This is a genomic window from Salinivibrio proteolyticus, assembly GCF_027286365.1.
GTDB classification, from domain to species: domain Bacteria; phylum Pseudomonadota; class Gammaproteobacteria; order Enterobacterales; family Vibrionaceae; genus Salinivibrio; species Salinivibrio proteolyticus.
Genome location: NZ_CP114585.1, coordinates 517,844 through 748,529, shown reverse-complemented (window position 1 = coordinate 748,529; position 230,686 = coordinate 517,844). Strand labels below are relative to the sequence as shown.

At 48.0% G+C, this 230,686-nt stretch carries 200 protein-coding genes, 1 tRNA gene, 10 pseudogenes and 1 CRISPR repeat array (2 of these 212 cut by a window edge); of the genes and pseudogenes, 111 read left to right on the top strand and 100 right to left on the bottom strand.

Going from position 1 to position 230,686, the window contains the following annotated elements:
* A protein-coding gene (locus N7E60_RS17345) for a Na+/H+ antiporter NhaC family protein (protein ID WP_269598805.1) crosses the window boundary here: on the top strand, nt 1-787 show its 3' portion. The gene continues 629 nt to the left of window position 1, outside the view; 787 of the gene's 1,416 nt are visible here — the last part of the coding sequence; its start codon lies beyond the left edge, outside the window; its stop codon occupies nt 785-787.
* Nucleotides 788-954: 167 nt separating this feature from the next.
* Here the strand turns inward: N7E60_RS17345 and N7E60_RS17340 are convergent, their stop codons facing one another.
* A complete protein-coding gene (locus N7E60_RS17340; RefSeq protein ID WP_269598804.1) occupies nt 955-1,332 on the bottom strand; it encodes a glutaredoxin family protein in 378 nt (125 codons plus the stop codon).
* A gap of 191 nt (nt 1,333-1,523) precedes the next feature.
* On the opposite strand from N7E60_RS17340, the gene N7E60_RS17335 reads away from it, so the two are divergent.
* A complete protein-coding gene (locus tag N7E60_RS17335; protein ID WP_077639767.1) occupies nt 1,524-2,363 on the top strand; it encodes an isopenicillin N synthase family dioxygenase in 840 nt (279 codons plus the stop codon).
* Nucleotides 2,364-2,430: 67 nt separating this feature from the next.
* On the opposite strand, the gene N7E60_RS17330 is transcribed toward N7E60_RS17335, so the two are convergent.
* Nucleotides 2,431-3,444, bottom strand: coding sequence for a glycine betaine ABC transporter substrate-binding protein (locus tag N7E60_RS17330; RefSeq protein ID WP_269598803.1), 1,014 nt, complete (start codon nt 3,442-3,444; stop codon nt 2,431-2,433).
* A 232-nt stretch (nt 3,445-3,676) separates the two neighbouring features.
* Here N7E60_RS17330 and N7E60_RS17325 point away from each other — a divergent pair, with 232 nt between their 5' ends.
* A complete protein-coding gene (locus N7E60_RS17325; RefSeq protein ID WP_269598802.1) occupies nt 3,677-4,429 on the top strand; it encodes a PilZ domain-containing protein in 753 nt (250 codons plus the stop codon).
* Between the two features lie 5 nt (nt 4,430-4,434).
* On the opposite strand, the gene N7E60_RS17320 is transcribed toward N7E60_RS17325, so the two are convergent.
* The 3 genes from N7E60_RS17320 to N7E60_RS17310 all read right to left on the bottom strand — a co-directional run bounded on the left by N7E60_RS17320 (nt 4,435) and on the right by N7E60_RS17310 (nt 7,788).
* The gene (locus N7E60_RS17320) at nt 4,435-5,556 is read right to left on the bottom strand and encodes a PQQ-dependent sugar dehydrogenase (protein ID WP_269598801.1); all 1,122 of its coding nucleotides are present in this window, start codon (nt 5,554-5,556) and stop codon (nt 4,435-4,437) included.
* Nucleotides 5,557-5,570: 14 nt separating this feature from the next.
* Nucleotides 5,571-5,810 (bottom strand): YdcH family protein, encoded by a 240-nt coding sequence (locus N7E60_RS17315; protein WP_069586641.1) that lies wholly within the window; start codon nt 5,808-5,810, stop codon nt 5,571-5,573.
* Between the two features lie 64 nt (nt 5,811-5,874).
* A complete protein-coding gene (locus N7E60_RS17310) occupies nt 5,875-7,788 on the bottom strand; it encodes a metallophosphoesterase family protein (RefSeq protein WP_408642362.1) in 1,914 nt (637 codons plus the stop codon).
* Nucleotides 7,789-8,024: 236 nt separating this feature from the next.
* Here N7E60_RS17310 and N7E60_RS17305 point away from each other — a divergent pair.
* Nucleotides 8,025-8,100 (top strand) — tRNA-Asn (locus N7E60_RS17305).
* Nucleotides 8,101-8,267: 167 nt separating this feature from the next.
* Here N7E60_RS17305 and N7E60_RS17300 read toward each other — a convergent pair.
* Complete coding sequence (locus N7E60_RS17300) at nt 8,268-9,875, bottom strand: peptide ABC transporter substrate-binding protein (protein WP_077454918.1); 1,608 nt, start codon at nt 9,873-9,875, stop codon at nt 8,268-8,270.
* Between the two features lie 267 nt (nt 9,876-10,142).
* On the opposite strand from N7E60_RS17300, the gene N7E60_RS17295 reads away from it, so the two are divergent.
* Together N7E60_RS17295 and N7E60_RS17290 are read left to right on the top strand one after the other, a co-directional pair.
* Complete coding sequence (locus tag N7E60_RS17295; protein WP_269598799.1) at nt 10,143-10,640, top strand: GNAT family N-acetyltransferase; 498 nt, start codon at nt 10,143-10,145, stop codon at nt 10,638-10,640.
* Nucleotides 10,641-10,822: 182 nt separating this feature from the next.
* A complete protein-coding gene (locus tag N7E60_RS17290) occupies nt 10,823-11,434 on the top strand; it encodes a glutathione S-transferase family protein (protein ID WP_269598798.1) in 612 nt (203 codons plus the stop codon).
* 38 nt (nt 11,435-11,472) lie between these two features.
* On the opposite strand, the gene N7E60_RS17285 is transcribed toward N7E60_RS17290, so the two are convergent.
* Together N7E60_RS17285 and N7E60_RS17280 are read right to left on the bottom strand one after the other, a co-directional pair.
* The gene (locus tag N7E60_RS17285) at nt 11,473-12,135 is read right to left on the bottom strand and encodes a glutathione S-transferase family protein (protein ID WP_269598797.1); all 663 of its coding nucleotides are present in this window, start codon (nt 12,133-12,135) and stop codon (nt 11,473-11,475) included.
* A gap of 85 nt (nt 12,136-12,220) precedes the next feature.
* Entirely contained in the window at nt 12,221-12,799 is a 579-nt protein-coding gene (locus N7E60_RS17280; RefSeq protein ID WP_269598796.1) for a hypothetical protein, read from the bottom strand.
* A 143-nt stretch (nt 12,800-12,942) separates the two neighbouring features.
* Between N7E60_RS17280 and N7E60_RS17275 the strand changes: the two genes are divergently transcribed.
* Nucleotides 12,943-14,499 carry a cryptochrome/photolyase family protein gene (locus N7E60_RS17275; protein WP_269598795.1) on the top strand — a complete coding sequence of 519 codons (1,557 nt, stop codon included), beginning with the start codon at nt 12,943-12,945 and terminating at the stop codon, nt 14,497-14,499.
* A 56-nt stretch (nt 14,500-14,555) separates the two neighbouring features.
* Here the strand turns inward: N7E60_RS17275 and N7E60_RS17270 are convergent, their stop codons facing one another.
* Entirely contained in the window at nt 14,556-15,188 is a 633-nt protein-coding gene (locus N7E60_RS17270) for an OmpA family protein (protein WP_069586537.1), read from the bottom strand.
* Between the two features lie 285 nt (nt 15,189-15,473).
* On the opposite strand from N7E60_RS17270, the gene yiaY reads away from it, so the two are divergent.
* The gene (yiaY, locus tag N7E60_RS17265) at nt 15,474-16,622 is read left to right on the top strand and encodes an L-threonine dehydrogenase (protein ID WP_269598794.1); all 1,149 of its coding nucleotides are present in this window, start codon (nt 15,474-15,476) and stop codon (nt 16,620-16,622) included.
* Nucleotides 16,623-16,700: 78 nt separating this feature from the next.
* Here yiaY and N7E60_RS17260 read toward each other — a convergent pair whose 3' ends face one another.
* Together N7E60_RS17260 and N7E60_RS17255 are read right to left on the bottom strand one after the other, a co-directional pair.
* Complete coding sequence (locus tag N7E60_RS17260; protein ID WP_269598793.1) at nt 16,701-17,714, bottom strand: 2-hydroxyacid dehydrogenase; 1,014 nt, start codon at nt 17,712-17,714, stop codon at nt 16,701-16,703.
* Nucleotides 17,715-17,882: 168 nt separating this feature from the next.
* Complete coding sequence (locus N7E60_RS17255; protein WP_269598792.1) at nt 17,883-20,057, bottom strand: TonB-dependent receptor domain-containing protein; 2,175 nt, start codon at nt 20,055-20,057, stop codon at nt 17,883-17,885.
* Nucleotides 20,058-20,210: 153 nt separating this feature from the next.
* Here N7E60_RS17255 and N7E60_RS17250 point away from each other — a divergent pair, with 153 nt between their 5' ends.
* From N7E60_RS17250 to glpD, 4 genes are all read left to right on the top strand, one after another.
* A complete protein-coding gene (locus N7E60_RS17250; protein WP_269598791.1) occupies nt 20,211-20,933 on the top strand; it encodes a riboflavin synthase subunit alpha in 723 nt (240 codons plus the stop codon).
* Nucleotides 20,934-21,226: 293 nt separating this feature from the next.
* The gene (locus tag N7E60_RS17245) at nt 21,227-22,105 is read left to right on the top strand and encodes an MIP/aquaporin family protein (protein ID WP_077639756.1); all 879 of its coding nucleotides are present in this window, start codon (nt 21,227-21,229) and stop codon (nt 22,103-22,105) included.
* 65 nt (nt 22,106-22,170) lie between these two features.
* Nucleotides 22,171-23,691, top strand: a complete 1,521-nt coding sequence (gene glpK, locus N7E60_RS17240; RefSeq protein ID WP_069587491.1) for a glycerol kinase GlpK — start codon at nt 22,171-22,173, stop codon at nt 23,689-23,691.
* A 313-nt stretch (nt 23,692-24,004) separates the two neighbouring features.
* A complete protein-coding gene (gene glpD / locus N7E60_RS17235) occupies nt 24,005-25,546 on the top strand; it encodes a glycerol-3-phosphate dehydrogenase (protein ID WP_167315282.1) in 1,542 nt (513 codons plus the stop codon).
* Nucleotides 25,547-25,639: 93 nt separating this feature from the next.
* On the opposite strand, the gene N7E60_RS17230 is transcribed toward glpD, so the two are convergent.
* From N7E60_RS17230 to N7E60_RS17220, 3 genes are all read right to left on the bottom strand, one after another.
* The gene (locus N7E60_RS17230) at nt 25,640-26,500 is read right to left on the bottom strand and encodes an EamA family transporter (protein WP_069587493.1); all 861 of its coding nucleotides are present in this window, start codon (nt 26,498-26,500) and stop codon (nt 25,640-25,642) included.
* A 95-nt stretch (nt 26,501-26,595) separates the two neighbouring features.
* The gene (locus N7E60_RS17225) at nt 26,596-26,877 is read right to left on the bottom strand and encodes a sll1863 family stress response protein (RefSeq protein ID WP_077639754.1); all 282 of its coding nucleotides are present in this window, start codon (nt 26,875-26,877) and stop codon (nt 26,596-26,598) included.
* Between the two features lie 51 nt (nt 26,878-26,928).
* Complete coding sequence (locus N7E60_RS17220) at nt 26,929-27,504, bottom strand: BON domain-containing protein (protein ID WP_408642354.1); 576 nt, start codon at nt 27,502-27,504, stop codon at nt 26,929-26,931.
* 239 nt (nt 27,505-27,743) lie between these two features.
* Here N7E60_RS17220 and N7E60_RS17215 point away from each other — a divergent pair, with 239 nt between their 5' ends.
* A complete protein-coding gene (locus N7E60_RS17215; protein WP_269598790.1) occupies nt 27,744-29,126 on the top strand; it encodes a sigma-54 interaction domain-containing protein in 1,383 nt (460 codons plus the stop codon).
* Here the strand turns inward: N7E60_RS17215 and N7E60_RS17210 are convergent.
* Nucleotides 29,069-30,709: a diacylglycerol kinase family protein gene (locus N7E60_RS17210; protein WP_269598789.1), complete on the bottom strand. Its 1,641-nt coding sequence runs from the start codon at nt 30,707-30,709 to the stop codon at nt 29,069-29,071. The genes N7E60_RS17215 and N7E60_RS17210 overlap by 58 nt on opposite strands.
* 152 nt (nt 30,710-30,861) lie before the next feature.
* Nucleotides 30,862-31,842, bottom strand: a complete 981-nt coding sequence (gene trhO, locus N7E60_RS17205) for an oxygen-dependent tRNA uridine(34) hydroxylase TrhO (RefSeq protein WP_269598788.1) — start codon at nt 31,840-31,842, stop codon at nt 30,862-30,864.
* A 402-nt stretch (nt 31,843-32,244) separates the two neighbouring features.
* Between trhO and N7E60_RS17200 the strand changes: the two genes are divergently transcribed.
* Nucleotides 32,245-33,636, top strand: coding sequence for an alanine/glycine:cation symporter family protein (locus N7E60_RS17200; RefSeq protein ID WP_069587498.1), 1,392 nt, complete (start codon nt 32,245-32,247; stop codon nt 33,634-33,636).
* Between the two features lie 88 nt (nt 33,637-33,724).
* Here N7E60_RS17200 and N7E60_RS17195 read toward each other — a convergent pair whose 3' ends face one another.
* The 4 genes from N7E60_RS17195 to N7E60_RS17180 all read right to left on the bottom strand — a co-directional run bounded on the left by N7E60_RS17195 (nt 33,725) and on the right by N7E60_RS17180 (nt 37,914).
* Complete coding sequence (locus N7E60_RS17195) at nt 33,725-34,720, bottom strand: chemotaxis protein (protein WP_069587499.1); 996 nt, start codon at nt 34,718-34,720, stop codon at nt 33,725-33,727.
* A gap of 227 nt (nt 34,721-34,947) precedes the next feature.
* Nucleotides 34,948-36,204 carry an NAD(P)/FAD-dependent oxidoreductase gene (locus tag N7E60_RS17190; RefSeq protein ID WP_077639750.1) on the bottom strand — a complete coding sequence of 419 codons (1,257 nt, stop codon included), beginning with the start codon at nt 36,202-36,204 and terminating at the stop codon, nt 34,948-34,950.
* The gene (locus tag N7E60_RS17185; protein ID WP_269598787.1) at nt 36,201-37,580 is read right to left on the bottom strand and encodes an FAD/NAD(P)-dependent oxidoreductase; all 1,380 of its coding nucleotides are present in this window, start codon (nt 37,578-37,580) and stop codon (nt 36,201-36,203) included. The genes N7E60_RS17190 and N7E60_RS17185 overlap by 4 nt, the downstream gene beginning before the upstream one ends.
* Nucleotides 37,573-37,914 (bottom strand): (2Fe-2S)-binding protein, encoded by a 342-nt coding sequence (locus N7E60_RS17180; protein WP_269598786.1) that lies wholly within the window; start codon nt 37,912-37,914, stop codon nt 37,573-37,575. Before N7E60_RS17180 ends, N7E60_RS17185 begins: the two co-directional genes overlap by 8 nt.
* A 336-nt stretch (nt 37,915-38,250) precedes the next feature.
* Between N7E60_RS17180 and N7E60_RS17175 the strand changes: the two genes are divergently transcribed.
* From N7E60_RS17175 to N7E60_RS17165, 3 genes are all read left to right on the top strand, one after another.
* Entirely contained in the window at nt 38,251-39,687 is a 1,437-nt protein-coding gene (locus N7E60_RS17175; protein ID WP_269598785.1) for a coniferyl aldehyde dehydrogenase, read from the top strand.
* A gap of 149 nt (nt 39,688-39,836) precedes the next feature.
* Entirely contained in the window at nt 39,837-40,340 is a 504-nt protein-coding gene (locus N7E60_RS17170) for a hypothetical protein (RefSeq protein ID WP_269598784.1), read from the top strand.
* Between the two features lie 376 nt (nt 40,341-40,716).
* Nucleotides 40,717-42,300, top strand: coding sequence for a S8 family peptidase (locus N7E60_RS17165; RefSeq protein WP_269598783.1), 1,584 nt, complete (start codon nt 40,717-40,719; stop codon nt 42,298-42,300).
* Nucleotides 42,301-42,383: 83 nt separating this feature from the next.
* Here N7E60_RS17165 and rihA read toward each other — a convergent pair whose 3' ends face one another.
* On the bottom strand, nt 42,384-43,322 hold the full coding sequence (gene rihA, locus N7E60_RS17160; RefSeq protein WP_269598782.1) for a pyrimidine-specific ribonucleoside hydrolase RihA: 939 nt from the start codon (nt 43,320-43,322) through the stop codon (nt 42,384-42,386).
* Between rihA and N7E60_RS17155 the strand changes: the two genes are divergently transcribed.
* From N7E60_RS17155 to N7E60_RS17135, 5 genes are all read left to right on the top strand, one after another.
* On the top strand, nt 43,303-43,617 hold the full coding sequence (locus N7E60_RS17155) for a hypothetical protein (RefSeq protein ID WP_269598781.1): 315 nt from the start codon (nt 43,303-43,305) through the stop codon (nt 43,615-43,617). The genes rihA and N7E60_RS17155 overlap by 20 nt on opposite strands.
* A gap of 192 nt (nt 43,618-43,809) precedes the next feature.
* Nucleotides 43,810-45,057, top strand: a complete 1,248-nt coding sequence (locus N7E60_RS17150; protein ID WP_077479597.1) for an SLC5/6 family protein — start codon at nt 43,810-43,812, stop codon at nt 45,055-45,057.
* Between the two features lie 313 nt (nt 45,058-45,370).
* Nucleotides 45,371-46,108: a nucleoside recognition domain-containing protein gene (locus N7E60_RS17145; RefSeq protein ID WP_077639742.1), complete on the top strand. Its 738-nt coding sequence runs from the start codon at nt 45,371-45,373 to the stop codon at nt 46,106-46,108.
* Nucleotides 46,105-46,572 (top strand): YjiG family protein, encoded by a 468-nt coding sequence (locus N7E60_RS17140; protein ID WP_269598780.1) that lies wholly within the window; start codon nt 46,105-46,107, stop codon nt 46,570-46,572. Before N7E60_RS17145 ends, N7E60_RS17140 begins: the two co-directional genes overlap by 4 nt.
* Before the next feature lie 8 nt (nt 46,573-46,580).
* Nucleotides 46,581-47,717, top strand: coding sequence for a M20 family metallopeptidase (locus N7E60_RS17135; protein ID WP_269599034.1), 1,137 nt, complete (start codon nt 46,581-46,583; stop codon nt 47,715-47,717).
* A gap of 111 nt (nt 47,718-47,828) precedes the next feature.
* On the opposite strand, the gene N7E60_RS17130 is transcribed toward N7E60_RS17135, so the two are convergent.
* The 4 genes from N7E60_RS17130 to N7E60_RS17115 all read right to left on the bottom strand — a co-directional run bounded on the left by N7E60_RS17130 (nt 47,829) and on the right by N7E60_RS17115 (nt 53,560).
* Nucleotides 47,829-49,226, bottom strand: a complete 1,398-nt coding sequence (locus N7E60_RS17130; protein ID WP_269598779.1) for a transporter substrate-binding domain-containing diguanylate cyclase — start codon at nt 49,224-49,226, stop codon at nt 47,829-47,831.
* Between the two features lie 249 nt (nt 49,227-49,475).
* On the bottom strand, nt 49,476-51,401 hold the full coding sequence (locus N7E60_RS17125; protein ID WP_269598778.1) for a RecQ family ATP-dependent DNA helicase: 1,926 nt from the start codon (nt 51,399-51,401) through the stop codon (nt 49,476-49,478).
* 161 nt (nt 51,402-51,562) lie between these two features.
* On the bottom strand, nt 51,563-52,171 hold the full coding sequence (locus N7E60_RS17120; protein ID WP_269598777.1) for a bifunctional 4-hydroxy-2-oxoglutarate aldolase/2-dehydro-3-deoxy-phosphogluconate aldolase: 609 nt from the start codon (nt 52,169-52,171) through the stop codon (nt 51,563-51,565).
* A gap of 9 nt (nt 52,172-52,180) precedes the next feature.
* A complete protein-coding gene (locus N7E60_RS17115) occupies nt 52,181-53,560 on the bottom strand; it encodes a GntP family permease (protein ID WP_077639737.1) in 1,380 nt (459 codons plus the stop codon).
* A gap of 152 nt (nt 53,561-53,712) precedes the next feature.
* On the opposite strand from N7E60_RS17115, the gene N7E60_RS17110 reads away from it, so the two are divergent.
* Nucleotides 53,713-54,234: a gluconokinase gene (locus N7E60_RS17110; RefSeq protein ID WP_269598776.1), complete on the top strand. Its 522-nt coding sequence runs from the start codon at nt 53,713-53,715 to the stop codon at nt 54,232-54,234.
* Nucleotides 54,231-56,024, top strand: a complete 1,794-nt coding sequence (gene edd, locus N7E60_RS17105; RefSeq protein ID WP_269598775.1) for a phosphogluconate dehydratase — start codon at nt 54,231-54,233, stop codon at nt 56,022-56,024. Before N7E60_RS17110 ends, edd begins: the two co-directional genes overlap by 4 nt.
* Before the next feature lie 21 nt (nt 56,025-56,045).
* Here edd and N7E60_RS17100 read toward each other — a convergent pair whose 3' ends face one another.
* The 4 genes from N7E60_RS17100 to N7E60_RS17085 all read right to left on the bottom strand — a co-directional run bounded on the left by N7E60_RS17100 (nt 56,046) and on the right by N7E60_RS17085 (nt 60,253).
* On the bottom strand, nt 56,046-57,047 hold the full coding sequence (locus N7E60_RS17100) for a substrate-binding domain-containing protein (protein ID WP_269598774.1): 1,002 nt from the start codon (nt 57,045-57,047) through the stop codon (nt 56,046-56,048).
* Nucleotides 57,048-57,268: 221 nt separating this feature from the next.
* A complete protein-coding gene (arfB, locus tag N7E60_RS17095) occupies nt 57,269-57,682 on the bottom strand; it encodes an alternative ribosome rescue aminoacyl-tRNA hydrolase ArfB (protein WP_167315264.1) in 414 nt (137 codons plus the stop codon).
* 89 nt (nt 57,683-57,771) lie between these two features.
* The gene (locus N7E60_RS17090) at nt 57,772-58,467 is read right to left on the bottom strand and encodes a pirin family protein (RefSeq protein WP_269598773.1); all 696 of its coding nucleotides are present in this window, start codon (nt 58,465-58,467) and stop codon (nt 57,772-57,774) included.
* A 163-nt stretch (nt 58,468-58,630) separates the two neighbouring features.
* Nucleotides 58,631-60,253, bottom strand: coding sequence for a methyl-accepting chemotaxis protein (locus N7E60_RS17085; RefSeq protein WP_269598772.1), 1,623 nt, complete (start codon nt 60,251-60,253; stop codon nt 58,631-58,633).
* A gap of 435 nt (nt 60,254-60,688) precedes the next feature.
* On the opposite strand from N7E60_RS17085, the gene N7E60_RS17080 reads away from it, so the two are divergent.
* Nucleotides 60,689-62,500 (top strand): ABC transporter transmembrane domain-containing protein, encoded by a 1,812-nt coding sequence (locus tag N7E60_RS17080; RefSeq protein WP_269598771.1) that lies wholly within the window; start codon nt 60,689-60,691, stop codon nt 62,498-62,500.
* Here the strand turns inward: N7E60_RS17080 and N7E60_RS17075 are convergent.
* Nucleotides 62,497-62,670 (bottom strand): DUF6435 family protein, encoded by a 174-nt coding sequence (locus tag N7E60_RS17075; protein WP_106406577.1) that lies wholly within the window; start codon nt 62,668-62,670, stop codon nt 62,497-62,499. The genes N7E60_RS17080 and N7E60_RS17075 overlap by 4 nt on opposite strands.
* A gap of 291 nt (nt 62,671-62,961) precedes the next feature.
* Here N7E60_RS17075 and N7E60_RS17070 point away from each other — a divergent pair, with 291 nt between their 5' ends.
* Nucleotides 62,962-63,327, top strand: coding sequence for a diacylglycerol kinase (locus N7E60_RS17070; RefSeq protein WP_269598770.1), 366 nt, complete (start codon nt 62,962-62,964; stop codon nt 63,325-63,327).
* The gene (locus N7E60_RS17065; protein ID WP_269598769.1) at nt 63,324-64,976 is read left to right on the top strand and encodes a phosphoethanolamine transferase; all 1,653 of its coding nucleotides are present in this window, start codon (nt 63,324-63,326) and stop codon (nt 64,974-64,976) included. The genes N7E60_RS17070 and N7E60_RS17065 overlap by 4 nt, the downstream gene beginning before the upstream one ends.
* A gap of 86 nt (nt 64,977-65,062) precedes the next feature.
* Here the strand turns inward: N7E60_RS17065 and N7E60_RS17060 are convergent, their stop codons facing one another.
* From N7E60_RS17060 to N7E60_RS17050, 3 genes are all read right to left on the bottom strand, one after another.
* Entirely contained in the window at nt 65,063-65,470 is a 408-nt protein-coding gene (locus N7E60_RS17060; protein ID WP_269598768.1) for a hypothetical protein, read from the bottom strand.
* A gap of 112 nt (nt 65,471-65,582) precedes the next feature.
* Nucleotides 65,583-66,359 (bottom strand): substrate-binding periplasmic protein, encoded by a 777-nt coding sequence (locus tag N7E60_RS17055; RefSeq protein WP_269598767.1) that lies wholly within the window; start codon nt 66,357-66,359, stop codon nt 65,583-65,585.
* 133 nt (nt 66,360-66,492) lie between these two features.
* On the bottom strand, nt 66,493-67,725 hold the full coding sequence (locus N7E60_RS17050) for an ISL3 family transposase (protein ID WP_069591129.1): 1,233 nt from the start codon (nt 67,723-67,725) through the stop codon (nt 66,493-66,495).
* Between the two features lie 169 nt (nt 67,726-67,894).
* On the opposite strand from N7E60_RS17050, the gene N7E60_RS17045 reads away from it, so the two are divergent.
* The gene (locus N7E60_RS17045) at nt 67,895-69,493 is read left to right on the top strand and encodes a dsDNA nuclease domain-containing protein (RefSeq protein WP_269598766.1); all 1,599 of its coding nucleotides are present in this window, start codon (nt 67,895-67,897) and stop codon (nt 69,491-69,493) included.
* Nucleotides 69,490-70,710: pseudogene (locus N7E60_RS17040) on the top strand (DEAD/DEAH box helicase); the annotation flags it as partial. The gene N7E60_RS17045 and the pseudogene N7E60_RS17040, both read left to right, overlap by 4 nt.
* A 736-nt stretch (nt 70,711-71,446) precedes the next feature.
* Here N7E60_RS17040 and N7E60_RS17035 read toward each other — a convergent pair.
* Nucleotides 71,447-72,655, bottom strand: a complete 1,209-nt coding sequence (locus N7E60_RS17035) for an IS256 family transposase (protein ID WP_077605338.1) — start codon at nt 72,653-72,655, stop codon at nt 71,447-71,449.
* A 49-nt stretch (nt 72,656-72,704) separates the two neighbouring features.
* Between N7E60_RS17035 and N7E60_RS17030 the strand changes: the two genes are divergently transcribed.
* Nucleotides 72,705-73,004 (top strand): hypothetical protein, encoded by a 300-nt coding sequence (locus N7E60_RS17030; RefSeq protein ID WP_269598765.1) that lies wholly within the window; start codon nt 72,705-72,707, stop codon nt 73,002-73,004.
* A gap of 140 nt (nt 73,005-73,144) precedes the next feature.
* On the opposite strand, the gene gcvP is transcribed toward N7E60_RS17030, so the two are convergent.
* The 4 genes from gcvP to N7E60_RS17010 all read right to left on the bottom strand — a co-directional run bounded on the left by gcvP (nt 73,145) and on the right by N7E60_RS17010 (nt 79,227).
* Nucleotides 73,145-76,009 carry an aminomethyl-transferring glycine dehydrogenase gene (gene gcvP, locus N7E60_RS17025; protein WP_269598764.1) on the bottom strand — a complete coding sequence of 955 codons (2,865 nt, stop codon included), beginning with the start codon at nt 76,007-76,009 and terminating at the stop codon, nt 73,145-73,147.
* Nucleotides 76,010-76,024: 15 nt separating this feature from the next.
* A complete protein-coding gene (gene gcvH / locus N7E60_RS17020) occupies nt 76,025-76,402 on the bottom strand; it encodes a glycine cleavage system protein GcvH (RefSeq protein WP_077454958.1) in 378 nt (125 codons plus the stop codon).
* A 97-nt stretch (nt 76,403-76,499) separates the two neighbouring features.
* The gene (locus tag N7E60_RS17015) at nt 76,500-77,798 is read right to left on the bottom strand and encodes a serine hydroxymethyltransferase (protein ID WP_269598763.1); all 1,299 of its coding nucleotides are present in this window, start codon (nt 77,796-77,798) and stop codon (nt 76,500-76,502) included.
* A gap of 28 nt (nt 77,799-77,826) precedes the next feature.
* Entirely contained in the window at nt 77,827-79,227 is a 1,401-nt protein-coding gene (locus N7E60_RS17010; protein ID WP_269598762.1) for an L-serine ammonia-lyase, read from the bottom strand.
* Between the two features lie 653 nt (nt 79,228-79,880).
* On the opposite strand from N7E60_RS17010, the gene N7E60_RS17005 reads away from it, so the two are divergent.
* The 12 genes from N7E60_RS17005 to N7E60_RS16950 all read left to right on the top strand — a co-directional run bounded on the left by N7E60_RS17005 (nt 79,881) and on the right by N7E60_RS16950 (nt 93,082).
* On the top strand, nt 79,881-80,483 hold the full coding sequence (locus N7E60_RS17005; protein ID WP_077454961.1) for a helix-turn-helix domain-containing protein: 603 nt from the start codon (nt 79,881-79,883) through the stop codon (nt 80,481-80,483).
* A gap of 82 nt (nt 80,484-80,565) precedes the next feature.
* Entirely contained in the window at nt 80,566-81,681 is a 1,116-nt protein-coding gene (gcvT, locus tag N7E60_RS17000; protein ID WP_269598761.1) for a glycine cleavage system aminomethyltransferase GcvT, read from the top strand.
* A gap of 199 nt (nt 81,682-81,880) precedes the next feature.
* Nucleotides 81,881-84,610 (top strand): CRISPR-associated helicase Cas3', encoded by a 2,730-nt coding sequence (gene cas3 / locus N7E60_RS16995; RefSeq protein WP_269598760.1) that lies wholly within the window; start codon nt 81,881-81,883, stop codon nt 84,608-84,610.
* Nucleotides 84,607-86,211 (top strand): type I-E CRISPR-associated protein Cse1/CasA, encoded by a 1,605-nt coding sequence (gene casA / locus N7E60_RS16990; protein WP_269598759.1) that lies wholly within the window; start codon nt 84,607-84,609, stop codon nt 86,209-86,211. The genes cas3 and casA overlap by 4 nt, the downstream gene beginning before the upstream one ends.
* Nucleotides 86,211-86,768 (top strand): type I-E CRISPR-associated protein Cse2/CasB, encoded by a 558-nt coding sequence (gene casB / locus N7E60_RS16985; RefSeq protein WP_069361014.1) that lies wholly within the window; start codon nt 86,211-86,213, stop codon nt 86,766-86,768. Before casA ends, casB begins: the two co-directional genes overlap by 1 nt.
* 16 nt (nt 86,769-86,784) lie before the next feature.
* Entirely contained in the window at nt 86,785-87,819 is a 1,035-nt protein-coding gene (gene cas7e / locus N7E60_RS16980) for a type I-E CRISPR-associated protein Cas7/Cse4/CasC (protein WP_269598758.1), read from the top strand.
* 12 nt (nt 87,820-87,831) lie between these two features.
* A complete protein-coding gene (gene cas5e, locus N7E60_RS16975; protein WP_269598757.1) occupies nt 87,832-88,581 on the top strand; it encodes a type I-E CRISPR-associated protein Cas5/CasD in 750 nt (249 codons plus the stop codon).
* On the top strand, nt 88,565-89,236 hold the full coding sequence (gene cas6e, locus N7E60_RS16970; protein ID WP_332301859.1) for a type I-E CRISPR-associated protein Cas6/Cse3/CasE: 672 nt from the start codon (nt 88,565-88,567) through the stop codon (nt 89,234-89,236). Before cas5e ends, cas6e begins: the two co-directional genes overlap by 17 nt.
* Nucleotides 89,237-89,263: 27 nt before the next feature.
* A complete protein-coding gene (cas1e, locus tag N7E60_RS16965) occupies nt 89,264-90,184 on the top strand; it encodes a type I-E CRISPR-associated endonuclease Cas1e (protein ID WP_069361018.1) in 921 nt (306 codons plus the stop codon).
* A 3-nt stretch (nt 90,185-90,187) separates the two neighbouring features.
* Nucleotides 90,188-90,484: a type I-E CRISPR-associated endoribonuclease Cas2e gene (cas2e, locus tag N7E60_RS16960; protein ID WP_021022945.1), complete on the top strand. Its 297-nt coding sequence runs from the start codon at nt 90,188-90,190 to the stop codon at nt 90,482-90,484.
* Nucleotides 90,485-90,562: 78 nt separating this feature from the next.
* Nucleotides 90,563-91,506: direct repeats of the CRISPR family, unit length 29 nt; unit sequence GTGTTCCCCGTGCCCACGGGGATGAACCG.
* A 175-nt stretch (nt 91,507-91,681) separates the two neighbouring features.
* Nucleotides 91,682-92,599 carry an IS5 family transposase gene (locus N7E60_RS16955; RefSeq protein ID WP_269599032.1) on the top strand — a complete coding sequence of 306 codons (918 nt, stop codon included), beginning with the start codon at nt 91,682-91,684 and terminating at the stop codon, nt 92,597-92,599.
* Nucleotides 92,600-92,758: 159 nt separating this feature from the next.
* Nucleotides 92,759-93,082 (top strand): hypothetical protein, encoded by a 324-nt coding sequence (locus N7E60_RS16950; RefSeq protein ID WP_069586949.1) that lies wholly within the window; start codon nt 92,759-92,761, stop codon nt 93,080-93,082.
* Nucleotides 93,083-93,140: 58 nt separating this feature from the next.
* On the opposite strand, the gene N7E60_RS16945 is transcribed toward N7E60_RS16950, so the two are convergent.
* Together N7E60_RS16945 and N7E60_RS16940 are read right to left on the bottom strand one after the other, a co-directional pair.
* Nucleotides 93,141-93,311, bottom strand: coding sequence for a hypothetical protein (locus N7E60_RS16945; protein WP_269598756.1), 171 nt, complete (start codon nt 93,309-93,311; stop codon nt 93,141-93,143).
* A gap of 161 nt (nt 93,312-93,472) precedes the next feature.
* Nucleotides 93,473-93,820, bottom strand: a complete 348-nt coding sequence (locus N7E60_RS16940; protein WP_069586948.1) for a carboxymuconolactone decarboxylase family protein — start codon at nt 93,818-93,820, stop codon at nt 93,473-93,475.
* A gap of 243 nt (nt 93,821-94,063) precedes the next feature.
* On the opposite strand from N7E60_RS16940, the gene N7E60_RS16935 reads away from it, so the two are divergent.
* Nucleotides 94,064-96,022: a methyl-accepting chemotaxis protein gene (locus N7E60_RS16935; RefSeq protein ID WP_269598755.1), complete on the top strand. Its 1,959-nt coding sequence runs from the start codon at nt 94,064-94,066 to the stop codon at nt 96,020-96,022.
* 83 nt (nt 96,023-96,105) lie between these two features.
* On the opposite strand, the gene N7E60_RS16930 is transcribed toward N7E60_RS16935, so the two are convergent.
* Both N7E60_RS16930 and N7E60_RS16925 read right to left on the bottom strand, forming a co-directional pair.
* Nucleotides 96,106-97,491, bottom strand: coding sequence for a multicopper oxidase family protein (locus tag N7E60_RS16930; RefSeq protein WP_269599031.1), 1,386 nt, complete (start codon nt 97,489-97,491; stop codon nt 96,106-96,108).
* Nucleotides 97,492-97,640: 149 nt separating this feature from the next.
* Nucleotides 97,641-98,414, bottom strand: a complete 774-nt coding sequence (locus tag N7E60_RS16925; RefSeq protein WP_269598754.1) for an EAL domain-containing protein — start codon at nt 98,412-98,414, stop codon at nt 97,641-97,643.
* Between the two features lie 338 nt (nt 98,415-98,752).
* Between N7E60_RS16925 and N7E60_RS16920 the strand changes: the two genes are divergently transcribed.
* Entirely contained in the window at nt 98,753-99,367 is a 615-nt protein-coding gene (locus N7E60_RS16920; protein ID WP_069586945.1) for a DNA-J related domain-containing protein, read from the top strand.
* Nucleotides 99,368-99,422: 55 nt separating this feature from the next.
* Here the strand turns inward: N7E60_RS16920 and N7E60_RS16915 are convergent, their stop codons facing one another.
* Together N7E60_RS16915 and N7E60_RS16910 are read right to left on the bottom strand one after the other, a co-directional pair.
* Nucleotides 99,423-99,719 (bottom strand): DUF406 family protein, encoded by a 297-nt coding sequence (locus tag N7E60_RS16915; RefSeq protein ID WP_269598753.1) that lies wholly within the window; start codon nt 99,717-99,719, stop codon nt 99,423-99,425.
* A 248-nt stretch (nt 99,720-99,967) separates the two neighbouring features.
* Complete coding sequence (locus N7E60_RS16910; RefSeq protein ID WP_269598752.1) at nt 99,968-101,623, bottom strand: AMP-binding protein; 1,656 nt, start codon at nt 101,621-101,623, stop codon at nt 99,968-99,970.
* Between the two features lie 365 nt (nt 101,624-101,988).
* Between N7E60_RS16910 and N7E60_RS16905 the strand changes: the two genes are divergently transcribed.
* The 3 genes from N7E60_RS16905 (at nt 101,989) to N7E60_RS16895 (ending at nt 105,061) form a co-directional block, all read left to right on the top strand.
* Nucleotides 101,989-102,453, top strand: a complete 465-nt coding sequence (locus N7E60_RS16905) for a TetR family transcriptional regulator (RefSeq protein WP_069586942.1) — start codon at nt 101,989-101,991, stop codon at nt 102,451-102,453.
* 346 nt (nt 102,454-102,799) lie between these two features.
* Nucleotides 102,800-103,645 (top strand): magnesium transporter, encoded by an 846-nt coding sequence (locus N7E60_RS16900; protein ID WP_269598751.1) that lies wholly within the window; start codon nt 102,800-102,802, stop codon nt 103,643-103,645.
* Between the two features lie 228 nt (nt 103,646-103,873).
* A complete protein-coding gene (locus N7E60_RS16895; protein WP_069586940.1) occupies nt 103,874-105,061 on the top strand; it encodes an acetate kinase in 1,188 nt (395 codons plus the stop codon).
* A 326-nt stretch (nt 105,062-105,387) separates the two neighbouring features.
* Here N7E60_RS16895 and N7E60_RS16890 read toward each other — a convergent pair whose 3' ends face one another.
* A complete protein-coding gene (locus tag N7E60_RS16890) occupies nt 105,388-105,909 on the bottom strand; it encodes an HPP family protein (protein ID WP_077482089.1) in 522 nt (173 codons plus the stop codon).
* Nucleotides 105,910-106,012: 103 nt separating this feature from the next.
* Here N7E60_RS16890 and N7E60_RS16885 point away from each other — a divergent pair, with 103 nt between their 5' ends.
* Both N7E60_RS16885 and N7E60_RS16880 read left to right on the top strand, forming a co-directional pair.
* Complete coding sequence (locus tag N7E60_RS16885; RefSeq protein WP_269599030.1) at nt 106,013-106,540, top strand: TetR/AcrR family transcriptional regulator; 528 nt, start codon at nt 106,013-106,015, stop codon at nt 106,538-106,540.
* A 113-nt stretch (nt 106,541-106,653) separates the two neighbouring features.
* Nucleotides 106,654-107,319, top strand: coding sequence for a type 2 periplasmic-binding domain-containing protein (locus N7E60_RS16880; RefSeq protein WP_269598750.1), 666 nt, complete (start codon nt 106,654-106,656; stop codon nt 107,317-107,319).
* Here N7E60_RS16880 and clcA read toward each other — a convergent pair whose 3' ends face one another.
* Nucleotides 107,320-108,765, bottom strand: a complete 1,446-nt coding sequence (clcA, locus tag N7E60_RS16875) for a H(+)/Cl(-) exchange transporter ClcA (RefSeq protein ID WP_408642353.1) — start codon at nt 108,763-108,765, stop codon at nt 107,320-107,322.
* A 331-nt stretch (nt 108,766-109,096) separates the two neighbouring features.
* Complete coding sequence (locus N7E60_RS16870) at nt 109,097-110,386, bottom strand: alpha/beta fold hydrolase (RefSeq protein WP_269598749.1); 1,290 nt, start codon at nt 110,384-110,386, stop codon at nt 109,097-109,099.
* A gap of 202 nt (nt 110,387-110,588) precedes the next feature.
* Here N7E60_RS16870 and N7E60_RS16865 point away from each other — a divergent pair, with 202 nt between their 5' ends.
* The 4 genes from N7E60_RS16865 (at nt 110,589) to N7E60_RS16850 (ending at nt 115,058) form a co-directional block, all read left to right on the top strand.
* Nucleotides 110,589-111,074, top strand: coding sequence for a MarR family winged helix-turn-helix transcriptional regulator (locus tag N7E60_RS16865; RefSeq protein WP_269598748.1), 486 nt, complete (start codon nt 110,589-110,591; stop codon nt 111,072-111,074).
* Between the two features lie 9 nt (nt 111,075-111,083).
* The gene (locus tag N7E60_RS16860; RefSeq protein WP_269598747.1) at nt 111,084-112,142 is read left to right on the top strand and encodes an HlyD family secretion protein; all 1,059 of its coding nucleotides are present in this window, start codon (nt 111,084-111,086) and stop codon (nt 112,140-112,142) included.
* Between the two features lie 11 nt (nt 112,143-112,153).
* On the top strand, nt 112,154-113,191 hold the full coding sequence (locus N7E60_RS16855) for a DUF2955 domain-containing protein (RefSeq protein ID WP_096632256.1): 1,038 nt from the start codon (nt 112,154-112,156) through the stop codon (nt 113,189-113,191).
* 262 nt (nt 113,192-113,453) lie between these two features.
* On the top strand, nt 113,454-115,058 hold the full coding sequence (locus N7E60_RS16850; protein ID WP_167315229.1) for a methyl-accepting chemotaxis protein: 1,605 nt from the start codon (nt 113,454-113,456) through the stop codon (nt 115,056-115,058).
* Between the two features lie 77 nt (nt 115,059-115,135).
* On the opposite strand, the gene N7E60_RS16845 is transcribed toward N7E60_RS16850, so the two are convergent.
* The gene (locus N7E60_RS16845; protein WP_269598746.1) at nt 115,136-116,029 is read right to left on the bottom strand and encodes a LysR family transcriptional regulator; all 894 of its coding nucleotides are present in this window, start codon (nt 116,027-116,029) and stop codon (nt 115,136-115,138) included.
* Nucleotides 116,030-116,175: 146 nt separating this feature from the next.
* On the opposite strand from N7E60_RS16845, the gene N7E60_RS16840 reads away from it, so the two are divergent.
* The 3 genes from N7E60_RS16840 to N7E60_RS16830 all read left to right on the top strand — a co-directional run bounded on the left by N7E60_RS16840 (nt 116,176) and on the right by N7E60_RS16830 (nt 118,925).
* Nucleotides 116,176-117,324 carry an S-(hydroxymethyl)glutathione dehydrogenase/class III alcohol dehydrogenase gene (locus N7E60_RS16840; RefSeq protein ID WP_069587906.1) on the top strand — a complete coding sequence of 383 codons (1,149 nt, stop codon included), beginning with the start codon at nt 116,176-116,178 and terminating at the stop codon, nt 117,322-117,324.
* A 38-nt stretch (nt 117,325-117,362) separates the two neighbouring features.
* Nucleotides 117,363-118,199 carry an S-formylglutathione hydrolase gene (gene fghA, locus N7E60_RS16835; RefSeq protein WP_269598745.1) on the top strand — a complete coding sequence of 279 codons (837 nt, stop codon included), beginning with the start codon at nt 117,363-117,365 and terminating at the stop codon, nt 118,197-118,199.
* 108 nt (nt 118,200-118,307) lie between these two features.
* On the top strand, nt 118,308-118,925 hold the full coding sequence (locus N7E60_RS16830; protein ID WP_269598744.1) for a DJ-1/PfpI family protein: 618 nt from the start codon (nt 118,308-118,310) through the stop codon (nt 118,923-118,925).
* Nucleotides 118,926-119,841: 916 nt separating this feature from the next.
* Here N7E60_RS16830 and N7E60_RS16825 read toward each other — a convergent pair.
* Nucleotides 119,842-120,798 carry an IS110 family RNA-guided transposase gene (locus N7E60_RS16825; protein WP_269597982.1) on the bottom strand — a complete coding sequence of 319 codons (957 nt, stop codon included), beginning with the start codon at nt 120,796-120,798 and terminating at the stop codon, nt 119,842-119,844.
* 382 nt (nt 120,799-121,180) lie between these two features.
* Between N7E60_RS16825 and N7E60_RS16820 the strand changes: the two genes are divergently transcribed.
* From N7E60_RS16820 to N7E60_RS17445, 3 genes are all read left to right on the top strand, one after another.
* A complete protein-coding gene (locus tag N7E60_RS16820; protein WP_269598743.1) occupies nt 121,181-121,891 on the top strand; it encodes a hypothetical protein in 711 nt (236 codons plus the stop codon).
* Between the two features lie 83 nt (nt 121,892-121,974).
* On the top strand, nt 121,975-122,310 hold the full coding sequence (locus N7E60_RS16815) for a transposase (protein WP_106407015.1): 336 nt from the start codon (nt 121,975-121,977) through the stop codon (nt 122,308-122,310).
* A complete protein-coding gene (locus N7E60_RS17445; protein ID WP_408642352.1) occupies nt 122,262-122,573 on the top strand; it encodes an IS3 family transposase in 312 nt (103 codons plus the stop codon). Before N7E60_RS16815 ends, N7E60_RS17445 begins: the two co-directional genes overlap by 49 nt.
* 34 nt (nt 122,574-122,607) lie before the next feature.
* On the opposite strand, the gene istB is transcribed toward N7E60_RS17445, so the two are convergent.
* Nucleotides 122,608-123,369: an IS21-like element helper ATPase IstB gene (gene istB / locus N7E60_RS16810; protein ID WP_269597949.1), complete on the bottom strand. Its 762-nt coding sequence runs from the start codon at nt 123,367-123,369 to the stop codon at nt 122,608-122,610.
* Nucleotides 123,356-124,396: an IS21 family transposase gene (gene istA / locus N7E60_RS16805; protein WP_269598742.1), complete on the bottom strand. Its 1,041-nt coding sequence runs from the start codon at nt 124,394-124,396 to the stop codon at nt 123,356-123,358. Before istA ends, istB begins: the two co-directional genes overlap by 14 nt.
* Before the next feature lie 92 nt (nt 124,397-124,488).
* Here istA and N7E60_RS16800 point away from each other — a divergent pair, with 92 nt between their 5' ends.
* From N7E60_RS16800 to N7E60_RS16790, 3 genes are all read left to right on the top strand, one after another.
* Nucleotides 124,489-125,100 (top strand): IS3 family transposase, encoded by a 612-nt coding sequence (locus N7E60_RS16800; RefSeq protein WP_269598741.1) that lies wholly within the window; start codon nt 124,489-124,491, stop codon nt 125,098-125,100.
* A gap of 206 nt (nt 125,101-125,306) precedes the next feature.
* The gene (locus N7E60_RS16795; protein ID WP_269598740.1) at nt 125,307-125,471 is read left to right on the top strand and encodes a hypothetical protein; all 165 of its coding nucleotides are present in this window, start codon (nt 125,307-125,309) and stop codon (nt 125,469-125,471) included.
* Between the two features lie 13 nt (nt 125,472-125,484).
* On the top strand, nt 125,485-126,024 hold the full coding sequence (locus N7E60_RS16790; RefSeq protein ID WP_269598739.1) for a hypothetical protein: 540 nt from the start codon (nt 125,485-125,487) through the stop codon (nt 126,022-126,024).
* An 87-nt stretch (nt 126,025-126,111) separates the two neighbouring features.
* Here N7E60_RS16790 and N7E60_RS16785 read toward each other — a convergent pair.
* Nucleotides 126,112-126,648: pseudogene (locus N7E60_RS16785) on the bottom strand (IS256 family transposase); the annotation flags it as partial.
* 96 nt (nt 126,649-126,744) lie between these two features.
* Between N7E60_RS16785 and N7E60_RS16780 the strand changes: the two are divergent.
* The 5 genes from N7E60_RS16780 (at nt 126,745) to N7E60_RS16760 (ending at nt 131,508) form a co-directional block, all read left to right on the top strand.
* Nucleotides 126,745-127,541, top strand: a protein-coding gene (locus N7E60_RS16780) for an IS5 family transposase (protein WP_269597063.1) whose coding sequence is annotated in 2 segments (ribosomal slippage) — nt 126,745-127,083 and nt 127,086-127,541 — 795 coding nt in all. Because the reading frame shifts where the segments join, the coding sequence is not laid out codon by codon here.
* A gap of 136 nt (nt 127,542-127,677) precedes the next feature.
* The gene (locus N7E60_RS16775; protein WP_269598738.1) at nt 127,678-128,805 is read left to right on the top strand and encodes an ISAs1 family transposase; all 1,128 of its coding nucleotides are present in this window, start codon (nt 127,678-127,680) and stop codon (nt 128,803-128,805) included.
* A gap of 296 nt (nt 128,806-129,101) precedes the next feature.
* On the top strand, nt 129,102-130,121 hold the full coding sequence (locus tag N7E60_RS16770) for a hypothetical protein (RefSeq protein ID WP_269598737.1): 1,020 nt from the start codon (nt 129,102-129,104) through the stop codon (nt 130,119-130,121).
* A gap of 8 nt (nt 130,122-130,129) precedes the next feature.
* Complete coding sequence (locus tag N7E60_RS16765) at nt 130,130-130,762, top strand: hypothetical protein (protein ID WP_269598736.1); 633 nt, start codon at nt 130,130-130,132, stop codon at nt 130,760-130,762.
* A 137-nt stretch (nt 130,763-130,899) separates the two neighbouring features.
* Complete coding sequence (locus N7E60_RS16760) at nt 130,900-131,508, top strand: hypothetical protein (RefSeq protein ID WP_269598735.1); 609 nt, start codon at nt 130,900-130,902, stop codon at nt 131,506-131,508.
* Between the two features lie 22 nt (nt 131,509-131,530).
* Here N7E60_RS16760 and N7E60_RS16755 read toward each other — a convergent pair whose 3' ends face one another.
* A complete protein-coding gene (locus N7E60_RS16755; RefSeq protein WP_269598734.1) occupies nt 131,531-132,487 on the bottom strand; it encodes an IS110 family RNA-guided transposase in 957 nt (318 codons plus the stop codon).
* Nucleotides 132,488-132,831: 344 nt separating this feature from the next.
* On the opposite strand from N7E60_RS16755, the gene N7E60_RS16750 reads away from it, so the two are divergent.
* The 4 genes from N7E60_RS16750 to N7E60_RS16735 all read left to right on the top strand — a co-directional run bounded on the left by N7E60_RS16750 (nt 132,832) and on the right by N7E60_RS16735 (nt 136,570).
* On the top strand, nt 132,832-133,281 hold the full coding sequence (locus N7E60_RS16750; protein WP_269598733.1) for a GNAT family N-acetyltransferase: 450 nt from the start codon (nt 132,832-132,834) through the stop codon (nt 133,279-133,281).
* Nucleotides 133,282-133,409: 128 nt separating this feature from the next.
* Nucleotides 133,410-134,537, top strand: a complete 1,128-nt coding sequence (locus N7E60_RS16745; protein WP_269598732.1) for an ISAs1 family transposase — start codon at nt 133,410-133,412, stop codon at nt 134,535-134,537.
* Nucleotides 134,538-135,813: 1,276 nt separating this feature from the next.
* Nucleotides 135,814-136,215, top strand: a complete 402-nt coding sequence (locus N7E60_RS16740) for a hypothetical protein (protein WP_269598731.1) — start codon at nt 135,814-135,816, stop codon at nt 136,213-136,215.
* 139 nt (nt 136,216-136,354) lie between these two features.
* Nucleotides 136,355-136,570, top strand: coding sequence for a TIGR02450 family Trp-rich protein (locus N7E60_RS16735; protein ID WP_269598730.1), 216 nt, complete (start codon nt 136,355-136,357; stop codon nt 136,568-136,570).
* Nucleotides 136,571-136,635: 65 nt separating this feature from the next.
* Here the strand turns inward: N7E60_RS16735 and N7E60_RS16730 are convergent, their stop codons facing one another.
* Complete coding sequence (locus N7E60_RS16730; protein ID WP_269598729.1) at nt 136,636-137,331, bottom strand: VC0807 family protein; 696 nt, start codon at nt 137,329-137,331, stop codon at nt 136,636-136,638.
* A 341-nt stretch (nt 137,332-137,672) separates the two neighbouring features.
* On the opposite strand from N7E60_RS16730, the gene pnuC reads away from it, so the two are divergent.
* From pnuC to N7E60_RS16715, 3 genes are all read left to right on the top strand, one after another.
* Nucleotides 137,673-138,407, top strand: coding sequence for a nicotinamide riboside transporter PnuC (gene pnuC / locus N7E60_RS16725; RefSeq protein ID WP_167315214.1), 735 nt, complete (start codon nt 137,673-137,675; stop codon nt 138,405-138,407).
* 11 nt (nt 138,408-138,418) lie between these two features.
* A complete protein-coding gene (locus tag N7E60_RS16720; protein WP_269598728.1) occupies nt 138,419-139,150 on the top strand; it encodes a nucleoside phosphorylase in 732 nt (243 codons plus the stop codon).
* Between the two features lie 139 nt (nt 139,151-139,289).
* Nucleotides 139,290-139,970: a Crp/Fnr family transcriptional regulator gene (locus tag N7E60_RS16715; protein WP_269598727.1), complete on the top strand. Its 681-nt coding sequence runs from the start codon at nt 139,290-139,292 to the stop codon at nt 139,968-139,970.
* A 70-nt stretch (nt 139,971-140,040) separates the two neighbouring features.
* On the opposite strand, the gene N7E60_RS16710 is transcribed toward N7E60_RS16715, so the two are convergent.
* The 8 genes and pseudogenes from N7E60_RS16710 to N7E60_RS16675 all read right to left on the bottom strand — a co-directional run bounded on the left by N7E60_RS16710 (nt 140,041) and on the right by N7E60_RS16675 (nt 148,224).
* Entirely contained in the window at nt 140,041-141,009 is a 969-nt protein-coding gene (locus N7E60_RS16710) for a calcium/sodium antiporter (protein ID WP_269598726.1), read from the bottom strand.
* A 466-nt stretch (nt 141,010-141,475) separates the two neighbouring features.
* Nucleotides 141,476-142,666: pseudogene (locus tag N7E60_RS16705) on the bottom strand (carbohydrate-binding module family 20 domain-containing protein); the annotation flags it as partial.
* A 5-nt stretch (nt 142,667-142,671) separates the two neighbouring features.
* Nucleotides 142,672-143,468 (bottom strand): IS5 family transposase gene (locus tag N7E60_RS16700; protein ID WP_269597063.1). Its coding sequence is split into 2 segments (ribosomal slippage): nt 142,672-143,127 and nt 143,130-143,468, totalling 795 coding nucleotides; the frame shifts between segments, so codons are not numbered across the junction.
* Between the two features lie 44 nt (nt 143,469-143,512).
* Nucleotides 143,513-144,310 (bottom strand): annotated as a pseudogene (locus N7E60_RS16695) (alpha-amylase family glycosyl hydrolase); the annotation flags it as partial.
* Between the two features lie 43 nt (nt 144,311-144,353).
* Entirely contained in the window at nt 144,354-145,478 is a 1,125-nt protein-coding gene (locus N7E60_RS16690) for an ABC transporter ATP-binding protein (RefSeq protein ID WP_077481432.1), read from the bottom strand.
* Between the two features lie 122 nt (nt 145,479-145,600).
* On the bottom strand, nt 145,601-146,083 hold the full coding sequence (locus N7E60_RS16685; RefSeq protein WP_269598725.1) for a glycosidase: 483 nt from the start codon (nt 146,081-146,083) through the stop codon (nt 145,601-145,603).
* A gap of 106 nt (nt 146,084-146,189) precedes the next feature.
* Nucleotides 146,190-147,167: a UDP-3-O-(3-hydroxymyristoyl)glucosamine N-acyltransferase gene (gene lpxD, locus N7E60_RS16680; RefSeq protein WP_269598724.1), complete on the bottom strand. Its 978-nt coding sequence runs from the start codon at nt 147,165-147,167 to the stop codon at nt 146,190-146,192.
* A 22-nt stretch (nt 147,168-147,189) separates the two neighbouring features.
* A complete protein-coding gene (locus tag N7E60_RS16675; protein WP_269598723.1) occupies nt 147,190-148,224 on the bottom strand; it encodes a porin in 1,035 nt (344 codons plus the stop codon).
* 402 nt (nt 148,225-148,626) lie between these two features.
* Between N7E60_RS16675 and N7E60_RS16670 the strand changes: the two genes are divergently transcribed.
* The 5 genes from N7E60_RS16670 (at nt 148,627) to N7E60_RS16650 (ending at nt 154,718) form a co-directional block, all read left to right on the top strand.
* A complete protein-coding gene (locus N7E60_RS16670; protein ID WP_269598722.1) occupies nt 148,627-149,856 on the top strand; it encodes a sugar ABC transporter substrate-binding protein in 1,230 nt (409 codons plus the stop codon).
* A gap of 2 nt (nt 149,857-149,858) precedes the next feature.
* The gene (locus N7E60_RS16665; protein WP_269598721.1) at nt 149,859-151,142 is read left to right on the top strand and encodes a carbohydrate ABC transporter permease; all 1,284 of its coding nucleotides are present in this window, start codon (nt 149,859-149,861) and stop codon (nt 151,140-151,142) included.
* Between the two features lie 2 nt (nt 151,143-151,144).
* Nucleotides 151,145-151,978, top strand: a complete 834-nt coding sequence (locus N7E60_RS16660) for a sugar ABC transporter permease (protein ID WP_269599029.1) — start codon at nt 151,145-151,147, stop codon at nt 151,976-151,978.
* A gap of 15 nt (nt 151,979-151,993) precedes the next feature.
* A complete protein-coding gene (locus N7E60_RS16655) occupies nt 151,994-153,787 on the top strand; it encodes a glycoside hydrolase family 13 protein (RefSeq protein WP_269598720.1) in 1,794 nt (597 codons plus the stop codon).
* 124 nt (nt 153,788-153,911) lie between these two features.
* The gene (locus tag N7E60_RS16650) at nt 153,912-154,718 is read left to right on the top strand and encodes a TrmB family transcriptional regulator (protein ID WP_269598719.1); all 807 of its coding nucleotides are present in this window, start codon (nt 153,912-153,914) and stop codon (nt 154,716-154,718) included.
* A gap of 22 nt (nt 154,719-154,740) precedes the next feature.
* On the opposite strand, the gene N7E60_RS16645 is transcribed toward N7E60_RS16650, so the two are convergent.
* Nucleotides 154,741-156,720: an ATP-binding protein gene (locus tag N7E60_RS16645; RefSeq protein WP_269598718.1), complete on the bottom strand. Its 1,980-nt coding sequence runs from the start codon at nt 156,718-156,720 to the stop codon at nt 154,741-154,743.
* A 351-nt stretch (nt 156,721-157,071) separates the two neighbouring features.
* On the opposite strand from N7E60_RS16645, the gene N7E60_RS16640 reads away from it, so the two are divergent.
* Complete coding sequence (locus N7E60_RS16640; protein ID WP_167315207.1) at nt 157,072-157,452, top strand: DUF6404 family protein; 381 nt, start codon at nt 157,072-157,074, stop codon at nt 157,450-157,452.
* Between the two features lie 88 nt (nt 157,453-157,540).
* Here N7E60_RS16640 and N7E60_RS16635 read toward each other — a convergent pair whose 3' ends face one another.
* The 3 genes from N7E60_RS16635 to N7E60_RS16625 form a co-directional block, all read right to left on the bottom strand.
* Nucleotides 157,541-158,563 carry an NADP-dependent oxidoreductase gene (locus tag N7E60_RS16635; protein ID WP_077639681.1) on the bottom strand — a complete coding sequence of 341 codons (1,023 nt, stop codon included), beginning with the start codon at nt 158,561-158,563 and terminating at the stop codon, nt 157,541-157,543.
* A 70-nt stretch (nt 158,564-158,633) separates the two neighbouring features.
* On the bottom strand, nt 158,634-159,791 hold the full coding sequence (locus N7E60_RS16630; protein WP_269598717.1) for an iron-containing alcohol dehydrogenase: 1,158 nt from the start codon (nt 159,789-159,791) through the stop codon (nt 158,634-158,636).
* Nucleotides 159,792-159,982: 191 nt separating this feature from the next.
* The gene (locus tag N7E60_RS16625) at nt 159,983-160,588 is read right to left on the bottom strand and encodes a TetR/AcrR family transcriptional regulator (protein WP_269598716.1); all 606 of its coding nucleotides are present in this window, start codon (nt 160,586-160,588) and stop codon (nt 159,983-159,985) included.
* 1,108 nt (nt 160,589-161,696) lie between these two features.
* Here N7E60_RS16625 and N7E60_RS16620 point away from each other — a divergent pair.
* The 3 genes from N7E60_RS16620 to N7E60_RS16610 all read left to right on the top strand — a co-directional run bounded on the left by N7E60_RS16620 (nt 161,697) and on the right by N7E60_RS16610 (nt 164,335).
* Entirely contained in the window at nt 161,697-161,996 is a 300-nt protein-coding gene (locus N7E60_RS16620) for a DUF6916 family protein (protein WP_069587868.1), read from the top strand.
* A gap of 188 nt (nt 161,997-162,184) precedes the next feature.
* Complete coding sequence (locus tag N7E60_RS16615; RefSeq protein WP_269598715.1) at nt 162,185-162,616, top strand: hypothetical protein; 432 nt, start codon at nt 162,185-162,187, stop codon at nt 162,614-162,616.
* Between the two features lie 174 nt (nt 162,617-162,790).
* Entirely contained in the window at nt 162,791-164,335 is a 1,545-nt protein-coding gene (locus N7E60_RS16610; protein ID WP_077457956.1) for a BCCT family transporter, read from the top strand.
* A 75-nt stretch (nt 164,336-164,410) separates the two neighbouring features.
* Here N7E60_RS16610 and N7E60_RS16605 read toward each other — a convergent pair whose 3' ends face one another.
* The 6 genes from N7E60_RS16605 to doeA all read right to left on the bottom strand — a co-directional run bounded on the left by N7E60_RS16605 (nt 164,411) and on the right by doeA (nt 172,464).
* Nucleotides 164,411-165,814, bottom strand: a complete 1,404-nt coding sequence (locus N7E60_RS16605; RefSeq protein ID WP_269598714.1) for an aspartate aminotransferase family protein — start codon at nt 165,812-165,814, stop codon at nt 164,411-164,413.
* Nucleotides 165,815-165,846: 32 nt separating this feature from the next.
* Nucleotides 165,847-167,406 carry an NAD-dependent succinate-semialdehyde dehydrogenase gene (locus tag N7E60_RS16600; protein ID WP_269598713.1) on the bottom strand — a complete coding sequence of 520 codons (1,560 nt, stop codon included), beginning with the start codon at nt 167,404-167,406 and terminating at the stop codon, nt 165,847-165,849.
* 254 nt (nt 167,407-167,660) lie between these two features.
* Nucleotides 167,661-169,430, bottom strand: coding sequence for a PKD domain-containing protein (locus N7E60_RS16595; protein ID WP_269598712.1), 1,770 nt, complete (start codon nt 169,428-169,430; stop codon nt 167,661-167,663).
* Between the two features lie 190 nt (nt 169,431-169,620).
* On the bottom strand, nt 169,621-170,112 hold the full coding sequence (locus N7E60_RS16590) for an Lrp/AsnC family transcriptional regulator (protein ID WP_069587859.1): 492 nt from the start codon (nt 170,110-170,112) through the stop codon (nt 169,621-169,623).
* 10 nt (nt 170,113-170,122) lie between these two features.
* Entirely contained in the window at nt 170,123-171,118 is a 996-nt protein-coding gene (gene doeB, locus N7E60_RS16585) for a N(2)-acetyl-L-2,4-diaminobutanoate deacetylase DoeB (RefSeq protein WP_269598711.1), read from the bottom strand.
* Nucleotides 171,119-171,276: 158 nt separating this feature from the next.
* On the bottom strand, nt 171,277-172,464 hold the full coding sequence (gene doeA / locus N7E60_RS16580; protein ID WP_077641416.1) for an ectoine hydrolase DoeA: 1,188 nt from the start codon (nt 172,462-172,464) through the stop codon (nt 171,277-171,279).
* Between the two features lie 511 nt (nt 172,465-172,975).
* Here doeA and N7E60_RS16575 point away from each other — a divergent pair.
* Nucleotides 172,976-174,100, top strand: a complete 1,125-nt coding sequence (locus N7E60_RS16575) for an ISAs1 family transposase (RefSeq protein ID WP_269598710.1) — start codon at nt 172,976-172,978, stop codon at nt 174,098-174,100.
* 414 nt (nt 174,101-174,514) lie between these two features.
* Here the strand turns inward: N7E60_RS16575 and N7E60_RS16570 are convergent, their stop codons facing one another.
* The 3 genes from N7E60_RS16570 to N7E60_RS16560 all read right to left on the bottom strand — a co-directional run bounded on the left by N7E60_RS16570 (nt 174,515) and on the right by N7E60_RS16560 (nt 176,638).
* Complete coding sequence (locus N7E60_RS16570; RefSeq protein ID WP_269598709.1) at nt 174,515-175,288, bottom strand: DUF4225 domain-containing protein; 774 nt, start codon at nt 175,286-175,288, stop codon at nt 174,515-174,517.
* Nucleotides 175,279-175,755, bottom strand: a complete 477-nt coding sequence (gene tssD, locus N7E60_RS16565) for a type VI secretion system tube protein TssD (protein ID WP_077641411.1) — start codon at nt 175,753-175,755, stop codon at nt 175,279-175,281. Before tssD ends, N7E60_RS16570 begins: the two co-directional genes overlap by 10 nt.
* Before the next feature lie 352 nt (nt 175,756-176,107).
* A complete protein-coding gene (locus N7E60_RS16560) occupies nt 176,108-176,638 on the bottom strand; it encodes a copper resistance protein NlpE (RefSeq protein WP_269598708.1) in 531 nt (176 codons plus the stop codon).
* Between the two features lie 243 nt (nt 176,639-176,881).
* Here N7E60_RS16560 and N7E60_RS16555 point away from each other — a divergent pair, with 243 nt between their 5' ends.
* The 6 genes from N7E60_RS16555 (at nt 176,882) to N7E60_RS16530 (ending at nt 182,168) form a co-directional block, all read left to right on the top strand.
* Nucleotides 176,882-177,571: a type 1 glutamine amidotransferase domain-containing protein gene (locus N7E60_RS16555; RefSeq protein WP_269598707.1), complete on the top strand. Its 690-nt coding sequence runs from the start codon at nt 176,882-176,884 to the stop codon at nt 177,569-177,571.
* Between the two features lie 133 nt (nt 177,572-177,704).
* The gene (locus N7E60_RS16550; RefSeq protein ID WP_269598706.1) at nt 177,705-178,379 is read left to right on the top strand and encodes a response regulator transcription factor; all 675 of its coding nucleotides are present in this window, start codon (nt 177,705-177,707) and stop codon (nt 178,377-178,379) included.
* Nucleotides 178,376-179,665, top strand: a complete 1,290-nt coding sequence (locus tag N7E60_RS16545) for a sensor histidine kinase (protein ID WP_269598705.1) — start codon at nt 178,376-178,378, stop codon at nt 179,663-179,665. The genes N7E60_RS16550 and N7E60_RS16545 overlap by 4 nt, the downstream gene beginning before the upstream one ends.
* 75 nt (nt 179,666-179,740) lie before the next feature.
* On the top strand, nt 179,741-180,499 hold the full coding sequence (locus tag N7E60_RS16540; protein WP_269598704.1) for a MipA/OmpV family protein: 759 nt from the start codon (nt 179,741-179,743) through the stop codon (nt 180,497-180,499).
* A gap of 27 nt (nt 180,500-180,526) precedes the next feature.
* Complete coding sequence (locus N7E60_RS16535; RefSeq protein WP_269598703.1) at nt 180,527-181,624, top strand: alpha/beta hydrolase family protein; 1,098 nt, start codon at nt 180,527-180,529, stop codon at nt 181,622-181,624.
* A 64-nt stretch (nt 181,625-181,688) separates the two neighbouring features.
* Nucleotides 181,689-182,168, top strand: coding sequence for a YaiI/YqxD family protein (locus N7E60_RS16530; protein ID WP_096632378.1), 480 nt, complete (start codon nt 181,689-181,691; stop codon nt 182,166-182,168).
* 42 nt (nt 182,169-182,210) lie between these two features.
* On the opposite strand, the gene N7E60_RS16525 is transcribed toward N7E60_RS16530, so the two are convergent.
* Nucleotides 182,211-183,113, bottom strand: coding sequence for a LysR family transcriptional regulator (locus N7E60_RS16525; protein WP_269598702.1), 903 nt, complete (start codon nt 183,111-183,113; stop codon nt 182,211-182,213).
* A 167-nt stretch (nt 183,114-183,280) separates the two neighbouring features.
* On the opposite strand from N7E60_RS16525, the gene N7E60_RS16520 reads away from it, so the two are divergent.
* Both N7E60_RS16520 and N7E60_RS16515 read left to right on the top strand, forming a co-directional pair.
* Nucleotides 183,281-184,150 (top strand): MBL fold metallo-hydrolase, encoded by an 870-nt coding sequence (locus N7E60_RS16520; RefSeq protein ID WP_269598701.1) that lies wholly within the window; start codon nt 183,281-183,283, stop codon nt 184,148-184,150.
* Nucleotides 184,144-184,770, top strand: coding sequence for a DsbA family protein (locus tag N7E60_RS16515; RefSeq protein WP_269598700.1), 627 nt, complete (start codon nt 184,144-184,146; stop codon nt 184,768-184,770). Before N7E60_RS16520 ends, N7E60_RS16515 begins: the two co-directional genes overlap by 7 nt.
* 67 nt (nt 184,771-184,837) lie before the next feature.
* On the opposite strand, the gene N7E60_RS16510 is transcribed toward N7E60_RS16515, so the two are convergent.
* A complete protein-coding gene (locus N7E60_RS16510) occupies nt 184,838-186,001 on the bottom strand; it encodes a DEAD/DEAH box helicase (protein ID WP_269598699.1) in 1,164 nt (387 codons plus the stop codon).
* A gap of 259 nt (nt 186,002-186,260) precedes the next feature.
* Between N7E60_RS16510 and N7E60_RS16505 the strand changes: the two genes are divergently transcribed.
* Nucleotides 186,261-186,743: a GrpB family protein gene (locus N7E60_RS16505; protein ID WP_269599028.1), complete on the top strand. Its 483-nt coding sequence runs from the start codon at nt 186,261-186,263 to the stop codon at nt 186,741-186,743.
* Nucleotides 186,744-186,928: 185 nt separating this feature from the next.
* Nucleotides 186,929-187,591 (top strand): Qnr family pentapeptide repeat protein, encoded by a 663-nt coding sequence (locus N7E60_RS16500; protein WP_077772948.1) that lies wholly within the window; start codon nt 186,929-186,931, stop codon nt 187,589-187,591.
* A gap of 3 nt (nt 187,592-187,594) precedes the next feature.
* Here the strand turns inward: N7E60_RS16500 and N7E60_RS16495 are convergent, their stop codons facing one another.
* Genes N7E60_RS16495 through cysP form a run of 4 tightly spaced genes read right to left on the bottom strand, consistent with a single transcriptional unit; the run spans nt 187,595 to nt 191,540 of the window.
* Nucleotides 187,595-188,722: a sulfate/molybdate ABC transporter ATP-binding protein gene (locus N7E60_RS16495; RefSeq protein WP_269598698.1), complete on the bottom strand. Its 1,128-nt coding sequence runs from the start codon at nt 188,720-188,722 to the stop codon at nt 187,595-187,597.
* Nucleotides 188,723-188,726: 4 nt separating this feature from the next.
* The gene (cysW, locus tag N7E60_RS16490; RefSeq protein ID WP_269598697.1) at nt 188,727-189,635 is read right to left on the bottom strand and encodes a sulfate ABC transporter permease subunit CysW; all 909 of its coding nucleotides are present in this window, start codon (nt 189,633-189,635) and stop codon (nt 188,727-188,729) included.
* A 10-nt stretch (nt 189,636-189,645) separates the two neighbouring features.
* A complete protein-coding gene (gene cysT, locus N7E60_RS16485) occupies nt 189,646-190,482 on the bottom strand; it encodes a sulfate ABC transporter permease subunit CysT (protein WP_408642361.1) in 837 nt (278 codons plus the stop codon).
* A 53-nt stretch (nt 190,483-190,535) separates the two neighbouring features.
* Nucleotides 190,536-191,540 (bottom strand): thiosulfate ABC transporter substrate-binding protein CysP, encoded by a 1,005-nt coding sequence (cysP, locus tag N7E60_RS16480; protein WP_269598695.1) that lies wholly within the window; start codon nt 191,538-191,540, stop codon nt 190,536-190,538.
* Nucleotides 191,541-191,785: 245 nt separating this feature from the next.
* On the opposite strand from cysP, the gene cysM reads away from it, so the two are divergent.
* A complete protein-coding gene (cysM, locus tag N7E60_RS16475; RefSeq protein ID WP_269599027.1) occupies nt 191,786-192,676 on the top strand; it encodes a cysteine synthase CysM in 891 nt (296 codons plus the stop codon).
* A gap of 87 nt (nt 192,677-192,763) precedes the next feature.
* Here the strand turns inward: cysM and N7E60_RS16470 are convergent, their stop codons facing one another.
* Entirely contained in the window at nt 192,764-194,275 is a 1,512-nt protein-coding gene (locus N7E60_RS16470; protein ID WP_269598694.1) for an MFS transporter, read from the bottom strand.
* 308 nt (nt 194,276-194,583) lie between these two features.
* Between N7E60_RS16470 and N7E60_RS16465 the strand changes: the two genes are divergently transcribed.
* From N7E60_RS16465 to N7E60_RS17435, 3 genes and pseudogenes are all read left to right on the top strand, one after another.
* Complete coding sequence (locus N7E60_RS16465; protein WP_269598693.1) at nt 194,584-195,216, top strand: TetR/AcrR family transcriptional regulator; 633 nt, start codon at nt 194,584-194,586, stop codon at nt 195,214-195,216.
* A gap of 590 nt (nt 195,217-195,806) precedes the next feature.
* Nucleotides 195,807-196,565 (top strand): annotated as a pseudogene (locus tag N7E60_RS17440) (PAS domain-containing protein); the annotation flags it as partial.
* A 141-nt stretch (nt 196,566-196,706) separates the two neighbouring features.
* Nucleotides 196,707-197,105 carry a methyl-accepting chemotaxis protein gene (locus N7E60_RS17435; protein WP_408642360.1) on the top strand — a complete coding sequence of 133 codons (399 nt, stop codon included), beginning with the start codon at nt 196,707-196,709 and terminating at the stop codon, nt 197,103-197,105.
* A 62-nt stretch (nt 197,106-197,167) separates the two neighbouring features.
* Here N7E60_RS17435 and N7E60_RS16455 read toward each other — a convergent pair whose 3' ends face one another.
* Nucleotides 197,168-197,605: a YeeE/YedE family protein gene (locus N7E60_RS16455; protein ID WP_269598691.1), complete on the bottom strand. Its 438-nt coding sequence runs from the start codon at nt 197,603-197,605 to the stop codon at nt 197,168-197,170.
* 15 nt (nt 197,606-197,620) lie between these two features.
* Nucleotides 197,621-198,046 carry a YeeE/YedE family protein gene (locus N7E60_RS16450; RefSeq protein WP_269598690.1) on the bottom strand — a complete coding sequence of 142 codons (426 nt, stop codon included), beginning with the start codon at nt 198,044-198,046 and terminating at the stop codon, nt 197,621-197,623.
* A 254-nt stretch (nt 198,047-198,300) separates the two neighbouring features.
* Here N7E60_RS16450 and N7E60_RS16445 point away from each other — a divergent pair, with 254 nt between their 5' ends.
* Nucleotides 198,301-199,131 carry a GGDEF domain-containing protein gene (locus N7E60_RS16445; protein WP_269598689.1) on the top strand — a complete coding sequence of 277 codons (831 nt, stop codon included), beginning with the start codon at nt 198,301-198,303 and terminating at the stop codon, nt 199,129-199,131.
* Here the strand turns inward: N7E60_RS16445 and N7E60_RS16440 are convergent.
* Nucleotides 199,018-199,814 (bottom strand): IS5 family transposase gene (locus N7E60_RS16440; RefSeq protein WP_269597063.1). Its coding sequence is split into 2 segments (ribosomal slippage): nt 199,018-199,473 and nt 199,476-199,814, totalling 795 coding nucleotides; the frame shifts between segments, so codons are not numbered across the junction. The two genes, N7E60_RS16445 and N7E60_RS16440, sit on opposite strands and share 114 nt — an antisense overlap.
* 43 nt (nt 199,815-199,857) lie before the next feature.
* On the opposite strand from N7E60_RS16440, the gene N7E60_RS16435 reads away from it, so the two are divergent.
* The gene (locus tag N7E60_RS16435; RefSeq protein WP_332301861.1) at nt 199,858-200,640 is read left to right on the top strand and encodes an EAL domain-containing protein; all 783 of its coding nucleotides are present in this window, start codon (nt 199,858-199,860) and stop codon (nt 200,638-200,640) included.
* Nucleotides 200,641-200,709: 69 nt separating this feature from the next.
* Here N7E60_RS16435 and N7E60_RS16430 read toward each other — a convergent pair whose 3' ends face one another.
* From N7E60_RS16430 to N7E60_RS16420, 3 genes are all read right to left on the bottom strand, one after another.
* Complete coding sequence (locus N7E60_RS16430) at nt 200,710-202,452, bottom strand: PAS domain S-box protein (RefSeq protein WP_269599025.1); 1,743 nt, start codon at nt 202,450-202,452, stop codon at nt 200,710-200,712.
* Nucleotides 202,453-202,638: 186 nt separating this feature from the next.
* Complete coding sequence (locus N7E60_RS16425; protein ID WP_269598688.1) at nt 202,639-204,339, bottom strand: FAD-dependent oxidoreductase; 1,701 nt, start codon at nt 204,337-204,339, stop codon at nt 202,639-202,641.
* Between the two features lie 10 nt (nt 204,340-204,349).
* Nucleotides 204,350-204,541: a YgaP family membrane protein gene (locus N7E60_RS16420; RefSeq protein WP_046075776.1), complete on the bottom strand. Its 192-nt coding sequence runs from the start codon at nt 204,539-204,541 to the stop codon at nt 204,350-204,352.
* A 198-nt stretch (nt 204,542-204,739) separates the two neighbouring features.
* On the opposite strand from N7E60_RS16420, the gene N7E60_RS16415 reads away from it, so the two are divergent.
* From N7E60_RS16415 to N7E60_RS16400, 4 genes are all read left to right on the top strand, one after another.
* Complete coding sequence (locus N7E60_RS16415; RefSeq protein ID WP_240531976.1) at nt 204,740-205,078, top strand: ArsR/SmtB family transcription factor; 339 nt, start codon at nt 204,740-204,742, stop codon at nt 205,076-205,078.
* 121 nt (nt 205,079-205,199) lie between these two features.
* Nucleotides 205,200-208,508: an efflux RND transporter permease subunit gene (locus tag N7E60_RS16410; protein WP_269598687.1), complete on the top strand. Its 3,309-nt coding sequence runs from the start codon at nt 205,200-205,202 to the stop codon at nt 208,506-208,508.
* Complete coding sequence (locus N7E60_RS16405) at nt 208,505-209,560, top strand: efflux RND transporter periplasmic adaptor subunit (protein ID WP_269598686.1); 1,056 nt, start codon at nt 208,505-208,507, stop codon at nt 209,558-209,560. The genes N7E60_RS16410 and N7E60_RS16405 overlap by 4 nt, the downstream gene beginning before the upstream one ends.
* A 64-nt stretch (nt 209,561-209,624) precedes the next feature.
* A complete protein-coding gene (locus N7E60_RS16400) occupies nt 209,625-210,407 on the top strand; it encodes a substrate-binding periplasmic protein (protein WP_269598685.1) in 783 nt (260 codons plus the stop codon).
* Between the two features lie 24 nt (nt 210,408-210,431).
* On the opposite strand, the gene N7E60_RS16395 is transcribed toward N7E60_RS16400, so the two are convergent.
* From N7E60_RS16395 to N7E60_RS16365, 7 genes and pseudogenes are all read right to left on the bottom strand, one after another.
* Entirely contained in the window at nt 210,432-210,899 is a 468-nt protein-coding gene (locus tag N7E60_RS16395) for a hypothetical protein (RefSeq protein WP_269598684.1), read from the bottom strand.
* Nucleotides 210,900-210,973: 74 nt separating this feature from the next.
* Nucleotides 210,974-211,705, bottom strand: a complete 732-nt coding sequence (locus N7E60_RS16390) for a transporter substrate-binding domain-containing protein (RefSeq protein WP_269598683.1) — start codon at nt 211,703-211,705, stop codon at nt 210,974-210,976.
* A gap of 27 nt (nt 211,706-211,732) precedes the next feature.
* Nucleotides 211,733-213,286: a methyl-accepting chemotaxis protein gene (locus tag N7E60_RS16385; protein ID WP_269598682.1), complete on the bottom strand. Its 1,554-nt coding sequence runs from the start codon at nt 213,284-213,286 to the stop codon at nt 211,733-211,735.
* A 75-nt stretch (nt 213,287-213,361) separates the two neighbouring features.
* Nucleotides 213,362-214,099: pseudogene (locus tag N7E60_RS16380) on the bottom strand (substrate-binding periplasmic protein).
* A 285-nt stretch (nt 214,100-214,384) separates the two neighbouring features.
* A complete protein-coding gene (locus N7E60_RS16375; RefSeq protein WP_269598681.1) occupies nt 214,385-216,220 on the bottom strand; it encodes a M4 family metallopeptidase in 1,836 nt (611 codons plus the stop codon).
* 394 nt (nt 216,221-216,614) lie between these two features.
* On the bottom strand, nt 216,615-217,727 hold the full coding sequence (locus N7E60_RS16370) for a M23 family metallopeptidase (RefSeq protein WP_269598680.1): 1,113 nt from the start codon (nt 217,725-217,727) through the stop codon (nt 216,615-216,617).
* A gap of 170 nt (nt 217,728-217,897) precedes the next feature.
* Complete coding sequence (locus N7E60_RS16365) at nt 217,898-219,901, bottom strand: hypothetical protein (protein WP_269598679.1); 2,004 nt, start codon at nt 219,899-219,901, stop codon at nt 217,898-217,900.
* A 277-nt stretch (nt 219,902-220,178) separates the two neighbouring features.
* Between N7E60_RS16365 and aqpZ the strand changes: the two genes are divergently transcribed.
* Nucleotides 220,179-220,871: an aquaporin Z gene (aqpZ, locus tag N7E60_RS16360; RefSeq protein ID WP_269598678.1), complete on the top strand. Its 693-nt coding sequence runs from the start codon at nt 220,179-220,181 to the stop codon at nt 220,869-220,871.
* A 99-nt stretch (nt 220,872-220,970) separates the two neighbouring features.
* Here aqpZ and N7E60_RS16355 read toward each other — a convergent pair whose 3' ends face one another.
* Nucleotides 220,971-222,734 carry an LVIVD repeat-containing protein gene (locus N7E60_RS16355; RefSeq protein ID WP_269598677.1) on the bottom strand — a complete coding sequence of 588 codons (1,764 nt, stop codon included), beginning with the start codon at nt 222,732-222,734 and terminating at the stop codon, nt 220,971-220,973.
* A gap of 581 nt (nt 222,735-223,315) precedes the next feature.
* Here N7E60_RS16355 and N7E60_RS16350 point away from each other — a divergent pair.
* Complete coding sequence (locus tag N7E60_RS16350) at nt 223,316-223,747, top strand: acetyltransferase (RefSeq protein WP_077676466.1); 432 nt, start codon at nt 223,316-223,318, stop codon at nt 223,745-223,747.
* 100 nt (nt 223,748-223,847) lie between these two features.
* Nucleotides 223,848-224,159 (top strand): annotated as a pseudogene (locus tag N7E60_RS16345) (GNAT family N-acetyltransferase); the annotation flags it as partial.
* A gap of 5 nt (nt 224,160-224,164) precedes the next feature.
* Here N7E60_RS16345 and N7E60_RS16340 read toward each other — a convergent pair.
* Both N7E60_RS16340 and N7E60_RS16335 read right to left on the bottom strand, forming a co-directional pair.
* Nucleotides 224,165-224,961, bottom strand: a protein-coding gene (locus tag N7E60_RS16340; protein WP_269597063.1) for an IS5 family transposase whose coding sequence is annotated in 2 segments (ribosomal slippage) — nt 224,165-224,620 and nt 224,623-224,961 — 795 coding nt in all. Because the reading frame shifts where the segments join, the coding sequence is not laid out codon by codon here.
* Between the two features lie 194 nt (nt 224,962-225,155).
* The gene (locus tag N7E60_RS16335; RefSeq protein ID WP_269597982.1) at nt 225,156-226,112 is read right to left on the bottom strand and encodes an IS110 family RNA-guided transposase; all 957 of its coding nucleotides are present in this window, start codon (nt 226,110-226,112) and stop codon (nt 225,156-225,158) included.
* A gap of 342 nt (nt 226,113-226,454) precedes the next feature.
* On the opposite strand from N7E60_RS16335, the gene N7E60_RS16330 reads away from it, so the two are divergent.
* The 3 genes and pseudogenes from N7E60_RS16330 to N7E60_RS16320 form a co-directional block, all read left to right on the top strand.
* Nucleotides 226,455-226,910, top strand: coding sequence for a GNAT family N-acetyltransferase (locus N7E60_RS16330; protein ID WP_077663549.1), 456 nt, complete (start codon nt 226,455-226,457; stop codon nt 226,908-226,910).
* A gap of 74 nt (nt 226,911-226,984) precedes the next feature.
* Nucleotides 226,985-227,521: a hypothetical protein gene (locus tag N7E60_RS16325; RefSeq protein ID WP_077641182.1), complete on the top strand. Its 537-nt coding sequence runs from the start codon at nt 226,985-226,987 to the stop codon at nt 227,519-227,521.
* Between the two features lie 391 nt (nt 227,522-227,912).
* Nucleotides 227,913-228,448: pseudogene (locus N7E60_RS16320) on the top strand (transposase); the annotation flags it as partial.
* A 7-nt stretch (nt 228,449-228,455) separates the two neighbouring features.
* Here the strand turns inward: N7E60_RS16320 and N7E60_RS16315 are convergent.
* A pseudogene (locus N7E60_RS16315) lies at nt 228,456-228,752 on the bottom strand (integrase core domain-containing protein); the annotation flags it as partial.
* A gap of 97 nt (nt 228,753-228,849) precedes the next feature.
* Between N7E60_RS16315 and N7E60_RS16310 the strand changes: the two are divergent.
* A complete protein-coding gene (locus tag N7E60_RS16310; RefSeq protein WP_269597162.1) occupies nt 228,850-229,974 on the top strand; it encodes an ISAs1 family transposase in 1,125 nt (374 codons plus the stop codon).
* 17 nt (nt 229,975-229,991) lie between these two features.
* Here the strand turns inward: N7E60_RS16310 and N7E60_RS16305 are convergent.
* Nucleotides 229,992-230,686: pseudogene (locus N7E60_RS16305) on the bottom strand (IS3 family transposase) (its annotated part continues 198 nt past the right edge of the window); the annotation flags it as partial.

Below are 230,686 nucleotides of genomic sequence, written 5' to 3'. Positions count from 1 at the left end.
GCTTTTTTATGTGCTCACTGGGGCGAGTTGGGGGCCAATGGCGAAAGCTGACCAACGTGCGGCAGCTGGGCAAGTACTGCGCGAGGGCGCCTTTCCTATTGCTGGTGATCATCAGCGCGATGATGAGCCGCTAGGCAAAGTGAGCTATTTTGTTCTGCCATTACTGAGCACCATTTTAATGGTGCCGGTGGGCCTGTTTATCACCGGTAATGGCGATATTGCCTCTGGATCGGGCTCGACCGCTGTTTTTTGGGCGGTGATGGTAGGGACTGCGGTCGCGATGGCTTTCTTTATCGGCACGCGTGTCTTGTCGTTAGATGCCTTTTTCCGCCACTTGTTAGCCGGATACGCGAATATGATGCCTCTGGGGGCAATTATGTCGCTGGCATTTTTAATGGGGGATTTATCGGCAGACTTACATACGGGGCACTACATCACTCAGGTGATTGATGGCATTTTGCCTGCAGGATTATCAGCCGCTTTTGTCTTTGTGATTGCCGCGATTATGTCACTGGCGACCGGGACCTCGTGGGGCACGTTTGCAATCATGATCCCGATTGGTATTCAGATTGGTGCAGCGACAGGCATTGACCCGCACTTGATGATTGGTGCATCGATATCTGGGGCCATTTTTGGCGATATGACGTCACCAATCAGTGATACTGGCATTGTCGCGTCGATGGCAACGGGTAACGATCACGTCGACCATATCCGTACGCAATTCTCTTATGTCTTTGCAGTGGGGGTGGTAACTGCGGTCTTGTTTGCGATATTGGGAAGTGCTTAAACGCAAGCTCGGTTGAAAAAAGAAACTGTCCTTGCGAGTCAGCAAGGACAGTCTGTTAATGCCCAAGTCCATGGAGTCAGTCTTTGCGGGCAAAAGGGGCAAGCGAAGGTTGATCTCGTTGTCTAATAAAATGTAGACGCCGAGCCTTATCTTGTCTAATTAATCATTCAATCAGCTTGTGTAATCGGAGTCGTGGCTTGATTGAGATACGCAATAATATCATCTGACTCATACATCCATTGGACTTTGTCGCCCTGTTGAATACGTAAACAGGGAACTTTAATTTTTCCGCCTCCCTGTTCCAGCTCACGCCGGGCGGCCATATCGCGCTTAGCGTCTTTGGCCGCTAGTGGTAGTCCGAGTTTTCGGCTCGCTTGGCGAACTTTGACGCAAAATGGACATGCTTGAAATTGATATAAGGTCACTTGCTTTGAAAACGCGACCATAGCTTGGTGCTGATCTGCGTTCAGCTTTGGTGGCTTAGGCTTGGTGAGCGCTTCAACAACGAGAATGATCCGGCCAAGGATCCAACGAATAACACCCATTTTCACTCCCTGTGTGTATCAAAGTGCAGAGTTTAACACGACAGCGCACGTGACCCTATAGCAGGGTTTGTTTCTAAATGGTGACAATGTGTTTCTGATGTGAAACATAGTGGCGTTGTATGGCGCCTTTTGGCTGGTAAACTAACCATCCTGCAACCTCACGATAATAAGCAAACGATTACAGGTACCCTATGACACTGCAAGCCATTGACTTTCAAGCGCCTAATGCGGAGCAAGCCTTTGTTGAATCCTTACGCGAAACGGGATTTGGCGTGCTTAAAAACCACCCACTACAACAGCAGCTCGTGGCTGATATTTACAACCAATGGGAAGGTTTTTTTAACACCGAGGAAAAACATGCGTTTACCTTTAAGCCCGATACCCAAGATGGTTTTTTCCCCTCTAAAATTGCGGAAACGGCGAAAGGCCACACGAAGCGCGATTTAAAGGAATTTTTTCACTACTACCCTTGGGGGCAGTGTCCTTCGGCCCTCCGTGACAACCTGCAATCTTACTATCAACAAGCGACCAGCTTGGCTGAGACCTTGTTGTCATGGGTTGAGCGTCAGTCACCGGACAGCGTCAGTGAGCACTACTCACAATCACTTTCTAGCATGATTGCAGGGAGTGAGCAGACATTGTTACGCGTATTACATTACCCGCCGTTAAAAGGCGATGAAGAGCTAGGCGCTATCCGTGCCGCCGCCCACGAAGATATTAACCTGTTGACCATCCTGCCTGCAGCGAATGAGCCGGGCTTGCAAGTGAAAGCGAAAGACGGGCGCTGGCTAGATGTGCCGTGTGACTTCGGTAACTTAATTGTCAATATTGGCGATATGCTACAAGAGGCATCGGGCGGCTATTTCCCCTCAACCACCCATCGCGTAATTAATCCTGAAGGCGCAGATAAAACCAAAGCACGGATCTCGTTACCGCTGTTTTTGCATCCGAAACCGGATGTGGTGCTGTCTTCTCGCTATACGGCGAAAAGTTACCTGACTGAGCGTTTGCGTGAATTAGGCGTTCTGTAAGCGAAAAGAAAAGCCGAGGTGATATGTCCCTCGGCTTATTATTTGGACCTGTTTCACCTATTACGAGTTAGGTGTCATCCCCCAAGGCCTCTTCGATGCGCGCGGCGGCCTCTTCACTGACCCATTGGTGCCAAAGGTCGCGATAGCGGCGTAAGAACTCATCGGCGGCGATCTCGCCATCAGCTTGATAATCATCCATCCAAGCGAGCATCTCACTCATGATGCTATTATCGTATTCACGTTGCTGAACGTAGCGAAAGGCGACCGGCGATTGTTCCGCAAATGACGCTGTTGTGAGTGTGTGCACGGGAGAGGTGGGAAATGCAGTGACTTTTGGGCTCTGGCATTCTGCTTGAGTGATACAATTTTTATAGTGCTCAAGATCAACGTCTGCACCAAGGTCCACTTCGACCATTTCATATTTGCCCATCACCGGCGTCGGTGCCCAGTAATAACCAAACCACGCGTCACGACGATCATTGGCACGAGCAATGGTTCCAGCCAGGCCAGCGGCAGAGCCGGGATCGATCATCTCAAAACCGGCTTCACCCAGTTGGAGTGCATCAAAAAGGTGCTTGGCAGAAATTTGGCAAGTCCATCCGGCGGGGCAGCCCATAAACGCCGCTTTGTCGGGGTCTTCGGGGTGTGGAAATAATTCTGGATGTGACTTAATACCTTCAATGGTAGCAAGCTCTGGATGTTGGTCCACCATGTATTTTGGCACCCAAAAGCCTTCATTTCCGCCTTGGCTAAATGCATTGCCGGCGTATTTGAGTCGCCCATCAGTCACCCCTTTATCGAGCATTGCTTTATGCGAGTTGGTCCAGAACTCAGGCGCAATGTCCGGCTCACCCTTTTCTGTCATCGATACGCCTGTTGGCATGGTGTCACCGGGGACCAAACGCACGTCGCAGCCATAGCCGTTAGCGAGGATAAATTGATCAACATGTGCCATCAGGGTGGCTGAATTCCAATTCATATCCGCAATCGTGACATCACCGCAGGCTGGCTCATCGGCGTGAGCACTTGGCGTCGAGATAAATAATGGAGAAAGTAGGAGCGCACAGAGTAGGGGTCGCATAGATCGTCCTTGAAAGTCGCTAGTGTTAGGTCAAAACCAAAACGTACCATGCGTCTGATACAAGGTCTATACTGGTTGAAGCGCAAGGTGCTGAATCACAATCTAAAAACACATTTTTTGATCTTTAGGTTAATATCGCTCGTTATAAACGCTATTGGTACGCCTCCGTATAGCTGTTGTGCGCGTTGCCGTTGCACCTTTGCTTTGATGACTGATTGTCGAGGAACCATACATGCCACGCCAAGAACAGCTCAACGCCATTGAACAACAAGATGATGTAATCGCCCTGTCGGGATCGCAAGCGGCTTTAAAGCTGGGAAGCGCAGCCCTAGTGCGTATGCATGTGCACACGCCGATGAAAGGGTTATTTCGCTTTAATGCCATTATGCTTGGTACAGACGGAAAACGTTATTGCTACACCCAAATCCCGTCTCTATCTGCGCTGCAAAAAGGGCAATATTTAAACCCAGGCTTTCAAGTGCGATTGCATGGTGTGGCCGCAGATGGGTCGCTAGTCCGATTCAGTGGCAAGGTGCAAGGCGTGCTCGAGAGCCACTGCAGTATTGTGTGCATTGAGCTTCTTCGTGAAGGCGCGACAGCCACGCCGTTGCGACAAGACAAGCGCTTTCCAGTGGCGTTATCAGCGACGCTTGCCACAGAGGGAATGAGCAAGATTGAGGTGGAGATACGCGATTTGTCGGTTGGCGGATGTTTATTTGCTTACCGTTCAATGGGCGCCAAATTAGCACCAGAAAAAAAGGCGACGTTGAACCTCGACCATATCGCCCCGAATCAAGATCTCACGCTTAATGGTTCGATACTCTCACACCGATTACTCAGCGATGATTACTTGTGTGGCTTTCAGTTTGACGATCGTAGCAAGGCACGCAGTACGTGGCTAATCACCAACCTTGCCTTCGATGGCACCTATTACCGATTAGCGGTGACCAATAATAAAGGTGAAACGTCTCTGAATTGGTTTTAATCTTCTTACATGCGCGGGGTCATTTTCAGTAAGCTGCCGTTTCGTTTATCTGTAAGAAGCAAAACGCTGCCGTCATTGGCTTGAATGACGTCGCGGATACGCCCGAACTGACCATCAAATAGCCGCTCTTCGCTCACCACGTTACCGTCTTCGAGGGTTAGGCGCACCAACAGACCAAATTTTAACGATCCAAGCAGTAGGTTGCCTTGCCACATCGGGAAGCGATCACTGTCCACCATGATCATGCCTGACGGTGCAATTGACGGGTCCCAATAATAGACAGGTTGCTGCATACCTTCTTTCGCGGTGCCTTCACCAATTTGTGTGCCCAATCCGTAATTCACCCCATAAGTGATGATCGGCCAGCCATAGTTAACCCCTTTTTCGATGATATTGAGTTCATCGCCACCTTGAGGGCCGTGTTCATGCGCCCAGACAGTGCTGCCATTATTATCGAGTGTGATACCTTGCACATTGCGATGACCGTAACTAAAGATCTCGGGCTTTTTTGCATCGTGAGCAGAGAACGGATTGTCGACCGGCAAACTGCCATCAAGGTTTAAACGCACTAAACTCCCCAAATGATCGGTAATAAACTGGGCGCGGTCACGGTGGCCGCGGTCGCCCAGCGTGATGTAAAGGTGCTCTTGGGTCACCAATAGGCGACTGCCAAAGTGACGGGTTCCGCCGCGTTTGGGCAATGCAGTAAAAATGACCTTGCTATTAATGAGAACATCTTGTGACAGCGTTGCTTTGACCACTTCTGTCCCCGCTTGGCCGCGTTCATCTTCTGCAGCATAAGAAATGTATAGGGTACCGGTCGCGGGGAAGTCAGGCGCTAATGCAATATCAAATAGCCCTCCTTGCCCCTGCTGATAGACGCCTTTGGGTACTCCTAATATGTTCACCGTTAGCCCATTAGGCGTTAGGCGTTTTAAGGTGCCGTTCCGTTCAGTGATCAGGATATCGCCATTAGGTAGCTCGGCCATCCCCCATGGGTGGTCGAAGCCACTTTTCACTTCCTCGACATTCACAGTGACCGTCTCCGTCTCGATAGTCACCCCGTGCGCGCTCAACGGCGTGCACAATACGAACATCAACAAAAAAGTCGACGATATCCGGTGCATGACGACCTCCTTGATCAGTGGACGCTGAGTTTACGATAGAGGCGATCTTTAAGGTGTGCACGTTGCTTTTTCATCGCGGTAAAAATGTCGTCGCTGGTTGGGATCTGCTTCATTTCTAGACCACGAATATGATGATCGAGCTGATGATAACGCTTGGCATCAAGTTGGAAGTCAGGATCGTTCGCCTTCAAATCATGAATGCGTTCACGGTACTCTGGGAACTCAAAGATAAGCGCATGATTTTCGCCTTGCATAAACACCTCCTTCTCACCTTGTGATGCTATTAAGGCTAGGCGCGCTTTGCCGATCTCTCCAGTTTCAGTCTGCTTGATTCGGGTCGAGTGGCGGGATGCTGGGCTCGACGGCTTTCGCCGCTTTTTTATCGGGGAAATGGATGGTTTTGCCGTCAGCTGTCAATAAGCTGATGGTATGTGGCGAACCGTCCGGTTGTAAGGTGACCAGCCCGACAGCACTGGCGTTCACCAAGCGCTTAGGGCCTGCGGTGTCGGGATCACGCCTATCAATCCGCATGCGCTTTCGCTTGGTTAGCCAATTAAATGGTGAGCGAGGGCTGAACAAAATACGATCGCACCATTCACAAATACTCAGCAGCGGCTCTGGGAAATTGTTTTTAAAGCCGCTCGCGGTAATCTGCCATAAGCGCGGGCTATTGGTACGAAAACGAATACGAATGTCGTAGGCAAATGAGTAGTGCACATCACCCGACAAAATCACATAGTTGGTTGGCGTACGCTGGTGGCGGAAAATACTCAGTAAGGTATTAGCACTGCCCGGATGAGCCATCCAGTTCTCAGCATCGACAATGGTAGGTTTGCCGAGCCAAATCGCGATACGTTGTAATACTTCAATAAACTTCACCCCGAACATAGGCGCGGCCGAGACAATGACCGCACTATCATGCTTAAGCAAGTCATGCTGAAAATCCATCAGAGCTTCCCAGTCCATCAAGCCAGATGGGCGATTCATACTGGACTCCGAACGCCACCGACGAGTTCGAGTATCGAGTACCACTACACAGGGGGTCGTCGGTACGTTGTAATGCCAATGCTCAAAGCGAAGTAGCGTCTCAATCATTGCGTCGTGCGCACTATCATTCGGGTCATCGCCAGACTGACCAAACTGGCTAGCTGTCGCAAGCGTAATAAACGAGGGATCAAACTGTTTAGGGTCATTTCCCCAGCCTTGGCATAGCCAATAGGCAAACAGGCCGTTGCCAATAATGCGCCGTGAAAAGGGCTGTTGATAGGCTGCTTGCTCCCAGCCTACGGTGATGTTCCAGTCATCGGTGATGTCGTGGTCATCAAAAATCATATAGGTAGAGAGATGGGCGAACAGCCGCCTGACTTGAGTCAAGCCGTGTTGAAAATGAGTCAGGGCTTGTTCTTCACGCTGATACCGTGACTGCTGTTGTGGCGTTAACGTGCGGTTGAGTGCGACTGAGGCTGTATTTGTGATGCGCCAAGCTTCTGGCGACCACACCAGTAAATACATGGCGAAATGTTCGGCAAAGCTAATCAGGTGATTGCTGGTTGTCTGAGAGGTGAAGATTGGCAGCGCACGCCCTTTTAACCGCTCGAACAGAGAACCATACCGTGCGCGCTGTGCGGGTAACAATTTTGTCCGGTTGAGGAAGCCATCTGGATGCGTATCGAGTTCCCGGCAATGTGCAATCGGTGCGGCGTCAAAGTATTCATTTTTGAGATCCAGCCGAGTAATCAAGGCTCTGATCCGCTGCAACATTGGTGTGGCGACATCATCGGCGTAAATCTGATCTCCGCTCATAATGAGTATGTCCGGCCATTGTGACATCTCCTCATTGGCGAGTTTATCGTCGAGTGTGACCAGTGCATCATCACACTGATGGTGCGGGTGCCGACATGAGCCATGCGCTAAATGGTTCGCTTGGGAGGGGATCACAAAGTGCGGTGAACGTTCACCTTCATAGAGTAAATCGGGTATCCATTCAGACAAGGGCTTTTGATCGAGTAAGATGTCGTAACGCAATGGTGCATCGAGCGGAAAGCCGTGCGCACATCGGAGATGAGCCAGCACCACCCACGCATGTTTCCCTGCGCGAAATTGCTGTGCCGAGGAGAGTGGCATCGCGGCAAGGAGGGTCTGATCATCAAAAACGGATAATGTGCCTTCGTCTGGCGGCGTTGATAATACTGCCCATACGACGACTTCATGTTGAGTGGTTCGCCGTAACATGGGGCCAGCAATAAAACGGGGCAGGGAAGAGGCGTCCGGATTCAATGTTCGTTTCCTTTTTCGGTCTGTTTGCCATCTTGGCATTTTTTGGGGGCAGGATGCAAAACGTATGCGATAATCGCTTGTTTTGGCGTCTTTTTAGCCATTTGAACATGAAAGACGATAAATCACCGTAAAAGGGGTTGCACCCTTTGCTGCAATCGCCTACCATCCTTCTCGTTGTTACGAAACACGTTTCCCCCATAGTTCAGTTGGTAGAACGGCGGACTGTTAATCCGTATGTCACTGGTTCGAGTCCAGTTGGGGGAGCCAAATTTAGAAAAAGCGCTAGCCGAAAGGTTGGCGCTTTTTTTATATCTATCGCTCTTGGGTTCGGAGTGCGTGCTTGACCAGTTTGAATGCGGATCGCCTCCCACTTTTTGCTCGCGACAAACAAAAACGCCACGCGCAAGGCGTGACGTTTTTGATATCACGGTCGATTAATTTTTAGTGATATAAAGGTTCCGTGTGTAACGTAGGTTGTTCGGGTTTTCCGTATTATAGCCGCCTACTTTAGGGCTTTTGATCACACTACGCGTGTAAAAGTACATTGGAATGGCAGGCATCTCCTCGGCGAAAATGCGCTCCGCTTCCTGATAATAGGCTTTACGCTTTTCTGGGTCGACAACGGAGAGTGCTTGGTCAAGCAGCTTGTCGTATTCAGGGTTGCTCCAATTGGACTTATTCATACCTTTACTACTGAAATAGCTCAGGAAAGTTGAGGCCTCATTGTAGTCACCATTCCATCCATCTCGAGCCACATCAAAGTCTTTTTGTAGCACCTTTTGCAAAAAGGTTTTCCACTCTTGGTTGGCTAAGCTGACTTTAACCGGTAGATGGCGTTTCCACATAGACGTTACTGTCAATGCAAGTTTTTTGTGGGATTCCATGGTGTTATACACCAATTCAAACTCTAGAGGGTTGTCTTTAGTGTATCCCGCTTCGGCCAAGAGTGCTTTTGCTTTTTGATAACGCTCTTCTTGGGTCATTTCCGCCCAAGCCAATTTCGGCGGTTCGAAGTTGTTGATGGCTGGTGGCGTTGCACTGTACGCAGGTTGCTGTCCTTGACCAAGAATAATGTCGGTGACGACATTACGATCAATGGCATAGGCGAGTGCTTTGCGTACGCGCACGTCGTTAAACGGTTCGCGCTCTGTGTTGAATAAATAGTAATAAGTCGCAAGTGACGGCATGGTTAGGAATTCATCGGGGCGCTCTTGCTTGATTTTCTTATAGGACTCAAGCGGGAAGCTAAAGGTCACGTCGATCTCACCGGTGCGATAACGATTATACTCCGCGTTGGCATCGCTGGAGGTTACATACGATGTATTATTAATCACCGTTTCTTTATCGTTCCAGTACATGGGATTACGCTCAAGATCGATGCGCTCATTAATTACCCAGTTGGTCAAGTTATAGGCGCCGGAGTTGACCATATTTTCGGGGCGTGTCCAGTTATCTCCATACTTCTCTACCGCATGTTTTGGTACAGGGTAGGTCGAAGAATGGGTGAGCATATTGGGGAAATAAGGAGTACGTCGCACCAATGTAAACTCGATGGTATGGTCGTCCACCGCCTTCACGCCCAATGCACTTGCAGGCTTATGTCCATCGGTGATTTCGGTTGCATTGAGAATGTTCGCGGTGCCTAAATACCAAGCGTATGGTGCAGCGGTTGCTGGGTCGACGGCACGTTGTAGTGTATAGACAACATCTTCCGCTGTAATGGGCTCACCGTCAGACCATGTCGCCTCGCGTAGATGGAATGTATACGTTAACCCATCTTCACTGACTTCCCAGTTTTTTGCTAAACCTGGTGCAATATCGCCACTTGGCGTGCGCGATGTAATGCCTTCGAACAAATCTGAGATAATTTTGTTACTGGCGGTATCACTGGACTTGGTCGGATCCAGCGTAGGCACTTCGCCAGAAACCCCCCAAATAAGAGTCTGTTGCTCGGCAAGCTCCACGCCTTCTGGGACGTGAGCTGCAAACGCTGAGCTACACAATGCGAGAGCCAATGAACCAGCCAATAGTTTTAATTTCATCTTTCCGTCCTTGGTTGAGTGATTTGTTAATAAGCATTGTTAATCAATAGATTAACCACAAATGGTAAGCGAAGAAAAGCGATGTGATAAAAAGATGACAAATCGACGACAGGAAAAGTGTGAAATCGTGACCTCTATTTTTATATCAATTTAATCCTGCATGGCGGTTGCCGGTCGCGGCGTATTCATACGGCATAATCCCCTCGGACAACCTAGGCGGTTTTATGATAAATTAGCCGTTTTTCATAGACTCAAGGATGATCCTCCGTGCTGTTACGTCCATTTTCTCCCCCTGACTTAGCCTCATTTTTATCTCTTTCTATCACGCATGATCAGCTGCCTTTTGTCGGACGCCCAGAGGAAATCTTGGCGGCGGCCAATGAATTTGCTCATCTACACCTGATTGAGGTAGAGACCGTGATTGTGGGCGGGTTTATTCTTGATACTGGTTACGCGTCGCAATACGACTTTGCCCATGCGGGTGATATAGGAGTTCGTGCGGTGTTTATCGATCAGCACCACCAAGGTAACGCACTGGGTCGCCGCGCGATGATGGCCTTGGCGGATTATGTCAAACCGCGCTACCCGTGGGCGCAGCGTCTCGTTCTGACCGTAAACTGCAAAAATGCGGGCGCGATTGCGTGTTACCAACGCGCAGGTTTCACCGATACGGGCGAGTTGTATCATGGCGGCAGTGCAGGACCTCAGCATATTATGTTGAGAAAAGTCGACAATAAAGTCAGTCCGGAGGGTGATGCGGGTTAAATCCGCGATGACTTGCTAAAAAAGAAGGATTGTGCGACGCTCAAATAAATCACTGATAAGCAGGGATCGTGCTTGGCGGTTGATCTCCATACGACTGGCGTTGTGGTGGGATGAAAAGTGACATTCATCGGCCCAAGAAATGCGTCGAGTCGCTTGAGGTATTGCGTTTAACAAGGAGAGTAATGATGAAGATTTATGGCCACCCTTCTGCCATTAATGTTCAAAAAGTGATGTGGTTGATTGATGAGTTAGATTTAAGCATCGAATTGGATGAGGTTGATATTCATCATAACGCCCAAGACGCTGATGCACTGGCACAAAAATGCCCAATGCGTCAGGTGCCGGTACTAGAAGATGGCCCGAACAGTGTGTGGGAATCACACACCATTTTGCGCTATTTGGTTGCCTGCTATGGCAATAAAATGTGGTACCCAGATTGCGCGTTCCAACGCTCGCGCTATGAGCGTTGGATGGATTGGTGCCTCTCTTCGTTTCAGCCTGCGGTTAAAACCGCTTGCTTGGAATCATCGAGCGATCTAAAAGTGAGAGAAGCGGCCCTTGAGCAGTGTCGCCACGATTTAGAGAAGCTGGACAATGAACTTGCCGAGCGCCGCTATTTAATCTCTGACATGATGACGCTCGCCGATATTGCAATTGGCACTGTGGTCCACTCTCTTGCCGTGGCGCCATCAATGACCTTGCCGCCGCACGTGTCGCAATGGTACCAGCAACTAAAATCATCATCAGGTTATCAACGCTGGGTCGTTCAGGCTCGTCAAACCCAACCTGCGTAACCATAATTTTTATTAAGATTGAGCCCGCATTAGCGGGCTTAAAGCGTTTTTAGCGGCCCCACGACACACAGTGCGCTTTGATAGCCAGGCTGTTGTTCAATGCGCTCAAGATACGCAACAATGTGACGGTGTTGCTGTGGGTCTAGGCGAGGACGCATTGCGATTAATGGGAAACTCATTTGGATATCTGCTGCTGTGAGTGTGTCACCACACAGCCAATCATGCGTCGCTAAGTGGTGTTCGATCATGGCAAGATGGTCTCGCAGTTGGGGTGCAATAAACTGGTCGGTGACGCCTTTCATCAGCTTTTTCGCCAAGGGGCGTACAAAAAAGGGCATCGGTGCTTCTGGGATTTTGCTGAAAATCAACGACATGACCAGTATTGGCATCAAAGACCCTTCGGCATAGTGCATCCAGTATCGATAGTGACCTTTCTGCTCTGGTGTTTGTGGCGCTAAGCGCCCGTCACCATACTTTTCCAAAATGTACTCAATAATCGCGCCCGACTCTGCAATGACTGCCCCTTCATCTTCAATTACAGGTGCTTTGCCCAGAGGGTGAACGCGCTTGAGTTCGGGAGGCGCCAACTTGGTGTTGGGGTCACGCGAGTAGGTCTTGATTTGATATGGCACACCCAGTGCCTCAAGCAACCAAACAATACGCTGAGAACGCGATTGTTCAAGGTGATGAATAATAATCATAAGGAATATCTTTGACTGTAAGTTTAAAAAGGCTCAGCTATCGATACGATAGTCTTGCTATTTCGATCAGTCCTTGTGATTCAATTCATTGATTTGGAGGTGGGAGTACGCGGCCTTGAATGCGTAATTTGGGGTCCACAGACGAAATATTTGTGCCGCGAATGTATACATTGCCCCCCACGTAAATATCGTCGGGTAATGCGCTAATTGGCGAGTTAGTAAGATAAAGGTTGCCCTCAACGTACAAGCGTCTTGGCAAGGTGGTGAGAGGCGTATTGACCAGACTGAGGTCGCCACGCACGACGAGGTTTGGCGGTAATGCGGTTACAGCGGTATTGGAGAGGTTGATATAGCCACCGACTTTGAGCCGCGGTAGCCGTGTCAGCGGCGTATTTGCCGCATTTAAGTAACCGCCGATATCCAGTCCGCGAGGCAGTCGCGAAATATCGCTGGCTTCGATATCTAAATACCCTTGCGTTTTTAACCCCGCGGGTAAGGTCGTGATGGGAGAAAAGCGGAGTTTCACATTGCCGTAGTTGTCCACATAGCCGTGAAAACGTAAGTCTTGCACCAATGTATTGAGGGGGTCGTTCATCGCATGCGCGGGCACTGCCATCATAAAATAGCCGACAAGAATCCAAAGTTGAATGATGGCTTTTGGCATGAAAAGGTCTGCGTGGTCACAACGTCTGCTTCAATGTAGAGCGTTTCGGCGAATATTCAAGCCTAGCTCGGTTTTCTGTCATCGAAAACGTTATCTTCTACGTATGTTAGCCATTATTCCAACTAGTTCTGACTGAGGTATCTGTGCTTCAATCTCGTTATCACACCTTGCGTTTGGTTCTCGGAGATCAACTGAATGCCAGCCACTCATGGTTTAAGCAGCACGATCAGGGAGTGCTTTATGTCATTGCCGAGCTTAAACAAGAAACCGACTATGTGACCCATCATGTCCAAAAGGTTTGTGCGTTTTTTGCTGCAATGGCGCAGTTTGCTGATGCGCTTGAAAAGGCGGGGCATGATGTCAAATACCTCACATTGGATGACACGCAAGCTTATCAAGACTTGCCCGCATTGCTGTGCGCTCTTTGTGAGCACTATCAAGTCGATCAGTTCGAATATCAGCGTCCTGATGAGTATCGGCTCGCGATGCAACTCGAACAATTGCATTTACCCAATGAGGTTGCATCCCAATGTGTTGAGACGGAACATTTTCTCTTACCCTTTTCACAGATTGCCACCCAGTTCACCGCCGGTAAGCACCGAAAAATGGAGTTTTTCTACCGCGATATGCGTCGGCAGTTTGATATCTTAATGGAGGGGGATCAGCCTGAGGGGGGAAAGTGGAATTATGATCAGCAAAATCGTAATAAGCTAAAAAAAGCGGATCTCGATGCGATTCCCGCGCCATTGATTTTCGCCAACGATGTCAGCGATATTCTCACCCGTATTGATCGCCATCAGGTTAAAACCATCGGACATGCGGCGTCAGCCTTGATGTGGCCGGTGACACGTCAGCAGGCGAAAGCGCTACTCGACCATTTTTGCACCTACTGCCTGCCATTGTTTGGTCAGTTTCAAGATGCAATGACAGGACAAAGCCCTCATCAGTGGAGCTTGTACCACAGCCGTCTCTCTTTTGCGTTAAATGCCAAGTTGCTTCACCCCATGCAAGTGATCCAAGCTGCGATTGATCATTACCGCCAAAATGAGGCTATCAACCTCGCTCAGATTGAAGGATTTGTCCGACAGATCTTAGGCTGGCGCGAATATGTTCGTGGTGTGTACTGGGCGAACATGCCTGATTATGCACAAAAAAATGCACTTGGTGCGCAAGGCACATTGCCGGCATTTTTTTGGGATGGAAAGACCAAAATGCGTTGTCTCTCGCATGCGATCACGCAATCGTTAGAGACAGCGTATGCCCATCACATTCAGCGACTCATGGTGACAGGAAACTTCTGCTTGCTCGCAGGTGTCGACCCTGATGAGGTGGACGATTGGTATCTCTCAATCTATGTCGATGCGATCGAGTGGGTTGAAATGCCGAACACGCGCGGCATGACGCAGTTCGCCGATAACGGCATTGTGGGGACGAAACCTTATGCTGCCAGTGGCGCCTATATCAATCGGATGAGCGACTATTGCGCTGGGTGTGAATACGATGTGAAAGAGAAAGTTGGTCTTAAGGCGTGTCCATTCAACGCGCTATATTGGCATTTCATGGCGCGTCATCGCGACAAATTCGCCCGTAACCCACGCACAGCCATGCCGTATCGAAATTGGGATAAGATGTCAGAGACGCAGCAAAGCCAGATTTTGGCGCATGCGGATCACTTGCTTGCCAATCTTGATGCGCTTTGATGCCGGTATGACCGCCCTCAACAGGAGCGTGAGGGCGGTCATAAATTTCGTCGCGCTTATTGCGTGTTTGGCACAATTTGAATCTCAACACGACGGTTGAGCGCACGGTTTGCCGCGCTGTTGTTCGCAACCAGTGGACGTGTCTCACCAAAACCGGACGTGTACAAACGTGCATTGTCGATCGACTGACTGGCGAGGTAGCGTTTAACGCTCATGGCACGGCGTTCCGACAAACGCTGGTTATAGGCCGCGGCGCCCGTGTCATCAGTGTGACCCTCAATGCTCAAGAAGGTTTTGTCGTACTTGCGCATCACATTGGCAATGGCATTGAGTTTAGGATAAAAATCGGCCGCAATCGCATCCTGATCTAACCCGAAAGTAATGTTCGAGGGCATGATCAAGCGAATATTGTCGCCTTCACGCACAACTTGAATGCCCGAGCCCGCCAATTCTTCGCGGAATGCTTGCTCTTGCTGATCCATGTAATTACCGACAGCTGCACCACCAATGGCACCAATAGCCGCGCCAATAAAGGCCCGTTTACCTTTATGGTTCGATGTCGATTTTCCCACGATGGCCCCAGTGATCGCGCCAATTGTCGCGCCTTTTTGGGTGTTCGACATCGACTCACAACCGGTGAGGGCCAGTGATGCGGTCAATACGGCAACCGCAGTTAGTTTGCATTTCATTCCCATTGTTTTCTCACTATAACCAAACGGAGGTCAGTTTAATTTACTTCAGCTTAGACACTCTTCTTCAAGAAAGTGTCAAATTTATGAATTAGTGATGGTGTTTTAAACACTTAACGAAAGACCACTGACAGAGTTCTCAGTTTTGTCTTCTTTTCACTGCATCCTGCCGTGCAAATTGCGCTGGATCAAAATGTGATGAGCAAACAGCGTGTTACAACAAAAACTATAAAAGGCCCTGTCATGTCTGGGCCGCGATGATCCCGACTAAAGGAGCAAATGGTCATGTCGAGCACGTTCTTTATCCCTGCTGTTAACCTTATGGGCGCAGGTTGCCTTTCTGAAGCCACAGACGCGATTCAATCACATGGATTTAAAAAAGCCCTTATCGTTACAGATAAAGTCCTTAATCAAATTGGTGTGGTAAAGCAAATCGCCGCTTTGCTTGATAGCCGAGAAGTCGATTGTGTGGTCTATGATGGCACACAACCTAACCCAACCACTGAAAACGTGGCACAAGGGTTAGCGCTTTTACAAGCGAACCAATGTGACTGTGTGATCTCTTTAGGGGGTGGATCGCCGCACGACTGCGCCAAAGGTATCGCCCTAGTGGCAGCCAATGGCGGTCATATTAGTGATTATGAAGGCGTGGACCAGTCTGCTAAGCCACAACTTCCGCTGATTGCGATCAATACGACGGCGGGCACCGCATCAGAAATGACGCGCTTTTGTATTATCACAGACGAAGCGCGCCACATTAAGATGGCGATTGTCGATAAACACACCACCCCGATTATTTCCGTCAACGATCCTGAGCTGATGCTGGCTAAACCGGCGTCATTAACGGCGGCAACCGGCATGGATGCATTAACCCATGCGATTGAAGCTTACGTATCGACCGCCGCTACGCCGATCACTGACGCAGTTGCACTGAAAGCAATGACACTGATTCAAGAAAACCTGCGCACTGCAGTGGCTGACGGCCAAAACCTAGAGGCGCGGGAGCAGATGGCCTATGCACAGTTTATGGCTGGTATGGCATTTAACAATGCGTCTTTGGGCTATGTGCATGCGATGGCGCATCAACTGGGTGGATTTTATGATTTGCCGCACGGGGTGTGTAACGCCGTTCTATTACCCCATGTGCAACGCTACAACGCGCAAGTGTGTGCCGAGCGCTTACGAGATGTGGCCACGGCAATGGGCGTCGATACGGAGAGTATGAATGCCGAGGAAGGCGCAAAAGCCGCCATTCAAGCCATTCAAGCATTGGCGACCGATGTTGGGATCCCAGCGGGTTTGCGCGAACTTGGCGCTAAAGAAGAAGACATTGATGTGTTGACCAAAAACGCCTTGAATGACGCGTGTGGTTTCACTAATCCGAAGCAAGCGACGCAAGAGGAAATCGCCAAAATCTTTATGGAAGCGATGTAGTTTCCTAGGTATCACAACAACACTAAAAAGGCCTGATTATTCAGGCCTTTTTTCTATACGGTAGACGTTTAGAACAAGTTAGTCACTGCGATCTTCGACGTCTGCAATTTGGTTTTCGCAACACTCGTCGTTTAGGACGGTATGAATATTAGTGAGTGTGGTATCTGCGATATTGTGCAGTGCCTCTTTGGTGAGAAACGCTTGGTGTCCGGTAAATAACACGTTATGGCATGCAGAGAGGCGACGGAATACATCATCAACAATTACATCATTAGACTTGTCTTGGAAAAATAGCTCCCGTTCATTGTCATACACGTCAAGACCAAGCGCACCGATACGGCCTTGCTTGAGGGCTTCAATGGCAGCCACTGAATCGAGCAATTCACCGCGGCTGGTATTGATCACCATCACTCCCTTTTTCATTTGAGCAAAAGCACGCTCGCCGAGTAGATGGTAGTTGTCTTTGGACATCGGGCAATGCAGAGAAATCACATCACTTTCGGCAAACAGTGTTTCTTTCGAGACGTATTCGCCACCGAGTTCAATCGCAAGGGGGTTAGGATATGGATCGTGGCACAACAAACGCATACCAAGCCCTTTTAGGATCCGCAGGGTTGCGATCCCAATTTTACCCGTACCAATGACCCCAGCCGTTTTGCCGTGAAAGTTAAACCCGACTAAGCCATCGAGTTCAAAGTTGGCATCGCGTGTGCGTTGGTAGGCTTTATGAAAGCGTCGGTTCAAGCACATCATCATGCCTACCGTGTGCTCCGCGACCGATTCGGGAGAATAGGCAGGCACGCGAACGACGGTGATCCCTAACGATTTTGCGGCCTCCAGATCGACGCGATCGTAGCCAGCACATCGCAACGCTACCAGTTTGATATTGGCGTCGCTTAAAATCTCTAGCACTGGGCGGGAAAGATCATCATTAACAAACGCGCAAATCGCCTCCGCCCCTTGAGCCATTTTGGCGGTTTTGGCGGTGAGCTGAAAATCATGAAACTCGAGTGTGTAACCAAACGCTTGGTTAGCATGAGCAAAGGCGGCCTTGTCATAAGATTTGGCACTAAATACGGCAATGGTCGTCATGTGTTGCCTCCGAATAAGTCGGGGGGAGGTAAAGAAGCGTTATAAATACCGTGATTTGGATCCAAAATAAACCATGAGATTTATCAGGTTAAAGGTGTTGATGTTAGTCCAAACGATTAAAAGCCGCGCAGGCGGCTTTTAATCGGCTATCTCGCAGTGAAGGATAGGCTAGAACTTAATGGTGGCGTTTATGCGTACATCGCGTCCCGCAGCGGGCACACCGGCAGACAGATAGGGTGTGTAATACTGATCGGTCAGGTTAGCGATGGTGGCGCGTAGCGTAAAGTCGTCTCGCGGCGTCCATTCTCCATAGAGGTTTTGGAAGAAGTAGGCATCGCTCGCCACATTGGCTGTATGCAGTGAGGGGTTCTCTGGGATACGGTCTTGCTCATCCCAGTATTGGCCTTGCCATGCAACTTCAATCGTATCGGTTAGTTGATGGCCCACGCCGAGTGAGGCGCTGAGGGGCGGGTTGTCATACCAATACTCGTCGTCGCCGGTACTGTCACGTAGCGAGCCTTTGTGTTTGCCGCGCACCATAGAGACAGAGGCATCTGTAAACCAATCGTTGAGACGATACTGCACTTGCGCATCAAATCCGTAAGTATAGAGTCCGTCGAGATTGGTGTAGTAGCCTTCTTTTTGTTTGGTCGCATTGACCCCACGACGCTGCGCAACGTCATGAATGACATCATTCCAAAACAGTGTCACCTCTGTTGCTAGGTGATCCCCTTCGAACAAGGCATTCTGACGCTTATCAGACACGCCCAATAAATAGGCATTGATACGAGTGACTGAGAGATCGCGGCTGGTGGCAGCGCGCTTAGACGCTCTCGAAAACTGCACTGTATAAAGCTCATCAATGGTCGGTGCCTTTAAACCATAGGCATAAGCCGCTTTAATTTGCGTGGCTGAACTCAGATCGTAGGTTAATGCAATACGCGGTTCCCAACCTTGATGTGAGACCGCACTGTAATCGTGTCCAACGGACGGGTCATTATAGTCTGGCGCGGCGTTTGGGACCCCTTGAGAACGAATATGGCTGTAGCGCAGTGATGCGGTAAGTTCGAGATCTGGGGTAATAAAGTACTTATCTTGAACGAACACACTGGCGGTTTGTTGTTCGCCCGAGGGCTCAAAGGATGGCGTAAAGTAGCCATAGTTCTTTTCTGGCTTTTTGCGATAAGTATGGTTATAAACGTGCGAGTTTCTGTCCTGGTTCTGGTACTGCGCCCCCACCATGACTTCGTGATCACCGAAGTGACTGGTATTGGTTAGCTCGGCAAACCAGCGCTCATAGGACAACCAGACTTGGTGGCCATATTGGCCTGATGTGATGTAAGACTGATAGGTACTATCCGGGCGTTCCCAATAGCGATGATTCTGTGAGTGTGCAATGACGACACTGGTATCAATGTAATCATTATAAGGCTGGTAGTGGTAATTTAAGGTGCTGGTATATTCGCGATAATGATTATCCACTGAGGCGGCATACAGCGCGGCATCGTAGCTACCATACTTTTTAATTTTGTAGGGCGTTACCGATGGCATGGCTCCCCGTCGGTTTGCCCACGGTTTTCGCCCTTGGTCATCATAGCGCGTATGGCTGAACATCATATTGTGCGCGTCGGATTGGTAGCGAACTTTACCCAGCAAACTGTGTTGACGGTATCCAGAGAAGGTAAAAACGTCACCGTTGCCTAGCTCGATATCATCGGCATCACGTCGAGAGCCATGCAATAGCACGGACCACCCAGAGTCAGACGCACCATAGGTGGTGACACTGCGCTTCCATTGATGGTTCACACTGTTGAAACCCGCTTGCGCCATGGCGCCAATCGACGAATCTGGATCAAGAAAGTCAGTGGCCTCTTTCGTTTCCATCACAAAACTGCCTGCGAAAGCGCCGAGGCTGGCGCGAACGTTATGGTCGCCTTTGATAAGGCGTACCGAACGTAGCAGTTGAGGGTCAAGAAAAAAGCTGCCATAGCGGTATTGTTGAAAGCCGACGGGGGCGCCATCGACACGGATCGAGAGCGCGGAAGGGTGTGAGAATCCCCAGACATTAATGCGTTCGCTACCCGGGCGGGCGCCACCATCAAGTGATACACCCGGCATTTTCATTACCAGCTCACCGATGTTGTGGGCTTGTTCGCGTTGAATATCATCCAGCTCTAACGTGGATTTTCCCGGGGAGATAAGGGTAATTGGGTGCTTTAGTTGCTCGCCTTGTACTTTGACGGTCTCAATCTCTTTGGGAACCGATGTGTCGTCGATACTCGCGGCTTGGGCACTCATGGGAAGCGCTGCCAAGATGGCAAAGCGTAAAAGAGGATACTGCATGCTCATAAAACTTTACTGACGCATAAAAGCGCGCACTATACGCCTAACTCGTCAATCTGGCAATGCTAATGATAGTGATTATCACTTATTGAGTGAGTGGCGAATACAGCGACTTCGCAGTATGATGAGCCAAAATTAACGATAGGAACGGCTATGTTTACTGGGATTATTCAAGCGGTCGCGACCATTGAGCGCTGCCGCGATCAGGGTGGATTACGAACTCTGGATATCCGCTTCCCCGCTGGATTTTGCGAGGGGCTTGAAATTGGTGCCAGCATCGCTATCGATGGTGTGTGTTTAACGGTTACTGAGCAGCTTGATGAAACCTTGGTACGGTTTGATGTGATGTTGCAAAGCCTTGCCGTCACCACATTAAAAGCGGTAGACGTGGGCGACACGGTTAATGCTGAACGCGCGGCCAAAGAAGGGGCAGAAGTGGGCGGGCACCCGTTATCTGGCCATATTGATTTCAATACTACCGTTCTAGACGTTCAACAGATTGACGATAACTATCGCATTCGCGTCTCTGTGCCTCATGAATGGATGAAGTACATCTTCCCGAAAGGCTACATTGCGCTCAACGGGGCCAGTTTGACGGTATCTGACGTCAATAAAAACGATGGTTGGTTCGAGGTGTGGCTGATCCCAGAGACGCGCAGGATGACAACATTCGAGACCAAACAGGCGGGAACAGCGATCAATGTTGAAATTGAACGCGGCACGCAAGTGGTGGTTGATACCGTGCGAGATGCCATTGACGAAAAGATGGGCGCGTTGATGCCATTGTTTGAGCGATTTTTAGCCACGCACAACGCCGATATCGATGCGATTGGCCATGCGGCGCAGCAAGCCTTGTCCAAGTCGGACGACCAATAAACCATGGTATTTTCTGCACCGTTAGTAGGAGAGCCGAGGCTCTCCTTTTCTTTTGGTGAGATGTTGACCGATTTTACGTGGTGTTAACGTCATCCACTCCTCCGATCTGCTCAAATTGTGCGCGAACCTGCTCAAGTGATGATGTGCTTAACAAAAATGTCAGCAACAATTCATCGATATATGCTCGAACGCTCATTTTTGTTGTTATTTTGTTTTCGAGATGATGAGAGTATGCAAAATGTTAGTGTGGTTTTGAACGTGTAACCCTACTAACAGTGACAAGGATAATCATCATGAACAAAAAAGCGTCGACTTTATTGGGAGAGTGCGTCGCCGAGTTTATCGGCACGGGCTTGCTCATCTTCTTTGGTGTGGGCTGTGTCGCCGCCCTGGTACTGACAGGCGCCGACTTCGGCCAATGGGAAATCAGTATTGTGTGGGGCTTCGGGGTAGCGATTGCCATTTACTGTACCGCGGGCGTTTCGGGTGCGCACATCAACCCGGCTGTCACTATTGCACTGGCTGCTTTTCACGGCTTTGAAAAAAGCAAGGTCGTGCCTTATATCGTTTCACAAATGCTCGGTGCTTTTGCCTCGGCGGCACTGGTCTACAGCCTTTATAGCAACCTCTTTGTCGAGTATGAACTGGCCAATAACATTGCACGCAGTAGCCCTGAAGCGCTAGCCACCGCGGGGATTTTTTCAACCTATGCGCATCCTGCTATTTCCTTTATGGGCGCGATGGCCGTTGAATTTGTGATTACTGCAGTCCTGATGTTTGGCATCTTGGCGTTAGGTGATGAAAACAACGGTGCCGCGCGTGGGCCAATGAACCCATTGCTGATTGGTATCCTGATTGCGGTTATTGGTGGCTCACTAGGCCCATTGACCGGGTTTGCCATGAACCCCGCGCGTGATTTCGGTCCGAAATTCTTTGCTTACCTAGCAGGATGGGATTACGCCCTAACCGGTGCGCGTGATATTCCTTACTTTATTGTTCCCATCGTTGCACCAATCCTAGGTGCTTGCTTCGGTGGCTGGTTGTATCCAAAAGCGATCGCGCCTTATCTGCCTCAAGCGGGTCACGGCTGCACGATTCCAAATCAGTGTGAAGACGATGAAGAAGCACTGGTGCAGGCAAAAGAAACTGACGCCCGTGAAGTGAATGCATAAACAATACGGATGGCGCCGATTGGCGCCAAACCGACTAAAATAACAGAGAACAAAAGGATCATATTATGTCTGAGCAAAAGTACATCGTCGCCCTTGATCAAGGCACCACTAGCTCCCGCGCTGTAGTGATGGATCATGATGCGAACATTGTCGGTGTCTCTCAGCGCGAGTTTACCCAAATTTACCCGCAAGCAGGTTGGGTTGAGCACGACCCAATGGAGATCTACGCGACGCAAAGTTCAACGCTGATTGAGGTCTTAGGTAAGACCGGGATTCGCAGTGATGAAATCGCCGGTATCGGTATTACTAACCAGCGTGAGACCACGGTGGTATGGAATAAGGAAACGGGCAAGCCTATCTACAACGCCATTGTTTGGCAGTGTCGTCGTACCGCTGAGATCTGCGAAGAGTTGCGTGGTCGCGGGCTTGAGTCCTATATCCGTGATAATACGGGTTTGGTGCTTGACCCTTACTTCTCTGGTACCAAGGTGAAGTGGATCTTGGACAACGTTGAAGGGGCCCGTGAAGACGCTGAAGCCGGTAAGTTATTGTTTGGTACCGTTGATACCTGGCTGGTTTGGAAGATGACACAAGGCCGTGTTCATGTTACCGATTATACCAACGCCTCTCGAACCATGTTGTTTAACATCAACGACATGTGTTGGGACCAAAAAATGTTGGATGAGCTGGGTATCCCCGCATCAATGATGCCAGAAGTACGCCGCTCTTCCGAAGTGTATGGTCAAACCAACATCGGGGGTAAAGGCGGCACGCGGATCCCGATTGCAGGTATTGCAGGTGATCAACAAGCGGCCTTGTTTGGTCAGATGTGCGTTGAGGCTGGCCAAGCGAAAAACACCTACGGGACGGGCTGTTTCTTGCTGATGAATACTGGGCAGGAAAAAGTCACGTCCAATCACGGCTTGCTGACGACGGTTGCATGTGGTCCACAAGGCGAACCTGCTTATGCGCTAGAAGGGGCGGTGTTTATGGGCGGCGCCTCGATTCAGTGGCTCCGTGATGAGCTAAAAGTGTTAGAAGACGCTCATGACTCTGAATACTTCGCGACCAAAGTCGATACGTCAAACGGTGTCTATGTTGTGCCTGCCTTCACCGGTCTTGGCGCGCCATACTGGGACGCATATGCTCGAGGAACTATCGTTGGCTTAACACGTGGTGTTAACTCTAACCATATTATCCGTGCCACCTTGGAAAGTATCGCTTATCAAACACGTGATGTGTTGGATGCGATGCAAGCAGATTCGGGTATCAAGCTTGCAGCACTGCGTGTTGATGGCGGTGCGGTGGCGAATGACTTTCTGATGCAATTCCAAGCCGATGTCTTGGATACCGAAGTGCATCGCCCTGAAGTAACCGAAGTTACCGCACTGGGTGCCGCTTATCTGGCGGGTATGGCTGTAGGCTTCTGGGACGGCTTGGACGAGCTAAAAGACAAAGCGAAACTGAATCGAAGCTTTGAACCTCATCAAGACGAAGAAAAACGTAACCGTCGCTACCGTGGCTGGAAACGCGCGGTGAAATGTGCGCAAGCTTGGGCGTCGCTGCACAACGAAGACGAAGATTAATCCTCATTACCTCTCCTCAAGGGCGCGCATTCGCGCCCTTTTTTTTATCATTCTAGCTGTCGCTTTCATGCATGTCTTAACGTCTACAAAAACAGACTGATATAGACAACCTTCCCGTCAAAACGCGCTCGACGCTACGTAATAAGCCAGTATTTAGTTTACATATCATTCAGACTGTTAACTATTATTCTACATTAGTCACAGACGATAGGTTTTTTTCGAACATTTTTAGTGACCGAAAACGAAAGTTGATATACAGTTAAACCCATAAATAAATGTTCGTTCGCTCAAAAAGGAACAAGGTCGACTAACAATGACTACGCCAACTACTCATAACGAAACTTTACTCGATATTCTGGTCGTCGGAGGAGGCATCAATGGTGCGGGTATCGCTGCCGATGCAGCAGGCCGTGGTCTGAACGTCGGCCTGTACGACGCAAAAGATTTTGCGTCAGCGACGTCCTCTGCAAGCTCTAAGCTAATCCACGGCGGCTTGCGCTATTTGGAGCATTACGAGTTCCGCCTTGTGTCTGAAGCCTTGGCTGAGCGCGAAGTCTTGATCAACAAAGCGCCGCACATTGCTTTCCCAATGCGCTTTCGTTTGCCGCACCGCTCCTATTTGCGTCCCGCGTGGATGATTCGTTGTGGTCTGTTTCTCTATGACCATCTTGGTAAACGCTCTACGTTGCCCAGCAGCCATAAAGTGAATCTGGCCAAAACTGGGTATATGAAAGACGAAATGAAGATTGGCTTCGAATATTCGGATGCATGGGTGGATGATGCGCGCCTGACATTGCTAAATGCGCAATACACCCGCGAGAAAGGCGGCGAAGTGCGTAACTACTGCCAAGTGGTCGCGGCAGAGCGTGAGAATACGATTTGGCGTGTCACCTTGGAAGATACCCACACGGGAGAGCGATTCGAGCGTAAAGCGAAAGCCTTGGTGAATGCGACAGGCCCGTGGGTTAAGCAGTTTTATGATGATAGCCTGCACGAGAAATCACCGCGTGGTATTCGTATGATTAAAGGATCACACATTGTGGTGCCACGCATTCATCAAGACCCACAGGCGTACATCTTGCAGAACAACGATGGTCGCATTGTGTTTGTAATCCCTTATTTGGATAAATTCTCGCTGATTGGCACCACAGACGTGGAACACAAAGCCGATCCGCGTGCGGCGAAAATTGATGATGCCGAAGTGGATTATTTGGTCGATGTGGTTAACCAGCACTTTACCAAACAATTGTCTCGAGACGATGTCGTTTGGAGCTACAGCGGTGTACGTCCATTGTGTGATGATGAGTCTGATTCACCGCAGGCGATCACACGGGATTACACCATTGAACTGGAGCAACAGGGCAATCAAGCGCCGCTCGTGTCGATTTTCGGTGGTAAACTCACCACTTACCGGAAGTTGGCAGAGTCAGCCATGCGTAAATTGGCGCCTTTCTTTGACAAGATGGGTCAGCCTTGGACCGCAAATGGTGCGCTACCGGGCGGCGACTTTAGCTGCACACGCGAACAGTTGGCAGCATCGTTTATGCAGCGTTATCCTTGGTTAGCGCAAGTGACGGCACAACGTTTTGCAGATACGTATGGCACACGTACACACCAAATGCTCGCTGGCTGTCATAGCGAAGCGGACATGGGTCGTCGATTTGCAGACGGTGTGTATCAGGCTGAGCTGAACTATCTGATTAAGTACGAGTTTGTTCAGCATGCCGAAGATGCATTGTGGCGTCGTACCAAACTTGGCTTGTATCTCTCCGAAGAACAACAAGCCGCGATTGCGGATTATATTGAGCAACAGCGAGGCAGTGTGCGTACCGTGCCGCTCAGTGAAGCGAGCTAACACGACCGGATTGCAACAAGACTCGAACTAAGATGAAAAAGGTGCCATGACGGCACCTTTTTAGTTTACGCACCTGTCGGCTGGCCTATTTGTTTAATGGGTGCGTGAGCGTCTTGCAGATAATGTGCTGCCGAGTGATGCGGTGATCACCATACCAATGGCGAGCCACTGACGAAGCGCAAGCTGTTCGTCGAGCACCAACAAGCCCGCCATCGCTGCCACGGCCGGCTCTAAGCTCATCATGACACTAAAGGTTTGCTTGGGCATATTACGAAGGGCAATCATCTCTAACGAATAAGGGATGGCGCTAGAGATCAACGCGACAGCAATCCCTAAAGGCAATAAATGCCATTGCAAAATGGCGCCATCGGTCGCGATATAACCGGCTGGTACTAGATACAAAGCGGCAATACTCATGCCCAATGCCACCGTGCCACCACCGGGCGCAAGGTTGCCTGCTTTTTGGCCAAAAAGGATGTAGCCAGCCCAACAACCTCCCGCAGCAAGCGCGTAGGCGACGCCAATCGGATCAAGTGCATCCACACCAGAAAGATCGGGTAAGAGGGTGATGACCCCGCCCACCGCTAAGATAACCCACAGACTATCACGCGCCCGTCGAATGGACAGCAACGCCACGAGCAACGGGCCAGTAAATTCAAGTGCTACCGCAATGCCAAGCGGGATCCGCTCAATGGCAAGATAGAGCAGTAACATCATGCCGCCAAGACAACTGCCGTAGACGATGATGGCTCGCCAATGTCGGCCTCGCGGCCATTGGCGCCAAGGCCTAAAAACGAGGCAGAGTAGCAATGCCGAAAAGCCGACACGTAATGCTGATGTGCCTACCGGACCTACCAGAGGAAATAGCTGTTTGGCAAACGAAGCGCCAAATTGAATGGCACACATTGCGCCAAATACGCTTAAAATCGCTATGAACAGTGCGGGAGCCTGCATGATTATTCCTCCTTGACCTCAACAAGGCTCACCTTAACATAGCGACATAAAAAAGCCGCCCCCGAGGAGCGGCGTTTATTGCTTTTATGGCAAAGTTAGAATTTCTGCTTGGCAGAGTCATAGGCACTTTTTAGCGAACCGAGAGCTTGCTCTGCCCCTTGTTTTATTTCATCCCATGCCTCATCGCTTGCATCTTGCAATTCATCGATGCGCGTTTTCGCTTGTGCTTTGCGGGCGCGTAAATGCTCTATGGTTTCGCGATATTCCGCTTTTGCATGCGCGGAGGCAACATCAGCTTTTGCTTCAAGTTTATCGATTTCTTGGTTCCAGCTGTGTAAGCGTTCATGGAACGTATCAATCATCTCTTGGCGGCGCATAACACCTCCTCGGTTAAGTCAGTGGCATTTGATGACGCTTAACGTCATTGCTTATGCATTTCCGGTTATCTCAAGCTTATCAACGACACGTTCCACGTCTTGTGCGTTTTCCGCCATTAATATGGCTAAATCGCGGGCCGCATCGCTTTTCACCTCGCCAGAGAGTGTGGCAACGCCATCATCAACAGACACTTCGATGTTGGTGCCGCTGATGTCTGGGTCGAGTAGCAAGCTTGTCTTCAGTGACGCCGCAATTTTGGTATCGACCACGGTCTGGCCGAGATCGGCGGCTTGGCTTGCTTGTTGCGAAACAGTGAGTTCGTTTTTAACCCCGGCCACGCCGTCTATTTTTTCGACCAATCCACTGGCCAAGCTTTTATCCAGCTCAGTATCCACTTGACCTGTGAGTATCACCACACCTTGCTCTACATCTGTGTCGATATCGAAATTATTGAGGTTTGTGTTCACCAACAGCATGGTTTCAGCTTTACCGTCAATCCAAGCGTCTTTGGCTTGATCTTGCCATTGGTTGTTGCTGCTTGCATGCGCGCTTGTGGCACCCAGTGCAAGTGCAAACCCCATTGCGACAAATAAAGGATGAAATCGACCTTGCGGAGTCGTCTTCATTGAACCCTCCTTATTTGATGAATTTGAGCAACCTCGTGGTGTTGCTGAGAAAATCTAGTGCGAAGGCTATGCCAACATTGCAATCAACTGAAAAATAGACAATTTTTGTTTTTTCTTGTTGAGAGCTAAGTCAAGCGATCTGTAATTCTTACATATGAATCTGTAAAAATGACTTTCATTGTTGAGAGAGCCGTCTGCCTATGGCACGGTAACGAAACACCCATCAAGGAGGCTCGGTGATGTCTCGGATTTCTGTCGCTCTTTTGTTAAGCGAGCAAGATATAAACTGGATGAGCGACATACTGCGTCAGGCAGATGCCGACACGACACGAGTTACGGACGTGAAGCAGGGACTTCGGGCGTGGCGAGCCGCGCCTGCGGATCTGGTGGTGTGTGATCTTGATGAATTGGGAGACGATGCGGAGCTTATCTGGCAACGGATGGAACAATCACCTGACACCGAGTGGCTTTTACTCAGCCGTGGCGACCCGCATCCCGACTGGAATGCCAAGGCGCAACAATGTGTCGCGACGGTTTTTCGTCGGCCCGTGGATCCCGAGTTGGTTCAAGCGTTTATTGATGACACGCTGATGCAGCAAGGACAATCTTGTCGAGCGACTAAACCGATATTGACGAGTCAAGCGAACCAGTTCGGATACTTGCTTGGCAGTTCAGCGCCCATGCGGCATTTGTACCGAGTCTTAAAACGGCTGGGTCCAACTGGTGCTAACGTATTGATTGTTGGCGAGAGTGGGGTGGGTAAAGAGCATGTCGCGAAAACCTTACATCGATTAGGTTGTGACCCTAACGCCCCCTTTATGGCGATTAACTGCGGGGCACTGAGCCCTGATTTGATAGAGAGCGAGTTGTTTGGTCATGTGAAAGGCGCATTTACAGGGGCACACCAAGATCACGCGGGTATTTTTCATCAAGCGGAAGGCGGCACCGTCTTTCTTGATGAAATCACCGAAATGCCACAAGCGCTGCAGGTAAAGTTGCTACGTGTGTTGGAGTCCGGAGAATATCGCCCAGTGGGCTCGACACACAATCAACGCGCCAATGTTCGTCTTGTCGCGGCGACTAACCGCGACCCACAACAAGCAATCGCATCCTCACGATTGCGTGAAGATATCTACTATCGCTTAGCTCAGTTTGTGGTCAATGTGCCACCCCTTCGGGAGAGAGAGGGAGACATTGAAGCACTGACGACCCATTTTTTAGCTGAACTCAATCATCAATTCCACACCCAGAAGGGGATCGATCCTCAAGCGATAAAACGCTTAAATGCCCACCGTTGGCCCGGCAATGTTCGCGAACTCAAGCATGCGATTGAGCATGGCTATTTGCTTTGTGCTGAGACGATTTTGCCCGATGACTTACCGCAAGCGGTGATCACGCCTACCAATACACCGACGGCGATAATGTTACCCGAGTCGCTTACTTTAGACGCGCTAGAGCGCTTAGCCATTACCCAAACCTTGGCCCGTTGTGATGGCAATAAAACGCGCACGGCTGAAGTGCTTGGCATTAGTCCTAAAACGCTATACAACAAACTGAATCAGTATCACTCAGTCTCTTCGTCCTCAACAGCGGGAGAAAGGATCGATAGCGATCGCGGCTGAATGCGAATGTCGAGCTTGCGGTCGCGATAAATTTCCCCATCGATGACATAGTCGGTGGTATGCGGAAAGCGCACGGCGACATGGGTCGCCTGTTGGTGATGTGTGAAGCGACCAACGGGCGTATCGAGTAAACTGGTAAGGGCCAGCTCAGCGAGCGAGAGAACCGCACCAGTCTTGGTTGCCGATGGGGTCAACCAAGTGACGTCGAGCTTGCCATCCGCGTGATTCGGTTGACCACGGCCTTGGGCAAGCAAGGTCGTCATTGGGGCGGCATTGGCAATGACCATGCTGGTGGTTTCAATGGTTTGAGAGGGCTGCTTATCAATACGAATCGATAAGGTCATTTTGGCATTTTGGTTTGCCGCACCCAGTAACCCTTGCAAATAGGCCCATTGCCCACTTTGGTTTTTTTGTTCACGCGCCGCATAGCGGATCATTTGCTGCTCAAAGCCAACACCTACAACCAATAACGCGACACGGCCATTGCAACGCGCGGTGTCGATGCGATTAGGGATGCCATCAAGAATCACCTCACAAGCGGCATCAATGCTGAGAAATTTCGATTTGATCCCCCAAAGTGCATGACAAAGCGCATTGGCGGTGCCAAGCGGCAGCACCCCGAGCGGCGTGTCGGTGTTGACCAGCGCACGCGCCACTGCATTGACTGTGCCATCCCCGCCTGCGGCAATCACGACATCGGCATGGTGTGCCACGGCGCGACACGCGAGTTGATAGGTACGCCGATTGTGGCGAGTGTGATGGACCACCACGCGATAGTCTTCGCCTAAATAGTCTTGAATATACTGCTTGTGCTTTTGCCACTTACCACCGCCTGCTGCTGGGTTGGCGATAATCCAAGCAATGGGTCGATCAAGTCTTAGTGCGCCGTCTTGCTGGAAGCGTGACAGTGCTCGAAATTGGCGTCGATTAAGCTGTGCTTTGGGACGTATTGAGCGGATGCTGTTTAGTACGCTGTTTAGGTTTTTGTCCGGCTCAAGGGCCCATAAATATGCCGCAGCCACCATCACAGAGCGACCACGGCCTAACGCACAGTGCACCACCACGGTCTCGCCGCGCATGCGTTGCTGGTGGATCCACTGCAACGCTCGCATCAATTGGCTACGGGAAGGATACGCATGATCGAGGACAGGCACGGAGAGGTAACTGATTTCACGGGTCGCGCTAAAACTATTTAAGCTCTCAAATTCAGCAGTAACGTCCAAAATGCCGCCAATGCCTTGAGTTTGAATGTAGTTCAGATCGTGACGAGTCAGCCGCGCGCCAACATAAAGCCCGGATGCAATTTTTTGAATAGCAGGCTCGGTATCACGATGACGTGCCCAGCGATTATAAAGGTGCGTGCAAACGAAAAATGGCGCAAATAGTCCATGGATGAGGGTTGGGAGTTGGCCAGTGTATCGCTTGCGGAAAAGGCGCGGTTGATTACGCCAGTATGCAAAACTGACGGCAATAAAGGCGATGCCACTCCAAAGCAGCAGTACATCGAGAGCAAGCCAAGGTGTCCAAACTGTGACTAAAATGAGCGCAGCGCCGATGAGCGCGTAGAGTGGGCCAACGATCACATGTTCTCCTTGCAGGCCATCCGTGTGCGTATCGGTATGATTCGCTTAGGTATCGTCAATGACGACTATAGCCTAGCAGGAGAGGAGATAGAAACGAAAACGGCACGCTATCATTGCGTGCCGTGTAAAGTCTCGTATCAGTTATGGACTGATTAAACGTCTTTCTTCTGTGCTTGTTTCTTTTGCTTTTTCATCGCACGCCGCGCTTCGATGATATGTTTTGCTTCGCCGCCCACGTGTTGCTCTCCACGCTCGCGAGCCAGTTGCACTTGGCGTTCGCGCTCACGAAAACGCGCTTTCTGCTCCTCGGTGTGTTTGTCATAGCATTTCGGACAGGATACGCCTTGCTCATAGTGTTCGCTTTCCATATCGGCTTTGGTGATCGGTAGGCGGCATGCATTACACATGGCGTACGATCCTTTCTCGAGCGAATGATTTACCGCCACGCGGCCATCAAACACATAGCACTCGCCATTCCAAAGACTCTTACTCTCAGGCACTTCTTCGAGGTATTTTAGGATCCCACCTTCCAAGTGATAGACCTCATCAAAGCCTTTTTCCTTCAAAAAGGCCGTTGATTTTTCGCAGCGAATGCCGCCAGTACAGAACATGGCGACTTTTTTATGCTTGCTTGGATCGAGGTGCTTTTCTACATACTCGGGAAAATCACGGAAGCTTTCGGTGTGAGGGTTAACCGCGCGCTCAAAGGTCCCGATTTCAATTTCGTAGTCGTTCCGTGTATCAATGACCAGTACCTCAGGATCGCTAATCAGATCGTTCCATTCCGTCGGCTTCACGTAGGTACCGACTGTATGGCGAGGATCAATCCCCTCAACACCCATGGTGACGATTTCTTTTTTCAGCTTTACCTTGGTGCGATTGAAAGGTTGGTTGTCTTCAAAAGACTCTTTGTAGTCAATGTCCGCAAGGCGAGCATCGTTTTTAAACCAAGCAAACAGGGCATCAATGCCTTCGCGGCGGGCGGCGACGGTGCCGTTAATCCCTTCTTTAGCGAGCAGTAGCGTGCCGCGTACTTGGTTTTTTTCCATCACCTCTTGCAGCGGGGTACGAAGATCTTGGTAGTCATCAAGGGTGACGAACTTATAAAGCGCACAAATAACGTAGGCGGACATGTTGTTTCCTCTTGCTGGCTGGAGCGTAAATCCAGTGCATGGGTTGTGGGTTCAAAAGACGCGCGAAGTATAGCGAATGGCACTGGGGCTAAACACCGGCGAAAAGTAAGGTTAAACGTTTTGTGCCCGTGTTGCTTTGGGTAGGTGCGGGTCGGTTTATTTATTTGTGTTCAAATCAAAGTGCTGCGGTAATTATTCACCGTAGTGCATTACTAATGAGATCAAAGTCACGTATTAGCTGGGTTTTTGTCGCGAGATTACGGATTTCGCCGTAGTTTGGATGGGTTTTTAGTCACGCCAGTAAGAATTTATTGCTTTATGGTCTAATTATTTTGCTGGTTGGCGTGCATCGACTAGGCCGGAGTCTAGAGAGCAAAGTAATTAGCCAAGCATCAAGAAAGGATGCGAGATATGATTGAAGAATGGATTAATGCCTTTGTAGGCTTTATCTGGGGAAAACCGATGCTGATCTTACTGGTCGGTGGCGGATTGTTTTTCACCCTATACGGAAAGCTCACACCTTTTCGTTATATGGCGCATAGCGTCAAGCTATTAACCGGTAAAGTGGATGATGGCAGCGGTCATGGTGATTTATCTCATCGCAAAGCCTTAGCGGCAGCACTGTCCGGTACGCTAGGTCTTGGCAATATCGCGGGTGTCGCGCTGGCGCTGAGTGCTGGGGGACCGGGGGCGGTTTTTTGGATGTGGCTTACCGCGTTACTGGGAGTATCGACGAAGTTCTATACCTGCACACTGGGAGTCATGTACCGCCACAAAGACGCTAAGGGAAATGTACACGGTGGCCCCATGTATACGGTTCAGCATGGGTTGGGCCCGAAGTTTAAATGGTTGGCGGTGATGTTTGCCATTGCGGGTCTGATGGGATTTGTGCCGTCATTTCAGATCAACCAACTTGGCGCTGTGGTGCAAACTCAACTGTTTCCGGGGGTCGCTTGGTTAGAGAGCAGTGCCTTCTCGTGGGGAATGGGTATTGTTCTCGCCGTGTTCGTCGGCATGGTGATTTGGGGTGGCCTTAAGCGTGTCGCTGACGTCGCTGGGGCTTTGGTGCCTTTGATGGCGGGAAGCTATATGGTCATGGCGGTAGCCGCGTTGGCGCTCAATGCGGAACGTGTGCCCGGTGTGTTCCAGTCTATATTTGCCAGTGCTTTTTCACCGGATGCGATGTTTGGTGGAGTACTGAGTGTGATCATCATCGGTGTGAGTCGTGGTGCCTTTTCTAATGAGGCAGGGATTGGCACTGAAGTCATGGCACACAGTGCGGCGAAAACCAATGAGCCCGTGCGTGAAGGTTTGGTCGCGAGCTTAGGTCCTATCATCGATACCTTGATTGTTTGTAGCTGTACTGCCTTAGTCATTCTCGTGACTGGTGTGCTCGACCAAGCTGAGGGTATGCAAGGCGTAAGTTTGACCATGGCGGCTTTCAAAGCGGCGTTTGGTGCGCCAGGCGCGTGGTTGCTCGCGGCACAAGTGCTGATCCTCTCTTTTACCACCGTTTTTACTTTCTGGTATTACGGATATAAGTGTTTTGTGTATTTGTTTGGCGAAAAAGTCGGCCAGTACTACAAATATCTGTATCTCTCACTGGTCGTTCTGGGGGCAGTGGTATCACTGGATGTGGTGTTCTTGTTCTTGATCGGTGCGTACGGATTGATGGCGGTGCCGACCATGGTCTCTGGCCTATTGTTAGCGCCGAAGGTAAACCAAGCTGCAAAGGCCTATTTCAGTGGCCGACGTTATCAGTCGCATAGCGGATCACAAGCCACTAACCTTTGAATTAATTGAATAACCAAAAGGCTGCCTTGACGGCAGCCTTTTTTATTGCGGTGAGAGCCACAGGCGTGGTAGGCGAGTACTCGCGTTATCAATCGTCGAGTGGGGCACCAAAGATATACTTATCTGCCAGTCCGACCATACGACCAATTTCTGGCTTAGTAATGGTGTCATTGGCACCAAGCTGTAAGGCTTTAGCGCGGTTGTCTTCACTCATGATGGAGGAGAACATCACGATAGGCATGGTTTTGTAGGTGTCATTATCGCGTAAGCGCTTGACCAAGTGCATACCATCCATGCGTGGCATCTCGACATCTGAGATAATGGCATCCACAAATTCAGTGATTGCCACACCTTCTTCTTTCGCGATTTTCTCAAACTCCATCAGCTTCTCGAAGGCTTCGCCACCGTCTTTCGCAGACAAAATATTGTAGCCCGCTGAACGTAGCGTATTTTCGATCAGGCTGCGGATAAAGGCAGAGTCATCAACCACCAATACGGTTTTTGCTTCTCGCTTTTTCGCACTGGTTTCGGAAATATTGACGCTGCGGTCTTGGGTTACATCATATTTCTCCATGCTCAACTCTGGGTTGATGTCGGCGATGATTTTTTCAAAGTCGAGAATCATGATGAGGTTGTTGTTTTTACGAACCACCGCGACCACACAGTCTTGTTCTCCAGCTTCGAGGAATTGACTGGGTGACTCTACCGCTTCCCATGAGATACGGTGGATGCGACTAATACTGTCGATCAAAAAACCGTTCGTCATGTTGTTAAAGTCGGTGACAATCACGAACTTATTGTCTTTCTCAGGGCGGGTTGGTACCCCTAGCCAGCCTGCGAGATCAATCAAGGGAGTGAGTTTTTCACGAGAAGAAAACACGCCAATCATATGAGGCTGTGCATTGGGGTAATCGGTTGTTTCAGGCACTTGAATGACTTCACGGACTTTAGCGACGTTGATCCCGTAGTAACAGGTTTTAGTACTGCCGTCCGGAAGTTGTTTCATAAGGTGAAACTCGATGATCTCGAGCTCGTTAGTGCCACTTTCCGTCAGTATTGCGTTCTTTGATGGCTCGTCGTTCATGCCTACCACATTTCCTATCGATAACAGCGAAGATTGCTGACAAACACAGCGATAAAACCAGTATAAGCCTGTGATCAATAAAGCGACAATATTTGCCAAATAATCGAACGGCGTTCTGTGGTCTATCACGCTAAATTCGGCTTGGAAATCAGCGCTAAGTTACAGCTTAGTAACAAAAAAAGCCTGCACTGAGGCAGGCTTTGGTGATTGGGACCACGTAATAGGAATTAAGGTAACGCAACTTCAAGATGATAGTTACCGATCATTTTTCCTTGGTCGTCCAAAAAGCGCGTGTAGGAGAAGGGCTCGAGATCAATGGTCGTTGGCAGACCACGGACCACTTCATTCATCACCTTTCCGGTGATGGCAGAGGTCAACATACCGGTACGGAAATGCCCACAAGCATTGAGATAACCGTCAATACCAGGTACTGCACCAAGAATCGGCAGTTCATCCGGTGAGCCCGGACGCAAGCCTGCCCAGCAGCGCTTGATATTCATCTTTTTCAGCTCGGGGATAGACTTCATAGCGCCTTGTGCCAGCTGCTTGATGTACTTCATGTCTGTGGTGGTATCAAACCCACGCTCTTCGGTGGTTGAGCCAATCAAGACTTCGCCGTTATCTTTTTGGGCGATGTAACAATCACTGGTGGTTAAACAGCCATTTAAAAGCTTGGGTAGCTTCTCGGAGACGATTACTTGGCCTTTGACTGGGAAGACAGGCATTGGCATACCCGTTGCCCACAAGCTGAGTTTTTCCGCCCATGCGCCACCGGCGTTGATCATGGTGCCACAGCCTAGCTTACCGTTTTCTGTCTCAACCGCGACAACCCGGTTACCTTGTCTCACCACGCCCGTGACTTTGGTATTGAGATATAGCTCGACACCGTTCTGCCGTGCTGCTTCCAAATAGGCCTCGTTGAGGCGATAGGGGTTGATTTGATGATCCCCCTCAAACTCCATCGCACCAATTGCCGCACGCGATACGTTAGGCTCTTGGGCATGAAGATCGTCTTGAGACACCCAGCGTACATGCTCTTGGCGATCAGGAATGGCGGCCGCAATATGTTCGGCATAGAGTTTGTCGTATTTATCAAACATGACAAACTTCAGACCGGTACGCTCAAACTTAAAGTCCACACCGTGATGCGTCATCAGGTCATCATACAATGCCGGATAGAGCTGGTTAGACAGCATCGCCATATCGAAGAACGGCTTGGGCATAATGTGCGGTTTGATCTCTGGTGATCCCCCTTCGCCGCTTTCCTGCATCTGCTTAGAAAGGGTTTTAAACAGGATAACGCCACAGCCAAGGCCGGTTGACTCGCCCATCGCCCATAGGCCACCGGCTGACGCACGCGAGGCGTTTCCGGGATATTTATAATCGACAACCGCGATGGATAAGTCGCGCTCGCGGCTTAAATGGTAAGCCACCGATGCGCCGATCACGCCGCCGCCACAAATTACGATGTCGTACTGTTTCATGCGTCATCCTCCAACGCAGCAAAAGGAATAGGGTCGAGTGGGAATCGAGGGCGAATCAAAGGCTGAGGCGACGTTGTGCTCTCATTGAGTCGGTCGTAGCAGTAGTGTGCACAGGTTTTTCCTTGGCAGTCACCCATGGTAACGCGGGTACGCATTTTCAACGTAATTACATCCTTGACGCCTTGATTGATGGCGTTATCAATGTCCGCCTTTTTCACTTGCTCGCAGCGACAGATCACTGTGTCTTTTTCCGGCAAACTGAGCAGGCCTGGGCGACGGTAGCCTGCCGTATCAAAGCCTTTACGGAAACGGTAGCTCTTTTCGAGCTGATGACGCAGAGCCTTAAACTCATTGTCAAGATTAGGCATTGAGATATTGCGTGCCTTCAGTGCGGAGTACGCCGCAATCTTTCCTTCCAACATGGCGGCTTCTGCGCCAGCAAATTTCACGGTATCACCGGCGCAGTAAACGTTGTCGAGACTGGCTCGTTGCCACTCGTCCACCACGGGGATCGCCCCGCTCATATGATCGTACTGCATATCTAGTCCCATTAGTTGTGCTAGCTGAGAGCGTGCCGCAAAGCCGTAACCCACACCAAGCAAATCAGCATTTATAGTTTCGGCGCGGCTAACATCTGGGTGCCAGTCTTTACTGTAGGGGGCAACCGTAACGTGCTCGACTTGGGGATCACCCGAGGCTTTGACTACGCCCCAACCGTAATGCATCGGGATATGGTGGCGTTTGAGATACATCATCATGGACAGACCATCTAGCGCGAGCTGTGGACGGTTGAGGAGGGCGAGTGTTTCACGTGCCAAGTCTTTGAATGGCGCCGCTTCATAGATACCCGCGATATCACAACCGGCTTTGTGAAGCTGACAAGCAACCAAGACGAGCAAAGGCCCTGTGCCGGTGATTACACAGCGGTGACCGGGACGGACCAAGCCGCTTTTTATTTGAAGTTGGATCCCACCCAGAAGCATCACCCCAGGCATATCCCAGCCGGGAAAGGGAATGCTGCGCTCTTGGCAACCGGTGGCGAGGATCAACTGCTCATAGTCAATCGTTGATAGCGTGTCTTCATGGGCAGTGAGGAGGTGTTGATCCGCCATTGGCCCCAGTACCCGCGTCAAACTACGTAGGTCAATCAAATCCTGATGCTGGCGATATTGTTCGCGCAGGGATTGTGACGTGGCTTTCCATTTATCATCCAAATGAGGCAGCGCGTCAGTATCTCGCCATGGACCACGGTAGACGACGCCACCGGGTTTGGGCGCTTCATCAACAATAATACTCGCGACCTTGTGCTTGGCCAGTGTGACCGCGGCAGACAGGCCGGCAGGTCCAGCACCAACAATAACAACCGGTTTAGACATGGGTTTCTCCTTGCTCGACGGTACGGCTTTCAAGATCCTTGCTCTCAACCACAATGTTGGCTTCAGTACGGATATCCATATCCGGTTGAACGGCGACTTGACACGCACGTTGTTTATGGCGGCCGTTGATTTCCAGCGTACAGCAATGGCATACGCCCATGCCGCAGTAGGCACTGGCTAATCGGCCATAATCATTTTTAGATAGCGCACGGATATTGCTCGCAAGCAAGGTGCTGAGCACGCTTTCTCCAGCGATGGCAGGAACCGTCTCGCCATTGACACGGATCGAGAAGGTTTGACCAACTGCATTGGTAATGTCTTGGGATCGTTTCATCGTTTTAATTGGCTCATTGGTATGTTGTCGGGACAGTGATGACTCCCACTCAGACTGTTTAAGTGAGCGGACCTTATTGTCTTATTTATTAGGCGAGGCGTATGTTATAGCCGAGTCGTGAAATGCGTGTTACTTTTTGTTGCGTTTTCGTTATCACTCACAAAAAATAAGGAAAAATAAGATCTATTGTGATCATTATCATGATATCGATCTGTTTTATTGAGTGATGTGAAAGTGAACACTCGTTATGGAGGAGCAAGTGCTATTGCGTGAAAGGATTGGCTGTGTCATCAATGAGTGATGAGGATCAGTAACGGTGATAATCAGGAGACGAGAATGACGGAGTCAGGATCTGAATGGTTGGAAGATGTGAGAACGATGCGCGAGACGTTCGACGCGCAGAAAGCGCAGGCCTCTCAAGTACCATTTTTAGATTACCCTCATCGGCGAGATGCGCTACTGCGCTTGCGTCAGGCCATCAAGCAAAAATCGTCTGCGTTACAACAAGCCTTGAGTGATGATTATGGCTATCGAGCCCCCGTCGATACTGAAATTGCCGATATTCTGCCTCTGCTGCACCAAATTGATTACACCCGCCGTCGATTAAAACGATGGATGAAGCCGCAGAAGCGGCGTACGGGGATTACCTTGTTGGGAGCCCAATTAGTGGTGCATCAACAACCCAAAGGTGTAGTTGGGATTATCGTGCCTTGGAATTTTCCGATCATGCTGGCCGTGAGTCCGCTGATTTGCGCGGTGGCGGCCGGTAATCGGGTAATGCTTAAGCTTTCGGAGTTCACGCCTAACACCAATCGGGTATTACGCGCGTTAATCGCTGAGGTGTTTAACCCAACGGAAGTGGCTGTGATTGAAGGGGAAGTTGAAGTATCGCGCCGCTTTACTGAGTTAGAGTTCGACCATCTCTTTTTTACCGGATCAACCCAGGTTGGGCGCCAAGTCATGCTGTCTGCGGCTGATAATTTGATACCAGTGACCCTTGAATTGGGAGGCAAGTCACCGGTGATTATTGATGATCAGATTGATATGGATATCGCTGTGTCGCGGCTTATTTATGGGAAGTGTTTAAACGCTGGGCAGATTTGTGTTGCCCCCGACTATGTACTTTGTCCTGAACATCGCCAAGAGGCCTTTATCCATGCCTATCAACGGGCGTTTCGAGCTATGTATCCTGACTTTGAAACCAATCCGGATTACAGCCAGATCATTAATCAAACTCAAGCGACACGGTTACAAGAAACGCTCCAAGATGCCCTTGATAAGGGAGCGCGTCGCTGGTGTGCACTCGACCAACAAACCGTGCCGAGTGCAGAAAAACGACGTTGGCCGACCCAGTTGTTGACCCAAGTCACCAATGATATGCGGGTGATGCAAGAAGAGATTTTTGGCCCGCTCCTGCCGGTGGTTACCTATCAAGACTTCTCTGAGGCTCTGAGTTATATTCGGGCGCGCCCGCGACCGCTCGCCTTGTATTTGATGAGCAATGACGCTGAGATACGCACGCAAGTCACCACACAGCTTCACGCTGGCGGGATGGGGATTAATGAAACCTTGTTTCATGTTGCTGCCGAAGATGCGCCTTTTGGTGGCATTGGCGATTCCGGCATGGGGCATTACCACGGCATTGAAGGCTTTTATACCTTTAGCCACAGTAAAACCGTGCTCACCCGCGATAAATGGGATAGCAGCTTTTTAGTCAAACCGCCTTACAACCGCTGGTACAAACGCTTAATGCGCTGGTGGCTGATGCGGTAAGCCTGCAAATTTGCACGATAAGGCGTTGCGAGATGAGTACTTTCCCCAGTTACTGAACGCATCACTAAACTTTTCTGAGAAATTGATCTATATCTTTGGTTGTTACATAACTGTTAAAAGTGGTGCGAAGCAACCAAAGGAGCGACATAATGGCGTTTTCAGTACAACCCGATTCCATGTTGCCAGACATTGGCGATCATGAGCGCGCGATGGTTGAGCAAGAAGTAAAGCTCGCCGTGACCGATGTTAACGGACAATCGTTAGGCTATTTAGCGATGGTGCCGGATGCGCAGCGTTTCCTGACGCTGACTCAAGACACCAATGAGGCCTTAAGCTTTATCAAGACGCCCTGCAGTGTTAATGCAGGTTACTATCAATGGTCGTTTTTTTATGATGACATTGAGTATGGGCTGGATTGTTTAATTGATCCGGACAGAAACAAATGTCGACTCTATGCCAATGATCATGCCGCGGCTGCACCATCATGGAAGTTGGGCTATGACAAGGAACTGGGTCCTCTTATGATGGCTGCCCCTATCTCTGCGATTGGTCCCGGTACACGTGTTGCAGTGACGTCTGAAGACGCAAGTGTCCCCAATGTTCTTGTTGGCGCACTCGAAGGCGGTGTACTCGTTCGTGAAGAGCCAAATTAGTCGTTGCTAAATCAATCTGTTACCTTTTTCTTCGCCAGCGCTTAGCCGCTGGCTTTTTTGTTGGGTAATGCTCACTGTTTGTATACGAGAATGAATCAGGTTTCATCTCATTTGTGCAACATGTCAAAAATAATAGATCTAATTTGTCTGAGATGTGAGACATAAAGATCTGCATAGAGCGTGCGAATTTGTATTGTAAACAAAAGGTTAAATAAATTGTAAATAATAATATAGTCAATAATGCTGATTGATTACTCAAATAAAGCAAATCCCACTGCAGAAAAAATGCTTTTTGATGCATAGCTTTATAAGCGTGCTTGTTGTTTTTTGTAGGCAATTATGACTTTCTACGTTTAACCATTGTAAGGAATACAATATGTTAAAGCATGTTCTTAGCTGCTGTATCGCATCTGCACTCGTGACTGCTTCACCCTCTGTGCTCGCAAAACAAGAGGACGGTAAACAAACGATTGCTCAGCAGCAAACGCTAGCACCATTAGTGGTTGCATCAGACAAGCAGGGGATTGAGGACCAATACATTGTGGTGTTTAAGCAACCAATGACACTCAGTGATGATCCACAAGCGTTAAAAACCTTCACACAGCAAACGGTTTCCAGCATGGTCAACCAACACGCGGTTAAGGTTGAGAAAGTGTTTGATCGCTCGCTGAGTGGTTTCGTGGCCAAATTAACACCAGAGCAATTGCGTGCGCTACGCATGGATTCACAAGTTGATTTTATCGAACAAGATAAGACGATTTCCTTGGACCCGGTGATCACCCCAAACGCCAACCAGAGCAACCCAGTTTGGGGGTTGGATCGCATTGATCAACGTAACCTGCCTTTGGATAATAATTACAGTACCAACTTTGATGGTACAGGTGTGACGGCGTATGTGATTGATACTGGCGTGACAACGTCACATGTTGAGTTTGGCGGTCGTGCTCGCTCTGGCTATGATTTTGTTGATGACGATAATGACGCCTCAGACTGTAACGGTCATGGTACCCATGTGGCCGGTACTATCGGCGGTAGCCAATATGGTGTCGCCAAAAATGTCGACATCGTTGGGGTGAGAGTCCTTAGTTGTAGCGGCTCAGGTTCAACGTCCGGCGTGATTGGCGGGGTTGACTGGGTGGCAGCCAATGCCAGTGGACCGTCAGTGGCAAATATGAGCTTGGGTGGCGGTGTATCAACCGCACTGGATAGAGCGGTTGCCAGTGCCGTGCAATCGGGTGTGAGCTTTATGTTGGCAGCAGGGAATTCCAATGCCGATGCATGTAATAGCTCTCCAGCGCGTGAGCCAAGCGGTGTCACCGTGGGCTCTACCACCAGCAGCGATAGCCGCTCAAGCTTCTCAAACTGGGGCAGCTGTGTCGATGTGTTCGCGCCGGGCTCTCAAATCAAGTCAGCATGGTATGACGGTGGCTACCGCACCATCAGCGGGACATCGATGGCGACCCCTCATGTCGCGGGTGTAGCGGCTTTATATTTGCAAGAAAACAGCAGCCTATCTCCTGCGCAAGTAGCAAGCTTGATCAGTAATCGTGCCAGTGTGGGTAAGATCAGTGACACGCGCGGAACGGTCAACAAATTGCTCTATAGCCAAGCTGATAGTGGCTGTGAGCCGGATTGCGGCCCGACGCCAGATCCCGAAGGTGAGCTTAAAAATGGTCAGCCTGTTACGGGCATCTCTGGTGGGCAAGGAGCGCAACGCTTTTTCTACGTGGATGTAGAAGCCGGTCAGCGCCTGAGCGTGAATATCAGCGGTGGGTCGGGTGATGCAGACTTATATGTTCGCTATGGTGCTAAACCTACGCTGTCGAGCTGGGACTGTCGTCCATATAACTATGGCAACAGTGAAGTGTGCACGGTGCAGAGCACCCAGAAGGGACGTTATCATGTCATGTTAAATGGTTATACAGCCTTTAGCGGTGTAAGCGTCACAGCACGATATTAGTAGCTGGTGCGCGCAGTTGGCGTGACCATGATGACTCATACTAATCAGACAGCGCGGCAACCGCCGCGCTTTTTTGTGTACGCCTATTGGCTGTATTGGGTTAAACAATCGCACAGTAACGAAATAAAGCCTTCACGGTTGACCTTCATCGCCACATCGGCGTTAGCGGCATGCCCGGTCACTCGATAGCGATCAACCACAGTCATTCCGGTGGTGAGTTTGCCTTGTGTTTCTATATCTACCCATACGGATTCACAATCGAACAACTCAGGTTTGATAAGCCAAGCAATCGTACAAGGATCGTGGAGGGGCGACCCGTCGAGTTGCCACTTAGGATCGCGGTGATAACACATAAAGAATTCCAGCCACCCTGCGACAGTTTGTGCCACGGGATTATCAATGGCGCGGATCGTGGCGACGTCGGCATCTTTGACCAAGGCTTGGTGGGTCACATCCAAGCCAAACATGGTGATAGGGATCCCTGAGTGGAACACACGGTGAGCGGCTTCAGGGTCAACATAAATATTAAACTCGGCAGCCGGAGTCCAATTCCCCAAGGTGACCCCTCCGCCCATAAGAACGATACGCTTGATGCGATTGGCGAGGTGCGGATAAGTTGCAAGCAATAGCGCGACATTGGTTAGCGGACCGGTGGCGACGACGGTTATCGGTTGATGGCTAGCTTCTAACACGCGTGCTATCACACTGATGGCATTATCGGGTTGAGCGTCCATCGCGGGTGCTGGCAGTTCAGGGCCATCAAGGCCTGATTCACCGTGGACATTATTCGCCACCACAAGGTCGCGCAGCAGAGGCTTATGGGCCCCCCCTGCGACAGGAATGTCGTGGCGATTTAATAAGGTGAGGATGCGTCTGGCGTTGTAAAGCGTCTTATCCAGCGTTTGATTGCCGGCACAGGTGGTAATGGCCTTAATAGTGAGCTGATCGAGTGCACAAGCCATCACCAGCGCGATAGCATCATCGTGTCCCGGATCGCAATCAATGATAATAGGTTCACCCATTGCACACTCCTTTTTATTGTGTTCGGTTGCGGCGTTTCGCGGTCTGGCGTTGGCAGTGATTGTGCTGATTGGGGCCAGCCACTCATTTCATGATTTGATCACGCTACGTGTGATTTCGACTGGTGACTGTGAGCTAGCTCGTTCTATTGAGATTGGCTGGTTGAGGTTTGTAACAGATGAAAAAGATATCATCAAAAATGTGATGCTTGGAGTAACAATATGTCAACATGCCATGAACGAAAATGTGGTAGTTACATCATTTTGCAAACAATCCAATCAATCTAAACATTGGTAATAATTTGGTCTTTTAATCCACAATTAAGCCATTAATTAAGAATAATATGTTGGTTATTAAAAATATTGCCAGTTTATGTGACAAGTTTTTAACAAAACAATTAGTACATATATCTATTACATCTATGTGATATATCCGGTCGAACTCGCTACTATGCAACCGCACAAAATATTATAAATAAGAGAGTTTGACGTGAACCAAACTATAGAAGTCTCCGAAAAGAGTGTATCCACTCGTTGGACCCAACATGATACCCACTGGGCGCTCAGCCTATTTGGCACCGCTGTCGGTGCTGGGATCCTGTTCCTTCCCATTAACCTTGGTATGGGTGGGATCTGGCCGTTAATCATCATGGCGGTGCTTGCTTTCCCCATGACCTTTATGGCGCACCGCGGGCTTGCACGTTTTGTGCTCTCCTCTCGCCATAAAGATGCAGATTTTACCGATGTGGTCGCCGAGCATTTTGGTGCCAATGCGGGCCGGATGATCTCGGTGTTGTATTTCCTTTCTATCTTCCCCATTTTATTGATATACGGCGTCGGATTAACCAATACGGTAGACAGCTTTTTAGTCAATCAACTGGGATGGGTATCCCCTAATCGTATCTTATTATCTGGTGTGTTAGTGGCGGGCATGATTGCGATCATGCTGGGTGGAGAGCGCCTCATGCTGCGCGCTTTCGCCGCTATGGTGTACCCCTTGGTGGCTATTTTGGCATTTTTGTCGTTCTATCTTGTGCCATCGTGGCAAACGCCTAACTTGACCCTACCGCCGATGAGTGAGCTAGGCATGAACCTGTGGCTTGCGGTGCCTGTGGTGATTTTCTCGTTTAGTCATGCTGCGGCGATTTCAAGTTTTGCTAACATTCAGCGTCGCCACTATGGCAATGACGCGCAAGGCAAGTCAGAGCAAATTCTTAAGCGCGCGGGCGTGATGTTAGTTGCTTTTGTGCTCTTGTTTGTCTTCTCGTGCGTGCTGACACTCACGCCAGCACAAATGGCGGAAGCGAAAGCGCAAAATGTGTCTGTGCTTTCTTACCTTGCTAACGTCACCCACAACCCCTTTATCGGTACACTGGGCCCGCTTGTCGCATTTATTGCGATTACATCGTCGTTTTTAGGGCATTTCCTTGGCGCGCGTGAAAGCTTGAACGGTTTGGTAACCAAACATAGCAAGCTGACCTACAAGCAAGCTGATAAGCTGGGTGTTGTGGTGATGTTCTTTGCCATCTGGTGGTGTGCAGTGATTAACCCCAGCATTCTTGACATGATGGGGGCATTATCAGGCCCTGTGATTGCGATGATCCTCTTTATTATGCCCACTGTCGCGGCCTACAAAGTCAAAGCATTGGCGCAGTATCGCGGTAAAGTCGGCACTTACTTTATCTTTGTCACCGGTATGCTGGCAATTTCAGCGCTGCTCTATAACCTGATGGGTTAAGTCAGTACGCTGTCGCCCGACGAAAAGCGCCTTAGGGCGCTTTTTTATTAGCTTTACTTATGTATTTCTAGTGAATATCTTATCCGAATCGATATGCGCGCATCCTTTAGTAGTGACAGATAAACCTAATAAAATCAGCCGTTAGTGTCACAATCGTCACGATTTAGCTTGGCTTAATTTGTTAGGTTTTGAATCAGCCCATATTATGTAAATCCCATCTCTCTTCTTGCACAATAGGTTGATAATTATCAACTTTCATTTCTGTGTCTGCCTCGATGATAAGCCCAATGTTGATTGAGCATGAGGGCGGTTTATGACACATCCAACTGAAACAGAAAGACAAGTGACATGGGGATGTTACTTGGCATTGATCTTCGCGGTCGTATTTTTCTCGGGGTTGTTGCAATCCAATCAATGGTACGGCGTGTTTGATTTTACCACCTTGAACGGATCCTTCGGGCAGGTGGCTTATCAAGCGACGGCGGCGGCCGATGGGTCGGTGGAGGTGGCAACGACGTCACTTCGCGGCAAAGGCGGGAGTGGTGCACGAGACGGCTTTATTTTTGCGCTGACTCTTATTCCCACGGTGATGTTCGCACTCGGTATGATCAGTGTGCTTGAGCACTATGGAGCACTTGATGCCGCGCGCAGACTCTTAACCCCACTATTGAAACCCGTATTGGGCATCCCCGGCAACTCAGGATTGGCATTAATTGCCTCTATGCAGAGTACAGATGCGGGGGCGGCGATGACGCGTCAACTCAAAGATGAAGGTTACTTGACCAAACGGGAAACGGATGTGTTCACCATGTTTCAGTTCACGGCTGGGGCAACCATCGTCAACTTTTTCTCATCAGGTGCTGTGCTATTTACGCTGACGCTGTCAGATGGCTCGTTGGCCGTGACCTCGTCGATTGGTCTCGCGATTGGTGTGATCTTCTTGTTTAAGTTCATCGGCGCCAATGTATTTCGTGTCTACCTCAATATCACCGAGGGTAAAGGGCCACAGCGAGACAAGTCTCAATCCTATCAAGAGGAGCACGCGTCATGACTCATTCTTCCAGCAGTAAACCCATGATCACTGACATCTTTGTCGAAGGGGCAAAAAAAGGTTGGCTCATTGCGACGACGTCGACGGTTCCTAATGTGGTCATGGCGTTTGTGATTATTAAGGCGCTGCAAATCACTGGGTTATTAGGCTTGATGGGTGAGGTGTTTTCGCCTGTGATGGCGGTGTTTGGCTTACCCGGCGAAGCGGCTGCCGTGCTAATGGGAGCATGGATGTCAATGGGAGGCGCGGTTGGTGTGGTGATCACCTTGTTTGACCAAGGCATTCTCACCGGCACCCACATTGCGATTTTGGTCCCCGCTATCTATTTAATGGGCTCACAAGTGCAATACATCGGCCGAGTAATGGGCCCGATTGGTACCGAAGGCCGTTATATCCCCATCATGGTTGGCATTTCGATTCTGAATGCTTTTGGTGCGATGTGGGTAATGAATCTTTTACTTTAGGAGGCATGATGATGTTTTCTTTGCAACGCTACTTGGATGAGTTAGCGCCTCTGGTGAATGTCGACTGTGGCACGTTCCAGCGCGACGGCATTGAGGTGATTGCAGCCTTGATGGCTGATAAGTATGAACAAATGACAGGCTGGCACATTAAGCGTGTCGATTGTGGTGAGGCAGGGGTTGGATTAGAGATCCGAAACCAGCCCACCGATCCGCATATTGATGTAATGATGATTGGCCATATGGATACTGTGTTTCCAAAAGGGACGGCGGCTGAGCGTCCGATGCATGTGGAGGATGGCTTTGCCTACGGCCCGGGTGTATCCGATATGAAATCGGGCTTATTGAATATCGTGTATGCATTGCGCGCATTACCACAAGCAGAACGTGATGCACTCAGTATTTGTATTTGTATGAATCCCGATGAGGAAGTGGGCTCGATACATTCTAGTGACTGGCTGGCGTCCGTTGCACGCGATGCACGTTATGTGCTGGTGGCAGAGACAGCGCGGGCTGATGGTGGTTTAGTGAAGGCGCGTAAAGGCATGGCACGGTATAAAATAGCCATATCAGGCCGTGCGGCGCACGCGGGGAATGAACCAGAGAAAGGACGTAGTGCGATCACAGAGTTGGCTCACTGGCTGGTGACGCTCGATAGTATGAAAGATCTTGAGGCCGGCACCAGTATTAATGCGGGTGTGATTGAAGGTGGAGCGGGAGCAAATATTGTGGCCGCGCATGCATCGGCACTGGTTGATATTCGGTTTTGGGATAACACCGCTTATGATGCGCTCGATCAAGCCATCCAAGCCCGCGCCTCTCATCCTTACACGGCTGATGTCACCATTGAATTGGTCCGTGAAGCTTACAAACCGGCAATGGTTCCGACGCCTGAAACAGAGCACTTGATGGGGCTTGTCGAAGAGGCTGCCTCTGATGAAGATGTTCCAATTCATTGGAAAGCGGTAGGTGGCGGATCTGATGCGAATAATACCGCTGCCATTGGGATCCCCAGTTTGGATGGTTTTGGGCCTGTTGGGGCGAATTTCCACAGTGACGACGAATACCTTCAACTGGATTCGGTGGAGCCCAGAATACGTTTACTCACACGTGTATTGTCTCGGCTCGCTGAGCAAAAAAATCGCTAGTTACCCCGTCGGCGGCGACAAACAGGTGGCCGCCTTTTGCTCACTGCGTGCAGCGTTATCTCACCGTATGAGGACAATCGTCGTAACGGCTAATCAGAGCCAGTTTTGCGGTTAAATAACATTGAGTACGGCGCAGTGCTTGCCTTGCTTTTTGGCTTGGTACATCGCTTTGTCTGCTGCGACAATCTCGCTATCACTGAGCCCATCAGGATAATAGGCTACGCCTAGGCTGATCGTCACAGGCATAGGATGATTAAAACGCGCGAGGCTTTGTCGCGCAATTTCATCGCACAATAACCGCGCTTGCGAGAGTGCACGTTCAGCACTGGAAAAGGGATGAAGAACCCCAAACTCCTCACCGCCAATACGCGCAAGCACCGCATCATTGGGAAGAAGACTCTTGGCTGTTTCCGCGACAAAGCAGATCACTTCGTCACCATGCGCGTGACCAAACCCGTCGTTAAAGGCTTTGAAATCATCAATGTCAAAGACCATCAGCGCCATGTTTTTAGGCTCCCCTTGTTTGTCTTTTAAACACTGATAAAAAAAGCGTCGGTTATGTAGCTGTGTCAATGAGTCGGTGATGGCTTGTTCTTGGAGCTGGCCATTAGCGCTTTGTAGCGCGCGCGTCTTTTGGCGGACATTGCGTTTAAGCAGCAAAATATAACTGACCACGATCAAGACGCCGAGGGTGATCAGTGTGGGAAACAGGTAAGCGGGATAAACGGTCTCAACGTCATAGTAAACCCAACGGTTGAGGAGTTGGCGTTTGGTATCATCATCTAGCCAGTTAAATTTATTACTTACTTGATTGAGCAAGGCCGTGTTGCCCTTGGCAAAGCCTGCATAAAGGGTTTCGGTGTAAAGATGACGAACCGGAATAAAGAGATTTTGATTGGTGGTGGTGTAAAGGTGATAATTCGCGACTTGTAAATCAGCGACGAAAGCTTGTAGCTCGCCGGATAACGCCGCATCAAGCATGGCTTGGTTATTGCGGAAAAGCTGTAGCGTTACGTTTGGAAATTCCGTTCTCATAAACTCTTCTTCGTACCCACCTTGCACAACACCGACTGTGTGGTCGGTATCACCCGCTAACACATAATCCGCTGATACGCCCGTGAGCGCCTGGCTAAAGAATACTTGCGTATCGATGCTGAACAATGGAGTGCCGAAATCCATAAACGCTAGCCGTTCTGGCGACTGGAGTAAGCCGGCGTGAACATCGGCTTGACCGCTTCGCACAGCGTCAATAGAGTCTTGCCAGTCGGTCAAAACGAATTCAATTTGATAGCCATTGCGTTTGCCAAATTCTTTCCAAAAGTCAATCAAGATCCCTTTCGGTTGTTGATTGTCGTCAAGATAGGAAAATGGCCGCCAGGCGTGAGAGTTAGCGACTTTTAATACAGGGCTTTGTGGCTTGGATTGCTGACTCTGCTCCGCATTGAGCTTCAGGCTGATGGATAGGAGTACGCTGGCGACCAAAACCACAATGATGTGACGAATCAACATACATAACACCCCAGAATGACGCATAAACAACCCTTGAATCTGGTAATGAATTCAAATGACGACGCGCAACGCATCACCTCATTATTATCAGTATATGATTAAAACATCAGCGGCTGGGGATAAATGTCACTTTTCCCCGATACTGAGAGGATAGTGTGTTGCCGATGATGCAAAAAATTTCGGCAGGTTAGTGGTATGAGGTGGCGCACCGGGTGCTTCCAAGCTGCCGATGCACCATATTGTTATCCGTTACTGTTTGGCTCCGTGCTCCGCGGGGACATGAGCGTTGACCGTTTGATACGGATAAGACGCAAGGGCGCCAAACCCAGGTATGGCCTTTGCCTTAATTTTGGTATGGAGCGGCGAAGATAGACCGAGTAAAAAGCGCGTCGTCGCCGCCGAAGTTGGCGTTTCATCGCAAGCGGCGGCAAAGTGCTGACACCATGAGGACAACGCTTGCGCATCGATCGCCGGTAATTCTGGGCGCGGAGGTAAATGGGCGATCTCGCCTTGGCATACCGAGCAATGACCACAGGTGGTTGGTGCCGCATGATCACCAAAATAGTCGGCAAGGCGCTGACTAATACAGGTTGAAGAAGATAACAAGGTCAGTAATTGGTTGATGCGGGCAAGCTCGCTCTGCTCTTTTTTGGCAAAAAGGGCATACAGCGTCTCAGCTTGATCGTGAATATCAATCTCGTGGGTGTTCACGCCAAACACTTGTGTGGCTTGTTGTGTCGCGAGTGATAACCAACCTTGTTCGTGAAAGTACTCCAATGCAGTTAACGCGCGCTTTCTTTCTGCTCCAAAGCGTTGCCACAGTTGTTGGAAATCCATCTTGTACCAGGTTTTTGCTTTGATCGCGCATGCAAATAGCTGGGCAACAAATTCGCGTCGCTCACCCTGAAATTTAGCCGTAATGGCGGCGGGTGACTCCACACACTGGAATTTCACATCGGCAAAGTAACTGTATTGGCTGGTGATCACGCCGGCCATTTCCAAATAAACCAGCAAGGTTTTAAGCGGTAAGAGCCGAATATTACATGTCCGTGAAAGACTATGGAGCATGACTTCCCATTGTTGACCTGCCTGTTGTACTTCTTCCAGTAACCCCTGAATCGCCATTTTGTCTGGCGTATCGCCGTAGATAAAATTTTCCAGCACATTCAGACTCGATTGGTTGGCGAGCACCGTGCACGTTGCGTTTTCTCCGTCTCTTCCGGCGCGGCCAATTTCTTGGCTGTAGTTTTCGATTGATTTAGGCAAGTCAAAATGGATGACACGCCGGATGTCCGCCTTATCGACGCCCATCCCAAAGGCGATGGTCGCGACAATACACGGCGCACGGCCCGACATAAATGCCTCTTGTATTGATACACGCGTCTCGTGATTCATGCCAGCATGATAAGCGGTCGCGGGGATATGCTGGGTTTGTAGCCACTCGGCCACACTCTCCGCCGTTTGCTGCTGGGTGACATAAATGACGGTCGGCAAATTGGGGTCATGCTTTAACTGCTCAACCAGCGCTTGCCGCTTATGCGTCTCTTCCACAGCGACCACATTTAGATGCAGGTTAGGACGATAAAAGCCGGTTAACGTGGTGTTGTTTGTCGGGATGGCAAACTTTCGCTGCATGTCCTCAACCACAGCCGGCGTCGCAGTCGCGGTGAGAAGCAACACCTGTGGAATATTCAACTGCTCTCGGTAGGCGGGGAGTTTGAGGTAATCGGGACGAAAATTGTGTCCCCATTCAGAGATACAATGCGCTTCATCTACCACCAATAACGAGATCGGGATAGGAGTGATAAACTGGCGAAAACGTTCGTTATTCAAACGCTCGACTGAAATCATCAGTACCTTGATGTCGCCGCGACGGACTTGATCCATCACTTGTTTGGTTTGTTCGGGTGTCTGCGTTGAATCGATGGTGGCCGCAGGGATGCCTTTGCGGGTCATAAATGCAAGTTGATCATGCATTAATGCCAGCAAAGGCGAAATCACCAATGTTAAGTGGGGCAGCTGTGTGGCCGGCAATTGATAGCACAATGATTTACCTGCACCTGTGGGAAAGATCGCACAGGCGGATTCACCTTGCATCACCTGCGAGATCACTGCTTCTTGTCCCGCACGAAATGACGAAAAACCAAAAATTTGCTCAAGTGCTTGTGCCAACATACTGTCTTTCCCCTACTTTTAACCAAGTGTCTGTTTATGAACAGGCGGGAAAAGGTATCGGCTATGTGTCGAGGTTGCAAGCACAGGCGGTAGGCGTGCGAGCGACCCCATTATCTGCAATAAGTGGGGTCGATCTTTTGTCTTAACGGATGCGAGAGCTATCACAGCGCCTTAATCAGTGCTGCGATCTCATCCCACCTTTGCTCATCAATCAACTTGGCGGGCACCATCCAAGTACCGCCACATGCCAGTACCGAGGGCAACGCGAGATAATCGCCAACGTTTTCTTCACTCACGCCGCCGGTTGGCATAAAGCTGACGGGATACACCGCGGAGAGCGCTTTTAACATCGCAATGCCGCCTGACGCTTCCGCGGGGAAAAACTTCACGGTATCCAGCCCAAGCGACATGGCTTGCTCGACTAAACTGGGATTGTTGATCCCAGGGATGATAGGAATACCACGCTGTTGGCAATGTTCTACCGTGATGGGATTCAGTCCAGGGCTAACAATAAAATCCGCTCCCGCATCTATCGCGGCGTCGACTTGCGCGGGTGTGAGCACTGTTCCGGCACCAATCAGCATCTCGGGATACGCATCGCGCATTTGACGGATAGCATTTGCGGCTGCATCAGTACGAAAAGTAATTTCGGCGCAGGGTAGGCTGTTATCGACCAAGGTTTTGGCGAGCGGTACGGCATCTTCCGCATGATTAATCGCAATTACCGGCACGATGCGTATCGCCTTAAGGCGTTGATTCAGTTCAGTCATGAAGATCCCTTACAGTAAAACGCTTAACAGCGCTACGATAACAAACGCGATGGTTCCGAGCAGGGTTTCCATCACAGTCCAAGTTTTAAGTGTGGTTTTTTCATCCATTTCGAGCAGGCGCGACACCAACCAAAAACCCGAGTCGTTGAAATGCGATAAAACGGTTGCTCCACCTGCAATCGCAATGACAATAAAACATAAATCCAATTGAGATAAACCCACAGTATGCGACACGGTGGGCGCAATGAGTGCGGCCGTAGTGGTCAGCGCGACGGTGGCGGAGCCTTGTGCAACGCGCAAGCAGGTGGCAATCACGAACGCGGCCAAAATGATTGGCATACCCGTGTCTGATAGCATGGTGGCAAGTGCCTGTCCGATACCGCTCGCGCGCAAGACACCCCCAAACATGCCGCCGGCGCCGGTCACCAAAATGACGGCACAAATTGGCGCTAACGAATCAGAGCACAGCTTTTCCATTTTACTCTTACCCAGCTTTTGGCCGAAGACCAGCAAACAGGTCAATAGAGTGATGAGCAGTGCAACGGGTGTTTTACCCAGCATACGCAAAAAGCCGACCCAAGCACTCTCCCCGTTGACTATACCCGCCACGCTCAGCGCGTTCAGGCCAGTATCAAGGAAAATGAGCAGCACTGGGAGCAATAAAATCATTAATACAGTTGAAAAGGCGGGGTAATCCTTTTTGCTTTTAAACATGACTTCGGTGTTTAAAAACGCTTTCGCGAGGGGGATATTGAATTTCTTACCCGCATACAAGCCAAATAAATACCCCCCTAAATACCAAGTGGGGAGCGAAACCAGCAGCCCGACGACGAGAAGCAGACCCATGTCGGCGCCGAGTAAATCGGAGGCAGCAACCGGACCGGGATGTGGCGGAACGAAGGTATGCATAACCGCAAACGCTCCTGCGACGGGAAGAGCATACTTTATGGGGGAGCCACCTAAGCGTTTCGCGACACTAAACATGATAGGCATCATCACAATTAGCCCAGCGTCAAAAAAGATAGGGAAACCGAACAGTAACGAGGCGATCCCGAGTGCAAAGGGAGCACGCGCTTCGCCAAACCGAGCGATCAGGGTATCGGCGAGCACATTCGCACCACCGGTGACTTCGAGGATCTTCCCGATCATCGCGCCAAGCCCGACCAGTAAAGCGACCGATGCTAGGGTGCCGCCAAAGCCGCTCATCATGGTTGGTACCACCTTATCGACAGGGATCCCTGTGGCCAATGCAGTACCTAAACTGACTAGCGTGAGTGATGCAAACGCATGCACCTTCAGCTTCATTATTAGGAGTAATAACAGTGCGATAGCGCCCAATGCTATCAAGAGTAGGGTAGTGGGTTCAGGGCTTTGTGCGAGTAGTTCCATGGCTCACCTCTTCCGACCAGGATGTTTGTGTCAAACTTCACAAATCTCATAGTTACCGGTAACATGTTACCGGTAACCACACTAAGATAAAGACAATTATTGAATGCGTTATCAAAAATGAGATCTGGTTAAAATCTCGCTAAGGAGTCGGTATGGCAATTGGCAGTGTGATTGTGATGGGCGTCAGTGGCTCGGGAAAAAGCACCTTAGGCGTGAAATTGGCAGCGCGCTTAAAGGCCAAATTCATCGATGGTGATGACCTGCATCCACGGGCAAATATCGAGAAAATGGCAAGTGGGCAGCCACTTGACGATGATGACCGCACGCCATGGCTATGCCGGATCCGTGACGCTGCTTTTAGTCTCGAACACAAACAAGAATATGGGGTGATTGTATGCTCTGCCTTGAAGCGTCGTTATCGCGATCTCATTCGTGAGGGCAATCAGAACGTCACTTTTTTGTTTCTCGACGGCGATTATGCACTGATCCTCGCAAGACTCAGAGCGCGCAAAGGGCATTTTATGAAAACCCATATGCTGGATAGCCAGTTTACGACGTTGGAGGCGCCGGGTGACGATGAGCCTGATGTTGTCCGCGTTGCCATTGATGCAGACATCGATACTGTGGTGACACGTGCCGTGCATGCCTTAGCAGCCATGGAGGATCGGAAATGACACACCCGACTTTAATGGCCGTGACAGAGGCGTTACGCCAGCGCAGCCAACCGACGCGCACCGCATTTTTGCGTCAGACTCAACAGCAAGCTGATACAGGGAAAGCGCGCACCACCCTATCTTGCGGCAACATGGCTCACGCCGTGGCGGCGTCGTGTCAACAAGATAAACAACACATGCTGGATATGACCACCGCCAATGTGGCGATTATCAGCGCCTATAACGATATGCTTAGCGCGCACGCGCCCTATGCTGACTACCCTGAACAAATCAAAGCGGCGCTTCAACCTTTGGGCCACACGGCGCAAGTCGCAGGCTGTGTGCCCGCGATGTGTGATGGTGTCACACAGGGGCAGCCGGGAATGGAGATGTCCTTGTTTTCACGTGATGTGATTGCTCAGGCAACCGCGATATCGCTGAGTCATAACGTATATGATGCAACATTGCTGCTTGGCGTCTGTGATAAAATTGCCCCCGGGCAATTGATGGGAGCGCTCGCTTATGCCCATTTGCCGACCTTATTTGTACCCTCCGGCCCAATGGCCTCGGGGACAAGTAACGAAGAAAAAGTCGCGGTGCGCCAAGCCTATGCGGCAGGCAATCTTGGCAAAGAAGCTTTATTGACCATGGAATGCCAAGCTTATCATAGCTCGGGAACCTGTACTTTCTATGGCACGGCCAACACCAATCAACTGGTGCTTGAAGCTATGGGATTGATTCTTCCCGGTGCGGGGTTTGTTGCCCCCAATTCAGCATTACGCCAAGCGCTGACCCGCTATGCGGCAACAGCGTTAGCTTCCCAATGTGCGGGAAGTGCGAATTACCGACCACTCGCCGATGTGGTGACCGAAAAAAGCGTGGTAAACGGTGTGGTCGCGTTGTTGGCCTCGGGCGGCAGCACCAACCATACGATTCACTTGGTGGCGATGGCGCGTGCCGCTGGCATCATCCTAACCTGGGAAGATATGGATGCGCTTTCTCATGTTGTGCCCTTACTGGCTCGGGTCTACCCCAATGGACCCGCTGATATTAATGCCTTTGAGGCGGCAGGGGGCGTGCCCACGCTGATGGCGCATCTGCATTCGCTTGGATTACTGCATGCGGACACTGTGCCTGCTATCGGCCAGTTTAGCGACCAGCTGACCACACCACGATTAGATAAGGGGCAGCTTGTTTGGGAAACTGCCACCCCATCAACCGATACAGCGGTCATCGCCCAGCCCGGTTCACACTTCAGTGCAACCAGTGGTTTGCGCATGCTGTCTGGCAATATGGGTAATGCAGTGATCAAAGTCTCTGCCGTGGATCCTGCGCACCGTGTGGTTTGTGCGCCCGCGCGGGTGTTTGATTGTCAGCACCAAGTCGAGCAGGCTTATCAGCGTGGTGAGCTCAACCAAGATGTGATTGTGGTGGTGCGCTTTAATGGCCCCGCCGCGAATGGCATGCCAGAGCTGCATAAGCTCATGCCTATTCTTGGCAATGTGCAAAAAATGGGTTATCAGGTCGCATTGGTGACAGATGGTCGGTTGTCGGGCGCATCGGGCAAGGTCCCTGCGGCGTTGCACGTCTGTCCTGAAGCCATGCATGGCGGTGCATTGGCGGGTGTGCAAGACGGCGATCTGATCACATTGGACGCGAAGGCTGGCGAGTTGACTTGCCATGCTGATTTATCTCAGCGTCCCGTAGCAGAGCCGCCTCAAGCGGCTCATACGTGGGGACGAGATTGGTTTGCTGCGGCGCGTCAGCAGGTATCACGCGCTGACGAGGGAGCGAGCTATTTATTCTCGTGATCGCCTAGTTAACGGCGATGGTTATAAGCTGCCGCCGCTTGTGATGGTGTGTGGAACAGCTTGTATTTTTTCGGCGATAGTTTCGCCGCTTAACGCTTGAATCAACAGTGTCGCAGCGCGCTCACCAATCAAATCACGCGGCGTCGCGACGCTCGTCAGTGTAGGACTGACCACAGTGCCAATATCGAGCGCATTGTAACCAACAATACTGAGGGTTTGCGGAACAGCAATGCCTTTGGCACGACACGCAAGTAACGCACCGACGGCGAGGTCATCATTGGTACAAAACAGCCCGTCACAGTTGGGATACTGAGCCAAGGTTTGGTTAAGTAAGGTTTCGCCCAAGCTAAATGAAGAATGCTCTTCGGTGGCAACACAGCAAGGTGCCAGTCCTGCCTGTATCATCGCGCGTTCGTACCCTTGTTGCCGCAGCTGAGTACGGGTATCTAACCGAGCCGCCAAGTACACGATCTGCGCTTTCCCTTTATTGATCATGGCTTGAACCGCATCATAAGCGGCTTGCTCATGATCAAGCCCAACGGCCATATCAATTGGCTTTTCTGGAAGCTCCATTGTCTCTACCACAGGAACAGCGGCAGTCTTTAGCATTTGTAACGTGCGTGGGGTGTGGTTAGTTTCAGTGAGGATCAAGCCATCCACTTGATAAGACAGCAAAGAGGCAATTTTCTCTTCCTCTGCCTGTTCGCTATAACCGGCGTGCGTAATCAAAATGTCGTAGCCATGCGCTTTGGTGACGCGTTCAATTCCCTGTACTAAATGAGCAAAGACTTGGTTAGACAGCGAGGGCAGTACAATACCAATGGCTTTACTTGATGATTTAGACAGCATCGCAGGGACGCGATTTTGAATGTACCCCAACTCTTCAATCACCGTCGCAATTTTGTCGCGTGTCGCGGGTGCAACTGACTCCGGATTGCGCATATAGCGAGAGACTGTCATTTTGGTCATCCCAACGCGATCGGCAATATCTTGTAAAGTAGCGCGATTTCTTTTGTCTTTCATCTCAATGCACTAGCTGAAAATGTTACTTGTAACATTAGAGCAATCCGATGTCGGATAAGCAAGCAAAAAGGCGTCTAAGGGGTTAGATATGCGCGCAAGATGGGTGGGGTCTCGCTGCATTATGAGGCATCCAAAGGTGTCCAAGACATCAACCGTCAAGCGGATGCGAATTTGTATGCGGCGAAAGCGGGGGGTCGGAATAAAGTGGTGGCGTGAAATGGTTAAGGCGCCACCTTGCCACGTAGCGATTTGGTTTGGCTCTTACGTTTTTTCGCATCCACGCGACGGCGCTGTGAGGCCTTGGTGGGCTTAGTGGGTTTACGTTTTTTCTGTTCTACCATCGCGCTTTTGATCAATGCCTGCAAGCGCTCTAGCGCATCCTCTCGGTTTAATTCTTGAGTGCGATAGTTTTGCGCTTTTATTACCACGACGCCCTCTTTGGAGATGCGCGAATCAGACAGAGCCATTAATCTGGCTTTGTACGCATCAGGCAGTGATGAGGCTTGGATATCAAAGCGTAGATGAATGGCGCTAGATACTTTGTTGACGTTTTGCCCGCCTTTCCCAGCGGCGCGGATGGCCGTGAGCTCAATTTCATTGTCGGGAATCGCCACCTTATTCGATAGAGTGAGCATTCAACCTCTCATGCATGAAGAAAGGGCGCAGTGTACACAGAATAAGGCTTGCGGCGCAAATAGACCGGCAGGCCAGCTGAATCCGCGCGTTAGGGGAGATCAAACACCAGTGCTTGGCTGGTTTCGTTACCCTTATTGCGGAAGGTTATATGATGGATATCTTCAATTTTTGTGCCATCGCCGGGGGCCAGAGATGTCGTTTCAACGTCGAGCGTGCCCGCGACCTGATGCACATAGGCATGGCGTCCAGCTTCCAATGCCAAGGTAGCCGATTCACTGGGCGGTAGAATCAGCTGTAGCAAACGCGCATCTTGTTTGATGTGTAAGGTGCCATCTTCCCCAGTTGGGGTCGCGATAACGGTAAAGCCAGCCTGCTTACCAAAATCTTTTTGCTGATAGCACGGCTCTCCGCCTTGCTCATTGGGCTCAATCCAGATTTGCAGAAAGCGTAAAGCTTGGGTTGACGAGGCATTATACTCGCTATGATAAATACCGCGCCCCGCCGACATCAGCTGGAACTCACCAGCGGGTAGGGTTTGTCGGTTGCCTTGGCTATCTTTGTGTTCGATTTCCCCTTCCAGCACCAGACTGATGATTTCCATATCACGGTGTCCGTGGGTATCAAAGCCTGCGGCGGGCGAGACGATATCATCGTTGATCACACGCAGTGCAGAGAAGCCCATATGATGGGGATCGTAATAGCTACCAAATGAAAAAGTATGGCGGCTTTGTAGCCAGCCAAAGTTGGCCTGACCGCGATCGCTGGCATGACGTACTGTGATCATAATGCTTCTCCTCACTAATTCGATGTTGAACAGCGGTAACGCTGAACAATAAATGCAGTGTAGAAACAAAGACGCCGTGCGAACACGGCGTAAGATTGAGCATCTTGTTCTAAAATGTTGATCGAGTATCGTGCAGAAGAGATAGCACGCATCGGGTATTGTATTAAAGCTTAAATGTTTCAATTCGTGCTTTTAAGTTATGCGCAAGATTGCTGATTTGGTCGCAGGCAATCGCTGTTTGCGTTGCCCCCTCGGCCATTTCGGTTGACGCGCTATTAATGTTTTCAACACTGCGGTTGAGCTCGTTAGAGACAGAACTTTGCTCACTGCAGGCGGTGGCAATTTGTGTGCTGCGTTGGGCGATATCATCAACAGAGACTTCAATTTCCCGCATTTGTTCGCCGGTATCGCTGACCGTTTCTACACATTGCGTAATACCAGTTTGGCACTCATAGCTAGACTCGCGAACTTTGGTGGTATTATCTTGCAATGTCTCGATGGTATTAACGATTTGCTCTGTCGATTCTTGTGTGCGCTGTGCTAGCGAACGTACTTCATCAGCGACGACCGCAAATCCCCGGCCTTGTTCACCGGCACGGGCTGCTTCTATCGCCGCATTCAAAGCAAGTAAATTAGTCTGCTCGGCAATACCACGAATAACATCAACTACCACATTAATATCTTCGGAGCTTGTTTTAAGTTGCTCTGTTAACGTCTCTGACTCTTGCATTAACCCAGAAACACGTTCGATAATGCTAATCGCATCGGCTAATGAGCCACTCCCTTTTTTGGCTATGTCCGCTGCAGAATACGCTGACGTTGCACCTTCTTCGGTATTCTGCGCCACTTCACTGACGGCAGCTTGCATCTGGGTCATCGCAGACGCCACCGAACCAAGCTCTTGCTGCTGGTTTTGCATACCTGACGCATTTTGAGATGAAATCGCACTTACCTCTTCAACGGCGGCGGTTAGCTGAATGGTAGAGTCGTTAATTTCTGATACCAATCCGTGAAGATTGTTTTGCATCGTCACCAATTCTTTGAGTAGGGTACCAAGCTCATCTTTAGATAAGTCCTTCTCATCAAATTTGTTGTTGAGCTGCCCTTTGGCAATACTCGAGGCAAACGCGAGTGCTTTATCAATTGGGCGAGAGATAGCGCGAGAGAGTATCAGGGTCGACGCTAAGATGACCAACACAATCACCAAAGTACCAATTGCTGAATTGATTTGAGCGGTACGAGCCTCTCGGTTTGCGCTTTCGATAATTTCACTTACTCGCTTATCATTCAGTTTGAGGGCCTGGTTCAGATCGTCTAATGCACTGACGTATGTATCAAAACTGGCTAACACGATCTGATTGGCTTCATCGCTATCTCCGCTTTTAAGCAAGCGGTTGTATGACTGTGTTTCTTGAATATATTGACGCCAAGTTTTCTTGAACGTCGTAAATGACTGGCGTTCTTCCGAGGTTAAACCTAACGCTTCATAAGCCTTAATACCTGCTTGCACATCGGCGCGCCATTGATCAAGTTTGTTAAGCCATTGTGGTATGTTAGGGTGATCACTGTTTGGGAGTAACGAAAATTCATCTTTACGGACCTTGGTGACATCCACCTGGATCCCTTTCAATATATCTACTGAAGGTAAACTTTTATTCGACAGTTGTTTAATGTCATTAGTTAGGTTTGATAAACCCATCATAAAGATAAAGGCAACCGAAGCAAAAACGATAAAAACGGCGATAAAGCTGAGCCATATTTTTTTGGCAACACTAAGATCTTTCATTATCTGCTTTCCTGTTCATCGCGCTTACGAATCAGCGCAAAGGTGTTTTATAACAATATCAAGCTTAAGCGTAGACGATTTAGTGATAGTGATGATTATTAATCAGTGGATGCCTGAGTGATGTACTGTCAGGTTAAGGAACATGAATGCTATGAAGCGGGCCTGCGATAGGAGAAGGCTTAGATCCGCATTGGCGCATTAAGCCAACAGGGCCGCAGAAAGACACTTGCACGTTGTCTCTGCTAAAGATATCGCTTAACTTACTGATATCCATCCATCCGGTATGATCAAAGTCTTGCCCCTATTGATTCGATGGTTGAGGTTGGTTATATCAAATGTGCGTCTGAATATGTGAATGTTGACACGTGAGGGTGCAGCGAGTTAATGATCCTACTCACCCGCCCTTAACATGCAAGGACAGCATTAAGTGAACTTATGGCAAATCAAACCGCAACGGATACCTCATCGAAACAATCTGCCGTGAATCGCAAGAGTAAAAACCTGACTATATTGTGGGAGTTTATTGCGTTTATCCGCCCTTACCGTTGGCAAGTGAGTGCGGCCTTGCTGGCCTTAGTGTTTACTGCATCACTAACGCTGTCGGTTGGACACGGCGTTCGGCTTTTGATCGACCAAGGTTTTGCGCAGCAATCACTGGTTGAGCTGGGGAATGCGGTACAGTTTATTTTGCTGATCACGGTATTAATCGCGATCGGCACCTTTTTCCGATTCTATCTGGTGTCGTCAGTGGGTGAGCGGGTCAGTGCCGATATTCGCCAAGCAGTGTTTGATCATGTAATTGGCTTACATCCGAGCTATTTTGAAACCCACGGTAGTGGCGAAATCATGTCGCGGATCACCACAGATACCAGCTTGCTGCAAAATATTATCGGTTCCTCCTTCTCCATGGCGATGCGCAGTGCGCTGATGTGTGTGGGCGCCATCATCATGCTGTTTGCCACCAATATTAAATTGACCTTGATTGTGCTGGCCTCCGTGCCTTTTATTTTGGTGCCAATACTTATCTATGGCCGTCGTGTGCGGGCGCTGTCGCGGCAAAGCCAAGATTCGATGGCGGATGTAGGCAGCTATGCCGGTGAAGCCATCACCAATATTAAAACCGTGCAAAGCTTCGCGGTAGAAGATCACGCCAAAGCCGCATTTGGACAAGAGGTGGAGCGTGCTTATCAGATCGGGCGCGAGCGCGTGAAGCAACGAGCCATTCTTATTTCCGGCGTGATCGTGATTGTGTTTAGCGCCATTACTGGCATGTTATGGGTCGGTGGTCGCGATGTGATTCAAGGCACCATGTCGGCAGGCGATTTGGGCGCCTTTGTGTTTTTCGCCATCATGGTTGCCTCTTCCATGGCCACCTTGTCGGAAGTGATGGGGGAGTTGCAGCGCGCGGCTGGCGCGACGGAGCGCTTGGTGGAGCTGTTGCACGTGCAAAGCCATATTCGCACTCCTTCTACCTCACCGAGTGTCGATGCCCAATCACTGAGCAATGATATTCGCTTTGAAGCGGTGCATTTTCATTATCCCACGCGGCCCCATCAACCGGCGATTGATACGCTGAACCTTGCTATTCAGCCCGGTGAAGTCGTGGCGTTAGTAGGGCCGTCGGGAGCGGGGAAAACCACCGTATTTGAGTTATTGCAACGCTTCTACGATCCGCAAACAGGCGCGATTATGCTGGGCGGACAAGATATCCGCAGCTTGTCCCCGCAAGCGTTGCGCCAACAAATGGCTCTGGTGCCACAACAACCCGCCCTGTTCAGCGATGATGTGATAGGTAACATCCGCTACGGCAGGCCAGATGCCAGTGAGCAAGCCGTGAAAGAGGCAGCCATTCAAGCGCACGCTGATGCCTTTATTCAGCAATTACCGGATGGTTATCACAGCTTTTTAGGTGAGCGAGGCGTGCGGCTTTCGGGCGGCCAACGACAGCGAATTGCGATTGCCCGCGCAATTCTTAAGGACCCACGGATTTTATTGCTCGATGAAGCGACCAGTGCCCTTGATAGCGAAAGTGAGCATGCGGTGCAGCAAGGCTTGGCGGCTTTAATGCGGGACCGCACTACCCTGATTATCGCCCACCGCTTATCGACCATTCAGCACGCTGACCGCATTGTAGTGATGGCTCAAGGTAAGCTTGTTGATGTAGGCAGCCATACCGACTTGCTGGCACGCTGCCCTTTGTACCAGCGCTTGGTAAAACGGCAGTTTAGCCATGTCTCAAATGGCTAAGCGTTGTTTTCCAATTCTTTGATTTGTTGGTCAATCTTTTCCGCTTCTTCGGTAAGCAGTGAATAGCCACGGATATCGCCGTTGCGCTGCGCCTGAAAGGCTTGTTGCTGCTTAGCTTCATACTGTTTTTTAAGCTTTTTAACCGGATTCGGCTTTAAAAATGAGAGCATGTCGTGTCCTTATTTGAGGGTTACGGGTATCACTACGACCTAACCTCTTGATTGGATGACAGCGACTGTGCATTAGTACTTATCGTATCCACTTTTTATCGTGGAATGAGTCTGGCTAAATAAATAGATATCTTGCCCGTTTATTTAGATGGCGGGATATTACTCATCTTGCTCACCACGTTTCCCTATGACCGACAAACGATGACACAGCCATACAAAGTATGGACAGAGTGTTTAAGTCTATTTCTATATATTCAATCACTCCTCAAATAGCCAGATAGTAAAAATAATATGAAACCAGGGAAAACCGGCATTTATCGAATGATAGATGCGACCGGTTATTCAGTGATGGGGTTAAAGTCGGCGTGGAAGTCTGAAGCGGCATTCAGGCAAGAGTGTGTGATGGCTTTTGTTCTTATGATTACAGCCTATTTTATTCCAGTTACATCGATCGAACGCATTTTAATGATAGGGAGTTTAGGGCTTGTCCTTATTGTTGAGTTATTGAACTCCGCCATCGAAGCTGCGATAGACCGTATTGGGGATGAGTGGCACGCATATAGTAAGAAAGCGAAAGATATTGGCTCATCTGCCGTGCTTTTTTCAATTGTTCTCACCCTGTTTGTGTGGGTGTCATGTGTGGTGAATATAAAATGATAAAAAGTCAGAATCATACAAGCGGAATAAGCATCACAATGTTTACCACGTTGGTCGCAATCTACTTTTCCGTCGTGATAAATGTTCCCTTTTATAAAGATTTGCAAAGTATTTTTTCATCGCTTGAAGAGGTGAAGACCGGCTTTGTTATTTCTATCCCTCTGTTCTTGTTCTTTTCTTTAAATATTGTGTTCTCATTATTTTCTTGGCCAAAGCTTACCAAGCCATTTTTTATTGTCTTAGTGCTTTTATCCAGTATTGTTTGCTATGCAGAATACAATTACGGAGTCATGTTTGATGTTGATATGATAACCAATATTGTAGAAACCGATACCGGAGAGGCAAGGGCGTATTTAAGTTTCTATGCACTTATTTGGGTGCTGGCCATTGGTGTGACTCCCGCTATCTTTATGATGCGCTGTACTATTCAGCCTGCGGGGAAAATGTGGCTTCCTCTATTACGGGATAAGCTAATATCCATTACTGTATCGTTAATCGCTCTAGCGATTATATTTGTTTTTTACTACCAAGATTATGCATCGGTAGGCAGAAATAACAGCTACCTTAGAAAACTGATTATACCGACACAATATGTTTACAGTATATCGGGATATGTGAAAGAGCGATTTTTTTCCGCGCCGATACCATACGTGAAATTGGGCGACGATGCGAAGCAATCAGAATTGGCGATTGATCAGTCATTGGATAAACCTAGCGTATTCATTTTCGTGGTCGGTGAAACTGCACGGACTCAGAACTATCAGGCCAATGGTTATGATAGAGAGACGAATCCTTATACCGCTTTGAAGAATGTTATTTCATTTAATGATGTTTCCTCGTGTGGTACGGCGACGGCGATTTCTGTTCCTTGTATGTTTTCAAACCTATCTCATCATACATTCGACCGCGATATCGCTGATCATCAAGATAATTTACTCGATATATTAAAACGAGCTGGGATTGATGTGTTATGGAAAGAAAATGATGGCGGTGATAAAGGGGTGGCTAAAAATGTAAGGTACATAGAAATCGATAGGCATAGAAAAGACGAATTTTGTAATGGAAGTACATGCTACGATATGGCCCTTGTTGAAGGTATGAATAAAGATATCGATGAAATGAAAGGCAATCGTGTGATATTCTTGCATCTTATTGGTAGTCATGGCCCAACGTACTTTCAGCGCTACCCCAAAGACATGGCATATTTTCAGCCTGACTGTGCGCGTTCAGATATTGAAAACTGCGAGAAAGAAAATATCATTAATAGTTATGATAATACTATCCGATATACTGACTATGTGTTGAGCAACGTTATTGAAACATTGAAGGAAAAAAATGATCAGTATAATACCGCGATGATGTATGTCTCTGATCATGGTGAATCATTGGGAGAGAATGGTGTTTACTTGCATGGTCTTCCGTACCGTTTTGCGCCCGACTATCAAAAGAAAGTACCGCTAATGGTATGGCTCTCCGATGGTTTTAAGCAAGCCAAGTCTATCAACGCCTCGTGTTTGCGTGAAAAGGCGATGGAGACAGGCCATTACTCTCACGATAATATCTTTCATTCGTTACTTGGCGTGATGGACATAGAAACACGTGTCTATCAGCCCGATAATGACATATTTTCTTCATGCCGGATGCAATAGCTGAATGATAAATCATTCTTAAAAGAGGGCGAGCCTTGATAAGGCTCGCCGATGTGCATGATTTGGCGTGATGAGAATGGATCTATCTAAAATGAGTAGGTGACACCCAGCGCGCCACCAAGTTGCAGTTCTGGGCCGCCGTGGAAATTGACTTCTGGATGCACTTGACCATAAGCACTGATCTGTTTGTTGATGGCCCAATCGAGTCCAATCGGCAAACGCACGCCATAGTCGTCATCCCACTCGGCCCAGCCACCGGCGCCCACATACCAATCAACCGGGATATCGGGATTATCAAAAGTGCCGTGTTGAAAAAGGTAATCAAATGCGGTGCCGCCATTGCCGAGGGTAAAACGGTATTGATCGTCGACTTCTAGGACTGCGCTCAGTTGTTGGTCGACGGCAAGACCCGCCGAGATATTGGTTTTTTCTTTCGCCACCGCTTGAGTCGTGAGACTCAGTGTGAGTAGGAGACCGAGAGCGATAGGTTTCATAGTGTGCCTTAATGCTGCTTTTTCAGATGGCACAGAATGTAGCGATGTTAGCAGAACAATCTGTCAAGCGTTTGTCAGTCGCTTCTAAAACCTTGTGCAGGAATGTCAGCGATTAATCATTAAAAAAGTCATCAATGATCGCTTGGTACTCTCCGGTGGCTTTCATGTCTGCTAACGCGTGATCAAATTGGTCGCGCAGAGCTGATAGCCCTTGCACTTTAGAAAAGGCAATGTAACTGGGGGTGTCTTCAATCGGATGGGGGTTGATCTCGACAATACCTTTCATATTCAGCTGACTAATCAGTGCGCGTGCACCAAAATGGTTACTGAGCCACAAGCGAGATCGGCCACTTTCCAACATCCGAAGGCACTGTGGCGCGCGAGTTAGCCGGAAAACCTGATCGAATTGATTTTGCGCCAATGCAGCATCCATACGACTGCCGTAGCTGACTTGATTGATCACGCAGACGGAGTAAGCGCTAAAATTGAACGATTGAATAGCGTCTTCAGAGATACTGACATCAGGGCGATGAACAAATCGGATCCCTTGCTGAAACAAAATCTGCTCAGAGTAATCGAGAAAGGCTTCGCGCTCTGATGTTTTGAAAATGGTGAATATACCGTCCGCTAGGCCGGTTCGGACTTGATAGAGTGCTCGCGCCCATGGCAGCACTTCAATCTCGACGTCATAGCCCAGCTTGGCGAAGGTTCGACTGACCACCCGCACCGCCACACCATCCACTGGGCCATCCGAGGTTTGAATATAGGGCGGGTATTCGAGCGAGACTAAACGCACAGTTGCCGTAGCCGCATGGACCAAGCCGGTCATTCCCAACAGCAGTATCACCAACAGCACGCGTACAACAGGGCGTCGACATAAACTCAGCAAGGCTTAATCACTCTCAGTAAACTGGTGCATTGCCTTAAGTTTAGCCAGCAAGCGGTAAGGCGGGGGAAAATTTCGCTGAGATATGTGCTGTTAGGTAAGGTTTACATTGCCACACCTGTATGCATTTGGCTCTTCATCGTTCATGGTGGAAAGTCATATCAAGCCCCCCAAAATAGAACAGTATCGCTGTCTTGAACCGTTGTTTGTTTCTAAAGCCTTTGGCTCTAAGCTTCATATATTGGATTTTGGCATTTATAGCCTCCGCCAAGCCATTCGATGCCTTAAGCCGCATTGCATTAAGGATTGCTGGTAAGTGCTTTTTCACTGTCGCTGCTGCTGTCATCAATGGTTTAATTCCACTTGCTTTAACTAAAGCAAGCCACTCTAGCCATTGATTCCTTGCGCTTCTGATCGAACTTCCGTACCAGATTATTCTTGCTTGCTCTTTGAGCAACCAGCTAAGGCTTGTATCTATCATGAGTTTGGCCAATCTGTTTATACGCTCTCTCAGGCGACCGGTGAGGTTTCTATTTCTTTTGAGCCAGCCATAACGCGTTCTGTAGCACTCTCGTTTAAGGTATGGCGGTAGACGGTTAACCTCTTGCTTGCGAACATCGTCAACAGCTTTGGTGAGCACTTTTGCTACGTGGAAATGATCAACTGCAATCAGGCGTTTAGATCGTGAGCCAAAGAAGGACTCGGTTGCATTCATAAAAGCTTGGCTCATATCCATCGAGACTGAGCGGACCTGTTGTTTAGCGATGTTAGGCAGCACTCGATAGCAGTTTGCTAAGCTTTGTTCACTTTTACCGTCGGCAACAGCGAGAACTTGGCCCGTTCGGCTCGACATCACAGTGACATAATCATGCCCTCGGCAAAAGGCAGTTTCGTCTACCAACAGATCTTCTACCTTATTTAAATTTCTCCGGGCGAGCCCTCGTGAAACAGCCCTTTTCATTATCCGATCAATGGCTCCCCAACTCAGTCGAAAGGCTTTAGATACAGAGTGAAGAGAAGTGAACTGAAGTGTTTCAATAATCTTTGTCTCGAAGAGTTCGGTATAGCGACTACTAGGAGATGCCCAAGGAACAGAAATGGTCTGAACCCCGTGCTTTGGACAGTCAGCACGTGGAACTTGGGCCTCAAGATATGTTTCGTATTGGCATGTATCCAAATGACGCCATATCCGCTTTCGAGAGTCATGCTTTCTTACCACTTTCGAGCATGTTGGACAAGCAACGCCTGAAGGACTTTCGTACATGATGGTCACGGTAATACGCTGGCTCTTTTTATCCACCTGGACAGAGTCGACAGTCCATGGCGGAGTCAGTCCAAGGATCGCTTGATAGAGTGCTGTATCTTTCATCTGATTCAGGGCTCAAGTGCAGAGTGTTTCCTCATTGTCCAATTAATCGGAAAACTTGAAAAGAAACACTTTCCACCACATCCGGTGAAGAGCCATGCATTTACAAATAGACTTGTCAAATATAATGGATAGACTGAGTTAAACGGGTAAATTACAGAAGAATGCCTCTATGTATCAGATGGATGAGAATAATGGTGGTGGAGTCGGGGCTAAGAAAGGTTTTTTCTTTCAAGACTACGTAGCAACTTTGTTTGCTTCGGAGATGCTCCTTGATAATCGAATCAGTGGAGTTGGGTGTGAAATTGGAGATGACATAGATCTTTTTCACCCAAAGAACATCGTGACGCACGTACAGGTAAAAACAGGTACTGTAGATAACGGCTGGAATTTGACAGAGTTAAAAGCGTGTCGCAACTTCACTCAAGACAACAAGCCAAAACGTTACTCATCTGTATTACACAAGAGCTTGGAGCTAGACAAAGATACTAACTTAGTAAGCAAGTTTATGATGGTCACTGATCGTGTAGTAAAAGGGCCTTTAAGCTTTTTAGAGATACCTTTAGAGAACAGAGCTGCTAAAACTGGTCGGGATCAACTAGTTAAGTCTATCAACTCAGCATTAGGGAAAAACTTTATCTCTAAGAATGGTAATAGAGCTGACTATTGGGTAGATAACACGCTATGGCGAGTTTTCTGTTCTACAGAGCTAGTTGTCCTCCAAGTTGAGCACAATTTACGAGCTGCAAGTGAAGAGTTATTAAACTGCGTACTTACAAATGAATCAGTTAGACAACTCGGTGAAATCTTATGCAATAGAATTTATGGAAAGAGTCAATTGTGTAAGAAAACGTATTCAGTCCAAGATAAGACTCTATCTCGAAACGAGGCTATAGACTTGTTACGCGACTTTGCTTTGAAGAATGCTTTATTACCCAAAGCTTATCCTGACGTCGACTTGCCAGATATAGTTACTCCGTTGTTTGATGAGCGTGTAGAGAATCGAAGAAAGCGAGGATTCGTACAAGGATTCAATTTTAATGCATATAGGTATGACCATGTGGTAGACATGCTAGTCTATTGGGTTGACGAAGTATTTCTTAGACCGTCGGAACTTACGGCTAATTCTCAAGCAATAAGCCAGTCGGAGGATCTTCGCTCTAGGATTGCGCAGTTCGATTTAAAAATAGTTACGTCTAGAACAATCTTGAATAGCATTATAAGAAAGCAGCATGCCGCACAGCCAATACCCATGGTTATGTTTGCTGCAAATAGTGCTAAATGCCTGAAGTTCGACTCTGTACACATAGTGCGTGGAAATGATAACAACCATGAACTCTGGATAGGCGTAACTGAATTTATAGAGAATAGCGATGACATTTTTGAGGTCATCGAACGATTGTGTGAGAAGATGAATGAACTAGTATTTATCGATATGGACAAAGACCGACAAATAATTTTGGAAGGTAAAGATGATAAATATCTTTTTAAGCATAATATTGATACGATCCTAGATGTTTCAAATAGTTTTTCTTCTCATCTTGAACGATTCAAGTTTGTTGTTTTTATTTCTTACAGGTTACCCTCGTATGACTATAAAACTGGTAAGGATGTTTTAACCCAAGAAATAAAAGACAAAATAAAATATATGTATGACTCAATGATTTCTAAGAATCCTTTTTTCAATCAAATTCGTCTAGGGTTCTATGTTTTCCCGACCCCATGTAACGATACGATATTAAGTAAATTGAAAGGCAAGATATTTTCATGAGTATTGACGTTAAAGATAGTATCAACCCAATTGTTTACCTAAAAAATGCTTCAGAGCTTCTATCTAATCCAATAAGTGCTGCAAGTGGCCGTGATATGGTTATAAGAGCATTAGATGAGAGGGAAAAATATCACCGCTACGACTCAATCCTTAAGCATCTAGTTAAGAAAGCAGGATTGTTTCCTTACCTTCAGAGTGAATTTGATGAGCATGATCTTGAAGACATTGTAACGATCGAGGCAAACAAACCTGTAGCAGGGAATGATATTGTTTTTCATGCTACTCAGACACGGGTTTTCAATCAGTTGTGTGATGGTAAAAACGTTGTGCTGAGTGCTCCTACTAGTATGGGTAAAAGTGAAATATTAGCAAATATGCTCAGTAAAGATAGATATCATACGGTTGTTCTAATAGTCCCTACTATTGCGCTCATTGATGAGACAAGAAAAAAGTTAGCAACCTCATTGGATGGCCTATATCGGATAATTCACCATAACAGTCAACACTATGATGATACCGTACCCACAATTTTCGTTCTGACTCAGGAGAGAGCCAACCAAAGAGGTGATATCGAGAACGTGGACCTTTTCATTATTGACGAATTCTATAAGTTGGGTTTTAAGTACAATAGTGAAGGCTTTTTGAAGTATGACGAACGAGCCATATCTCTAAATATTTCTTTGTCTCAGCTACTTAAGAAGTCTAAGCAGTGGTTCTTTATTGGTCCTAATATAACGAACGTTAAAGGTTTATCACGTTTAGTAGGAGACTTTACTTTTATTTGTAGCGACTTTCGGACTGTATCAGTTGATGTTAAGGATTATGATATTTCTGCAAGCGATGCTGAAATGAAGAAAAAAGTACTGCTACAGATTTTAAAAGAGTGCGAGGAAGAAAAGACGATAGTCTACTGCCGTTCTCCAAAATCCGCCAATAAACTAGCTCAGTTATTGATGGCTGACGGAGAATTTGAAGAGCAGTTCGAGGGTGAGTTTATCGATTGGTTGTCGAAAACTTATGACTCTAGATGGAACTATTGTAAAGCCCTGAAGCATGGAGTTGTATTACATCATGGTGTATTGCCACGAGCGTTGCAGCATTTCTCTGTTGATATCTTTAATCGGTCAAGAAGGCACAATGTCTTAATCTGTACTTCAACAATTATAGAAGGGGTAAACACTCGAGCTAAGAATGTTGTTATATACGAAAACTATAACGGACTTGAGAGCATAGATAAATTTACGCATAACAACATCAAAGGCAGAGCTGGGAGGATGTATAAGCACTTCGTAGGTAGAGTTTATTGCTTGCAATCTCAACCAGACGATGACGCCTCTGACGAGTTGGTTATTCCGATAGGAGACGAGGACAGTGCATGTCCGTTGAACTTATTGGGTTCAATAGATCGTGATCACTTATCTTCTGGAGGTTTAGAAGCATGGGAACGTTTCAGTCAAGAAACCGATATTCCTACAGAGATAATCCGCAACAATCCTTCATTTGAGGTAGAGAAGATAGAGTGCTTGTTAAGGGCTTTAGAGAATGTTCAGCTCTATGATTTTGAACTGTATAAGCAATTGAATTTTTTTAAGCTACCAACCACAGATGCTTTGTACTTTATTATGGAACAGTTTATTGCAGCTAGGAAAAAAGTACTGACAAGGAACGGCTTTTACGTAACGCCAAAAGACGGAAAAGATCCTGTAACAAGCATTTGTGGGAAGTTTCGTGCATTTTTAGCGGCTGACTCCGTTGAGAATTACCTCAAGCAACAGATGGAATGGAAACACAAACAACTCCTAGAAGATGATTGCCCTCAAAATGAATTTGATGAGCAAATGTCAGATGTGATTGATGATGAGCTAAAAATAATCTCAAATGTCTATGGATTTAGCTTTCCGAACTTTTTGTCATTATTTTCGAGGGTGTTCATAGTTCTGTGTCACCCAACGTTTAAAGATCTACGTAGTCGTCGAGCCGCCCTTCGAAGTGGATGCTCAGTTGGGACAATGTCAGGTTCCAATTCTGCACCGGATGCGTCCACTTCTCTGACGCCTTCAACATACCTGCATACAGTAACTTGAGCAATGCGTTCTCGTTGGCAAAGCCACCCTTGGTCTTCGTCAGTTTGCGGAATTGGCGATGAACAGCCTCAACGGCATTGGTCGTGTAAATCGCTTTGCGGACCTGTTCTGGGTACTTGAAGTACACCGATAGATTTTCCCATTTGCTGCGCCACGACTTTATGACCAGTGGATATTGAGCACCCCATTTACTTTCCAGTTCATCTAACGCTTGCTCTGCGGCGTTTTGGGTCGTCGCGCGGTAAACACACTTCAGATCGGACATAAAGGCTTTCTGATTTTTGCTGGCCACGTACTTCACGCTGTTGCGGATCTGATGGATGATGCAAAGTTGAACCTCCGTCTTGGGATAGACGGTTTCGATGGCTTCAGGGAAGCCCTTTAATCCATCGACCGAGGCAATAAGGATGTCTTTGACGCCACGGTTTTGTAGGTCTGTCAGTACATTTAACCAGTAACGGGCACCTTCACTTTCTGAGAGATAAAGGCCAAGTAATTCCTTTTTACCCTCGATATTCAGCCCTAAGATTGTGTACAGGGCTTTAGAGACAAAGCGGCCATTTTCTTTGATTTTGTAATGGATAGCATCTAACCAGACGAAGGGGTAAACCGCCTCTAATTCGCGTTCTTGCCAGGCGCGTAGCTCAGGCACCAAACGGTCTGTAATGGCGTTTATCGTGCCATTGGACACTTCAGTCCCATACATCTCAAGAAGGTACTCACGAATGCTTTTGTAGCTATTCCCAAGTGCAAATAATGAGATGATATTACGCTCCATCTCATCGGTTAACCGAGTCTGATACTTCTTAACGGTCTGCGGCTCGAAAGAGCCGTTGCGATCACGGGGCGTGTCTAGTTCGAACGAGCCAGAAGCGGTTTTGATGGTTTTCTGAGAGACACCGTTTTTGCGGTTAGGCTGACCCTCTTTGGTCAGGTGCTCATCCATCTCAGCAGCCAAAGCAGCTTCGGTGATCTGTTTAATCAACGGCGTTAGCAGTCCATCTTTCCCGTTGAGGCCCTGTCCAGATTGCAGTGCCTTAGCAAAAGCTTGAATATCAATTTCGTATTTGTCGGACATTGATGTATCACTCCCTGTTGAGGGTTAACTATAGGAGTGACACAGACTTTTGAACACTACCTTATTTTCGGATATTTTGTATTTCTTGAATGAGAAAGAAAATACAAACTTAACCTTTGATTATAGTTACATAATCAGTGACATGGAAAATCAGAAGCTTACGGCGGGCTATGCAGCTATTCATGAAATGGGTGTTCCCCATCAAACACTCAAACTTCTTCGGGAAAAGTTGATAGATGTAGATGAGACATCTGTGGATGATATTAGTCTTGCAATTAAAAAAGCTCAGCCTTTAATCGAGTCTTTCAGCCGAGTAGATAGATACTTCATCAAAGCAGCTAAGCTATAAAAACCAAATATTACTAATGTATCTTGTAAGTGAATGAAACATTTTTTCATATGCACATGACATACATAAGTTAGGCGAACCGAGCGGCTCGCCTTTCGTTTATCAAGTTAGTTTCTAACTTGGTTATCTGTGACTAGTGATTACTCATCCATATAGCTTTCAATACTAGGGCAAGAGCAAATCAGGTTGCGGTCACCGTAGACGTTATCGACACGGTTGACCGATGGCCAGTATTTGCTTGCCTTGTTATGGGCAGATGGGAAGCAAGCCAACTCACGTGAATAAGCGTGGGACCACTCGTCAGCCATCAGATCCGCTTGGGTGTGAGGCGCATTGACCAATGGGTTGTCTTCCAGCGTCCATTCACCATCTTGTACCTTGGCAATTTCCTCGCGGATGGCAATCATGGCATCACAGAAGCGATCCAATTCCTCTTGGCTTTCACTTTCGGTCGGCTCAACCATCAGCGTACCCGCGACAGGGAACGACATGGTCGGTGCATGGAAGCCATAATCCATCAAGCGTTTGGCGATGTCTTCTTCGCTGATCCCGGATGCCTCTTTGAGCGGACGAATGTCGATAATACATTCGTGCGCAATACGTCCGTTTTTGCCGCGATAAAGTACGGGGTAGTAGGGACGCAAACGTTCCATCACATAGTTGGCACTGAGAATCGCCAACTCGGTCGCGCGCGTCAGGCCTTGTTCACCCATCATGGCGATGTACGCCCATGAAATAGGAAGAATCGAGGCGCTACCCATAGGTGCAGCCGAGACGGCAAATTCGTCGCCTTGCTCCACATGACCGGGAAGGAAAGGCGCAAGGTGCGATTTCACGCCAATCGGTCCCATACCTGGGCCGCCGCCACCGTGGGGAATACAGAAGGTTTTGTGCAGGTTGAGGTGCGAGACGTCTGAGCCAATGTAGCCCGGCGTTGTCAGCCCCACTTGCGCATTCATGTTGGCGCCATCCAAGTAAACTTGGCCGCCTGCCTCGTGCACCAGCTCGCACACTTGCTGCACGGTTTCTTCGTATACACCATGTGTCGATGGGTAGGTGATCATAATGCACGAGAGCGCATCTCGGTGTTTATCGATCTTGGCTTTCAGATCATCAATGTCGATGTTGCCATCGTCATCACAGCCAACGACAACCACTTTCATTGAGACCATGGCTGCGGAGGCAGGGTTGGTACCGTGGGCGGAGCTTGGGATCAAGCACACGTTGCGGTGACTGTCACCACGGCTTTCATGGTAGCGCTGAATCGCGATTAATCCCGCATACTCCCCTTGCGCGCCTGAGTTCGGCTGCATGGAGATCTCGTCGTACCCGGTGATTTCACACAGCATGTCACGCAGTGATTTACCCAGAGTTTGATAGCCTTTGGCTTGCTCCAATGGCACAAACGGGTGCAGGGCGCCAAACTCTGGCCAGGTGACGGGGATCATTTCGGCCGCGGCGTTCAGCTTCATGGTACAGCTGCCCAGCGGGATCATGCCGTGGGTGAGAGAGAAGTCTTTGTTTTCCAACGCCTTCATATACCGCATCAGCTTGGTTTCACTGTGATAGCGGTTAAAGACGGGATGTGTCAGGTACGCACTGCTGCGGCGGCATACGGTAGGGATCGCGGCCAATTCATCAGCTTCAATGTCGCTCGCCACGGCTTCTGCATTGCCTTGACCAGTGAGTGCGGTAAGCAATTGATTGACTTCTGCTAGTGTGCTCGCTTCATCAAAACTCACGCCGAGCTGGCCACCCAGTTTACGCAAGTTAAAACCAGCATCTTGCGCTTGTTGGTACAAGGCATCGGTTTGCTCGCCCGTGTTAAACGTCACGGTATCAAAGAAGCTATCGTGCGCGAGGCTCAACCCGGCTGCTTGTACCGATTTGGCGAACAGCGCGGCGAGGTGATGCACGCGGCGAGCAATTTTCTTTAAGCCTTCTGGACCGTGATACACCGCGTAAAAAGCAGCCATGTTAGCCAGCAAGGCTTGAGCGGTACAAATATTGGAGGTCGCTTTTTCACGGCGAATATGTTGCTCGCGCGTTTGCATCGCCATGCGCAGGGCTTGGTTGCCTTTGCTATCGACCGATACGCCAATCACACGGCCTGGCATGGTGCGCTTGAGCTTGTCACGCGTGGCCATAAAGGCGGCGTGTGGGCCACCGTAACCCATAGGTACACCAAAGCGTTGTGCTGAGCCAATCACCACATCCGCGCCCATTTCACCCGGTGCTTTGAGCAAGGTGAGTGAAAGTAGATCGGTAGCGACCGCAACCAGTGTCTTCTTACTTTGTGCGTCTGCAATCAGCGTGCTGAGATCGCGTACTTCACCGGTGGTGCCAGGATACTGGAGCAGGGCGCCAAATACGTCGTGCTGATTCAGCTGGTCCGCGTGATCAACAATGATGTCATAGCCGAGGAAGTTGGCGCGCGTCTTAATCACATCCAAGGTTTGTGGATGCACATCGCTGGCAACAAAAAAAGCGTTGCCTTTGTGCTTGCCGCCACGCTTACACAGGGTCATGGCTTCGGCGGCTGCGGTGGCTTCGTCGAGCAGCGATGCGTTGGCCAAATCCATCCCCGTTAAGTCCATCACCATTTGCTGGAAGTTCAGCAATGATTCTAATCGGCCTTGCGAGATCTCGGGCTGATAGGGGGTATAAGCCGTGTACCAGCCCGGGTTTTCCAACACATTGCGTAAAATAGGCGGTGGAGTATGCGTGTGGTAGTAGCCTTGGCCGATCAGGCTGCGCTTAATGGTGTTTTGCGCGGCAATGTTGCTAAGTTCGGCCAGCATCTGGGTTTCGCTTTTGGGCGCACTCAGGTTTAGCGGTTTTGGCAAGCGAATGTCAGCAGGGACAGTTTCTTCAATTAAGTGCTCAAGGCTGGTGGCATTAATCGCCGCCAGCATCGCATTTTGCTGATTGGTATCGGGACCATTGTGGCGCGCGATAAAATCATTATCGGCCACTAGGCTATCGAGTAAACGAGTTTGCGTCATGGTATTCGTCCTGAATTAGTCTTCAATCGTTGCCGCGTACGCGTCTGCATCCATCAAGTGATCCAAATTGGTATCGTCAGCCAGCTTAATTTTGGCAATCCAGCCACCTTCAAAGGGTGCTTCGTTGACCAGCTCTGGACTATCTTCCAAATCTTCATTGATAGCGACGACTTCACCATCCACGGGGGCATAGATGTCAGACGCGGCTTTCACTGATTCCACCAAAGAGAAGCTCTCACCTTGTTCAGTACTGTCGCCAACCTCGGGTAGATCGACAAACACGACATCACCAAGCAGTTCTTGGGCATGATCAGTGATCCCCATAGTGACAGTGCCATCGCCATTGTCTTTAACCCACTCATGGCTTTTCGAAAACTTCAGTGTCGCGTCCATTTGTTACTCTCCTGCTTTAAATACGAGCTGCTCAAACAATGAGCGATTTACAATGTAAAATGAGGTGGCGTTGGTGACGCCAGCTCTTAAATTCAATTTATTGGCGATATACGGGGAAACGTGCGCAAAGTTGTTGCACGTCTTTACGCACGCGTGCCTCGATGTCGGCGTTGCCTTCTGGCGCCTCGACGAGGGCATCCAACACATCGCCTATCCACTCGCCGATTTGACGAAATTCATCGGTACCGAAACCGCGGCTAGTGCCGGCTGGTGTGCCGAGGCGAATGCCGGAGGTGATCATGGGCTTTTCGGTGTCAAAGGGGATGCCGTTTTTATTACAGGTGATCCCAGCACGTTCAAGTGCTTCCTCAGTTTGATTGCCCTTTAAGCCTTTCGGGCGCAAATCAACCAGCATCAAGTGGGTATCGGTGCCGCCGGTAACAATGTCGCAGCCACGGGCTTGGAGCACTTCCGCGAGCGCTTTGGCGTTAGCAACCACTTGATCAATATACAGTTTAAACTCAGGCTCTAATGCCTCACCCAATGCAACGGCTTTGGCCGCAATCACGTGCATCAGCGGACCGCCTTGTAGGCCGGGGAACACCGCTGAGTTGATCTTTTTGTTGATATCTTCGTGATTGGTGAGGATCATGCCACCACGTGGGCCACGCAGGGTTTTATGGGTAGTGGTAGTGACCATATGCGCATGCGGCAATGGCGAGGGATGGGCGCCAGTGGCAACCAAGCCGGCGATATGCGCCATATCAACCATCAGGTAGGCGCCCACTTCATCGGCAATCGCGCGGAAACGGGCAAAATCAATCTGACGTGGGATCGCACTACCGCCGGCGATAATCATTTTGGGTTGATGCTCTCGAGCCAGCACCGCGACTTCATCGTAATCAATTTCTAAGTTGTTTTGACTCACGCCATACTGCACGGCGTTAAACCATTTACCCGATAGTGCAGGGCGCGCGCCATGAGTGAGGTGGCCGCCAGCATCGAGCGACATACCTAAAATGGTGTCACCGGGTTGCAGTAGCGCCAGCATTACCGCGCCGTTGGCTTGTGCGCCCGAATGCGGCTGCACATTGACATACTCGCAGTTAAACAGTTGTTTGGCACGGGCTTGAGCGATGGCTTCGACTTCGTCAACGTGCTCGCAGCCGCCATAGTAGCGGCGGCCCGGATAACCTTCGGCGTATTTATTGGTTAAGCAGGTGCCTTGCGCTTGCATCACGGCTTGCGAAACGATGTTTTCTGACGCAATCAATTCGATTTGTTGCTGCTGGCGTTTATGTTCCGCGTTAATCGCGGCCATCACGGCACCGTCTGATTCAGACAAGTTGGTGGAGAAAAACTGCTCCAATTCTACATTTGGGTAGCTGGGTTTCATTGCTTCATCCTTGTTGACTGGCCGTGGCTTAGCAGGCCACCACATTAATTGGGATCACATTGGTAGCAAGGCCGCCTTGCGAGGTTTCCTTGTACTTGCTCATCATGTCGAGCCCTGTTTCGTGCATGGTTTTTATCACGCTATCGAGTGACACATGGTGTTCACCATCACCGCCCAATGCGAGGCGGGTTGCGTTAATCGCCTTCACTGCGCCCATAGTGTTGCGTTCGATGCAGGGCACCTGCACCAAGCCATTAATGGGATCGCAAGTGAGCCCTAGGTTGTGCTCCATGCCGATCTCTGCAGCGTTTTCAATCTGCGCATTGGTGCCTCCCATCGCTGCAGCGAGCCCCGCTGCTGCCATGGAACAGGCGACTCCGATTTCCCCTTGGCAACCCACCTCGGCCGCCGAGATCGACGCATTGGTTTTATACAAGGAACCAATCGCGGCAGAAGTCGCTAAAAAGGTACGAATACCTTCTGGATTGTTGGGCGAGACAAACTTGTCGTAATATGCCAACACCGCTGGGATCACACCTGCTGCGCCATTGGTCGGCGCGGTAACCACTCGGCCACCGGCGGCATTTTCTTCGTTGACTGCCATGGCAAACAGATTGACCCAATCATTGCTGTCTGTCGGTAATCCATGCGCTTGTTTGTCATGAATGGCGTCGTACATCCCTTTAGCGCGTCGCTTAATGTTTAAACCGCCGGGTAAGACGCCGCCTTGTTGAATACCGCGGTCGATGCACTCGCGCATCACTTGCCAAATATGATCGAGCCCTTGATTGACGGTATCCCGCGTCGCACTGGGGTCGGTATACTGGGCTTGGGCAATTTCATTGGTAAACATCAGCTCACTGATTGTCATGCCCGTTTTGTCGCATTGCTCAAGTAACTCTGCCGCACTTTTGAACGGATAGGGGGGCGCAAAGTCGGAGGCCAGCGCATCCGTTTCACCTTCTTCCACCACAAATCCACCGCCGACCGAAAAATAGGTTTTTCGTGCCAAGCATTTGTCTTTTTTGTCATAAACACTGACGGTCATGCCATTGGGATGGGCGGGTAACACCTGATCGTAGTGAAACACCAAATCCGCATCCCAACTAAACGGGACATAATGACTACCAGCAAAGGGCAGTTCGCCGCCGTTTTTAACCATTTTGGTCATGGTTTCTATGTCGTCTGATTCGATGGTGGCGGGCATTTCGCCCATTAGCCCCATCACACACGCGACGTCCGTGGCGTGGCCCTTTCCGGTTAACGCCAAGGAGCCGTATAAATCGACGCTCACGCGATGAATCGCATCGAGCGAGAGTGCTTGGATCGCGAATTGTGAAAAGCGTGCGCAGGCCAACATTGGCCCAACGGTGTGCGAGCTGGAGGGACCGACACCGACTTTAAACAGGTCAAACATGCTGTGACTCATGGCATGTCTCCTACACAGGTAAGGTACGTATTGTTGTTGGTAGATGTCTTTGTAGACACCTTGCATTGCTCACTCATCAGCAGTGCTACCTACAGTTTATATCCTTGCCACAGAACGCTACCTGAAACAGCTCGCTGCAAGCGGCGAGAGTGATAACAACCGGCACGCGCTGGTGATGATTTAAACATTTTGTTAACGTACCTAAGCCGTAACTTTTCCGCAAAATAAATTTCCAATAGGAAACCTATGTTGTGATCGCGATGACATAACGACCTCTGGCTATACGATCAACTTTGCGACGCAAACGTTTGCCTTTTTATCCTATGCTGAGGTAAATTGCAAACAGCGTCGGGTTTCTCATCATCGTTTTTTGCATCGCAACGCCATGACTGCTTGTCATTTATGGACTTTTCCTTTTAAGCGTATTGGCGGCGATCCATTGATTCACGAATTTGAGGGGAACGAGGCGGTTGCACCTTGTCCAACAGGACGATATTTCCAATAGGAAACTTTTTTGTTAAAAGTGTTAACTATGCCGATGCCGCTCGACGGTGGGATATGTCAGAATGCCAAATTAGTAGAGTTAACCATGTTAGCGCGGAGGCCGATCAACGGTGTCAACAGACCACTTAACACAGGATGTGTATCCCTCAATGCAGGTAGAAAAAGCACAAAGGGAGGATGAACCGCACGCCCCCATTGCGCCGTTGCGGTTGGGCCCACGATTAAAAGCGATTCGAGTGGGGTTAGGGCTGACGCTCGAAGAAGCAAGTCAACGCACGGGATTAGCGCGCTCGACCTTATCAAAGATAGAGAATGAGCAAATCTCCCCGACTTTCCAAGCGATGCAAAAACTCGCTCACGGCCTAGACATTGACGTGCCTCAGTTGTTTGCGCCACCCAAAAAACGGCAAGCAACAGGGCGCCGTGATATCACACGAGCCGGTCAGGGTAAGGCGCATCCAACCGGTACCTATGAACACGAACTACTGGCAACGCAACTGAGCAACAAGAAAATGATGCCATTTAAGTCGCGTGTCCGTGCCCGCGCTTTTGAAGATTACAGTGACTGGATCCGTCACGATGGTGAAGAGTTTTTGCTGGTGTTGGAAGGCAGCATTCGCTTTTACTCTGAGTTTTATGAAGCGATCACCCTCAATGAGGGAGACAGTGTTTATTACGATGCCACGATGGGACATATGTTGGCATCGGTCAGCGAGGATGACGCACTCATCTTGTGGGTGACTGCATCCTAACGCAATGTCACGAAAACTGGCGACGCGCACCGTCGACTAGCATTACTTTTTATCGCCATTTAGGCAGAACATGGAGTGAACAATGGCAGAGTTACTAACGACCCCACTACACGCATTGCACATTGAGATGGGCGCAAAGATGGTCCCTTTTGCTGGCTATGATATGCCCGTCCAATATGCGCTCGGTGTTCGCAAAGAACATCTCCATTGCCGCGAACACGCAGGTCTGTTTGATGTATCGCATATGGGGCAGGTTCGTCTCGAAGGAAAGGATGCAGCCAACGCGCTAGAAGCCTTAGTGCCTGTTGATGTCATTGATTTACCGGCAGGCAAACAACGTTATGGCGTGTTTACCAATGCACAAGGCGGTATTTTGGATGACCTCATGATTGCCAACCTAGGTGATCATCTCTTTCTGGTCGTTAACGCCGCCTGCAAAGCACAGGACATTCAGCACCTGCGCGATAACTTGAAAGGGGATGTGACCGTCGAGGTGCTTGACGATCGCGCCTTACTGGCACTTCAAGGCCCGAAAGCGGCGCAAGTGCTGGCGACATTCAACCCGAAGGTTAATGACATGGTGTTCATGGACATTCAACCTGTTGAGATTAATGGCATTTACTGCGTGGTGAGTCGTTCCGGTTACACCGGTGAAGATGGGTTTGAAATTTCGGTGCCGGCGGAGCATGCAGAATCGCTCGCCAAAGCGCTGCTTGCCAATGACGACGTGGAATGGATTGGTCTAGGTGCACGTGATTCACTGCGTTTGGAATGTGGTTTGTGCCTGTATGGTCATGATTTGGATACCACCACCACGCCAATCGAGGCGAGCCTTATTTGGGCGATCAGTAAGGTGCGTCGTGCGGAGGGTGAGCGCGCCGGTGGCTTCCCCGGTGAGGCGAAAATTCTCGAGCAGATTGCCAGTAAAGCGGTCAGCCGTAAGCGAATTGGTCTCTTGGGCCAAAGCAAAGCGCCTGTGCGTGAAGGCAGCAAGTTGTTCGATGCCAACGATAACGAAATTGGTATCGTGACCAGTGGTACCTTTGGTCCCACTAAAGGCATGCCGGTTGCGATGGCGTATGTGTCACCGGAATTTACCGCGGTGGGCACGGAGGTGTTTGCCGAAGTACGTGGTAAAAAGCTGCCCATGACCGTCGAGAAAATGCCCTTTGTACCGCAGCGTTATTATCGCGGCTAAATGATTGTTACTCATATAGATGGCACAGATTACCTATTGAGAATGATGAATAAGTATTCGATGTGTCATCTTCATTTTTCATTAGCCGTTACTGCGGTAGCTTCGATTCGTTCCTAACTCACATAACTCATATGGCTAAATTGCTGGCTGGGCATGCCTATGTTAGCGTGCCAGAAAGCATAGGATTTGGGTATGGGTTGTGGATAACGAAAAGCCTTATTTTTCCTATTGGGGAAAGGCTAGTGCTGACATAGGCAGCGGGGATTCATATCACCAGCTAGCCTATCATTGTTTGGACGTAGCGGCCGTTAGCTATCACCTCCTTCATAAAGAGCGGCCGCTCACGAAAGCCATCGCAGAATTTCTCGAACTATCTCCAGAACAGCTACGAACCCTATGGTGTTTCATTATATCACTTCATGACCTGGGTAAGTATGCGTCTGCATTTCAGGAGTTGAACCTCAGTGTTTCCGCTGACTTACTCAAACCTCGAAGTAAAAAAGAATATGACGGGCGAGAATACCGACATGACAGGCTAGGGTATTATTTCTGGCAGCAGAATAAGACTGAGATAGCTCAAGCGATTTGTGGTCAGTCGGTCACTTCAATGGATGGTGAAATAGCCATCTATGAAACAGTTGACGTACTGGCGCAATGTGTTTTGGGACATCACGGTCAGCCAGTCAATCGGCAAATGCCGAGGCGGATGAGATCATTCACGGAAGCGCGCAATCATGATGCGGTAACAGCATTTATTGCTGATATCAGTGAGTTGTTTCAGCCGCAAATCAACATGGAGATACTGTCTTCTTCTGATTGGCAAGCGAGACTTGAACAAGTGAGCTGGCAACTAGCAGGACTGGCTGTGCTAGCGGATTGGATTGGCTCAGATACTCACTTTTTTCCTTACGTATCTCAGCCTCAGCCGCTTGAACAGTATTGGCATTACGCGTTGGCATGTGCCGAGCAAGCACTGGACTATACCGACTTATCTCGCACACCGACAGTTATACCTTTTAGTGCCTTTTCCGATATCTTTCCCTTTTCCCCAACACCTTTGCAGGTTTGGGCGGCGTCGGTAGAAATTAACGACCAACCTCAGCTTTTTATTTTGGAGGATATGACAGGGGCAGGGAAGACTGAAGCCGCGCTCACACTCACACATCGATTAATGGCTGCTGGTGCCGCCGACGGGTTTTATTTTGGCTTGCCGACCATGGCGACATCTAATGCCATGTTTGATCGAGTCGCCGATCACTATACGCAAATGGTGAAACTTGGTGAGGGAGAACAAGTCAGTATTACGCTGGCACACGGTGCCCGAGATATGAATGACCGATTTCGAGAAATGGTGCATACCACAGGCACGGTAGATAGCAACTATCACCAGCGTGATGCAACCGTGACGGCACAATGTAATGCTTGGCTTGCGGATTCGCGCAAAAAAGCGTTGTTGGCACCTGTCGGTGTGGGCACCATTGATCAAGCGTTGCTCGCTGTATTACCTCGACGACATCAATCTTTGCGCTTGCTGGGATTGAACCGAAAAGTCCTAATTTTTGACGAAATCCACGCAGCGGATGAATATATGCTCGCCTTACTGGAAAGCTTATTATCACTGCATTTGCATCAGGGTGGCTCGGTTATATTGCTAACGGCCACTTTGTCTCAGCAACAACGGCAACGCTTATGCCAAGTGTGGCAGCAAGCCGCTGGTTTAGCCCCTGTGATGCCGAGTCAGGATCACTTCCCTTTAGCTACCCAAGTAGCGATTGATAAAGCCCCAGCGCTGAAAGAAACCGCTATTGCTCGGCAAGCTAAACAAAAACGTGCGGTTGCAGTAGATATGCTCACTCAGTTTGATGACTGTTTAGCAACTGTGTTGACGGCGGTTGCTAAAGGGCAATGCGTGGTTTGGATAAGAAATACCGTGGATGATGCACGTGAAGCGTATGAAACGTTACTGAGTCGGCTTGATCATCCGGAAAGGTGCCATTTATTTCATAGCCGATTTATCTTAGCCGATCGAAAAAATATTGAGAAAACCGTTCTCGACAATTTTGGTAAAAGCAGTTCGCAATCAGAGCGTCAAGGTCGTGTATTAGTTGCGACTCAAGTTTTTCAAGAGAGCTTAGATGCTGACGCTGATGTAATGATATCCGATATTTGTCCGATTGATGACTTGATCCAACGCGCGGGACGTTTGCACCGTCATAAAAGAAACAAACAAGGTGCCTATATTGCGCAAGGTGACGACGAACGCGACCCTCCCGTTCTCTATATTCATGCCCCCTCTTGGGAAGACAAGCCGAAAGCCGACTGGCTAAGTCGTCACTTTCAACCCACGCAATTTGTTTATCGCTCACCTGGGCGACTTTGGTTGGGGCTTAGAAAACTACGCCAATTAGGCGAAATCTGCATGCCAACGCATGCACGTGAATTGGTTGAAGCCGTTTACAGTGATGAAGCACTAGCACAAATTCCAACCGCGCTTCAACCTATGGAAGAAGAGTATTTGGGGAAAACATACAGTATTGGCGCGAAAGCACAGTCGCAATGTATTGATTGGAAATATGGTTATTGTGATCGCAGTGCAGACTATTGGTTTGATGATGAAACAGATATTAGTACCCGCTATAACGACATAGAAACCGTGGACGTGTTGCTGGTTAACGAACAAGAAGGTGAGCTAGTGCCAATAGCAAAAGACAATCGATTTTCAGTGGCGCTTAGCACGGTCAAGCTGTCAAAAGGAAAGTACGCCGAACAACTTGCGCCTTTGCCCGAGCGGCTTGAGCCTGCATTGACAAAGCTGATCGAGCAACACCCTCATGTGAAATATATGAAAATCTGGTTGCCCGAAAACGATTCTCGTTTTGCTTATAGCGAGGAAAAAGGATTTTACGAGCGGCCACAGGAGGCGACATGAATTTAATTCAAGACCCATGGTTGGAGTATATCCATCGTAATGGCGACATTAAGAAACGGCCGATCACTGCGATATGTGATCCCGACGTCGTAGATTTTTCACTACCAAGAGCAGATTTTTATGGCGCAGCGTATCAGTTTGCTATTGGCTTATTACAAACCGCGTTTGCGCCAAAAGATTTGTCACAATGGCACCATTACTTTAAAACGCCACCGGCCGATGCTGTTTTGGAAGAGGCGTTTAATCAGGTCAGTCACGCCTTTAATGTGGTTGGAGAAGGTCCCTTATTTATGCAGGATTTTGACTCCCTCGAGGATGCGCCATCGACCACGGTCTCAGGGCTATTGATAGAAGCGCCTGGCGCAAACGGCATAAAGAACAATACCGATCATTTTATCAAGCGGGGTATTGGCCAAGTGTTGTCTCTCGAAATGGCAGCGTTGGCTTTGTTTACTTTTCAAATTAATACCGTTCCAAATCGTGGGTGTAAAAATGGGCGTGCCGGATTAAGGGGAGTTGGTCCTCTAACAACCTTGATTATGCCTACTAATACCAAGTCTACTCTTTGGCATAAGCTCTGGCTTAATATTATTAATCGGAAAGACTTTAAATATAATGAACCATGTTTTAGCGATGCTTCTGTTTTTCCTTGGTTAGGAAAAACGAAAGTAAGTGATAAGCCAGGTTCTGAAATATACCCATCCAACCTTCACCCCTTACACATGTATTGGGCAATGCCATATCGAATAAGACTATCTTGTGAAAATAGAGTTGCATGCTGTGATATCTCGGGAGAAAAATCATACTCAGTATCATCGTGTAAATTTAAAGGGTATGGGAATAGTTATAAGGGAAATTGGATTCATCCTCTAACGCCTTATCGAGTTAAGAAGGAAAGTGGTGAGAATAAATATTTACCATTTGGCGGGCATTGCAACGAATTTTACCATAAAAACTGGACGTCATTATTTCTTAATCACGATTCTTATGGTCTGAAGTGCGCACAAGTAGTTGATAGGTTCTACTCATTACGTTTAAATAGTCAAGATGGTGTTGATCCACATATCCCAAGATTATGGATGTTTGGCTATGATATAAATAATAGTGCTCGTGTCGATGGCTGGTACTCTTCCACTTTTCCCATTTTTTATTTGGATTTAAATAAGAAAAATGAAATAGTACTAGAAGTTAACACACTGCAAGATTTATCGGTAAAAAGTCTTAAGCAGCTACGCGACCAAATTAAACATGCGTGGTTTGATCGTCCAAAGGATGCGAAAGGCGATACATCTTTTATCGCTCTCGCGTTCTGGCAGAAGACGGAGTCTGGTTTTTTTACTGCCGTGTCGCAGTTGATTGAAAATATAGAGCAAGAAGACGAGAGCTTAACCCCGGAACAAGCAAAAAAATGGCTCAACACATTACGCGCTGTATGTTTCGACTTATTTGATGGTTATGCCATGACTGAGCTGGGTAATGTGAGGAATATGGCGAGACGGATTAAAGCGAGACAGACTCTAAGCTGGTGGCTATTTAACAGTAAAGATATAAAAGCATTTATTCGTGAACACGATATTGCGATTGATAAGGAGATCGCCTAATGGATAGTACACTACAACATAGTGTTTTACGCTGGTGGCAAAGTATGTACTTATCACCGAATGAATTATACAAAAAAGGTATCACGCCAGCCCCAAACGCACAAAAAGCACAGCTAAAACGTTGTCGAGATCTTGACGCCGTTATGCTGACCCCGGGGTTTCGTGCCTTATGGCAAAGCTTGCCTGCTCCTATAACGGAGCATGCCACATCAAGTGACATGGAATGCTGGGCAGCTATTGCTGGTGCGCTAGTACATGTGAAGCATGATAGCGCACACAATCTGGCAACGGCGGCGGGGAGTAAAGCACAAAGTGATAAATCGAGAGTGAGTGAGCTGCGCTTTGCACAACTGCAAGATACCAAGACACCGGATGAATTTCTGCGCCGTTTAAGAAGGATCCTGCATCAGCTTGATCACAGTGTTTTGGTTTCATCTTTGGCGAAAGATATCTATCAATGGTTTGAGGAACACAGCCAATTTTATCCTCGTCAAGCAGATAAACGCATCACTGTTCAATGGGCAATGGACTATTACCGCGCAGCGGGAACTAAATAGAAAAAAGGAAAAGAGAATGAGCCAATTTATTCAACTACACCTACTGACTTCTTATGCGCCTTCTAACCTGAACCGTGACGATTTAGGTCGGCCCAAAACCGCAAAAATGGGCGGATTTGAGCGCTTGCGTGTGAGCTCGCAAAGTTTAAAACGCCATTGGCGGACATCGGAAGTCTTTGAAACGGCCTTGGCAGGTAAAATTGGGATTCGGACCAAACGTTTCGGCCGACAGTTATACAGTGAGCTTATCGAACAAGGTGTGACCGAAAAATCCGCCAAAGCATGGGCGGCAGAGATAGCAGGGGTTTTTGGTCAAATCAAGAAAGATCAACTAGATATCGAGCAACTTGTTCATATTAGCCCAGAAGAGCAAGATGCAGCACGCTCTTTGATCGCGATATTGGCAGAAGAAAATCGTGCGCCAAAAAAAGAAGAACTGGACTTATTAAAGGCAGATCATGCAGCAGCCGACATCGCCTTATTTGGCCGTATGCTAGCCTCTTCGCCATCGTTTAATGTGGAGGCCGCCTGCCAAGTTGCGCATGCATTGAGTGTTCATAGCGTGGTTGTGGAAGATGATTATTTTACTGCTGTGGATGATTTGAACAACAAAAAGGAAGATGCGGGCTCTGCTCACCTTGGCGAAGCGGGTTTCGCGGCCGCTTTATTCTATTCCTATATCTGCATCAACAAAACGCAGTTGATTGACAACTTGCAGGGCGATGAGGCACTTGCCGATAGTGCGATCAAAGCCCTGACGGAAGCGGCGGTTAAAGTAGCACCTTCAGGAAAACAAAATAGCTTTGCTTCACGTGCTTACGCGAGTTTTGTTTTAGCCGAGAAAGGCGAACACCAGCCAAGACAATTATCGGTAGCGTTTCTTAAACCCATTAACGATCCCGATCAAGGTCAAGCGGCCGTAGCGGCGCTCAACGATCAAGTGCAAAAATTCGATCAAGTGTATGGTGCGTGTGCAGATAGCCGCTATACATTAAATGTGTTTGAGGGTAGCGGCTCGTTTGATGAACTACTCAACTTCGTTACAGAATAAGTGGGAGGCAAGATGCGAGATTATCTTGTTTTTCGATTGTACGGGCCGCTAGCCAGTTGGGGGGAGCCAGCCGTTGGTGGCGACAGACCCACCAGCGCGTATCCGTCGCGTTCAGCCGTACTTGGATTACTTGGGGCGGCACTTGGCATAAAACGGGATGATGAGACGCAGCTTTTGAGCTTGCAAAAAAGCGTATGCATCGGCATCAAACAGTGTGTACCGGGTTCGCTTTTGCGTGACTACCATACCGCGCAGGTGCCGAGTCACGATAAAAAGCGCATACATCGCACGCGCCAAAGTGAATTAAAGACGGGAAAGAAACTACAAACTGTGCTCTCAAAACGTGATTATCGTTGTGATGGCTTGTGGGTAGTTGCAGTGTGGCTCTCTCCCTCGGCTACGATGTCATTAAACGATCTAAAAAAGGCGTTATTAAAGCCTGTGTATCCCCTTTCTTTGGGGAGAAAATCATGTCCACCGGCCTTACCACTACAACCTACCTTGGTGGCCAATGCTGATTTAAAGTCAGCATTAGATATCGATTTTCCAGCGATAACAGCATCAAATAAAAGCGATGCACTCTGGCTGGGGGCGACACCTTATGCGACTTACTTTTGGGAAGGCGATGTGGGAGAAATTGATGATGAGCGCGTATTAACCACCCATCCTTGGGATGAGCCTATCAATCGCGGTCGTTGGCAGTTTAAACAACGTGTTATGCATCAATTGACGGTAAAGGAGGCCAATGATGTATCTGTCTAAAGTCCGGCTACTGTCATCCGCACAAGCAGTTAAACTGATCTCAAAATTTGGCCACAATGGTGCATATAGTGCTCACCAAATCATTTGGCAACTCTTTCGTCATGCGAGTGAACGACCGTTTATATATCGAGAGGAGCAAGATCAAGCCACGGGACGGTCGCTGTTTTATGTGCTTTCAACTATTCGACCACAAGATGAAACTGGTGTGTTTGATCTCCAAACCAAGCTATTTTCGCCCCAGTTATACAATGGTCAGCGACTTCACTTTCAGCTAAGGGTAAACCCGACGATTTGTGTGACAGATGTAAAAGGAAAGCGACAGCGGCACGATGTCCTTATGCATGCTAAAAAGCAGGCGGGGGAAGTGAGCGCTATCGCACTGCAGGAAACTATGGATCAGGCCGCGCAACAATGGCTTTGTGATGAAAATCGATTGTCGCAGTGGGGTATAACATTCGATAACGTGCCAACGATTGAGGGATATACCCAACATCAAAGCTGGAAAAAGAGTGGCGCGCATGTGCAGTTTTCGAGTGTGAATGCTCGCGGTACTTTAACGCTCCAAGACAGCGAACGCTTTTTGGAACAATACGCAAAAGGTTTTGGGCGCGCCAAAGCTATGGGTTGTGGGTTAATGCTGATTCGGCCTGCATAGATATTGGCCAATAAATATGGAGGCATCATGGGGTTCATTCCGTTAAAACCTATCCCGATAAAAGACAGGCGTTCGATGGTTTTTGTCGGGATGGGGCGCATTGACGTGCGTGATGGTGCCTTTGTTGTGATTGATGAGGTGAATGGAGAACGAATGCATATCCCAGTGGGCTCAGTGGTATGCATTATGTTGGAGCCGGGTACGCGCATCAGTCATGCTGCGGTTAAACTCGCGGCAACAACGGGTACATTATTGATTTGGGTCGGTGAAGCAGGGGTGAGACTGTATTCTGTGGGGCAACCTGGCGGTGCGCGGTCTGATCGTCTTTTATACCAAGCGCAGCTTGCGCTTGACCCTGATTTACGTCTAAAAGTCGTGCGTAAAATGTTTGAGCGACGATTTGGTGAGCCGGCGCCTCAAAGACGTAGTGTTGAACAATTACGTGGAATTGAAGGGGCTCGAGTACGCAACAGCTACAAAATATTGGCCAAGCAATACGGCGTTGAATGGCATGGCCGCAACTATGATCCAAATGACTGGGATAAAGGCGATGTGACCAATCAATGTATTAGTGCGGCGACCAGTTGCCTTTATGGCGTGACTGAAGCGGCTATTTTAGCAGCTGGTTACGCGCCGGCGATTGGATTTATCCACTCGGGTAAACCACTTTCGTTTGTTTATGATATTGCAGACATTGTTAAATTTGACACGGTCGTACCACTCGCCTTCAAAGTTGCCGCCTCTTCACCCGCAGCACCTGACAGACAAGTACGCCTTGCTTGTCGTGAACTCTTTAGAACCAGCAAGTTATTGAAAAATATTATTCCGATGATCGAAGAGGTATTAGCGGCAGGTGATATTACACCGCCTGAACCGCCTCATGACGCTCAACCACCAGCTATACCTGAGCCAAAATCAATCGGTGATAGCGGACATAGGAGCGGCTAGATAATGAGTATGCTTGTTGTCGTCACCGAAGCCGTACCGCCAAGGTTACGTGGCAGACTTGCTGTCTGGCTGCTCGAAGTTCGCGCTGGTGTTTATGTGGGCGATGTAACACGTCGCGTGCGGGAAATGATTTGGGAGCAGGTAACAGAACTTGCTGACTCCGGCAACGTGGTGATGTGTTGGGCGATGAATAATGAATCAGGTTTTGACTTTCAAACTTATGGTGAAAACCGTCGGGAGCCTGTCGATTTAGATGGTTTAAGGTTGGTGGTATTCAAGCCGAGTGATGAGGATAAATAAGCCCAGTTTGCTCTTTAAAAAGTTGGTAGAAAAATACAGGTCGATTTTTGTTATATAAAACAGTAATATCCGGTTAGAGTGTTCCCCGTGCCCACGGGGATGAACCGTCGATGTAGCTAAACTCAAGCTGGATGTAGAGGTGTTCCCCGTGCCCACGGGGATGAACCGCTCACACCGCTTTCAACGTGTGAAAACATATTGTGTTCCCCGTGCCCACGGGGATGAACCGACAGCTCTTTTAGGCCAGAGCGAATCGCTGCTGTGTTCCCCGTGCCCACGGGGATGAACCGGCCGCCAGTTGTTCGCGTTCGTCGTCAGGAAGGTGTTCCCCGTGCCCACGGGGATGAACCGCTACCCAAAAGAACCAAACGCCAAAACCATTGGTGTTCCCCGTGCCCACGGGGATGAACCGCCTCACAGCACATGGATTTGTGTTGATGGCGGGTGTTCCCCGTGCCCACGGGGATGAACCGGAAAGTTACATCACCGTTGTGGCCTTTGATGCGTGTTCCCCGTGCCCACGGGGATGAACCGCGTGTGCTCTTTGAAAAAACATACGCGCCAATGTGTTCCCCGTGCCCACGGGGATGAACCGCCAGCTCATTGAATAATTACGGTTCATTTTTGGTGTTCCCCGTGCCCACGGGGATGAACCGGCCAGCGATGACTAGTGTAACGACAGCCAGCAGTGTTCCCCGTGCCCACGGGGATGAACCGTTAGATACGATATTAGGGGAGGTGAACGCCACGTGTTCCCCGTGCCCACGGGGATGAACCGAAATATCAGGTTTTTATCTCGCCAGTTGCGCCGTGTTCCCCGTGCCCACGGGGATGAACCGCAATATACGGATCGCCGATGGTAAAAAAACCCGTGTTCCCCGTGCCCACGGGGATGAACCGGGCAGCGTGGTGTTTGTGTTTGATCCGAACAGGTGTTCCCCGTGCCCACGGGGATGAACCGAGGCTAACTGGAAAATTATTACTGAACTATTGGTGTTCCCCGTGCCCACGGGGATGAACCGACAGTGCCGAAGATACGGAACCCTATGATGGAGGTGTCGATTTAGATGATTGCAGTACTGCAATCTCTCTTGCGATTACTTAGTTAGTGCATCTGCGTGGCGTTGTTTCCTAACTCATTGAACTTATCATCCGAGCCGCGATCAGATCATCAACGCCTCAAACAGGTCACAGATGATGAGCAAAGCCAAGTACAAAATCAGCAATTGGAAGCAATACAATCAAGCACTGATTAATCGTGGTTCGATTACCTTTTGGGTTGATGACGCCGCTATCCAGACTTGGCACTGCAAAGAGCATCATGGCAAACGAGGCAGAGGCTTTACGTTTACCGATGGTGCCATTGAAACAGCACTGATGGTTAAAGGCATTTTCAAGCTCCCTCTTCGCGCCCTTCAAGGCTTTCTCGACTCGATATTTAGTTTGATGGACGTACCGCTAAAATCGCCGTCATACAGTTGTATCAGTAAACGGGCGAAGACGGTTGAAGTTAATTACCGATTACCCAGTTGTGGGCCCGTTGCTCACCTCGTCATTGATGCCACCGGTTTAAAAGTGTTTGGCGAGGGAGAATGGAAAATGCGCAAACATGGCAAGGAAAAATGCGGTGTTTGGCGCAAGCTTCATCTCGCGATTGATGACAGTACACATGAAGTGATTTCTGCCGTTGTTAGCTTGGCCACTGTCGGTGACAATGAAGCCCTGCCGACACTACTCAATCCGTTACGCCGAAAAATCGCCCAAGTCAGTGCTGACGGCGCTTATGATACTAAGGCGTGTCATCAAGTGCTCAGGAGAAAAGGTATCAAACCGACCATCCCACCGCGCAGTAATGCGGGTTATTGGGAGAATGATCATCCTCGCAATGCAGCCGTCAGCGCCTTAAAGTCGGGTAACTTAGAAGACTGGAAAAAAGAAGAGGGTTATCACCAACGCTCTCTGTCAGAAACAGGCATGTCTCGATACAAAACGTTAATCAGCCCTCAGCTGACACTACGTAACTACGATGCACAAGTTGGCGAAGCATTGGCCAACGTGAAAGCAATAAACAAAGTCATAAGGCTTGGTATGCCTGTTAGCTACCGAGTTGATTGATGGGAGAAATCCCATTGGGATCAGTGCTTTGGGTGACTGATTTGACCAACAATGCCCATCTGCGTTATCGTAGTTATGTTGTTTTCTTATTAATTAATATCGCCTTTTATAGCAGTTAGGGGTGGTCGCTATGGTTTCTCTATTTGATAAGGAGCTTATATGGATTCTCAGCGATTTTGGTTTGTTCTAGCTTGTGTTTTCACTTTGCTCGGCGTTGTGGCGGCTTACGGATGGCTCGTAGAAACCGTCAAATTTGGTGGTTTTATTGCAACGGGTAGTCTGCTCCTTGCAATGGGTTGTTTTCGATTTGCTATTAAAAATAAAGACCCTGATGTCATTTTTGGGGCGTGGGGTGGGGTTGAAAACGCTCCTAATATTACGGAAGAGTGGGTAGGAGAAAAGGTTCTAAAAGACTCAATTGAAATGGACCCAGGCTTTGTAGGGTCGCTTGCATGGTTAGCAAACCCTGATAGATTAGAATAAGTATCTGCGTAAAAAACCCAGCTTTGGAAGCTGGGTTTTTTTGGCTTTTTTAAAAGAATTACAAGCCTTTCAACGCGTTCGCATCAACCTTTGGCTTGTCCCCAAAGTTGTCCGGCTCTGGAGGTGGTGCAGGTTTATCTTCTTCAAGCGGTTGGAAGACATTAAATTCACCGCCCCCATCGACTTTTTGTCGCCGCTGAGCATTGCTTTGATTATTCAAAGATTCCATTACATAGGTTCTTTTGCCTTAGGGATACTTCCCCGTGCCCATGGGGATAAACCGCAACTCGCTGTCCTTGTATTCATAGAGATGCTATTTGTGGTAGCACTGACGAGACTTATTGAGAAGGCCGATACCTCAATAACTCGGCCTTTGACTATATAAATAAACTAGCAATTGCTAAGCTGCTCAACCGCCTCTAGGGCTTGCGCACCATAAATCAACGACGGGCCGCCGCCCATTAAAATGGCAACGTTGATCGCCTCAACACACTCTTGCTTGGTGGCGCCGTGTTTCAATGCGGCGGCTACGTGTGCACCAATACAGCCATCGCAACGCGCGGCAATACCAATCCCTAATGCAATCAGCTCTTTGGTTTTTACATCAAGGTCGCCTTCTGCCATTGCGGCACGATGAAGCTGACCAAATGCCGCCAGAGTCTCACTGCTGTTTGCTTTAAATTGTTTATTTAACGCCAATTGTTGCTCATTGATTTCTTGATAGTTTTTCTTGGTCATAGTCCCACCTTTTATTTTAGCTTTGACTAATATATTTGCTTTGTGTGTAGGATGCAATCCGTGTCCATGATTTATAATTGATTGCCTAGAAATCTTTCTCACCCTATTGGTTTCGGTTTGCCAGCGCCGTTAAATCCGATTTTTTATGGCTGCCTGAAAATGCCTGTTCTAGTCTCAATAAGTCACTATTGATAGTTTACATGTTAATGCTGAACGGTAGGTAGTCACTGACGGGGGTCAGTTATGAGTATTAAAAAACGCATTTTAGCCATTGTGTTGACAGGGGTGGTACTGCCAACCCTGATTATTAGTGTCGTCGCTTTGTATAAGTTTCGAACAAGTACCCTAGTCAGCTACGAACAAAGCTCATACAAAGAAATGCAGCACATTGGTAATGCGTTTAAGTTCTATCTACAAGGCCTGTCTGCCAACGCGAAAATGTTAGCCAATAGCCAAGCGTTGCAAGAGCTTGATGGCAGTGTCGCCAAATACATGGGCCCGTCAAAGCCAATGACATCGCTTCAGAATAGTCCGGTCGAAGCCCGTGCGTTTAAATTATTGGATGCAATGGGCAACTCGCGCGATGATTTCGCCTATGTCTTTTTGGGCTTAAGCGATGGCGGCTACATTCAATGGCCGCAGGGGGAGTCTGGCGATTACGATCCTCGGCAGCGCCCTTGGTATCAAACCGGATTAGGAAGTGGTAATAACCCTGTGCGCGTGCCGGCATACCAAGATATTACATCGGGCGCACCTTTACTGGATTATGTGATGGAGTTTCCCGCGCAAGATGGGTTAACCGGGGTGGTGGGTGTTGATGTTACCTTGGAGGCATTGACCAATATGCTTGGCGAGGTCACGCTCGGCCAGTCAGGTTACATTGTGCTGGTGGAAGATACCGGCACCGTCTTGGCCGATCCTAATAACCCAGATAACAACTTTGAATCCGTGGATAGTGTGAATAGCGTCTACAGCGGTCAATCGCTAAGCCGTGCGCTCAAGGCGGTGTCATTTGATGGTGAGTCTTATTTTGTTAACCAGTATCAAGCGCCCGATAGCGGCTGGCGTTTAATTGGTATTGTGCCGCAGCAAGAAGTGTTGGGGCAGGTGAATCAACTGCAAACCGTGATTATCTCGATTGGTGTGCTTTTAGTGTTGATTTTCGGGGTGCTGGGCTTCTTTATGGTCAACCGCATCTCTGCCTCGATTGTTGCGGTGAGTGATGGGCTCAGTGATGCGGCAAGCGGTGAAGGTGACTTAACTAAACGTTTGCCGGTAACCAGCAAAGATGAGCTAGGCACGACCGCCACTGCCTTTAACCAGTTTGTGGATGTGATCCAAGAGCTGATTATTGGCATTAAAGATCGCTCGCTGAAACTTACATCTCATGCCGATCATACCACCCAGTTTGCTGAGCAGCTGGATGGTGCGAGTCATCAGCAGCGCTCAGGGCTCGAGCAGATTGCGACCGCGTTCCATCAAATGGTCGCGACGGCCAATGAGGTATCGCAAAACTGTAATCAGACGGCCGATTCGGCGCAGCAATGCCAATCAGAAGTTGATCGCGGCATGGCCTTGATGAATAACACGCGCGCCGCAGTGCAAGAAATGGCGACCACGCTCAACGAAGCGGATAGCGCTATGGCTGAGCTTACGAGAGAAAACGACAATATCACCGCTATGCTGGATACCATTCGTGGTATTGCCGAGCAAACCAACCTATTGGCGCTTAATGCGGCGATAGAGTCTGCACGTGCGGGGGAGCATGGGCGAGGCTTTGCCGTAGTGGCGGATGAGGTTCGGGTGCTGTCGCAAAAGACCACCAAATCGACCGAAGAAATTGACGAGTTGTTACAAGCCTTGACTCAACGGACTAGCCAGCTGTCAGAAAAGCTACAGGGCAGTGTGGAACACTCGCAGACGACCACCGAGGCAACCGAAGAAGCCCTGAGTGTATTTGGTACTATTCAAGAGTTGGTGGGGCAGATCCATGATATGGCCGCGCAAATTGCCACCGCAACAGAAGAGCAGCACTCGGTATCGGAAGACATTAATCAGAATGTGACCAACGTATTGGATGGTGCGAATAGTGCCGCTGAAACCGCGGAACAAACTAACGCAACGGCGGCCGAGTTACGTATGGTGGCGACTGAACTCTCAGAGTTGGTAAACCGATTCAAAACCGACAAACCCAGCACATAACGGCACTATCTTTAAACAGGAGCGCCAAAGAGGAACGGCGAGCGGGTAGGCTCGCCGTTTTATTGTGCACGTGATGTTTATCGCTACACTACTTCAACAAACCCCATTAGACCGGTTTTCATGTGCTCAATGACATGACAATGATACATCCACCGGCCAGGGTTATCGGCCACAAAGGCTGCCTTGGCGTGGCCATTTTTACCCAATAGCACGGTATCGGTATGGAAAGGTGTCACGGGTTTACCGTCCATTTCCAGCACGGTAAAGGTATGACCATGTAAATGGATTGGGTGGTGGTACTGAGTAACATTCTTTAAATCGAAAATATAGGTTTTGCCCCGTTCGAGCGTTGCGATCGGATCGGGAATATTGCCTTTGCTCATTCCCTCCCATGCGCGTTTGTTCATCAGCCAAAATTCGTGCTTCCCTTTGCCTTGCTTATCGGCGGGTGTGATTGCGCCGGCCCATTCAAAGACAAAGTGTCGCGTTTCCGCATTCGCCAAGTCAGGAGTGGCCACTGGATTAAGTGGCAGGGCGGGCAAAGGTTTTTCGACCAAGGTGGATGGCGTTGTGGTAAAGCTAGCCAGTAGGAAAGGAAAACGGCCTTTCATGTACATGATCTCAACATTGGTTCCGGCTTTGGGGGCGACCAAACCAATATCGAGTCGCATACCGGGCGCGATCTTGTGCTCTTCGAGTCGTCGAGGCGTCGCGATCGGATTACCGTCAATGGCAACAATCCAAGCGTCCGCACCGCGGACTTGAATAGGATAAGTCAGGGTATTATCGACGTTGGCTAAACGCAGGCGAGTGGTGGCTTTTTCTTGTAGTTCATACTTAGGTTGATGAACACCGTTCACCGTGCCCCATTCACCCGGCGTTCCCATTCGGGCGCTGTAACGAGGAATGGCGAGATCTTTCCATTTCCCTTGGGGGTCGAGGTGCCAATGTTTGAGCATGAGTACATGCTCTTCGTCAAACGCGACCGGTGACGCTTCTTCCACCACAATGGTGCCCACCAAGCCTTTGCCCAATTGCACCACAGAGTTCATGTGAGGATGATACCAAAAGGTGCCAGCGTCAGGCGGTGTAAAGCGATAAGTAAAGGTTTCGCCCGGCTGAATAGGGGGTTGGGATAAAAAGGGTACACCGTCCATTTCAATCGGAATACGGAGTCCATGCCAATGAATGGTGGTGGGTTCATTAAGGTTATTGGTAAAGTGAATCGTCACGGGCTCGCCCTGACGGCAGCGAATCGTGGGCGCAGGGATCTTGCCGTTAAATGCCAATACATCCGTTTGATGGCCGGGCACTAAAGATGCTGTGCTTGGCTCAGCGCTTAAGTGATATTCCCACATGCCATTATCTCGTGATGCGGATACCAGCGAACAAGCAGGAAGGGCGGACAACGCAGCGAAAGCAGCGGAAGATTGGAGAAAGCGACGTCGAGTGAGGCCATGCACTGGCATGCCTTGGTCACGGCAAGTCATAAGAATACCTTTCGAATCAAATAATCAACTTACTATACCGTGAACGAGTCAAAGTGAGAAAGATTATCAATTGACCCTGTGAGGCAGTTAAAATAAGCCAGCAACAGACTGCTGGCTCGATAGTCGGATTATTGACGGTGAAAAATGTCGAGGCCAGATGCTTGATTTATGGCGGGTAATGCTTCGAATTCAGGCTTGGCAATATAATACCCTTGGAAGAAGTCGATGCCTAAATCATGCAAGCAACGTAATTCTTTCTCCGTCTCTATCCCTTCGGCAATAATTTGACGCCCTAGCTCCTCACACATTGCCACACTGTGGCGAACAATGGCCTGTTTCACTGGGTCAGTATCAATATCTCTCACCAGCGCCATATCGATTTTAATAATATTGGTATCAATATTAGCCAGTGCCGTTAAGCCAGAGTAACCGGCGCCGAAATCATCAATGGCGGTAATAAAGCCTTGCGAGCGGTAATAGCGAATAATGCGTTGAATATGATCATAATCAAGCACTTCTTCCCCTTCGGTAAACTCAAACAAGATGCGATCGAGCGGAAACTGGTGTTCGCGCGCGGCTTTAAGGGTGGTTTGAATGCAACGTTCGGGCTCGTAAACAGCATTAGGCATAAAGTTAATGCTCAAAAAGCAGGGGATCTCGAGCTTTGCCGCTAATGACACCGCTTTAATACGGCAGGTCTGATCAAATTGGTACTGATTGTCGGCATTCACATGCTTAAACACACTGCCCGCACCGCTACCATCCATGCCTCGTACCAGCGCTTCGTATGCGAACACACGCCCAGTGGATAATTGAACAATGGGCTGAAAGGCCATTGAAAAGGCAAAAGGGAGCGGTTTTTTGTTTTTGCAGGCATCACATTGGGAGGCGGAATGTGTCATAGATTTAAATATCAATGAAATAAAGGTGTTTTCACAATAGTAGATGGTGCGTGTCTTTAATGCGAGTCAAGGTGTCTAATCTCTGCGCCACGACGAGTTATCTACAATGAGAAATTAAGTTGGCACTAGATATGCTTAATAATTAAGCGGCAATATCAGGCGCTTTTTTGACGTCGCGCGATACAAAAAGTATGGCATACGGATGAACAAGCTGCTTTTTGCTGATAATGGCGACAAAGTGACCAAATTTGGTTTATACCTTAATAAGGTTGTTAAACGACCGAAAATACCAGATGTGCCGGTTCAAGGTAGCTGGCCAGTGACAGAGGATGAACGTCATGCTTGCTGAAAAACGGGATGAAATAGACAACCCCCTGATTTGGCCAATACTCAGTATCTTGGAATCTACGCGACAAAGCTGGAAAGTGCATCACCTTCTCAGTGAGTTGCAAAAAAACACCATCATGGCAGAGCTGGATGCTGACCCGCATCTTGATCTGTTTAAGCGCAATTTTTTGATAATGAATGCGCTATACCAACTGCAAGAGATGTTGCTACCTCAGCAGTGGTTGCAGGTGGAGTCAATGGACATTCAATTGCAGTGGCGTGTTGGCGGTAATGGTTTTGTGGCAAACGAAATCGATTATCAAGATCCACTCCGTGAATATTACATGGATTGGAACAACTACGACGCTAGCCGAGACGATGTCAAAGAGCTTCTATCGTCGTTTTGGAAGCATTATCAACGCCATATTGGTAATGATGCACCGGGCGAAACCATGCTGGAGCGCAAAAAAGCGCTAACCGTACTTGGGTTGGATGAGCACGCTAGTGAGCATGAGATCCGTCGACAGTGGCGTAAAATGGCGTTGAAGTGGCACCCAGACCGTCCAGAAGGCGATGCGACCACGTTTCGTGAAATGTGCGAGGCTTGGCAAAGCCTGCGTCTTTAATTCCGCCCTCAGCAAGCAAATACAGGGTGTGGTGACACACCCTGTATGGTAGTGGTTAGGCGTTGTTGAGGCCACGGCTGCGTAGCTCAAAGATAAGCTTTTCAGCGCTGCATTCAAATTGCATTTTGATATGTGCACTGTCGCCGCTAATTTGCTCGGCGTTAAAGTCGTGCTTGACGGCAGGGTTAATACTTTGTGCGAGCGAGAGGTACTGCTCAAAGCGCGCCAGCATTGCCTCGACGCTGTCGGCATGAATCGTCACTTCCGCGACTTCATCTCCTTCTGAGATAATATAACCAATTTCCGCGCTTACACCGCACGCGTCACATGCGTCAGTTTGATTCTCTTTCATGGTTGTCCCCTACGAGATAAAGCTGCAGGCGTCAAAATAGGCTTATCGCCTGCAATAAAGATGTCATGCTGATCTTTAGCAGAGTCTTGATTGTGGCACATTGAGATAGGTCAGGTTTTGCAGGAGTTTGTAGCACGATGCATCATTGTCAGCAATCACATTGTAAGCAATAGGTGGCGAATAAAAAATCACCCACCATCAGCGTACGCCAATCGTGGGTGAATGTCAGGACATCTTGGTAGAATGCGCTAGACCCAGTCTTCTTCCCATTGGACTAAGGTGCCTTTTGGCCAGTTTGCGCCAACCTCGTGGTACTCTTGCTCTAGCTTATGGCGGCGAATTTTAAGTGTTGGCGTGAGTTTTCCGTTCTCAATGCTCCAAGGTTCTTTGATCATCAACACGCCTTTGATTTGCTGGTGGGACTCCAGCTCACCGTTGATGGTATCAATTACCTTTTTCACGCGGCGCTCATAGCGGGCCCGATCAAAGTGCGGGAAGTGGTGCGGCAAAGCAAGCAAAATAGGCGCAGGCATGCCAGAGCCGATCACACAGAGCATCTCAGCGTTAGACAGCTCAAATAAACGTTTTTCAATCGCCACAGGGGCAACAAATTTGCCTTTTGCGGTCTTGAAGGTATCGTTTTTACGCCCTGAGATACTCAGGTAGCCTTCACTATCGAGTTCGCCTAAATCCCCCGTGTGTAGCCAACCATCCACCAAGGTTTCGGCTGTGGCTTCCTCATTTTTGTAATAGCCACTAAATAGGCCCTGACTTTTGACTAAGATCTCCTGATCATCGGCTATCTTGATTTCAACGCCGGGTCCTGCATTGCCGACGGTGCCAATTTTGTCAGCCCTAAATGGATAGTTGAGTGTGCTGTATGCGTAGCTTTCGGTCATTCCCCAGGCTTCGGTGATATGTAGGCCCAATTTTTCATACCAACGCAATAGTGCTGGGGCAACCGGTGCTGAGCCACAGCCCAATACGCGCGCTTGATCAAGACCAAGGTTCTTCGCGATTTTCTTTTTAATCAAACCACCGACAAGAGGAATGCTCAGCAGTAAATTCAAACGAGCATCAGGTAGTTTCTCTTGAATGCGCTGTTGGAACAGGGTCCACAAACGCGGTACCGAAATGAAAAGCGTTGGGCGATGCATTTTGACATCTTCAATAAAGGTATCGAGCGACTCTGGGAACGCGGTTGGGATCCCACCCATAATGGCCGACCCCATGATGTATACGCGTTCGGTGATATGGGCCAATGGCAGATACGAGAACAAACGATCGTTCGGCTCGATACCAATGTGGTCAATCAGGCGTTGCGCGGACCAACAATAGCCACCGTAGCTCAGAATGGCGCCTTTGGGGAGCCCAGAGGTGCCAGAGGTATACACTAGAGACATCACATCATTATCGAGATGAACCGGACGCTCTTCGGTAGGTTCGTGACTCGCGGCTAACTCCTGCCAGTCATAGTGGCAATCCACCGTAGGATATGGAAATGCGATAGTCTTAATGTGTGATAGGGTCTGTAACGACGCTTTTAGCGCTTTGGTGTCATCCAGTTTGCCGACAAACATGGCCTTAGATTCACTGTGCGTGACCACGTGCTCAATGGTGTCGCTGCCGGCCGTTGGAAAAATGGGCACGCTGATGTAACTGCCCATCATCATCGCCAGATCAGCAATAAACCATTCCGCACAGTTTTTAGAAATTAGCGCCACCTTGTCACCGGGTTGCAAGCCCATGTCACGTAATGCTGTGACCATACGCATCGCCTGATCAGCGACGTCTGCAAAGGTGTAATCCACGAAGCGGCGATCGCGAATTTGGCGTAAAAATACGTGGTTAGGGCGTTCGTCGGCCCAGCGTAAAATCTGATCGTGTGGTTTGATGTGTGACATTGGACTTCCTCGTTGTCGCAACGTGATTCATACGTCTAACTGTTATAATAATGTTAACTTACTGACCCTGCCTGCATTTACGCAAGGCAATTGTTTAAACATGTGTTCAAATTATGACTGTCGGCACTATTTACACCAATAAGTCCTCATTTTTTGGGCTGTTTTCACACTTATCTATCAAGGTATTAGCAGAACTTTGATCCGCTTCAGCGAGTCTTTGGTGTGTTTCGTGTCAGGCTTTCTATTGCACTCTGTACTATCTTTATGGCGAGCCGTGGCGCAAATGCATTGCCTGCCAACCTATTGCAACATGCAGATGATTATTGCCCGCCATGCTGACGGAGACTGGGGAGAACACATTACACATGCCAAAACGCAGTAAGGCCCAAACACAACAGACGATCGAGACCATTCTTGATGCCGCGAAGCAGCAACTCCTGACGTTGGGCTACGAGGGCATGTCGTATACCACCCTCAGTGAAGCGACGGGGGTATCTCGTACTGGTATCAGTCATCACTTTCCGCGCAAACAAGATTTTATGGCTGCGCTCGAACCTGTACTGCTCGATAGTTTGATGGGTACGCTTGAGACGGAGGGAACTGTTAACCAGTTAATGCAAAGTTGGATGCAGGCGATGCATGCCGATGGTGAGTTCAAAGCCATCTTACGATTGTGTTTCTACTTACTGATCAGTGGCAAAGCCGACAATGGCGTCGCCTTTCGCTGTTTACGTAAATTGCAGACAGATTGTGAAAAGCAGATGAATACTGATCTGACCGTTGCTTTTTCACAGCTGCTAGGCGCCAGTTTATTGATGTGCCGTCAGTAAGCGGCATCGGTCCGTTGAGCCTGCATAATAATTGACATAACACGACGATATCACGCCATTCGCTTACCAAAATTTGACAGACAGGCGCGATGCCTTTTGATAAACTCGCCACGCTTTTACAGCACCAGACCTTTTTTGGAGATAACTATGAACAATACCGACCATCCTCCTAGTCGATACGGAGAAAAATAACTGCCGTTGGTATTGGTCCTTCCTTTTACCAGCGCAGTCGCAGCTGGTTTCCCGCTCTGTTTTTCTCCTTTCTCGATGTAACGCTTAATCACGCCCTTTTAGCGTGAGGTTCGTTGTTGATGGTCGTTACCTGTTGCCAATCGGGAGATTCGCCATGACGGTAATGAACAACACTTTTGACTACGCCACTGCGTTTTCCACTGCAGAAATCGTGGCGGCACGTAATGCGTTTTTACAATACGATATCGACAAGCAAGTCGAGCTGCTTACCGTGATGCCGGTTGAGGAGTCGATGGGCATTTTGCATCACTGCTCGGTGGCTCATGTACAGCATTTGCTGAATGCGCTGGATGCGCAGGGGTTTGACCGCGAAGCCCGTGAATATGCCAACCATTTAGGCTTTATTCACTCAGAAGCGGAACCAGCGAAAAGCTACCTCTCTACTGGCGTGTTTGCACATGTTAAGCAGCGGATTGGCTGGATTGTCGGACTGGCGCTGCTTGGTATCGTTTCTGGGATGATCATTGCTCAGTACGAAGATACCTTAAGCCAGCTTGTTCTGTTGGCTGTGTATATGCCAGTGATTGCGGCGGCGGGAGGCAATACCGGCTCCCAAGCGGCAACCTTGGTGGTGAGGGCGCTAGCAACGGGAGAGCTTCGCAAACGTCAGTGGCTCAAAGTGATGTGGAAAGAGGCCCGCGTCGCGGTATTTATTGGTGTGGCGATTGCTGCAGTCATGATGGTGAGGATTTTACTGTTCAACCACAACGCGACGGTAGGCGCGTTTGCACTGCACGATATTGCGGTTGCGATTGCGTTGGCCCTGTTTATTCAGGTGACCATCTCCACAACGCTTGGCGGATTACTGCCGATTGTGGCGCGTGCATGTCATCTTGATCCTGCGGTATTGGTTAGCCCGGTGCTTGCGTCTGTGGTGGATATCTCCGGAATGTGGATTTATTTCACCGTGGTCAATACCTACCTCGGTATTGGTAGCTAGCCCGAAGAGTGGCGCCCATGTGGCGCCATTTTTTATCTACGCTTATGGTCAGTGATAGCGAGCACGTTGGGTTTTGCGTATTCGATACGCACTTAGCTTGATCTTACGCAGTAAATTGCTGGGTAACTGTGCTATCGCTATCACAACAGTTGAATTATTAAAAAATATTTTAATAATGGAAAAGGCGGCGTGATGCCGCGATTCAATTTCTGCCAATAAGGTAACCCTATGAGTGATGCACTGGTACTCGTTATTAATTCAGGTAGCTCGTCGTTAAAATTTGCCCTGATGGATGCGCAAACTGGCGATGCTGTGATTTCCGGCGCTGGAGAATGCTTTGGGCGCGATGACGCGCGGATGAGCTGGAAAGTCGACGGTGAAAAAACCGAGAAAACCTTAAGTGCAGGAAGCAACCACCACCAAGAGGCCATGGACATCATTGTGGGCCTTATCGAAAGCAACCAATTGAGTGATAAACTGCAGGCTGTTGGCCACCGTGTGGTACATGGCGGTGAAACCTTCAGCCAAGCCACCTTAATTGACGATGCTGTACTGGCGCAAATTGATGCGCTAAAAGCCTTGGCGCCATTGCATAACCCAGCACATGTGGTGGGCATTAAAGCGGCACGTAAAGCCTTCCCAAGTTTGCCACAAGTGGCGGTTTTCGATACGGCATTCCATCAAACGATGCCAGAAAAAGCTTACCATTACGCGATTTCGCGTCAGCTCTACAACGATTACGGTATTCGCCGCTATGGCTTCCACGGCACTAGCCATTACTACGTAAGCCGTGAAGCGGCAAAATGGCTTAACCAAGCGCCTGAACAAACTAACGTCATCACCGTACACCTTGGTAACGGTGCCTCTTTGTGTGCGGTCAAAGACGGTCAAAGTGTCGATACCAGCATGGGCTTTACGCCTTTAGCCGGTTTGATGATGGGCACACGCTGTGGTGATATCGACCCATCTATTCTGGAGTTTTTGTCGAAAAAAGGGCTCAGCATGGATCAAATCCACCATGAGCTGATCGATAAAGCCGGTTTACTCGGTGTTTCGGAATTAACGAACGATTGCCGAGGCTTGGTCGAGGCGGCAGAGCAGGGCCATAAAGGTGCACAATTAGCGCTAGAAATGTTTGCTTATCGCGTTGCAAAATTCATCGCAAGTTACATGGTGCCGTTATCTCGCTTGGATGCGATTGTTTTCACAGGCGGAATTGGCGAAAACTCCCTGCCAGTGCGTGAGATGATCCTCAAAGAGCTGGCTATTTTCGGCTATCAAGCGGATGCCGATGCCAACGCCGCCGCGCGTTTTGGTGCCGCAGGGCAAATCACCACCCAAGCGTCGCCGCTTGCATTGGTGATCCCAACCAACGAAGAGTTAGTGATCGCACAACAAGCCATGGCAATGGCCTAACTTTCGTACCTCCTCGGATATCAGGCGAGCCTCAAGGCTCGCTTTTTTATGCTTAATCAACGAGACAGCTTATGTTCAGTTTTATGTTGTTACTCTAACACCAAAAAAGGTTGGTTAGGTATGAAACTGTATAACGTCATAAGCCGCTACTTTTTAGAAACTCTCGTGCTTGGCGGTGCCTTTGTCATTGGCGCTTGGTTAGTGTTTGCGGGATGATACAGGGCTGACCATTGGTCACGGTATCGTTGGGCGACACCAAAACAGGCGCAATTTAATCGCGCCTGTTTTGCTAGGTTCTGACTGATTGAAGCTAGCAAGGCTCTCGCTTAGCCTCGCTTGATCCCATGCCAATACACAGGCCAATGGTGCGGTTCACCGAGATTATTGATCACTGCTGCAATGGTTACCAGAGCGACACTGCCTGCGAGCACAGGCGTAAACAAATAATCGATGCCTACCACCTGAGTCCCCGCTAGCATGATTACCAGTGGATTCGCTCCTGCGGGTGGATGGACGGCGCGGCAGGCTTGCATCAGCATAATTGCAAGGCCAACTGCTAGTGCGATCATCCAGCTTTCATTTCCCACTCCATACAGCATCGCCAACCCCACACTGGCGGTCAGTAAGTGACCCACAATCACATTCCTCGGTTGCGCGAGCGGCGACTGAGGCGCTGCAAATAAAATCACACAGGTTGCGCCAAAGGGAGCCATCAGCCAGGGCACGCCGGTGGTTTGGTTCAGCACGGTTAAGGTGAGAATGCCGAAAAATCCACCCAGCAAGCCTTTTGTCAGTTGAATCCAAGTCGGTTTAGGCGGTAACGCACCGCCACCTTTTAGTCGTTTCATGGTCGTTCCTTCTATGGTTGATTAAAGTGTACCGATCTGTACACGTTGTTTTAAAGAGTACAGATCGGTACACTTCATGGCAAGTCTTTTTTTGGAGAGCATGATGAGCAAGCGCGATCACATCTTGGCGGTAGCCGAGTCGTTATTTAATCAGTTTGGTTACACTGCGGTGGGCGTCGACAAAATCCGTGATGAGGCCGCGGTCTCAAAGACCTCGATGTACCGTCACTTTGGTGCTAAATCGGCCTTGATTGAGGCTGTGCTGCAAGCGCGCCATACAAGATTTGAGCATGGACTGCAGCAGGCTATTGATGCACACCAGGATAAAGATGCTCAATTGACGGCACTCCTCGATTGGTATCTGGCGTGGTTTAAACAAGACGACTTTAAAGGCTGTATGTTTATGCACGCGATTGGCGAATTTAAGAGCAGTACAGACAGCCAAATTGCAGCGATTGCCAAAGCGCACAAAGACAAAATTCACGGCTTAATTGAACAGATTGTTGGCTCAAAGGCGGCTGCTGATGCGGTGATGACGCTGTTAGAGGGGCTGATCGTGCGGGCTGAATTTGAATCACTTCCCGACCGAGCGTCATGCCTTGCCATGTTACGAAGCTTAATAAGACCCTAGGAATAAGCCCAAACGTGACAGCGTCACTAATAAGTGCATAGACGATACGCCGGTGCTCTTCTAATCTTTAATCGTGGCGGTCAGTCTGAGGTGACAATGTGAAACGAGGGTGGATGCTGTGGTTGTTGGGCATAACATTCAGTGTGTCAGCAACCGAAATGATGGTCGCGTATCGAGTGCACACTGATGAATCGTGGCAAGCGACCCAAGCTATCATCACACAAGCTATGGCGAGGGTGGATCCTGAGATTGAATTACAATGGATTGCCATGCCGCTTAAACGTGCGGAAATCTCCCTCAACAAAGGCATTATTGATGCCGATACGGCGCGCACTCAGTTTGCGTATCAACACAGCGATGTCGTGACTTACCCTTCGGCGCCGCTTTTTCGTGTTGATTACTACTTATACGGTCGAACGCATGTGCTCTCGCCACAAGACTACAGCCAAGTGGTTGGGTTGTTTGGCGACCAGTTTGCACAAAAAATTGCTCAAAAATACCAATGGAACATGTTATGGGCACGGTCAGAGTCTGCGGCCTTGAGTATGCTACAAAACGAGCGGGCCCAAGCGATGGTGGGGCCCGGTATGTTTGATGACGAGCTTGGCGGAGAGGCATTGTCGCTGATTCGTCAAAGTGAAAAGCCCATTGCCTCCGTCTCACTTTTTATGGTGTTCCATCAGCGTCATGCAGCGCTAGCGAAGCGGGTAGGGGCTGTTTTGCAATCGATGAATGATAGCGGCACGACCGCCGCTATCCTTGCCAAACATGGATTATGATTATGGCTGTTGCTCAACCTGCAACTTTTGCTGCCGTACTTTTCGGCGTAACAGCTCGGTATAAATCGGTTGGCCACCCAGCAATTGGGCAAACAGCGTGGCACCCAGCGTGGTGATAATCAGGGGTAAGATCAGATAGTAATTGTTGGTCATCTCAATCACCAACAAAATACCGGTTATCGGCGCGCGCACGGTCGCGGCAAACAGAGCGCCCATTCCCGCAATTGCAAACATGCCCGGCTCAATGCCTATGTCAGGGTAGAGATTCGCAATCATCAAACCGAAGACGGTTCCCAGCAAGGTGCCAAGGGCTAACATGGGGGCGAAAATGCCGCCCGGTGCGCCGGAACCAAAGCAGATAACAGTCAGCAGCGTGCGCGCCATAAAAATAAACAGCAGTGCACTAATTGAATAGTTAAGCGTAACAAAATCAGGGACGAGGTTAATGCCGCCGTGCGTGAGTTCAGGCGCATACACCAGCAGTAAACCAAATATGCCCCCCAAGGTCGAACCCACAATTAACACGCGCTTTTGGCTGTTTTGATACAAGCGTTGAAAGTAATCTTGAAAGCGCATGATCAGGAAGTTAAAGATCACCCCAAACACACCAAAACAGCACCCCAACGCTAAGAAGAACCATAAAGAAATCAGTGGCGGTGTCTCGTATTGAGGCAACACAATGACAGCATCTTGGCCATTGATATAGCGAAACACAATGTCAGCAATGATTGCCGCAATGATCACCGCTTTAATGGAGATGAGGGTGTAGCGAAACTGTGGCCGCATTTCTTCAACCACAAACATGATCGCCGCAAGCGGGGCATTAAACGCGGCGGCTAAGCCTGCGGCGGCACCTGATGCGAGTAGGGTTTGATTGGTGTTACGGTCGTGAATGCGAAAGGTATCTGTCACCATTCGGCCGATATTGGCACCGATTTGGACACTCGGCCCTTCTCGGCCCAAAATCATCCCTGAGCCTAGCGCGCCCAAACCACCAAAAAATTTCACTGGGATTACCCGCCACCATCGTGTGGGACGAATACCTTCCATGGCACCTTCGACTTCAGGAATACCCGATCCCGCGGCTTCAGGCGCAAACCGGTGCACCAGCCAATAGCCAATTAAGGCAAGGCCCGCACTGATTAGAAAGGCGAGTAATCCCAATGGAATCATTGAGGTGATATTGCTATCGAGCCACTCGGTACGTGTTTGAGAAAGAGAGTGAATCGCGAGTTCAAAGAAGGTGACCACAATACCCGCGAGCAGGCCAATAACAACCGCTAACAATAAGACGGAAACGGGCGTTTTATCGCGTGACCACAACTTATCGAAGAAAACGCTAGATTTATAAAATACTGCCCTTTTCTTGCTTGATTTACTTACAATTTTCATCAATGTGAACGCAAAGGTTGAGAAGAAAAAACGACGATGAAGTGAGGGTCTCATGCTCCTGAGCCTACACCGTGCTGGGATACGTCCTGTAACCCGAGGAAACGCAATAATACTACGCCAATTAACATAACATGCAAGCATCGTTAGCCAGTGTGCCTACTTGGCTAGTCTGGGCTGGTGGGGGCGTGGTTTACGCTGATCAGTCAGGCTGCCTTGAAGGCGAGCGGGCGATTTTTATCGCATTTTCCCGAGTTCAATCGGTACTGACAAAGAGCGTAACACGTGTTAACTGTGGATTTTTTGATTTGAATTAGATCACAGTTTGCAGTGATGAAAAATTCCGCTGCGACAACACACTGTTGGGACGATGCGCAGCGGAGAGTCACTAGCCTTGGCGAGCGGCAAGGCTATCAGCGATGTCGATTAAGCGATCCAAAATACGTTCACCATCGACGCCAATGCCATTGTGCTCGTACTCGTTAGTCATCCACGCTTGACTGTTGGCAATCTGCGCCAAGGTTTGACGGGAATAATCGAACTCAACAAACATGTCATCGACGTAGGTGGCGCAGGCGAGCGGCACCGTATTGTGCTTGAGTACCTCAAGATCATAAAGCGCCGGCCAATCGCTCTTTTCCGCCAGTAACATGGCCGCGTCTTTGAGTGGTTTAAGGGTAGCCAGTTGATCAAACATCCACGGGTAAACCATTTCGCCGGTAAACCGGAACGGCTGATCGGGCTGATAGTGGAACTGCGGGAATTGATCGCGCACCCTGTGGGCTGACCACTGCGACGCCTGCTGCTGGCAGTAAATCGATTCATGCAAAATAGCGTAAAACGGGTTGGTTAAATACCCTTGGTCAGCCTGCATCGCATTTAAGAACGGGTAGCTTAAGGTACGCTCACCATTCACCTCTATAAAGGCTCGCTCTAGTAGGTAATACAGCGGCAGCCCGGCATGGCCGCGACCGAGATTCAGTCCCAGCGTTTGAAACTGCTCAACGGTAAACGGCTGACCATTTGGCAGCGTCACCGTATTGTTTTGCAAATACTGGGCAATCTCGTGACAGCGGGCTTGTGCGTCGGGGAATTGGGCGAAAAACTGCTGGTTTTTGTCTTCCACACGCTGATAGGTTTTTTGATACACCGCATCGGCATGTCCTTCAATCGGTGGGATACCGCCGGTAACAAACGCGCGCGATAGCGATTGTGGAAAGAACGACAAATAGGTGAGAGCACAGAACCCACCGAAGCTTTGTCCGAGGATCGCCCATTGCTTAATGCCTAACGCCTCGCGTAAACACTCGGCGTCTTTCACGATGCTGTCGGCTCGAAAATGGCTCAGATACGCTGCTTGCTCGGCAGGCGTGAGGTGGGCGAGAGTTTGGTGATTGACCGGCGAGCTTAAGCCTGTGCCGCGTTGGTCGAGCAACAACACGCGGTAATCGTCTAAAGCACGTTTTAGCCAGCCGCTTGCCCCATTCGGACGAGGAGACTCAAACCCAGGCCCGCCTTGAAAATACACTAACCACGGTAAATCTTGACCATTTTTGCGCGTATCCACCACTTCACGGGCGAAAACCGAAATCGATGGGCTGGTGGCGTCATGGTGATCCAGCGGTACATCAATGCGATGGCTGCGATAACAAATATGGCGATCCCAGAGTTCTTGCATAGTAATCCCTTTACAAACAAAACGATGACGCGCGCTAGATTATCAGAGTTAACCAACGGCGGCGAGCGGCTATCACGCCAGTAACCCGCCATTGTTATGTGACACAAATCACTTTTATATTTACTTAGCCTGCTAACTATTTTATAGTGACTGCTACTTATTACTTAGCAGGCTAAGTAATTTCGATTGAGGGAGAAAGCGCATGACATCGTCACATCCTGAACACATGTCGATTGCTGAACATTTAGGACGCACGGCGCGATTATGGCGTCGTGTCGCCGATTCTGAGCTGGCGCCATTGGGGCTGAGCTATCCACGCTGGAGTGCGCTGTGGATGCTGCGTCGATTGGGCGATGGCATCAGCCAGAGTGAATTGGCGCAGGCGCTCGAAATTGAGCTGGGCTCATTAATGCGGACCTTAAAACACCTTGAAACGCAGGGCCTGATCATGCGGCGCTGCTTGCCAGAAGATAAGCGCACCCGAACCGTGCATGTCACTAAAAGCGGGTGTGAATTAATGAGCCGCATTGAAGCGCGGGTGTTGCGGGTACGTAAGCATCTGCTGGCGGGCATTGCCGCCGAAGATTTTGACGCTTTGGAGCGGGTGCTGGTCACCATCAATCAAAATGCGATGGACTATACCGCCACCGCAAAAGATGACCAGAGCACAGAACAACAACAGAGGTAAGAAGTACGAATGACACCGGATGAAAAATTTGCGCGTTGGGTAAAAGTAGCCGCTCTCAGTTTTGTGTTGCTCTTTGGCTATTTTTTGCTGGCGGATAACGTGATGCCATTAACGCCTCATGCCATGGTGACACGCACCGTGACCAAAGTAGCACCACAGGTGAGCGGGCCGGTCAGTGCCTTGGCGGTGGAAAACAACCAAGGCGTGCATCAAGGGGATGTGTTGTTCCAAATTGATGATACCCCGTATCGGATTGCGGTCGACCAAGCCAAACTCGCCTTAGCTCAAGCCAGACAAACCAATGCTCAACTAGATGCGTCATTGATGGCGGCGCGGCAAGATGTTTCGGCCTTGGCGTCGGTGATGGCGCAGAAAGTGCGTGAAGCGAAACGCTTGAAAGCCTTATTCGCTAAAAATGGTGTTTCTCAGCAGCAGCGTGATGATGCAATCAGTGCGGCCAATACTGCTCGAGCCAATTGGGAAGCGGCCAAAGCGCGTGTCAGTGCGCTGCAAATTCAACGGGGCGGTGACGGTGCCAGCAATATTGCTGAACAAGTGGCATTGAGCAAACTAAAGAAAGCACAATTAAATCAATCCTACACCACAGTAAAAGCCAGCCATGACGGCGTGGTTACTAATCTGCAATTGGACGTGGGAGCCTATGCCAGCGCTGGACAGCCATTGATGGCGTTGGTGTCTGACCGCACCGATGTGATTGCCGATTTTCGTGAAAAAAGTGTCCGCGATGTGCACACCGGCACGCCGGTGAAGGTAGCGTTTGATAGTGAACCGGGCAAGCTTTACGCGGGACACGTGAGTAGCGTGGATGCGGGAGTCAGTGCTGGACAGATCGATGCCAACGGGCAACTGGCGTCGCCTTCCAACTCGAACCGTTGGGTGCGTGATGCGCAGCGGATGCGTCTGCACATTCAACTCGATGAATGGCCCCCTCATGCGCTGCCGACCGGCGCCCGTGCCACGGTGCAACTTATGCCAGACAGCTGGATTGGAGCCGTATTCGCCCGCGCCCAAGTCGGCTTTTTAAGCCTGCTGCACTACATCTACTAAGGAGGTGAGCGATGGCTTTATGGCATCACCCCTTAAGTGATAACGATGTGCGCCAGTGTTTGCGGATTGCTACCGGCGCCACATTAGGCTTTACGGTATGCAAGTTTTTTGATTGTAACTTTGGGGTATTTTTTACCGTTACCCCCATGCTACTGCTGGGCTTAGTCCCAGTGATGAACGGTCGCGCGGCGCGTCAATTGCTTGCTTCCGCGGTGATCAGTGGCTTAGAAGTGGGTGTGCTCGGGGGCTTGTTGGGAGCACACCCGGGGCTGATGACGCCACTCGTCTTTGTGCTGTTCACCTACAAATTTGCGTGCATGTCTAAAGGACGCTTTTTTCTGTTTGGTGCCAACAGTGTGTTGAGCCTGAGCATTATGCTGCATTTTGCCAGCTATCCAGATTTGCCACTTAACACGCTGGTTTTTGGTAACTTAGGGGCCAATATCCTTTCGGTATTGATTGCCTACTTGGTGACGTGGCTGATCCCGGATGTGACTGAGCGTCAGCCGCCTGCCATGCCCGCGGGAGGAAAACAGACTCACCGTATGCGCCACGAGGCACTAATGGGAGCCTCGTTAGCGACCATTTCCTTTGTGGTCTTTCAGTTGTTTGATTTGCGCGACTCCATTTCAGCGCAGGCCACGACTGTGTTATTGCTGTTTCCCATGCACTGGAACGGCACGTTAAGTTATGCGCGAAAACGCGCGGTAGGCACGGTGCTTGGCGTCGCGTATGGGGTAGCATGTCAAGCAATACTGTATGACTGGTTTGGGGTGTTGATCTTGGTCGCGCCGCTTTTGTGGATAGGGACGCTTTTATTCGCCAAAGCCCATGTGAAAGAAGCCAGTGGTTCAGGGGTTGGATTTGGCGCGATGGCCACCTTGGGGATCCTGTTTGGGCAATACTTAAGTCCCAGCCAAGATTTTATGTATGATGCGCTTTACCGCGTCAGCAGCAATATTGTGGCGATAGTGATCACCTTAATGCTGTGTTTTGCGCTCCACAAACTGCTTAATTACTTTCCTGCCACGCGATTTGGGACCGCCTAAAATGTTAGAAAAATTGGCGAACGGTATGGCCTTTCATCGTCAATGCAAGCGATACGATTTTGTGCGTAACCGCGCATGAATATTTGACTTTTGCGAGGCGTAACTTGTTTATCAGTTACGCTGTCGCTATTATTTGCGCTGACATCCATGTACAGAGAGGAAGTCAGCCGTCTCTCGCCCCTTTTGGCCGAATTAGGCTACCGGCTTATAGCACGCCGACGTTGACGGTTTCCGCCCCTCCCATTGCCAGTAAGGTAGCGTAGTGAAAAAACTCATCTTAATTGTGGTGTGTGCCATGTTTGCGGTGGCGGCAATTGCCAGCATCACCGCCACAACTTTTATCTCACACGATGAAATCGACCACATCATTCTCAAGCGTTCGAAAGCGCAGGCAGAGCTGCTTGCGGATCGCGCCGAGTACATCCTGTCGAACTCGTCAACGCCAACCGACGATTTGCAGGAGATGGTCAGCGGTCTCAAAGTACGCAGTGACATCAGCTATGCCGTCGTCATTGATAAAAACGTCAAAGCCATTGCCCACAGTGATATGCAGAAACTGGGCAAAGTCTACACCGACAGCTACACAGTGGCGGGGGCTAACCAAGGTCAACCACAGCATTCACGCTGGTACGCTGATGTGCAAGATGTGTGGGTGTACGACATCATGATGCCAATCTACGTCGATGGCCGCCTATGGGGCGCGTTTGATGTTGGGATCCCAATTACAGAAGTGGATAGCGCGGCCAATGGCATTGCGATTGCGCAGCTGACCGCGATTGGCTTGATTTTTATTGCCTGTACCCTCGTGCTGGTATGGCTATTGGGCCGACTGTTCGCGCCGCTGAAAGGCCTTGAGCACGCGCTGGCCGATATCTCGAAAGGGGACGGTGACCTGACTGTGCGTTTGCCTGTCACTGGCAACAACGAGATCACCCGTATTTCGGTGGCCTTTAACACCTTCGTCGAAAAAATCGACCAAATCATTGCACATGTAGTGGAAACCGGTGAAGAGCTTGGCCGTTCAGCCGAGTCGCTGCGCGACAAAGCCGCGCAATCGCTAAAACGCGGTGAATCACAAAGCGAGCAAGCGCTGCTGGTCGTGACCTCGATGAATGAGATGATCGCCACCATCAACGAAATTTCGCAAAGCGCGTCAAACGCCGCAGATTCGGCCTCGTCAGCCAACAGCGAAACCGAAGCCGGTAAGCAAACCTTGACCGAAGCGACCCAGACCATCAACCAACTCGACACCGAGATGGACAACATGTCGACGGTGATCACTTCGCTGGCTGATCGCACCCAGTCGATTGTCTCCATTTTGGATGTGATCCGTGGCATCTCAGAGCAAACGAACTTGCTTGCCTTGAACGCAGCCATTGAAGCAGCGCGCGCTGGCGAAGCGGGACGTGGTTTTGCGGTAGTGGCGGACGAAGTACGCAGTCTGGCGACCAAAACGTCGCAATCAACCGAAGAGATTCAATCGACCATTGATCAGCTTCAGCAAGAAGCGAAAAACGCGGTTGAGGCAATGGACACCAGTAAAGCCCTGACCAGCGAAGGGAACCGCGCGACCGAGCAAGCTCTGACGGCGCTAGAAAGCATCGCGATGCAAGTGAGCACCATCTTGGACATGAACACCCATGTGGCAACGGCGACCGAAGAGCAATCAAGCGTAGCCAATGAAATTAACGTCAACATGGATACGGTTAACCAAGCGGCGCAAGCCGGGCTGGACGATAGCCATAGCCTAGAAGCGAGTAGCCAAGACTTAGCAGGGCTTGCACGCACTCTCGATCACTATGTGGGCGCGTTTAAAGTCTCAGCAATTAATAAAGCGGACACGTCACTGCGCGCGTCGCGTGACTAATCGACCGTTTTTGAACATCTTCGACCCGATCGCCAGCCTTGTGCTGGCGATTTTTTTAGCGGGTTCCAGAGTGGCGGTTAAAAATCGGGGGCGGGTTGAGTGGGCAAGTGTTGGACTAAATACGCCAATAATGCCGCCACTTTGGGCTGAAGCTGACGTCCGCGTGGATAAAGCGCCCAAATGCCTTCTTCTTCTATCCGATAATCCACCAATACTTCTTCTAATGTTCCCTCGGCTAAGGCCTCTTGCACATAATAATGCGGCAACTGCGCGAGGCCAATGCCTTGCTTGGCCGCCTCGAGTAACGCCACGCCAGAATTACAGCGCAGCCGCCCCGAAACCGTGAGGGTGCGGACTTTATTGCTCGCTTGATAATGCCAGTGTTCGTTGGAGCCAACCAAACAAACATGGCGATTGAGATCGTTTGGCGTCAGCGGCCGGCCGTGTGCTGCCAAATACGCTGGGCTGGCACAAATGGAGAGCCGTCGAGAACCCAAGCGTTTCGCTTTCAGGCTGGAATCTGCGAGATGACCAATACGGATCGCCACATCGGTGCCAGTTTCAATTAGATCAATTCGACGATTGGTCAGGTGCAAGTCCACCGACACATGAGGATATTGCCGCAAGAAGGGGGCCAGCAAGGGCGCGATATATTGTTCGCCAAAATTCACCGGCGCCGTCACCCGCACTAATCCGGTGGGAAGCGCTTGTGATTGGGTAATGGTTTGCTCGGCCTCTTGCAAGGCAGCCATCAGCGGACGGCAACGTTGATAATAGTGCTCGCCTTCATCCGTTAGCGTGACTTTACGGGTGGTGCGATGAAAAAGCTTCACCCCCAAATGAGCTTCTAGCGCCGCAACTCGCCGACTTACCGCCACCACATTGGTGTCGAGCTTATAAGCGGCCTGAGTAAAACTGCCGTGCTCAGCCACCGCTAAAAATTCGTTTAATCCTTCCCAATGGGGTGCCATGACTGTCTATCCTGTCTATATTATCGGACAACGCATTATTACGTGAGTGAAATAATAATTTTCAATTTTGCTGGATTATAACGAAAAGCAACTTAGCTAGTATAGCGTGACACGAATTACTCCCTTGAACTCAAAAGGATTCTGCAATGGCACTAACCATCAAGCCGGGACAAACCCACATTAAATCCAAAGCCGCCGTCGCATGGGGGCCAGGCCAACCACTGAAAATGGAAGAGGTTGACGTTGAACTGCCCAAGCCGGGCGAGGTGTTGGTCAGAATCGTCGCAACTGGTGTGTGCCATACCGATGCGTTCACCTTATCGGGCGACGATCCTGAAGGGGTATTTCCTTCCATTCTCGGCCATGAAGGCGGCGGGATTGTTGAAATGGTCGGCGAGGGTGTCACCAGCGTGGAAGTGGGCGACCATGTGATCCCGCTTTACACCGCCGAATGTGGCGAGTGTAAATTCTGCCGCTCAGGCAAAACCAACCTATGCGGTGCGGTGCGTGAAACCCAAGGCAAAGGCTTGATGCCAGACGGTACCTCACGCTTTTCGATTAACGGCGAGACCATTTTCCACTACATGGGCTGCTCGACCTTCTCCGAATACACGGTACTGCCCGAGATCTCTTTGGCGAAAGTAAGCAAAGCCGCACCGCTCGAAGAAGTCTGCCTGCTTGGCTGTGGCGTGACCACTGGCATGGGCGCGGTAATGAACACTGCCAAAGTAGAAAAAGGCGACACGGTGGCGATTTTCGGCCTTGGCGGTATTGGCTTATCTGCAGTGATTGGTGCGCGTATGGCCGGCGCGAGTCGCATCATCGGCATTGATATCAATGAGAGCAAATTCACCCTTGCCAAGCAGCTGGGCGCCACTGATGTGATTAACCCAAAAGACTACGATCAGCCAATCCAGCAAGTGATTGTGGAGATGACTGACGGCGGCGTTGATTACTCGTTTGAATGTATCGGCAATGTGGATGTGATGCGCCAAGCACTGGAATGCTGCCACAAAGGCTGGGGCGAGTCAGTGATCATTGGGGTTGCCGGTGCAGGCCAAGAGATTTCAACCCGTCCGTTCCAGCTGGTGACAGGGCGCGTTTGGAAAGGCTCGGCGTTTGGTGGCGTTAAAGGTCGCTCAGAGCTGCCCGGCATTGTTGAGCGCTACCTCGATGGTGAATTTGGCCTACAAGAATTCATTAGCTACACCATGGGCCTTGATGAAGTAAACCGTGCCTTTGACCTGATGCACGAAGGCAAAAGCATTCGCAGCGTGATCCACATGGATAAATAACAGGACGGCCGCCGTGGCAACGCGGCGGTAAAATAACCATGCAACTAGAAAAAATAAGCGAAAACAAAGTCGCAGGCGGTTGGCACCAACGTTGGCAGCATGACTCGAGCGCCATCAAAGGCAAAATGACGTTTGCGATCTTTCTGCCCGAAAAAGCAAAAAAACAACCCGTGCCGGTGCTCTATTGGCTCTCGGGCCTAACCTGCACCGACGAAAACTTTATGCAAAAGGCCGGCGCGTTTAAACAAGCCGCCACCTTAGGCATGGCGATTGTGGCGCCAGACACTAGCCCGCGCGGCGATGACGTGGCGGATGCCAATCAATACGATCTCGGCCAAGGGGCGGGGTTTTATGTTAATGCCACCCAAGCGCCGTGGCAGTCGCACTACCAGATGTACGACTACGTTGCGCACGAACTGCCGGAGCTGATTGAATCGCACTTTGCGGTCAACAACCAGCGCGCGATTGCCGGACACAGCATGGGCGGCCACGGCGCACTAGTGATTGGTTTACGTAACCCGTCACGTTATAGCAGCATTTCGGCGTTCAGCCCGATTTGTCATCCCACCGAGTGCCCGTGGGGCAAACAGGCCTTTAGTGCCTATTTAGGCGATGACGAACAAACATGGCAAGCCTACGATGCCACCGTGTTACTCGCCCAAGGCCCCACCGCCATGCCGATGCTGGTGGACCAAGGCGACAAAGACGGCTTTTTGGCCGAACAGCTTAACCCGCAAGCCCTGAAACAAGCGGCCGAGAAACACAACTCCCCGCTCACCTTGCGCATGCAACCCGGCTACGACCACAGCTACTTTTTCATCAGTACCTTTATTGATGAACACCTCGCCTTCCACGCCACCCGCTTTGCGCGGTAGGGTAAATGCTCCTCACCACCGTATACATGTTATGCGGTGGTTTGCTCTCCTTTTATCGTAAAGCATGATATCTTATTGAAATAACTGGTTATAATGTAAAAGGATATTATGTATACCGTTGCGATTGTGCTATTTGATGCGTTTACCGACATCGATTTCTTTCTCATGCGCGATATCTTTGGACGCCTCCCTCAACATTGGAATGTACGCGTACTTGGTACCAAATCCGAACACATATCGACGCTTGGGCTCTCGGTAACAACAGATGGTGAACTCAGTGAAGCAAGTGAAGCTGATGTTGTATTGATTACCAGTGGCTATAAAGGCGTACCTGCCGCATTAAACGACGATGCGTTTATGAAAGCTCTATCGCTTAATCCCAATCACCAACTTATCGGCTCGATTTGTGCGGGCTCCTTTATTTTGTATCGATTAGGGTTGTTAGGCGGGCGTCAACTGACCACGCATCCCGATGCTAAACCTGCCCTTGAAGCCATGGGCGCAGAAGTGCAAGACCAGCCGTTAGTGATTGATGGCAATATCGCCACGGCTGGTGGATGTTTATCGGCACTTTATCTAACTGGATGGGTGACAGAACGCTTATTTGATACAAACGTGCGCCGAGAAATGCATCGTCAATTGCTCCCCGCAGGACAAGCCGCAACATATGAAGCTCTGATTGAAGAAACAATTCAGTCAGCAAAAGTCACTCCTCTTCCTACCTAAAATCTCGTTCAATCAAAATAACTCGCAACGTTCAAACCCCAATCAGGCGATTACGACTCGCCTTTTTGGGACCAATCTAACAAAACAAGGCTTGGCTAACACTTTGGACAATAGCGCACGAAAACCAACACAGCGCTTGATACACTAACCTGCAAAATAGCCAATCAAATGGCGTGTTAGGTGCCGACAACTGATCGGCGGTAGCGTGTGGCTAAACACTGGATGCTTAACCAGCTTATCGGCTAGATACAGGCAAAAGCGTGCACGTTTATCCGTGACAGATTCACACTATCCCAGAATGGATGATTAAAAGAGTCTATAAGTCATGAGGTTACAGCTTGATACTTGGGGATAGTGTGAATGCCTAAGTTGAGATAGGCGGCATGCACACTTTCACGGAAGAGCAGTATCCACTAGAGGTGAGAAATTCTAATAATAACAGTCTATTAGGTAGAAAAGAGTGCGTATAACGGTTTTGGGAAATCGTGCGTGCATACTAATACAATGTTATGTAACCGTAAAGAAAAAGACCGCAATGTATTGAAAATTAAAAATATTTTTATGCTTTTGCTTTTTTAAGTTGGCTTCTACTTCACATGTTTATGGTTTTAACTTATTGTTTTAATTTTTTATTTGTAAAATTTGTAAAGTCAGTCTTATTCATATTGGCTTAGCTTTCGTCTTCTTGTTCTTCGAGTTTTCCGTTTGTTCTTAATGGTTCAGTGGGTTTGCGATAAGTTTGGTGGCAGTCATTTTTTTCTTTGAACTAGGGCTCGCAGTTTCGTCGTTGTCACGCAAATTCTACTGGGTTACTGTTAACTTTTCATGTAAGTTAAACGATATTTGGTAATGTTGTTCTTTGTAATGCTTTGAAATAGTTAGAAAAGTTACATAACAAACGAGTATGTCGTCAATCCTAAATTTTAGCGAGATTTTTATCCCACATCACGCCGTCTCTGAGCATCGAATTTAAGATCACTACCATCTTGCGCACACAGGCAATAATGGCGACTTTTTTCGGCTTTCCAGCGGCGACTAATCGGGTATACGTCGCTTTAAAAACAGGATTACATTGCATCGCAGACATCATCGCCATATATAACACGGTACGAACTTGAGCACGTCCACCTTGGATCACTCGTTTGCCTTTATATCGCCCACTTTCTTTTGTCACGGGTGCAACACCAATGAGTGATGCCGCTTGTTTGTTAGTTATATAGCCCAGCTCAGGGACGTTACTGATGATAGATGCTGCCGCAATGCTGCCAATGCCAGGCACGCTTTGTAAGAGCGTATTTTTAGTCTGATATTCAGGGCATGCTTCAATCAACTTCACGAGTTTTTGTTCGATGTTGGTGATTTGATTTTTCATCGCAGTGAGCATGGGTTTGATGGTTGAATGCAAGGTTTTGGGCAGTATCTGCAAGCGGTTCTTTTCCATCGTTTGCATAGATAGGAGCTGGTTTCTCCTGATGACTAAGTCACTCATTAGACGTATATTTTCCGCCTTGATAATGGTGATTTCAGGCTTAATGGCGTCGCCATAATGTGCAATTAACTCAGCATCTAAGCGGTCATTTTTCGCTCTGCGGCCAATGGCGCCGGCGAAGCGTTTAATGTGCACAGGGTTGGCGCGTACGATGGGTAAATTGGCTTCAATACACGCGAGCACAAAGGGCATTTCTAATCGGCCAGTGGCTTCAATGATGATGCGCTCAGGCTGATATGGCTTGATGATTTTCAATGCATCTTTAATGCCTTTATCAGTGTTTGGCACAGAGAAGAAGTGCGCAGTTGGTCTGACGTAGATGTCGAGTTGCGCTTTGCCGGTATCGACGCCGATGTAGATGTTTTGATTGGATGCAGTATTCATAATAAGCTAACTCTTGTTTGCGTAATACGGGTTCGAGACCCAGTCGAGTATTCGAGTTTGGTGCTTGGAGTTCTAAGGTGCGTTCATGTTTGTTATCGGTCTCTCGACAGAGGAGCCAGCGTTCAATCGAACTGCACATTAGAAAGCTTTAGTTGCAGCTAAAGCCTGGGTCTCACTTTACCCAAATACGGGTGAGATTATCCATACAAAGCATTCAAGAGGGACAGTCAACGCTTGGCAGTTTTGGTTTGGTTGGCATTTGAGGTTACGGCTGGCTAGTTTGAGTTTAGTTGTTTACGTTGCCTGCCCCTTAATGCGGCGTTAGGTGCTAAATCGTGCCGCATGTTAATGGTCGAACTAAATTGAAAATTCAGGTTAAGAAATGAGATTAGATAATAGGGAACTTTACGAGTTACTATCTGAAAAGGAAGTTACTCATTTTCATCATGCCAATACAGTTGCGACATCAATTACCTTTATTGAAAACAATGGTTTGTTGTCTAGAGGCGATGTTGCAAATAATGGACTGTACCAAACCCCTCAAGCTTCAGATGAAGAAGACATTAAGTTTGATGTTTGGGGGGATGTGTTCATTGATACTGTAGATCTTCATGGCTTATTTCCAAGGCAAAATTTGTATGGGCCAGTCTTATTTAAATTCGGTCTCGATTTCCTGTTGAATGAAGACCTGCATGTTTGGGTTACCAAAAATAATCCTATGTTTTGGAGTGATAATTTAACTCAAGAGGATAAATACTTTCAGAGTGTGGGTGAGCTTAGACAACGATGGAACGAGTTTGACACTCAGAGAAAAATGGTAACAATTAGAAAGCCTCAAAGACCAGTATTGTTTCAATATTTGGAAGAAATCATTATTGATAACCCTAAGGTGATTATAAATGATGATATAAGCCTTAGAAGAGAGTCGCAGAATGCGTTATACCTTGCTACAGAACAGCACCCTCAACTGAGGAATATAATTCGAGTGCGAGAGTGTGGGTATTGTTTTTGTACTCAGAACTATCTAAATGACATTACTGTGCCTGAGTTAGCTAGGTTGTTCTTACCAAAAAATCATGCATATTTCGATTAAATCGCACCTAACAAAAAATTTAAGAGTGATTCTGGACTTGATCCGTTTTACTGGACACGCATCGACGACCTGAGGAGGTCAGTATGCCAGCCTATAAAACGGGTAAAAAGACAGCGCAATATTCACTAGACTTCAAACTGAAAGCGGTTGAATGGAGCTATGAAACGCATCGAACAGTGAAGTCGGTTGCAGAGGCGCTTGATATCCATCCATTCATGCTATCGAAATGGCGTAAAGCGTATCGAGATGGAGAGTTTGGTATGGTCAAGTCCCTAAAAAATAAAGTGAAGCCAGACAAGGCGAAGGATGAGTTATCGGCGCTCAAACGACGGATCACGGAGCTTGAAGAGGAGAACGATATCTTAAAAAAGTGGCAACGCTTTCAAGCAGAACAAAGGCGCAAGCCTACCGATTCGTAAAGCAATATAGTGATGTTTACTCAGTAAAGAAGCTGTGTAGGCACCTTTCTGTGTCTCGTAGTGGCTATTATGATTGGCTAAGCCGCGGACAGTCAGGACACGCGCGCGCAGATAGTGAGCTAGGCGCAGAGATAGCGTTCATCTACCGTAAAAGCGAAGGCAGATATGGGAGTCCTAAAATCCATGCGGCGTTGAAGGCAAAAGGTCTCGCAGTGAGTCGTAAGCGTGTTGTCAACGATCACCGAAAACTGATCCACTTTTAGCTTAAAAACGATCAATCAAAATTGATCCACCCTTTTAGTCAGGTATTGCTCCTGAGCGTTGTTTATCTTTCAATCGATAACTATCACCACTTAACTGCAGAACATGGGAGTGGTGAAGTAGTCGATCTAACATCGCTGCCGTTAATGTCGCATCATCGGCAAATGCGCTTGGCCATTGGCCAAACGATAGATTACTGGTCAAAATAATGCTGCCATACTCATAGCGCTTAGCGATCACATTAAAAAATAGGTTCGCTTCTTCTCGTCCAAATGGCAGGTAACCGATTTCATCAATGATCAATAACCTTGGGGCCATCACGGAGCGAGAGAGGTATTGCTTCAGCTTGTTTTGCCGTTTAGCGGTCGATAATTGCAGCATCAAATCAGCAGCAGTGATAAAGCGCGTTTTCTTTCTAGCCTGTACGGCTTTTAGTCCCAACCCGATAGCTAAATGCGTTTTACCGACACCGCTTGGTCCAAGTAGCACCACGTTTTCATTACGTTCAATGAAGGTCAGCGCACTTAATTCTTGTATCTGCTGTTTCGGGACGCCGGTGGCGAACTTAAAATCAAACGTACTTAACTCTTTATGCGCGGGAAAACCTGCCATACGACTGAAAAGCTGTCGGGTTCGCTCGTCTCGTTGTTGTTGCTCGCTTTCCAATAACGCGCGTAGAAATTCACCATAACTCTTTTCTTGAGCAATACATTGCTCAGCCAACGATGGCCAAGAGGCGGCAACAGAGCTGAGTTTCAGTGAGTCACAGAGATGACCTATTTGTTCATGCAGTAGCATGGTCACCTCCTAACAACGCTTCGTAAACGTTCATGGGATGTTGTAGATTGATGGACTCTCGTGGCGGCACAATACGGATATCTGGGGCACACTTGTGTTGGCTTGCACCCTGTACGAACTTTGGCAGAGGAAGTAACTGTTTCACTTCTTCTCGCAAGCGCTCAGCAGGGACAGCTAACGTGGTGCCATGAATGCGTTGATTCGCCACACGTTGTAACCATGGGCCGACTTTTGCGTTGGCTATTTGTACATCCAGCTCGAGATTTTGCGCGCGCAATTCGGCGCTAAGTGGCACAACGAAGCTGTTTTTTAAGTAGTGGTTAAAACGCTCAACTTTCCCCTTGGTCTTAGCTCGATAGGGTTTACAAGCAACCAGCTTAAAGCCGTAGTCTTTCGACATCTGTAGCATCTCATCATGCAACTTATGTTCGCCTTGTGCATAAGCATCTCGCTCAATGATGAGCGCTTTAGCGTTGTCACACAGCACTTGCTCGGGTACTCCACCGAAATACTCAAACGCTTCTTTTAAACCTTGTTGCCATGCATGCGCACGCTCGTTATCAAAGAATTTGACGAAAGTGGCGCGCGAGTAACCTAACGTTGCGACAAAGGCTTTGAGCGGCCGTTTACCGAGACGAATGGTGGTAAAGTCGATTTGCATTTGCTGCCCTGGTAGCGTTTCAAAACGGACAACCGGCTCAGGAGTGGAACAAAGCTTAAACTGACACACAAAGCGTCGGAGCTGAGCAATACCGCCTGGATAACCGCGTTGGACGACCTCGTCAAACAAGACGGTGGCAGGTATCCAATCGGGTTTGGCCTGCTCAATTCGTTGGACGAGATAGGGTTTAAAGGGCGCTAGTTTTGTCGCGGGTTGTGCTCGTTGCGCGTAATTGGGCATCTGATGCTGCTGCAAATGATGCTTTACGGTGTTACGAGAGATGCCTAATTGACGGGCAATTTTACGAATACTTTGGCCTTGTGCAAAGCGAACATGAATATCCACAAATGTCTCCTTGGTTAACATAAATCACCCGTACAAAAAATAAACGGATGATACCAAGTGGATCAGTTTTCGATGATCGTTAGTGGATCAGTTTTGCATGATCGGTGACACGTGTGGCCCGCTTGATGCGAGAAGCCGGTTTAAAGGCGAGAGTGGACCGTGTTTACCGTCGTCAGAAAAAGAGTCGGACGTTCTTTAAAGGACTCGTCAATCGACGTTTAGAACAAGAAAAAGCGAGCAAAATCAATCAACAATGGGCCGCGGATGTTACCTACATAAAAGTAGGAAACCGATGGGGCTACTTAGCGGTAGTGATTGATGTTTACTCAAAAAAGGTACTTAGCTGGGCGCTAAGCGACAGACTTGATTCAAACTTGACGATGTTCACCATCGTCAAAGCACTCGCTAGCCGAAAGCCTAAACGGGGACTGCTATTTCATACCGACAGAGGGCGCGAGTATTGTGCGGATAGGGTGCGACATTTACTGGCGGAACACGGTGTTGAGCAGAGCATGAATCGGCCAGGGAAATGTACGGATAATGCAGAAGTCGAGTCGTTCTTTAAATCGCTTAAGGGCGAGTTAATCAAAGACGCGCCGATTGCTAACTTAAGTCACTTACGAGAGAAGCTCAGAAAATATATTCAGTACTTTTATAATCGAACACGGTTACACAGTAGCATTGGCTATATGTCGCCGATAGCGTTTGAAAAACAATGTACTTAACGAAAGACGTGTCCGTTAAAGTGGATCAACATCATTCCCAACGCTTGGCATTTTCGCTTCAAGGTTGGGTTTTGTGTTTACGGTGCAATGGTTTAGGTTAGGTGGTAGCGTTGCTCACACCTTAATTTGGCGTTATGTGCCATCGCTGGCTATTTGCTTCTGACTCCCATAAAATAGTAGGAGTGTTTATTACGTGGATCTGAAAAATGTTATTGAGCAAGAAAAATCAAAAACTTGAGTTTTCAGAAAAGGTTATGAAGCGTGTGCAGGAACATAAGCCCGTTTCAGATGATGTGAAACGTATGTTTAACAGTGAAACTAAGGCGAGTTTGAATGAGCGCTTTAAGAAAGCTAAAGCGAATCTGTCGTAGGCTAAAATTCCAGATGTCCAAAAAGAAATACAATCAAGTTTATGAAACTCTTGTTGAAAATGAAGACGATTTAGTGGGTCAGATTGCTTACTGCATGTATAAGCTCAATAAGCAAAAATATATCAAGTCATTTGAAGCTGAACACAGTCGTCCCCCCGAAGATAAAGAACTTCAAAGCTATGTCAAATGTAGCGAAATCCCCAAACTTTCTATATATGAAGCGCAAGCTGCTGAGTTAATTTCTAATACACTTTCTCAAGCTGTTTCCGAAAGAGAGGTTGAGCTTAATCAACAGTTCGAAAAAAAACTCAAGAAGTTCGTCTATGATTATGAGCCAGCGGGCTTTTTTGAGAGAAACTTCTTTACGCACACCAAAGGGGCGTTTAGTGGGTTGCTAGGTAACTTGCTAACGACTGTAGTTTTTGTCGGCTTTTTGTATTCAATCGCACCTAGCGATGCTAGAGATGAGTTTATTGTTGCAGCGTCTAAAAACTTAATCGCAGCATTAGCTACTTTCTTAAATGTTGATATTGGCTCTATCACTACTGGTTAGATGCACATAACACATATGAGCCCTTCTCCGGTCAATAGGCAATAGCATTTTTTGGGAGGGTGTTCATAGTTCTGTGTCACCCAACGTTTAAAGATCTACGTAGTCGTCGAGCCGTCCTTCGAAGTGGATGCTCAGTTGGGACAATGTCAGGTTCCAATTCTGCACCGGATGCGTCCACTTCTCTGACGCCTTCAACATACCTGCATACAGTAACTTGAGCAATGCGTTCTCGTTGGCAAAGCCACCTTTGGTCTTCGTCAGTTTGCGGAATTGGCGATGAACAGCCTCAACGGCATTGGTCGTGTAAATCGCTTTGCGTACCTGTTCTGGGTACTTGAAGTACACCGATAGGTTTTCCCATTTGCTGCGCCACGACTTTATGACCAGTGGATATTGAGCCCCCCATTTACTTTCCAGTTCATCTAACGCTTGCTCTGCGGCGTTTTGGGTCGTCGCGCGGTAAACGCACTTCAGATCGGACATAAAGGCTTTCTGATTCTTGCTGGCCACGTACTTCACGCTGTTGCGGATCTGATGGATGATGCAGAGCTGAACCTCCGTCTTGGGATAGACAGTTTCAATGGCTTCAGGGAAGCCCTTTAATCCATCAGGGAAAACGCATGAAGATCCGCGGCATGCCTGGGTTAGCGAATTAATGACTAAGAACCTATCTCAATAGGTGTTGTCTGAGTAAATCAACACCTATTGAAAATACTGTAAATGAATTCGACACAATACCTAATCTCTGACGCCCTTTGGGCAAAAATTGAGCCGCTTTTACCAATCCACAAGACGAACCATCCTCTAGGAACACATCGAAAGAGAGTCGATAATCGTGATGCCATGAACGGCATCCTCTTTGTTCTCAGAACTGGTTGTCAGTGGAATGCGCTTAACGCGACAGGTATTTGTTCCTCTAGCTCTGCACATCGTCGTTTTCAAGAGTGGCGAGATGCAGGAGTCTTTGAGCGATTTTGGCAAAATGGCCTGATTTACGAAGGGGTTGATTGGAGTTCCATATCAATGGACGGGTGCCAAACTAAAGCACCTTTAGCTGGCTCAAAAAAACAGGTAAGAACCCAACAGACCGTGCGAAACAAGGCGTAAAACGCAGTTTGTTGACGGATGCGAATGGATTGCCACTGGCTGTTGTTAGCGATGGCGCAAACGTCCACGACATTAAGCTGGTACTTCAAACATTAGATGCACTAGAGTGTTATCGGCCGCCGCTGAAAGTACCTTTGTACCTAGACAAAGGTTATACAGGCCAGTGGTTACATGATGAACTGGTTGCTTTGAACTACATTCCCCATGTTCAATCACGTGCTGAAGAGGCCGCGAGCTTGAAGCAATCGGATGATTTTAAGGCTCATCGTTGGGTTGTGGAGCGAACTCATAGCTGGCTAAACCGTTATCGTAGATTGCTTGTTCGTTGGGAAAAGAAAATCGAAAACTACGAGGCCATGTTGCATTTTGCTTGTGGCCTCATTGTTTGGAATAAATCCCTTTTGGGATAGGTTCTAAGTTGTTACTTAAGGCTAAAAACCGTGCGTCATGCCATGTTTATTAATTAAAATAAGTGAAAATAAGGGATCAATTTGTTGATCATTTTCAGTGCGATTTAATGGTCTCCTAACGTTTAGGAGATTTTAAATGACAGAAGATAAAAGCCCATTCATGCATTTCTTTTCCATTAAAGACATTCGCCAAGAAGGTAAAGTTGAACATACGTTATCAGATATTATTTTGATAACGATTTGTGCGGTGTTGTCTGGTCATGATACCTGGAAAGGTATGAGTGATTATGGACGTAAGCAGCGTGATTTTTTATTACGCTTTGGCTTCTCAGGTAAAACATCACCCTCGGCAGATACGATTGCAAGAGTGATGGGAACCATCAGTACAAAAGCATTACAAAAAGCCTTCATAGAATGGATGAAATCGTGTCATGAATTAACGGATGGTGAAGTAGTTGCCATTGATGGAAAAACACTGAGGGGTTCATATAACCGAGCAACAGACCAAGCTGCGATTCATATGGTTAATGCGTTCGCAACCGCAAATGGTGTATGCCTCGGACAGTCAAAAGTAAATAGTAAAACCAATGAGATCACTGAAATACCTAAGCTGCTGGAATTACTCGACATTTCTGGGTGTTTAATTACTATAGATGCCATGGGTTGTCAGCGAAAAATCGCACAAAAAATCATTAATAAAAATGCCGACTATTTGCTTGCTGTTAAAGGAAACCAAGGCAAGTTAGACAAAGCGTTTGATAATTATTACCGTCCTTCAATGCTTCAAAACTTTGATGGTGATAGCTACGCATCACAAGAGAAATCGCATGGACGTTTAGAAACACGATGTGCACTGATTAATACGGATTTAAGTGTATTAGGTGATTTGGCTTACGATTGGCCTGAATTAAAAACGATGGGCATCATGGTGAGTGTTCGACAAGAGGGAAAACACGCCGAAGAGTCAGATATTTCAGTGCGCTATTATATAAGCTCAAAAGCACTGACAGCGAAAGAGCTTCATGATGCCACGCGCTCACACTGGTTAATTGAATCAATGCACTGGCAACTTGATGTTGGATTAAAAGAAGATGCTTGCCGAATAAGAGTCGATGACCGAGCGGAAGTTTTTGCACGAATAAGGCAAATGGTTCTGAATTTATTAAAGCAAGAGAAGAGTTTTAAAGCCGGTATTCAACGCAAGCGAATGATGTGCGCGATGGACCAAGAGTACCTGGCGACCGTGCTGGGAAGCCTTTCGTGACGCGGATGTTCATGCGTTTCCGTGAAGTTTATCCGTGACAGATTCACACTATCCCAGAATGGATGATTAAAAGAGTCTATAAGTCATGAGGTTACAGCTTGATACTTGGGGATAGTGTGAATGCCTGAGTTGAGATAGGCGGCATGCACACATTCGCAGGCAAAGTGGTTGTTTGCAGCATTAAAAATGTGCTTAATTACAGTAGGTTAGTTAAAAAATGACGCGTATAACGGTTTTGGGGAATCGAGCACGCACACTAATACAATGTTACATGCTTAAGGAAAAAAGAGTATCAAATGAAGAAAAATTATAATGTTGAATTCTGGAATTTTGTTTGTCATTTTGGTCAACACAAATTGTTAGATCATTATGTAGATCTTGTACACCCAGCTTTTGTCAATAATCATGTTAGAACATATGGTGATTCTAGATGGCTCTTTAATGGAGTACAATTAATTGAAATCGATATTGATAATGAAGTTTTACCATTTATATATGGAAGAATTGTAAAAGACACAATTTTAGAACGAGAGCAGATTCTTCAAGATGGTGATTTGGTCGACGATAGTTTGTCTATGCAAAGTTCACCTTCTTCAATTTTTATTTTGTCTTTAAAAGAACATCGTATATTTTTCATAAAGGAACACAAAGATGCTCCGACAATGGATAGTTTTAAAACAACAATTGAAAGGTTTATTAATGACGAAAGAATAAATTTGATCAATGAAATATTTGATGGAGAAAAGAAGCAAAAGGAAATTCATGGTGGTAACTATAGAGTAACTAAAAAGAAAGACCTCGAAGTTAGATATCCAAAACCTGACATTGAAGTTATTCCACTATCGTCAGACGCTGACATTGAAGAATTTATCAAAGGCATGAAGTCAATAGATAAACTTACATTAAATCTAGTTATGCCTAATAGTGAATCGGATTGTAATGGTTTCTTTAAATGCTGGCGCGATGAAAATAAAAAATTAAAACAGTCAAAAAGTAAAGTTGAATTTACAAAAAGTAAAAAATCTTTACCACATGATGAAGTTGCAAATTTATCTAAAGAAGCCATTAATGACGGGAATGTTCTAATTAAACTTAATGGGAAAGATATTAATAATGACAAGCTTGTTGGTACTCATGATGAATTTAAATTAACTAGGTCAATCAATGAGATAAATGAAACTCCAACTTTATTAGTTAAAGAGACTTATGAATCATTTTTGGGTTTAATTAAGGATGGGGTTATTCGAGAACCAAGGATATCAAATTTAAGTAAAGTCAAAGAAAAAATAGGCTATATACTTAGCATGCTAAAGTAGGAGTTATTGTGGATAGTGAGAAGGAGCATTTAGATGACATAACAGCAGAGAATAGTTTCTGGTGCTTGTATAAAGTAATTAGAAATATGAAAGATAGTAGTGATAACATGCTGGTTTTTTTTGCTACTTTTTTGATTATGTTGTTTTTGAACTCAAGTTCAACAACAACGACAGAAATGCTGTTGAATGAAATACAACTTGTTTCAACGAATATAATAAACTGGTCAGTATCAATAGTTGGGTTTATACTTGCAGGTTATTCTATATATTCGACCTTATCTGATAAAGAGTTGCAATACTCAATGTCAAGGTTTATTGATGATAGATATAACATCAGCTACTTAAAAAGTAGTCACTGTGTGTTCATTAAGGTAATAATTGACATTATTTCTTTGTCTCTGCTGACATATTTGTATTCATCATTCATGCGTACAGATATACCAAAAGGTATTTCTAATGTTTATCTTTTTGAAGTTTCAATTTATAAGATTTATTTATGCTTCACACTTTCACTTCTTCAATCTTTCTTTGTGCTTATTCTGATGATGTGTAAATCATTTATATATAATGTTTATCACAGTATTATGACATCAATAAGATGGTATGGTGAGAATAAAGTTGATAGTGAGGAGCGTGAGTAGATTCACGCATGTAACAAAAACATCAAGTTGACGCCTTTTACTCGGCATTTTTGGTATGGAGTCCAGTGCGCTTGGTGGGTTTATCGTGGCGCAACTTATGTTCGGCGTTTTATATGCAAATATTCAATGGAGGAGAAATGCCAAAAATTAGTGGTGATGACATCATAAGCGATCTTACAGAAAAGAGTGGTCGTAGATTACTGGTTGTTTCATTTATGACTATTCTAGTGAAGCTTTACGATATCGATTTAGGTGAATTAAATCTGTTCGGCATAAATGTTCCTGCGGATCTCTTTGACCTACTTGCTGTTATTTTAATGGTATATTTCTTTTACACACTGTTGGTCAATTGGTTAGGTGACTTGGCCGGTTTCAAACTTTGGTTCTCAAACAATAATATACATTCTAATTTTGGAACCAATATGGAGCTTGATAAAAATTTTTTAAACGGTGGTCGTGAATTATTACGTAGACTTCATGAACTTGAGTTTAATGGACAGTTCCCGAATGCTTACGATGAGGTTGACGAAGAAACCAAGAAAAAGTATATAGATTTCAAAACAAACGTTGAGCTCTACTGTGTAAGGCTTGAAGGTGCTGGTCAAAGGTTTAGTGCCTTGTCTAAATATGGGCATTTTTATATATGGTTTCAGTCTTTTTTATTACCTATTATTGTATCCGTAGTAGCCTTGTACTTGGTTTGTTCGGAAGGATCTTTTCAACTCCCAGTAGGTATTAGCATATAACAAACGAGTATGTCGTCAATCGCTAAATTTTAGCGATATTTTTATCCCACATTACGCCGTCTCTGAGCATCGAACTTAAGATCACCACCATCTTACGCACACAGGCAATAATGGCGACTTTTTTTGGCTTTCCGGCGGCGACCAATCGGGCATACGTCGCTTTAAAAACAGGATTACATTGCATCGCAGACATCATCGCCATATACAACACGGTACGAACTTGAGCACGTCCACCTTGGATCACCCGTTTGCCTTTATATCGCCCACTTTCTTTTGTCACGGGTGCAACACCAATGAGTGATGCCGCTTGTTTGTTAGTTATATAGCCCAGCTCAGGGACGTTACTGATGATAGATGCTGCCGCAATGCTGCCAATGCCAGGCACGCTTTGTAAGAGCGTATTTTTAGTCTGATATTCAGGGCATGCTTCAATCAACTTCACGAGTTTTTGCTCAATGTTGGTGATTTGATTTTTCATCGCAGTGAGCATGGGTTTGATGGTTGAATGCAAGGTTTTGGGCAGTATCTGCAAGCGGTTCTTTTCCATCGTTTGCATAGATAGGAGCTGGTTTCTCCTGATGACTAAGTCACTCATTAAACGTATATTTTCCGCCTTGATAATGGTGATTTCAGGCTTAATGGCGTCGCCATAATGTGCGATTAACTCAGCATCTAAGCGGTCATCTTTCGCTCTGCGGCCAATGGCGCCGGCAAAGCGTTTAATGTGCACAGGGTTGGCGCGTACGATGGGTAAATTGGCTTCAATACACGCGAGCACAAAGGGCATTTCTAATCGGCCAGTGGCTTCAATGATGATGCGCTCAGGCTGATATGGCTTGATGATTTTCAATGCATCTTTAATGCCTTTATCAGTGTTTGGCACAGAGAAGAAGTGCGCAGTTGGTCTGACGTAGATGTCGAGTTGCGCTTTGCCGGTATCGACGCCGATGTAGATGTTTTGATTGGATGCAGTATTCATAATAAGCTAACTCTTGTTTGCGTAATACGGGTTCGAGACCCAGTCGAGTATTCGAGTTTGGTGCTTGGAGTTCTAAGGTGCGTTCATGTTTGTTATCGGTCTCTCGACAGAGGAGTCAGCGTTCAATCGAACTGCACATTAGAAAGCTTTAGTTGCAGCTAAAGCCTGGGTCTCACTTTACCCAAATACGAGTGAGATTATCCATACAAAGCATTTAAGAGTGATTCGCAACGCATGGCAATTTTCATTCTATCGTTGGGTTTTGTGTTTACGGTGGTATGGTTAAGTTTCGTGGTGGCGTTGCTCACTACTTAACGCGGCGTTAAGGTTCTCCGGAGAGTGATGTGGATGTTCGACGTTTTATTGAAACTGACAGAGAAGCACTAAGGAATATCTACTTCGAGTCCAGGCGTAATGCTTTCGGGTGGCTGGACCCCGACTCAGTCGGATTGTCAGACTTTGACAGGGACACAGAAGATGAGGCGATCTGGGTTGCAGAGCGGGAAGGCTCGCTTATTGGATTCGTTTCGATCTATGAGCCAGAAAATTTTATTCATAATTTGTTCGTGCGCCCCAGCTGGATTGGTCGGGGGTGCGGATCGGAGCTTTTGACGACTTGTTTAAAGCAGTTGGGAAGACCAGCTCGCCTCAAGTGTATTGCAGAAAACACAAAAGCCTTAGCATTTTATGAGGCTAGGGGTTGGAATACAGTCGGTGAAGGTGTGAATGAAGAGGGCACAGGGAAAACGCATGAAGATCCGCGGCATGCCTGGGCTAGCGATTTAATGACTTAATTGTCAATTAAGGCTGAAAATCGTGCGTTGAACCATGTTTATTAATTAAAATGAGTGAAAATAAAGGATCAATTTGTTGATCATTTTCAGTGCGATTTAATGGTCTCCTAACGTTTAGGAGATTAAAAATGACAGAAGATAAAAGTCCATTTATGCATTTCGTTTCCATTAGAGACATTCGTCAAGAAGGTAAAGTTGAACATACGTTATCAGATATTATTTTGATAACGATTTGTGCGGTGTTGTCTGGTCATGATACCTGGAAAGGTATGAGTGATTATGGACGTAAGCAGCGTGATTTTTTATTACGCTTTGGCTTCTCAGGTAAAACATCACCCTCGGCAGATACGATTGCAAGAGTGATGGGAACCATCAGTACAAAAGCATTACAAAAAGCCTTCATAGAATGGATGAAATCGTGTCATGAATTAACGGATGGTGAAGTGGTTGCCATTGATGGAAAAACACTGAGGGGTTCATATAACCGAGCAACAGACCAAGCTGCGATTCATATGGTTAATGCGTTCGCAACCGCAAATGGTGTATGCCTCGGACAGTCAAAAGTAAATAGTAAAACCAATGAGATCACTGAAATACCTAAGCTGCTGGAATTACTCGACATTTATGGGTGTTTAATTACTATAGATGCCATGGGTTGTCAGCGAAAAATCGCACAAAAAATCATTAATAAAAATGCCGACTATTTGCTTGCTGTTAAAGGAAACCAAGGCAAGTTAGACAAAGCGTTTGATAATTATTACCGTCCTTCAATGCTTCAAAACTTTGATGGTGATAGCTACGCATCACAAGAGAAATCGCATGGACGTTTAGAAACACGATGTGCACTGATTAATACGGATTTAAGTGTATTAGGTGATTTGGCTTACGATTGGCCTGAATTAAAAACGATGGGCATCATGGTGAGTGTTCGACAAGAGGGAAAACACGCCGAAGAGTCAGATATTTCAGTGCGCTATTATATAAGCTCAAAAGCACTGACAGCGAAAGAGCTTCATGATGCCACGCGCTCACACTGGTTAATTGAATCAATGCACTGGCAACTTGATGTTGGATTAAAAGAAGATGCTTGCCGAATAAGAGTCGATGACCGAGCGGAAGTTTTTGCACGAATAAGGCAAATGGTTCTGAATTTATTAAAGCAAGAGAAGAGTTTCAAAGCCGGTATTCAACGCAAGCGAATGATGTGCGCGATGGACCAAGAGTACCTGGCGACCGTGCTGGGAAGCCTTTCGTGACGCGGATGTTCATGCGTTTTCCGTGGAAGAGGGCAGATATCTGGTTCTCGAAACGATCAAACCTTAACAATCGCAAGCAGCGGAGCAATTCTCCGCTAGCGCTACAAATTACCCGCTGTTGCGGGCGTTATGTGTTACGAAGTAATCAGAGATAGCAGCGCGAAAGTGATAGCAATAAAAGCACTGAAAAGAAAGGTTATTCACAGGTGGAAAACTTTGGGGTAATAATGCAAAAGACAGCGTCAAAGTTGTAAAACGGCCAAATAAATCTTCTTATCTGCTGTCTCTTGAGTCCATTACCTAATTGCCAAGTAAAATAGAACACCAGCGGTAAACCCAATGATGCTAAAGTTTTTACCTACAAAAACACTTATGTTGTTGATGATTTCCTTCACGATTTAAGCCTTCCGTTTGTTAAATGGCTATTAATCGTACTAACATGTTCATTCATTTGTCAAATTTTAGCCAGCAGGGTAAATGTTGGCAAAAGTTGCAGCTTGGGAACACACATAACACATATGAGCCTTTCTCTGGTCAATAGGCAATAGCATTTTTTTGGCTGCGCAGCAGCCAATGCTCTCGAACAGCAAAGTCGTCTACTTCGTTCTGTCATTTCCGCCATTAAGTCATTGCTTACGGCAAACACATATAGAAGGTCTCTTACTGCGGTCTCACCGCTGCCTGCCAATCATGTGACAGGGCCATTAGACATTATTCGGTTAACCCAAGCAGGCGCTATTCAAAAAGAAGGCTAAACGCTTGTTTTCCAGTTATCTTGTCTCGTTCCCACGCTCCCGCGTGGGAATGCATATCTAGCTCGAGCTATCATTCAAACACAAATAGCACCATCACCAGCGTAAAATTACGCCGCCTAGAGCATTGAATCGGCTTGTTCGTTAAAGGCATTGATACTGCCCGAGTGTTAGAACATAGGTCTGGTGTGGACCGGTGATGCTGTAGTGAATCCTGTCCATGATTCAAAATCCATATGCATTCCCACGCGGGAGTGTGGGAACGAGTTACAAGACTAGATCTGCCTGTTATCAGCTACCAAGTTGCGTGATAGGAGTTATTACCTCAGGATCAGAGCCTTAGGTGAATGATCTTATTAATAACGTCGTGTGTAGACGATCTAAATCTATATCGAACGGTACACGTTGAGTTTCAATATTCTTATTTTTTAGGCTTGATCAAGGTTGAATATACCATCACGAAAATATAAATTTGTTCCTAAAGTGTGTATTACTATAAGAGCAATTGAAAAAGGAATGTATTTATGGAAGTAGTAGTAGAGAAAGTCGAACAAATAAAAACTGTATTGCGCAATGCAGCTAGAATGAAGCGTGTCGTGCCATACGGTGCAATATATGGTATTTTTGATGATTATTTTGAGAGTTCTCGTGCAATCAATCATGCCATCATTTGGACTACTTTTGAATCAGCGTGTGGGGAATTAGCTTCTCCAAAAATAGCAATTTATGGCTCATTGTTATCAAAAAAATCTAACGGTGGTCTACCCGGGGACGGCTTTTTCGATTTGTTTAAGTCGATTAGACGATCTGAATATAATGAAATTACCTCTGGAAGTAGGATTGAGTCCAATCAGCTCTCTCGAGCTCAAATGCAAGAGATTGTTAATATAGAAAGGCAACGAGTTTATGATCATATAAGTGAATAAGTGGTTATCATAAATGTTTTCTCGTTCCCATGCATGAGCGTGGGAACGAGTTACACCAGCCCCATCGCTGAACTAAACCGAACCCCATTCGTACTAGGTACCGTTGTGTTTAACCGATGCAGTATCTAACGGGGTGAGCGTGAATCAAATCAATCCAGCCAAGTTACGCAATAGCAAGTGGACGGCGGTCAAACCTATTAATCGCGAGAAGCACTTTTTGGTCTCCGACGTTGAGTATGATGAGGACGGTGTGGTGGTGCTATGCGTGCTCGAGTCGGTGCTGTCGAAACAAGAATATCCGATAGACTGGCGTGAGCTCAAAAAAGACGAGAAGTGGCGTCAAGGGTGGAAGTGATAACGCAAGGGAGGAGGCTATCCTCCCTTTTTTGATCCGTTTTTAAACGTCGCGCGTGGCGCTTGTTATTTCAGGTGGAAGATTTGCTCTGTTTCTAGCGACGTCATCGCGCGGATCTGACGCCAAATGTAGTAAAAGATGCCGAACATCATCAACATGCTAGGGATAGCAATCATCGGGTAGCTGTACAGCGTCATTTTGCCTAACTCTTCATTAAACGCGGGCGTGCCGGCAGGGCTGGTGACAATCCACGTGGCAAGGAAGTAGTTCATCGCCGATGAGAACACAAAGGTGCTGGCGAACAGATAGTTTGACCACATCAAACAACGCTCAAAGGCGGCGGATTGCCCGCTCTCTCTTAAACGCTGATTGATCAACGCGAGGTTGAGCACGGTGTCATTCAGAATTAACTTCTGCATCAGTGGGTAGCGGGTAAAGGTTGACCCTAACACCGCCAAGCCAATAAGGCCGGGGATAAGCGCCTCTTTTAAGGCTAACCAACGGGTATCGAGCTCGAGTAGGCCAATCCCGCCTGTCAGTAATACGCTGATAAAACCTAGTGCTGCGATAAAATTGAATTTCTGGTTACGGACCAGATCCATCCCGCCGTAAGCGAGAGGGAAGGCCAAAGCGACGACCAGTGCCATGGCTGTACCTAGGTATTCATCGCCGCTCAACTTCATCAGGATGATCGAGGGGATGAAAACGTTGAACAGGATTTCAAACAAGGGACTCGGCTTTTTCGCGGTGGTATTGCTCATAATGTGTGACTAACTCTACGTGATATCGGTGTCATTATACTCTGCCCAGCAGTGTTCATCGACCCGCAATAGATGTAAAGCGCAAACGTGCACCGTTGTGTAACTATGTGTGAAATCAATAGGTGAGGAAGAAGACAGCGATGAGGCCGCGTTGTGCATTACGCCTAGCGCTGCCGCGTTAGGCACCTTATCAGACAAAGTGCCGTGCCCTTTTCTAGCAAAAATAATATATTCATCTGAACTATGATCGAGTTCAGCCAAGAGGGGACAAATGTCCTCCTTTTATCTGCTGTTCGCCCCTAATATAAGCACAATCTCAACAAAATAATAAAGGCCTCACCATGAGTCTATTTGCTTTGCTCGACATTAATAACACCCTCGTCAATATTCCACTCGGAGACGGTTATGCGATGAGTTGGATTGAGGCGTTCGGAACCGTTTTTGGATTACTGTGTATCTGGTTTGCCAGCCAAGAGAAAACGATTAACTACCTGTTTGGTTTGCTCAATGTCACTCTGTTTGCGGTGATATTCTTTCAAATTCAGTTATATGGGTTACTGCTGCTTCAACTGTTTTTCTTTTGTGCCAACATTTATGGTTGGTACGCATGGACCCGTCCTAATGCGCAAGGCGAAACCCTAGAGGTGCGTTGGTTAAGTAAGCAGAAGCTCATTGCGACTGCGGCAGTCAGTGTGATTTCGATAACCTGGCTAACCATCTATATTGATGCATTTTTCTTTTCGCTCGCAAGCTTCACTGTTGATGGTTTAAACCTTTTAGGCACAAACTTGGCCTCTCCCGTGCTTGAGCCGGATGCGTTCCCATTCTGGGATGCCACGATGACGGTGCTGTCCGTTGTTGCTCAAGTGCTGATGACACGTAAATATGTGGAAAATTGGATTCTGTGGGTTGTGATTAACGTCATTAGTGTGGGCATTTACGCGACACAAGGTGTTTATGCAATGTCTGCGCAGTATGCGATTTTAATGTTCATTGCTGCCAATGGCACACGAGAATGGGCGCGTAGCGCTAAACGTAACGACGATAAAACATTAACTCAAACTGCGGCAGCGTAAGGATCGTCTTTATGGTCAAACAACCTCATATTGGTGTTGATGAAACACAAGTTGCGCCTCGTGTGATTGTGTGTGGCGAGCCCGATCGTGCCAATCGTATTGCCGCATTATTGGATAATGCAGAAATGATATCTGAAAATCGCGAATATCGCGTTTTTACAGGCAGATACAAGGGGCAATCTGTTTCTATATGTAGTACGGGGATCGGTGCGCCATCCATGCTCATTGCGGTTGAAGAGTTAAAGCAATGCGGTGCTAGCCATGTAATACGCGTTGGCTCTGCAGGCTCGATGCAAGCCGGAATTCAGCTTGGAGAGCTGATTGTCGCCGAGGGGGCTGTAAGGGATGAAGGCGGTTCTAAGGCCTATGTGGATGCGGCTTATCCAGCCTATGCGAGCCTTCAATTATTAAAGGAAATGGAACGCTATCTGTCTACGCAAACAACCCGATATCATTTCGGCGTCGTTCGCTCTCATGACAGTTTTTATACTGATAATGAAGAAGCGATATGCCAATACTGGAACCAAAAAGGTGTGTTAGGTGCGGATATGGAAACCTCTGCCCTGTTGGCGGTGGGTCGGTTACGAGGTCTGCATGTCGCGTCTATCTTAAATAATGTCGTTCTCTATCAACAAGATGTGAAAGAAGGCATTGGGCAGTATGTAGATGAGACTAAGGTGATGATGGAAGGTGAAAGGCTTGCGGCAATCACGGCGTTAGAAGCGCTCATCGCTCAGGGTTAGTTGTGCTCTAGCCTCAGCTATTTTCTCGTAGCCAATCAATGCATAGCAAAGCGGCAGGTCCATGTCGCTTTTTTATTGGTTGTGACAGGGTACAATCAAAATGACATTGTTGTCATTAGATTTTCTGAGAGAGCAGAGAATGAAAATCGGGCCTTATCCAACCGGTCGCTTCAAAACATACCTTGAGAAAAACAGTGCCGCTTTTCGTGATTTGATTTATCAGTGTCAAATCAGTACGCGTTACTTTGATGTGGGTGAAGCGATTCTTCGCCAAGGTGAGGAACTTCAGCACTTGTACGTTGTGCCGGTGGGCCGAGTCTCAATGAGTATATTGGCGGCGAATGGGCGACGTTTTCAACTCGGTGAGGCAAACTGCGATTACCATATTTATGGTGAAATGGAGTACTTCACTCAATCGCCTTGCCAATGGAGTGTGATAGCAGACGAGCATATGCAGGTTGATGTCATCTGTATTCAAACGCTAACGGAAAAGCTGCAACAGCAGCCTGAAATGATGGTGTTTTTTGCGTCAGCGTTAGCTGAAGATTATCAAGACTCTATGGCTATCTACACCAACCGATTGCTGCACCCTATTACTTACAACATCGCTTATGACCTTTTAATCAGGAGCCAAACCCATACCTTGTTAGGTGGGTTTGACAGAGTCAACCAAGAGGCTGAGCGGTTTGGCACGTCAGGCCGTGTCTACCGACGAGCAGTGAAAGAACTGATTGAAAGGGGACTTATTAGCAAAACAGAAAATGGCTTAGAGATCACTGACGAGCGGGCGCTAAAAGCATTTATTGATGCGAATGAATGAGAGACCACACCAATGTCTGCGCACAATGTGTTTATGCGCAGACATGTTCTTCGCCGAGCTTGGTAACCTCCTACCGCGCGGCATAAATCAGCAAGCAGGTGTAGCTGACGTAGCATATAAACAGTAATCCCCCTTCGGCGCGGTTGATTTCTCGCGTTTTGCCAAAGCGCATTGAGACCAGCAGCAAGAGTACCGTCACGGCGAGCATCACCATCCAGTCTCGCCAGAAGACTTCTTCGGTGATGTCGCGAATTGGCTCGATGGCGCCGGCAATACCAATTACGGCGAGGGAGTTAAAAATATTGGAGCCGACTACGTTGCCTACGGCAATATCGTGCTCTCCTTTGCGGGCGGCAATGATCGAGGCAGCCAACTCGGGCAGGGAGGTCCCTAATGCGACTATGGTTAAGCCAATAATAAGATCGCTGACGCCCAACTGTTGGGCTATCTCAACGGCACCCCACACCAAAATCCGTGAGCTAACAACTAATAGTGCGAGCCCGATCACCAGCCACATTATTGCCTTTTTCAGCGAGAGAGTTTGCTGAGTGAGCTCGGCATCCATCTCGATGGCGAGGATATCTTCTTTGGTTCGCATCCCACGCCACACCGTCCAGCCGATCAGCAGCAAGAAGCCTGCGATCAGCAGCAAGGCTTCGTAGAAGCTAATCGTGAAGTTCCACAACATCACCCCGATAACAAGAGTGATGGCTAACAGAATCGGCAGCTCTGTGCGGACGATGGTGGAATGGACCGCAATGGGCGCAATCAGGGCCGTTACCCCGAGAATTAAGGTAATATTCACGATGTTGGAGCCCAGCGCATTGCCGAGCGCTAATGCGGAGTTACCATCGAACGCGGCCATGGTCGACACTAAAATCTCTGGCAGAGATGTACCAAAGCCCACGACCAGCATGCCAATCAATAAAGGCGGCATTCCCGCATAATGGGCACTCACCGCAGCGCCTTCTACAAACCTTTCTGCACTCCATATCAGAAGTACAAACCCAGCAATAATCGCCAACGTTGCAAGCAGCATATTGTCACCTTAGTTGAAAAGAAAAGTCGTTAAATCGCCTATGTGCTCGCGCCTAGGCCGAACGGATGAAACAACTAAGATTCATTGCGTTAATGCTAGTCGGTGAGTTTTCTACCGCCAACTTGCTGTCGCGTTAAGCCCCGTATTAATGACACAGATTTTTGGCTTTGCAACATAAATGTTGGGCACCGCTTACCCATATTTCAGCTGCAAAGCATTTTACTTGATCGGAATGTGGTGAAGGGGAGGGCGCGATGACTTTATGTTGGTGGTAAAAGTGTAACATTTACAACCTAAAGTGATGGAATATCGATGTTTAAAGAGTATCAGCGATAAGAAACGCCATTGCTGGAATGGGCAAGTACCTGTTACAGCCTTTAATTGAACTATTAAAAAGCGTGAAATTCGCCCAATTTCCGAAATGCGCGCCCTAACTATTAGGTAGGACGCGTTTTAGATATGAATATTAGAAACTACCTTCTGTTGCGTTTTGGCGGTCAGTGTTAAGTTGATTATTAGCACCGGACTGCCAAACTACGTTTGCTTTGGGATCTGACTCGTTTCGTTTTACGCATTTCCACTCTATATCTTGTTTTGCGGGTAAGGTAAGCGTAGATCGCCATGTGGGATACCGTGATGGTTCTAGCTTTATCGCATTTCCTAATGCCCAATCACTCAGCTGAGGGTGATTACCAACGACATAAACGCTCTGACCTGAAGTGGTAACACCATTATGACAAGTGAACGTGATGTCTCTCGAAAGTGGATCCGTATTACTATTGCTTAGCCCATGCAATACAATTGCTTGATTTTGGGCGAGATGCAGTGTTGCGTGCCCTGCAGTTACATGTACACTGTTATCGTCGAGTAAATTCGTATAACTTCCATCGGATAGAGCTAGATTACGAACAGTAATTGAAGCAGACGGACCACGATTAAGCGCAACGGTAACGACATCATCACCTTGTTGACGTTCAAAGACCAGTATATCTTCATTGACCCAACGTGAAATATAACTGCCACGTTGAATAGCAAGACTGTTTTTGCGAAGTTTAGCCAACGTTTTAATTATTTTGAATGCTTGCGTATCTTGGCTGAAACTTGGCATCTTCTCTCGGTTATATGGATCGCTACCAACTTGGCCAAAGCCGTTCTGAGTGAAGTTTGCTGCGTAATGCTCTGTTCCATAGTATATCGCAGGTATCCCGCGTACTGTCATAGTAGCAACTAACCCTAGATTCACTCTTTCTTGAGCAAACGCTTCACTTTGATTACCGCCTAACTCATTATTTCCGGGTCCGAAGGTTGATGCACTGGAGCGTAATGCAGTGGAAATTCGTGCCATATCATGATTATCCATAAACACCACTTGCCAATCATCGCTAGAAAACACTTTCTCCCGTTTGTTTAAATAGTTATTAAGTGTTTTAAAACTATTGTTAGAACGGTTGGCAAGAGCTCGCTCTAATGTATCTCGGAAACCAAAATCGAGTAGTGCTGACCCTGATGTATTCGCATAATCAATGGCATATCCATCTATACCTGTAGTTTTATTGGCACTAGCACCGAACCATTCGCCAAAAAAATAAAATCCATCGCGTCCTAGAGTTTTGCTATAATCATATATGTCAGATGTCCATTGCTGAATAAATGACTTAGAACCTATCCCAAAAGGGATTTATTCCAAACAATGAGGCCACAAGCAAAATGCAACATGGCCTCGTAGTTTTCGATTTTCTTTTCCCAACGAACAAGCAATCTACGATAACGGTTTAGCCAGCTATGAGTTCGCTCCACAACCCAACGATGAGCCTTAAAATCATCCGATTGCTTCAAGCTCGCGGCCTCTTCAGCACGTGATTGAACATGGGGAATGTAGTTCAAAGCAACCAGTTCATCATGTAACCACTGGCCTGTATAACCTTTGTCTAGGTACAAAGGTACTTTCAGCGGCGGCCGATAACACTCTAGTGCATCTAATGTTTGAAGTACCAGCTTAATGTCGTGGACGTTTGCGCCATCGCTAACAACAGCCAGTGGCAATCCATTCGCATCCGTCAACAAACTGCGTTTTACGCCTTGTTTCGCACGGTCTGTTGGGTTCTTACCTGTTTTTTTGAGCCAGCTAAAGGTGCTTTAGTTTGGCACCCGTCCATTGATATGGAACTCCAATCAACCCCTTCGTAAATCAGGCCATTTTGCCAAAATCGCTCAAAGACTCCTGCATCTCGCCACTCTTGAAAACGACGATGTGCAGAGCTAGAGGAACAAATACCTGTCGCGTTAAGCGCATTCCACTGACAACCAGTTCTGAGAACAAAGAGGATGCCGTTCATGGCATCACGATTATCGACTCTCTTTCGATGTGTTCCTAGAGGATGGTTCGTCTTGTGGATTGGTAAAAGCGGCTCAATTTTTGCCCAAAGGGCGTCAGAGATTAGGTATTGTGTCGAATTCATTTACAGTATTTTCAATAGGTGTTGATTTACTCAGACAACACCTATTGAGATAGGTTCTTATCCATGTGTTTTATCGCGTCGATACGGATTGCGTCGACACCAGCATCTATCCAGAACTTAGAGCCTTCAAGTAAATATTGATAAACATCTTTATTTGACTGATTGAAGTCTGATAAATTAAATAAGTTGTGATTTCTTACCTGATTCCAGTTGTTCCAGTCAGTAACGCCACCGTTGTGGTGATACCAATTAGTACCAGCAGCTAGATCAGTATTGTAATCTATGATATATTCGCCGTCTCGATATATCGCACCGTATTCATTTTCGTCATTTCCGTTAGAATGGTTTGGTGCATAGTCGAGAACTAGCTTCATATCATATTTTTGACTATGCATGGTTTCGGCCAACTCTTTGAAGTCTTCAATAGTACCGAAATGTTCATCTACTCGAAAAAAGTCCCGCCCCCAATATCCATGATAACCAGCCCCACCATTAACATCTAAGTTATTAGCATTATCAATGGGTGGAGTGATCCAGATAGCTGTTACCCCCAAAGACTTGAGATAAGGTAGCTTATTAATTAAACCACGAATGTCGCCGCCGATGTACTTCTTTAAGTCGTTGGGATCATAAGTCTCTTTGTTCTCTCCGATGTTATTACTTGAGTCTCCATCGCTAAATCTATCAAGAAAAACAAAATAAATAGTCTCTTTCCTGAAGTCTAAAAAACTATTTTCTTTATCTTGTGTTCGATGTTCATTAATAATTGGAGCGCTCAGTGCCAAACTATTGAAGCCTATTGTAGTCAATAGTACACTAAAAAATAAAGTGCGTTTTCTCATAGGAGATATCCTTGTGATTATGAAAGTGACATAACATTATTTCCTAGTCTTGCGTTAAATTAACCTCGCTATAAAAGTCAAAGATATGGCAGAACTCAGTGTTTAAATTGAAACGAATTGATGTGCCAATGTCTTTAGTAGATATGTTTTGATTGTTAACGCGGGCAATTAACTCCTTACCTCCCACTGAAAAGTAGATATATTTTTCATTACCCATATTTTCAACTACGGTTAGGTTCCCAGTGACGACATTTATTGTGTCATCAGCGTTTGCGATATTAATATGTTCTGGTCTAATGCCAAAACAAACGGGCTTGTCGATATATTCACGCAATACTTGTTGTTTTTCTAAAGGAATAAGTATGCGTACGTCGTTGGTAATATCTACATAGAGCTGTCCATTTTTTTCGCGTATCACGGTGTCTACTAAATTCATGGCCGGAGAACCAATAAAGCTGGCTACGAATTTATTCGCAGGCTTATTGTATAAATTGCTTGGTGTGTCTACCTGCATAATCTTACCTTGGTTGAGCACACAGATTCGGTCGCCCAGAGTCAAAGCTTCAGTTTGATCATGCGTAACATAGATCATCGTTGCAGGACTTCCTTCATCTTTGAGTGATTTATGTAATTGAGCTATCTTCACTCGCATAGATACGCGAAGTTTTGCATCTAAATTTGATAGTGGCTCATCGAATAAGAATACTTCAGGCTTACGGACAATAGCACGACCAACGGCAACTCGCTGTCGTTGACCTCCAGACATTTCTTTCGGTTTCCGGTATAACAGGTCGGTAATCTCTAGTTTTTCTGCAGCCTCTATCACACGGCGCTTTATTTCATCCTTAGGCCACTTCTGCATTTTAAGACCAAAAGCCATGTTGTCGAAAACTGTTTTATGGGGATAAAGTGCATAGTTTTGAAATACCATTGCAATACGACGGTCTTTTGGCGGTAGTCCATTAACTACTCTATTTCCAATGCGGATCTCACCACTAGTAATATCTTCCAAACCAGCAATCATTCTTAACGTTGTTGATTTAGCACAACCCGACGGGCCAACAAATACCATGAACTCGCCATCGCGAATATCTAGGTCGATGCTATGAACGGCTTTAAATTTGTTATCATATTGTTTTTCAATTTTGCGTAGGCTAACAGTGGCCATGAATTTCTCCGTTTACCGCTCTGTACTGATAATAGAAATTGATTTACCAGTGATTACTCTGTCGACACTCTGATTTTTGAATTAGGCAGATTGAAAGATTCTTAATCTGCCTATGAACAATGTCATTTACATTGTGCCACCATGGTAAGAAGGGGGGCTTTGTCTGGTGAAAGCTGAATTGTCCATACGTACTTCCCATCTGTTGGTAGACTGACTTGAGTATTTTTAGCAAAACCCGCGCGCTTTAGCTCTTTGACCTGACCAACTACCATTTCCATACCTGCTGCTGTGTATTGCGGATTCCAGCTCATAGTGGCAAATTGCAGGCTGACATTTCCTGCTTTTTCGTCACTTACGGCCTGATAGATGCCGTCTCCCTTGTAGCCCATCATATGGTTTTCAGTGTGAATCCATTGCTCGTTTGGAAAAGAACCAACAACGAATAGGGAAGGGCGAACCGGGCCCCGTTCTTCAATAGTGGGTAGATTACAGTCAGAGAAGCGAGGGTCAGCCTTAACGAGAGTTTTGCTGGCATACTCATCAGAAGTACTGCAGCCTGCTAGCATGGCTGTGGTAATCGCTAGGATAAGGAGTGAACGTTTCATATCAAATCCTTTTTTCAAGTTATTACGTTATCTGACTATAAGAACGATTATTTTTTGTTCTTATATAAGTCAGGACTATCTTTTGATGTTTCGAGTTTATGGTCTGTTATTTCGGTTTACTGATCGGAAAACCTCTATTCTGGTCAAATTCTTTGGTGAGTTTGTTAAGGACGGCTAGGTTTTTGTAATAGTGTTTGGCATCTTTCGCTGGATAGCCAAACAAGTCGCTACCTTCTGGACAAGAGTGACTGACACCGGATTTAGCTTTGATAACTGAATGACTGCCTATTGTGATGTGTCCGGATGTGCCAACTTGTCCGTGAACGATAACATGATCACCAAGGATGGTATGACCGGCAAAACCGCACTGAGAAATAATCAAACAGTGACGCCCTATCTTACAGTCATGGCCGATCTGAATCTGATTATCGACTTTGCTCCCTTCACCGATGATAGTATCACCAAGCGTCCCTCTGTCTATTGTGTTATTCGAGCCAATTTCGACGTTGTTGTGAATGATCACGCGACCTATGCTTTCAACTCTCTGATAGTTTCCGTCCTCTCCAGCCATATATTCAAAGCTGTAATTACCAATCGAATTGTTTGAATCGATCGTAACGTTATCACCAATTATGGTGCCTTCTTTAATGACAGTATTGGCGTGAATTGCTACATTATTGCCAATAGAGACTCCATTCATGATCTTGACTCCAGGCATGAAATAGCAATTCTCTCCAATTTGGCAATGCTTACCGATGTAGACGTCGGGACTCTGAGATGTATTCCCCTGATCAAATAACCGGTATTTCTGTACTTTGTAGTAACGAAGTAACTGATTAAGTTTGTTAGCGTCGAGATGGTCGATTAAGATCTTAGTTTGGGCTGGACTCTTTAGTATAGCCTCTGGCCCTACTAGTATGTCTGCCTTGCTATCGCAAATAAAAGAGAAATCTGTTCGAGAAAAAACAATCGCAAGCCCACCCTTTTCTGGACTGTTGAGAGGACGAATTGTATCAATGATAGTCGACGCATCACCTTTTATTTTTCCAGCCAGTAAACGCGCAATTTCCGAAGCACTTAACATTGCAAACTCTCAAAGCCGATTATTAGAATCTATATAACCCTTGAAGATAGAAAGTGTGCTGTGTCAGTTCACTTTCATTCTTCGCTTCCCAACCCGCGAGTTCACTTTTATCCTCTACTTCATTTGCGTACTCGTATTCGCCTTTTACTATCCAGTTATCGCTTATCGCTTGCTCATATCCTAGTGTGGCTTTACGAATATCTTTGAAGTAGTCTACGTTGGCATTACCACCACCGCTATTTGCGGCATGACGCGTCTCGCTTTCACCAAACCGGGTGCGGAAGTACAGTGTACCAGCATCATCAAACGTGTACTGAACAATGGGTTCAAAGTATTTTTCATTAAAGTCACTTATTTCATTAATGTTACCGTTTTTCTGATAGTCTTCGTTATCTTTGATCTGATAATATAGCTCAACACCTAATTCCCAATTTCCCAAGCGCTTATAAGGTTTAACTAAAAGACTATATCCTTTCTCAGTTCGCTTTCCCCAAGCACTTTTATCTTCTTTACTATATAGATACTCAAGATTTGAGTATAAGCCCCAGCTATATTCGTTATTCCAGTATGTCAGATATGGCCGGAAGCTGTGTTCTGCTAGATCCTTACGTAGTCCGTCCACATAAGGTGAATAGAGTTTACTGTCGGTATATTCAAGCTCGTAAATCAGCCCAGTGGACCAACCGTTGGTAAGCCGGAACCCTTTATCTATAGAGAAAAGATGTTTCAGCCCATCTTCATTCTCATAATAGCCAGGTTCGTTCTGCTCTCGGTTTTCAATTTTTAGGGCATACAGAGCCGATAGGTTCCAGTTTACATTGCTGTAAAACACATCGAAGACCTCGTTTGTAATGGTCTTTTCCTTCTTCTTATTTCCGTTAAAACCATCGGTTACTTTGTCCTCGTACTCGACAGACGTACCAATATGTCCGCCAAACTGAAGAGCTTCTTCAAGAAAGCTGCTCTCCGACTTCATACCCGTTTCACTGGCCGCGTATGACACTGTCGGTCCGGATAATGCTATAGCAACGGATAACGCTATTAATGTTTTTTTCACGAGAGATCCTTATTAATTATCAGATTATCAGTTGATGTGCCGGGATAGTGTTAGTCGTTCACTGTGAACGCCCACCTATCTTTCGGTAACTAGATTTATTTTTCCTCCTGCCACTCTTAGAAATGAGATATCCATCAAGATAAATACTCCATTATGTTGAGCTATGTCACACTATGTCGGTTTTTACTATCTTGTATAACAACCTGATGAGACTCAACCCCCTAAGTCTCCTTGTAAAAAATAAAAATGAAGATAAAAAGTCGATAAGCCTAAAACCCCCTGAGATAACTGGTTTGTGGACTTTGATCACAATTGTGGTAAGGATTTTTAAAATAGAAGTTGACTTAAATTTAGCCGGTAATAGTCTAGTCGTACTTATTGAACGACGATTGTGGTGTGGATATGACTAATACGTGGATGAAAGCGGCTTTGCTCACCTCGCTAATCACTATGGCGAGTGGCGTTTTCGCGCAAGATGTTCAGCCAGAAAGTGGCGCCGATCTTCTTATCTGGACGGATAAATCGACGCTAGAGTATATGAAGTTTGCTGCCAGCGAATTTAATAAAGAATTTAATCATGACGTGACGTTTACCTTCCGTGGACTTGCCCCCATGGATGCCGCTTCACGAATGATTCAGGATGGTGGGTCAGCACGTGTCGCTGATGTTGCAGAAATAGAACATGATTTGCTTGGTCGTTTGGTTGTTGCGGGTGGTGTCATGGAAAATCTAGTGTCTGCTGATGAGATTAATCGTTCTTTTATACCCAGCGCAATTACTGCTTCAAAATACAAAGGTGTGAGCTATGGGTTTCCGGTTAGCTTCTCTACACTAGCTTTATTCTACAATAAGGACTTACTAGAAAAAAAACCAAGAACATTTGAGGAGATCATTGACTTTAGCGCTAATTTCAATGATGCCAAAGAAAATAAATATGGTCTACTTTGGGATGTACAAAATTACTACGAGTCTAGAATGTTTCTTACTCTGTATGGCGCTTACGAATTTGGTAAAAATGGTACGGATGCAAACGATCTAGGAATTAATTCAGCGCAAGCACAAAGAGGCCTTTCTGCAATGCAGACGTTGCGTAAGGCAAACAGTTCTAATCCAAGTGATATGCGGAACCCTCAGGTACGTCGTGGACTTTTTAACGAAGGTAAAGTTGCCGCGATTATTGATGGGCCATGGGCGATACAAGGATATGATAACAGTGGTATAAACTATGGCGTAGCACCCATACCGACACTTGACGGTAAGCAACCAAGAACTTTCTCTACGGTGCGCGAAGCTGTTGTTTCTTCGTATAGTCAATATCCTAGAGCTGCACAGCTTTTTGCAGCTTATATTTCCTCGGAAGAGATGTTGATGAAGCGTTATGAAATGACGAAGTCTATACCACCGGTTAAGTCCTTGCTGGACAAAATAATTAAAAATACAGATGAAGCGACTTATGCCGTTATTTCTCAGGGATTTAATTCAGATGCTATGCCCTCTATTCCGGAAATGGGCTATCTGTGGTCACCAATGGCAAGTGCGATTACAGCGATGTGGGTTAATGACCAGCAACCTAGAAAGGTTTTGGATCATGCCAAGAAAATAATAGAAGAACAAATTGCATTCCAGGAGTGAATATGCTGTTGTCTGAAACCAAATCGGCTCCAAGTTTGCTTTTTTCCTATCTGGTTATGGGAGGAACGCAACTGATTAAAAGGCACTGGATAAAAGGAAGTATATTACTAGCTATTCAGATTATTTTTATATTTTATCTACCTCAAACCATTCTTTCCCTGAAAGGTTTGACGTCTTTAGGAGACATTGCTCAGACTCGCAATGGATTCGATGTTATACCAGGTGATAATTCTATTTTTATGTTAGTAGAAGGGGTTCTCACACTGGTCTATTTATTTTTATTTATCTGTGCTTACGTTTTCAACGTTCGTGATGCACAGCAGTGTATTGGCTGTGACTTGACTATTCGTGAACAGATCAAAGCTATCTATGATGATAAATTCGCCTTTATTGTGTTGTCACCTGCTTTTATGGCGAGCGTTGCTTTTATCATCATGCCTATTGTCATAACGGTACTGGTTTCATTTACGAACTACTCGGCTCCAAATCATATTCCTCCGAAAAATCTAGTGGATTGGGTTGGATTAAAAAATTTCTTTACGCTTTTTGAATTAAAAATTTGGTCAGGTACATTTTCTGGGATTGCTTTGTGGACCATTGAGTGGGCAGTAGCAGCAACAGTATTGACTTGTGGATTTGGATTTATTCTCGCATTAGCCCTCGATAATAGTAATATCAGAGGGAAAAAAATTTGGCGAGTCATATTCATTTTACCTTATGCAATCCCTGCATTTGTGACGTTACTGATTTTTCGCCTTTTATTAAATGGGATAGGACCAGTTAATGCTTTTCTCAATCATTGGGGGATTGACTCTATCGCATTTCTGTCCGATCCAGTTATCGCTAAAATCACTGTTATTGCTGTTAGCGTGTGGGTTGGGGCTCCATACTTTATGTTGCTTATTTCCGGAGCGCTTACAAATATACCCCAGGATATTTATGAGGCTAGTGAAGTTGATGGTGCCAATAAATTCCAGCAGTTTTTTGAGATTACTCTACCGATGGTCTTACATCAAGTTGCACCATCCCTAGTGATGACATTCTCTCTTAATTTTAATAATTTTGGTGCGATTTTTCTCTTAACGGAAGGAGGGCCGATAAATCCTGAGTATAGATTTGCAGGACACACAGACATATTAATAACTTGGATTTATAAGTTAACATTGGATTTTCAGCAATACCAAATAGCATCTGTTATTTCTATTATAATTTTTCTATTTCTATCACTGATTTCTATTTGGCAGTTCCGTCGAATGAAGTCCTTCAAAGATGATGTGGGGATGTAATGATGAGCAGCTTAATGAGAAAAATTTCCACATCTCTAGTGTATTTATTCCTTATATTTAATGCGCTGCTGGTATTAGGTCCGGTGATTTGGACAATACTTGCTTCTTTTAAACCTGGTAATAATCTATTTAGTTCATCTTTTTCTGATGTTTCATTTACCTTAGAACACTATAAAACTCTATTTTCGGATACGCCTTATTTAGACTGGTATAAAAATACATTTATTTTAGCAACAGCGAACATGTTAATTTCTCTTGTGGTCGTCACTATGTCCGCATATATCTTTTCCCGCTACAGGTTTAAAGGAAAGCGCAATGTATTAATGGGTGTTTTAGTATTACAGATGTTTCCGGCATTTTTATCGATGACAGCCATCTATATTCTTCTGTCTAAAATGAATCTCATAGATACCTATACCGGAATGCTATTTGTTTATCTTACTGGTTCGCTTCCGTTTATGACTTGGTTAGTTAAAGGTTATTTTGATGCGATTCCCACCTCTCTAGATGAAGCTGCGAAGATAGATGGTGCAGGGCATATGACCATCTTCATTGAAATAATTTTACCATTAGCCAAGCCAATTCTTGTTTTTGTAGGATTAGTCTCTTTTACTGGCCCATGGATGGATTTCATTCTACCTACGCTCATACTTCGTAGTGAAGAAAAGATGACTCTCGCTATTGGAATATTTAGCTGGATTTCATCCAACTCTGCAGAAAACTACACACTATTCGCTGCAGGTTCTCTGTTGGTAGCTATACCCATTACGCTGCTATTTGTCGCTACGCAAAAACATATTACCGCGGGCCTTGTCAGTGGTGCAGTTAAAGAATAATAATCAGGATTATATATGATTACAAAAAGTGCATTAGCACATTTAGCTAAAAGTGCAGACAGTTACGCCTATGATAATGAAACATTACACATTCGTTTTCGTACTGCGAAAGACGAATTAGAGAAAGTCGTGTTATGGATAGGTGATCCGTATCACTGGGCGGAAGGAGGCCTGGACGGTGGTAATCTAGGAGGCAGTGATGCGCATGGCTGGATTGGCGGAAATGAGATTTCGATGATTTTAGAAGGTCAGTCGGAATACCATGATCATTGGTTTGCTGAATTTAAACCGCCAAAACGCCGTAGTCGTTATGGCTTTATTTTGTACGGTAAAGAAAATGAAAAACTATTATTTGGAGAGAAACGCTGCGTCGATATTAAAGACCCAAAAACTGCTGAAAGTGAGCTTAGTAATCTGAGTAACTTTTTCTGTTTCCCTTATATTAATCCTAAAGATGTTCTCAAAACTCCAGGCTGGGTAAAAGAAACAATATGGTATCAGATTTTTCCGGAACGCTTTTTTAACGGGCGACCTGATCTATCGCCAAAAAATGTTCAACCTTGGGGCAGCAAGCCAACGGTAGACAACTTTATGGGAGGGGATTTATGGGGAGTGATAAAAAAACTAGATTATCTCCAAAATCTTGGTATTAACGGTTTATATTTTTGTCCTATATTTACAGCCAATGCCAATCACAAATATGATACAGTCGACTATTTTAATGTTGATCCTCATTTTGGAGGTAATGAGGCGTTTCATGCCTTAGTTAAAGAAGCTCATCGTCGTGGTATGAAAGTAATGCTGGATGCGGTATTTAACCATATCGGAGATCGTTCTCCTTTATGGTTAGATGTGGTAAAGAATGGGGAAAATTCTCGTTATGCTGATTGGTTCTGGATAAACAGTTTTCCTGTTTATCCAGATAGACCTAAAAGTGAGTGGGATTTCTGGAACTTTAATTATGAAACATTCGGCAATGTAATAGAAATGCCGAAGCTTAATACCGAAAACGAAGAGTGTCGCCAGTATCTTCTCGAGGTTGCCCGATACTGGGTAGAAGAGTTTGATATTGATGGGTGGCGTTTGGATGTTGCTAACGAAGTCGATCACGAGTTTTGGCGAGATTTTCGCCGAGTTGTTAAAGGGATTAAACCTGATTGTTATATATTGGGAGAAATCTGGCACGAGGGAATGGCTTGGTTACGTGGTGATCAGTACGATTCTCTGATGAACTATCCATTAACACAAGCGATTACCGATTACTTTGCTCTTGACGATTACGACAAAGAAACATTCATGAGCGCAGTTACTCGCTCGTACCTCATGTATCCAAAAAATGTAAACGAAGCGATGTTTAATTTGCTCGAAAGCCATGATACAACACGTTTACTTAGTTTGTGTAACGGAGATAAGCGCAAAGCTCGTCTAGCCTATCTATTTATGTTTACTCAAGTTGGTTCCCCATGTATTTACTATGGCGGTGAAATCGGTATGGATGGACGTAGAGGGATGGGAAAGGAAAATAATCGTAAGTGTATGATTTGGGATGAAAATGAACAAGATTTAAATTTTAAATCCTTTATCCATAAATTAATTTTTATGAGAAAATCCCACCCCGAATGGAATGTTCCAGAAATTCATTGGTATCATCTAGAACATCCGAACGTCATTGCCTACTCTAGAGGTAATACGGATATATTAATAAATAATTCGGAACAAGTCGTTACTGTGGAATTTAAGGGTAATGAACTACAACTATCAGAGTACGGATTTTATATTTCTGGAATCAAGGATAACGATATGTTTTAGTTACAGAAGTGTGCTACAGCGCACCTTTTGGTGCGCTATTATTAAAATAATCATGCACAGATAGCCGATTAGAAGTGATATCCTTACTAGTGTAAATGGCGTAAAAAACTTTAGAGGGTGTAACGTGACAGAACTGGTTACGAAACTGATGGACTTTGGTTTTACTAAAACCGATGCTCTTGTTTATATTAATTTGTTAAAGAATGGTCGAGCGAGTGGATATAAGATAGCGAAAGATATTTCTCTTTCACGTTCATCTGTTTATTCTTCTATTGATAACCTTTACAGCAATGGCTGTATTTTTATGCTGGACGGTGAGACAAAAGAGTATGAAGCCAAGTCTCCTGATCTGATATTGAGTCAGATTGAAAAGAAAACGATAGAAAATATTCACATTCTGAAGAAAGAACTCTCGCGAATGATGCTTCATGAAGAAAAAGAGTTTATTTATAATATTTCTGGATATGAAAATCTGCTTCAAAAAGCAAAAGAAGTGTTAAGTCAGGCTCAGGTCGAAGTATATTTGAACACGGATTTTCCGTTAGAAATACTGGAAAACGAATTGATTGAAGCGATAGAGCGTGGCGTTAGAGTCATTGTATTTTCGTTTAATAAGTTATCAACGCCACATCCTAGCATAGAGCACTATTCACGCTCAGAAGAGAAAGAGAAACGTTACCCCTCTCATCGGTTTATGCTGGTGGTTGATATGAAAAAAGCGATGGTGTTTTCACATCGAGCAGAAGTATTGGGTCTTTATTCAAACAATCGGCTATTAGTAAAAATGATTTCTGAGCACATACATAGCGATATTTACTTGACTGAATATGAGAAATCCGAACCCGAAAAACGCTGTCGTATTGGAACCATTCATGAATTGGAAAATGATATGGTTATCGATAATAAAAAATGGTTAGAGAATGAAATTTGAATAGTGCGAACATACGCGCAATTTACGGCGTGCCCTCACTGTTGGATGCGACGCGTTCGGGAGCGCTAAGTGGTAGGGTAATAGTGAAGCAGCTCCCATGCGCAGGCTCACTTTTCACCTCAATACGGCCGCCAAGTACGCCGGTGACAAGGTTGAAGGTAATATGTAAGCCAAGGCCCGAGCCGCCTTGGCCGAGGCGGGTGGTGAAGAAAGGATCAAAGATGCGTTTTCTCACGTCATAACTCATGCCTGCCCCATTATCACGGACGGTGATGTGTACCAAGTCGGTTGATGTTTGCGTGGCATAGATTTGGATGCGGCCTTGGTCTTTCGTAGCAAAGGCGTGAATAAGTGCGTTATTGATCAAGTTGATTAATATTTGCGAGAGAGCTCCCGGATAGCTGTTAAGCTGCATGTTGTCAGGAATATCGACATCAATTTGGTGTGGTAAACGTTGGAGCGTAGGACGTAACGACAACAGGACCTCATTGACCAGATGGTGCAAGTCGAATTCTCGTCTCAGATCGCTGGTTTGATCAACGGCAAGCTGCTTAAACGCACGAATGAGCTCGGACGCGCGCGCCATATTGCGCTCAATAATACGTGTACCTTCATCAACGTGAGTAAGAAATTGGTTGAGGTCATCACGGGTAATGGGCTTTTCGAGCTTGTGCACAAATTCTTGTTTCACCCCCAGAATCGAGGTAGAGGACATCAGCGCGTTGCCGATAGGGGTGTTCAATTCATGGGCAACCCCAGCCACGAGCGACCCTAAGGACGACAGCTTCTCACTTTGCACTAATTCACCTTGAATCGCTTCGAGACGGGTTAATAGTGATTTGAGTTTATCACCATAGGCATTCACTGCATGGCGCAGCTCTCCTACTTCGTTCATGTTGTCGACCGTCAACTCTTGAGTGGTTTCCCCGTCTATCAACTCCCAAATCTGTGTGGTCGTTTGCTGAATCTTATCCAGTAGATTCCGGGCAGTAATGGCGGCGATAATCCCCACAACAAGCAATAGTCCGCCAATGGCAAACATCAGGAACAGTCCCATGCTGTCAGCCGCCGCGGTCATTTTGCTTTTGGGCACGACAAGACCAATCACCCAATTGGTTTGAGGGTATTTAATAATATGAACGTAGGCGGCTTCGTTTAGCACGCCATCGCTTTCTATCGTAATCAGTTGACTATCTTGGAGAGATTGACTTGCTTGCAGTGCTTCTTGGAGCCAAGGGAGTTCCTGCTCTAACTCGGTAGCCGTTCGCAGGGTATTTCGATAAGGATTAAATGTTACCGCCGATTCGGGAAAGCTTATCGCCTTGTTATTGGCGTCCAGAGCGAACACATAGCCGTCGTTTTCTTTGCCATACCGAGCCAGTATGTCGGCAATGCCATCCAGTCTCATGTCGACCGTTGCCACCCCAACGAAGCGATCATTTTCTTTCATGGGTACGGTACAGGTAATCATCGGCTCTTTGGTAAAAGGGTCAATATAAGCGTTAGACCAACTGCAGCGATCGATAGGCGCCTGTTTGCCTACTAAGTACCAGCTTTCATTGTGGTAGCCCTTGCCATCTGGATCGTTGTAATCATCATAGTATTCCATATCGGGCCCCGTGCGGCCCCAAAAAAAACTACGTCGTTCTACGCCCGGTGTGAAGGTGTTGGGTTCCGGCCAGATCCCACCACCGGCAATGGTAGGATCGCCATGATTGTTAAAGAGTGGAGGAAAGAGGCTGCGGAATAGCGCTTCGTTTTTGGGAAGGTTGGTGCCCTTTAAGGCGATCGAACTGGTTAAGAGTTCGATCTGTCCGAGTTTGGCATCGAGCAAGTCGATTAATGCATATTGGTTGAGGCTGATCCGCTCTTGTCGCTGCTCAATCAGATCGGGTTTTACTTTCCACTCGAGCACCGCAAAAATAGTTAGTAGCGCCAACACCAGAACCAATGCGAATCCGAGGGTAATCTGATGACGGATCATGAGAGCGGGTTTGGCCATTGTTGATACATCCTCTTTTCTCAGCTGACGCAGATAAAAACCAAGCACCTGCGACCAGCCCTGCCAAATCGTGCTGACGATAGTCGAGTCGTTCCTTTAGTGTAGTTGGCTACTTAGGCTTTGTGATGATGGACGGCGTACGTAACGATACGGGTGAGCGGGCATGAAATGACGAGAATGTTAGATAGAACGATAGGATAGCCATAAAGTTGGCCAGCTATTGTGGCCGATAACCTGAACGAATAGATGACCATCTGTCTGATTTAAAAGCGCTTAAATATAATTAAGAATCGTTTTCAGACAGAGCTTGTATTATTATGCGTGCAAGTCATTGTTGATAAGGGATGTGTAGTGCAAAAGGTTGAGTTTGTTCCGTTGTATTTATTAAAGATGGGTGTTCCTCGCGTGCTTACTCAAACGGCAACCAATCCTATTTCTCGGTTACTCTTCCCCACAGATAAACCCTTAGTTTTTCAGTCTCCGGTGAGCGTGTTTTTTTATCACGGCCTCGTTTTAGGTTATGTATGGGGTGCTTGGTTATGGCTCATGTTCGCCATTGTTAAACCGGGAGAATGGACCATGATGACCTATCTTATTGCCTCAACCTTTTATGGTGTGCTGTTAGGGATGTTTCGAGCACTGAGAGTGGTTTGGGCTCATAAGCGACTGGGGAGGATAAGTTGGGAAGATTGGTGCCAAAAACATCATGGACTCGCGAGCCAAGACCTTTAAGATCGTATGTCTGAATAAAACCCCCTTCGCTATCCATCGCTAAGGGGGAGGCAGGGTTTTCGGTGTTGCGAAATAACGCGTGTGAGCTCTATTTAATATTGACCACCATCTTGCCGAAGTTGCGGCCTTCGAGTACATCAATCAGTGCTTGCGGCGCTTTCTCAAAGCCATCCACCGCGTGTTCACGATAATGGATTTGGCCTTCGCCAACCCATTTAGCCATGTCGTGAGCGAACTCTGGGTAACGGTGCGCATAGTCATCAAAAATGATGAAACCTTTCACGGTTAGGCGCTTGACCAAGATGGTGCCCATTAGTTGCGAAAGACGGTCAGGGCCTTCTGGCAGGGCGGTGTTGTTGTATTGAGATACCAAGCCACACACGGGAATACGTGCGCCGGTATTAAGCAGTGGCATCACTGCATCAAATACTTTGCCGCCGACGTTTTCAAAGTACACATCAATGCCTTGCGGGCAGGCTTCGGCAAGCTGCTCGGCAAAGTTGTCCGCTTTATGATCGATACAGGCATCGACACTGAGGTGTTCACGGGCGTACTGGCATTTGTCTTCGCCACCGGCAATCGCGACTACGCGGCAGCCTTTTAGTTTACCAATCTGTGCGACAGTCGCACCGACTGGGCCAGTGGCCGCGGCGACGACAAGGGTATCGCCTTCTTTTGGTTGGCCAATATCTAACAAGCCCATGTAGGCGGTGAAGCCGGGCATCCCCAAGATCCCAAGCGCGTATGAAACCGGTGCGAGGTCAGGGTTAAGTTTAAGCAGGGTATCGCCATCGACCACGGAGTGGGTTTCCCAACCTTTGTAGGCCAATACCCAATCACCCGCCTGGTAATCGGCGTGGTTAGATTCCAACACTTTACCTACGGTGGCACCGACCATCAGGCCATCAATCGCCACAGGTTCTGCGTACGATTTGGCATCACTCATTCGACCGCGCATGTAAGGGTCAATCGATAGGTGATGGTTTTCAATCAGTACATCCTTGTTACCCAGAGCGGGAATGGCGACTTCTTCTAAGCGAAAATTCTCGGCAGTGGGTGCGCCAACTGGGCGTGATGCGAGAACAAAACGTTGATTTGTTAATGCTGACATGGATTCCTCCCTTGAAGATGGGAAAAGAGGCGGCTAGATCAGCGCGCCTCATCATGAAATAAAACGGCGATTACAGCGCGGCTTGAAGCACGCGGCGGCAAACGTCCGGCGTCACATCGCCATGTTCACCGAGTTGGGTCATGCCGTGTTGAGTCAGGCTTTCAATCAAGGGCTCAATCGCGGTTTCATCCAGATCGTAATCGCTCATGCGTGTTTTCACGTTCATGCGCTCGAAAAAGTCGCGTGTTTTCTCAATCGCTAGTTGCGCTTTTTCGGCGTCGCTGCCTTGGTCAATATGCCAAACACGTTCAGCAAATTGTGCGAGCTTGGCTTGTTTTTGCTCAAACTTCTCATTGAGCATTGCTGGCAGCACCACGGCAAGGGTTTGTGCGTGATCCAAACCATGCAGGGCGGTCAGTTCGTGACCCAGCATATGGGTTGACCAATCTTGCGGTACACCCACGCCAATCAAGCCGTTAAGCGCTAAGGTGGCTGTCCACATCAAACTTGCACGTACGTTGTAGTCTTCTGGTGTTTCCAGCGCTTGTGGGCCAAGCTCGACGAGGGTTTGTAGTAGGCCTTCGGCGAATCGGTCTTGTACCGGCGCATTGGCTGGGTAGGTCAGGTATTGCTCCACGACATGAACAAACGCATCGACCACGCCGTTACCCACTTGGCGAATCGGTAGGGTGTAGGTTTTCACTGGATCCAATACCGAGAACTGCGGGAAGACTAGCTCGCTCATAAACGGTAGTTTTGCTTGCATTGACTCGCGAGTCACTACCGAGCCTTTGTTCATCTCAGAGCCGGTTGCTGGCAAGGTGAGTACGGTGCCAAATGGCAGTGCCGCTTCTACTTTACCGCCCATGCTGGTGAGAATGTCCCACGCGTCGCCGTCATATTTCGCGGCTGCGGCAACGAACTTGGTGCCATCGATCACTGAGCCGCCGCCCACGGCGAGAAGGTAGTCATAGCCTTCAGCGCTTACTTTCTCGACCGCTTTCATCAAGGTTTCAAAGCGTGGGTTGGGTTCAATACCACCAAACAGGCCAAACTGACGCTGACCCAATGCTTGTTCTACTTCATCCAAGGTGCCTGTTTTTCGTGCACTTTGGCCGCCGAATAACACGAGTACTTTGGCATCGGCCGGGATGAGCCGATCCAGCTCGGCAATCTTACCTTCGCCAAAAACGATACGTGTGGGATTGTAGAACTCAAAGTTGTTCATTGCTCATCCTTCCTTTTGTTGTGCTTGATGGTATCAAGCGTCTATTTAAATTAGACCGGTCGTCTAGAAGGTGCCGGTTAAAAACCCGCCTTGGCGGGTTTCGGGTTGATGGTGGGTTGATAACTTGTGTTACCGCCACGCATCAATGTTCAGTTGTTGGTTACTGACGTGCTGTATAGAGCACAACAGGATTAATCGATCAGCCCGAGCTTTTCTTCAGTGATGGTCATCGCTTGAGTGAGATGACTGTCGTTACGATGCAGCTTAGTCAGTAAGCTTGCGCCGAGCCACAATTGATATAAAGTTGTCGCGGTGGTCAGCGCCGCTTGGCTATTAAACTGATCGCTGGCTTGAGCGAGCGTAGTCGCCAAGCAACCAATCAGTTGATCGGTGCCATCACGCAGTGCCAGCCGCATTGGCTCAGATAAGTCCGCAACTTCTGCACTCAGCTTGACGACCAAACACGTTTGCACCGGATCCAAACTACAGTATTGTGCTTGCCAGCGACTGAAGTAGCTGTGCACACGTGCAATGGGAGAGAGCGAGTTATCTGTCAGTAAGCGATTCACATCCGCAATGTAGCAAGCAAAATAGTGGTCTAACACGGCTTGGCCGAATTGTTCTTTCGACGCAAAGTAGTGATAAAAAGACCCTTTGGGTACGCCCGCTTGTTTGAGGATGGCGCTTAGGCCAACGCCGCTAAAACCAAATTGTGCCATGACGCTCACGCCCGTTTCCAACAGGTGCTGGTGGGTCGCGTTATGACTGGTCGTTTCATGAGTGCTGCTCGATTTCATGTCGATTAGCATAATCAAGATTAGACCGGTCGTCTAGTGATGAAAGAACATTTTTATTTTTGGTGTCGAATGGCGGCATAAATTGGGCCGGTATGCTGTGCGAAATCGCAGTTTATGTCGGATTTATTACAGTGTTCACAGTTTATACGTCATGCAGTGGCGCGGGAGCAAAACTGTGCTTTACTCAAAATGTCAGCCGAGCTGACACACAATTTGGTAAATGATCAGCGCGCAGTGACGCGCCAAAAAGAGTGAAGTCCCCGTTGATGTCAGGAACCCATGACGACACCTTGTTTGCCGCCAGCCAGGCATTTGAACACAAGACCATGCGGTTAGGACGCTCAACATAGTGAGCAAGCGGGGCAGTGCAACAACAAGTTTCATTGACCAACGACCAACAAAGGAATCCATCCGCTAAGCCGCTCAATTGAGCGGCTTTTTATTATGCTGGGCTGCCGAAAGGATACCCAACTGTTTCGCAAGCACACTTCCTCTCATAGCAAGCTTTCCCGACGTCGCAGTGAGTTACTCTGTTGAGCAAACGTGAACAAGGTTGCTTTCTGCAAGTATTTGTAATAAGAATAGAGATAACTTGATTTTCAACACTTTACGTTTACGACAGAAGGGTGGCGGTGTGTCCATTCCCCATTAAGTAGACGAGCAATGCCCTACAAAGGTGTTCGGGCTGACAGTTGAATCATCGCGCTTCAGCGCTCATCTCGAGTGCTTATTAAGTTCCGCACTGTTCGTGCTATTGCTGAACGAGTGCGATAACCATAGCGATAAATATCGTTCATTAATCTGATAGGAGAGGTGTTCGATGCACAATAAAAGTAGACGTTTGTGGTATTACTACAAATCAAAAACGGATAAAGCACGTAGCGTCAAAACGCGCAGTTAATTTGTCCAACCGTAAGCAACAAGGCAACCATAGGGTTGCCTTTTGTGTTTTTGGGACGGGGTAATGTCTTGAACAGAGGCTTTGCTCGATAAATGTGCAGAAAATTTGCTAAGCTGTTGTGCATTGAAGAATTTTTATTCTAACCTTATTTACAGGTAGATAGATAAAGAGACTCACGAACCCTGTCTAGGGTCGCAGGGAGGTGTTATGAATGTACTATCTTGTCAGCACGTTAAAGCGCTTATCGATCAAACCATTACTTTGATTGATGGCACAGACACGGAATATGCGATGACCCTAATCCGTATTGATGAGCATGAGGGCAACGGTGAAACCATTGACGATCAATTGGTGGAAAACTTTAGCTTAGTGTTGAAAGGCCCAGAGGATACCCGCTTCCCACAAGGTAATTACTTGCTCTCGCACCCCGATCTCGGCGAGCAAATCTTGCACATGTTACCGGCGGCAGAGGATACCTACACGATTACCATTAACACCCGTGCATAGTGAATCGTTCATTCAACAAGAGGGGTCCCTCGCACCCTCCTTTCCCGACTCTTCAATCATCTATTACTCACTGCGCCTCGCAAAACTGATTAAATAACGACCAATCAAGGGGTTATTTGCACCTTCCCGTAGCTTAGTAGCACGAAATAAGTAGAATAGAGCCGTTAAGCTAGCAGTATGGAGGTAGCATGTTTGCCTGGCTGAGTGGCTTATTCGAAAAAGAACAACTGCAGTCAGTTGTCTGGGTTCGGGACATCATGGCCAGTAACCGCAAAGGCAGTTACGCCAAGTACAAGAACTATTACGACCGCCACGTTAATCGCATTTTAAAAAATTATCACAAGGATTTTCTCCGCTTTGAAAAGTTTGCGGCACGCAATTATAAGTACAGTGACCAATCTGTGTTTATGGCGATTAAAACCGCAAGTTATGCCTTTCAACTTGGACAGCTCAAGGTTGCAGCCTGTATTACTGCAGCCGTGATATCAAAGTGTAATCGCGAAAAGCAAACCGATACGCAGGTTCACCCCAAGTTGTATCGTGCTGCAGTGACACTGCATAAGAAGATCTTGGAAACCGGCAAGTCATCGCGTAAGGCGTCAGACAAAGAGCCGGCTTAGCGGGTCGAATTTTGCGCAGTTAATAAAAATGTCATAAACCTATTCAGCCCGCACCACGGCTGAATAGGTGATGTATGTCACGTTTTTATCGTTAGTGTTCGATGCAATTTATGCTGGTCATTCGTTCGCCACACTGATAGAGTGCCGCCCCTCACACACCTTGTGAGCGAACTAATGCTTAAATCTACACAAAATAACGATCGACTTGTTGCCGTCTTTACTATCGGCTTTGTCGCTCTCTTCCTTGCCTTTGCCCTGTTTGACCTCGAACATTTTTCCACTGTGATTCAGTCGCTGTTTGCTGAATCTGCCAACCTTTTTGGTTACTGGTGGCAGTGGCTGATGGTGATCAATTTCGTGCTGGCGCTAGCCATTGGCGGCAGTAAATTTGGTAAGTTGAAACTGGGCGCCACCGATACCGTCTCAATGAGCCGTTTCCGCTGGGTTGCGATGATCATGTGTACGCTGCTTGCGGGCGGCGGTGTTTTTTGGTCAGCGGCTGAACCCATCTACCACTTTATGACGCCACCTCCGGCGCTAGGCGAGATGGAAGCCGGCGCGATGCAAACGGTCGCCCCTGCGTTAAGCCAAAGCTTCTTCCACTGGGGCTTTTTAGCTTGGGCAGTGTTGGGTACCTTGGCGACCATCGTGCTGATGTATGCCCACCACCAAGCAGGCGTGCGTCTGCGTCCTCGTGCGCTGCTATACCCGTTGCTTGGTGACAAGCTAGAAAATCACTGGCTAGGCTCTGTGATTGATGCGTGTTCTATCATTGCCGTTGCGGCGGGCACCATTGGTCCGATTGGCTTCCTTGCCACCCAGTTGGGTTACAGCTTGGAAAGCTTTGTCGGTATCGAGAACACCATGTCGATGCAAATGCTTATCTTGGCCGCGGTCGTGGCGATTTACTCTATTTCTGCCTTTACGGGAATGGATAAAGGTCTGCAATGGTTAAGCCGGATGAATGTGATTGGTGCGGCTGTACTGCTTGCTGTTGTGATCGTACTGGGTCCAACGGGTTTTATTTTTGAGCAGTTTGGTGCTGGCTTTGGCTATTACCTCAACAACATGCACACGCTGGCACTCAACACCGATAACGGCAGCTGGAATGCATGGTGGACATGGTTCTTCTGGGGCTGGTTCATTGGTTTTGCACCCATGATGGCCATCTTTATTGCACGCATCTCGAAAGGCCGTTCTATTCGTGAACTGATCTTTGCTGTTGCGATTTGTGCACCGATTGCGACTAACTTCTGGTTCTCGGTACTCGGCGGTACGGGTATCTTTTATGAGTTGCAGTCTCCGGGTAGCATTTCCGGCCCGATGGCGGACGCGGGTTTGCCGGCGATCTTGATTGCATCGCTATCCCAATTGCCGTACAGCGTGGTATTGATCCCAGCCTTTATGCTGTTGACCACCACCTTTGTGGCGACCACAGGTGACTCCATGGCGTATTCCATTGCGATGGCTGTCTCTGGTGACAATCAACCGACACGCGCGCATCGCCTATTCTGGGCGATTGTCATGGGCGTGGTAGCCGGAGTGCTCTTGCTGGCCGGTGAAGGCGGCTTGAATGCGTTGCAGTCGTTCATCGTGATTACAGCTGTGCCTGTCTCTTTCTTGATTGCGTTTACTTTCATTACCGGCCCAATAGCGGTGATGCGAATGCAAAAAGAGAAAGAAGCGAATCTTGCGCTAGAGCCTGCGACAGCAAGCTAAGCGTGGTATACGCAATTGATAGAAAAGCGCCGATTATCGGCGCTTTTTTTTACGTTTAGCGGTGGTGACACTCTGTTACTTCGGCTGCCATTGACCGCTGGTGACGAGTTTATCCATCACCTTATCGACCGCGACTTTTGCTTTGGCAACAATTTCATCAACTTCGTTGGGTGTCACCACTAAAGGTGGCGCAAAGCCGAGAATATCGCCGTGTGGCATCGCACGGGCAATTAAGCCTTGCTCCAAGCACGCGGCAGCAACTTGTGGTCCCACTTTCATGTTGGGGTCAAAGTGGCTACGATTGGCGCGATCGGGCGAGAATTCGAGCGCATGGAGCAAACCAATCCCGCGGCTATCGCCAACCAGTGGGTGGTCCGCAAAAGCGGCCTGCATCTTCATTTGCAGGTATTCACCTGTGGTTGCAGCATTTTGGGTGAGGTTTTCGCGCTCGATGATGTCTAAGTTACATAGCGCGGCGGCTGCGCCCAGTGGATGTCCAGAGTAGGTGTACCCGTGACCAATGGCCCCCCATGCATCGGTACCGTCTTCCAGCACATCCCACACCTTGTGACCGATCATCACCCCAGACAGAGGCTGATAAGCGGAGGTTAACCCTTTGGCAACGGTGATCAGATCAGGCTTCATATCGTAGTAAATCGAGCCAAAATCACTACCAATACGGCCAAAGCCACACACCACTTCATCGGCGATCAGCAGAACGTCGTACTTATCCAGGACCTTGCGAATCGCGGTCCAGTAACCTTCTGGTGGCGGTACGATCCCTCCGGTGCCAAGCACGGGTTCGGCAATCATCGCGGCGACGGTATCAGAGCCCTCTGCAAGGATCATTTTCTCGAGTTCATCGGCACAATGTTGTGCAAACTCAGGCTCGGTCATGCCGCTATCTTCACGACGATAATAGTAGGGTGCCATGGTGTGTTTGATACGCTCTATGGGCAGATCAAAATGTGCATGGAACAAGGGAAGCCCTGTTAACGACCCGGATGCGATACTGGAACCGTGATAGCCGCGATCGCGAGAAATGATTTTCTTTTTCTCGGGTTTGCCGCGAGCGTTGTTGTAGTACCACACCAGCTTGATTTGTGATTCATTGGCGTCACTGCCTGACATCCCGTAATACACCTTGCTCATGCCCGGCGCCATCTTGATAAGTCGCTCAGACAAGGTCACCAGCGCTTCGTTGGTGTGGCCCACATAGGTGTGATAGTACGCGAGCTTTTTGGCTTGCTCGTAAATGGCCTCGGCCATTTCTTCGCGGCCGTAACCAATGTTCACGCAATACAAGCCCGCAAACCCGTCAATCAGCTCAATACCTTCTGAGTCAGTGATACGAATCCCTTTACCTGTCTCAATCACTCGGCCAGGCATTTCGCCGTGGGCGTACTGCTTCAAGTGTGTTGATGCGTGGAAGACGGTGTTTCTGTCTTTTTCCAACAAAGCTTTCGTTTCTGGACGCATGATCAGTCTCCTTATCCTTACGCAAACCTTAATTAGCTGCCGCTCACGGTGGGCAGGCCACCCAAACAGTAGTATTTAATTTCACTAAACTCGTCGATACCGTAACGGCTCCCTTCACGGCCTAAGCCTGATTGTTTGACACCGCCAAAGGGAATGGGATGTCCGGTCATTTTCACTGAATTGACGCTTACCATGCCGACTTCAAGACCGCGCAGACAGCGCCAAATATCACGAATGTCATTGCCGTAGACATAGGCGGCTAAGCCGTATTCGGTGTCGTTGCCCATGGCAATGGCTTGGTCGAGATCATCATAGGCAATGACCACGGCCACAGGGCAAAAGGTTTCTTCTTGATACACCAACATATCGGGTGTCACTTTGGTGACTAGGGTGGGTGCAAAGAAGTTTTCGCCGAGATTTGGGTTAAGCTTACCGCCAATCACGGTGGCACCTTTAGCGATGGCGTCATCTACCAAGGCTTGCGCTTTATCCACCGCGCGAGAGGAAATTAATGGGCCAATATCGGTGCTGGGCAACAAGCCGTTACCCACTTCAAGTTCGTCCATTAATGCGGCGAAGGCATCGACAAAGGCTTGGTACTTGTCACGTGGCACCAAGATTTTGTTTGCGGCGAGGCAGTCTTGTCCTGAGGTTTGGAATTTCGCATCGATGGCGGCACGTGCCGCTTGCTGAATATCCATGTCTGGCAGAACGATAAAGGGCGCATTGCCGCCAAGCTCCATGGCGCACTTTTTCACCGTGTGAGCACTTTGCTCGAGCAGCAGACGGCCGACACGGGTTGAGCCGGTAAAACTCATCGCTTTGACTTTGTCACTTTGGCACAGCTGAGTTGAAACCATTGGGGCATCACCCATGATCACGTTAAAGACACCGGCTGGGATCCCTGCGCGTTCCGCAAGCTCGGCCAATGCGAGGGCGGAGAAGGGCGTTTCTTCCGCGGGTTTAACGATAACGCTGCAGCCAATGGCGAGTGCGGCTGCCGCTTTGCGAGTGATCATTGCGCTGGGAAAATTCCACGGGGTGATCAAAGCGGCAACGCCAATGGGTTCACGCAAGGTCGCAAGGTGAGCGTTAGGAATATGGCTTGGCATAGTGTCGCCGTAAAAACGTTTTGCTTCTTCTGCAAACCAACGTATAAAAGACGCACCATAGGCAATTTCGCCTTGGGCTTCGCGAAGTGTTTTGCCTTGCTCGAGCACCATCAAATGCGCGAGATCGTGTTGGTTATCCATCACTAAGTCATGCCATTGCATTAAGCGTTCCGCACGGGTTTCGGCCGACTCCGCACGCCACAGATGAAACGCCGCTTGCGCATCGTCGATGGTTTGATTGACTTGTGCAGCGCTCAGCGAGGCGGTGTAGCCCAGAATTTCTCCTGTGGCAGGGTTCATCACGGGCGTATCGGCGTCGCCGTTCACCCACTTACCATTGCAGTAGGCGAGCTGTCGAAATAAACGCTGATCGTCGAGATACGCGAGTACATCTGAACTTGCTTTACCGGCCACGTCGTGACGCAGAGCATTTGCGGCGGTACCTGTGTAGTTAAGATCGCGTGATTGGAATACGGTCATACTCCCTCCTCATCGTAAAGCAGCGACGCTGCCTATCAGCGTTTGCCTTCATTTACTGTATGCAAAGTGCCCGCGACAGGTTTTCTGTTCGAACTGTCTAACGGCAAAATTTTTTCTGAAACGAGGGAAGGGCAGAAGAAAATTTTCTGGTGATAACAAAAACACCCATTGCGCGTGATAAATGGCGATATAGAAGACGCCGGTATTGAAAAATTAGGCGCACCAACCGCAGGGTGCGCCTAAGGAAGGAGTGATTACTGGTTTACATCGAGGGTGACGCCACTAAAGGCACGGTAGGCTCGAATGCCAATAAACACTTCATCGCCCGCGTTGACATCAAGGCTGCAGGTTTCATTGTTACCACTGGTGTAAGGGCGACAGCTAAACTGGTTGAGATCTGGCTTGGTGCCCTTTTCAACGTATAAATCCGCATCGCCGGTTCCGCCATACATACGAATGGTGGCAGTGCCCGCTTGCGGTGCGGTATATACGAAATGCTGCCAACTGCTGCTAGCGCCACTGAGATCGGTTTTAGGGTAGTCGTTGTCACTGCCCACCGTGAAACTTTTACTCGCAGAGCTGGTAAGGCCTTGATCATCGGTCACCGTGAGGGTGACGGAATAGGTGCCTGCGGTGCCGTACTGATGGGATGCAGTGACACCGCTACCTTGATAGCCATCACCGAAATCCCATTGATAGCTCACGATTTGCCCGTCTGTGTCGCTTGCACCGCTGGCATCAAACGCACAGCCAAGTGCAGTACATTGACCGTTGAAGACCGCCATAGGCGCGCCACCGGCTTGATGATCCCCTTGTGGTGGAACATTATTAAACTCACTGGCGACTTGCGGCCAGATCTTATCAATCCGTACCCCTTGGTTTTCACAACCACCAAAATGGTGGAGGGCAATCACGTTGCGGCTGCTGCTTGCCAGCACCGGAGAACCTGATGAACCGCCTGTGGTGTCACAGAAGTAACCCGCATCTGTATTTGTGCCTCGGCCATTGGTAGCTGCGACATCAATCTGGCAAATCCCACCATTGTTTTGGTCACTTTCAATGGCAAGCTCTTTCGGGTTACCGGCGCCGTGTTGAGGAATAAAGATGGTTTCGCCAACTTGTGGCATGCGTACATCAAGACCCATATAACCAAACTGGGCAATTCGCGCGAAGTCATTGACGCTGAACAGGGTGTAGTCGAGGGTATAATCGGTTTTGAGTAGCTGATCCCCTGTGACTTTAACGATGTCACTGATGGTGCCGCTGCCACAACTTGGACGCTGATAATTAAACCATATTTCCGTGCTAGTCAGCTCAGACTGGCTTTCAACACAGTGATTGTTGGTGAACATATGATTATCAGGCCCTACGCGCCAGCCAGTACACAAGCCACTGCCATTCATAAGCAAGCGTGCGACAGGGCGACTGCGTTCATATTCCTCTGGATGGCTATCTTGCCAACATGCCACATCTTTACGCTCGTTGATTCCGCACGTCGATAGCGTGCCCACGTCTTGGGCTGCCTCCATCAGGTTTTCCGGATTGCCCGCTTGGTAACGATCGACACGTAGCGCATGCTGAGGTTGCCATTGGGTGCCTGTGGGAAGGACGAGCGTCACAATTGCGGTGTCGCCGTGGACGGACATGGCCGAAAACTGTGTCACACCGTCGTCACCCTGAGTGGAATTAAATGTGCGCTTGCCATTGGCTTGATTGCTATAGCGGTAGCTCTCAGTCCCATCGGCGCTTGTCACATCGACATAAGCGCCATCAGGCAGTGAAAACTGTGCGAAATGTACCTTGACGAAGGCGGCGTCTGCTTGATGTATTTTTATGCTGTTTTGATACGTTTCACCGAGTGCGGTAGCACGAAATGTTTTTGGAGGCGCTAAATCGGCTTGGAGACTGTACTGGCTTGCGATGTTAATGGGAGCGGGAGTTGGAAGTGTGTCTGCCGCTGATACGGGGAGCGCCATGCCGCTAAGAAGCGCAACGCTGACGGATAGCATAACTGACTTATTCATTATTATCCTCTATCTACAGTGAGTGAGTAAGACATCAATGTCTTCCCGATAGAGGCTAGTTAAGCCGACGTGAGTCGTGTAATCGCTATGTCTAGAATGATAGACTTATCAAGTAATCATGAAAAAGTTGCTTTTATGTTTCTAAAAAGTTAAACATTAGTCCGGAAAGACTCGCTAAATTATATTTTTATCAATAGTTATTGGCGGCGATATCCGGTGTTTCGAGTGGTAACGTCAACGCAGGGCGTTTGACTTGCTTGGTGACGATATAGGTGTAGTACTGTTTTATGCCTAAATTGTCAGTCAGCCAGTTATCGATAAGCCGTTGGTAGTAGTCTATATCGGTCACCCCAAGCCGAACAATATAGTCTATCCCCCCACCTGTGGCCCAGCACTCTTTCACATCTTCACAGGCTTGCATGGCGCGCTCAAAGCGTTGAAAGCTGTCAACATCGTGCTGACCAAGCGTGATTTCGACTAACACGGTATTTAACTTCACTACCGCATCAGGGTTAATCCGCGCGCCATAACCTTCAATGATCCCTGCTTGCTCGAGGCGTTTGACACGTTCCCAACATGGGCTGACCGATAAATTGATCGCTTGGGCAAGGTTAGACTTGGTGATCCTTCCATCTTGCTGGAGGATTTGAAGGATTTTTATATCAAATTTGTCTAACTTCATGGCACCTCCACTAAACAGGCTCAGCAATGACGGCAAAGGTATCGCCCATGTAAATACGACCGAGGTGGCGCTTAGCCAGCAAAATGCCATCACGCTCGGCATAGTAAGGGACGGGCTCTGTTCCTGTCCGTTCGATGTTATGCACTTTGCCGATCAAATCACCACGTTTGATGGGATCGCCGAGGTGAACACAGAATTCAATGATGCCGGCATGTTCGCTTTGGACGTAACAATGCTTGTCAGGCAACTCCAGTGCGATGGGAGGTACACGGGGATGGCGATAGTCGTCTTGCAACACGCCAGAAAAGACCAAGAAATTATGAATACCACGCTGGGTGATTGCGATCGATTCCGGTGTGCTGGTGCCACCGCCACCTAACTCAGTGGTAACGAAAATCTTGCCTTGTTGCTCTACTGCGGTGTCGTACATGCTGGTGGCGTCCATCTCGGTGGTTTGCACTTGATAGGGAGCACCGAATAAGCGCGCGCCCTCTGCACAAGCTTCCGCTTGTTGTATATTTTCTAAACGGTGAGACGCGGCATAGGGAATAAGATCCAAGGTTTTTCCACCAGAATGGATATCAAGCGCAGTATCACACTGTGGGATTAAATACCGAGTGAAGTAATCCGCGATCTGCTCGGTGACGCTGCCAGTGGGCGAGCCGGGAAAGGCGCGATTCATATTGCCTTGATCCCAAGGTGATGTGCGCGTGCCTGCGGTTACTGCGGGTGCGTTCATCATGGGTAAGATAATCACTCTCCCTTTAATATCGCTTGGCATCAGTTGATGACAGGTATTGAGTAGCGCGGTGATACCTTCATATTCATCCCCATGATTACCGCCGGTCAGCAGTGCGGTTTTTCCCTCGCCGTTTTTGATCACGGTAATGGGGATGGTGACACAGCCCCAAGCAGACTGGTCGTGCGAGTGAGGCAGTTTTAGGAAGCCGTGCTGCACGCCATCGGCATGGAAATCGACGGTGGCTTCAATCGCGGTAGGTTCCATAACCTCTCCTTGTGATGTGTCTTGGCATGTTATACGGCTTGTCGCAGCAAAGTTTGATGTTAAATCATCACTTTATCAGTGTAGCCAAAAATACCCACTTGGCTGAATAGAAAAGGGCACAATGGCTGTGCCCTGATTGATTTTATCGATAGATGCCGCTAATGCTTGATAAAAAGCTGACGGGGCAAATCACACAGTGTTTGCGCACCATCTCGGGTGATCACAATGCTTTCTGTGGTTTCCATCCCCCAATCTTTCATCCACAATCCCGGCATAAAGTGGAACGTCATTCCCTCACGCAAAATGGTTTGATCGCTGGGGCGTAAGCTCATGGTGCGCTCTCCCCAATCGGGTGGGTAGCTCAGCCCAATCGGGTATCCACACCGTGCGCCTTCTCGGTCAAATCCATAGCGCAACAACGCATCATTGAGCGCATTGGCAATGTCGCCACAGGTATTACCGGGCTTGGCGACGGCGAGTCCAGCTTCAAGACCGGCTTGCAAAGCTTCATCCGCACGTAGGAACTCATAACCCGGTTCGCCCAAGAAAATGGTACGAGAGAGCGGACAATGATAACGACGATGTACGCCGGCAATTTCAAAAAAGGTGCCCTCTCCCCGTTTAAACGGACGATCATCCCATGTGAGATGAGGGGCGGCGGCATCACCACCAGAGGGTAGCATGGGGACGATGGCTGAGTAGTCACCGAAGTGACCGTCATGACCGACTACCGCATGCTTATTAATCTCGGCCACCAGTAGGTGTTTGGGTAAACCGGGTTCAATCATTTCAAAGGCCACACGATGCATGTTTTCTACAATGCGAGCGGCGGTGTGCATATAGGTTAGCTCTTGATCGGATTTCACCGCACGACACCAGTTGACCAACCCAGTCGCATCGACCAAGGTGGCCATCGGGAGATTTTCTTTTAATGATTCAAACGCGGTGGCACTGAAATAATAGTTGTCTTTCTCAACACCAATGCGTCCGCGATCCCAGTAACGCTCAGCGAGTACATAGTTAGACAAGTACTCCATAGGGTGGAGCGGGGGATTCATCACGTAGTGGTCAGGGTAATAAGTGATGCATTCTGCACTCATGTAGACAGTGCGTAATGCACCATTGGCGTCTTGAATGCGACCAAACCAAAGAGGGTCGCCTGTCGCGCCGATCACAACACATTGAGGCACATAAAATGACCAGCCATCGTAGCCTGTTAACCATGCCATGTTAGAAGGGTCATGGACCAACAAGGTATCGATCTCATGCTCTTCCATTGCATAGCGAACCTTCGCTAAACGGGCGCTGTATTCTTCGTATGAAAACTTCAATACAACGTCGCTCATACGCATGACTCCTGTCCAATACCACGACTGTGGCGCTACTAAAACGTACTACTGACCGGTAATCGAACTTGGATCAAAGGCGATTACCGGTACAGAAAGGTGCCGTTTTTCGGTCTTGTTATCGAACAAACGGAGGAGGCTCGCTTGTGTGTGCGGCTGTACATCTCTGATTTTCATTGTCTAATCTATTGACAATGGCGCACAGCTCTCCACAACAGGATAAGGTTTTGTTTCGCCTCTAGTTAAGAGTTACACCATAGAGTGAAATATCGTCAAGTTTTGTTAGAAACAATTTTGTCACTAAACTGCCAATTTGTGCGGACAGTTAAGTGTTGGAGCGAAACGAGAAGGTGTGGGAAGGGATGTCGACATACGCGGAAACAGATCATGAATAGTCTAGGTAACACGTTATCCTCAGGGCAAGATCACGAACGAATTTTGAGCAAAATAGATCAGTTTGACGATCACTTATCGCTGTGATCATATACTCCCTTTTTGACGGGAGTCCACGATGTCCATCGATGCTTTTTCTCAGTACTTTTCTGTTATCCAAGACACACGACAATCAGCCAAAGTTTCGTACCCTTTGTTCGATATCTTATTCCTAACGGTGTGCGCCACCATTGCTGGTATGGAGGGGTGGGAAGATATTGAAGACTTTGGCGAAGCACACCTTGATTGGCTGCAAGATAAAGGCTTGTTCCTTCAAGGCATTCCCGTTCATGACACGATTGCCAGAGTGGTTTCTTCCATCGAACCTGACCAGTTTCAGGACTGTTTTTTGAAATGGATGCAGGCCGTCAACGTGCACGCTAACGGCGCTCTGATTGCTATCGACGGGAAGGTGCTCCGTAGCTCCTATAACCGAGAAGATAGGCAATCCACTCTCCACATGGTCAGTGCCTTTGCGACAGCGAATGGCGTGGTAATGGGCCAGGTTAAGACTCTAGACAAGTCGAATGAAATCACAGCGATACCCGAACTCATCAACCTGTTGGACATCAAGGGATGCTTGGTTTCCATCGATGCTATGGGTTGCCAAACAGGTATCGCCAAGCAAGTTGTTGAGCAAGGTGGCGACTATTTACTCGCAGTCAAAGGCAATCAAAAAGGCTTGGAGAAAGCGGTTCAAAAAGCCCTGGCACCGTTAGTTAAAATAAGCCCAGAATGCGACATTGAGCACGGGCATGGACGCATCGAAGCACGCGAATATTACGTCATGCCAGCGCAGAAACTGGCAATAGATTTCCCGGATTGGCAAGCGCTTCAAACTGTCGGTGTTGCTATCAGCTATCGCATAGACTCAAAGGGGGAAGAATCACTGGAATATCGCTATTACATTAGTTCAGCGACACTGACACCGGAACGATTTGCCGAGGCAGTTCGTGGTCATTGGGAGATAGAAAACCGACTCCACTGGATTCTCGATGTGACCATGAATGAGGATGCGTGCCAAATTTATCGTGGTCATGCGGCGGAGATTCTCGCTGGCGTGCGTCACATGGCTCTTAATATGCTTCGGTTAGAGAGCAGCAAAAAGGCAAGTATTAGACGCAAGCAGAAGATGGCCTCGATGAATGTTTTTTATTTAGAGCAAGTTATACTGGCAGGAATCAAAGGGTTGACTGAAATTTGAGCATACGTAATCTCGCCCTGGCCCTGATCTTAACCGGATCGGGGCTTTTTATTCCTTAAGAAAACCGGCTATGAATAACCGACTTGTCAAAGCATGGGATGCTTTACACGTTTTTCTTGTGCTTAGGGTGACAAAATATACAGAGGTAAAGACCAATTGCTAAGGCAAAAAATTGTATGTAACTAGGCAGCTGGAGAGCGTCTACTATCTTGTCGTTGAAAAAAAGTATGTCTCCGGCATCGTAACCTCCTTTGACCTTGCCACCATAAAAAAATATCGACATATATTGACCTGCGCTAATGAGCATTAGTGCATACTTGGAAAAGAAAACTATTTTTTCGGACGGCAATGAATTAAATTTCTTTAAGAAATAAACAAGCACAATGGAAGTTAGCACGAAAACAGATTTTTCAATCACTTAGAAACCTCTCCATGCAAAGCATTAATAGTCAAACCGTCAGCAACAACTTCTGTAGCGAGAGAGCTCTTCTTCGCGGCTTGATAACCTCTCAGGTAATCCTCAGAGCTATATCGAAATAGCTTAAATCGTTTAGCATTTCTGCTCTTAGCCCAAGTCTGGGATGTGCCCTTTGATAGTATTTGATAAGCCTTGTCGGCATCTTTTACTGTGGTTGTTTTTGCTACCATTCCATAGCCCGACAAGGCCAAATCTACACCGTAGTAGGCCATGTTTCCATAGCTTTTAGGATATCCTGCAAATTCGGCGGCACCTTGATAAGCTTCACGAACCAAGCCAGTCGCATCTTCGTCGCCATCTACAAAATATTTACCGTTTTCATACATGTTGTTAAACCCATGAGCCACCAACAATGCGCCGATCGAGCATAATGATGCGGCAGAGTAAATACATATTGCTCCACCCGCGGCAACTTGCATGGCACCAGCAATAGTGCCTATTCCTTTTGAGGCAATTAACGAAGACTGCTCCATTAAGCTAGATTGCTCTCTTTTCATTTCGGTAAGAGCTTGCTCTTTGGTTTTCTTGCCCCGCTCAACGTCATTAACCAAGCACTGTTCAAACCGATCAATATCTCTGACGAATTGATTCTTCAAAACCCCACTTCGAATGTGACGATTAGCGAGGCTTGTAGCTTGCATGGTTAACCCTTTGCCAGCTTTTTTAACAACGGCAATGTCGTAAGACGAGGGCTTAGATCTTACTCCCATCGTTCGTAGCCTTGGGTACCAGTAATATTATGCTTCCAGACGATATCTTTATACCGAAGAGCAATATCCTCGGACATATCTTCATCGCCGGAAATAAGGACGTGAGGCTGGTTAAACGACAGGTGTGCGATAACGGCATCAACTAATTCAATGGTGTAGTAATTTTCGTTGTGGCCTTTATCATTGGTTCTGTAAAACCTTATCTCACACTGAATCTTTTCTTGCTTTGAAAAAGCAAGTCCAAGAAGAGGGGAGGCCTTATCGATCGGCTTTGTGATGGTTAAAGCACTGAGAGTTTTTCTGACTTGGTCCGCTTCTTTTTCTAGCGAGTAGTTGCAGGCTAAAACGGTTGCTTCGTCCGTATGTGAAATCTGCGCTTTTCGCCCGATAGAGTCATCGGTATTGCAACCTTGGGTGATACAGCCTTGCGTTTCTCCAATCATCTTTATGTATGCGGTATGGGCCACATTTTACTCCTAGCCTAGCTATTTATTCGCCGAATATATCAATTTTGATTGGACAGAAATAAAAGCAAAGGACTTTCTGGAATCAATCTCTCATTTGAGTGAGTGAATGTAGATTAATTGTAAAATCAAGGTGTTAAATTAGTTCATATTGAACTGTCTGAACGTGGTGGGTATTTCGGTGACAATATTCACTTAACAAACGGGAAAGAGATGAGGTGTGTGTAGTAATACAACCCTTAGACCAAGAGATCAATAATTTAAGCCATAATAGTTGAGTTCTTTAAACCCGTAGATAACCGCATAGAGGGCCTGTACTATGTGGTAGAATAGCATATCACAGGCCCTCATTAGATTATTGTTTTTTCAGCACGTACATGTCGGCCAAATCACCGTTGATACGCTCACCGTTCATGTCGAGCATGATGATTTGGTTCTCTGCCACGAAGAACTGATTGGGCGTGTCGGTTAGGCCTTGGAGGGTGACGATGGTACCCATGTCGCCCCAAGTGAAAGTCCCTTCCTCTTTTAGTGCCTCACCTTCTTTACCAAGATAGGTTTTAGTTAATACGTAGGTGTTATCGTCATTCAGCGTGAGGCTGGTTTCGATACCTTCACAATCTGCACAGGGGACGACACCTTGATACGTGCCATTCCAATCCAGTGATAGTTTTGCATTGTGGTGATCAACCATCTCGTTGACAGCGTCGCCTGCTGCATTAACCGCATTCTCGGCGCTATCCATCGCTTGTTCTGCGCCAGCTTGAACATTTTCTACTGCGCTTTCAACTTGCGTCTCGGTTGCTGGTTTGTCATTGGCTTGTTGCTCACAGCCCACTAAAACAGCGACAAGAGCGAGTGGTGCTAGTACAAATGCCTTTTTCATGATGACCTCTTTTGCATGTTAGATGCATGATTACTTTAAACGTGATGAGGGCGTTGCCCTTAATGGATGTACTCATTGTAGCGGCAGACAGGAGGGGGGTGTCATTGTTAAGCTAGGCTTAAGTCAATGTTATTCGATGAAAGTAAAGAAATCGTCAACTGATCAAAACTGGGATTTACTTCGTTAGTAACAAGGTTGCCGAATAGCAAAGCAGTCAATGAACGCGTCAAACAACAAGGAGCGATGATGCAACAACACAAAATTTTGATGGTGCTGACATCTCACGATGCCATGGGCGAGACGGGACACAAGACAGGCTTTTGGCTTGAAGAGTTCACCACCCCTTATTACGCGTTTAAAGATGCAGGGGCAACCGTTGTGGTTGCGAGCCCTAAAGGGGGAACGGCACCGATTGACCCAAACAGCGAAGCGGAAGATGCGCAATCAGACTCCACTCGACGCTTTGATGGCGATGCTGAGCTGCAAGATATGATTAATAACACCGTTAAGCTGAGCGATGTGAATGCGTACGAGTACGACGCGATTTTCTATCCCGGTGGTCATGGCCCATTGTGGGACTTAGCGGAAGATCCGACCTCCCGTCAGCTGATTGAGACTTTCTACTATCAGGGCAAACCCGTTGGTGCGGTATGCCACGGCCCTGCTGTGTTCCGCCATACACGTTCAGATCGTGACGAGCCACTGGTGAAAGGCAAACGGGTTACTGGTTTTACCAATAGCGAAGAAGCTGCCGTTGGCTTAACCGAGGTAGTCCCCTTTTTGGTCGAAGATATGCTCAAAGAAAACGGCGGTCTTTATGAAAAAGCGGATGACTTTACCTCGTATGTGGTTACTGATGGCAACTTGGTGACAGGGCAAAATCCGGTGTCGTCTGAAGCGTGTGTTAACGCGGTATTGGCGTTGTTAAAGTAAGTCACATGATAGTCTCTCGATGAAAGCGCCTGCGGGCGCTTTTTTTGTATTGGGCGAGATCAAGAGAGTGGGGTGTATTTTATCCAGTGGATTCGTGTAGATTAAAAACGACACGGATAGAAGAGCACGCCGCATGAAAATACTCATCATTGAAGATGACCACGATCTCAGCTTAGCGATTTCAGAATACTTAGAGCTGCATAATATCGACTGTGATTTTGCTTATAACGGCGAAACCGGTATTCAGCTTGCCAGCCAGCAGACGTTTGATTGTGTGATTCTCGATAACATGCTGCCCAAAACACAGGGTATGGCGGTTTGTCGTGAGCTGCGTGAGCAGGGCATTGATACCCCGGTGTTAATGCTGACCGCGTGCGGCGCGGACACTGACCAGCTTGAGGGTTTTCGTGCTGGTGTGGATGATTATGTGGTCAAACCTTGCACCATGCCTTTGTTGCTCGCCCGCTTACAGGCCTTGCATCGGCGTCATCAACCGGTGCGAGAGTGTATTACCATCGCTGATCTGACGATTTACCCCAAAGAGCATATCGCGTCGCGCGGTGACACGCCGCTTAAATTGACCCCTATCGGTTGGAATATTTTATTGTTGTTAGCGCGCCGCTCACCCACTGTGGTGTCCAAAAGCGACATTGAAGAAGCGATTTGGGCTAGCGAGGATGTGCGCCAAGGAACCATTAACGTGCATCTCCACCATTTGCGTAAAGTGGTTGATAAGCCGTTTGCAAAAACGCTGATCCACACCCATGTCGGCATTGGTTTGTCTCTTTCTGAAGCCGCGCCGGTATGAGCCAAAGTCCTGTTCGAAGCCTCGCGGCACAATCGCGTCGCCAGCTTTTGTTGATGGCGGGGGCGATCTTTATCGGGTTGTTGGCGCTTGTCACCGTGTTTAGTTTTTATCAAATCAGTCAGGCAGGCAAAAACTACATGCGACTCGATGCTATCAAGCTCGAGCAAAAGTTGGCCGCCGATCCTAACTATCCATTGCCCCAAAGCGACACTGTCAGTGCGTATCGAGATTGGCAGGCTATCCCAAAATCGGTGCGTGATTTGTTTTCCTCGGAGCCGATACTACCCGATGATCCGATAGAAATTCAGCGTATCAACGATAGTGGAGCACGTGAGTATGGCTATTTGGTGTACTCCGGCGAGCACCTATCGCAAGGGTTATACTTGGTCGAATTTGAAGCGGCTGAAAAAATCGAGGCATTAGCCGCCATGATTGTCGAGCGCTCTTTGGCCGATGCCAGCGTGTTAATTGCCGCTTTTATGCTGGTGCTTGTCACCGTGATTGGGCTGTTGTTCAACAATGCATTGAAGCCACTTAAAGAGTTGGTGGCATGGTCGGCGCGAGTAAAAACACACCCTGATCAAGCTATCGATGTGCGCTTTTCGGTCCGTGAAGTTAACCAAATCGCCGACCACTTAATGGCCTCGCTGCAACAGGTGCGTGAGCATAACCAACGGGAGCAGCAGTTTTTAAAGCATGCCAGCCATGAGCTGCGCACGCCCTTGGCGATTATGCAGGCTTCCTTGGATACCTTGTCACTACGCATCGGTGAAAAGGATGCCAGTTATCCGGCCTTGCAGCGCGCCTTGCGTGCCAACGTCAATATGATGGCGCTGTCTGAATCACTGCTTTGGCTGGCACGGCAACATCCGGATAAGGTTCGCCAATCAAAGGTCGATCTTGGCTCGCTGTGCGCAACCCTCGTGGATGAGCTGGCGTATCTTGCTGCGTATAAGCCAGTGACTGTCCATATTGACAATCAAAGTGATCCTATTTCTATCGAGAGGGAATTGTTTCGTATTGCGAGTACCAACCTGATTCGCAATGCGCTCACCTACAGCGCGTCTGGCGTCATTGAGATTAAGATCACCAACGGGCAGTTTTCGATTGCCAACCCTATTGATTCAGACGTGGACGAGAATCAGATCGGATTTGGTCTAGGCCTACAGCTTGTTGAGCGCATTGCCGGACAGCTTAACTGGCATTTTGAATTTCAGTGCGACGATCAGATGGCGAGGGCGGTTATCAATTGGGAAGCCGCGCACAAAATGACGGGAGAGTCTTAAGGTTTTCTTAATACCGGTTGTTTCAAGATAAGGGCGAACTCTCAGTTACTATTTCGCCATTATGGAGAATCGCCGGTGAATCCATTTGCTACGCTTATCTGTTTAGTTTTGATCTTGGTGCCTTGGGTTGGACACGCGCAAACCGACAGCGTGTCTGGAGATAATTATCTGACCGTCGGCCTGGTCGGCTATACCAAGCCGTCGATTTATATAGACGGTGAAGATGACCAAGACATTGAGCTGGTGGTTGAGGCGCAATGGGAGGGAATTTTTTATCGTAACGATACCCTAGGTGTGTATCTTGCCGAGGGCGACAGCTGGTATGTGTCGGCAGGCGTGGGCGACGATGTGTTTGGCGACCACACCCGCGGTGACAGCAAAACCCTCAAGGATATGAAAAGTCTCGATAAGGTATATACCGCTAATCTAACTACCGGCTGGATAACGTCGGTGGGCTATTTTGAGCTCGGCTACCATCATGATATCTCAGATAATCATAACAGTGGTGCGGTAGTGGCCCGCTATGGCGCGCCGATAGAACAAGGCCCGTGGGTGCTTGACCCTCAAGTGTCACTGACTTGTGTGGGTCGCGCGGTGAGTCGTTATTACGTTGGCGTGTCAGCCCAAGAGGCTAAAGCCGGTCGAGCCACTTATCAACCTGACCAAACCTGCATGCTTCAATCTGATCTCAACCTCTATTACACGCTTGGCCGTGCGCATCATCTTTTGTTAGGGGTGAGTTATCGCCACTATGGCGATGAGGTATCAGACAGCCCGATTGTTGATAGAGACGATCTTTGGTCGTTCAATACCGGCTATTTATACACCTTTTAGCGGTAATGGGGTGGAGGGAGAAAGGGGATGAAGTGGCTGAAGCGAGGTTTGATAGCGCTGGTGCTGATAGGCGCGTTTGTGGTGATAGCCATGGATGACCCAAATGCGGGGCTTAAGCGTCAAGCCATTCACTTTAACGCTGGCGATAATCAGCTCGCCGGTGAGTTAATTTTACCTTTGGGTACTGAGACGCCACATCAGTGTGTGGTGTTTGTGCATGGCTCTGGTGACGTGCCGACCGATGCGTTTGGCTATTACCTCCCACTTTGGCGAGTGTTAGCGGCGCATGGGTGGTGTGCGTTGTCTTGGGATAAGCCGGGCGTGGGGGATTCCAGCGGGGATTGGCGGTCGCAATCGATGCAAGATCGGGCCGATGAAGTCGCGGCGGCGATTCGCTATTTGCGCCAAACTTTGGGGCTAAAGGATGGCAAGCTGGGGTTGATGGGCTTTAGCCAAGCCGGTTGGGTGATCCCTAAGGTGGCGCACCAAGTCGAAAACATCGACTTTTTGATCAGTGTCGGCGGGGCAGTCAACTGGATGGCGCAATCCCAGTATTCTGGACGTCAACGGCGATTAGCCACCGGATACAGTGAGTCAGAGAGTGCGACTGAGCAAGCCGCGGAGGAGAAAGTGGATACCTTGATTCAATCCGGCGCGTCGTATCAGCAGTATCTAGACCATATAAATCAGGATGACAAAGCGCCCATGAGCGAGGCCTTTTGGCAATTTGTACAACGTAATTGGGCCTCGGATGTGACCGCGGATTTTACCGATCTCGACGTGCCCATATTAGCGTTGTTTGGTGCGCAGGATGCTTATGTCGATTCGGATAAAACCGCTTCAACCTATCATAAACTGCTTGCTAACGCGCCGCTGCCTTTTTATCACGTGCGTGTGTTTGAACATGCCGATCACAGACTACTGCGCACCGACAACATCGCCAATGCGCACAGTAAGCGTCACCGCTGGTTAACACTGGCACGGATTTGGTGGCAGGGGGAGGCAGCGTTCGCCGATGGTGTGATGCCATGCTTAACGGCTTGGTTAGCACAGTTTGAGAGTGGGCGGTCACGGCTGACTAATATCTGCGTGCCTGAGCTAAACACGAATACGACGCGGGGGTAACGTTTCATTTTGCGGTGAATTGGGGTTTAATGCAGGCATTGACGCTAACGCTAAGAGAACCAGCATGCAAATATGGGTAGATGCGGACGCTTGTCCGGTCGCAATGCGCGAGATGATAGTCCGCGCGGCACACCGAACACACATTCAAGCCACCTTTATTGCCAACCAGTTTATTCGTTTACCGCCGTCGCCCTATGCCAGCGCACGTCAGGTGGAAAAGGGCTTTGATGTGGCGGACAACCAAATTGTTGCCGAGGCAGAAGCGGGCGACCTGGTGATCACCCAAGACATTCCGCTGGCGGATGAAGTGATTGAAAAGGGCGTGACAGTGATTAACACCCGCGGTGAATTGCTGACCAAAGAAAACATCCGTGCTCGGCTTAATATCCGTGATTTTATGGAAACCATGCGCAGTAGCGGCGTGCACACCGGCGGGCCTGCTCCGCTTGGTCCGCAGCAAAAACAAGCCTTTGCCAATCAGCTTGATAAATGGCTGGTTAAAGCGCAGCGTTATCATGCCGCGCAAGCAAAATCGTCTGATTAAGCCGGCCCGCTTTTTCTCTCATCACTCAATTTTTTCTGCTGGCTAAATAGCAACCGGTGCCCACTCGCTATCTGCGAAGTGGGCAATCAGCGCATCTAGCAATGCACGCACCGCCGGTGGTTGATTGCGACGTGACGGGTACAAGGCGTAGATATCCATCGCTTTGGGTTGCCAATCGGGGAGCACCACTTCCAGCTGACCTCGCGCAATGGCACTATGCGCCAAATACACTGGCTGCATGCTCACGCCCATGCCCTGAATGGCGGCACTGAGTAAGGTGGTCGCCTCGTTAGCAGACAGCTTACCTTGCACCTCAACTGCGGCGTGTTCCTCACCTTTGTCTAAATGCCAAATTGGCCGATCAAATTGTTTGTAACTGAGACAGCTATGCGCGGTGAGATCCTCCGGTGAGTGGATTGGTGTATGGGCGGCTAAATAATCCGGTGCCGCCACCAAGACGGAATCACACGCGGCGATCGGGCGACCAATTAGGGAAGGTTCGGGGTTGGACGCAATGCGGATGGCAATATCAACCCGTTCCGCAATCAAATCGACCGCTTTATCCTGCACCTCAATATCCACATCGACCCCGGGATGAGAGTCCATAAAGGGCTTTACCGCTGGGATCAGTTGCGCAAAACCAAACGACATACTGGTCGCCACCCGCACTTTGCCAGTTAAGCCCGCACCTTGCTGCCATTGCTGTGTCAGGGCATTGGCTTGCTCAACCCATTGTTCCAGTTGTGGCAAGCTTTGCTCGCCGGCGGAGGTTAACGATACTTTGCGCGTGGTGCGCTGCAATAAGCGTACGCCTAACCAGTCTTCCAGCGCTTCGACATGGCGAGTCACCATGGGGCGCGACATCTCGAGCCGATCGGCAGTGGCGGTGAAACTTTGCGTAAGGGCAACATCAATCAATACGCGGGCGGCAGTCAGTGTATCCATGTCAATCTCATCTATGCTTAAGAGCTAGCCGTTCGTAACACGGTACGATCAGTCTATGTGCTCGAATTATGAAATAATGATGTAAATTATTAGCTGTATATCTGAACAAGTCGAGCCCGTAAACTGCACAGCATCTCAACACCGAATGCAAACAATGGAGCATGACGATGAAATTGATAAAAACCCTAGCTGCCTCTTTATTACTGACCGGTAGCGCAATGGCAGCAAATAATGCTGAACCCTTGAACCTAGACGTGTATAACGCGGATGGTAACAGCTTCCACGTAAACTCAACCTTGGTGTATGGCGAAACCGAAGCCATGGTGGTCGATACGGGCTTTACTAAAGCAGACGCGCTACGTATTGCCGCTAAAGTGCTGGACTCTGGGAAAGCGCTAACCACTATCTTTATTAGCCAAGCCGACCCAGATTACTACTTTGGGGCGGAAGTGCTGCACGGCATGTTCCCTGATGCAAAAGTGATCACCACACCGGCAGTACGCGCCACCATTGCAGAAAAACTGGATGGAAAAATGGCATTTTGGACCCCAAAAATGGGTGGCAATGCCCCGCAAAACCCCGTGGTGCCGGCAGCTTATACCCGTTCATCATTGACACTGGACGGCCGTAAAATTGAAATTCGTGGCGCGAAAGGCGAATTTGCGCACCGTCCGTATCTATGGATCCCAGCCAACAAGGCGATCCTTGGTAACGTCGCCGTGTATGGCAATGTTCACCTGTGGATGGCAGACGCACAATCTGACCAAGCGCGTGAAAGTTGGGCCGCACAGCTAGAAGAAATGGCAGCACTGAAGCCTAAAGTCGTGATCCCAGGACACATGACCGCGGGCACGGCACTAAACGCTAACACCATTACCTTTGCCCAGCAGTATTTGCAAGACTTTGCCGAGGCGAAAGCAAACAGCAAAGACAGTGCTGAGCTGATTAAAACCCTGCAAGCGAAATACCCGAAAGCGGGTTTGCCGATGGCTTTGGAAATTGGTGCCAAAGTACATATGGGAGAGATGGAATGGTAAACGTCCACTATGTTTTTGACCCAATGTGTGGCTGGTGCTTCGGCGCCGCCACCTTGATTGAAAGTCTAAGCAACAACCCTGAGATTAACTTGCAGCTTCATCCAGGTGGTATGCGTGAGCGTGCGCCGATTGAAGACAGCTTTCGTCAACACATTTTGGCAGCAGATCAAACCATTGCCGATCAAACCGGACAGACATTTGGTCAAGCCTATCTTGACCGCGTAGCAAGCGATCAGCCGGTAATTTTGGACTCCTTTATGACCGCGCAAGCTATTCTCGCTGCTCAGCAGCTTGATGGTAAGGGTGCAGAGATGCTGAAACGTATCCAGCGGGGCCATTATCAACAAGGTCGCTCCGTCTATGACGCTGACACGCTTGCAGAGCTTGCCAGTGAGATGGGGATAGAGGCAGAGGCTTGGCAACAGGCGATGAAAGGCGCCGAAAATGACGTGATGCCCGCGGTGAATCAAACCCGTCAATTGATGGCAGCGCATGGCTTACGCGGTTTTCCATCCATGCTGGTGGAGCAAAACGGTCAATGGCAAGTCATTACAGTGAGCCAATACTATCGTCGCCCAGACGCATGGCAGGCGCTGTGGAAAACACTGACTCAGGCATAAAGCAAACAAACGAAAACGGCGAGCATAAAGCTCGCCGTTTTTATTGCGATCATTGTATGCGTACCATTTATTTGGGCGCAGTCAGCGGCACCGGTTTTTTGGGCTCGAAGCCTTCGATGATGTGACGTTCAAGTGGATGCCCGAGACGTGCTTCAATCATGCGCAAGTTTTTGGTGTTGTCTTTTGAGACCAATGAAATCGCTTCGCCTTGAGCACTGGCACGGCCGGTACGGCCAATTCTATGTACGTACTCGTCGGCGGGAAAGGGTAGATCGTAATTGACCACGCGCTCAAGCGACTCAATGTCAATACCACGCGCGGCGACACCGGTCGCAATTAAAAATTGGATGTCACCGTTTTTAAAGTCTTCTAGCAATTGGGTTCGTACAGCTTGGCTGCGTCCACTGTGAAACGCTTCAGCGGTAATGCCCCGTTTTTCCAACTGGGTAGCGAGTTTAGCGGCGCCGTGTTTGGTTTCGATAAAAATCAACGCTTGCGTCCAGCCATTCTCTTTAATTAAATGGCTAAGTAGTGCGGATTTCTTATCTTTATCGACTGGAATGCACCACTGAGTAATATTGTCTTTCGAGGCATCTCGTGCAGCAATACTGATTTCTTTGCCTTCATCACCAATGGTTGCTTTGGCCAGATCACGCACTTTATTAGACAAGGTGGCAGAAAAAAGCAGGCATTGCGTGCTTGCCGGTAAGCGGTCGAGAATGTTTTGAATTGCATCAATAAAGCCCATATCGAGCATGCGATCGGCTTCATCCAGCACCAGCACTTCCACTTCATCTAGATAAACGGCACGTTGGCTGAGTAAATCGCGTAGACGTCCCGGGGTGGCGACCAAAATGTCGACGCCGTCGATCAAGGCTTGCTTTTGTGCTTGCTCGTCCATACCGCCAACCATCGCCAAGGTTTTTAGCGCCGTAAACTGGCTGTCTTGACGTGCGCTCTCAGCCACCTGCAGGGCGAGCTCACGAGTGGGGGCGATGACGAGTGCGCGAGCGCGTTTTTTGCGCCCAGCTTCACCGGCAGATAATTTATCGATGATAGGCCAGATAAAACTCGAGGTTTTTCCGGTGCCTGTTTGTGCCGCGGCAATCAGATCATGCCCTTGTTGGATGATCGGAATCGCTTTCGCTTGAATAGACGTTGGCGTGATAAAGCCGCGTTGGGCAATGGCTTGGCAAAGCGGGGCGCTTAACCCTAGTTTTTTAAATGGCATAACAGACTCAGCAAACAAGAAGCGTGTGACTGTGTTACCGCCCAGACACACTGAATGGCGTGGAGTCTAGCACGAACCTTACAGTAGCACGACGCAAAATCTGTCGGCGGGTAGTTTCTTGGCTGTTTCGGTGACAAAAGCTCGCTTTATCAATATATTAAAGTTTTTACATCTCGAGAGGCTAGATGGTCACGGCAAAGAGTACGCTGGCTCTCCGCGGTATGATGCGTTTTCGAAAAGGATATCGAACACTGACATGATGAAGTTTTATGCTGCTGACCAATACCAACCTGCGTGCGAGCGATTATTCAATCAATGGCGAGTGGCTATCCAACACCAACTTCCTGAAGCGCGAGTCGAGCACATTGGCGCGTCGTCGATCCCTTCAGCAATATCGAAAGGCGATCTCGATATTTTTGTTGGTGTACCTGCCTTACAGCATGAAGAGGCTGTGGCGCGGCTAGTTGAGTTGGGCTTTCAAGAAAAGCAAGATACGTTACGGACGTCCGAGCTGTGTATGTTGGAATCCAAACAGGATGACGATGTTGCGTTGCAAGTGGTGGCCAATGGCTCTGAGTTCGAAGACTTTCTGACCTTTCGAGACACGCTGCGCGCTAACCCACAACTGGTTCACACCTACAATGCGCTTAAACGCGCCTGTGAAGGGTTTGAGCAAGACGACTATCGGGAAAGAAAAGCGAGGTTTGTGGAGCAGGTGCTATCTTCGTCAGCCGGTCTGTGAGGCGAAAAACTTTTTTTATCGTTGCCGTGTTCTAACTGTACCTCTTACGCTTTCTCTGAGGCTAGTTTACCCCTTTAAATCGGCAAAATAAGGGGGTTGTAAGGTCCTGATTGTGAAAGATTTTATTTTCGTGATTTCAAAGGGTTATGTTGTTAGCCTAGCGGCGCATTGATTGAGGGAATGATATGAAGACACATAACCAGACATTTCACCAAGAGAACTTTTCTCACCAAGATCTCAGTGAGCTCGAATTTAAAGACTGTACCTTTATCCGTTGTGACTTTACCCGCGCTAACCTTCGCGATGTGACGTTTAAGCGTTGCAAATTTATCGAACAGGGCGATATCGAAGGGTGCCACTTTACCGCTGCTAACCTTCGTGATGCCAGTTTTCAGCAATGCCTATTGGCGATGGCCAATTTTAGTTTTGCCAATTGTTACGGCATTGAGATGAGAGAATGCGATCTGAAGGGCGCGAACTTTTCCCGCGCAAACTTTGCCAATCAAGTCAGCCATCGGGTGTACTTTTGCTCAGCGTTTATCACCGGCTGTAACTTGTCTTATGCCAACCTTGCGCAAGCGTGCTTAGAAAAGTGCGAACTGTTTGAAAACCGTTGGATAGAAACCCATCTTTTAGGTGCATCATTGAAAGAAGCCGATCTGAGTGGCGGTGTTTTCTCGTCCGATGTATGGGGGCAGTTTAGCGTACAAGGCGCTAATTTATGTCACGCTGAGATTGATGGCCTAGATCCACGCAAGGTGGATCTGTCGGGCGTGAAAATCGCCGATTGGCAACAATCTCAGCTACTTGAAAGCTTAGGCCTGATTGTTTTTCCGGATGCGCGCTAATGGTTAAATATCATACACCAAACTATCGGCCGCTAAGAATGGCCAATTAAGGCGGTGCGGCTCGGTGTCTGTGCCGTTGAAAAAGTATCCACGGTGCGGCATCGCATACACGGTATCGCCCTTTTGATACGGTGCGGCTTGCCACGCATGATGGGTTAGGGTGGCTTCCCATAGTTGTTCACTTTCCCAACCTTGTGGGGCGAGTGATACCCGCACCTCGGCGCCGACCGGGTTGATAGAGACCACACGCATGGGCAGCGAGAGTTGGCTATTGGGTTTATCAGCCAGGGTTAACTCATGGCTGCGTACATACAAACTGCCTGACTGTTGGGTGTGCGTGTTTAGTGTGGGTTGAATAAAGGCATTGCCATTTTGCCACGTGCCTTGCTGATAGTGGCCGGAAAAGACATTCACGTTCCCCAAAAAATCAAACACAAATCGACTCTTCGGCGAAGCATACAGATCAACCGGGCTATCGACTTGTTCAATTTGCCCGTTACTCATCACCACCACCCGATCGGATAGCTCCAGCGCTTCATCTTGATCGTGAGTGACGAACACGCTAGTGAATGCCATTTCATCATGTAGGCGTCGTAACCATTGTCGTAGTTCTTTACGTACTTGCGCATCTAATGCCCCAAACGGTTCATCCAAAAGTAAAATTTCTGGTTGCGTCGCGAGTGCACGTGCCAGAGCGATACGTTGTTTTTGTCCGCCCGATAATTGTTCGGGATAACGCTGGCGAAGATGACCAAGCTGGACCACCTCGAGCAGCTCGTTAACTCGTTGCGTGATGGCGGCCGCTGAAGGGCGCTCGCGCCGCGGCATGACTTGTAAGCCGAACGCAATGTTTTCAGCGACTGTCATGTGTTTAAACAAAGCGTAGTTTTGAAAGACAAAGCCAACGCGTCGATCGCGAACATGCACCTGGGTGACATCGCGTTCGCCAAAATGGATTTGGCCACTATTGCTGTTTTCTAACCCCGCAATAATCCGCAGTAACGTGGTTTTTCCCGAACCTGATGGTCCAAGTAACCCCATCATTTCACCCTTTTCTATGGTGAGAGATAGCGGCGAAAGTGCCTGAAACTGGCCAAAGTGTTTGGTGATATTGTTTAATTGAATTTGCATTATGTTACTGCTCACTCTGGGTCGTTTGTGGGATAAATTGGGCTGGCGTTGACGCACTGTGCTCATCAAGCGGCGTTATGTTTGTCTGTGCGCGTTGCTGACGCCACTCCACTAAGGCTTTGAGCGCCAACGTTACCAATGCCATAAAGGCAAGCAAAGAGGCACAAGCGAACGCGGCTTGGGTTTGATAGTCTTCATACAGAAGCTGCACTTGCAAAGGCAAGGTATTGGTTTGGCCACGAATGCTACCTGACACCACTGCCACCGCGCCAAACTCACCGATGGCCCGGGCATTGGTCAAGATCACCCCGTATATCAGGGCCCACTTAATATTGGGTAAGGTGACGCGTCGAAACAGTTGCCACCAAGACGCCCCTAAAATCACCGCCGCTTCTTCTTCGGCGTGTCCTTGCTGTTGCATCAGCGGAATAAGCTCGCGAGCAACAAAGGGGCAGGTGACAAAAATGGTGACTAAAACAATGCCAGGCAGTGCAAACATCACTTGTAAATCATGCTCAAACAACCACGCGCCTAGCCAGCCGTTACTACCGTACAGCAGCAAATAGAGTAGACCAGCGACCACAGGTGATACCGCGAAGGGAATGTCAATCAAGGTGGTGACCAGTTTTCGGCCTGGGAACTGAAACCGAGTTACCGCCCATGCGAGCATGACACCAAACACTAAGTTAACCGGCACCGTGATAACGGCAACCAATAGCGTTAACCCAATCGCATGGCGTGTATCGGGGGCAAGAAGGTGCTCAAAATAGGTACCAATACCGTCAGAAAATGCAATAGAAAAAATGCTCAATAAGGGAAGCACCAACACGAGCGCAACCAGTATCAGCATTAAGCCAATCAAACTATGTTTGATCCAAACAGAATCACCGATTCGGGCAGTGTGGGGAGTCATAAAGCTATCCTTAGCGACCGTGAATACGTTTTAAGTAGCGACCTTGCCATAGGTTGATCGCAAACAGTAACGACAATGATGCCATCAAAATCACTGAGGCAATGGCACTCGCCGCTGGGAAATCAAACTCTTGCAAGCGAACAAAGATCATCAGCGATGTGATCTCGCTGACGTAGGGCATATTGCCAGCAATAAAAATCACCGCACCGAATTCACCCAGACTGCGGGTAAATGATAAGGCCACACCCACTAACAACGCCGGTTTGATGGTCGGCAGAATAATCCGCCAAAACACCGCACCGTCACTTGCCCCGAGCACAGTGCCCGCTTCTTCTTCCTCTTGGGAGATCTCTTCCAACACGGGTTGGACGGTACGTACCACAAACGGCAAGCTGGTAAACATCATGGCAATCACGATCCCAAGCGGCGTGTAGGCAACTTGGATACCGACGTTGGCAAGCATACTGCCTATCCAGCCGTTATCGGCGTACAGGGTGGCGAGCGTGACGCCGGCAACGGCGGTGGGCAGAGCAAACGGCAAATCAACCAGCGCATCGACGAAGCGTTTGCCTGCAAAGTCGTATCGCACCAGCACCCACGCAAAGAGTAGGCCAATCACACCGTTTAATAATGAGGCAATCAGCGCCGCACCGGCCGTGACTTTATAACTGGCGACAATCCGTGGGTCAGTGATGGCAAACCAGTATTCTTGCCATGTCATTTGGCTGGTCTGCATGATAAGGCCGCTGGCCGGTAACAGCAGAATCAAGCTGATGAACAGCAAAGATACGCCTAAACTGATGCCAAATCCGGGCAGCACGCGCTGCTGACGTGCTGCCCAAGGCATCGATTGGCGTTGATACGATAGCGATGGCATAGCGTCTCAATACCTAGAAAGAATTAACGGCGTTGCAGTTGGTCGAGTTTTCCGCCACTGGCAAAGTGCGTTTTCATGGCCTGGTCCCAACTCCCTGCGATAGCTTCCACGGTCAGCAATTCGACTTCAGGGAAACGATCGGCATTGTCTTTGACCACGTCAGGGTGATGGACACGGTAGTTAAAATCGGCCAATAAGCGCTGTGCTTTTTCACTGTATAGGTAAGACAGATACTCGGTTGCCAACTCAGTGGTGCCGTTGCGTTTGGCGTTACGCTCAACCACGGCGACGGGGAACTCAGCCAAAATCGAGGTTTTAGGCACCACAATATCGTACTTGTCGCTACCATATTGCTGGCGGATATTGTTGACTTCTGATTCAAAGGTGACCAGCACATCGCCAATGCCACGTTCAACAAATGAGGTGGTTGCGCCGCGGCCACCGGTATCAAACACCGCCACATTGGCGAGAAGCTGTTTCAAAAATTGGTCTTGTTGCTCGGTGTTGTCTTTTCCGAACGCCTTTTGCGCATACCCGAGTGCGGCAAGGTAGGTATAACGTGCATTACCAGAGGTTTTTGGATTCGGGAAGACAGAGGCAACGTCGTCCTTGGCCAAATCATCCCAATTTTCAATATTCTTTGGGTTTCCCTTGCGCACCAAAAACGCGGTGGTGGAGTAGTACGGCGAGCTACTGTTGGGGAAATTCTCTTTCCAGTTTTTGTCGACCAACTTGCCACGATCGTACAGCACCTGCACATCCGTGACTTGGTTAAAGGTGACAACATCCGCTTGCAGCCCTTGCATGATGGCGCGTGCCTGCGCCGAGGATCCACCATGCGACTGCTTAATGGTCACCGACTCTCCGGTTTTTTCTTGCCAGTGCGCCGCAAACAGCGGATTGTAATCAGCAAAAAGCTCCCGTGCGATGTCGTAAGATGAATTCAAGAGGGTTTGCTCGGCGGCAGATACCGGCGCCGCGCTGGTGGCAAGCAAAGCCGAAAGAGCCAGAGTTTTGAATACCTTCATTGTAAAAATCCTTGATGGCCGTTTGTTGCTGTTATCAGCAAAGAAAGTTGGGATAGGTCACAGAATAAAAGTAATCGAAGGGAATAAAAAATAGTTTAACTATAACCATTTTGTATATGTTAGTGAAAAAATGTCTGCGTGTCGCACATAGCCTCCTTGTAGGATATGTCGATAGACAGTGCCTTACGCGGTGTTGAAAGCACCCATTAGGCAGGCAATTCATGAACCATGCAGAGGTAAGCAACGTGGCTGATTTCCCCACGCTTGAAAATTATGTGGGTCAGACCCCTTTGGTGCGCTTGCAGCGCCTAGCCGCAGCGACAGGTAGCACTGTTTTAGTCAAACTCGAGGGCAATAATCCGGCCGGTTCGGTGAAAGACAGACCCGCACTTAATATGATCGTGCAAGCAGAAGTACGGGGAGATATCCAACCCGGCGATACCTTGATTGAAGCGACCAGTGGCAACACTGGGATCGCGCTGGCGATGGCAGCGGCGATTAAAGGCTATCGACTGATTTTAATCATGCCTGAAAACGCCACACAGGAGCGCAAAGATGCCATGCGAGCCTATGGCAGTGAGCTTATCCTCGTCTCTCAAGCGGCGGGGATGGAAGGCGCACGCGATTTAGCTTTATCCATGCAGGCACAGGGTAAGGGCAAAGTGTTGGATCAGTTTAATAACCCGGATAACTGGCAGGCGCACTTAACGGGTACGGGCCCAGAAATTTGGCAACAAAGCCAGCAACAAATCACCCACTTTATCGCCAGCATGGGCACCACAGGCACCATTGTGGGAACGTCAAAGTACCTAAAAACGCAAAACCCCACGATTAAAACCATTGGCTTACAGCCTACCGAAGGGAGTGCGATCCCTGGTATTCGGCGCTGGCCGGCTGAGTATTTACCTGGCATTTATACCGACGAGCATATCGACGAGGTGATGGACATTTCTGAGCAAGATGCGAAAGAGACTGCGCGCGCCCTCGCCAGAGAAGAGGGTATATGTGCAGGTGTTAGCTCGGGTGGTGCGGTGTTTGCGGCCCTGCAAGTCGCGAAAGCCGAACCCGGCTCTGTGGTGGTAGCCATTGTTTGCGATCGCGGCGATCGTTATTTGTCGTCGGGACTGTTTTCGTAAACGCTGATCAGCAGGTATAAAAAAGGTGACCCAAGTCGGGTCACCTAGCTGTTCTTCGTTTGAATGTAAACCGTAACACTCTAACTGCTAACACCTCATTTTTCGAGGGAGGCTCACATACGAGATATTCCTTTCATCCGTGAAAACGACTAGCAGCACAGCAGTTAGTACACAGAGCAAACCAGCACAGAACATCACGATTCCAAATCCACCTGCGATCGAGGCCCGGTAAGCTAGAAGCCACCCTTCTTGACCAGAAGGAAGTTCATTTCTGACTATTGCACGTTGGGCAATCTCAACAGTATTTGGCATATTGTTGGAACTGACCATCTCCGCCATCTGCTGGATTGCATAGATGCTCATGATACTGCCTAATATCGCAATACCCAGTGTCATACCTATCTGACGCAAAGCGTTCATGGTTGCCGATGCAATCCCGGCACGTTCTGCGGGAGCGTACTCCATGACCATCATACCTGTCGCAGGAACAGAAAGTCCCATCCCAAGACCAAGAATAGCTAAGATACTACCGACAATAAGGTAAGGCGTACTGGTCGTGAACAGTGACATAGAGCATAGAGAAATACCAATTAACGTGTATCCACCGACCATTAGTTTTTTTAGCGAAAGATTTTGTGCCATGTGGCCGAATATCAAGGAAGTCCCCCCCATTACCACAAATTGAGGCATCAGATGCCACCCAGCCTCCAGTGGTGTATCGCCTCGCGCTTGTTGCAGATACAGCGATAGAAAGAAAAGACTTGCATAGGCCGAAAACCCCAATGTAAAAGAAGCCAAGTTTGCTACGGCTAGAGATATATTGCGAAAAAGAAGGATAGGAAACAGTGGCTTTTTAACTGTCAATTCAATCCAGGCAAAGGCCATAAAAGCCACTGTGGCACAGGACAGAGGAAGCAGGACTCTCTGCATAGAAGCTCCATGTTCGCCAATTTCAATCAGCGCATAGCTGAGCATTCCAAGCCAAATCATACTCAATATTTGGCCAATCGGATCAAACGCTGCATGTTCAGGGTGTTTGCGTTCGACGATTCCCCAAGCCCCAAGTAAAACTGCAATGATACCTATTGGGACGTTAACCAGGAAGATACTTGACCAACCAATATGTTCAATGAGAAAGCCTCCGATCAAAGGGCCCGAAACCAGTGACAAGGCACTACAAGCCGACCACCCACCGATTACACGAGCTCGCTGGCGGGAGTCGGGAAATGCGTGGGTTAGAATAGGCATAGCGCCTGGGATCAATAGTGCGCCTGCAACTCCTTGTACTCCACGCCCCCATAGCAAAATGTTCAGATTCGTGGCCAACGCACAAATCACTGAGCCGATAATAAAAAGGGTAACGCTACCTAACCACACCCGCTTATGACCATATTTATCGCCCAGTGGTCCCGCGGACAACATCACTGCAGAAAGTGCGATAGCGTAAATGTTAATAATCCACTGAAGTCCAGCCATGTCTGCATGGAGAGCCTCCTGAAGTGTTGGCAACGCGACATTGACAATGCTGATATCTAGCGTTGCTAAGAAGGTGCCGAGATAAGCCGCGATGACTAGAGCAAAAATACGGTATCTTTGCATGAGTACGCCCTAACTGTAATGATAATTATTTGCAATAATATATACTGACCGTCGGTCGGTCAATTTGTGGGTTAAATTTTCTACTTACTTGAGAGGGAGGGATATTTGCAGGATTTGGCTTTTATTTTTTGATACAAACAATAAAATCTAAGATATGTGAATCAAAGGTGACTTTGTCCGCATCAGCATGAATCCGTTGCTTGGTATTCTCAGTTACTTCAAGTCACTTATTACCAATGTACTAGCGAGTTGTTCCCATTCGCCACGGGAACAATTAGCACAGTTTGAGAAGGAAAACACTGATTGCGATGAGATATAAAACAAACCGTACGGAGTCTTCTCCGCCGAGAGTTAGGTGTGTCAAACCCGCTGAAGTTCGCCTGAGCGAGTTGATGTCTGCTGCCGAGCAACTCTTTCTTGCCAAAGGAGTTGACTCGACGACCATCAACGAAATTGTCGAGCAGGCACAGGTCGCCAAAGGTACTTTTTACCATTATTTCGCGTCTAAGAATGAGTTGCTCTCGGCCATGAGGGAGCGATATACCGACCAGTTTTTAAAGCGGCTTGAAGAAAAAACAGGCACCTGCAAAGCTGACGACTATCTGGGGCAGCTTTGCGCTTGGGTTCGGGAAAGTATCGAAGCTTACGTAGACACATACCGCCTGCATGATATTGTCTACACCAATCATCACCACCATAACCGTACAAACTGGGAAAAAAATGCGATTCTCGAACAATTGCAAGTCATTCTTGAAAACGGTACGAGAGTCGGTGTGTGGCAGATTGCAGAAGCGCGCATTACCTCGCTCATTATTTATAGCGGTGTACACGGTGCAACCGACGATATCATTGCTTCTTCAGAGGTAGATCGCGACCATTTTATCAGTGCGGTCTTGGTGAACTGTCTGCAGATGGTCGGAGTCTTGGAGTATCAAAAGTAATTAATCGTTAGGAGACGTTGTTTCTCAACCTATGTTTCTTGCGAAAGTAAGGGTTCCACGAAAGGCGCTCATGCCTGCATTACTAGACGCTGGCCTCAATGCATAAACTATGTTTATGATATAGCTGTAAATTTCTGCTTTTTCGCTCAAGTCCAGTCAGACTCTAAAGTGGTAGCCATTATTTGCGATCGCGGCGACCGTTATTTGTCGTCGGGGTTGTTTTCTTCGTAATAGTCAGTCGGCATCTCATTCAATAGTATGAGTGCAATGGGTGGCGCAATAAGCATTACACCATTCATTGATACAGTGGCTGCTTTGTTGGATGGTTTGGCAAACTAAACATACAAAAAATAATTATTCATCCTATTGTTTAGCATGGTTTTTATTATTTACTTACATAATTGATACCTATCATGCTTGTTCATTAAAAAGTCTGACTGGTGTAACCATGGTGATTCGCTATGCTATTTGATATGACGCGAATAGACGTCATTTAACATGCTCTCAAGCGCTCATGTGGATTGGCTAGCCACAGCAGATGAGAAGCGCAAGGAGCAAAAATATGGGCCTAGAGGTAATAGGGAGCCACCATGATGTTTAATCAAACAAAACGCTTGCTTGCCGAGAGTGAGAAAAATAGAGAGCATCTAGAGATAGAGCTAGATGCGATTGAAGAGAGTGTTGCCACTATTACATTCTCAACAGATGGAACCGTCCTTAGTTGCAACCAGTTGCTGTTGGATATTATCGGTTATGAGTCTGAAGAGGTTGTTGGACAACATCACTCTGCAGTGTGTTTTCCCGAAACCTCGCAGTCGCAAGAATACCGAGATTTTTGGGCGCGGCTCGGTCAGGGTGAAAGACAACAGGGTGTCTTTCGGCGCCGACACAAAAATGGTAACGAAATTTGGATGGATGCGTCTTATTTTCCGGTTAAAGATAAAGCCGGAAAAGTGATTAAAGTGCGCAAAATTGCGTCGGATGTGACGCGAGTCCACCAAGAAAAAGCCAAAAAAGAGGCGTTGTTTATGGCGCTCGACCGTTCCATGGCGGCCATCATTTTTACCCCCCAAGGCAACATTATCCATGCTAACGACAATTTTTTAGCCACAGTGGGATATGAGTTAGATGACATTGTAGGGCAGCATCATCGTATATTCTGCGACGCTGACTTTTATGAGCAAAATCCGAACTTTTGGGCAGAGCTGGAAGATGGACAATTTAAGGGTGGACAATATCAACGGCGTGACAAATTGGGCAATGAAATCTGGTTAGAAGCCACTTATAACCCCATATTCGGTGATAGTGGGCGTGTTGAAAAGGTCGTGAAATTTGCTTCCAACATCACTGCAAGTGTGCAGAAAAGCCATGCAGTCTCTCAAGCCGCTGAACTCGCCCACCATTCGTCAGCCGCGACACTTCAACATGTTGAGGATGGTAGTGCTTTGCTCAAAGAAGCGGTCGATATCACTAGCCATGTCACTGAGAAAATGCAATCAACGGCTGAGCAACTCCACCAACTGACTGAGCACGCACAGAGCATTGAAGAGATTGTGACCACGATTAATCAAATCGCTGAACAAACCAATTTACTTGCTTTAAATGCTGCTATTGAAGCAGCTCGTGCCGGCGAGATGGGCAGAGGATTTGCTGTGGTAGCTGATGAAGTGAGAAGTTTAGCCAAACGCACCAGTGAATCGACAACACAAATCGCCAATGTTGTCGATGAAAATAGAAAATTGACCCATGGTGTGAGTGAGTCGATGGAAGAAGTGGCAGTAGAATCGGAGCAGAGCCGAGAAAAAATTGCCTCAGCGGAAACCGTCATGCGTGATATTTATGCCGGAGCTGAAGAGGTCTCTGATACAGTTCAACGTCTCGCTACTTAGCGCTAAACTTTGGCGCCCTGTCTAAAGCGGATATCAGGGCGCATCATCTCGCATGAGTCTATTTAAGTTTTTACTGGTGACGGTATTCGTGTTTGCTGAAGATAGCTTATGACGCGCATCCCCACTAGCATGCTAATCACAAATAGACCGATCGGTAGTGTGCCGGCGCCAATAGCCGTGATTGCCGGTCCTGGGCAAAGTCCGGCGAGTCCCCAGCCGGTGCCAAAGAGTAATGCACCGCCGATGAGTTTTTTATCAAGCGTTTGCGTCTTGGGTAGACAAAATTGATCGGCCAGTACGGGTTTTTTCTGCCGACGTACGGCCAAAAAGTAGCCAGGAACAAAGACCAACAGCGCACCGCCCATCACAAACGCAAGGCTGGGATCCCACTGGCCGAATACATCCAGAAAGCCAATCACCTTCGCGGGATTGACCATGCCTGACACCATCATACCCACACCGAAGATAAAGCCAGAGAGTAGAGCAACAAGGCGAAACATAAGCGATAAACGTCCTTAAAGGTGTAAACGAACAAAAACAGTGACAAAGGCAGCACCCATAAAAGTGAGCGTTGCCACGATTGACCGTTTCGATAAGCGACCTATGCCACAAATGCCATGACCACTGGTACAGCCGTTACCTAATTGAGTGCCTATCCCGACCAGCAACCCCGCAAGTACGGCAACCATAGGTGTGAGTGCAGGCGCAAGGCTTGTGTAGTCGGGTAGTTCAAAACCGATAAATGGCATGAAGACACCCGCACTGATCATACCCAGCAAAAACAGACCTCGCCATTGAGCTTCACGGCCGTGTGATGATAACGCGCCTGACACAATACCGCTGATCCCGGCAATACGGCCATTGAGTGCTAAAAGTGCGAGACAGGCAGTACCAACCAGCATGCCACCAAACAAGGCATCCCATGGGATTTGAAACGTCATGATTTTCCTCTCAGTGAGTCAAAAAACGTTACGGCTAAAGGAGAAGGGCAGCATACTCGGATACATAAATAAGTCAATGCTAATTTAGGTTGTTTTTATGTTTGGGCGGGCAGGCGCAGGCGGTTTGCACTCGTTGGTGTAAGTAAAAGGTTACCGCGGTGAAGCGATAGAACTGTTATGATTAGCGGCGGTGATAAAAAATGCAATAATTAATGATAAGTTAATAAGCGAGACGAAGAGGTTAAGAAGTGTTAATGAAAAAAACAGCGTACGCACTAAAATTGGCCTTAATCTACTTCTTTTTTGCTTCTTTATGGGTGCTGTTTTCCGATAAATTGGTTAACGTGCTGTCCGATAATCTTGAAATGTTTACTTGGGCACAGTCTCTCAAGGGGCTGCTGTTTGTCGTTATTACCTCAGTGTTACTTTGGGCGTTGGCACAGAAAAATTATCGTGATTTAGAGCGAGCGAGTGACATCGATACGGTTACCGGGCTTCATAGTCCCTCCGTGTTCATTCGTCGCGCTGATACATTACTGCAGCATGCTAATGCGGAATCATGCTATACGTTGTTTGTGCTTGACATTGATGACTATACATCGGTAACGAATAAGCTGGGCTTTGATCGCACCAATCAACTGCTGATTGGGGTGGCGCGTAAAATAGATACGCCCACCGTGCCTGAAAACCTAACCTCGAGAATTCACGCCGATAGATTCGCATGTTTGCTGACGTTACCCAATGTTAGCGAAATGACGCCATACATTGACAAGTTACATCGTCAGTGTAACCAGTTTTTGCAACGATACGATAGAGACATTACCTGTTCGGTAGGCGTGGCGGTGTTTGACTCGGATGGAGAAGACACCACGGCTTTAATGACAGCGGCGACACGCGCATTGAACGAAGCGAAGAAGTATAAAAATGCCGTTGCATATCACGATATCCATCTAACAGAAGAGGCTAAGAACCTATCCCAAAAGGGATTTATTCCAAACAATGAGGCCACAAGCAAAATGCAACATGGCCTCGTAGTTTTCGATTTTCTTTTCCCAACGAACAAGCAATCTACGATAACGGTTTAGCCAGCTATGAGTTCGCTCAACAACCCAACGATGAGCCTTAAAATCATCCGATTGCTTCAAGCTCGCGGCCTCTTCAGCACGTGATTGAACATGGGGAATGTAGTTCAAAGCAACCAGTTCATCATGTAACCACTGGCCTGTATAACCTTTGTCTAGGTACAAAGGTACTTTCAGCGGCGGCCGATAACACTCTAGTGCATCTAATGTTTGAAGTACCAGCTTAATGTCGTGGACGTTTGCGCCATCGCTAACAACAGCCAGTGGCAATCCATTCGCATCCGTCAACAAACTGCGTTTTACGCCTTGTTTCGCACGGTCTGTTGGGTTCTTACCTGTTTTTTTGAGCCAGCTAAAGGTGCTTTAGTTTGGCACCCGTCCATTGATATGGAACTCCAATCAACCCCTTCGTAAATCAGGCCATTTTGCCAAAATCGCTCAAAGACTCCTGCATCTCGCCACTCTTGAAAACGACGATGTGCAGAGCTAGAGGAACAAATACCTGTCGCGTTAAGCGCATTCCACTGACAACCAGTTCTGAGAACAAAGAGGATGCCGTTCATAGCATCACGATTATCGACTCTCTTTCGATGTGTTCCTAGAGGATGGTTCGTCTTGTGGATTGGTAAAAGCGGCTCAATTTTTGCCCAAAGGGCGTCAGAGATTAGGTATTGTGTCGAATTCATTTACAGTATTTTCAATAGGTGTTGATTTACTCAGACAACACCTATTGAGATAGGTTCTAAAAAGCGGCAAAACCTGGTTAATGATCTTAAGCAGGCGATTGATACCAATAAAATCGATGTTGTTTTCCAGCCTCAATACCACGTGGTTTCTGGCCAATTAAGTGGTTTAGAAGTATTGGCAAGATGGACACATGATCAATATGGCAATATACCCCCGAGTGTGTTCATTCCTCTCGCTGAAGAGCAGCATTTTGGCGAGGATTTAACGGCACTGGTGTTAGAAAAAGCCACCAAACAACTGAATGAAAGTCAGCTGCTAGGTAATATAGTTAAACGGGTATCGGTCAATATCTCTGCGGTTGAATTTAACAGTGTGGACGCGATAGCACGTATCGATACCTATTTGCAGTCCAACCCTGAATTCGCTCGTTATCTTTGCCTGGAGATCACAGAAACTGCCGCATTAGATGACATTATTGAGTGCGCGCGAGTGGTTGACACGCTTAAACGCCATGGCGTCACCTTTTCGATTGATGATTTTGGGGTCGGCTATACCTCGTTAGGTATGTTTAACCGGATCAACGTCGATGAAATTAAGATTGATCGTAGTTTTATTCAAGCGATGGAAACCGATAGTCGCGCCAAAGCGATCACCGCTGGCATTATCGATATCGCTAAACGACTGGATATTAACGTGGTAGCTGAAGGGGTAGAGACCCACACTCAACTTATGCTGTTAAAGCAGCTTGATTGTCAACATGTGCAGGGTTTCTATCTAGGCTATCCGGCGCCTTTAGAGCAGTTGGCTGTAGCCCAGTCGGTTTAATGGTCATGACTTTGGCCAACGTATAAAAAGAAAAAGCGCGAGTGTTTTTATCTCGCGCTTATTGACGCTCTAGCTTTCAATGTCGTTCAATAAAACCGCAAGCTCATCAATGCTTTGAACCGTACTTTCTACCAACTCGCTAATTTGTTTGCTCGACTGGTGAGAGACTTGAGCTAATTGGCGAACCTCATCGGCGACCACCGCAAAACCACGCCCCAAATCACCGGCACGAGCGGCCTCGATCGCTGCGTTCAGTGCCAGAAGGTTGGTGCGCTCGGAAATGTTGTTGATAGTATCGATAATTTTCATCACTTCCTGGCTTGACTGAGAAACGGACTGCATTGATGTTTGCGTTTTTGCCACGGTTTTACGTCGAGCACTGATATCAATACCAAACATGACATAATTGAGTATATTGCTGGAAAAATCTTTGAGTACACAAATCCTCGCATCAATTGCGAGTTGTTCCCCTTTTCCATTGAATTCGATGAGGGTAGAGGCATAGCCTTGTTTATCGATGCTTTCCTTTAGTTCGTGCGTGATTTTATGGTAGATGTCATGAGAGGCGTCTTCGCATCGCATACCGATATTTTTCAAGGCGTCTTCAAATAGAGAGTTTATGGAATCAAGCTTACCGTCGGGGCAAATTTCCATAATAACTAATGCGCCGCTGATAGCATCTAATTTGCGGGTGAAATCTAAGTAGGTTTGTTTTACCTGAGTAATATTGGCCTGCACAGAGATATAGTGCGTAATATGGTGGTTGTCGCCCCAAATAGGGTTGACCGAAAGCGATATCCAGTAAGGCTGCCCATCTTTAGTATAATTTAGAATCTCATCATAGAAGGGCTCATAGCGGGCTAGATGATCACGAATGTTTTGCACGGTTTCAGGACTGGTATCTGCTCCTTGAAGAACATGACCAGGCTTTTTCCCTCTCATCTCATCTAAGCTATAGCCTGACATCCGCTCGAAGCCACGGTTTACGTAAACCACTTCTCCTTGTGGGTTAGTGACTATAACCGCATTATCGGTTTCGTTTGCCACCATGGACAATAACTGCATTTCTTCGCGGCGTTGCACAGTCTCAGTGACGTCTTTTACAAAGGCAGTATAAAGTGTTCGATTACCAAGACGTACCTTCGATAATGAGAGCTGGCCCCAGAGTCGATGCCCATCCTTATGTTCGATCTCGACTTCTCTACTGGTGCCAACAATTCTATCTTCGCCGGTCTTTCGGTTGCGATTTACGTAGTCATCATGGTTGGCTTGGATTGCATGAGGCACCAGCATTTTAACGTTCTTGCCATGAACATCTTCTTTGCTGTATCCCCACAGCTTCTCAGCCGCTTTGTTATAAAAGGTAATACAATTATTTTCATCAATACACACCACTGCATCAAGCGCTTGTTCGAGGGTTTGGGTCATCATCTCTCGCGCATCTCGTTCAGCGGTAACATCACGAACAAATGCTGTGTAATGAATCTTGCCAGAGACGCGTATCTTGGATAAAGACAGTTGCACCCAAGTCAATGAGCCGTCTTTTCGCCTGAGCTGCACTTCACGAGAACGCCCGACGATGCGATCTTCTCCCCCTGATCTGTGTCGGTTGACGTAGCTGTCATGGTTGGCTTGTAATTCGGTGGGGATCAGCATCGCAACATTTTTGCCCAAGACCTCTTTGGCTTGGTAGCCCCAAATGATTTCTGCTGCTTGGTTGAAGAAGGTTACGTTATTATGGTGATCAATGGTGACAACCGCGATAATTGCTTGCTCAAGCGCTTGCAGGTGAGAGTTAGAACGACCTAGCATATTGACCCTATCTATTAATGGCCCTAAAGCTGTGGGGCAACAGTGTGAGCCCCTAAGTCCCTTGATGACCAAAAAATTGACAATTTATAATGGTAACTCAATAGGTATAAACCAGGTTGGGTGGATTTTCCAATAAACAAAAAGCGCGAGCATTGGCTCGCGCTTTTGAGTGGCAATGATTCGCGTTTAAGCTGTGGCGAATTTGTAGGTGCGATAGCCGCCCAGTAAGTTACGGGCTTTAAAGCCATGATTGACTAACTGGCGATAGGCGACGTTGCCGCGCAAGCCGACTTGGCAGTAAATCAAAATTTCTTTGTCTTTGGGTAGCTCATCGATGCGTCCACGCAGTTCGTCGACCGGAATATGGATATCACCATCGATATACTGACCGTTTTCGCGCTCGGGGGCATTACGCACATCCAGCAGCACTTGATCATCACGCAGTGCACCTAACTCGTGGTAATGAATCGCTTTAGCGTCACCCTTAATGAGGTTGGTTGCTACAAAGGCCGCTTGATTAATCACATCTTTAGCACTGCCATATGGCGGCGCGTAGGTAAGCTCGAGATGTTGTAGCTGCTCAACCGTCATGCCAGCACGTTGTGCCACGGCCATGACATCAATGCGTTTATCAATGCCATCTTTACCCACCGCTTGTGCGCCTAAAATGGCGCCCGTATCCGGGGCAAACAGCAGCTTAAATGAGACAATTTCTGCGCCGGGATAATAACCCGCATGACTGGCGGCGTGGACATACACCTTTTGGTAGTCGATGTCAGCGTGCTTAAGTTGTTTCTCGTTTTGGCCCACTGACGCCACCGCGAGATCGAACACTTTACAGATGGCGGTGCCTTGGGTGCCGAGATAGTGCTCGGTGCTTCCTAGCATGTTGTCAGCGGCCATGCGTCCTTGACGGTTCGCCGGACCCGCCAGTGGCACTAACGTTGGTTTATGGGTCACAAAGTCAATCTTTTCCACTGCATCGCCGACCGCGTAAATATCGGGATCTTGGGTTTGCAGAGTACTGTTGACGACAATGCCGCCTTTTTCACCAATGGCAAGTCCCGCTTGTTGCGCCAGCGTGACTTCAGGCTTAACGCCAACCGCCATGATCAAAAGCTCGGTATCCAGTTTGTCGCCATTATTGAGTGTCAGACGTAAAGCGCCTTCCAGATGCTGAGGCTCACTGGGCTCGCCGGCATCATCACTGGCAACATGTGTGGTCGGAATAAACTCGGCGGATTCCAGTGCGGTGCCTAGGCGTAAATCCACTCCGTGATCGCGAATGGTTTGATGGACAAATCCCGCCATTTCTCGGTCAACCGGCGTCATCACCTGATCGGCCATTTCCAACAGGGTGGTTTTAATCCCGCGTTGATGCAGCGCTTCCATCATCTCAAGACCAATAAAGCCCCCGCCGACGACAGTCGCATGGCTGGGGTTATTCATCTCAATGGTATGCAAAATCGCATCCATGTCTGGAATATTGCGGAGCGAGTGGGTTAGCGGGTTATCTAAGCCAGGAATAGGCGGCATGATCGGGGCCGCGCCTGGGCTTAATAGCAATTTGTCGTAGCTTTCTTGGTAGTTGCTGCCATCGGCACGGGTGACGGTGACGGTTTTGGCCTCGCGGTTAATCGCAGTGACCGTGCTGTTGATGCGCACGTCCACATTAAAGCGGGCGCGGAAACTGTCCGGGGTTTGCAGCAAGAGTTTACTGCGGTCGGTAATGTCACCGCCGATATGATAAGGCAAACCACAGTTCGCGAACGAGACGTAAGGGCCCCGTTCGAACATGATGATTTCGGCTTCTTCACTTAAACGACGGGCGCGAGCGGCGGCAGAAGCGCCACCGGCGACGCCGCCAATAATCACGATTTTGGTCATTATGACTCCATTAAGCGTTGCTGAGTCCAAGTTTTTTCAGGAAAAAGGCAGCCGGACAAATCCCTGTAAACGCACTTTGGATCAGGTTTACGCCAACGAAGACGGTTAGCCAAACAAATTGGCTGTGAACTGTGAGGGTAAGCACGACAGAAAGTAGCACCATCATGCCAGCGATTACGCGTACGCCATTATCAATTGTCATAGCAAGACTCCTTTGCATCCTCTATACGATAACCCGACAGACCGAACCGCTTTGGCTCGAACGCTTTCAGTGTTTGTCGGCACTCGGATCACTCTAGAAGTTATATTTAGAAAAGTCTAATAATAATTTGTCTAAATTAGAATTGACTAAATAAAATGCCGCGCTAAGCTATGAGTATTGGCGAAAGAGGAGTGGGTGATGGCAGAGTCAACGGTGCCGTTTGAGGCAGAAAGCGTACCGGATATGGACATCAGTGCCATGCGAGAGCAAGCGTCTCTCGTGGCGACCATGTTGAAAGTGATGGCCCATCCTGAGCGATTAATTGTGCTATGCCAGCTTTTGGCGGGAGAGATGTCGGTGGGGCAATTGTTGCAAGGGTCGCGCCTGAGTCAGTCCGCGTTTTCTCAGCACCTTAGCGTGCTTAAGCGGCATCAACTGGTCAAGGTACGTAAGTCATCGCAGCAGGTGTTTTATCAGCTCAATGACCCCCACGTCGCGGCGATTATCGCTACCTTACAGCGGCTTTATTGTGCCTGATGAGTCTGAATCTGAGAGGTCAGCACATATTCATCGCCAGTCAATGCGCTAAGTTAATTAATATTCAGCGTTTTTACCTATCGTTTTTTTGTCGTTACTGTCATCAGCCAGAGGATCGAATATGCGAGATGCTCAGCCACAAGGTCAGCTGATCACCCGAGTGATGAACAGCTTCTTCCCGCCCATTCTCATTGTGCTCGCGCTGTTGGTGGGCGCGGCGGCACTGTGGCTCACTCCCAAAGAAGAAGACCCGCAAATTGTGGTGCCAATGGCAGATGTGGTGGTACAAGCGCCCGGTTTGAGTGCCCCGCAAGTGGCAAAGCAGGTGACGCAGCCTCTGGAAAAAAAAGTCAGTCAAATTGACGGGGTGGAGTATGTGTATTCCACCACTCAAGCAGGATCTGCGTTGGTCACGGTGCGTTTTTACGTGGGTGAAGATCGCGAGTCGGCCTTGGTGAAGCTGTATAACAAGCTCTATGCCAATCAAGATGCGATCCCAGCTGCGGTGAGCGAGTGGGCGATAAAGCCAGTAGAAATTGATGATGTACCAATTGTGATTGCGGCGCTGCGTAGCGACAACCCTGATCAGCTCGACCATTATGCGCTGCGACGCATTGCCGAGCAGACGACCTTGGATCTTAAAGCCCTTCCCGAAACCAATGCGGTGAAGGTTGTGGGTGGGGTGCCGCGTCAGGTGTTGGTCACGCTCGACCCTGCCGCCATGGCTAGCTATCAGATCAGTGTGTCTGATCTCACCAATGCCTTTTCGTTGAGCCATCAAAAGCGTGATATTGGCGATATTCAGCATCAGGGTGAGCGCTATTTATTAAAAACTGGTCAGTGGTATCAAAGCCTTGAGGAGATACGCCATTTAGTGGTGGCGGTGGTGAATGGCAAACCTGTGTATCTGCAGGATGTGGCCGAGTTATCGGACGGCGCGCAAGAGCCCACCACAGATACGTGGATCCAATCGACCGATGATAGCCAGCCGCATCCAGCGGTGTTTCTCTCGGTGGCAAAGCAAAAAGGCGCCAACGCGGTCAGCGTGGCTGAGGATGTCACCGCCACGCTCAATCATTTGGTCGCTACGCAATTTCCCGAGGGCGTGAGCGTCGAGATCATTCGCAATTACGGCCAAACCGCTGATGCCAAAGTGAAAAATTTGGTGTCCAGCCTCGGTATTGCGGTACTCACCGTGGTGGTCTTTGTCGGCTTGTTCTTAAACTGGCGCAGTGCCTTAGTGGTGGCGATTGCGATCCCAATCAGTTATGGCGCGGCATTAGGGCTGGATTTAGCCTTTGGCTATTCGATTAACCGCGTCACCTTGTTTGCGTTGATCTTGGCGTTGGGGCTGATTGTTGATGATCCGATTGCCAGTATCGACAACATTGAACGGCACCTGACCCATGATAACAAGCCGCGTGGCCGCACGATTGTGCTGGCGATGCTAGAAATCAAGCGCGCATTGATTATGTCGACCGTGGCGATTGTGATTGTGTTCACCCCGATGTTTTTTATCACCGGCATGATGGGGCCATACATGGCACCGCTGGCATTCAATGTGCCGGTCAGTGTAGTGATCAGTACCTTGGTGGCGTTTTTAGTCACCCCTTGGCTTGCTAAAAAAATTGTTCGCGCTTCCAATAAAGGCGATGACTATCGCATTGAGACCACGCCGCTGTACCGTGGCTATCGGCGCGTGTTGCTGCCATTGCTAGAAAACAATCGTCGCGCCAAAGCGTTTTTATGGATGGTGGGCGTGTTGTTTGTCATCGCCGCTCTGCTGCCTGCTTTGCGCCTCGTACCGCTTAAGCTGTTGCCGTATGACAATAAAAACGAGTTTCAGGTGGTACTGGATTTGCCGGAAACCGCCAATCATGTCGATACCTCCAATGCGCTGCGAGAGATGAACGGTTACCTACAAACGCAAGCCGAGGTGGTGTCGGTATCCGGCTTTGCCGGGCTCGCTTCACCGATGGATTTTAATGGCATGGTGCGCCATTACTTTACTCGCCATGCGCCTTACCAAGGTGAACTGCGGGTGGTGCTGGTGGATAAGCATCGGCGCACGTTGCAATCACATGGCTTGGTGACACGCATGCGTGATGAATTAGAAACTATCGCAGCAAAATATGATGCCGAGGTGCAATTAGTGGAAATGCCACCGGGTCCGCCTGTGCTGGCAACCATTGTCGCAGAGGTTTATGGCTCGCCAAGCACACCGTATTCAACCCTGCAAGCGCAAGCGACGCAGGTGGCCGAGCGATTAAAGCGTGAAGCCTTGGTGTCAGAAGTGAGCACCAGTGTTCAAGGGCCTCTATCGAGCTGGCAGTTTGAAGTGGACCAAGAAAAAGCCGCCTTGTCTGGCATTGCGGTAGCCGATATTAACCAAGCCCTCAGAGCCGCGAACCAAGGGGTCACGCTGGCCCATTTAGCCGATGCCGATGAAATGGATCCCTTGCCCGTGAGGCTGCAACTTGCGCCAGATGCCCGTGATCAGCTTGATGCGCTGCTCGCACTGCACGTACGTGGTCGGGCTGGAGTGGCTAAGCAATCGGTACAAGGTGCCTTGGTGGATGCGCCGCAACCGCTGGTCGCGTTGAGTGAGCTCGGCCATTTTACGCGCCAGCCCGTTGATCAGCCTATCTATCATAAGAATTTACGCCCCGTCGTGTATGTGTACGCCGAACCCACTGGACGCGTGCCGGGCGGGGTGGTCGCCGATGTGATGGCCGACTTTAATCAACCTGAATCGGATGGTGCTCGCCCGCTATCAGCGCGTAGTTATTTGAATAATGGCGCGGGTGATGGCTGGCAAGTTGATGAGGATATCGAGGTGGTATGGAGTGGTGAAGGAGAGTGGAAGATCACCATTGATGTCTTCCGCGATCTGGGGATTGCCTATGGTGCGGCACTGCTGGGCGTCTTTATTGTGATGCTGATACAAACTGGGCTACCGGCGGTATCGGGCATTATTATGCTCGCGATCCCGCTGACCGTGATTGGCATCATGCCGGGTTTTTGGTTGCTCAATGGCTTAAGCGGTGAGATCAATGGCTACCCAAATCCGGCGCTGTTCACCGCCACCGCGATGATTGGCATGATTGCACTGGCGGGGATTGTAGTGCGCAACTCATTGGTATTGATTGAATTTATTCAACAGTCACTCGCTCAAGGTATGGCGCTGAGTGAAGCCTTAGTACAAGCAGGCGCAGTGCGAATGCGGCCCATTTTGCTGACCGCCGGCACCACCTTATTGGGGAATGTGATTATCACTCTCGACCCGATTTTTAATGGGTTAGCTTGGGCGATTATTTTCGGTATTGCCGCGTCTACCGTGTTTACTTTGCTGGTTGTGCCTGTGGTGTACAACCTCGCGTATCAAAATCATCCCACCCACGGCCTATCAGTAGAAGGAGAGAATGCATGAAGGCAAAAAAAGGCGTGCTCGCACTGGTGCTAGGCACTGGGCTATTGATCCTGTTTTTGGTGATGGCTGGGGTGTTTACCGCGAACGTGGCGCCCGTCTCAACACCGACTGAGACACCGAATGATGTTGAGACGCTGACGCTTAAAGCGGTCGAGCAGCCACAAACCCGCATTTTCTCCGGCCAGTTGGAGGCCAGGCAGATGGCAACCTTAGCGGCGCGGATGACCGCAACCGTTGCGGAGGTACTAGTTGATGTCGGCGACCGCGTTGAGCAAGGGGATGTGTTGCTGCGTTTGGATAATGCCGATCTCAGTGCCAAAGTTCGCCAAGTGCAACAAGCCTTGGCCTCGGCGCAATCGCAACTAAATACCGCACGCAGCGACTACCGCCGAATGGAGACCTTGTTGGCGAAAAAACTGGTGCCTCAATCTCAATTCGATGAGGCGGAGAATCGCTTAAAAACCGCGCAGTCTGAGTATCGTCGTGCCCTTGCTGCGGTGGATGAGGCTGAAACTCAATTTGGCTTTAGTCTGGTGCGCGCGCCGTTTTCAGGGCTGGTCACGGATAAAATCATCAACCAAGGTGATACAGCAACACCGGGTGCGGCGCTGCTATCTCTGTATAATCCTGAAAGCATTGAAGCGACGGTCAATGTGGCTGAATCTGCGTTACCCTTTGTCGACATCGGTCAATCGTTAACGGTTACGCTCCCCACCTATGAGAAAACCCTTACGGGCGTGGTGCGCACCGTGACACCGGCTGCCGATGCCACTTCACGCAGCTATCGTGTTGTAGTGACACTGCCAAACACGGAGATGAGTGATACTTTGCTACCGGGTATGTTTGCAAAAGTGACCGTGTCACAAAAGGCTGAGCCAGTGCTTTATCTACCGAGCAATGCGTATTATCAAATTGGACAACTTAACTATGTGAAGGTGCTCGATGCGGGTGAGGCCAAGACTCGGCTTGTATCGCTGACACAGCAAGGGCGGGTGCGTAAGGGGTTAAAGCCTGGTGAAGTTGTCATCATAAATCCGAAAAAAAATAAGTGATTCAGATCGCGTTCTCGCAGATATCATCAATACTTAAAGTGAGTTTTCCTAATAGGAGTTCACTATGAAAATAGCGATACGTTCTGTAGCCGGCCTCGCTACGACAGCCCTTGCGAGTACGCTATTATCTTCACCAGCACTCGCGTTAGATACATCCTCTTTAAAAGCCTGTGGGGATGGCGCTGGCTGGCCCCCCTATACCTTTGAAAAGGGCGGACAAGTTCAGGGTTATGATGTCGATGTATTAAATGCGATCTTTGCGAGTCGAGGCGTGGATGTCAGTGTAGAAATGCCCCCTTGGAAACGCTGTGTACTGCAAACGAAAGCCGGTAATTATGACATCGCCTTGAGTGCGTCGTTTAACGAAGAGCGCGATCGAGACTTCTTACTTACAGAATACTATTACACCTTACAACCCAGCTATATCTATTCAACGACTCAACATCCAAATGGTTTACAAGTCAATTCAGTCCAAGACTTGGATAACCTCCGTATGTGTGGGCTGTTGGGTTATAACTACACCGGTTTTGGTGTTGATGACAGTAAAGTAAGAAAGTCGGCAAAAAGCTTCGAGCAGTTAGTGCAAAAAACGGAAGCCGGGCGCTGTGACGTATTCTTGGCGCGTTACGAAATCTTAGCTGGGTTTAAAGTCGCCCAAGGGATTGACTATTTGGCGGATAACATGAAAGCGGTCGCTGTACCGGGCAATAGCGGGGACAAGTTTTATATGATGATCTCACGCGAACACCCTGAAGCCAATGAAATTAAAGCGACATTAGACGCTGGATTCAAAGAAATGCGTGAAGCCGGCCAACTGCAAGCAATGTTGGATGAGTACCTCAATTAATATATTTTATGGGATTACCAATCGTTATTGAGCGCTACGCTTATCCAAGATAAAAAAGAGGTGTGTGGATCTCTTTTTTTGATTTGTTCGATACTGTTCCGGCCGAGCGCGGAAATCGAGCCCTATGGCTGCTTCATTTCCCTTTAGTGGGTAGACATGGCTAATCACATCGTTAGGTGCAAGCCCAACGTTTCTGACATAACTGGCTTTGGTGAGGAGTTTACCGGCAACGTCATCCCAACTTGCCATGGCAAACTCGGGGTCAATCGCGACAACGGTCGCAAGGCTATCGGCGAGGTAAGTGTCTCTAAATATCGCCGCTTCAATACGGGAGCGAATGAGTGTGGCCTTTCGATTGATGTCTTCTTTCTCGTCTTTAATCACTTGTTCAATGATATAATTATGCGTGCTGACAACGGCTAGTCCAGCAAGTAGAGTAAAGCCTAATGTAAACACTAAAAACCATCGATTGAACTGTCGCTGAAAAAGCATCGCACACCCTACAAATAAAAAAGAAGGGGCTGGTGCACCCCTTCTTTTAGTGTATCCGATATTTTTACTTTCGATCACTTAATGCCATATTTTTCAACGATTTTATCGAATGTCCCGTTGGCTTTTATTGCTTCGAGTCCTTTGTTATAGGCATTAATAAATAGCGCACCGTCTGGATTCGCTTTACCGGAGGTGACGTGAAGCGGTTTCGATGACAGGGCCTTATTCGTAAACGCAAACGCATTTGCGTCCATACCTTCTTCTTTCATCACGGACAGCGCGACAACCCTGTCTTCAAGGGTGAGATCGATCCGATTAGCGAGTAATTTCTTCAAATTTGTGACTAAGTTATTCGCCTCTGGTTTATCAAAACTGTCTGAGGCAAGAAACGCATCGCCATACCCATAATCACGGATGATACCAATTGTTTTACCTTGTAGCCCACTAAGATCGGAAAATTGGAAGCTGTCACCGGCGCGCTTGATAAATGTCAGCTCATTGATGAGATAAGAATCGCTGTAGTGTAAAAAATCAGTGCGAGCTTCGGTGTACCAAGTGGCCGGCAGCAAATCGATGGTGCCTTTACTCACCGAATCGAGTGCGCGGGCCCAAGGCATAATTTTGAACTCAACGTCATAGCCTTGCGTTTTCATCGCTTCTGTTAATAGCTCAACCGAGATACCGGGCATGGAGGCATCGGTTGTCACAAACGGCGGCCAAGGGTCTTGGGCGGCGGTTAATGTGCGCGCCATTACCCCTGGTGCCATCAAAAGAAACAGTAAGCCAACTGTAAATATCTTTTTCATTGTCGCTCCTTGTGATGTACCAGATTGTTATGTTTTAAATTTACCCATCTGTCCTTTAATGTTTTCACTCAGCTCCAGCACTTTGTCTGTTCGAGCCGCGTTATCTTGCGCACCTTCGGTCACATAATTCGTGGCGTCTGACGCTTCGTTGATCGCTTGACTGACTTCATCAATGGCTTGACGTTGTTCGTCAGTTGCTTGCGAGATTTGTCCACTACGCTCGGAAATATCGGTGATAGTTTCGCGCACTTGGCTGACCGACTCTTGTGACTCAGAGACGCGACCCGCAGTGCTTTCTAGGATACTACCGATACGTTTGATCTCTTTCTCCACTGACTCAGTCGCTTCGCTCAATGATTTGATGTTGGATTGAATTTGCTCGGTCGATTCGCTGGTTTTAACCGAGAGACTACGCACTTCATCGGCAACCACCGCGAAACCGCGACCTTGCTCGCCGGCGCGCGCTGCCTCAATGGCGGCGTTGAGCGCGAGTAGGTTGGTTTGCTCGGAAATATCATTAATTACGTTCACCACATCGGAGATCTTCTCGCCTTCCTCTAGTAGCTTGTGCATTTCGGCGTTGACGTTTTCCATCTCAGAACGCATGTTGATGATCTCAGACGCAGAGCTTTCGATGGTGTGATACACCTGATTGACCAAATCGGTCGCTCCCTGCGCATGGGTTGCAGCGTCGTTCGCGGTATCTGCAACGGTTGCAATCGATTGATTCATCTCAGTCGCTGCTGCTGCAACCGTAGAAAGGCTTTGTTTTTGTTGCTCGAGGCGTTCGGCGTTTGTCCGTGCCATCTGTCCGCTTTGTGCTGCGACTTCAGCCAAATTGATTGAAGCCTGCGTCACTTCGTTGACGATTTCGCGCAACGAAGCTGTAAAGTGATTGATGTGCTCGGTGATCTTCGCGAATTCTTTATATTTGGGTTCCGGGATCACTTTAGAAAGATCGCCATCGCCACTCGCTAGCTCGCGGACGCGTTCGGTGAGATCGTTAAGTGGTTTTACCACGGTCGCGGTCAGGGCTAAGATCAAAAACACAATCATCACCGCATCAAGTACAAGCAGCTCGATAATATTGCGATACAGGGTATCGGCGAGGGCCGCTTCTAAGCGGTCAGTGTTATAAAATACCTGTACCGTACCGACTTTGTTAGTCTCCCCGTACTCGGTGAAAGACAGTTCACTCTCTTCTTTAGGCATGGCTTCATAGTAAGCCTGCTGATCGGCGCCAATATCGACGGGAGGACGCTTTTCTCCATCTTCTGAGAGAGGGCCGAGGCGTAAAAACAGGATGGCTTCGCCTTGGTTATCTAACACCCGAACGCCTTTGATGTCGGGGGCTTTTAACTCGGCGGAGATCGAGAGCTTGGCCGCTTCAAGGTCAAAATCCCAAATTGCTTTGGGCAAGCTCAGCTTCATACGATTGGTTGCGTTGTCCACTGTGGCGACAAGTGCGCTATGGAGTTCCTGCTTGGTGCTTTGGTAATCAATGTAACTTGATATCCCCAACACTACCGAAACAGCAATAACTACTTGCGTTACAAATATTGCTTTCAGACTTTTAAACATAGCGTTCATCTTCCATCTATTTCCACGCCCAGTGGTACAGCAGTGCTTTCCCACTTAACTTTGGTGCAGCGCCTCCTAGTTGCCTAGGTGGCTTTGCATAATCTGTTCGATATCAATTTTTTTCAGGCCTTCATTGACGATGTCACGCCATTTTCGTCCCTCTTCATTGTCGGCAAAGGCAATGTAGAGTTTTTTTGTCGACAAGAAGCTTCTTGTTCATCTGTAGCTTGTTTTTCACGGCACTCAGTGCAGGGTCATTTTCTTTGAGGTAAGCCAGCACGTTGGCATCGACGATCGCCAGCGGCAGGCGTTCGCGGCCGACTTTCTGTAAATTTGGGTGTCGTTCGTCACAGCAGACGATTTAAGCGTGCCATTGGCAATCCGCGCATCCAGCTCTGGCGTGTTCACATAGCCTCGCACCACGCCTATCGTGTGTGAAGCCAGATCATCCAATGAGGACCATTCAATCGGTTGATTGGTGTTTTCGACAAAACCGAGGGGGCCGGTTCCTATCGGATCGGAAAAGAGTAATTCGTCAGTTTCGTAGTAATATTCGGGGAAATATCCAGCATATTGGGCATCGTTTTTGACCAAGTATACGGTGCGAGACCAAGGATAAAACTCAACATTGAGCTCATGGCCCATTGCTTCAACTGCTGCCCTAACCACCGCGACTGATGCACCTTGTTCGGGTAGGCTTTTTCCGGAATAGGGCGGCCAATCAAGGGATGGCATGGTGAGTACGTCTGCACGTACGGTCGCAGAGGCCAGAATACAAACCGAGAATGCCATGGTGAACAAATGCTTGAGCATAGTTCCTCCGATTTTTTGAGTGCTTATATCAGCATAGACGACAAAAAAAACGCTGAGAAAAATGATCGATATTTAACGTTTTGGCTTGGCTGTTCTCCAAACAAAATTGACATTAAGGTTATGGTTTTGTTGGGTTTATGTGATGCTCTTATTAACAAAGAAAGATAGCGTTTGGTGTGCAAAAAACTAAGCACATCAAGGGTTGTCTATAAAGTTAGCGCTTTTTAGATAAATGATGGACAAAAAAGCGCCGCTTTGGAAAGCGGCGCTGAGGACGGCGAGCGATTAGTTGCGAACCAAGCTCACACCCGAGTAGTTTGAGTAGCCGCGCACCATGACATGGTAGGTTTCACCAGCTTGTGCGTTGACAGTGCATGATTCTTCATTGCCATATTCAAAAGGACGGCAGTCCCAATCGCTTGTGGTGGGGGCGCTACCGGCTTTTACATATAAGTCGGCATCGCCTGTTCCGCCACTCATGGTGACGTTTACCGAACGGTTGCTGTCAACAGTAAAAGTGAATAGCTCAGAAGAACCACGGCTACCACTCAAACCGGTTTTTGGCTCGTTAGGGCGTAACACCGAGTCTGTGTTGTCATCAGAGCAAGCAGAGGTGTTAACACCGACGGTATTAAAGGCTGAAACCACATCGGATTCGTTGTAGTTGAGATCTTTTGCGGCCTTAACGACACCACAACCACCTTCATCAAATGTACTATTGGCTGTCCAGTACAGTTGGTTGGCAACGGTGAAGACTTCAAAACCTTTGCGGACATCCCAATTTGGCTTGTTAGCAAGGAGGTAGAAGGCACGATTAAAGACACCGCTTGAATAGTGCACGTTCATGCCTGAGTAGTATTGATCGACATGGTCAATCGATTTGCCGTCGCGAGAAGGCTGTTCAAAGTAACGTAAACCGCCCGAACCTTTGAAGATATCCGCACCGACAATCCAGTCTACGTCGCCATGCATGTAGAACTCAGCCGCTTCACCGGCGATATCAGAGAATGCTTCGTTAATACCGCCCGACATGTTGCGGTATACCAGTCCAGAGTTTTGCTCCGTGAAACCGTGACTGACTTCGTGGGCGCTAACATTGATATCAACCAATGGATAAAACGTTGATTGACCATCACCGAACGTCATTGAGCTACCATTCCAGAAGGCATTTTCATAATCCTTGCTGTAGTGGACACGCATCGTCAACTGGAAGGTCAATGGCGCCGTGTTCATCCAATCTTTGTACATATTGAAAACGACATGACCAAAGTAATGCGCATCATTCAGCGGGGAGTATGCGCCGTTAGTGTATTTTGTATCGTTGTAGTTGGTGCCATCCGGACATGGGTATGTAAACGCGTCAGTGCCTGATGTGCCGTGGTTCAGGTTAACCGTTTTGACGTTGTCGGTTTCCATGGTACACACATCGCCCACTTTATCGACGGGGAAGTCATCATAATCAGTGCCATACAGATATTGGCCCGTCTTTTCATTACCCCCTGGACCGGTACCACCGGCGGTTGCATGATTGATCCCATCCCACTGGCTGATGATTTCACCGGTTTCCGCATCAACCATATAGAAAGGACGCTTAGGCTCTTCTGCGGCGACGAAGAAATCCACGATATACACGAGCTGTGCTTTTTGATTTTCATCGAGTTGAACGACCAGGTTGGTGTTCTCATTTTCAAAGGGAGCGGCAGTGAGAGTGGTCTGGCTCTGTGTGAAGTGTGCCTTCGCAGCCCCTAAGGCATCTTGGCTATTCAATGCAGGCGCGACTGTCATGATGTCTTCAGTAAGGCCTTGTGCCATAGTGCCGTAAACATTGCTGCGTTTTCCGGCTTTTTCAGTAGCAACCACATTGGTATCCAGTACAGGAACGCCTTGGTAGGTTTGCTGATAGCGTACTTTGACTTTTCCGTTAGGCAGCGTGACGCGTTTTACTTCTTTAAAACCTAGCGGGTTGGCTGACGAGCCCATTGGGGCGTATACACCGATTGGTTGGTCGAGAACCTGACTCAGAACGGTGTCATCGGTCACATTAATTAGCTCTGCGCTAAGTGCGGGTGTGCTTGCAAAAACCCCTGTGGTGACTAACCAAGTCAACTTGGATAATTTCATTTTTATTGCCCTATTTTTTGTTGAAAGATTCCTTTCTCCCCAACGGCTTAATAGGAAGACGAGCGCGCTGCTCGTCCATCAAACGTGGCTTATAGATAACAATATTTACAAGGCTTTTTGTTTTTTGCTTGTATGGATTTTGTTACAAAAAGGTGGGTTTTTATGATGTTTATGAGATAGAGGTCTCGTTTTATGTTTCTGATTTTAATCGATATTATTATCTATTAATAATTAAGTGACAAAAAAAGCGTACAGAATAAATGACTGTTTTGTTTTGAGAGGTTATCCGCAAGTTTTATGAATGTTTTTGTTATGTAAAATAAAGATAAAGGCCACAAATTAAGTGACCTTTATGTCAGTATTAAAAGCGGAACGAACACAGAGATTCATGCCGTTACGGGTTGGTAATACGACGCCATAGACACACTTTATTCCCGGTTTGCGTTTGAGTAAGCCACGTATAACGACAGTCGTTATCGTAGCTATAGCGGCCCGTTTGTATACGATAACTGCCTAATACCGCATCCTGCATGGAGACGAAACGACCATTTTTGAGTAACGAGAAATGTAAGTGAGGTCCGGTCGAGGAGCCTCCTTGGCACAACGCCACAGAACGCTGGCTGGCGTAGGTGCCGAGTTTTGTGTTTTTGCCCACCCACTGATTGTTGCGTACTTGAATGCCGTCCATGTGATAGTAGTTGGTTGCCCAACCATTATCGTTAGTGACCCGCACTTGGCAGCGTGATAGTACGGTGACATAACCATCGTGGGCGGCAGTCACACTGTAAGTTGTGCCTCCCCATTGCGGCCAATCATAAGAGACATCAATAGAAGAAAGCGGAAAACCGGATCCTGAATGGGCATGTGGGCCATTTGGGATCCAGGCGTAGCCTTGTCGCCACGGCCATTGCATAAACCCTGCAGGTGGTGCAACCAAGCTGCGTGATGAGAGGGTGTATTGACCAAGTGGCTTTTGATCACCAAACCACGCTTGGTAGCGTGTTTGCCATGTCTGCCAGTCACTCGGAGAATGGAGAGTGCTGACAAGAGTCTGTGTGGCATGTCCCAGCGTGGCATTAGAGGTCTGCGTGTTGGGCTGATAAAGCAAAGCGGACAACGTGGATGCGGTTTGCTCGATGGCCTGTAGCAACTTCAGTTCGCTGATCCGATCGAGGGTGATATCCTGCTCTAACTCCGGCGCATTGGTGATGAGGGTGGTGATCAATATACGTGGTTCAATCCCTGACGCTCCGCTCCAATGCATAATAGCTTCGCTCACCGGTTGCCAGTGTGGCAATTGCTCGGCGAGAAAATCATCAATGTTAAATGGGTGACGACGCGGTTGAAAGAGCAGATCGGTTTCGGTGACAAGCTGGTTTGGCACCCCAACGTCCTCTAAAACAGCAGCCGAACGCATGGGTGTATGGTTTGCGATCAAAGTATGTGCGTGCGCAGCGCTAGTGCTCACCATCAAGCAGGCGAGTACGAGACGAGATAAACGAAACATGACTAGCTCTCCTTTCATTTAATGAAAAGTAAGCTTGGCAAGAGGCGTCTATTTATCTAGTCATTTGGTTGATGTTGCGAGTGCGTAGAAAGCGTGCGTGTAATTGTTTGCACGTAGCACATGAAGGCTGTGATGCAGGCCGATAAATAGCCTGCATCACAGAAAAATAACTAGGGTGTCCGTTTGTGGTTGGGTGGTGAGTTTTTAGCCATCGGTGCGGTGTTTTGTGGCCAAAACAAACAAGCAGGATGTTGCTTAACTTGGTTAAATACAGCGGTGCGTACGGACTTGATGTCGAGCTCACAACTGCGTGAGCGAAGTGCCACAAATAAGGCCAATCCGAAGCTCACCCACAGGTTGATAAACCCAATCATCAGCACAAAGAATAGGCTAGAAAGAAAGGCCAACACACCGTGAAAATCGCTCACATGCGCGTAACCAATATTGGCGGAAGAGAAGGCGACATGGCGAATATCCAAGGGAACATCGATTAAGTAACCCACATAACTGGTCATGCCGAGCAAAAAGCCAAAGATAAGGTTGCCGCCCAAAGCGCCGTAATTATCGTGAATATAAAAGGCGACCTTCTCACGCCGTGACTCAGGCACAATGCGCATGAGTGGATGGGCGACAAGGCGATCTTTCAATTCAATGTAGTCAGCGCGATTATCTAGAATGCCCGTAATGATCCCAGATAGAAACAGCCACACACCAGCAATCGCGGCGTAGAGCCATGCCATGCCACTGAAAGGCATAATAGACTGTTTTTGATAGTCAATTTGCTCGGGTGACAACAACGCATCGCTGAAAAAATGCATAAACGCCCAACTGACCAGCACACTACAGCTAATGGCTGCGACAATATTGCCCCACACGGCGAACCACTGGGAGCGATTTACATCGATCAACAAGCGGGCGAGCTTTTTACTTCGGGTTCGCCCTTGCTTATTCTTCTCAACATGGGCAGCAAAATTCGCCGCTGTCATGGCCGGTTGCTTGGTCGCAATCGTAAAATGCAGCACATGCACCAGCATAAAGCCGACACCGTAATTTAAACTGACCAGAAAGGCGCTTTTAAACGGCGACAATTGCAGTGTATCAATGTAGATCTTTACCCACGCAAGCAGGGCTATAATCACGCCCGCGCCGCACGCGCCCTTCAGAATATTGATATAATCCTTTTTCGTTTTGGCAATATAGTGCTCACCATGATTGCTTTTGTTTTGCGTCACGCTTTGCGAGAAGGTGCGTGTGCTTTTGCGATAGATGGCACGCACGCTGTTGCGCTCCGTGACTGAGGTGAGCAATTGTTGCCACAAATTCAGGACACAGCGTGCCTTTTGATGTGGGTGACGAAAATCAAGGATTTGAAATAAGAGCACCATGCGGTTGAGGGTTTGATCTAAACGCTCAAGCATGTGTGACGCGTGTGTTGAGAAGCCAAATTGGCTGATCCCACGGGTGCGGATCCGTTTTACTTGAAGCTGGCACTGCTCAATCATTACCCAGAAATGCGCGGTATCCACCGAATCAATCTCGCCCTCTTTGATAGTCGCCACTAATTGACTGGTTTCGCGCTGCAGGGCAATAAACGGCGAGTCCACTTCGTTTAAACGGCGATCGATACGAAGTAACTCAGGATCGAGCTCTTCCGCCGCAATCCAAATCGCTAACATTTCCAGCGAATAACAAAGCTCACTTTTAATGTATTCGCCAGTGGTGCGAATGGCTTCAGGGGATGCACTTTTCACCAGCAAGCGGTAGAGCTTAAACCAGCACTTAGACGAAATCGCATTCACCCAAACCTTGTCTTCGCCACCAACGAAATAGCTTAATAAGTCGTTGATATCATTGCAGCGCTTGGGTGGCGGATTGATCTTGTTGTACAGGCGGCGAAAGATTTCCGTCACCAATCCATTTTTAGAAAATATGCCCAATTGGACAAAAGCCGGAGACAGCTTAATGGTTTTGGCTTCATTGCAAATACTGTTCGCAAACAACGATGCCTGAGAGGGGGAGTTGGCAAGGGCAAGGACAAGCTGCTCAAGGCGCAATTCTGCGAGTTCGGGCTCACCTTCACGAAGATAAGTAAAAAATACATTAAGACGCTCTGTGTCTGTTTCACACAGAGAAAAACCGTCTATCACTTTAAAAGCCGGTGTTATTGCAGGCATAGATTTTCTTATCAGTCGATAATAAACGCGCGCGTAGTCTACAAGAGCGAGAAAGCAGGGGGAAGCAAAAGCGCTCATTGGCAGTATGGCACATAAGCGTTGCTTCTATTATCCCCCTGTCGCTTCATGTCTTTTCGGGGAATACATCGTGGTGAGTTATAAACAGTGAAAACAAGGAAATCCCGCATGATCGTGCGTGCATATTCACACATGTCACGCAATGTGTGCCTATACTCATCACATTATTAGTCATGCGAGTCAAAAAAAGGAGACACGGATGAATAAGTATGGTGCAGAGTTTTTTGGAACATTTTGGTTAGTCTTGGGCGGGTGTGGCAGTGCAGTATTGGCGGCAGCGTTTCCAGAGGTGGGGATTGGATTACTCGGCGTATCGCTTGCCTTTGGTCTTACCGTCTTAACGATGGCGTTTGCCATTGGACATATTTCCGGTTGTCACCTTAATCCTGCGGTGTCCATTGGCCTATGGGCGGGAGGGCGTTTCCCCGCCAATCAACTGCTCCCTTACATTATTGCCCAAGTCTTAGGTGGCTTAGCGGCTGGTGGCGTGTTGTATCTGATTGCGAGTGGACAAGCCGGATTTGATGTCTCGAATGGATTTGCCGCGAATGGTTATGGTGCGCATTCACCGGGCCAGTACAGCTTAACCTCGGCGCTGATCTCGGAAGTGGTGATGACCATGATGTTTTTGGTGGTGATTCTCGGTGCCACCGACCAACGCGCCCCTCAAGGTTTTGCACCGATTGCCATTGGGCTGTGTTTGACGTTGATCCACCTTATTAGTATTCCCGTGACTAACACCTCGGTGAACCCGGCCCGTAGTACAGGTGTCGCGCTTTACGTGGGCGATTGGGCCACTGCACAATTGTGGTTATTCTGGATTGCCCCCATCGCTGGCGCGATATTAGGCGCCTTCGTATACCGCTTTATCGGTAACGAAAAAGAATCATGAGTTTGGTCCGACGCTCGACGGCGGGCCAAACGAGGCCTTACGACTGAAAAGATGTCGCCGACGAACCGGCGACATCTTATTCCTTTATGTGACAAGCATTTATTGGGAATCACGCACACTGGCAGGACGAGGTGGCCAGGCTTGCTTAGGCGGTGCAAAGGATGGCTGGCCTAATACCGGCGAAGAGAGAACGTATATCCCATGATTAGTGAATAGCCAAAATAAGTTACGGTCATATTCCACATAGACACTGTGTGACAAATTCCCCATCGCATAACTGGCAACGTCATCTTCCTTGAACGGGGGCACGAAGTACGCCGCAATCGCAGGTTGTTGTGGGTCACGAACATCGAACACCTGCAGGCCAGCGTTATAAAAATTATAGGGAAGAATACCTTGGCGACCGATACCGGGCTGGGTGTAAGCACCGGTACGTTTTGGCCCGAAGCTGCCGCGACGTTGACAAAAATCCGCAAAAGCAGCCTCTTTTGGCGGAATTGGACGTGGTAAAACGCCGACTTTTTTTGGTTGAGCGGGATCCGACACATCAATAATATGCACGTCTTTATAGGGTTCAAAACACTCCTCATTAAGCGGATAACCGCTAAAGTAGACGAGGCCTGTTTGTTCGACTTGTGATACATCGATATAGTCGCCCTCCGTCCCCGCGACACTGGGCTCAAACTCGAGGTGACTGACGACTTTCATCTGCGCTGGATTGGAAATATCCACCACATAGAAACCAAGCCCGCCCATCGCGGCATAGCCATATTTCCCGCCTTCTTCGACCGGTGTAGGAATGAATAGCGACATACGAGCGCCCATCCAAGAGGTACGATTCCCAGCCCGTGGGTTGCCGAGATATGCTTTTTGATGTGCGGGATCGCTAAGAACTTGTCCTGGCACTGCCAATTGATCCATAAATACTGGATTGGCCGGATCAGACATATCCCACGATTGATAACCCGCAGAATATAAATCATTGCCATATTCAGTTAATGCATAACTGGCATCGGGGGCGGCCGCAACAATCATGGTCTTTCCCCCAAACCAAGTGGGAATATCGCGCACGCCCGACCCTTGTTGTTCACCTACCTTAGCGTCTGGGTGGTTAATATCGGTGCTTCGCTCTGCGATTAATGTCCATTGGTCAGGAAGTGGGCCATGCATGTCATACACCTTAAATCCTTTTAAATGCTTGGCATGACGGATTTGTGCGACTTTTTCCGGCTGGGTAAATTTATCTTTCAACAGCCCGAAGCGACGGATCTCAAAGGCCTGCACCATCACATAATTCTGTCGAGCCTCGCTCCACTGTATGCTGGCCGCGCCAAACATATCACCAGTGGGATAGGGGTTCACTTCTTCCCCTTGAGGCCCATTTGGCCCCCATTGCTTACCGCGGGTATACAACAACTTCAGATCTTTTGGGTTTGTAATATCAAAGATCTTTAGATCGCGTCGCACATACTGATACAGATACCGCCTGCCATCAAAATCGACAATATTTTGCCACGTGTGGAAGGGCTCAACCGTGATGGGGTAATAGGCCTCGACCGTCATATTTTTGCTATACGTTTTGTCATCCCAATAATCGAGTAAACCGTCAAAAGGCTTGGGTGAGTAGGCATGGTAGGTCCGCTCAGGATGAATAAACTGACCCGTTTTTGGGTCCATGCCATAGCTAGTAGGATCCGGATCGCCGGGCTTGTGGTTTCCTGTTAACGCGACAACCTTTTTAAGCCAAGGATCATGAATGGTATCTTGAATGCCTTCAGCGCCTGTTGCCGATAGCGCGAAGGTGGTGGATAAAAGTGCGAAAAGGGATCGCCACCCCTGCTTGTATATGGCGTGATGTCGCATAACAACGTCTCCGTGTTGTGTGGGGAAATAGACCAATACCCGCCATATATTAAATTGGTTTCATAAAAATACTGCGATAAACCCCTGATCCTATTGTTTTTGTAGGCAAAGCCATTTCAGCCATGCCCCCGCACAAAACCTGCTGTCGCTAACATTTTGGACAATTAAGCACGAAAAAATCAGCATGGCTTTGATAAGCTAACCGGACAACGCTGACGGAAAAGGTGAGTTAGGTACCGAGAACTGATCAGCGGTAGCGTGGGAAATACGAGATAGATAACCAGCTTATCGGCGGAAGCACGCCATTTGAGTGCACGCTTTGTCGGCGCTTATTCACACTATCCCAGAATACGAAAACAGAAAGTAAGCATAATCAATAAATTAGGAAAGTACGCGTGGTGATAATGTGAACGTGTCACCAGAGATAGGCGGCATGCACACTTTCTCGGAAAATAGACAAAACCCACAAGCGATAAATGCTGTTTATAACAGTGATTTAGGTAATAAAAGCTGCGTATAACGATTTTGAGAAATCGAGCATGCGCACTAATACAATGTTAAATTTTCAATCGGGTTTAGTGATGAATATTGAGATCGTAGAAAAAGCAGATCACCTTAAGCTGATAGAAGTCTGGGAAGCGTCGGTCAGGGCAACGCATGATTTTCTGTCTGAAGATGATCTACAGGAGTTAAAGCCGTTAATTCTGGGGCAGTATTTTGAAGCAGTTGATTTAAGGTGCGCTAAAAACGGTAACGGTGAAATTCAGGGATTCTGTGGAGTACATGACGGTAATATTGAGATGTTGTTCATCTCACCTGATGCACGCGGAAAAGGCATTGGTGCCATGTTGGCGGTTCATGCTATCAAAGAGCAGGGAGCATCAAAGGTCGATGTAAACGAGCAGAATGAACAGGCGGTAGGTTTTTATCAGCATATTGGCTTTAAAGTGACTGGTCGGTCGCCAGTCGATGGTCAGGGTAAGCCTTATCCGCTGTTGCATATGGCGCTATAAAAATTTAACAAAGCCAGGCACGGCGACGTCTTTTCCGTTGCGGCTTCGCCTTCACTACAAAGCCGCGCATGCTGCGGGCGTTAGGTTTGTTGGTAAGTTCATGGAAATAATAAGATTTCAATCTCATCATTTAAATGCTGTAGAGAAGCTGTATCTAGAATCACGACTAGCGACTTTTACATGGTTGGATACAGTTGAATTTGACCTATCAGATTTTGAGCGGGATACAGAGGGTGAAAGTATTTGGGTGGCAATTGAATCAAACAAAGTCGTCGGTTTTGTCTCAATTTGGGCACCTGAAAACTTCATTCACCATCTGTTTGTTAGTCCTCGTAAGCTACGTGGCGGTGTGGGACTAAAACTGCTAGACCTCGCCAAACAACGGTATCCAAGCTTAAGCCTCAAGTGTCTTAGAACCTATCCCAAAAGGGATTTATTCCAAACAATGAGGCCACAAGCAAAATGCAACATGGCCTCGTAGTTTTCGATTTTCTTTTCCCAACGAACAAGCAATCTACGATAACGGTTTAGCCAGCTATGAGTTCGCTCCACAACCCAACGATGAGCCTTAAAATCATCCGATTGCTTCAAGCTCGCGGCCTCTTCAGCACGTGATTGAACATGGGGAATGTAGTTCAAAGCAACCAGTTCATCATGTAACCACTGGCCTGTATAACCTTTGTCTAGGTACAAAGGTACTTTCAGCGGCGGCCGATAACACTCTAGTGCATCTAATGTTTGAAGTACCAGCTTAATGTCGTGGACGTTTGCGCCATCGCTAACAACAGCCAGTGGCAATCCATTCGCATCCGTCAACAAACTGCGTTTTACGCCTTGTTTCGCACGGTCTGTTGGGTTCTTACCTGTTTTTTTGAGCCAGCTAAAGGTGCTTTAGTTTGGCACCCGTCCATTGATATGGAACTCCAATCAACCCCTTCGTAAATCAGGCCATTTTGCCAAAATCGCTCAAAGACTCCTGCATCTCGCCACTCTTGAAAACGACGATGTGCAGAGCTAGAGGAACAAATACCTGTCGCGTTAAGCGCATTCCACTGACAACCAGTTCTGAGAACAAAGAGGATGCCGTTCATAGCATCACGATTATCGACTCTCTTTCGATGTGTTCCTAGAGGATGGTTCGTCTTGTGGATTGGTAAAAGCGGCTCAATTTTTGCCCAAAGGGCGTCAGAGATTAGGTATTGTGTCGAATTCATTTACAGTATTTTCAATAGGTGTTGATTTACTCAGACAACACCTATTGAGATAGGTTCTTAGTCAAAATAGCAATGCCACTGAGTTCTATTTATCTCAGGGTTTTACAATTGCCGAAACGGCAGGCAATGGTGCGGAAAGCTATCATCTAATGAAGTGGAAATCACAAACCTAACAAACGAGTATGTCGTCAATCCTAAATTTTAGCGAGATTTTTATCCCACATCACGCCGTCTCTGAGCATCGAATTTAAGATCACTACCATCTTGCGCACACAGGCAATAATGGCGACTTTTTTCGGCTTTCCAGCGGCGACTAATCGGGTATACGTCGCTTTAAAAACAGGATTACATTGCATCGCAGACATCATCGCCATATATAACACGGTACGAACTTGAGCACGTCCACCTTGGATCACTCGTTTGCCTTTATATCGCCCACTTTCTTTTGTCACGGGTGCAACACCAATGAGTGATGCCGCTTGTTTGTTAGTTATATAGCCCAGCTCAGGGACGTTACTGATGATAGATGCTGCCGCAATGCTGCCAATGCCAGGCACGCTTTGTAAGAGCGTATTTTTAGTCTGATATTCAGGGCATGCTTCAATCAACTTCACGAGTTTTTGTTCGATGTTGGTGATTTGATTTTTCATCGCAGTGAGCATGGGTTTGATGGTTGAATGCAAGGTTTTGGGCAGTATCTGCAAGCGGTTCTTTTCCATCGTTTGCATAGATAGGAGCTGGTTTCTCCTGATGACTAAGTCACTCATTAGACGTATATTTTCCGCCTTGATAATGGTGATTTCAGGCTTAATGGCGTCGCCATAATGTGCAATTAACTCAGCATCTAAGCGGTCATTTTTCGCTCTGCGGCCAATGGCGCCGGCGAAGCGTTTAATGTGCACAGGGTTGGCGCGTACGATGGGTAAATTGGCTTCAATACACGCGAGCACAAAGGGCATTTCTAATCGGCCAGTGGCTTCAATGATGATGCGCTCAGGCTGATATGGCTTGATGATTTTCAATGCATCTTTAATGCCTTTATCAGTGTTTGGCACAGAGAAGAAGTGCGCAGTTGGTCTGACGTAGATGTCGAGTTGCGCTTTGCCGGTATCGACGCCGATGTAGATGTTTTGATTGGATGCAGTATTCATAATAAGCTAACTCTTGTTTGCGTAATACGGGTTCGAGACCCAGTCGAGTATTCGAGTTTGGTGCTTGGAGTTCTAAGGTGCGTTCATGTTTGTTATCGGTCTCTCGACAGAGGAGCCAGCGTTCAATCGAACTGCACATTAGAAAGCTTTAGTTGCAGCTAAAGCCTGGGTCTCACTTTACCCAAATACGGGTGAGATTATCCATACAAACAATTTAAGAGGGATTCTGGACGCTTGGCATTTTTGCTTCTACTTCAAATTTAGTGGTTACGGTACAATGCTTTAGGTTGGGTGGTAGCGTTGCTCACCCCTTAATTGGGCGTTAGTATTTTTAGGAAGTGTATGATTCATCCTTATAAAAGTGAATATAAAGCACGCTGTTTTGAAATTTTTAATGAGCTTGATGGCTGGTTTGGTAGTGAAGAAATTAATTCCGACTATGCAAACCAACTAAGTGAAGATGGAGCGTTCGTCGCAATCGTAGATGGTCAAGTTGAAGGCGTTATTTCAATTGATTGGCACTTCGAGTCCACAGCAGAAATTTATTCAATGGCAATAAGCTTAAAGAATCATCGTAAAGGCTTAGGAAAGAAACTGATGCTTTCTGCTGAAAATCTTGCCAAAGAGAAAGGCTTTGACTTCCTTCATGTCAAAACATTGGGTGATCAAGTGCCGCACCCAGGATATAAGAAAACTAGAGCATTTTACGAAAATTATGGTTTTAAGAGATTGTTCCAGACTAAAGACCTTTGGGATGGATTGCCGACTATGCTTTACGTAAAATCAATAGAATACTAACAATAATAGGCACGGCGACTCGTAAACTCGCGCGTGCTATAGGCGTTAAACCAAGTCTTGGCATGGAGGTCTGGATGGATAGTATAAAAAAGGCTTTTTCGTACATTGAATTTCTGCCAATTATTGTCTTTGGATTCTTGTACAAGGCAGATAAGCTACCAATTGAGCAGCAGTTCTATGCTGTTGGTTTGGCGAGCATGGTTTTGCTACTTTGTTTTTACTCCCTTTCGTTGCGCATGAGCTCTATTGCACTTGCGACAAATTTGCACCTTATATCAGGTGCTTTCGCCTATTTGGTTTACTGGGAATATCTAAATTGGGTCTATTACTACTTGCAGGAGTCTTCTCTCTTTGCTTGGATGTTTATCGTAGCGCTAGTTAGGACTATGTACTCGCAACAGACAGCATTGGATACCTTTCCGAGTGAAGGTGATTCAGTGAAGAAGTTATCTTTCCTATTTTCATTCTTCTGCCTATTGAGCATCCTGCTATCTGCCTACCTTAGGGGGGACTTTTTGTACTCAGTATTCATTCCGTTTTCCGCTTTAGCATACCTACAAGGACTATTGAAAAAGCTGGCGGTCAAGAGAGGTGTGATTGAGCAAATTTAAGCATAACAAGCGAATGAATCCGCGCGTCTATTCGTACGCATTTTTCAAAGAAACGCTGTGATTTAGGCATTTTAGTCAGTTTGGGCTAGTAAACGCCCGTTATTCGAACGTTATGTTTTGGAGGGGAAATGGTTAGGGAAGCGACAAAAGACGATTGCGTAAAGTTAGCAGCATTGTCCATTAAAGTCTGGCTAGACACATATGCTAGAGAAGGTATCAAAACTGAATACGCTGAATATGTCTTGTCTACTTTCACTGCAACCTACTTCTTAGGAATATTGGATACGACTAAATATCGTGTGTTTGTAAGTGAAGTGTAACCCTCCCCAAAAAACTGGTCATTAGCAACTAGAGTTTTTCCGTTTACACTGAAACAAACGGAGAACGCATGATGAAAAAATCACGCTACACAGAAACACAAATCGTAAAGATCTTGAAGGAAGTCGAAGCAGGCCGAAAGGTCAACGAAGTCTGTCGCGAATATGGCATCTCTGATGCGACATACTACAACTGGAAGTCCAAGTATGGTGGGATGGAAGCGTCAGATGTTAAACGGCTTAAAGAGCTTGAGGATGAGAATCGGAGGCTCAAGCAAATGTTTGCCGACCTAAGCCTTGAGCACCGTATCGTTAAAGATATTCTGGAAAAAAAGCTGTAGGGCCAGCGGTTAAGCGCGAGCTTGTCGATTATGCTCGCAAACACTATCAGGTCAGTTTGCGAATGGCCTGCCGCGTAGTTGGCATTAGCGACTCAGTCTATCGTTACCGACCAGATCCGCATCGGGATGATGAGGTTATCGCGACGTTGCAGGACGCAGCAGAGCGTTATCCTGCCTACGGTTTTGGCAAATTATTTAAAGTACTTAGGCGCTGGGGACACCGATGGAATCATAAACGAGTCCATCGAGTGTACTGTTCGCTCAAGCTTGTAGTGGTCAACTAAAATTGGCCACAGTTTTAGAGTTTTCCCAATACAGCCGTTCAGACTCATTGGGTGTCAGCCCACCGTTATACTGATGGGATCTGAGTTGGCTGTAATAGCCTGTGATGTAACGAGTTATATGCTCTCTTGCTTCGCTAAAATTCCGATAACCTGACACTGGCATCCATTCTGTCTTTAGACTTCTGAAGAACCGCTCCATCGGACTATTGTCCCAACAATTACCTCGCCTAGATAAGCTTTGCTTGATTTGATAACGCCACAACAGTTGCCGATAAGAACGACTAGTGTAACAGGGCAAGATCACGAACGAATTTTGAGCAAAGTAGATCAGTTTGACGATCACTTATCGCTGTGATCATATACTCCCTTTTTGACGGGAGTTCACGATGTCCATCGATGCTTTTTCTCAGTACTTTTCTGTTATCCAAGACACACGACAATCAGCCAAAATTTCGTACCCTTTGTTCGATATCTTATTCCTAACGGTGTGCGCCACCATTGCTGGCATGGAGGGATGGGAAGACATTGAAGACTTTGGCGAAGCACACCTTGATTGGCTGCAAGATAAAGGCCTGTTCCTTCAAGGCATTCCCGTTCATGACACGATTGCCAGAGTGGTTTCTTCCATCGAACCTGACCAGTTTCAGGACTGTTTTTTGAAATGGATGCAGGCCGTCAACGTGCACGCTAACGGCGCTCTGATTGCTATCGACGGGAAGGTGCTCCGTAGCTCCTATAACCGAGAAGATAGGCAATCCACTCTCCACATGGTCAGTGCCTTTGCGACAGCGAATGGTGTGGTAATGGGCCAGGTTAAGACTCAAGACAAGTCGAATGAAATCACAGCGATACCCGAACTCATCAACCTGTTGGACATCAAGGGATGCTTGGTTTCCATCGATGCTATGGGTTGCCAAACAGGTATCGCCAAGCAAGTTGTTGAGCAAGGTGGTGACTATTTACTCGCAGTCAAAGGCAATCAAAAAAGCTTGGAGAAAGCGGTTCAAAAAGCCCTGGCACCGTTAGTTAAAATAAGCCCAGAATGCGACATTGAGCACGGGCATGGACGCATCGAAGCACGCGAATATTACGTCATGCCAGCGCAGAAACTGGCGATAGATTTCCCCGACTGGCAAGCGCTTCAAACGGTCGGTGTTGCTATTAGCTATCGCATTGACTCAAAGGGAGAAGAATCACTGGAATACCGCTATTACATTAGTTCAGCGACACTGACACCGGAACGATTTGCCGAGGCAGTTCGTGGTCATTGGGAGATAGAAAACCGACTCCACTGGGTTCTCGATGTGACCATGAATGAGGATGCGTGCCAAATTTATCGTGGGCATGCGGCGGAGATTCTCGCTGGCGTGCGTCACATGGCTCTTAATATGCTTCGGTTAGAGAGCAGCAAAAAGGCAAGTATTAGACGCAAGCAGAAGATGGCATCGATGAATGTTGCTTATTTAGAGCAAATTGTACTGGCCGGAATCAAAGGGTTGACTGAAATTTGAGCATACGTAATCTCGCCCTGACTAGTGTAATGACTTCCTTGGTCGCTGTGGAACATCACGCCTTTGGGCTTACCTCGTGATTCAAACGCCATAGAGAGTGCCTTTCCTGTCAACTTGCTATCGGGTGATACTGACATCGCCCAACCAATCGGCTTTCTCGCGAACAGATCGATGACAACAGCAAGATACATCCAGCGCTGACCCGTCCAGACATACGTTACATCACCTACCCAGATTTGGTTGGGAGCGGGAACGGCAAATTGTCGAGACAGATGGTTTGGTATCTCTACGTGCTCTTGTGATGCCTTTCTATAACGGTGCTTCGGTGTTTGGCAGCTTACCAACCCTAATAATTTCATTATCTTAGAAGCTCGATAGCGTGTCAGTTTTACACCTTGGGCCGTCACCATGTCGGCAATGCTTCTCGCACCAGCAGAGCCGTTACTTGCCGTATGAACTTCTCTAATGAGACTCTTAAGTTTCACCAACTCTGGGGAAACAAGCTTAGAGCGACAACGCCAGTATTTGTAACTGCTGCGGTGGACACTGAACACATGGCACAAGGTCGTTACACTATAGCTCTGCCTGAGTTTCTCGATTATCGAGAGTTGTTCAGTGAGTCCGACATCAAGAGAGCTGTAGCCTTTTTTAATATTTCATTGTGCTCTTCAAGGCGTACAAGTTTCTTCTTCAGCTCTCGTATCTCAATTTG

Excerpts from the sequence above, each read along its gene's own strand:
- N7E60_RS17340 (WP_269598804.1), bottom strand. The coding sequence starts at position 1,332 with ATGGGTGTTATTCGTTGGATCCTTGGCCGGATCATTCTCGTTGTTGAA.
- N7E60_RS17335 (WP_077639767.1), top strand. The coding sequence starts at position 1,524 with ATGACACTGCAAGCCATTGACTTTCAAGCGCCTAATGCGGAGCAAGCC.
- N7E60_RS17330 (WP_269598803.1), bottom strand. The coding sequence starts at position 3,444 with ATGCGACCCCTACTCTGTGCGCTCCTACTTTCTCCATTATTTATCTCG.
- N7E60_RS17325 (WP_269598802.1), top strand. The coding sequence starts at position 3,677 with ATGCCACGCCAAGAACAGCTCAACGCCATTGAACAACAAGATGATGTA.
- N7E60_RS17320 (WP_269598801.1), bottom strand. The coding sequence starts at position 5,556 with ATGCACCGGATATCGTCGACTTTTTTGTTGATGTTCGTATTGTGCACG.
- N7E60_RS17315 (WP_069586641.1), bottom strand. The coding sequence starts at position 5,810 with ATGCAAGGCGAAAATCATGCGCTTATCTTTGAGTTCCCAGAGTACCGT.
- N7E60_RS17310 (WP_408642362.1), bottom strand. The coding sequence starts at position 7,788 with ATGTTACGGCGAACCACTCAACATGAAGTCGTCGTATGGGCAGTATTA.
- N7E60_RS17300 (WP_077454918.1), bottom strand. The coding sequence starts at position 9,875 with ATGAAATTAAAACTATTGGCTGGTTCATTGGCTCTCGCATTGTGTAGC.
- N7E60_RS17290 (WP_269598798.1), top strand. The coding sequence starts at position 10,823 with ATGATGAAGATTTATGGCCACCCTTCTGCCATTAATGTTCAAAAAGTG.
- N7E60_RS17285 (WP_269598797.1), bottom strand. The coding sequence starts at position 12,135 with ATGATTATTATTCATCACCTTGAACAATCGCGTTCTCAGCGTATTGTT.
- N7E60_RS17280 (WP_269598796.1), bottom strand. The coding sequence starts at position 12,799 with ATGCCAAAAGCCATCATTCAACTTTGGATTCTTGTCGGCTATTTTATG.
- N7E60_RS17270 (WP_069586537.1), bottom strand. The coding sequence starts at position 15,188 with ATGAAATGCAAACTAACTGCGGTTGCCGTATTGACCGCATCACTGGCC.
- yiaY (WP_269598794.1), top strand. The coding sequence starts at position 15,474 with ATGTCGAGCACGTTCTTTATCCCTGCTGTTAACCTTATGGGCGCAGGT.
- N7E60_RS17260 (WP_269598793.1), bottom strand. The coding sequence starts at position 17,714 with ATGACGACCATTGCCGTATTTAGTGCCAAATCTTATGACAAGGCCGCC.
- N7E60_RS17255 (WP_269598792.1), bottom strand. The coding sequence starts at position 20,057 with ATGCAGTATCCTCTTTTACGCTTTGCCATCTTGGCAGCGCTTCCCATG.
- N7E60_RS17250 (WP_269598791.1), top strand. The coding sequence starts at position 20,211 with ATGTTTACTGGGATTATTCAAGCGGTCGCGACCATTGAGCGCTGCCGC.
- N7E60_RS17245 (WP_077639756.1), top strand. The coding sequence starts at position 21,227 with ATGAACAAAAAAGCGTCGACTTTATTGGGAGAGTGCGTCGCCGAGTTT.
- glpK (WP_069587491.1), top strand. The coding sequence starts at position 22,171 with ATGTCTGAGCAAAAGTACATCGTCGCCCTTGATCAAGGCACCACTAGC.
- glpD (WP_167315282.1), top strand. The coding sequence starts at position 24,005 with ATGACTACGCCAACTACTCATAACGAAACTTTACTCGATATTCTGGTC.
- N7E60_RS17230 (WP_069587493.1), bottom strand. The coding sequence starts at position 26,500 with ATGCAGGCTCCCGCACTGTTCATAGCGATTTTAAGCGTATTTGGCGCA.
- N7E60_RS17225 (WP_077639754.1), bottom strand. The coding sequence starts at position 26,877 with ATGCGCCGCCAAGAGATGATTGATACGTTCCATGAACGCTTACACAGC.
- N7E60_RS17220 (WP_408642354.1), bottom strand. The coding sequence starts at position 27,504 with ATGAAGACGACTCCGCAAGGTCGATTTCATCCTTTATTTGTCGCAATG.
- N7E60_RS17215 (WP_269598790.1), top strand. The coding sequence starts at position 27,744 with ATGTCTCGGATTTCTGTCGCTCTTTTGTTAAGCGAGCAAGATATAAAC.
- trhO (WP_269598788.1), bottom strand. The coding sequence starts at position 31,842 with ATGTCCGCCTACGTTATTTGTGCGCTTTATAAGTTCGTCACCCTTGAT.
- N7E60_RS17200 (WP_069587498.1), top strand. The coding sequence starts at position 32,245 with ATGCGAGATATGATTGAAGAATGGATTAATGCCTTTGTAGGCTTTATC.
- N7E60_RS17195 (WP_069587499.1), bottom strand. The coding sequence starts at position 34,720 with ATGAACGACGAGCCATCAAAGAACGCAATACTGACGGAAAGTGGCACT.
- N7E60_RS17190 (WP_077639750.1), bottom strand. The coding sequence starts at position 36,204 with ATGAAACAGTACGACATCGTAATTTGTGGCGGCGGCGTGATCGGCGCA.
- N7E60_RS17185 (WP_269598787.1), bottom strand. The coding sequence starts at position 37,580 with ATGTCTAAACCGGTTGTTATTGTTGGTGCTGGACCTGCCGGCCTGTCT.
- N7E60_RS17180 (WP_269598786.1), bottom strand. The coding sequence starts at position 37,914 with ATGAAACGATCCCAAGACATTACCAATGCAGTTGGTCAAACCTTCTCG.
- N7E60_RS17175 (WP_269598785.1), top strand. The coding sequence starts at position 38,251 with ATGACGGAGTCAGGATCTGAATGGTTGGAAGATGTGAGAACGATGCGC.
- N7E60_RS17170 (WP_269598784.1), top strand. The coding sequence starts at position 39,837 with ATGGCGTTTTCAGTACAACCCGATTCCATGTTGCCAGACATTGGCGAT.
- N7E60_RS17165 (WP_269598783.1), top strand. The coding sequence starts at position 40,717 with ATGTTAAAGCATGTTCTTAGCTGCTGTATCGCATCTGCACTCGTGACT.
- N7E60_RS17155 (WP_269598781.1), top strand. The coding sequence starts at position 43,303 with ATGATAATAGGTTCACCCATTGCACACTCCTTTTTATTGTGTTCGGTT.
- rihA (WP_269598782.1), bottom strand. The coding sequence starts at position 43,322 with ATGGGTGAACCTATTATCATTGATTGCGATCCGGGACACGATGATGCT.
- N7E60_RS17145 (WP_077639742.1), top strand. The coding sequence starts at position 45,371 with ATGACACATCCAACTGAAACAGAAAGACAAGTGACATGGGGATGTTAC.
- N7E60_RS17140 (WP_269598780.1), top strand. The coding sequence starts at position 46,105 with ATGACTCATTCTTCCAGCAGTAAACCCATGATCACTGACATCTTTGTC.
- N7E60_RS17135 (WP_269599034.1), top strand. The coding sequence starts at position 46,581 with ATGATGTTTTCTTTGCAACGCTACTTGGATGAGTTAGCGCCTCTGGTG.
- N7E60_RS17130 (WP_269598779.1), bottom strand. The coding sequence starts at position 49,226 with ATGTTGATTCGTCACATCATTGTGGTTTTGGTCGCCAGCGTACTCCTA.
- N7E60_RS17125 (WP_269598778.1), bottom strand. The coding sequence starts at position 51,401 with ATGTTGGCACAAGCACTTGAGCAAATTTTTGGTTTTTCGTCATTTCGT.
- N7E60_RS17120 (WP_269598777.1), bottom strand. The coding sequence starts at position 52,171 with ATGACTGAACTGAATCAACGCCTTAAGGCGATACGCATCGTGCCGGTA.
- N7E60_RS17115 (WP_077639737.1), bottom strand. The coding sequence starts at position 53,560 with ATGGAACTACTCGCACAAAGCCCTGAACCCACTACCCTACTCTTGATA.
- N7E60_RS17110 (WP_269598776.1), top strand. The coding sequence starts at position 53,713 with ATGGCAATTGGCAGTGTGATTGTGATGGGCGTCAGTGGCTCGGGAAAA.
- edd (WP_269598775.1), top strand. The coding sequence starts at position 54,231 with ATGACACACCCGACTTTAATGGCCGTGACAGAGGCGTTACGCCAGCGC.
- N7E60_RS17100 (WP_269598774.1), bottom strand. The coding sequence starts at position 57,047 with ATGAAAGACAAAAGAAATCGCGCTACTTTACAAGATATTGCCGATCGC.
- arfB (WP_167315264.1), bottom strand. The coding sequence starts at position 57,682 with ATGCTCACTCTATCGAATAAGGTGGCGATTCCCGACAATGAAATTGAG.
- N7E60_RS17090 (WP_269598773.1), bottom strand. The coding sequence starts at position 58,467 with ATGATCACAGTACGTCATGCCAGCGATCGCGGTCAGGCCAACTTTGGC.
- N7E60_RS17085 (WP_269598772.1), bottom strand. The coding sequence starts at position 60,253 with ATGAAAGATCTTAGTGTTGCCAAAAAAATATGGCTCAGCTTTATCGCC.
- N7E60_RS17080 (WP_269598771.1), top strand. The coding sequence starts at position 60,689 with ATGGCAAATCAAACCGCAACGGATACCTCATCGAAACAATCTGCCGTG.
- N7E60_RS17075 (WP_106406577.1), bottom strand. The coding sequence starts at position 62,670 with ATGCTCTCATTTTTAAAGCCGAATCCGGTTAAAAAGCTTAAAAAACAG.
- N7E60_RS17070 (WP_269598770.1), top strand. The coding sequence starts at position 62,962 with ATGAAACCAGGGAAAACCGGCATTTATCGAATGATAGATGCGACCGGT.
- N7E60_RS17065 (WP_269598769.1), top strand. The coding sequence starts at position 63,324 with ATGATAAAAAGTCAGAATCATACAAGCGGAATAAGCATCACAATGTTT.
- N7E60_RS17060 (WP_269598768.1), bottom strand. The coding sequence starts at position 65,470 with ATGAAACCTATCGCTCTCGGTCTCCTACTCACACTGAGTCTCACGACT.
- N7E60_RS17050 (WP_069591129.1), bottom strand. The coding sequence starts at position 67,725 with ATGAAAGATACAGCACTCTATCAAGCGATCCTTGGACTGACTCCGCCA.
- N7E60_RS17045 (WP_269598766.1), top strand. The coding sequence starts at position 67,895 with ATGTATCAGATGGATGAGAATAATGGTGGTGGAGTCGGGGCTAAGAAA.
- N7E60_RS17035 (WP_077605338.1), bottom strand. The coding sequence starts at position 72,655 with ATGTCCGACAAATACGAAATTGATATTCAAGCTTTTGCTAAGGCACTG.
- gcvP (WP_269598764.1), bottom strand. The coding sequence starts at position 76,009 with ATGACGCAAACTCGTTTACTCGATAGCCTAGTGGCCGATAATGATTTT.
- gcvH (WP_077454958.1), bottom strand. The coding sequence starts at position 76,402 with ATGGACGCGACACTGAAGTTTTCGAAAAGCCATGAGTGGGTTAAAGAC.
- N7E60_RS17015 (WP_269598763.1), bottom strand. The coding sequence starts at position 77,798 with ATGAAACCCAGCTACCCAAATGTAGAATTGGAGCAGTTTTTCTCCACC.
- N7E60_RS17010 (WP_269598762.1), bottom strand. The coding sequence starts at position 79,227 with ATGAGTCACAGCATGTTTGACCTGTTTAAAGTCGGTGTCGGTCCCTCC.
- N7E60_RS17005 (WP_077454961.1), top strand. The coding sequence starts at position 79,881 with ATGCAGGTAGAAAAAGCACAAAGGGAGGATGAACCGCACGCCCCCATT.
- gcvT (WP_269598761.1), top strand. The coding sequence starts at position 80,566 with ATGGCAGAGTTACTAACGACCCCACTACACGCATTGCACATTGAGATG.
- casA (WP_269598759.1), top strand. The coding sequence starts at position 84,607 with ATGAATTTAATTCAAGACCCATGGTTGGAGTATATCCATCGTAATGGC.
- casB (WP_069361014.1), top strand. The coding sequence starts at position 86,211 with ATGGATAGTACACTACAACATAGTGTTTTACGCTGGTGGCAAAGTATG.
- cas7e (WP_269598758.1), top strand. The coding sequence starts at position 86,785 with ATGAGCCAATTTATTCAACTACACCTACTGACTTCTTATGCGCCTTCT.
- cas5e (WP_269598757.1), top strand. The coding sequence starts at position 87,832 with ATGCGAGATTATCTTGTTTTTCGATTGTACGGGCCGCTAGCCAGTTGG.
- cas6e (WP_332301859.1), top strand. The coding sequence starts at position 88,565 with ATGATGTATCTGTCTAAAGTCCGGCTACTGTCATCCGCACAAGCAGTT.
- cas1e (WP_069361018.1), top strand. The coding sequence starts at position 89,264 with ATGGGGTTCATTCCGTTAAAACCTATCCCGATAAAAGACAGGCGTTCG.
- cas2e (WP_021022945.1), top strand. The coding sequence starts at position 90,188 with ATGAGTATGCTTGTTGTCGTCACCGAAGCCGTACCGCCAAGGTTACGT.
- N7E60_RS16955 (WP_269599032.1), top strand. The coding sequence starts at position 91,682 with ATGAGCAAAGCCAAGTACAAAATCAGCAATTGGAAGCAATACAATCAA.
- N7E60_RS16950 (WP_069586949.1), top strand. The coding sequence starts at position 92,759 with ATGGATTCTCAGCGATTTTGGTTTGTTCTAGCTTGTGTTTTCACTTTG.
- N7E60_RS16945 (WP_269598756.1), bottom strand. The coding sequence starts at position 93,311 with ATGGAATCTTTGAATAATCAAAGCAATGCTCAGCGGCGACAAAAAGTC.
- N7E60_RS16940 (WP_069586948.1), bottom strand. The coding sequence starts at position 93,820 with ATGACCAAGAAAAACTATCAAGAAATCAATGAGCAACAATTGGCGTTA.
- N7E60_RS16935 (WP_269598755.1), top strand. The coding sequence starts at position 94,064 with ATGAGTATTAAAAAACGCATTTTAGCCATTGTGTTGACAGGGGTGGTA.
- N7E60_RS16930 (WP_269599031.1), bottom strand. The coding sequence starts at position 97,491 with ATGCCAGTGCATGGCCTCACTCGACGTCGCTTTCTCCAATCTTCCGCT.
- N7E60_RS16925 (WP_269598754.1), bottom strand. The coding sequence starts at position 98,414 with ATGACACATTCCGCCTCCCAATGTGATGCCTGCAAAAACAAAAAACCG.
- N7E60_RS16920 (WP_069586945.1), top strand. The coding sequence starts at position 98,753 with ATGCTTGCTGAAAAACGGGATGAAATAGACAACCCCCTGATTTGGCCA.
- N7E60_RS16915 (WP_269598753.1), bottom strand. The coding sequence starts at position 99,719 with ATGAAAGAGAATCAAACTGACGCATGTGACGCGTGCGGTGTAAGCGCG.
- N7E60_RS16910 (WP_269598752.1), bottom strand. The coding sequence starts at position 101,623 with ATGTCACACATCAAACCACACGATCAGATTTTACGCTGGGCCGACGAA.
- N7E60_RS16905 (WP_069586942.1), top strand. The coding sequence starts at position 101,989 with ATGCCAAAACGCAGTAAGGCCCAAACACAACAGACGATCGAGACCATT.
- N7E60_RS16900 (WP_269598751.1), top strand. The coding sequence starts at position 102,800 with ATGACGGTAATGAACAACACTTTTGACTACGCCACTGCGTTTTCCACT.
- N7E60_RS16895 (WP_069586940.1), top strand. The coding sequence starts at position 103,874 with ATGAGTGATGCACTGGTACTCGTTATTAATTCAGGTAGCTCGTCGTTA.
- N7E60_RS16890 (WP_077482089.1), bottom strand. The coding sequence starts at position 105,909 with ATGAAACGACTAAAAGGTGGCGGTGCGTTACCGCCTAAACCGACTTGG.
- N7E60_RS16885 (WP_269599030.1), top strand. The coding sequence starts at position 106,013 with ATGAGCAAGCGCGATCACATCTTGGCGGTAGCCGAGTCGTTATTTAAT.
- N7E60_RS16880 (WP_269598750.1), top strand. The coding sequence starts at position 106,654 with ATGCTGTGGTTGTTGGGCATAACATTCAGTGTGTCAGCAACCGAAATG.
- clcA (WP_408642353.1), bottom strand. The coding sequence starts at position 108,765 with ATGAGACCCTCACTTCATCGTCGTTTTTTCTTCTCAACCTTTGCGTTC.
- N7E60_RS16870 (WP_269598749.1), bottom strand. The coding sequence starts at position 110,386 with ATGCAAGAACTCTGGGATCGCCATATTTGTTATCGCAGCCATCGCATT.
- N7E60_RS16865 (WP_269598748.1), top strand. The coding sequence starts at position 110,589 with ATGACATCGTCACATCCTGAACACATGTCGATTGCTGAACATTTAGGA.
- N7E60_RS16860 (WP_269598747.1), top strand. The coding sequence starts at position 111,084 with ATGACACCGGATGAAAAATTTGCGCGTTGGGTAAAAGTAGCCGCTCTC.
- N7E60_RS16855 (WP_096632256.1), top strand. The coding sequence starts at position 112,154 with ATGGCTTTATGGCATCACCCCTTAAGTGATAACGATGTGCGCCAGTGT.
- N7E60_RS16845 (WP_269598746.1), bottom strand. The coding sequence starts at position 116,029 with ATGGCACCCCATTGGGAAGGATTAAACGAATTTTTAGCGGTGGCTGAG.
- N7E60_RS16840 (WP_069587906.1), top strand. The coding sequence starts at position 116,176 with ATGGCACTAACCATCAAGCCGGGACAAACCCACATTAAATCCAAAGCC.
- fghA (WP_269598745.1), top strand. The coding sequence starts at position 117,363 with ATGCAACTAGAAAAAATAAGCGAAAACAAAGTCGCAGGCGGTTGGCAC.
- N7E60_RS16830 (WP_269598744.1), top strand. The coding sequence starts at position 118,308 with ATGTATACCGTTGCGATTGTGCTATTTGATGCGTTTACCGACATCGAT.
- N7E60_RS16825 (WP_269597982.1), bottom strand. The coding sequence starts at position 120,798 with ATGAATACTGCATCCAATCAAAACATCTACATCGGCGTCGATACCGGC.
- N7E60_RS16820 (WP_269598743.1), top strand. The coding sequence starts at position 121,181 with ATGAGATTAGATAATAGGGAACTTTACGAGTTACTATCTGAAAAGGAA.
- N7E60_RS16815 (WP_106407015.1), top strand. The coding sequence starts at position 121,975 with ATGCCAGCCTATAAAACGGGTAAAAAGACAGCGCAATATTCACTAGAC.
- istB (WP_269597949.1), bottom strand. The coding sequence starts at position 123,369 with ATGCTACTGCATGAACAAATAGGTCATCTCTGTGACTCACTGAAACTC.
- istA (WP_269598742.1), bottom strand. The coding sequence starts at position 124,396 with ATGTTAACCAAGGAGACATTTGTGGATATTCATGTTCGCTTTGCACAA.
- N7E60_RS16795 (WP_269598740.1), top strand. The coding sequence starts at position 125,307 with ATGTTATTGAGCAAGAAAAATCAAAAACTTGAGTTTTCAGAAAAGGTT.
- N7E60_RS16790 (WP_269598739.1), top strand. The coding sequence starts at position 125,485 with ATGTCCAAAAAGAAATACAATCAAGTTTATGAAACTCTTGTTGAAAAT.
- N7E60_RS16775 (WP_269598738.1), top strand. The coding sequence starts at position 127,678 with ATGACAGAAGATAAAAGCCCATTCATGCATTTCTTTTCCATTAAAGAC.
- N7E60_RS16770 (WP_269598737.1), top strand. The coding sequence starts at position 129,102 with ATGAAGAAAAATTATAATGTTGAATTCTGGAATTTTGTTTGTCATTTT.
- N7E60_RS16760 (WP_269598735.1), top strand. The coding sequence starts at position 130,900 with ATGCCAAAAATTAGTGGTGATGACATCATAAGCGATCTTACAGAAAAG.
- N7E60_RS16755 (WP_269598734.1), bottom strand. The coding sequence starts at position 132,487 with ATGAATACTGCATCCAATCAAAACATCTACATCGGCGTCGATACCGGC.
- N7E60_RS16745 (WP_269598732.1), top strand. The coding sequence starts at position 133,410 with ATGACAGAAGATAAAAGTCCATTTATGCATTTCGTTTCCATTAGAGAC.
- N7E60_RS16740 (WP_269598731.1), top strand. The coding sequence starts at position 135,814 with ATGGAAGTAGTAGTAGAGAAAGTCGAACAAATAAAAACTGTATTGCGC.
- N7E60_RS16730 (WP_269598729.1), bottom strand. The coding sequence starts at position 137,331 with ATGAGCAATACCACCGCGAAAAAGCCGAGTCCCTTGTTTGAAATCCTG.
- pnuC (WP_167315214.1), top strand. The coding sequence starts at position 137,673 with ATGAGTCTATTTGCTTTGCTCGACATTAATAACACCCTCGTCAATATT.
- N7E60_RS16720 (WP_269598728.1), top strand. The coding sequence starts at position 138,419 with ATGGTCAAACAACCTCATATTGGTGTTGATGAAACACAAGTTGCGCCT.
- N7E60_RS16715 (WP_269598727.1), top strand. The coding sequence starts at position 139,290 with ATGAAAATCGGGCCTTATCCAACCGGTCGCTTCAAAACATACCTTGAG.
- N7E60_RS16710 (WP_269598726.1), bottom strand. The coding sequence starts at position 141,009 with ATGCTGCTTGCAACGTTGGCGATTATTGCTGGGTTTGTACTTCTGATA.
- N7E60_RS16690 (WP_077481432.1), bottom strand. The coding sequence starts at position 145,478 with ATGGCCACTGTTAGCCTACGCAAAATTGAAAAACAATATGATAACAAA.
- N7E60_RS16685 (WP_269598725.1), bottom strand. The coding sequence starts at position 146,083 with ATGAAACGTTCACTCCTTATCCTAGCGATTACCACAGCCATGCTAGCA.
- lpxD (WP_269598724.1), bottom strand. The coding sequence starts at position 147,167 with ATGTTAAGTGCTTCGGAAATTGCGCGTTTACTGGCTGGAAAAATAAAA.
- N7E60_RS16670 (WP_269598722.1), top strand. The coding sequence starts at position 148,627 with ATGACTAATACGTGGATGAAAGCGGCTTTGCTCACCTCGCTAATCACT.
- N7E60_RS16665 (WP_269598721.1), top strand. The coding sequence starts at position 149,859 with ATGCTGTTGTCTGAAACCAAATCGGCTCCAAGTTTGCTTTTTTCCTAT.
- N7E60_RS16660 (WP_269599029.1), top strand. The coding sequence starts at position 151,145 with ATGAGCAGCTTAATGAGAAAAATTTCCACATCTCTAGTGTATTTATTC.
- N7E60_RS16655 (WP_269598720.1), top strand. The coding sequence starts at position 151,994 with ATGATTACAAAAAGTGCATTAGCACATTTAGCTAAAAGTGCAGACAGT.
- N7E60_RS16645 (WP_269598718.1), bottom strand. The coding sequence starts at position 156,720 with ATGGCCAAACCCGCTCTCATGATCCGTCATCAGATTACCCTCGGATTC.
- N7E60_RS16635 (WP_077639681.1), bottom strand. The coding sequence starts at position 158,563 with ATGTCAGCATTAACAAATCAACGTTTTGTTCTCGCATCACGCCCAGTT.
- N7E60_RS16630 (WP_269598717.1), bottom strand. The coding sequence starts at position 159,791 with ATGAACAACTTTGAGTTCTACAATCCCACACGTATCGTTTTTGGCGAA.
- N7E60_RS16625 (WP_269598716.1), bottom strand. The coding sequence starts at position 160,588 with ATGAAATCGAGCAGCACTCATGAAACGACCAGTCATAACGCGACCCAC.
- N7E60_RS16620 (WP_069587868.1), top strand. The coding sequence starts at position 161,697 with ATGAATGTACTATCTTGTCAGCACGTTAAAGCGCTTATCGATCAAACC.
- N7E60_RS16615 (WP_269598715.1), top strand. The coding sequence starts at position 162,185 with ATGTTTGCCTGGCTGAGTGGCTTATTCGAAAAAGAACAACTGCAGTCA.
- N7E60_RS16610 (WP_077457956.1), top strand. The coding sequence starts at position 162,791 with ATGCTTAAATCTACACAAAATAACGATCGACTTGTTGCCGTCTTTACT.
- N7E60_RS16605 (WP_269598714.1), bottom strand. The coding sequence starts at position 165,814 with ATGCGTCCAGAAACGAAAGCTTTGTTGGAAAAAGACAGAAACACCGTC.
- N7E60_RS16600 (WP_269598713.1), bottom strand. The coding sequence starts at position 167,406 with ATGACCGTATTCCAATCACGCGATCTTAACTACACAGGTACCGCCGCA.
- N7E60_RS16595 (WP_269598712.1), bottom strand. The coding sequence starts at position 169,430 with ATGAATAAGTCAGTTATGCTATCCGTCAGCGTTGCGCTTCTTAGCGGC.
- N7E60_RS16590 (WP_069587859.1), bottom strand. The coding sequence starts at position 170,112 with ATGAAGTTAGACAAATTTGATATAAAAATCCTTCAAATCCTCCAGCAA.
- doeB (WP_269598711.1), bottom strand. The coding sequence starts at position 171,118 with ATGGAACCTACCGCGATTGAAGCCACCGTCGATTTCCATGCCGATGGC.
- doeA (WP_077641416.1), bottom strand. The coding sequence starts at position 172,464 with ATGAGCGACGTTGTATTGAAGTTTTCATACGAAGAATACAGCGCCCGT.
- N7E60_RS16575 (WP_269598710.1), top strand. The coding sequence starts at position 172,976 with ATGTCCATCGATGCTTTTTCTCAGTACTTTTCTGTTATCCAAGACACA.
- N7E60_RS16570 (WP_269598709.1), bottom strand. The coding sequence starts at position 175,288 with ATGGGAGTAAGATCTAAGCCCTCGTCTTACGACATTGCCGTTGTTAAA.
- N7E60_RS16560 (WP_269598708.1), bottom strand. The coding sequence starts at position 176,638 with ATGAAAAAGGCATTTGTACTAGCACCACTCGCTCTTGTCGCTGTTTTA.
- N7E60_RS16555 (WP_269598707.1), top strand. The coding sequence starts at position 176,882 with ATGATGCAACAACACAAAATTTTGATGGTGCTGACATCTCACGATGCC.
- N7E60_RS16550 (WP_269598706.1), top strand. The coding sequence starts at position 177,705 with ATGAAAATACTCATCATTGAAGATGACCACGATCTCAGCTTAGCGATT.
- N7E60_RS16545 (WP_269598705.1), top strand. The coding sequence starts at position 178,376 with ATGAGCCAAAGTCCTGTTCGAAGCCTCGCGGCACAATCGCGTCGCCAG.
- N7E60_RS16535 (WP_269598703.1), top strand. The coding sequence starts at position 180,527 with ATGAAGTGGCTGAAGCGAGGTTTGATAGCGCTGGTGCTGATAGGCGCG.
- N7E60_RS16530 (WP_096632378.1), top strand. The coding sequence starts at position 181,689 with ATGCAAATATGGGTAGATGCGGACGCTTGTCCGGTCGCAATGCGCGAG.
- N7E60_RS16525 (WP_269598702.1), bottom strand. The coding sequence starts at position 183,113 with ATGGATACACTGACTGCCGCCCGCGTATTGATTGATGTTGCCCTTACG.
- N7E60_RS16520 (WP_269598701.1), top strand. The coding sequence starts at position 183,281 with ATGAAATTGATAAAAACCCTAGCTGCCTCTTTATTACTGACCGGTAGC.
- N7E60_RS16515 (WP_269598700.1), top strand. The coding sequence starts at position 184,144 with ATGGTAAACGTCCACTATGTTTTTGACCCAATGTGTGGCTGGTGCTTC.
- N7E60_RS16510 (WP_269598699.1), bottom strand. The coding sequence starts at position 186,001 with ATGCCATTTAAAAAACTAGGGTTAAGCGCCCCGCTTTGCCAAGCCATT.
- N7E60_RS16505 (WP_269599028.1), top strand. The coding sequence starts at position 186,261 with ATGAAGTTTTATGCTGCTGACCAATACCAACCTGCGTGCGAGCGATTA.
- N7E60_RS16500 (WP_077772948.1), top strand. The coding sequence starts at position 186,929 with ATGAAGACACATAACCAGACATTTCACCAAGAGAACTTTTCTCACCAA.
- N7E60_RS16495 (WP_269598698.1), bottom strand. The coding sequence starts at position 188,722 with ATGCAAATTCAATTAAACAATATCACCAAACACTTTGGCCAGTTTCAG.
- cysW (WP_269598697.1), bottom strand. The coding sequence starts at position 189,635 with ATGACTCCCCACACTGCCCGAATCGGTGATTCTGTTTGGATCAAACAT.
- cysT (WP_408642361.1), bottom strand. The coding sequence starts at position 190,482 with ATGCCTTGGGCAGCACGTCAGCAGCGCGTGCTGCCCGGATTTGGCATC.
- cysP (WP_269598695.1), bottom strand. The coding sequence starts at position 191,540 with ATGAAGGTATTCAAAACTCTGGCTCTTTCGGCTTTGCTTGCCACCAGC.
- N7E60_RS16470 (WP_269598694.1), bottom strand. The coding sequence starts at position 194,275 with ATGCAAAGATACCGTATTTTTGCTCTAGTCATCGCGGCTTATCTCGGC.
- N7E60_RS16465 (WP_269598693.1), top strand. The coding sequence starts at position 194,584 with ATGAGATATAAAACAAACCGTACGGAGTCTTCTCCGCCGAGAGTTAGG.
- N7E60_RS17435 (WP_408642360.1), top strand. The coding sequence starts at position 196,707 with ATGCAATCAACGGCTGAGCAACTCCACCAACTGACTGAGCACGCACAG.
- N7E60_RS16455 (WP_269598691.1), bottom strand. The coding sequence starts at position 197,605 with ATGTTTCGCCTTGTTGCTCTACTCTCTGGCTTTATCTTCGGTGTGGGT.
- N7E60_RS16450 (WP_269598690.1), bottom strand. The coding sequence starts at position 198,046 with ATGACGTTTCAAATCCCATGGGATGCCTTGTTTGGTGGCATGCTGGTT.
- N7E60_RS16445 (WP_269598689.1), top strand. The coding sequence starts at position 198,301 with ATGAAAAAAACAGCGTACGCACTAAAATTGGCCTTAATCTACTTCTTT.
- N7E60_RS16430 (WP_269599025.1), bottom strand. The coding sequence starts at position 202,452 with ATGCTAGGTCGTTCTAACTCTCACCTGCAAGCGCTTGAGCAAGCAATT.
- N7E60_RS16425 (WP_269598688.1), bottom strand. The coding sequence starts at position 204,339 with ATGACCAAAATCGTGATTATTGGCGGCGTCGCCGGTGGCGCTTCTGCC.
- N7E60_RS16420 (WP_046075776.1), bottom strand. The coding sequence starts at position 204,541 with ATGACAATTGATAATGGCGTACGCGTAATCGCTGGCATGATGGTGCTA.
- N7E60_RS16415 (WP_240531976.1), top strand. The coding sequence starts at position 204,740 with ATGGCAGAGTCAACGGTGCCGTTTGAGGCAGAAAGCGTACCGGATATG.
- N7E60_RS16410 (WP_269598687.1), top strand. The coding sequence starts at position 205,200 with ATGCGAGATGCTCAGCCACAAGGTCAGCTGATCACCCGAGTGATGAAC.
- N7E60_RS16405 (WP_269598686.1), top strand. The coding sequence starts at position 208,505 with ATGAAGGCAAAAAAAGGCGTGCTCGCACTGGTGCTAGGCACTGGGCTA.
- N7E60_RS16400 (WP_269598685.1), top strand. The coding sequence starts at position 209,625 with ATGAAAATAGCGATACGTTCTGTAGCCGGCCTCGCTACGACAGCCCTT.
- N7E60_RS16395 (WP_269598684.1), bottom strand. The coding sequence starts at position 210,899 with ATGCTTTTTCAGCGACAGTTCAATCGATGGTTTTTAGTGTTTACATTA.
- N7E60_RS16390 (WP_269598683.1), bottom strand. The coding sequence starts at position 211,705 with ATGAAAAAGATATTTACAGTTGGCTTACTGTTTCTTTTGATGGCACCA.
- N7E60_RS16385 (WP_269598682.1), bottom strand. The coding sequence starts at position 213,286 with ATGTTTAAAAGTCTGAAAGCAATATTTGTAACGCAAGTAGTTATTGCT.
- N7E60_RS16375 (WP_269598681.1), bottom strand. The coding sequence starts at position 216,220 with ATGAAATTATCCAAGTTGACTTGGTTAGTCACCACAGGGGTTTTTGCA.
- N7E60_RS16370 (WP_269598680.1), bottom strand. The coding sequence starts at position 217,727 with ATGTTTCGTTTATCTCGTCTCGTACTCGCCTGCTTGATGGTGAGCACT.
- N7E60_RS16365 (WP_269598679.1), bottom strand. The coding sequence starts at position 219,901 with ATGCCTGCAATAACACCGGCTTTTAAAGTGATAGACGGTTTTTCTCTG.
- aqpZ (WP_269598678.1), top strand. The coding sequence starts at position 220,179 with ATGAATAAGTATGGTGCAGAGTTTTTTGGAACATTTTGGTTAGTCTTG.
- N7E60_RS16355 (WP_269598677.1), bottom strand. The coding sequence starts at position 222,734 with ATGCGACATCACGCCATATACAAGCAGGGGTGGCGATCCCTTTTCGCA.
- N7E60_RS16350 (WP_077676466.1), top strand. The coding sequence starts at position 223,316 with ATGAATATTGAGATCGTAGAAAAAGCAGATCACCTTAAGCTGATAGAA.
- N7E60_RS16335 (WP_269597982.1), bottom strand. The coding sequence starts at position 226,112 with ATGAATACTGCATCCAATCAAAACATCTACATCGGCGTCGATACCGGC.
- N7E60_RS16330 (WP_077663549.1), top strand. The coding sequence starts at position 226,455 with ATGATTCATCCTTATAAAAGTGAATATAAAGCACGCTGTTTTGAAATT.
- N7E60_RS16325 (WP_077641182.1), top strand. The coding sequence starts at position 226,985 with ATGGATAGTATAAAAAAGGCTTTTTCGTACATTGAATTTCTGCCAATT.
- N7E60_RS16310 (WP_269597162.1), top strand. The coding sequence starts at position 228,850 with ATGTCCATCGATGCTTTTTCTCAGTACTTTTCTGTTATCCAAGACACA.